Source organism: Bradyrhizobium sp. CCBAU 45321, from assembly GCF_028128975.1.
In the GTDB taxonomy this organism is placed as follows: Bacteria; Pseudomonadota; Alphaproteobacteria; order Rhizobiales; family Xanthobacteraceae; genus Bradyrhizobium; species Bradyrhizobium yuanmingense.
This window is the reverse complement of record NZ_LFKZ01000127.1, coordinates 229,223-404,572: the sequence shown is the minus strand read 5'-3', so window position 1 is coordinate 404,572 and position 175,350 is coordinate 229,223. Positions and strand designations below refer to the sequence as shown.

Below are 175,350 nucleotides of genomic sequence, written 5' to 3'. Positions count from 1 at the left end.
TCACAAGCTGAAATACTGCGGTTCTTAAGAGATGTTCACTCGGCCCTCAAAAGCGGACATCGGCTGCCAAAAGTCCGCGGCATCGCCGCGGGCTTAACCTTCAAGTGTTCGAGACGCGGGTCAATACCCGAATGTTGCGCCGCTCCTTGGTCTCCGGTGAAACCGGTTTGGTTGGCGAGGATTCCAACGGAGCGGATGCCTCAGGCTTGTAAGCAAGTGCCTCCGCAATCCATCGCGGCCATTCGGGTTTCGGCTCTGGCTCAACACGCCGTTGAAGCAACTTCTGAAGTATGTCGCTCATGCCTGCTCCTGCGATTGCAACCAAAGCTCTTCGTAAGAAGCATCCCCATCGCGCACGGCGCCGAGGCTGCCAAGGACGCTGACAGCCGCGTGCTGCACGCTCTCCTCGATGTGCGCTTCCATCGTCACGTCGTCGCCGGGATGCACGATGACCCGCTCGATGCGGTGAACGAACCGGATGGGATTGTCGTCTTCACTCACGATCGGCTGCATCGGTTTGCCCCATCCGCGATCGAGAATGGCGTTGGCCGCCATGACGCGGGCGTGGGCGGGCGCTTCCTTGTCGCGCATGATCTGCACGAGAGTCTTGATGGCGAGGTTCGTATGCGTCCGCGCCAAGGATTTGATCTCAGTGAGCGTCCGCTGCTTCAGAGCGCGGCGAGCAGCCGCCCTGGCGAGAGCATTTTGGGAAAGAAGGTTGTAGTTCACCGCTTCGGTCATGGGGGAAATCCATCTGAAAATTACTCCGGTCAATCTTGGATCGAGACACAAAAAACCCACGTCGGAAAACCGGCGCGGGCGCGAAATAAACTCGTCTCGATGATGCTATTCTGCCAGTGTTTTGCCCGACGGGTCAAGTTAGTTGGATCTTGTAATTGACTTCTTGCTTGAGTGCGGCCGGCTTGCATACCCCTCCGGCAAGTGAGAATTATCTAAGCCCATTGTATTTGACTTTGCCTTGACTACCGTCGGGGCAACGCTGAAATGCTGTTTTCCGAGAGCTGTCCTATGCCGTCGCATCAATCAACTTATTCGCTTTTGCCGCCCGGACTTGACCTAACCTGCCAAATCCTGATCAGCATAGGGAAACTGATCGCGGTCTGGGCGAACTGCGAGACGTGCTTTTATGCAATCTACTTCTGCCTGGGTGGTCGATCAAATGGCAATGCCGATGTTACATGGGCATCTGTACTAAGCACTCGTCGGCGTCTAACGATGCTGCACCATCTAGTCAGATATGAAAATGGAATAGATGATCAAACAAAGAATGAGATTCTGAAGTGTCTGCAAGAGTTTGATGCCCTGACCGCCATACGCAACTACTACTGTCATGCTAGATATCGGACCGCCGAAGACGGTGAGACCATTCTCAGCATTGACCAATGGAGCCTAGCTCCGCTCGGCACAATTTCCGATCCAATTTTCAAAGAACGATCAAAACCTGCCAGCAAACAGACCGTCAATGAGATCTGTTCTACGGCAGATCGGATTGTTGGACTGAGCGATCGAGTAGCAACACTTGCTCATTCAGTGAAGGAGCAGCTCAAGCTGGACATTCCATCTTGGCCGCCGCTGCCTCTGACTCAGCCCTGAAAGGATTACCTGGGCCGATCCGTTTCCACTTAGCCCCTCTTCAGCTTCCGCTCCACCTTCTTCCGGCTGCTGCCCACCTTCTTGACCGCCTTCTTTACCGCCGAAGCCGACCGGCGCGTTTTCTTCGCCTCGTACTGCACCTCGTAGTCCTGTCCGCCTGCCACGCGCGCGCGATCCTGCTTGCGACCGCGACCGGTCTGCTTCTTCGCTTTAGCCATATTGCACCTCCATGCCTTGCGAAAACGCACGGAGATTCAGTTGGTTCCTTGTACATCATTTGGTCGCGCCGCGAGGCCGGAACGAATCCCCGCAAAAAGATTCGAATCAAATGAGTTGTTGCGTGGAGTGATTGAGTGGCGTCCCAGCGTCAGCGAAAGGCACCGGCGATAGGCGTCAAGGCGCCCTACCCGGACTTTATCGAACCGGCCTTGGCATCCTCCGTCCCGAGGGTGCCCTCCGGAGAGCGGTGGATTCACGAAATCAAGTTCGACGGCTATCGCGTCCAGGTGCATTTGGCCAACGAGGCCGTGACCATCTACACCCGCCGCGGGCACGATTGGACCAGACGCTTCAAGAAGGTTGCCGAGGACGCGTGGCACATCAAGGCAGGCTCGGCGATCATCGACGGAGAGGTTGTCGTCCCGGCCGAAGACGGCACGACCGATTTTTCGGTGCTTCAGAATGAACTCAAGGGCACGTCCTCAAAGATCGTGCTCGTGGCTTTCGACCTGCTCTATCTCAATGGACGAGACCTCCGCAGCCTGCCGCTGGTTCAGCGCAAGGCCGAGCTGAAGAAGATCGTTGCCGGCACCGACGTGCAGTTCAGCGAAAGCTTTGAGATCGACGGCCGCCAGATGTTCGCCCACGCCTGCAAGGTCGGGCTTGAGGGCGTGGTCTCCAAGGTTCGCGACAGCGTCTACAACTCCGGCCGGAACAGCAATTGGACCAAGACGACCTGCGCCCAGCGTGAAACCTTGACCATCGCCGGTTTCGCGCTCGATGAAGGCAAGTGGGACGGCGTCTATCTCGGCCGCCGCAAGGGCGATGATCTGATCTATGCCGGCAAGGTCGACCACGGTTTCGACAAGACATCAGCAGCCGAGCTACGCAAGCGCCTGGAGCCGCTGCGGCGCAGGACGCAGCCTTACGCCAAGCGGATCGCGCACAAGGGCATCTGGGTCCAACCAAAATTGCTTGCCGAGATCGAGTACCGCGCCAAGTCTGCCGAGGGAAAGGTGCGGCATCCATTCTTCAAGGGATTGCGAGAGGACATTTGACTGAGATCTTGGAAATCAGTTTTTCCACAGCCACGAGCGGCAGTAGCTGGCCGCCGAAGTCGCCTACTAGGAATCGATAATTTGCCAACCCGGTTGGCTCATGCCTTTGATGACCGGATGTCCACGAAGTCGCGCTCATACCTGTTCGGCACTCAGATCAAGATGGCGGCCGAGCGCGCCCGAGAGGCGCGCAAGGAAGCTGACAAGCTGGCCTGCGTGGCGTGGAACAGCCGGATGCTCGGCTATAAGGGACCGGCGCAGCCCTCGCCGACCATTGGCGACGCGATCAACGGAGGATACCCATACCTCGAGGTGCGCTGTCATGGCTGCGATACCAACCAGACGATAGCACTCGACATCATCAGGCGCCCAAAAACGACTCCGATCCACGAACTCGAACGCTACATGCGCTGCAAGGACTGTTCGCAGGTGCGCGGCTATCCGTACAAGCGCAGCGAGCTTGTGGCGCTGAGGCCGACAAAGATTTCAGCCAGCCACCCGCCCTCGACCTGGTGGCCGGGCGAGCGATAAGAGACAAATCCCAATCATGTGTAATCTGTATTCTATCACGACCAATCAGGCTGCCATCGCCGACCTCTTCCGTGTTGTCCGTCGTTACGAAGGCAATTTGCCGCCGATGCCCGGCGTCTTTCCGGATTACCCCGCTCCCGTCATTCGCGACGGAGGCGCCGGCGAGCGCGAACTCGTGATGATGCGTTGGGGCATGCCGCCGCCGCCCCGCACCGGCGGGCCGCCTGTCACGAACATCCGCAATACCTCATCGCCACACTGGCGCGCCTGGCTCAAACCCGAGCACCGCTGCCTCGTGCCTGCCAACAGTTTTGCCGAGTACGCGTCCGAGCCCAACCCGGAGACGAAGAAGAAAGATGTCGTTTGGTTTGCACTAGCCGAAGAGCGTCCGCTGTTCGCATTCGCAGGCATCTGGACGACGTTCAATGGTGATCGAGGGACCAAGTCAAAGCCCGTTCCGGGGCCGCATCAAGTCTACGGATTTCTGACGACGGCCGCGAATGCGATTGTTGAGCCCATCCATCCCAAAGCCATGCCAGTGCTCCTGACGACCTCGGAGGAATGGGACGTGTGGCTGCGGGCACCTTGGGACGAAGCGAGGGCGTTGCAGCGGCCGCTTCGAGACGACGCCCTCAAGATCGTGGCGCGAGGGACCGAGAAGGAAGACGTGATCGCCTAGGCAGCCCACCTGCCTTGCAGGGCGGAAGCACGCTCGGTCTCTCAGCCACCGACGCCGACGGACATGAGCCTCGGCCGGTAATGTCTTGCAAACGACCGAAGCGGCTTTGGTTCAGTAGTGGACACAAGGGCCAAGCCGCAACTTGAGTAAGTGGCTCAAGATGCTCAAGCTTCTCCGATAAATTTAATTCGCGCGCATATCAAATGATAGGACTCTTCACCACCGATGGGCTAAAGTAAATCCATCATCGCAAGGCCCGTGGCAGAGATCGGTGATGAGAACGCCCATCGCGCTCCCGCCCTTCTCTAACGAGGGAGAACGCCATGCAAAAGCGGCGTCGTTTCAAACAGACCACCACCTTGCGCGAGAGACTCGCGGACGAAGCGGAGCGCTGCCGCGAGGAAGCGCGCAAGTTGACCCCTGGCCCCCGCCGCGACATGCTGCTGCGCCAGGCGCGCCGGGACGAAACCGCCATGCAGATCGATTCCTGGCTGCGCTCGCCCGGCCTGAGGGCGCCGACATGATGCAATATCGCGCTTATCTCGTCGGCGAGAACGGCGTCTTCCGCTCCGCCGAAGCGTTCGAAGCCCCGTCCGATTCCAGCGCGGTGGTCATCGCCAAAAAGTTCACGCGGCTCGGCAAGGTCGAGGTCTGGCAGCTCGGCCGAAAGATCGCCGTGCTGGAGTCGGAGCAATTGCGCCCGCCCCTGCCCGAGCCGTCCCGCCCGACGCTGACGCGTCAATGACCGCGTGAGCGCGGCCGCGACTTCAGGTCTTCGATCTGGAAGCAGAACTTCACCTGCATGACGGGACCGCTGGCATCGCGCACGTCGATCGCCAGCTCCTGCCGGTCGCCGGTGAGCGGCGCGGAGAGCAGCGCATCGCGCGCGAGGTCAGCGACCGACTTGGCCGCCTCGGCCTGAACGGCACGCGGGCTCGACAATTCCAGCCCCTCCTCGTCCAGCGCAATTCCCTTGTCGTCGCGAAGGTCGAAGTAATATCGGGCCATGACCGCATTCCTTTGGCCTATAGGCCCAAGAGCGGGCAAAGGTTGCTAGCGCGTCGAAAAAAAATCGCTTGGGATCAATGAGTTCCGGGAACACGTGGGATCCGCGACCGTGGGCCGGCCTCACTCCTCCGCAAGCTTACGCTCGATATAGGCGTCCACCGTCTCGGCGAACGAGCGCTGCACCCCGACGGCGGCATCGTGCTGGTCAAGCGCGTCGCGTTGGAGCACGCGCAGGCCCCGCCCGCGCATGCTTAACGGTGCGGTGTTCAGGTACTGGTCGATGGCGCCCTTGGCAAGCGGGATGGCCTTGGGATCGCCCCTGGCGATCAGGAGCCTGAGCAGGCTCTGGCATTCGGCCAAGCCGGGCATGGCGTCTGTCACCTCGCTTGCGATTTCGGCTTCGGCCGCTGCGCCGGCTGGGTATGCGTTCCAAACAGCGCCAGCAGCAGCGCGACTTCTTCCTTCGAACCGATCTGGATCATGATTGTCTCTCCGTTTCGCTTCGTTGGTCGGCCCGGGCCGGCGCCGAGTTCAGGACGATCTGGTTTCAGCACTGTTTCAGGCGTGTTTCGTCCGTGGGCAGGACTTCCGAGCTGGAGCGCTCCTAAGCTTGCCGTGGGCTTGGCAGAAAAGGAAAGGCCGCCCCAAGGCGGCCAGTTTCAGACTTTCCTTGTTTGGTTATTTCTTGAGGGCGTCAGAGGCGTCTCGCGCTGCGTCCTTCACGTCTCCCGCAACGTTGTGGGCGGATCCCTTGGCCTTATCCATCTTGCCTTCGGCTTCGAGGTCCTTGTCTCCGGTAAGCTTGCCGGCCCCTTCTTTGATCGCGCCCTTTGCCTTGTCGGCGGTGCCCTTCACGTGTTCACGGTCCATGATCGTTATCCCTTTCTTGGGTAGAAGACGAGCCAACGAAGCCGGTGCGCCATCGTTCCGCGAAACGCGCGCCGCTCTTCCACAGCAGGACTTTGCCTCTTGCGGCGCCCGTAAAGGATTGTCCCGGGGGATGCGGAGCTGTTTACATAGCTGGCCCTGGTTTCGCTCTGCGGGTGTCCAAAAGTGCACAGACAGGGGCCGCGAAGATTGGCTTAGCTCCTGCCATTGGACTTATAATTCTTTACTGGCGATCAGCCCGGACGCTCACGCGCCGGGTTTTTTCGTTCGGATCCGCCTTCAGGATCTCTGCGGAACGTACCGGATTTACCTAAGTTAACGGGCAAGGAGTTCTTGCCCATGAGTCACACGGTCTTGCTTGTAGATGATGATCCCAACGTGCGCGACGTGCTCGCAAGCATGTTGGAGGACCTCGGCTGCAAGGTCGTTTGCGCCCAGAGCGGCGGCGAAGCGCTCGACGCCTTGCGGGACAATGAAAGCATTTCCATCCTGATAACGGACATCAACATGCCGGGCATGGATGGTCATGAATTGGCCGAACGCGCTCGACGCCTGCGTCCGGCCGTGAAGGTGCTGCAGGTATCCGGCCGGGAGCCGCGACGAGGCGGCCTTCCCTTGCTCCGCAAGCCCTTCACCGAAGATGACCTGGCGCGCGTGATGCAACAAACGACCGGTCTTTGCTAGGGCAAGAGTTCGTGCAAGCAGCGCTCCCTCGCGAGTGGGGTTTCGTGCCTACGCGGGAACCGTCCGTCACTTACCGAGTTTTCCTGCTATGAAACTCCTCACTGAATATCTGGAACGCGCAGTTCAACTCGAAAGGCTTGCCGCGGACGAGACGGATGGGGAGTTTCGAAACCAACTGCTGACGCAGGCCCAGTCGTATCGAAAGCTTGCCGCTAAGCGGGCAGAAGATTACGGCTTGCCCATGCCCAGCCCGCCAAATTACCCCACTTCGTTTCCATAGACGGCCGTCGATCGGTTGCGCCCCGCCGTCGCTACTTGCCGCGCTTTTGCGTGACGGTGCGCAGCGCGATGCCGTGCTGCCAGGCCCGCACCCGCACGGCGGCTTCGCTCCGATTGAGCTCTGCGGCAATCTCGTCGGGACGGCGTCCGGCTTCGGCCAGCGCTTTCAGCCGCTCATGCTCTTCCGCCGTCCACCTCTTCAGCAAGGGATAGCGTGATTGCATGGTTGGAGCGGCTCACCCGTCGTTCAAAGCGCTGGCGACAATCGGCCGGAGCGGACCCAAAGTTCCTATCTCGCCTGCGCGTGGCGGACGGCATAGCACGGGCTGCGCGACGCGAAGTTAGCAAAAGTTAAGCCCGCGGCGGATCGCTCCGCGCGGGCTTGTTTCGAGCGTAGGCTCGACAAGAGCTTCGCTCAGTGCATCAGTTCGAGGTGCACACCTTGACGGACTTCATGCCGGCCTCGGCTTCAGACCGGGTCTTGTACACGGTGTCGCCGCTGACGACCGTCGTCTCCGTGGTCGTCGGCTTCGACTCGGTGATGGTGCACTTCTTGGTCTTGACGTCCTGCACCACGTAGAACGCTTGCGCAAAGGCGGGAGCCGCAAACGACGTCAGCGCGACGGCGGCAATGATCGTTTTGATCTTCATCGTGTGTCCTCCTCCAGCAGCCCGGTGATCCAGGCGTGTAGTCTACAAACGTCACCAATTGCCGCTTGTTCCCGGTTCTCAAGGCCGAACCAATTCCGCCCGATCGCGTTGGTGCGGAAACAGGAGGCTTCCATGCTCGACTTGCGGCTGGTGACGACTTCGCTGGCGATGCTGCTCGCCCTGGTCAGCGTGGCGCTGGCCGAGCCCCCCAAGGATAAGGCCGCACCCGTGGTTCAAACCGCAGCCGAAGCCCGCCCGATCCGCGTGATCCTCCCGGCGCCGTGGGAGCCCACCAAGGGCCAGGCCGAGTCCGTGCAATCTTCAAAGTAGCAAGGCACGGACAAGGCACGGACGAGCGACGGCCGCACCTGCTCGACATTGTCGCTGCCGGATTGTCCCGACCGAAGCGCCGCAGCAAACTTCTCCTTCAGAATAGCAACCAATCCGACTCTCACTTGTTGTCGCCGGCACAATCACTTGCAGGAGACAACAACATGAAACGTCTGACAGTCCTGGCCGCAACCTTGGTGCTGCTCGGTTCGGTGCCCGCAGGCGCCCAGTCGCAGCCGGCGCAAAGCGGGCCGGGCAACAACGCGGTCAACAGCTCCGACCAGAACAACTCCAACGCACCAGTCGCGGGCCGCAACAGCTTCACCGAAGGACAGGCGAAATCGCGGATCGAGGGCGCGGGCTATTCCAACGTCTCCGGCCTGCAGAAGGACGACAACGGCGTCTGGCGCGGCAAGGCCGACAAGGCCGGCACCAAGACCGACGTCAGCGTCGACTTCCAGGGCAACGTCAACCCCGCCAAGTAACTCGCGCAAGAAATTCGCGAAATCAGGAGATCCAGACATGACGACGACCATCTCTCGCCTGTACGACAATTACGCCGATGCCGAGCGCGCCGTGACCCGGCTCGAAAGCGCCGGCGTGCCGCATTCCGACATCAGCCTCGTCGCCAACAATTCGGACAATTGGTACGGCTCACGCTCCGGCAAGGTCGCCGGCAAGGTCGATCGTGACCGCGACGGCACCGATGATCGCGCCGAAGGCGCCGGCACGGGTGCCGGCATCGGCGCGGGGCTCGGCGGCGCCGCCGGCCTGCTCGCAGGTCTCGGCCTCCTCGCCATCCCCGGTCTCGGCCCGGTCGTCGCGGCCGGATGGCTCGCCTCGACCGCGGCGGGCGCAGCTGCCGGCGCGGCCACCGGCGGAATCATCGGCGCCCTGACCGAAGCCGGCGTCTCCAAGGAAGACGCATCGCGTTATGCCGAGGGCGTCCGCCGCGGCGGCACGCTGGTGTCCGCGAGGGTGCCGGACCAGGACCGTGCGCGCCTCGATGCGCTTCTGCACGAACGATCGGTCAACCTTCAGGAGCGCAGCGCCGCCTGGCAGAAGTCCGGCTGGAGCGACTTCGACGCCGCAAGCCCGCCATTGTCGCCGGAGGATATCGTCCGCGAGCGCGAGCTCTATGGAATGCGGCGATAGGCAACAGAGCCCCGACACGACAAAGGCCCCGCGATGCGGGGCCTTTTTGATGTCGACGACCAGCCATCACGCCGGCACGGTCGATGGTGCCATCTTGCCAGTGTTTTGCCCGACGGGTCAAACTTTATCTCAAATGCCGCAAAGCGGATTGGCCGAAGTGAAATCTCTTCGCCTCATGCTGGGACATGTCGAATGGACGGGGGCAAGCCGGAGAGACCTTCGATGTATTACGTCGCCGCTGCATTGCTGGTGCTGTCGGGACTGTTCTATTCCGCGAGCCGTCATGAGCTCGGCCAATTCGGCGCGGACGTGTGCAGCTACGGCGGCACGTTCTGCGACAACCCGGTGGTTCTCTTCACCGGCGCGGCGCTGGCCGCCGCCTGGGGCATGTTCGTCAGCATCAGGTAGGCCGATGATGGCAATATAGCCCTGTTTTGCCCGACGGAGCAAACTCGACTTAGCATTTTCGGAAATCAGCCGCCCGCTTCGGCAGCGGGAACTTATGGTATTCGATTCGCATTTGCTAAAGACGACGTCCGCACCCGTTCGAGCCCGTTCATGAGCGACAGCGCCCTCACCCCGACGAAATCCGCGCCGACGCTGTTGCAACGGCTGGGGCCCGGCCTCATCACCGGAGCTGCCGACGACGACCCGTCGGGTATCGCCACCTATTCGCAGGCCGGCGCGCAATTCGGCTTCGGTCTGTTGTGGACCGTGTTTCTGACCACGCCGTTCATGATCGCGATCCAGCTCGTCAGCGCGCAGATCGGCCGCGTCACCGGCAAGGGGCTCGCCGCCAACGTCATGCGCGTCGCGCCGCGCTGGGCGGTGCTGGCGCTGGTGTCAATGCTGGTCGCCGCGAACACGTTCAACATCGCCGCCGACATCGCCGCGATGGCCGAGGCGCTCTCGCTCGTCATCGGCGGCCTCAACCACGAGCACGCGCTGATCTTCGCGGCCGGCTCGACCCTGCTGCAGGTGTTCGTGCCCTATCGCCGCTATTCGCCGGTGCTGAAATTCCTCACGCTGGCGCTGTTCGCCTATGTCGCGACTGCCTTCACGGTGCAGATTCCCTGGAGCACGGCGCTGCTCGCCGCGGTCTGGCCGAAGCCGAATGTCAGCGCCGACTATCTCCTGATGGTCGTCGCCGTGCTCGGCACCACCATCAGCCCCTACCTGTTCTTCTGGCAGGCCTCGCAGGAGGTCGAGGAGATGAACCAGGGCGAGCGCGACAAGCCGCTTCGCCAGCTCAAGCGCGGCGGCGACCACGAGCTCGACCGCATCAAGACGGACACCATCTCCGGCATGCTGCTCTCGAACGGCATCGCCTTCTTCATCATCCTGACCACCGCATCGGTCCTGCACGCCAACGGCATCACGAATATCGGCTCGGCGACGGAAGCGGCCGAAGCGCTGCGGCCGCTGGCCGGCGATTTCACCTTCGCCCTGTTCGCGACCGGCATCATCGGCACGGGCCTGCTCGCCATTCCCGTGCTGGCGGGCTCGGCGGCCTATGGCGTTGCCGAGATCTTCGGCTGGCGCGCCACGCTGGAGGCCAAGCCGGACGAAGCGGCCGGCTTCTACACCATCATCGCCGCGGCAACCCTGATCGGCTTCGGCCTCGGCTTCACCGGCATCGACTCGATCAACATGCTGGTGTGGAGCGCGGTGCTCAACGGCATCGTCGCCGTCCCGATCATGGCGATGATGATGCTGATCGTCTCGAACCGGACCATCATGGGCCGCTTCAGGGCTCGCTCCTGGCTGATCGCGCTGGGCTGGCTCGGCACCGCAGTCATGGCGCTCGCCGTCCTCGCCCTGCTTGGCTCGTCCGTGATCGGCTGACGAGAAGCGCTGCTTCGGACGCGCTGCCGCGTTGCATCGCTGCGCCCTTCCCGCCGCCCCGCGCTTGGCTTAACAATGCGGTCCGGGCCCGGCTCAAGATCGGGCTATAAGAAAAGCCCGGCCGGGCGACAGGGAGCGACATGACCAAATCCTCAAAAGCAACAAGCCTCGAGATCCTCGCCTGCGACGCCGGCTGGAGAAACTATCATTTCGTCAAACTGACGACCGAGGACGGCATCGTCGGCTGGAGCGAATTCGACGAAGGCTTTGGCTCGCCCGGCGTCGGCGCCGCGATCCAGCGCCTCTCGGCGCGCGTCATCGGCCAGAACGTCTTCCAGCACGAGCGCATCTTTGCCGAATTGTTCGCAGCGACGCGTCCTGCGGCCGGCGGCGTGGTGGCGCAGGCGTTAGGGGCGATCGAGAATGCGCTGCTCGATGCCAAGGCGAAATCGCTCGGCGTCCCCTGCTATGAGCTGCTCGGCGGCAAGATCCGCGACCGCGTCAGGGTCTACTGGTCGCATTGCGCCACGTGGCGGATCAATCACCCGTCCTGGTACAAGCCGGCGATCGAAACTCTCGACGGCGTCAAGGCGATGGGGCGCGAGGTGCGCGAGAAGAACTTCACCGCGCTCAAGACCAACATCTTTTCCTATGACGAGGGCAAGCCGACCGGCTGGCGGCCCGGCTTCGGCTCGCCCTTCGCGCCCGAGATCAACGTCGACCGCAAGATCCTGCGCGACCTGCACATGCATCTGGAAGCGATCCGCGACGGCGCGGGCCCCGACGTCGACATCCTGCTCGACTGCAACTTCAACGCCAAGACCGAAGGCTACTTGAAGATCCTGCGCACCATTGCCGACCTCGACATGTTCTGGGTCGAGATCGACAGCTTCAATCCGGAAGCGCTCGGCTATATCCGTCGGCAAAGCCCGCACCCGATCTCGTCCTGCGAGACGCTGCTCTCCTTGCGTGAATTCCTGCCCTACTTCCACGCGCAGGCCATGGATGTCGCGATCATCGACACGCCCTGGAACGGGGTCTGGCAGTCGATGAAGATCGCAGCTGCCGCCGAAGCCTTCGAGGTCAACGTCGCCCCGCACAATTTCTACGGCCATCTCTGCTCGATGATGAACGCGCATTTCTGCGCCGCGGTGCCGAACCTGCGCATCATGGAGATCGACATCGATCGTCTGTCCTGGGATCGCGAGCTGTTCACGCACGAGCCGGAGATCGAGAACGGCCATCTCATCATCCCGAACCGGCCCGGCTGGGGCACCGAGCCGAACGAGGAAGCCTTGCGGGCTCATCCGCCGAAGACGAGTGGCGGGCTCCTCAACTACGGTCGCAAGGGTTGAGAGGAATGGTCTAGGTCGAATCGATTGCCACAGCTCGGTGTAACCTCTCCCGCTTGCGGGAGAGGTCGCGCCGGAGGCGCGGGTGAGGGCTTTCTCCTCTTGGGGATTGTCCCATTGCGGAAACAGCCCTCTCCCCAACCCTCTCCCGCAAGCGGGAGAGGGAGCGCACCTCCGTCTTTGCGCGATCAAACCTCATTCGTCGCGCTTTAGGGCGTCACGGGATTGACGGTTGGAGACGTCTTCGGCCGCTGCGGCTCGATCGGCGATTTCGGATCGGTCGGGAGCACCAGGGCGCCAGCGGCCCGTGCCGCTTCGCCTGTGGTCGCGTACATCGCGACGTGGGCCGGCTGTGTCTTGGCCCGACTCCACGGGCCGTGGTCGACGATCAGCATGGCCGCAATCGTTACGCCCGCCACGATCAACGCCATCACGCCGGGATGACGCAGGGCTCTGGACATGGAGTACGCGAAGCGACCGTTTGCCATCGAAGGGTCCGCAATTTTCCTATCGCAGGTTAATTCGGTCGAACCCCCTCCGGTTCCCCTCCTGTTGCGGCTCGGAGCCTTGGCCGATGCTGCGCCGGTCGTGGTCTCGCGCGAGGCGACGGGTTGCTGGGTGGAGTTCCCGGCTCGGGCACTCCGGGCGCAAGCTCTATCCCTCGCACACGACGCGCAAAACCGTCACGATGGTCGCCGAGATGAGACATGAGATCGCAAGCAGGGTCCAACTCGGCCTCGTGCTCGTGCGGGCCACGCGGACAACGAGCATCTTCATGCACGTCAACATTCATCCCTGGGAAGGCGGTGCAGGTAGGCTATCCCGAAAGAGGCGAGCTCTTCGGTATCGCTTGGGTGCTCTTCCCACCTCCTCTGTAGATGGCGTTCCAGCAGACAGCGCCTTGTGTCGTGGGCGGCGACCTCGGGGTGCCGCGCCCGGTACACCGTCCAGGCGGTGTCCGCGGCGTTCTTCAAGACCATGTCGTCGTCCATGCCTGCTCTCCGGAAATCCGAACCTCGTGGCGTCCCAACTTAGGGACACGCTCCAAAGTTTCCGATTTTTCCCGGTATTCGACCATTTAATGATTCAAGGCGATTTGATCGGATTCTTTCTCGGCGCGCCGCGCGCCGCTCGGGGCAGTCCCGAACCTCTTGGAGGCATTTGGCCGAACTGATGGGAGCGGCGGGCGTCGCCGTCCAGGCCCGAATTCTCGGTGACGCCGTCCCGACGCCGAGCACCCATTGGCTCTCGCCACCGGACAGCAGCAACCATTGCTTATTCTTCCCGTTATTCCCTAAGGCAATGTGATGTGAGAGGTATGTTGATGAAGAAGATTGCAATGTCAGCCCTGATGGCCGGCGCTCTAGGCCTGAGCTCGATCGCAGCAACGTCTTCCGCCGAAGCCCATTGGCGAGGTTGGGGACCTGGCATCGCCGGCGGCCTGGTCGCAGGCGCCGTCATCGGTGGCCTTGCCTCCTCCGCCTACGGCTGGGGACCCGGCTATGGCTACTATGGCGGACCCCGCTATTACAGTGCCGGTTACTACGGCGGCCCCTACGCCTACGACTACGGATACGACGAGCCCTATCGATGGGGCGGTGGCTACACCACCACCTACTACACGGCGCCCGTTTCCTACGGCTATCGCTATCGGCGCGTCGTGCGCCCCGCCTACGCCTATTACGGTGGGTCCTATCCGGTCGTTCGGCACCACTGGCATCGGCACCACCGCCATTGGTGAGAGCAGCCGATCAGGCGGCACGAGAGCCGTGCTCGACATGGGCGCGGCCTTTCGCTTGCAGGCCGGGCTAACGCATCTGAGAGTCTTCCCCGCGGCCATCCTTCGAGACGCCCGCTTTAAGCGGGCTCCTCAGGATGAGGACGGAGTGCGCGGCGGCAGTTTCAACGAGCGCTAATGCCAAATAGCCTCATCCTGAGGAGGCGCGTAAGCGCCGTCTCGAAGGACGAGGCGTGCGCACAGGCCGCCGTCTCAGACGCGCGCTTCACTCGCCTGGTGCGATGGCATTGCTCGGCGTCGGCCGGTCGGTGATCTGCTGACCGAACAGGCTGCCGATCAATTCGACCGCCGTGCGCGCGGTCCGACCGCGTTCGTCCAGGAACGGATTCAGCTCGACGATATCGACCGATCCGACGACGCCGGAATCGTGCAGCAGCTCCATGATCAGATGCGCCTCGCGATACGTGGCACCACCCGGCACGGTGGTGCCGACCCCCGGCGCCACGCAGGGATCGAGGAAATCGACATCGAAGCTGACATGCAGCACGCCATTGCTCGCCTTGACCCGTTCGATGACGCGGCGGATCAGGACGGCGACACCGAACTCGTCGATCTGGCGCATGTCGACGATCCTGATCCGGCGCGAGCGCATCAGCTCCTTTTCGAGCTTGTCGATCGAACGCGCGCCGAATAGATCGAGTTTGTCCGGGCTGATCGAGGCGCGTGGATCCTCGCCGAGCAGGCCGTCAAGACCGGGCTCGCCGCACAGGAATGCGGCCGACATGCCGTGCATGTTCGCGGTGATCGTCGTCTCCGGCGTGTTGTAGTCGGCATGGGCGTCAAGCCACAGCACGAACAGTTCGCGGCCGCGCGCCTGCCAATGCCGCGCCATTGCATTGACCGACCCCATCGACAACGTATGATCGCCGCCGAGAAAGATCGGCAGCGCACCTGATGTCGCGATCTCATAGCCTCTGCGGCTCAGGGCGCGCGTCCAGCGCTGGATTTCGCGGTAGTGATTGGCCTTTTCGGGGGGCCGGTCGGTGAGCTCCCGGACTTCGGCTACGGACAGATCGCCATAGTCGACGACCTCGAAATCGAGGCTTTCCAGCAATGTCGCAAGGCCGGCGGTGCGCAACGCCGCAGGCCCCATCAAGGTGCCGCGCTGCGAAGCGCCCATGTCGATGGGAGCACCGAGCAAGGCGATGCGCCGGGCGCGATCCGTCATGGTCCGGTCGGTCACGGCTGTCTCCTGACGTCAGCAAGGTTCACTTTAGCCTAACAGAGATTCGCACCCGTCGTTTCCCGGGGAGCCCGCAGGTGGCCGCATATCTTCCGGAACAATATCCCGCGCGCTGAATTGCTCATTCAAGGCCGGCACCCGCCGTCAATCACGGCACCTGTCGCGGATAGCCAAAGGTCACCAGACCCGCTGTTCAAAACGAGCGCTCGCGCGGATAGCCAAAGGTGCCGGCTTCGATCATCACGCCTGGAGGTCGCCCTTGAGCACGGAGATACCGCAGTCCACGTCCGAACCCGGCATGGCCGAGCGTGCCATCGATACGGCCGCGGACGTCTCGCGGACCATCGGTGAAGTCGCCGGAGGCCTGCACGCAACGGTCAACCGTCTGACCTCGGCAGTCGAGGAGTCGCGCAAGCCCGGCGGTGCACTCGCAACGGTCGCAGCGATCACGCGCGAAGCACCGCTTGCGAGCCTGTTCGTCGCCTTCCTTTTTGGCGTCGCGGTCGCGCGCCGAAGGTAGCTGTTCTGCGACCGCCCCTAGTGAGACCGTCCTCCGTTGACTCGCTCGGCGCTGCGGTTCGGTCCCGGAGCCGATCTGAAGGCACTCCCCCCCGCGGTGGCACTTGCCAATGGAAATCTTCACCTTAAGGGTCAAGCGCTGAGCCCGGTCGCGCACGGCGGGCTTGTACAAGCGGTCGTAGCGATGCCGGCCGTGCTGCTGTTGACGAACCTCAGCCCTCCCGCGTTGGTCATGACAGCGTCGGCGGCCGTGCTGTTGTTTCAAGACGGCCGCATTCATATCGAGAAGATCAGTGCAACGTTTCCTTACCAGCTTAAGGCCGGCGCCACAGAGTTTGGCGCTGGCATCGTCTATGCGGTCGAGAAGGGCTGGCTGATGCTTCACGAAAGCGGAACTTGCGTGAAGCTGCTCGCCCCCGGCGAAGATCTCCTCGCTTCACAATAGGAACATCTCCGTTCCGGATGCTTTCTGGAAATCGACGAGCCGGAGCTGGCGAAGCCGGAGGCGCGACCATGAAGCGCCACGCCATGAGCAAGTATTTCGGAAATGGGACTGGCCACGTACTGCGCCAACACAACAGTGCCGTGCTGCTGTTCAGGTGGCAGGGCAAGCCCGACGGATCGGCCCGCTATGCCGAGCACGTCAACCGCTACGTCCGCAATGGCGTGGAGTATCCCAGCCTTGCCGCCCTGCTCCGCGCCGTCGAGGCCGAACACGTTTCCAAGGAGACGTGATATGTAGCTGGCCCTCAGAACGTCCCTACGCTCTTCTCATTGGCTCAGATCAGACCCACGATGATCAAGACTCCGATCTCAATCATGAGGAGCGTAGCCGTTGCTGCGGAGATGAGAAAGCAATCACCTAGTGACAGGTGCATGATCTAGCTCACAATTTGCCCTAGAAGCGGCCCCTTACATCCTTGGAACAGGGCGGCAGGGCGGGATGATGGGACCGCTTCTAGGAGGTCCTTGACGCGTTCATCCGGCGCCAAGCGGTCCTCATTCTAATCCAACTTTAAATATCGTCCAGCATTTAATTCATTTAAAATGGCGAATTATATTAATATTTAATTGCGCCACGATTTGAACGATGCAGCCGCTGGGAAAAGGGTTGCTTTACGGTGAGCGATCTATCTGCCCGAGCATACGAGGGCCGCAAGCTGTGGCTGGCCAGCCGCAAGCAAGCCCCCCGAGGGCCTGACTGGATCCAAGACGATGGAATGCTGGCATGCATGACAACGAGCGCGTGCGGCTGCTCTCTCGCAATGGCACCGAGGGACCAGGCGGTACCCCTGGATCGATGAGGCGGCTCTGAAGCATCGCCAGACAAGGAACCCCAGCCCGGCGCCAGCGCAGTGCTCTGCGGGCTCAAGCAGCTTTAATCTGCCCTGCGCATGAGATTGGCTTTGGCCGAAAAGCGGTGGCGAGCGGGAACGTCGGGACGGAGCTGAGGTTGACCGAAAAAGAAGAGATTGGCGGCGCCAGCTGAGCACACTGATGGACAAGACCTTCGTCTATGATGCGTTGAGGCAGATCGAGCGCGATGTAGTTGAAGGAGAACGACGCCTTGCAGAGCAAGAGAGAGCGATCCTTCAGCTGAAGCGGGAAGGAAAGGATACCGCTACTGCTGAAGCAGAGCTGGACACATTGCGCAGAGCCCAGCGTGTTCTTGATCAGGACCGACAACGCCTCCTCTCGCTGTTACAGCTGAACGGGTGACGGCATTCGGCGCCGCTGTGCGTTAGAGCATCATCCGGAAAAGTGCGTAGCGGTTTTCCGAGAAGATCATGCTCAAACAATAGCGTGAAGCGCGATGACGATTCATCCTAATGGCATCGCGATTTGGTGCATCGTGAAAATCGCTCCAGAGCCAAAGCTGACGCGAACCAATGTCCCTCAACGCTGTTGTTTGCGGGAGACCATCGCCCGCCGTTCTGTTGCGGCGCCGATCGCGGATAGCCAAAGGTCAAATGCCCGCTTCTCCGAAGCGCTTGCGATAGCTAGCCAAAGCGGCGGTCTCGGCATCTGAAATGAAGTTCTAAGAGGAGGCCACCATGGACTGGAACCGCGTCGAAGGAAATTGGAAGCAGATCAAAGGCAAAGTGAAAGAGCAGTGGGGCAAACTCACGGATGACGACCTAGACACCATTGATGGCAAGCAAGACCAACTTGAGGGTAAGCTCCAGCAGCGTTACGGTTACCAAAAGGATCAAGCCAAAAAAGAGCTCAACGACTGGTTTGGTCGCCAGAAGTGGTAGTAGCCTAAAGCCCGCGGATACCAGCGGGCTTTCTTTTGTGTAGCGATTTGCGCTTCAAAGCTCCTGCGGCTTCATCAAGTCGCGGGCGGCACCCCGGTCTTCCGACGCGAGACGCGCTTCCTTCCGGTAAGCTGCGATACGCTGCGGGATGCTCCCATCATTGGCAACTTTTTCAGTCATGTCGCGCTCGTAAACTAAAGCCATTTACCGAAATCGGTGACGCTAGGCTTAGGTTGCAGGTCAATCCCTAGTCAATTGGCAACGGTGTTGGGTGGGTCGAACTTCATTTCGGCTTGAGTCACAAGCAGCGGGTCGAAGTGAGCACGGCCCCTCGTCCGCTCTGCCGCCGATAGCCGACATACAACGGTCTTGCCTTGTTCGGCTAAGGGCCAATAGGCGACTTTGAGTGTTATGATGGCTCCCTCCGTTCATGGGAGGGTTACATGAGGATTCTGACCAAAGCTCTATGCGTGGCGCTCGTTTCGATGGCAACGCCAACTCTCGCTAGCCCTGCAGAGGAGGCAAGCGCCGTGGTCGATCAGTGGTCGGCAACATACAGCGCCAATGATCGTAATGCACTGGTAAGACTCTATGCGCCGGATGCCCTTCTTCTCGGAACGACCGACCCGGTCGCGACCCGAGGCACGGAGGCGATTCGGGAGTATTTCGTTGCGCTTGATAAGGGTGGCCGCAGGAACACGATACAAGAGAAGAATGTAATCGTGCTCGGTGAAAACGCTGTCGTTGTCGCAGGATTTTATGACTTTGCCCGACAGGAACAACACTACGAACCCCGACCATCGCGTTTTACGTTTGTGGTTGTGAAGCGCGACGGAAAATGGGTGATCGCGCATCATCATTCGTCGCCACGCGCTGCTCAGCGGCAATGAGCAATACTGCCCTGAAGCTGTTGCGCCATTGAGTTGCGATCATAAAAACGAGTGGACCCGCGCCTAGAGTTCATCAGTTCGTCGATTTTCGGCATCGGTTAGCGTTGGCCCAGAGGTCTGCTCAGGGTCAAAGGCTGCCTTGACCGGTCATAACTTTGGCGGGTCAACGCCCGACAGCTGACCTCGCGGCGCTCCGAGCTGAGGTCTAACACGGGCCATAAAGCGTAGCTTACGAAACCGCGCGTAAAGCCACCGAACCTTCCCCACAAGCGACGAGATGAATTGCGAACTCGATAGCCTCGCGACTGCGCGCTGGTTCCGCAATCGCAAAATTCTCGGAATGCTCTTTTCGTCCCGTTAACCTACTTGCAGCCGGTTGAGGAACGGACCCACAAATCATCGCTTCCTCCTGGAAAAGAATCTTGTTGCAGGCGTCCCCTTGCGGGCGCCGGAATTCATGGAGGCGTGTATGCGAATGAAGCTTCTCTGTGCGGCCACGGTCTGCGTTGCATTGTCCGCAGCAGCACCACTCGCGCAAGCCCAGGTGGGCGCGGGTGTTGGCGCCGGTGTTGGAGGTGTTGGTGCAGGTGCTGGTGCGGGAGTGGGTAGCGGTGGCGTCGGCGCCGGTGTTGGTGCCGGGGTTGGCGGCGTTGGCGCGGGTGCTGGCGCCGGAGTAGGCGATGGTGGCGTGGGTGCCGGCGTTGGCGCCGGAGTTGGTGGTGTCGGCACGGGTGCTGGCGCCGGAGTGGGCAGTGCTGGCGTCGGTGCTGGAGTGGGCGCCGGAGTTGGCGGAACTGGCGCCACGGGGGGCGTGGGTGTCGGCGGAGGCGCGGCAGGAGCTGGCGCAGGTGCGAGTGTTGCAGGAGTTGGTGGGGCAGGCGCGGGAGTTGGTGTCGGTTCCGGCAGCGCAGGTACTGGGGGCCTCGGCACCGGCGGGCTTGGCACTGTCGGCATTGGCCCTGGTGCCGCGGGAGCCGCGGGCATTTCAAATAATGGCGTTGGCAATGCAAACAACAGCTCTGGATTGGCAGGCCTCAATCCTGCCAACGTCGGCACAGCCTTCGCGACATTGGAGGTCGCAGAGCAGCAGCGGGTGTTGCGGCGCTGTGCAGCTGTCCTGAAACAGCCGGGTCACTACGACCGAGAAACACGGGCCGTTTGCCGTGTGATAAGCCGCTAAATAAGTAAAGATCGTCTTTGTCTCTTTCGAGATCGGAATCGACGGATAGACAAATAGGAAGAAAGGCTCGGCAAGAGAACGCCGAGCCTTATCTTCAGGCCGAGCTATCGGTCTCACTGCAAGCTGACTTCGCTCCCAACTCCTTGGAGAACAAGACCCAGTCTCCGCGAGCACGCAAAAGCTTGGTGATAATATGTCATGCGTCCGCCGGCTCTCGCGCGTCCCCACGCGCGGGGATTTACCAGCGATCCGAAATCGCGTTCGACGGCGAGGATCATATGTCTTACCTCAATCGAGGGCTGCAGACGGCGGAAGACAGGATCCTGGCCGAGAGTTTCTTTCCGCTCAAGGCCCGGATAGAAGATTCCAGGCCGGGACCTGATGGACAGTAAGGACGACAAGTTGGGGGAATGCCACGCCATTGGCGACCGCTCGCTACCTTCCGCTTCGGGCCGAACCACGAAGAACTCAAATTCAGCAAATCTCGTCCGCTCTGCCGCAACGAGCGGACCTCCGTGGGCCGACGCGCATCTTCGCCGATGGGTCAACAGCGGAAGTCGCGCTCATTCATCAGCTCGTTGCGAGATAAGTCCTTGGCTCAGATTTCATTTCGCAGCCCGGGGCAATGTGCCAGCACGCCGGTTGATAGAAACGCGGTTCGGGGATGAGAAAAAAGGAGCTTCCGATTTCGGCGCAGCGGAGTTGATACCGCACGGGATCACCACAGTGGTGCCCTGACCTTCGGCCGCCACTGTGGGGCCAAGTCGCTCGGGCGGGGGTCGCATGGTGGTCGGCACGAGACGGAAAGTTCCACTCCGGCGGCCTGCCTGTGACTGCGTCCGTCTAGGCAAATCGCGGAGCGACGCTCCGACGTCGGCTTTCGGGGAGCACACGCATCATGGATGAAATCCTGCGTTGGGTGGCGACAGTCGGCACGATCGGCGCCGGGCTGATCCTAGCTGCCCGGGCGCGGCCACTCATTACCGGCTGGGCCTTCGTCGTACTGAGCGGTGCATCGGTGATCTGGATCGTCGTCGGCTATCTAACAGCGGAATATGCGCTGATGGTGCAAAACGTGGTGGTGACACTTATCAACGTGTTCGGCGTCTACCGATGGCTGATCTGGAAAGGAAATGTATGAAAGCGTTCTGGCGACCCCGTTGGGCCCCAGCTTCATCCCTATTTCCGATAAAGGACCATATTTCCGATAAAGGGGACCGCCGATTGCGGCGGGCTCAGTTCTTCGTCAACGGCTTCTTTGGGTCCGCCGCGGCAATCTCGATATCAACCGGGGGCAACTCGCCCGTGCGGTCCTTCAGGTCGGCCGCTCGCTGGATCAATCCCGACGCAACCTGTGGGTCCTTTGTTGTTTTTGCCATTCGCAGCAGCGTTGCTGCCGCCTCTCGGGCGAAGGAGATGTAACGCGGCACGTCTCTTTATCCCATGAAGGCCCCGTGGGATGAAGCCACAAACTCGTACTGCGTTCCGCCGCTTTGTACAAAAATGTACACAGGGGATAAAAAGGCCTCAGCTCCGGGGCTGGCCGAGCTGAGGCCTTGTGTCGGCATCACGTTGTGGAGGCGCGATCCGGCAGGATCAGCTTAGCTCCGGCCATTTGGTTCCCGGTGCTTAGTTCCGTGATTTCAGTTTGGCAAAATACTCATGATCTCGGCCTTCGTCGGCTGTGGGTCAAAAGCTGCCCTGCGCAACTTCAAGAGGTCTCTCCGCTCAGCTTTCGAAAGCAGACCATGCGAGGCCAATCCCCGTGGCGCATTTCCGCGCTCAGATCGCGATGCGAACTCGCGGGAAGCAGGAATGTAGGCCCCGTCACCGGATGCTGAATACCAGATGTTGACCCGCGCGATGGTGCTCGCCAAAACAACCAGCCTCCATTCGGAGTGCTAGTGTCACGCGCAGGCCAAAGCCTCCGCTCAGGCGGCGCTGACAGTCTGGAGTTCGGCCGCCAGGAACTGTCTCTCAAACGCCTCGGCGGGCATCGGACGGCCGAAGAAATATCCCTGCCCTTCCTCGCATCCCATGGTGACCAGGAAGTCGGCCGTTGCACGGTTCTCGATGCCTTCGGCGACGACGGTGAGACCGAGCTGCTTACTGAGGCCGATGGTCGACCCGACGATGGCAGCGTCGTCGGAGTTCGAGAGAAGACCGAAGACGAACGACCGGTCGATCTTGAGGCCGTCGAGCGGAAACTTCTTGAGATAGCTCAGGCTCGCATAACCGGTGCCGAAATCATCGAACAGGATCCGGACGCCGAGCTCCTGGATTCGCTTGAACATTTCAAGCACGCGGCGTTCGTCATGCAGCAGGATGTCTTCGGTGACTTCGATCTCGAGCAGCGACGGCGTCAGCCCCGTCGTCTCGAGCAGCGCTGCAACCGAATGCGCAAGGTCGCCGGACTGAAGCTGCGAGGGAGAGAGGTTGATCGCCACGCGCACATCGCTGCCGGACAATTCCCAGGCTCGCGCCTGGCGGCAGGCGGTCTCCATCACCCAGTTCGCGATCCGCTCCGACAGCGCCGAGGTGTTGACAACAGGCATGAATTCGGCCGGCGAGATGTAGCCGCGCACCGGATGCCGCCAGCGGATGAGCGCTTCGGCCCCGATCAGGCTGCCGTCGATCAGATGAACTTGCGGCTGGTAGAACAGCTCGAATTCGCTGCGGTCGGCGGCAAGCGCCAGCTCGCCCTCCAGCCTCAAGCGGTTCTCGAGCTCCTGCCGGATCGCGGCTTCGAATACGACGTGGCCGCCGCGCCTGGTCGCCTTGGCTTTCGTCAGCGCGAGATGGCCGTTGCTCAGGAGGTCATCGGCGTTGCTCCCGCCTTCAGGATAGACGGCGACGCCAACGCTGATCTTGACCCGGTGCTGGCGCGTGCCGGTTGCGAGAGGGGCCTCGAACGCGCGCGCGATTCGCTCGGTCACCGCCGCGACCGGCTCGGTGATCTCTGCGCAATCGATCGCGATGGCAAATTCGTCGCCGCTGAGCCGGGCGACGATCGCCTTGCCACCGACTTCGCTCCGCAGCCGCTCGGCGACCGCGCGCAGCACGAGATCGCCGGCGGAGTGGCCTAGCATGTTGTTGATCTCTTGGAAGCCGTCGAGCCCGAGCACGAGCAACGCGACGCTCGAAGACCGTCGCTCCGCCGCGGCGATCAGATCGGTCAGGCCCACATGCAGCATGTTCCGGTTGGCCAGCCCCGTCAGCGCGTCATGTTCGGCGAGATATTGAATGCGTTCGGCTTCGCGTTTGCGCACCGAAATATCGCGCAGGATGGCACCATATTGAAAGCCGTCGGTTCCCTGCCAGCCCGAGAAGCTCGCCTCGACCGGGAAGGTTTCGCCGTTCTTGCGCCGGCCTTCGAACTCGACGACGACGGCGCCGCCCGGAACCAGGAGCGCCTGGCGCGCGGCGTCGTGCATGGACGGTCTTGCACCGGCGTGTGCCGGCAAAGCGCACAGCGTTTCGAACGGGCGGCCGATGATCTCGGCCGGCATGTAGCCGAAAATCGCGCTCGCGCCGGGATTCCAGACCGTGATGCGGTGATCCTCGTCGGTGCAGACCAGCCCGTCGCCGAGCGACATCGCGATGCGATGAAAGCGGCTCTCGGCGATGCGTCCGAGCAGGCTGCGGAAGTCGATTTCGTCGAGCGCAATCGCGGTCAGGTAAGCGACGATGGCGATGTGGAACAGCGACGTATCGATGACCAGGGGCCATCTTGCCTGCACAAGGATTGCGGCCAGCTCGACCACCGCCCCGGCTGCGATCAGGATTGCGACGCGAAGTCCTGGCGCGATACGGCGCCACGAATACAGCATCAGCAGGCAGATTGCGCCCAGTCCGACCACCATGCCGACATCGGAGGTCCAGCGCAGGGTCCGGTTCTGAAGGATCGATTCACCGGCGAGCGCCTGGAGGACTGGCCCCGAGATGATACTGCCGTTGGGAACGCTGAAACGGTCGCCGAGCTCGAGCGCCGTGGCGCCAATGATGACCTTCTTGCCTTTCAGCTTGTCGAGCGTGGCGCTATCGCCGCGCAGCACGTCGACATAGGAGACGGCGGGAATGGAGGGTGCGCGAATGCTGAAATCGATCAGGAAGGGCGGTCGCCGATTGGCGTCCTGTCCCGCCAGCACGACGGCCATCGAAGGCATGAAAGCATCGCCGAGCTTCTCGCCGAACGGATAGCGGCGAACCAGCCCGTCGGATTCGATTGCGACATTGACGAGAGCCGGCCACGACTGGTTGCTGAACGACTTCAGCGGCCGGTTGACATGAGCCGGGCCGCCCCTCGGTGTCGGCTGCTTGAAGGATGGCAGGATCGTCGAACCGCCGGCGTCTCGCAATGCCTTGGCGAAGGCCGCGTCGGAGGCGGGATCCGACGGCGTGCTGAAATCGACATCGAAGGCAACGTCCTGCGCGCCTGCCGCTTCCAGCCTTTGCAGCATTTCGGCATGGAGACGCCGCGGCCACGGCCACACCCCGATCTGGTCGATCGACGGCGCATCGATACCGACCACGACGATGTCGCCGGTGGCCGCACGCGTTTGCCACTTGAATCGAAGATCGGTGAGCGCATTGCGAAGCGCAGCGTGCCAGCCCGTGGACAACACCACCGCGAGCGCGATCACGACAAGAATATGCGGCCGATAGCGTTTCACCCGAGCCCCCCACACCCGCCCCGACGGAAGCGTCCACCTAGAGTTCAGCGTCTGCCGTGCCCATTGCTGCCATTTCCGTGGCCGTGGCCGTTGTTGCCTCTGCCATTGCCGGTGGCGCCGTTGTCGGCATGGCTGCTGTTACCGTGACCGTTGTTGCCGCCGTTACCGCTATTGTTTTGATTGCCGCCGTTGCCGCTGTTGCCGTTGTTGTTACCCGAGTTACCGTTGCCACCGGGATTTCCGTTGTTTGCTCGCGGGGCATCGCTGGATGCGCCGGCTGTCGTTGCGGCGATCGTGGCGTTCGCGCTGGCAGCACCGCTGCTTGCCGCGCCGTTGGATGCAGCCGGGCTCGTCTTGCCATCGTTCCAGACCGTCTGACTGTCGCCCCTGGCATTCGCGTTACGTGCCTGCCCTGGCGGAACGCCGCCGTGCGCAAGGCCGCGCGTCGCCTTGTGGACGTTCAGCTTGACCTCCCCCAGCGCGGCCGAAATGCGCACGACTCCCGCCTTGGGGGCATGCCCGCCGGCCGCCTGCCCCGAGGCCTTGGGTGCGCCGCCCGCCTTGGTGCCTTTGTCGATCGGGCCGAGCGCATGGATGGCATGGCCGTTGGCCGCATGGCGCGGCGCCGACAGGCCCGACTTCGGCACTGGGACACGCTCGATCGTGGGTGCGCGAGGCTTGCCCTGCTCGATCGGATTGAGCGTCCCCGCACCGCTGAGGCTGAGACCGGGCTTGCCATGTTCGAAGACGGTGGCCGCTTGTCCGGGCATCACTTGCGCAATCTGTCCCGTCTTGAAATCGGAGACTTCGACCTGGCCGCGGAGCACGCCGACCTTGGTGCTACCGGCACCGACCGTGACGCTGAACTGCGTTCCCTTGACCACGGCGGCGAGATAGGGCGTCTCGACCTCGAAATGCTTGACGTTGCGCTTCTCGACCTCGAGCAGGATCGAACCCGCCTGCTGGATGATGGTGGTCGACAGGCCGTCCTTCTTCTCGGCCGGCAGGCCCACCACCGAATTGGGAGAGATCAGGATCGTTTCCTCGCCGCGGACGAGGAGTACGCGCCCGTTGCGACCGGTGCGAATGGTATCGCCAGGTTTCAGCGTTCCTTCTGACGTCAACGACACCTGCTGGGCGCCGCTCGTGGCAAGCCAGACCTCGCCCGAGGATTTGCTGACCGACCACACACCGTCGTCCGCCGCGAATGCGCTGGAGGCCGTTCCCAGGATCAGCGCCGCCGCCAGGGCGCGCCGCATTCCAACTCTGCCGAACATGATGATCCTCAGCCCGCGTTTACAGCCAAGCCTGAGGGGTATCCGAAATCACTCAAGATAGGATTATCGGAAAGCGGCCAGCGGAGCGGCCGGATTAACCAATCGTTGACCATAAAAACCTATGAAAAATCATGCGGCTAACGAACCCTTACCGTCCCGTGGCAGATCCTCCGTCGAACTACGGAGACAGCGTCGCTGCGCGCGGTGAGAAGCGGCATCTCCTTACCGCATTGGTATCGGCAGCGGTATTTTTCGCGGCAACTCCAGCGGCATTTGCTCAACAGGCGAACCAGCCGGGCTTCGACCCGCGCCAGCCCGAGAAATATTTTGATAACCAGACCGAGCAGGAATCGCTTGGCCGGCCGCCGGTCCGATTGCCGAGCGTCGGACAGCCCACGACGGGCGGCGATACCAAGCCGCAATTCGTGCTGCGCGGCGTCAGCGTCAGCGGCGCCCACGCGGTTTCCCCTGATCGCATCGCCGCTGTCTACCAGCCTTATCTCGGCCGGAAGGTCTCGCAGGCGGATCTGGCCGCGATCGCAGGCGCCATCAGCGACCTCTACCGCGAAGCCGGCTTTCATCTGAGCCGCGCCATCGTGCCACCACAAGACATCGCCGACGGCCGTGTCCGGATTCAGGTCCTGGAAGGTGCGATCGTGCAGGCCGAGCTGAAGGGCGACGGTGCCGAACAGTTCGGCATAAGGCCGATGCTGGCGCCGGTTCTGACCGAACAGCCTTCGCGACTGGCAACGCTCGAACGCCAGCTCTTCCTGATCAATGGCAGGCCGGGCGTCCGGATCACCGACACTGCGCTGGAGGAGATCGGCGGTACGACGGGCCGCTTCCGCCTGACCATCTACTTGAAGACCTGGCACGTCTTCTCCTCGTTCGGCCTCGACAATCTCGGATCCTCGTCGGTCGGTCCCTGGCAGACCTACGCCACCGGCGCGTTCAACTCCTACCTCACGCCTGGCGATACATTGGCGGTCAACCTGTCGACCATCGCCAACGACCCCCGTCAGCTCGGCTTCGCACGTCTGTCGTACGATGCGCCCGTCGGCGTCGACGGTGTCCGCCTGGGTGCTTCCGTGCTGTACAGCGCGGTAAGACCGGGCGATATGCGCCGGCTCGACAGCGACATCACCACGACCGAGGCGTTCGAGCTGCGTGCCGGCGTCGTCCCGTTGCAGTCGCAATCCTCCACGCTCACGCTGACCGCGGCGACGACCTTCAGCAATGTGTCCGAGCATGACCTTTACGGGCCCTGGTACAACGACCACATCAGGACGGCGAGCCTAACCGCCGACTACCGGCTGTTGGATCCTTTTGGCGGTACCAATTTTGCGACTTTGACCTACCGTCAGGGCCTGGACATTTTTGGCGCCTCGCATTTCCAGGACGATCTGTTGTCACGCGACGGCGCCTCCTCGAACTTCTCGGTCCTGAACCTCTGGTTCACGCGCTACCAGACACTCAACGATGTCTGGTCGCTCAAGCTCGGTGCGGCGAGCCAGACGGCATCGCGCCCGCTGTTCACCTCGCAGCAATTCTATCTTGGCGGCGCGGCCTTTGGCCGTGGCTATGGCGCAGCCGAGATCAGCGGCGACAACGGCCTTGCCGGCTCGCTCGAGCTGCGCTTCGACCAGAAGCTCAATTTCCGCTACTGGACCGGCTACCAACTCTATGCCTTTGGCGACGCTGGCGCCGTCTGGAACCACGGTTATCGCCTGAGCGACGGGCTGTCGCTGACATCGGCGGGGGCCGGTGTGCGCTTCTTCCTGCCGGACGACCTCCAGGCCGATTTCGGCGTCGCCGTCCCCTTAAGCTACCGGGCGCCTGACAACGAGCGTCGCAGCCCACGCTTTCTTTTCACGCTGTCGAGCGCGTTCCGGCTCTGCCCCGAACGCGGCAAGGCCGCCTGTCTCTAGCCGCCCCTTGCGCTTGCAGAGCCCAATGATCATGAACCCGGACGACTATTGGCCGGGACGCTTTGCGGCAGATCAAGGTGGCTCCGACACGGCACGGTAAGAAACCACGTGCCGTCGGAGAGACAGGTGTCGCACTATACCGGAAGTCTTGGTAGGAAAAGCCTTGTTCCGAAGGGCCTGCTCGCGGCGAGAGTGCCTGCATCCATGCGGCATCTCTATCGTTCGACCCGCAGGCTGCTGCGCTCGATCGTCGCTCGCATCGATCTCTCGCAGTTTCCAGGATCCTGCTGCGGATGAGCACAGCAGCCGCAAGCGAATGCAGAAAGATTGCCCTATGCTCCGGCATGTGAGACGGATTTTCCTGCTGCTTGGACTCGTCTCTGGCGTCGGCTCGTCGTCCGCTCTCGGCGCCGATGCCGGTCACGGCGCCGACCTCGCCAGGCGCTGGTGCGCGAGCTGCCATGTCGTGGCGAACGGACAGGCTCAGGCGAGCGCCGACGTCCCTTCCTTTGCGTCCGTCGCGCGCAGGAAGGATTTCAGTGCGGAAAGGCTCGCATTCTTCCTGCTCGATCCGCACCCGAAGATGCCGAATTTTCCCCTGAGCCGAACCGAAGCCGGCGATATCGCGGCCTACATCGCATCGCTGCGTTAGATGCCTGATCGGCCGCCGAAGGCCGCGCTCGAGCAAACCGTTCAGCGCTTTTCCGAAGTCATGCTTCAGCGATAGTCTGAGCTTCATCCCGGATGGTCACGCCGGGCTGCACGAAGGCTGCAAATGCAAATCCCTGCCGGTGGACCGGCAGGGATCAGCAGAAAGGATGACAGACGGCGAATGAGATCATTCGGTGGCCCATCATGGACCTGCACCGGTATCGAAGCGCGGATCTTCACGTTATACAAGATCAATTTGTGGGCACGCTGTACACAGACCGAAAATCAGGGCTTGCCCTTGCCGGGTTGCATGAGACTGCCGGTCATCTGACGCATGTGATCTCCGGCGCTGGTGAACTGACTACGGAGGAAATCGGATTGGATTCGCATTGCCTCCTGGAGGTCGGTGGCATGCACCAGCTTGCGCGCATGCTCGAAGGCCGACTTCATGTTCTGCTCCGTGAAAGCCAACGCCTGCTTCGACACCTCTGTCCCCGCCCCCGGAACGGACGACATCGATTTGGTCGCCGCTTCAAAGAACATGCCGAAGGCCTTTTCGGCCTGGTCGATGGTCTTCTCGGCCAAGTCACGCAGTTCGGCCGGAACTTCGATTTTCGGTTCGATCATGGTCTCGCTCCTCCCTTTTTCCGTCTGAATACCACATTTGCCTGACCGCCATCCAGCCGCCAGCGCTCCGGCGAACGATGCCGGGGAGCCTGCTCTGGCAGGAAAATGGGCAGGATGGGCGCGCGGCCGGGCTCTAGGATAAGGGGTGCTCGGGAAGAGCTTCGTCGGTGGCGAGATCTTCGACCAGCTTGATCACCTCGAAGCGCTGTCGCGGCGCGAGCTTCAGGAAGGCCCGCAGCAGGCGCAGACTTTCCACGGTGCTGCCTGCAGGCACACCGAGCTTGAGATGCAGCTCAGCCGCGAAATTGAGGTTTTTCATCTCGCACCTATGACAAGCATCGGTCGTGATCCGCTCGAGAACCGAACGCCGCAACAGAACTATGGCGACGAACGTTAGGCCGAAGGGACCCGCCGGGTTGCAGGCTGAACCGCGTCCAAACGACGGCCTCCATCTGGTTGCAACTATGCCAAGCAACAACCCATCCGGCAAGCCCAACCGTGGGTATAGCGATGCTTGGTCTGCATCGCGCCACGGCGTTTCCGGATAACAGGAATATCGATCGCCGTCACCCACCTGCGTCAAGAAGCGTCATCAATCACGCGCACAGCCCTCTTGCTGTCAATCGACACGGGGTTTCGTCGTGCTTCCGACGTGAAATCCACGTTAGCGCGCACGAATTGGCGATTCTTCAGCAAGATGCACGCATTTGTTGAATCGGTCCCGGCGGTTGCGTTAGGCGCGTGAAAGTCGATCTCGCGGCCGGTCCCCGTGAACCGCCGTCCACGCGCGAGCGACCAAGCCGTTGCGGCACGGCCACGCAGACACGGGCGCCATGGCTGAAAACTCTTCGATTGGGCGCACCTCAGCACCAAAAAGGACGACGGCATGCTTTCTCGCTGCGATCTCATCAAGGGCGCCGCAATCGCGCTTCTCACCCTTTCGACACAAGGCGCATGGGCGCAGGAGACCAAGATGAACCTGTTCAAGATCGTCACCGTCAAGGACGAAATCGTCGTCGGACTGTCGGCGGCAGAGCTTCAGGCGCTCGGCGGCAATGATGCGAGCGCCGTTGCACACGCGCTGGCACAGAAGGGCGATCTCACCGTCTGGCAATACAACGTGCATCGTGGCCCCAACGGCGAATTACAGCAGGCACCGACAGCCAAGATCGGGCTGCTGGCCCATGCCTCGCTGCGCGTCGAGCCCTACACCACGCCCTACCAGATCGTCCCTCACCCGTAAGCAATGGGCGGGACGCCGGCGGCCGAGACCGCCGGCGCTCCGCAATCATCCACGTCGGCCCCCGCGCGCCGTTCCCGTGTCCGTCGCGAAGCCGTAGATCAGCGCCAGCCGGTCCAGGCATTCGCGAAAACGCCGCGCGAAGTAATCGTTCCAGCGTTGCGTGCGGACGGCACGACGCTGCCCAACCTGATCCATGGTCAGACCCAGCACCAGCACGTCGTGCACCAGCGCGGCGCCGTCGGTGCCGAGCTCTCGTTCGATCCGGTTGAGCCGCAGCACCGCCTGGCGCTGGCTTTCGGTGACGGGCTCACGCGTGCCCGTCCCATCGACATATTCGCGCGTCGTATCCACCGCCTGCGGGCCGCGTTCCGCCCGCTCCCAATCGTTCTGGAAGGCGCGCCCGCCGCGGTATTGCGCCTCGTCGATCTGATGGTGCGCGTGCAGCCGGCCAAGCGGATCGCCGCGGACCGACCGGATCGCCAGGATCTTCTCGTCGGAATCGAGCGCGTGCGGATTGTCGACCTCCACCTCCGCGATCTCGGCGTTGAACGGCACCTCCCGCGACCGCCGGTCGTAGATCTGCGCCAATTTGTAGGACTTGTTGCGTCGGGCACGAGCCACTCGGATCTCCTTGCAAGACTGAGAGTTGAACGGAGGGCGGCACCGTCAGAGCGCCGAGACCAGCTTCAGCACGACCGGGCCCGCGGCACGGGCCGCCGACGCAGCCTCGGAACGGCGCGTCAGACGGCCATGCGGCGCGCAATAGCTCGAGCCCGGCTGGCGCGGGTGGCCGCAGAAGGTGATCTCCTCACCGTCCTTGTCGCCGCCATAGGGATAGCGGCAGTCGGCCGGCTCGAGCTCGACCAATTGGATCAGGCGCGGCTGGATGCCGACACAGCGCAACTTCACCCGCGCCGCAGGCTTCATGGCGGACTTCGGCGGCAGATTGAGGCTCGGCCACGCCACCCGGCGCGGCGAAAGCAGGGTGGGTTCACCCGGCAAGGGCGGCGCGAGCGCCGGGCTCGTCATCCATTGCGGCACGATGAGCCCGAGCCGCTTGGCGCGGCCGACCACCGCGCTGCGCGTATAAGCCGTTCCAAACCTTGCGTTTATCTGTCTTCCGATCTCCGCATAAGACATGCCTTTGTGAAAATAGTCGCGAAGCGCGTCGGAGTGCTCCGACGGCCAATGGCCCGGTTCCATGCTGCTGTCCTGTGATGCGCCTCCACCCGGGAGGCGAGACGCACATTCCGTTATTCCGAATACAGAGTCAAGCCGTATTTCTGATATTCATAATTGCATCAATTCCGAATTTCGGATTACAAGAGGCGAGACGGTGCGCAATCGAGGGAATCACCATGCTGGACGTAGCAATGATTGAGCGGGGCCTGGAGAAGACGGGCAAGAGCAAGGGCGGCCTGGCTGCGGCCATGGGCGTGCGGCCCGGCGCGGTCTCGGAGATTCTCGGCGGCGAGCGCCTGGTGAAGGCCTCGGAGATAATTCCGATCATGGAATATCTCGAGCTCAATCTCGCGCCGATCATGGGCCGCGTCGGAGCCGGCGCGGTGATCGAGCCGGACTACGAACAGGTTCCGCCGGAAGGTCTCGGCGACGTCGCGTTGCCCTTCCCGATCATGGAAGAGACGATCGCATTCGAGATCGTGGGCGATTCGATGCTGCCCAAATACGAAAGCGGCGACGTGATCGTCGTCTACAAGGACCAGCGCCACCCGCTGTCGAGCTTCTACGGCGAAGAGGCCGTGGTCCGCCTCAAGACGGGCGAGCGCTATCTGAAGACCATCGAGCGGGGCAAATCTCCCTCAGTGGTCAACCTCACGAGCTTCAATGCCAAGCCGATCGTCGGCGTCAAGCTTGACTGGGTCGGGGAGATCTGCCTGTCCATGCCCAAGGGACAGCTTGAGCGGCTGCGCGCGAAGTCGGCGCGGCCGCGCAAGAAGGGCAAATGAGGGCTGCCGCTTCTGATTAATAGAAATCACAACTTGACATAATTCCGATTTTCGGAAATAATCTGCCGCGTCCCGTCCACGGGGCGCGGCAGGATCGTTTCATGCAATACTTCGTCGTGATGATCGATTATGGACGGCGGGGCCGCGAGGCGATCGTCGATCCCGAAATCACCCGGCGCGAGGTCATTTCCCGCATCGCCTCGGGTGAGTATCGGAACGTCTCGTTCATCCACGAGATCGTGGAGAACTCGGTCGAGGATGTCACCGAGGCCATCCTGGCCGAGGCGGCCCTCCCACAGATCGAGCCCGAGGACGTCGATCTCCAGGCAATTCGCCTCGATCACGTCCGCGATCTGCGCAAGCACGAGAGGATGTGACGCAGGCCTAGAGCATGATCCGGACCTGAAGGGCCGCGTTAGCGCAAAGTGTGCAGCGGAGCTCGCGCCACCGCCCCGTCGGCACTACACCAGGAGAACGGTCGATCCCGTGGTCTTGCGTGCCGCAAGATCGGCATGCGCCTTGGCGGCGTCCTTCAGCGGGTAGGTCTGGTGCACCTCGATCTTGACCGCTCCGGACTTGACGACGTCGAACAGCTCGCCCGCCATCGCCACCAGATTTTCGCGCTTGGCGGCGTAGGTAAACAGCGTCGGACGCGTGACGTAGAGTGAGCCCTTCTGGGCGAGCAGGCCAAGATTAAGCGGCTCAACCGCGCCGGAGGACTGGCCGAACAGCGCGGCGACGCCGAGCGGAGCGAGGCAATCCAGCGATTTCAGGAACGTGTCCTTGCCGACGGAATCATACACCACCGGCACCTTCTTGCCGCCGGTGATCTCGTCGACCCGCTTCACGAAATCTTCCCTTGTATAGATGATGACATGGTCGCAGCCATGCGCGTTTGCCAGCTTCGCCTTCTCGTCGTTGCTGACGGTGCCGATCACGGTCGCGCCGAGATGCTTCGCCCACTGGCTCAAGATCAGGCCGACACCGCCGGCGGCCGCATGCAGCAGGATGGTATCGCCGGCCTTCACCCGATAGGTCTGGCGGATCAGATATTGCGTGGTGAGCCCCTTGAGCATCATCGCCGCCGCCGTCTTGTCGTCGACGCCGTCGGGCAGTTTCAGCAGCCGGTCGGCGGGGATCAGCCGCGCCTCCGCATAGGCCCCGAGTGGCGAGGCACCATAAGCGACGCGATCGCCCGGCTTCAGATCGGCGACGCCGGGCCCGACCTCCTCGACGACGCCAGCCGCCTCGCTGCCGAGCCCGCTCGGCAGTTGCGCCGGATAGAGGCCGGAACGGTTATAGATTCCGACGAAATTGAGGCCGACCGCGGTGTGGCGGATGCGCGCCTCGCCGGGCCCAGGTTTGCCGACGCTGACCTCCTCCCAGACCAGGACTTCCGGACCGCCGGTTTTGTGAAAGCGAATGGCATGCGTCATGGGCGTGCTCCTTTATCGTTGAAATGAAAGTCCGAACACCGGATCGGCCTGTGAAATAGGCATTTGGTCCGCCCGTTACAGTATAGAAGCCGTAACAAGAATGTCACAGCGAACGACAAACAGCCGCCGTTCCACCTCCATTCGAAAGAGTTGATGAGGGCCCCGCGGCGACCGGGAGTAGCCTTTGCGCGGGGTTTGATGGGTCGCCTGCGAAGGAGAGCCGAGATGCCAGCTTACGTTCAGCATCATCAGGACGTCGAAATCGCGCCAGTGAATTGCCCCACCTGTATGGGGTTCCTGCCGATGTATGTGCGCGAGGTCGAGCCGCATTGGAGCCTTGCCAAGATCGACTTCGTCTATGAATGCGCCGATTGCGGCGCCGAGCTGAGGCAAACGATCCGCAAGCCGGAGTTGCTGCGGCACTGATCGCGCCAACAGCGAAGCGCTCAACTATTTGCGCTTAGCGGAAAAAACGCCGTTCACGCGGGTCAGATGTCTCCCAAACGTGGCTTGTTCTTTGCCTGGAACGCAGGCAGAACAAGCCTCAAGCAAGACCTTTGGGAGCGCCCTTTCGTGGCTGATCAGAAGGCCTCGACCTCGATCGAGGCAGTGGAGAGCGGCCTCGCCGCGCAGGGCTACATCGCGAGCCGGCAGATCGCGACTGCCGTCTATTTGTCGCAGCAGATCGAGAAGCCGATCCTGGTCGAGGGCCCCGCGGGCGTCGGCAAGACGGAGCTCGCCAAGGCGATTGCGGCTTGGCGCGGCATGAAGATGATCCGCCTGCAATGCTATGAGGGCCTCGACGAGGCCAAGGCGCTCTACGAGTGGAAATACGCCAAGCAGCTTCTCTACACGCAGATCCTCAAGGACAAGCTCGGCGAGGTTCTCGGCGGCGCGCAGACGCTGCATGCCGCGCTCGACCAGCTCCACGATTTCGGCGACGTGTTCTTCTCCAAGGAATTCGTCGAGCCGCGGCCGCTGCTCCAGGCGCTTGAGCAGCCGGGCGGCTGCGTGCTCCTGATCGACGAGATCGACAAGTCGGACGCCGAATTCGAATCGCTGCTGCTGGAAATCCTGTCCGACTTCCAGGTCACCATCCCCGAGCTCGGAACCGTCTCGGCGATCACGCCGCCGACGGTGATCCTCACCTCCAACAGCGAGCGCGACCTCGGCGATGCCCTGAAGCGACGCTGCCTGCATCTGCATATCGGCTTTCCCGAGCAGCGGCTCGAGGAGCGCATCGTCGAAAGCCGCGTGCCCGGCATCTCGCAGACGCTGCGCCGGCAGATGGTCGGCTTCATCCACGAGATCCGCTCGCTGGATCTGAAGAAGCTGCCCTCGGTCAGCGAGACCATCGACTGGGCGCGGGTGCTGGTGCTGCTCCAGGCTTCCGAACTGGATACTGAGATCGTCAAGGACACGCTCAACGTGCTCCTGAAATACGAAGCCGACATCGAGGCCGCGACGCCGCAGGTGACGACATTCATTGCCAAGGCGGCCCGGTCCAACGTCTTCGGTTGACGCCGATGCGCGAAAATCTCCATCGCTTCTTTCGGGCGGCACGCGGCGCTGGCGTTCACGTCTCGCCGGCCGAAAGCATCGATGCGATGCGCGCCGTCGCGCAGGTCGGCATCTCCGATCGTGCCGTGCTGCGCGATGCGCTGCTGCTGACGCTCGCCAAGTCGCAGGACGAGAAGCTCGCGCTCGGCGACTGCTTTGATCTGTTCTTCAGCCAGCCGGAGCCGCGACAGGATCAGCCTGAGGCTGCCGGCGGAGACGATGCTGCGCAAGGTGAGGATCAGCCGCCCTCCGCCGGCTCTGCGAGCGAGGCGGGCGACGGTCAGCCTTCTCAGGGCCTGGGTCCCTTGGCGCAGATGCTATTGTCGCAGGATCGCAACGCGATCGCTGCCGCGATTGCCAGCGCCTCCGGCGCGGCCTCCCTGTCCGATATCCGCTACTCCACCCAGCGCGGCATATTCTCCAGCCGCATCCTCGACGCCATGGGCCTCCAGCGCCTGCGCGACGATCTCGACCAGCTGACCGCGACCAACCCGTCGCTGGCCGAACGCCTGCGCGCCGCGCTCGATGCCTTGCGCGAAGCCGTGCGCGACACGGTCTCGCAAGGGCTTGCACTTTATGCCCGCGAGGAGGCCGAGAACCTCCGCAACGAGATCCTGCGCAACGCGCCGCTTGCCCGCATCGAGCGTCGCCAGGTCGCCGAGATGCGTGCCCTCATCCGCCAGATCGCACGCCGGCTGCGCGAGCGCTATTCCAAGCCGCGCAAGCGCCAGCGCCGCGGCCATCTCGACGTTCGCCGAACGCTCCGCCGCAACGCGGCCTGGGGCGGCGTGCCCTTCCTCACGGCGTGGAAGCGCAAGCATCGCGACCGGCCGAAGATCGTCGCGCTGTGCGACGTCTCGGGCTCCGTTGCGCAAGTCTCGGACTTCTTCCTGCTGCTGATCCACTCGCTGCACGAGGTGGTCGACGACGTCCGCTCCTTCGCCTTCTCTTCGCACCTGATCGAGGTCAGCGAGATCCTGGAGACGAAGTCGCCGGAGGAGGCGATGTCCGAGATCATGTCCAAGGTCGGTTTCGGCTCGTCGGATTACGGCTCCTCGCTGGTCGATTTCGAGAAGGAGTTCATGAGCGCGCTGACGCCGCAGACCACGGTGATCGTGCTCGGCGATGCCCGCAGCAACAATCTCGACCCACGCGCCGACATTTTGCGCCGGATCTCCGAGCGTTCGAAGCGGTTGGTCTGGCTCAATCCCGAGGGGCGGCTCGCCTGGGGCTTTGGCGATTCCGAGATGCCGCGCTACGCAACTTTTTGCAGCGTCGTGCGCCAATGCGCCACCGCGCAACAGCTCGAACGCGCTGTTTCCGATATTGTGGCGACTTACCAATAGGCAATAATAGCCACCTCCGTCAGGCGGCGTTCAGCTCGGCCTGATTGCACTCCCGAAAGTGACGCGCGATTTCGTCGAGAGCGCGCTGCTCCCATTCTTCTGCCTGCGCCAGCCAGAACGGCCGGCGCTTCGAATCGAGCGCCGCGCGCTCTCGGCAAAGGAATTCCTGACTGCGAATTTCCACCAGCCTGTTCATGCACTCCACTCCTGCCATGTGAAGCCATTCCCCGCGGGCCAAGGTAACAGAGTCCTCAACCTCCCGCCTCATCATTTCTGTGCATATCGCGACGCCAAATAGGACAGTGATGCTTGCCGTGCACTGCGGCAGCTCGCATCGCAACATCAATTGCGGATCATCAATTAGTGATCGGAGATCGTGACGGTATTCGTGCACGAACGATGTTAACTCTTGTGGCGCAACGAAGTGCCGCAATTTGTGAAGAGATGTTCTAAACAGCTGACCGAATTCCCGACTCATTGTCGTCGCATGGTCTTCATGCGACGCCGCTAACAGGGGCACGCGAACCGGACGATCGGCTGAGGCAATATGAGCAACGATTTCGACTTTGATCTATCGACCGACCAGTGGGAAGCGCTAAAGGCGCTTCGCAACCCGGTGTCGAACGGTCGCCTCGCGAAGGCCTATCTCGTCGAAAGCCTCGCCAAGCTCGGCCTCGTTGTCATGAATGACGGCGTGCCTGCGATAACATCCGCAGGACGCAAGGTGCTGGTGCGCGGCTCATGCCGGCTGCTCGATCTCGTGGCGTGACGAGATCGCCTGCTGCCGCGTAACTGCGCCATCGCCTGAAAAATAACCTTTAGCTCTTCATCGAAATCGGATTTGCTTCTTGCGGCAAAAGATCCGGCGCGCAACGACGCTGCGCTAGACAGGCAAGGGAGCTGATCATGAACGGGCTTGGCGGGCTGAACAAATCCCCCAACGGTGTGGTTATCGGACTTGTGCAGCTGCAGCTGCCTAGCGTGGTGAGCGCGGCCGATCTCGCCAGGCAGACCGAGCGCATCGTCTGGATGGTCGGCAAGGCCCGCCGCAATCTCTCCACTATGGATCTGGTGGTCTTCCCCGAATACTCGCTGCACGGCCTGTCGATGGATACCAATCCGGAGATCATGTGTCGGCTGGACGGACCGGAGGTTGCAGCCTTCAAGCAGGCCTGTGTCGACAACAAGATCTGGGGCTGCTTCTCCATCATGGAGTTCAACCCGCATGGCAATCCCTACAACTCGGGCCTGATCATCGACGATCATGGCGAGATCAAGCTCTACTATCGCAAACTTCATCCCTGGATTCCGGTCGAGCCGTGGGAGCCCGGCGACATCGGCATTCCCGTGATCGAGGGACCGAAGGGCGCGAAGATCGCGCTGATCATCTGCCATGACGGCATGTTCCCGGAGATGGCACGGGAATGCGCCTACAAAGGCGCGGAGATTATGATCCGCACCGCCGGCTACACCGCGCCGATCCGCGAAGCCTGGCGCTTCACCAACCAGGCCAATTCGTTTCAGAATCTGATGATCACCGCAAATGTCTGCATGTGTGGCTCGGACGGCTCGTTCGATTCCATGGGCGAAGGCATGATCGTCAATTTCGACGGCACGGTCCTGGCGCATGGTACGACCGGCCGTGCCGACGAGATCATCACCGCAGAGGTCCGGCCGGATCTCGTGCGCGAAGCCCGCATCAACTGGGGCGTCGAAAACAACATCTACCAGCTCTGGCACCGCGGTTATGTCGCGGTGAAGGGCGGCGCGATGGACTGCCCCTACACCTTCATGCAGGACATGGTCGCCGGCACCTTCCGACTGCCGTGGGAAAATCAGGTCAAGGTCACCGACGGCACCTCGTGCGGCTTCCCGGCCCCGACGCGGATGTTCGGCAAGACGGCGAAGGCGGCGGAATAACCCGGGTTTCTCGGGTGAAACCGCGACAATCTGGCACCGTTGCCTGCGCGCTCGGCAACCTCGTCGGCAATTGCGTCGCAACCGTCGTGGTCGCAGCCTGGGAAGGCGATCTCGACCGCGCCAAGGCGGCCAAGGTGCTGAAGGGCGGCGAGGTAGTGGACGTGACCGCTGGATAGTGGTCGCGGATCAATCGTTCCACTGGAGGAGCGGCGTGCCGTAGGCCCTCCTCCAGACCGACAGAAAGCGCGGAAACCACGAGTGGGCCACGGCACCCTTATAGGCCCAGGTGCGATACTTCAGACCCTGCTCCGAAATCAGCTCCTGATAGCCGCCGTGGAGTTCGGTCGCGGCGCGAATGTCCTTCAGGATTCCTTGCGCGCAGGCCCGATAGGTATCGCCACCCGAGAACTCGTCGTAATCCAGCATGCGGTCGGCAAATTCGACGTTGAACGTCGGCCAGGAGGAGCGCCCCTGATAGGCGGGAGCTGCGATCTTGTGGATCATCTTGGTCCGCGGGTTGTCCGCCGAAACCAGGAAGTGGAACGTGCTCGGAATGCGAAACCGTGGCTCGGCGATGATCAGATCCGTCGTGGCCGCGAACAGCGCGCGCTCGCTCGCCTCGCTCATATCCCAGAAGCCGTGGTGCACGCTGACGAAATCCAATGCGACCGACGATGCCGGTGAGCTCGCCGGGCCGTCCAGGGAATGCCTAATGTAGCCGTTCTTGCCGAAGAGGCGGAGCAGATCCCTCTTGTACTGCGCGAGGTCGCGCCCGAGCAGCCGCTTCAGCTCGTTCTCGCCGACGATCCCGAGCTGCACGCCCCACACGAAGGTCGTGTAGACGCAGGCATTGGTGACGAAACGCCGGCGCTCGGCGCGGGTATCCGTCGCCGCGGAGCGCGGGCCGCTGGCGTCGCACAGCAAATATCTGGTGCCGTCAGCGTCGATGGACTCCAGCTCGCTCGCAAGCTTCAGAATCGCGCGCTTCAGGTCTCCGCCATATTCGGCCAGCAACAAGCGGCCGGCGTGCGCGCATTGCGACATCGCAAGGTAGGACGACGCCCTCTCCTCGGCAGAGATCATCTGCTGCAGACCGGCGAGAATGCCGAGCAGCGTATCCGAGGGTCGCGAAAAATAGTTCACGCCGAGATACCGGCCGCGCCCGGCCGGTACGATGGTCGTGGTGACCACGTCGGCGCGAACCGCCTCCAGCAGCAGGCGCACGCTCTTCTCGAGCAGACGGACCCGTCGCACCGCGTCCTGAGCATCCATGATGGTTTCAGGATCGAGAACGTCGGGATAGAACCAGGCGAAGTCGCGGGGGTAATAGGCGGAGGCGTGCGGTGCGCCGGTGACGAGGAAGGCCTCGGTCACCGAAAAGGCGCTGTCCATAGAGTGCCGATAGAGGTCCTCGATCGCCGACAACGAATGATGCGATTGTCTCAGGAATCGATCACCGAGGAAATTGACCGCCTGAAGGGCGTTGGCGACGAAGGTCGCAGCCATCCCCTGATAGAACCGGTTTTCACGATGTGATGGAAAAGAGATGTCGCTGTTCATGTCCGTCAATCGGCTGATTGTCTCGTGACCCTCGTGATGATGGCCACCATCTTAAACATGACTGATTCGTATCTCTACCCGGTGACTTGCGGGTCCGTGACGCTCGCCTCGGCCTTACGCGGCCCGAAATTCTCGATCACCCGCAGCAGCACACGCGCGCCGGCATCGGCATCGGCGAGCGCGACATGCTCGTCCGGGTGATGGCTGATGCCGCCGCGGCAGCGGACGAAGATCATACCGACATCGGCAATGTCGATCATCGCCATGCCGTCGTGCCCTGCCCCGCTCGGCAGCTCGAACACGGAGAAGCCTTCGGCTTCGATCGCCTGCGCGATCTGCTGCTTGAGCCAGGGCGCGCAGGGCGCAGTGCGGTTCTCGTGGGTAACGTCGAGCTGAAGCGCCAGCTGTCGCCGCTTGGCGATTGCCTCGATCTGGCCGACGACATCGGCCACCGCGCGCTTGCGATGCATGTCGGTCGGCGCGCGCATGTCGATGGTGAAGGATACCTCACCCGGAATGACGTTGGTCGCGCCGGGCCTCGCCTGGATGTAGCCGACGGTGCCGACGAGGCCGCCCTCGTCGGTGCGGCAAAATTGCTCGATCACATTGATGCATTCGGCCGCACCGGCGAGCGCGTCACGGCGCAGCGCCATCGGCACGGTGCCGGCGTGACCGGCCATACCCGAGAGCCGGGCTGCAAGGCGCGTCGCCCCGGCAATGGCGGTGACGACGCCCACGGGCAGGTTCTGCGCTTCCAGCACCGGCCCCTGCTCGATGTGCAATTCGAGATAAGCAAGCAGCTCGCGCCGCGCGCGGGCGGCCGCGCCGATATGGTCGGGATCGAGGCCGAACTGCACGAGCGCCTCGCGCATCGACACGCCGTCGCAGTCGCGCGTATTCAGCACGCTCTCATCGAAGGTGCCGGCCACCGCACGGCTGCCGAGCAAGGTCGAAGCGAACCGCACCCCCTCCTCGTCGGCAAAGCCGATCACCTCGATCGCAAATGGCAGGCGCTTGCCGCGGCGGTTGAGATCGGCGACGCAAGAGATCGCCGTGATCACACCCAGCGGTCCATCCCATTTGCCGGCATCGCGCACGGTGTCGTAATGCGAGCCGAGCATCAGGCAGGGCATGCCCGGCCGGTCGCCTTCGTACCGTCCGCAGACATTGCCGATGGCATCGAGATGGGCGCTCATGCCGGCCTCGCGCATCCACCCCATGATGAGGTCCGCGGCCTTGCGCAGCTCCTTGCTGAGGAAGATGCGGGTGAGCTTCTCGGGGTCTTCCGAGATCGCGCCGAGCTCGTTGATCCGGCGAACGATCTCATTGCCGAGCGATGCATCGTGAACGGTACCAGCGCCCATCTCGGCGAGCTTTCCATCTTCTGAGGACACGGCGGTCCTGACGACAATCGATACAGGTTCGGTGCCAGCGGACATCCTCCGGCGCCGTCCCAGTCAGCGCGTGGTTAGCATGAATGCGCCTTGCCGGCCGACCGTCCGACGCGGATCATGCACATGCGCGAGCAAGTTCTGGCTGCTCAACTCCGCTGCATACAATGCTTTGATATTGCCCAGAAATTAGCCTGCCATTTTCCTCGCCAAGTTCAGAGCACACATTATCCCATACTTATTTCAAGTACTTATAACGAATTGCACGCTTCATAGTCTCTGGCACGAAGCTTGCGACATCTGATCCCGGCTCCGCCAAGCCGGCGCAGCCGTGAGATCAAGGCGGGGCATCCGCCAAGGGGAGCGAGCAATGGATTCTGGCAGGATTTCACGACGTCATGTGTTGCAGGGCGGCGCGGCCCTCACCCTCGGCGCGGCAGCGGGCCTCCGCCCGGCCTTCGCAGCCGAGACCACCATCGGCTTCATCTATGTCGGCTCGCGCGACGACTACGGCTACAACCAGGCGCACGCGCAGGGCGCGGCAGCGCTGAAGAAGATTCCCGGCCTCAAGGTGGTCGAGGAGGAGAAGGTGCCGGAGACCGATGCGGTCGAGAAGACGATCGAGTCCATGATCAATCTCGATGGCGCCACCCTGCTCTTCCCGACCTCGTTCGGGTACTACAATCCGCACATGATCAAGATGGCCAACAAGTACCCGAAGCTACGCTTCGAGCATTGCGGCGGCCTCTGGAGCGAGAAGGACCCCAAGAACGCCGGCAGCTATTTCGGCTATATCGACGAGGCTCAGTACATCTCCGGCATCGTCGCCGCCCTGACATCGAAGAGCAGCAAGCTCGGCTTTGTCGCGGCCAAGCCGATCCCTCAAGTGCTGCGCAACATCAACGCCTTCACGCTTGGCGCCAAGTCCGTCAATCCAAAGGCCACCACGCAGGTGATCTTCACCGGCGACTGGTCGATGCCGGTCAAGGAGGCCGAAGCCACCAACAGCCTGATCGATCAGGGCGTGGACGTGCTCACCTGCCACGTCGATGGGCCCAAGACCATGGTCGAGAACGCGGCGCGGCGCGGCGCCTTCGTCTGCGGCTATCACACCAACCAGTCGGCGCTGGCACCCAAGGCCTATCTCACCGGCGCGGAGTGGAACTGGGAAGCGCTCTATCCGAAGTTCGTCAAGATGATCGCCTCCGGCGAAGGCATCCCGAATTTCTACCGCGGCGGCCTGAAGGAAGAAATCGTCAAGACCTCGCCCTATGGCGAAGCGGTCTCGGCCGAAGCGCGCAAAGCGGCCGACGAGGCCAAGGCAAAATTCCTGTCGTCAGAAGGCTTCGCCATCTTCAAGGGTGGGCTGGTCGACAACAAGGGCAAGACCGTGATCCCCGCCGGCACCAACCGCGGCCAGAAGGATCCTGAACTGGAGAAAATGGACTACCTCGTCGAGGGCGTGCTCGGAGCCACTTCGTGACGACGGAAGCGGCGGATTCCACAGACGCGGTCGGGACAGTCGCCCCGGCCGCCGATCCCGGTTTCCTCCAGCGTCACGGCGGCACGATCGAATATGTCCTGATCCCGGGCGCGGCGCTGGTCGGCGCGCTCGCGGTGTTCGGCATCTTCGTCGCGATGTTCGGCAAGAATCCGCTCGATCTCTATTTCTACATGTACTACGGCGCGTTCGGCACCTGGTTCTCCTGGCAGAACACGCTGACGCGCGCAGCGCCCCTGATCCTCACCGCACTCTGTACCGCGCTGCCGGCGCAGCTCGGCATGGTCATCATCGGTGGCGAAGGCGCGCTGCTGATCGGCGCATTGTCGGCAACCAGCGCCGCACTCGCGCTTCAGGGCATGCCGCCGCTCGTCGTCCAGGTCGCCATGGTCTGCGCCGGCGTGATCGGCGGCGGGCTGTGGATCATGCTCGCGGGCGGCTTGCGGCAATATCGCGGCGTCAACGAGACCATCTCGAGCCTGCTGCTCGTCTACATCGCGCTCGCGATCCTCAACCATCTCGTCGAGGGGCTGATGCGCGATCCCGCCAGCCTCAACAAGCCGTCCACCCGCGAGATCGGCGCCGCCAACATGATCGGCTCCATTCCTGGCACCGACGTGCATTGGGGCCTCGTGTTCGGCCTGATCGCTGCGATCGCCTCCTACATCCTGATCTATCACACTGTGTTCGGCTTCGCCGCGCGCGTGGCGGGCGGCAACATCCGTGCTGCGAAGATCGTCGGTCTCGGCGTCGACAAGCTGATCCTGACCGTCTGCTTCCTTGCCGGCGGCGCGGCTGGCCTCGCCGGCATGGTCGAGGTCGCCGCCGTGCAGGGACGCACCAACGCCAACCTCGCCGCTGGCTACGGCTTCACCGGCATTCTCGTCGCCTTTCTGGCGCGGCAAAATCCGCTCGCCATCATCCCCGTCGCGATCCTGCTCGGTGGCATCAGCGCCAGCGGCGGCCTGCTGCAACGCCGCTTGGGGCTGCCCGATGCGTCCGTGCTGGTGCTGCAGGGCATCATCTTCGTCTTCGTGCTCGCCAGCGATGCGCTCTACGGCCGCATCGGATTCCTGAAGGGAAAATCCTGAGATGGCAGACGGATCGATCGGCCTCTGGACCGTCCCGCTCGCCGTCCTCGGCGGCGCCATTCGCGTCTCCACCCCATTCCTGTTCGTGAGCCTGGGCGAATGCATCACCGAGCGTGCGGGCCGCATCAATCTCGGGCTCGAAGGCACGCTGGTGATGGGCGCGATGAGCGCCTATGGCATCTCCTATCTCACCGGCTCTCCGTGGCTCGGCGTGCTTGCCGCCGGCATCACCGGCGCGCTGCTGGGTGCGCTGCATGCCGGCATCTGCTCGCTGCCGCGCGTGAATGACGTTGCCGTCGGCATTGCCTTGATGCTGTTCGGCACTGGCCTTGCGTTCTATCTCGGCAAGCCGCTGATCGAGCCGACAGCGCCGCGGTTGCCCGCCATCGACTTCGGCTGGTGGAGCGACATCCCGCAAGTCCAGGCAGCGCTGCGCATCAACGTGCTGTTCCTGATCGGCGTGGCGCTGGCGCCGATCCTCTATTGGGCCTTCCGCACCACCCGCTGGGGCTTGCTCATCCGCACCGCCGGCGAGAGCGCGGATGCCGCACGCGCGATGGGCCATTCCGTGCTGCTGATCCGCCTGCGCGCCACCATGGCCGGTGGTTTCCTCGCGGGCATCGGCGGCTCGTTTCTGTCCCTGTTCTACCCCGGAAGCTGGAACGAGGGCCTTTCCTCGGGCCAGGGCATCACCGCCGTGGCCCTCGTGATCTTCGCGCGCTGGGATCCCCTGCTCTGCCTGTGGGCCTCGCTCGCCTTCGGCGGCGCAGCGGCGCTGGGTCCGGCGCTGCAATCGGTCGGCGTCACCTCCGGCTATCACCTCTTCAACGCCGCGCCCTACATCCTGACGCTGGCGATCATGATCATCACCTGCTCGCCGAAGCGGACGCTGACCGGCGCGCCCGCCGAACTCTCGATCACACGGTAACACGCACGAGGTCGTCCATGCCCGAGCGCTACATCAAGTCCGAGCCCTATGCCTGGCCCTACAATGGTGATCTCCGCCCCGAGAACACCGCGCTGATTATCATCGACATGCAGACCGATTTCTGCGGGGTCGGCGGCTATGTCGACAAGATGGGCTACGACCTCTCGCTGACACGGGCACCGATCGAGCCGATCAAGCGGCTGCTCGCAGCGATGCGAAGCCAAGGCTTCCATATCATCCATACCCGCGAAGGCCACCGCCCGGATCTCTCCGACCTGCCCGCCAACAAGCGCTGGCGCTCGCGCCAGATCGGCGCCGGCATCGGCGATCCCGGCCCGTGCGGACGCATCCTGGTGCGCGGCGAGCCCGGCTGGGATATCATCGAGGAGCTGGCGCCGCTGCCGGGCGAGCCGATCATCGACAAGCCCGGCAAGGGCTCGTTCTGCGCCACCGATCTGGAGCTGATCCTGCGCGTGCGCGGCATCGAGAACATCGTGCTGACCGGGATCACGACCGACGTCTGCGTCCACACCACGATGCGCGAGGCCAACGACCGCGGCTTCGAATGCGTCCTGCTGCACGATTGCTGCGGCGCGACCGACAAGAGCAACCACGACCATGCGCTGAAGATGATCAAGATGCAGGGCGGCGTATTCGGCGCGGTCTCGACCTCGGATGCCTTCATCGGAGCGATTTCGTGATCATCGGCGAAACGCCACCGCCCTCGGGCGCCTTCGGCGTCGACGCCGTCGCCATGACCATGCGCTTCGGCGACTTCCTGGCGCTGGACAATGTCGAGCTGAAGGTGCGGCCGGGCTCGTTCCACGCCCTGCTCGGCGAGAATGGCGCCGGCAAATCCACCCTCGTCAAATGCATCATGGGCTACTACCACGCGACCGAAGGCGACATCATCGTCGGCGGCCGCGAGCAGGCGATCGCCAACCCGAAGGATGCCCACGCGCTCGGCCTCGGCATGGTCTACCAGCATTTTACGCTGGTGCCGGCGATGACGGTTGCCGAAAACCTCGTGCTGGCGCGCGATGACGTGCCGGCCGTGGTGAACTGGCCGAACGAGATGAAGGAGCTGGAGGCGTTCTTGGGCAGCATGCCCTTCAAGGTACCGCTCTCCGCAAAGGTCTCCGACATCTCTGCCGGCGAACGGCAGAAGTGCGAGATCCTCAAGCAGCTCTATCTGAAGCGGCGCTTCCTGATCCTGGACGAGCCGACCTCGGTGCTGACCCCGGCGGAAGCCGACGAGGTGCTCGGCATGCTCCGCGACATGGTTGTGAAGGGCGAGCTGACCATCCTGATGATCACGCACAAGTTCCGCGAGGTCATGGCGTTTGCCGATGACGTCACCATCCTGCGCCGCGGCAAGCTCGCCGGTGCCGGCAAGGTTTCCGAGCTGACGCCGGACGCGATGGCCCGCACCATGATCGGTGCCGAGGAGTTGACGGTGCAGCCGCCGCGCACCGGCGAAGCCGGTCAGGCCAGGCTGGAGCTGCAAAAGCTCCGCGCCCTGGACGATGCGGGCGCCGTTGCCGTGCACGATGTCTCGCTCACCGTTCGCGCCGGCGAGATCGTCGGCATCGCCGGCGTTTCCGGGAATGGCCAGCGCCAGCTCGTCGAGGTGCTGGCCGGCCAGCGCGAGGCCGAGAGCGGGGAGGTGCGCGTCGCCGGCGATCTCTATCACGCAAGCCGCGAGGAGATGCGGCGGCACAGGATGTCGCTGCTGCCCGAGGAGCCGCTGAAGAACGCCTGCGTCGGCGGCATGAGCGTCGCCGACAACATCGCCTTTCGAGAATTCGACCGCGCACCCTTTGCAAGTGGCGGCTGGTGGCTCAATCGTAGCGCCTTCCGGAGCGACGCCAGGAAGAAGATCGGCCAGTACAAGATCAAGACCCGCACGCCCGATACGCCGATCTCGGCGCTGTCGGGCGGCAACGTGCAGCGGGCTGTACTGGCCCGCGAGCTCGGCGGCGACGTCGAGGTGCTGATCGCCGCCAATCCGTGCTTCGGCCTCGATTTCGCGGCGGTGGCGCAGATCCATGCCGAGATCATGGCCGCGCGCAACCGCGGCGCCGCCGTCCTGCTCGTCAGCGAGGACCTCGACGAGCTGCTCGAACTGTCGGATAGGCTCGTGGTGATGTTCCACGGCGAATTCGTGTATGAAGCGCGGACCAGCGAAGCCGATCTCACGGTGGTCGGCCGCCACATGGCGGGGCACTGAACGGAGGATCGATGGGCGATGCATCAGGGCGGGACGAGCACTTTCTGCGCCTGTCTTTCGCGGTCGCCGGCCGTTCCCTCACCCATGGCAACCACCCCTTCGGCTGCATTGTCGTCGATGCGGACGGCAAGGTGCTGATCGAGACTGAGAACGGCTACATGCCGGATCGCGACGGCACCGCGCATGCCGAGCGGCTCGCAGCCACCCAGGCCTGCCGTACGCTCGATCGCGAGGTGCTGGCGAAGGCCACGCTCTATTCCTCAGCCGAACCCTGCGCGATGTGTGCCGGCGCGATCTACTGGGCCGGTATCGGCCGTGTCGTCTATGGCCTCAGCGAGCATCGCCTGCGCGGCATCACCGGCAACCATCCGGAAAATCCGACGCTCAACCTGCCATGCCGCGAGGTTTTTGCCAGCGGCCAGCGGCCGACGGAGGTCGTCGGGCCGCTGCTCGAAGACGAAGCCGAAGCGCTGCATGTCGGCGTTTGGACGGAGTAGCAGCACATCCCAAAGGGGACGACACCGTGGAGTGCCGCATTGAGGCAGCCATTGCGGCCGCTGCGCTCCGCGCGATGGACGACCGACGCGTCCATTGCTCAACATGGCGTCAGGTCTGCACAGCGGGTTCCGATTTGCCTTGGACCGTCACAAATTAGCAACAGCCCCGGCCGGCAGACGCAATCGCCCCGCCCACGAGGTGCTGTTTGCGGGGTTTGATCGCTCGAAAATCGACGACGAGCGCTGGGCCGAGAGCCTGCCGACGCGTTGAGCAAGGGATGATGCTTTTTCACATCTTACGCCGGGGTTCAAACTGGCCCAGTATTGAGGCACTTCACCCATGCAAGCGCATCAGCGAATGTTAGATCCGACGCCCGACGGCCAGCATTGCGGCGAGTCCCCGCTCCTGAGGACCATCGGCCTCAGCAAACGTTATGGCGATTTCCTCGCCAACGATTGCATCGATATCGAGATCCGCCCGAGGGAAATCCACGCGCTGCTGGGCGAGAACGGCGCCGGCAAGTCGACGCTGGTCAAGGCGATCTACGGACTGATCCAGCCCAGCGCCGGCGAGATTCGCTGGCAGGGCGAGCGGATCGTGCTGTCCGGTCCGTCCGAAGCGCGCAGCCGCGGCATCGGCATGGTGTTCCAGCACTTCTCGCTGTTCGACAATCTCACGGTTGCCGAGAACGTCGCGCTCGGCCTCGACGGCAAGGAATCCTTCAAGGACATGTCGGCCCGGCTGGAACAGGTGTCGAAGACTTACGGTCTGCCGCTCGATCCCAGGCGTGAGGTGTGGCAACTCTCCGTCGGCGAGCGTCAGCGCATCGAGATCGTCCGCGCCCTGATGCAGGATCCGAAATTCCTGATCCTGGACGAGCCCACCGCGGTGCTGACGCCGCAGGAGGCTGACCAGCTCTTCATCGTGCTGGATCGCCTCAAGGCAGAGGGCCGCGCCATCCTCTATATCAGCCACAAGCTGGAGGAGGTGAAGCGGCTCTGCGACACCGCGACGATCCTGCGCGGCGGCAGGAAGGTCGATACCTGCAACCCGCGGCTCGAAACCGCCGCCTCACTTGCGCGGATGATGGTCGGCGGCGAGGTCAAGGAGGTGAAGGGCGCATCCGGCCGCAAGACCACCGTGCCGCGGCTCGTCGTCAACGATCTCTCGCTGGCTCCCGTCGAAGCGCACGGCGTGCGGCTCGAGCACATCTCATTCGAGCTGAAGGGCGGCGAGATTCTCGGCATCGCCGGCGTCGCCGGTAACGGCCAGGACGAATTGTTCGCAGCGCTCTCCGGCGAGCGTCTCGCGAAGAACCCCGGAACGGTGGTGATCGAGGGCATCGCCGCCGGTCACCTTTCGATCACCCAGCGGCGCAAGCTGGGGGCGGCTTTCGTTCCCGAGGAGCGGCTCGGCCACGGCACCGCGCCGCGGATGAGACTGTCGGAGAACGCGCTGCTCACCGGCCATGCCGCCAGCGGCATGGTCCATCGCGGCTTCATCGATACGGCGGCCACGCTGAGAACGGTCGACCGCGCCACCGAAACCTTCGACGTCCGCAAGGCCAAGCGCGATCCCGAGGCCGCCAGCCTGTCCGGCGGCAATCTGCAGAAGTTCATCGTGGGACGCGAGATCCTGCGCAATCCCGCGGTACTGGTGGTGAGCCAGCCGACCTGGGGCGTCGATGCCGGCGCCGCCGCCGTCATCCGTCAGGCGCTGCTTGATCTCGCCACCGCGGGCGCCGCGGTCCTCGTGACCAGCCAGGATCTCGACGAGCTCGCCGAGATTGCCGACCGCATCGCCGTGATGTTCCACGGCAAGCTGTCGGCTCCGCTCTCGGCACGCGAAGCAAGCCGCGAGAAGCTGGGCCTTCTGATGGGCGGCAGCAGCCTGCAGCCAAAGGAGATCGCGCATGCAGCTGGTGCTTGAGAAGCGTTCCGAGCGCTCCGGCACGATCGCGCTGGTGTCCCCCCTGATCGCGATTGGCCTCACGATCGTGACCATGGTCATCCTGTTCGCGATCCTCGGCAAGAATCCACTGCTTGCCCTGCACGCCTATTTCATTGCGCCCCTCACCGACGGCTATTCGCTCCAGGAGATCGCGGTGAAGGCGACGCCGCTGGTGATGATCGCGATCGGCCTGTCGCTGTGCTATCTCGCCAACGCCTGGAACATCGGCGCCGAAGGGCAATTCCTGATCGGCGCAGTCGCGGGAAGCTGGATCGCGGTGAAGACGCAAGGTACTGATGCCGGCGCCTGGGTGCTGCCGGCTATGCTCGTCCTCGCCGCCGCTGCGGGCGCGCTCTATGCGCTGATCCCGGCGATCTGCAAGGTGAAATTCGGCGCCAGCGAGATCCTGACCAGCCTGATGCTGGTCTATGTCGCCGACCTCTTCCTCGACTATCTCGTGCGCGGCCCCTGGCGCGATCCGCACGGCTTCAATTTCCCGACCACGGCCGAGTTCGATCCGGTCGCGACCGTGCCGTTGCTGATCGAAGGCGGCCGGCTGCATCTCGGCTCGATCATCGCCCTGCTCGTCGTCGCAGCAGCCGCGATCCTGCTCGGGCGCACCATCAAGGGTTTCGAGATCCGCGTGGTCGGCGCTGCGCCGCGCGCCGCGCGGTTCGGCGGCTTCAACGCCAACCAGCTCATCATCCTGACCTTCGCCGTCTCCGGGGCGCTGGCCGGGCTTGCTGGCATCATCGAGGTGGCGGGTCCAGTCGGGCATCTCCAGCCCGGCATCTCGCCAGGCTACGGCTTTACCGCGATCATCGTCGCTTTCCTCGGCCGGCTGAACCCGCTTGGAATATTAATTGCAGGCCTCTTCCTCGCGTTGACCTTTATCGGCGGCGAGCAGGCGCAGATCGCGATGAAGATTCCGCTGGACGTCACCAAGGTCTTTCAGGGCATTCTGCTGTTTTACGTGCTCGCCTGCGACTCCCTCATTCTCTACCGCTTCAAGCTGGTGTTCCCGAACCGAAAGGTGGTGGCCCGTGGAGCTGGTTGAGGCCATCATCCTGGCGGTGCTTGCCGCATCGACGCCGCTGTTGATTGCGGCGACCGGCGAGCTCGTGGCCGAGCGTTCCGGCGTGCTCAATCTCGGCGTCGAGGGCATGATGATCGTCGGCGCGGCCTGTGGCTTTGCCGGCGCGTGGCTGACCGGATCGATCTTGATCGGCGCGCTGTTCGGCATCGTTGCAGGCACGCTGATGTCGCTCGTGTTCGCGCTGATGGCGCTCGGGCTCGCCGTCAACCAGGTCGCAACCGGCCTCGCGCTGACCATCCTCGGCGTCGGGCTCTCCGGCCTGATCGGCGCCGGCTTCGTCGGCGAGCGCATCACGCCGGCCGTGCCCCTCGCCATTCCAGGTCTCACTAATGTCCCCCTGATCGGCCGCGTGCTGTTCGGCGAGAATGGTTTCGTCTATTTCTCGATCGCACTGATCGTCGCGGTGTGGTGGTTCCTGTACCGCACCCGGGCAGGCTTGATCCTCCGCGCCTGCGGCGACAATCACGTTTCCGCGCATGCGCTCGGCTATCCCGTCCTGCGCATCCGCACCCTCGCCGTGATGTTCGGCGGCGCCTGCGCGGGTCTTGCGGGCGCCTATCTGCCGCTCGCTTATACGCCGTTCTTCATTCCGGGCATGACCGCAGGCCGCGGTTGGATCGCACTGGCGCTGGTGGTGTTCTCGTCCTGGCGGCCGGGCCGGCTCGTCATCGGCGCCTATCTGTTCGGCGCGGTGACGATCCTGCAACTGCATGCGCAAGGATGGGGCGTCGGCATTCCCTCGCAATTCATGTCGGCACTGCCTTATCTCGCGACGGTCATCGTGCTGGTCCTGCTCTCCCGCGCGCGCACGGGCGGCTCAACCGCACCGGCCGCGCTCGGCACGGTGTTCGTGCCCGACCGTTGAATTTCGTTTCGGCAGTGTGCACGATGGGGCGCGCATGCTGCGGATCGTGGCTTCCCCCGAAGTTTGGAGATCGATGATGAGGAAATCACTTCTTGCACTGGCTGCCGGGCTCTTGCTCGCTGCGAGCGTCAGTGCGGCCTCCGCCGCCGACAAGCTGAAAGTCGGTTTCGTTTATCTCGGTCCGATCGGAGACCTCGGCTGGACCTATCAGCACGACCTCGGTCGCCAGGCGCTGGTGAAAGAATTGGGCGACAAGATCGAGACCACTTATCTCGAGAACGTGCCCGAAGGCCCGGACTCCGAGCGAGCGATCGAGCAGCTCGTCCGCGCCGGCAACAAACTGATCTTCACCACATCGTTCGGCTACATGGATCCGACGCTGAAGGTCGCCAAGAAATATCCGAACGTGCATTTCGAGCACGCCACCGGCTACAAGCGCAACCCGAACATGTCGACCTATTCGGCGAAATGGTATCAGGGCCGCTACATTCAAGGCCTGATTGCGGCGAAGATGTCGAAGTCGGGCGTGCTCGGCTATATCGGCTCGTTCCCGATTCCGGAGGTCGTCTCCGGCATCAACGCGACAATACTGGCGGCGCAGACCATCAATCCGAACATCAAGGTCAAGATCATCTGGGCCAACACCTGGTTCGACCCAGGCAAGGAGGCCGACGCCGCCAAGGCGCTGATCGACCAGGGTGCCGACGTCTTGATGCAGCACACGGATTCGCCGGCCGCCATGCAAATCGCCAGCGAACGCGGCAAACTGGCCTTCGGCCAGGATTCCGAAATGATCCAGTTCGGGCCAAAGGCCCAGCTGACCTCGATCATCAACAACTGGGGCCCCTACTACATTCAGCGCGTCAAGGCCGAGCTCGCCGGCACCTGGAAGTCCGAGGACACCTGGGGTGGCCTCGACAGCCAAATGTTCACCATGGCGCCCTACACCAACATGCCCGACGATGTGAAAAAAATGGCTGAGGATGCCCAGGCCGCGATCACCGCGGGCAAGCTGCATCCGTTCAAATGCCCGATCGTTGGGCAGGACGGCAAGCCGGTCGAATGCAAGGGCGGCGGTCACCTGGATGACGGCCAGATCCTCGGCATGAATTTCTACGTGAAAGGCATCGACGACAAGCTGCCAGGCAAGTAGCACGCTTCTTGCATTGACTAAATCACCTGCTCCTCCCGGAGGAGGTTCGGAGGGGGTGGCCAGAAGCACCCGGCACTTGTGGCTGCCCCCTCTTTCTCTATTTCGCCCGGCTATCCAGCCTGCATGGCCCGCGCCGCGGAACTGTGGCGGCAGATGAGGTCTGCCACATCGAGACCCGGGATCGCACCGTCGATCACCGCCCATTTTCCAGCCACCATCACCCGGTCGGCGCGATGCGCCCCGCACAGCACGAGCGCGGCGAGCGGATCGCCGTGGCCCGAGAAGCGCAGCTCGTCGAGCCGGAACAGCGCAAGATCGGCGGCCTTGCCAACGGCGATGTCGCCGAGTTCCGGCCGGCCCACACATGCCGCCGAGCCCTTGGTGGCCCAGCGCAGCGCATCCTTGTGGCTGACCTTCGTGACGCCATAACGCGCGCGTTGCAGCAGGAACGCGGCCCGCACCTCCTGCATCAGGTTGGATCCGTCGTTAGAGGCCGAGCCGTCGACACCAATGCCGATCCCGACGCCGGCCTCTTCCATGTCGCACACCGGGCAACAGCCCGACGCGAGCAGCTGGTTGCTGCACGCACAATGGCTGACGGTCGTGCCGGCCTTGCCGAGCCGTCTCATCTCATCCGGATTGAAGAAGATTCCGTGGGCGAGCCAGGTGCGCGCATTGAGCCAACCGCATTGCTCGAGATAGTCGAGCGGACGGCAGCCATACATCCGCTGGCAGAAGCTGTTCTCGTCCTCGGTTTCGGCGAGATGGGTGTGCAGGCGCAAATCGAGCTTGTCAGCGAGATCGGCCGTGGCGCGCATCAGCGACGTCGTCACCGAGAACGGCGAGCATGGCGCGAGCGCAATCTGCACCATCGCATCCGCGCCGCGCTGATGATGCTTGGCGACCACGCGGGCGCTATCGGCGAGAATGGTGTCCTCGTCCTGCACGACACTGTCGGGCGGCAAGCCGCCGTCGCGCTGCGACAGGTTCATCGAGCCGCGCGTGAGCAGCACGCGCACGCCGAGGCGCTTCGCCACCGCCACCTCGATATCGACGGCGTCTTCGAGTCCGGGCGGGAAGACGTAGTGGTGATCCGTCGTGGTGGTGCAGCCGGAGAGCAGGAGCTCGGACATCGCCACGGTGACGCCGAGCTCGAGCGCTTCCGGCGTCAGCCTTGCCCACAACGGATAGAGCGCCTGGAGCCAGGGGAACAGCTCGCGGTCCATCGCCGCCGGCAGCGCCCGCGTCAGCGTCTGGTAGAAGTGATGATGGGTATTGATCAGGCCCGGCAGCACGACGTGTTCGCCCGCATCGAACACTGCGACATCGGCGGTTGCGGGCACGCCGCCCGCCGGCACGAGCTCGACGATTCGGCCGCCCTTCACGACAATGCCGCGCTCGGCCCCGTCGGCGAGGATGGCCAGGGGATCCCTGATCCAGGTCGAACTTGCCTCAGTCATGATCCTGCTTCTCCTCACCCACGCTGACGGCGGACCTGCAAGGCCGAGGACGATTGCGTCCTTGCTTCGACTTGTTGTTGCCACTTGGCTCCCGTCTTGCAACACTTCGCTCGGACCATTCAACCGTCGGAAGCGTTGGCGCAGCCATGGACTTGAATACCATCACAGCCGTCGCCCATCCGCAAACGCGCGCGCAGCTGCCCGTTTGGACGGCAGGTGATGCTTGGCTCGCGGGCGGCACCTGGCTGTTCTCGGAGCCGCAAACGCATCTGACGCGACTGATCGATCTCACCGATCTGAAATGGCCGGCACTTGCGATCACAGAGAGCCACCTCTCGATCGCCGCCACTTGCACCATCGCAGAGCTCGATGGACTCGCCTGCCCGTCCGATTGGCTCGCAGCGCCGCTGATCAACCAGTGTTGCCGGGCCTTCCTTGCCTCGTTCAAGATCTGGAAGACCGCGACCGTCGGCGGCAATCTCTGCATGTCGCTGCCGGCGGGACCGATGATCTCGCTGACGTCGGCACTCGACGGCGTCTGCACCATCTGGAAGGCCGGCGGCGGTGAACAGAGGCTTCCGGTCACCGAATTCGTCACCGGCAACCAGCGCAATCGCCTGACGCCAGGCGACCTGCTCCGGCAGATCGACATCCCGCTTCCCGCGCTGAAGCGCCGTACGGCCTTCCGCCAGATCTCGCTGGCGCCGGTCGGCCGCTCGGCGGCGCTGCTGATCGGCAGTCTCGAAGCCGACGATACGCTGACACTCACGGTCACCGCGTCGACGGTGCGGCCAATCCAGCTGCGCTTCCCCAAAGCCCCGGACGCAAGCGCGTTGCGCGCGGCGCTCATGCAGGAGATTACCGATGATCTGTACCACACGGACATCCATGGCGCGCCACTCTGGCGCAAGCACATGACGCTGCGCCTGGCCGAGGACATTCGCGGCGAGCTGCTGGGAGCGATAACCGCATGAGTCTGGAGGTCAATGGCGAGGCATTTTCCCAGGAGCCGCGCGCCGGCCAGTGCCTGCGCACGTTCCTGCGCGAGCTTGGCCATTTCGGCGTGAAGAAAGGCTGCGATGCCGGCGACTGCGGCGCCTGCACCGTGCTGCTGGACGGCGAGCCGGTGCACAGCTGCCTGATCCCGGCGTTCCGGGCCGAGGGCCGCAGCGTGACCACGATCGAAGGCCTTGGCGGCGATCACGGCACGCATCCGATGCAGCAGGCCTTCCTCGATGCGCAGGGCTTTCAATGCGGATTCTGCACCGCCGGCATGATCCTGACCTGCGCCTCGCTGAACCAGGCGCAGCGCACCGATCTCGGCACGGCGCTGAAAGGCAATATCTGCCGCTGCACCGGTTATCGGTCGATCGAGGACGCGATCCTCGGCAAGACCAATGTCGAGGCGAGCGTCGAGGCCGGCGCCGCCTTCGGCCGCAGCCTGCCCGCCCCCGCAGGCCCCGACGTGGTCCGCGGCACGGCACGCTACACCTTCGACACCGCAATCGATGGTCTGCTGCACATCAAGCTGCTGCGCTCGCCGCATGCGCACGCCAGGATCGTCGCGATTGACAAGTCTGACGCGCTGAGCATTCCCGGCGTGCACGCTGTGCTGACGCATGAGGATGCGCCGTCCGTCCTGATCTCGACGGCGCGGCATGAGAAAGACTGGATGGACCCCGAGGATACCCGCGTCCTCGACGATGTCGTCCGGTTCATCGGCCAGAAGGTCGCCGCCGTCGTCGCCGAGACCGAAGCCGCCGCCGAGGCGGCGTGCCGCAAGCTGAAAGTCAGTTACGAGGTCCTGCCGGCGCTGATCGATCCCGAGCTGGCGATGGCCCCGGGTGCGCCGGTCATCCATCCCGACCGCACCACTGCGAACCGCGTTGCCGATGCCCAGCGCAATCTGGTCGCGGAGACGCATGGCGAGTTCGGCGATGTCGCATCGGCCCTCGCCACATCTGCCGCCACCTATGAGGCCACTTTCCACAGTCACCGTGTGCAGCACGCTGCGCTCGAGACCCATGGTGGCCTTGCCTGGCTCGATGATTCCGGCGTGCTCAACGTCCGCACCTCGACGCAAGTGCCGTTCCTGACCCGGCGTGCGCTGTCGGACATCTTCCAGCTCCCCATGGACAAGGTCCGCGTGTTCTGCGAACGCGTCGGCGGCGGGTTCGGCGGCAAGCAGGAGATGTTCGTCGAGGACATCCTGGCGCTTGCCGCGCTGAAGACTGGGCGGCCGGTCAAGCTGGAGCTGACACGCGAGGAGCAGTTCATCGCGACCTCGACGCGGCATCCGATGCGGATCCAAGTCAAAGCCGGCGCTGATGCGGGCGGCAAGCTCACTGCGCTCCAGCTCGACGTGCTCTCCAACACCGGTGCCTACGGCAATCATGCCGGCCCCGTGATGTTCCACGCGCTGGCCGAGTCCATCGCCGTCTACAATTGCCCGAACAAGCGGGTCGACGGCGTCGCCGTCTACACCAACACCGTGCCGGCAGGCGCGTTTCGCGGCTACGGCCTGCCGCAGGCGCTGATCGCGGTGGAAGCGGCGATCGACGAATTGGCGAGGCAGCTCGGAATCAGTCCCTACGAGATGCGCCGACGCAATATCGTGAGGCCCGGCGATCCCATGCTGTCTCCGCCGCCCTCCGAATATCACGACGTGCTCTACGGCTCCTACGGGCTCGACCAGTGCCTCGATCTCGTCGAGCGCGCGATGCAGGCCGATACCCCGCAGCCGGAGCTGTCGCCGGATTGGCTGATTGGCGACGGCATCGCGCTGACCATGATCGACACGGTGCCGCCGGCCGGCCACTTCGCCGATGCGACGATCGCGCTCAACGACGACGGAGGCTTCGACCTCACCGTCGGCACGGCCGAGTTCGGCAACGGCACCAGCACCGTGCATCGCCAGATCGCGGCGACCACGCTGGCGACCACCGTCGACAAGATTCGTCTGCGCCAGTCCGACACCGCCCATGGCGGCCACGACACCGGCGCGTATGGCAGCGCCGGCACCTTCGTTGCGGGCAAGGCGACGCATGCGGCCGCCGTCCAGCTTGCGAGCGAGCTGAAGGCGGCAGCCGCCGGGGCCTGGCTGTGCGATGTGGAGACTTGCGCGCTCGATGCGGACTCCGTCGTCAGCGGCGTCCGCCGCATGCCTTTCACGGAGCTGGCGAAGCTCGCCCGCGAGCGCGGCCGGCCGTTCGCAGGCAGCGGCACGTCCGGCGGCACGCCGCGATCGGTGGGGTTCAACGTGCAGGGCTTTCGCGTCGCGGTGAACAAGGCGACCGGCGAGCTCCGGATTCTCAGGAGCGTGCACGCCGCGGACGCCGGCGTCGTCGCCAATCCCATGCAGTGCCGCGGTCAGGTCGAAGGCGGCGTGGCGCAGGCGCTCGGCGCTGCGCTCTACGAGGAGATGGTGATCGACGCGAGCGGGCGTGTCACCAATCCGAAATTCCGCGACTACCACCTGCCCTCTTTCGCCGACGTCCCGCGCACGGAGGTCTTCTTCGCCGAGACGTCCGACACGATCGGCCCGCTCGGCGCGAAGTCGATGAGCGAGAGCCCGTACAATCCGGTCGCCGCCGCGCTCGGCAACGCGATCGCGGATGCCACCGGCATTCGCTTCACCGCGCCGCCCTTCAAGCCGGACCGGCTGTTTCCGGCGCTCCATGGCAAATTTGGCTAGACGCACGTTTCGGGGGATACATCCATGAGCAACGACGTCCATCCCGTCGACGAGGTCCTGCCGGTCCCGCGCCTGCTCGCGCTCGGGCTCCAGCACGTGCTGGTGATGTATGCCGGCGCGGTCGCGGTCCCCCTCATCATCGGCCGCGCGCTGAAGCTGCCGCCGGAGGATGTCGCCTTCCTGATCAGCGCCGACCTGTTCGCCTGCGGACTTGTGACGCTGGTCCAGTGCCTCGGCTTCCCCGGCGTCGGCATCCGCCTGCCCGTGATGATGGGCGTGACGTTCGCGTCGGTCGGTCCGATGCTGTCGATGGCGGGTTCACCGGACATCGGCCTGCTCGGCATCTACGGCTCCGTGATCGCCGCCGGCCTGTTCGGCATCGTCGTTGCGCCGTTCGTCAGCCGGCTGCTGCCGCTGTTTCCTCCCGTCGTCACCGGCACCATCATTCTCATCATCGGCATCTCCCTGATGCGCGTCGGCATCAACTGGGCCGGCGGCGGCCTGCCGACGCTGACGAAGGTGGTCGACGGCGTTTCCGGCAGCTTTCCCAATCCAGCCTATGGACAATTGCAGGGGCTCGGCATCTCGCTGTTCGTGCTGCTCTTCATCCTCGGCCTGATCAAATGGGGCAGCGGGTTTCTTGCCAACGTCGCCGTGCTGCTCGGCATCATCGCCGGCGCGGTGCTCGCGAGCATTCTGGGCGTGATGCATTTCGAGAAGGTCGCCGCCGCCCCCTGGGGCGCACTCGTGATTCCCTTTCGCTTCGGCATGCCGCAATTCCACCTGGTGCCTGTCATCACCATGTGCATCGTCATGATCGTGGTGATGATCGAATCGCTCGGTATGTTCCTGGCGCTCGGCGAGATCACCGGCAAGGCCGTCGACCGCGAAGCCTTGAGCCGCGGCTTGCGCGCTGACGGGCTCGGCACGCTGCTCGGCGGCATCTTCAACACGTTTCCCTATACCTCGTTTTCGCAGAACGTCGGCCTCGTCTCAGTCACGGCCGTGCGATCGCGCTGGGTGACGGTCACGGGCGGCTGCATCCTGCTCGTGCTCGGGCTGCTACCGAAGCTCGCTGCGCTGGTGGAGGCGGTGCCGCTGGTCGTGCTCGGCGGCGCCGGCCTCGTGATGTTCGGCATGGTGGCGGCCACCGGTGCACGCATCCTGGCCTCGGTCGATTTCCGCAACAACCGCTACAATCTCTTCATTGTCGCGATCTCGATCGGCTTTGGATTGATCCCGCTCGTTGCTCCCGGTTTTTTCCGCAATCTGCCGCACAATCTGCACCCGCTGCTGGAGTCCGGCATTCTGCTCTGCGCGGTCGTGTCGGTGCTGCTCAATGCCTTCTTCAACGGATTGAGCGGTGGCGCTGCCGCCGAGGCCGACGCGGCGTCAGCCGCCGCATCGGCACAGCATGTCTAAAGCGCGATGCGACTAGGATGAATCGTCATCGTGCTTTAGTTGATTGTTTGAGCATGATCTTGTCGGAAAACCGCTACGCACTTTTCCGGATCATGCTCTAGCTGCCGCGATAGGTCGAGTAGCTCCAGGGCGTGACCAGCAGCGGCACGTGGTAATGGCTTTCCGGCTCGCTGATCGCAAAGCGCAGCGGGATCTCGTCGAGGAAGGGCGGATCGGACAGCGGCACGTTGCGCGCGGCGTAATATTTGGCGACGCTGAAGCGCAGCTCGTAGCGGCCGATCGGCAGCGGACGGCCGCCGATCAGCGGCTGGTCGGTGCGGCCATCGGCATTGGTCACCGTGCGCGCGATGACGCGGTTCTCGCCAAGGCTCGCGAGCTCCACGAGCTCGATCGGGATGCTAGGTGCGGGCTTGCCAATCTGGTTGTCCAGCACATGGGTCGAAAGCCGGCCGTGCACCTTCAGCCTGTCGTCGGCGGCGACCAGCTGGTCGAGCCGCAGCGCCGAGATGCGGCCGATCTCCTCGATCGCACGCCTTATCTCGGTCTTGGCGATGTTGAGCAGCCGCGCCTCGAAGTCGCGCAGCACGGAATCCTTGGTGTGACGGCGCACACAGACGATGTAGGGGAAGCCGAACTTGTCGCGGTAGGCGTTGTTGGCCCGCTCGAACGCGGAATATTCGGCATCCGACAGCCGGTCGAGCCCAGCGCTGTTCTGCTCGTCGGTCGATTCCGCGGTGAGGCCCGCGGCGCGCTGCGTCTTGTTGGCGAGATCGGGATGCGCCCGGATCAGCGCCAGCTGCACGTCAGGCTCGGCACTCTGGATCGCGGCCATCAGCGCGGCGTGCAGCTCGTTGATGCCGGCGAACGGCCGCTTTGCCGCGAGCTGCTCGGCGATCCACGGCGAATATTCGACGACGTTGGCGAGCGCCGCGACGAAGTCGGCCGTGGTTGCAGCGTTGAGATCGGCCAGCGAAATCTGCGACATCATCTCACCCGATCTCGAATGCGTCGGCGGCAAGATGGGCGTGCTTCTCGTGCCAGTGCTGCGCGATCTGCAACCGGGTCGGCACCCAGACGCGCTCGTGCTTGCCGATATAGTCGAGGAAGCGGATCAGGCCCGCTGCGCGGCCCGGCCGGCCGGCGAGGCGGCAATGCAGGCCGACTGACATCATCTTAGGCGCGGTTTCGCCCTCCGCGTAGAGCACGTCGAAGGCGTCCTTCAGATAAGTATAGAACTGCTCGCCCTCGGCAAATCCTTGCGGGTTGATGAACCGCATGTCGTTGGCATCGAGCGTATAGGGAATGATGAGCTGCTTGCCGCTGGCGCCCTTGACCCAATACGGCAGATCGTCGGCATAGGAATCGCAGAGATAGAGGAAGCCGCCCTCCTCCATCAAGAGACGGTTGGTGTTGATCGAGGACCGCCCGGTGTACCAGCCGAGCGGCCGCGCCCCCGTCGCCTCGGTATGCACGCGGATGGCCTCGGCGATCTCGGCGCGCTCCTGCGCCTCGGTCATGTCCTTGTGCTCGATCCATTTCAGGCTGTGGCTGGCGATATCCCAGCCCGCCTCCTTCATCGCAGCGACAATCTCGGGATTGCGCTTGAGCGCAGTGGCGACGCCGAACACCGTGGTCGGCCAGGTCCGCTCGTTGAACATCCGCCACAGCCGCCAGAAGCCGGCGCGCGAGCCATATTCGAACATGGATTCGATGTTGGCGTGGCGCTGGCCGGGCCAGGGCTGCGCGCCAAGCACGTCGGACAGGAAGGCCTCCGAGGCGCGATCGCCGTGCAGGATGTTGTTCTCGCCACCTTCCTCGAAATTGACGACGAACTGCACCGCGACCCGCGCGTCACCAGGCCATTGCGGATGCGGCGGATTGCGGCCGTAGCCGCGGAGATCGCGCGGGTAGCGGGGCTCGGTCACTCAGACTTCCTCGAAGCGGATCGGCAGCGCGCCCTTCCACAGCACGCTCTTGCCCAGCGTTGCGAGGTTCTCCAGGCCCGAGGTCAGCGTGATGAAATGGTTGCCGGCGAGCTGGCCCATCTTGCTCGCGAAGTGCACGCCGCCATAGGCCAGCAGGATCTCGGTTTCGCTGATGCCGCCGGGATAGAGGATGATCTGGCCGGGGGCGGGATAGCTGGTGTGGTTCTCGTAGCCGACGCCGAAGTCGAGGTCGCCGAGCGGCATCCACACGCCCTCGCCGCTCCAGCGCACATGGATGATGTGGCTTTCGAACGGCAGCGCCTTGCGGAAGGCGGCGACGGTCTTGGGCGCCGCCTGCTCCTCGAAACGGGCATCGAAGGTGAAATCGCCGGCGCGGATAACGAGTTTGCTCATCTCATCTCTCTGGATCGGGGGCGATGCGCCCCGCGGGGAACTTTCAGCAAAAAGCACTCCCGACCGTTTCGCGCAAGTGGCGCGGGAGGCTCTCGTATGAGTTGGGCACGCCACCCGGCCTGCCCGATCGCCTGAAAGCTCGTTGCCATTGAACCGGATTGCAGGAGGTGAGTCCACCGGCAGAATTGCCGGGTAAAGGGGCGCCGGCGCCAACGACGTCTGGCGCGCTCCAGCGCGACAATGCAGCTCTCCCGTGTCCCGGACAAGCTGCAGCGCGCAAGCGTTGCGGCGCAGAGCCGGGACCTAGGTAACGCGGCAATTGCGGATGGATGGGCCCCGGCTCGGCAGCGCATCGTCGAACCGGACGATGCTTCGCATCGCCGGGGGGACGCTGCGCTGCGTCCGGGGCACGAGAGAGTGTAGCGCTCGCACTCTCCTTCTCGTCGTTGCGAGGAGCCCTTGCGACGAAGCAATCCAGAATCCCGCCGCGGAAAGATTCTGGATTGCTTCCGCCTTCGCCAAAGGCTTCGGCGGACAAGTCGCTGCGCTCGCAATGACGGAGTGTGAGGCGACGCTGCGTTCTCCAAGTAACACTTGTCGTTCCCTACGAAGGCAAGGAATCCAGCACGCCGCGCCCCCCTCGTTTCAATCACTGGCGTCTCGGCGTACTGGATCGCCCGCCTTCGCGGGCGATGACAGCGAGTGTGGAGGTGCAGACATGCCTTCGCATTCTCGCGGCTGATTTCGCCCGAGCTTTGCTTGGTCACTTCACCCTCTTTTCCAAGAAGGCGCAGGGAAGGCCGGGTGCCGGCGGCACCCGCGGTCCGCTGCGCAAAAAGCACACGCAGGAAGAACCGCACAGCAGCATACAGGTGAAGCCCAACACACGGCCTTCCCTGCGCGATGGTCGGACGGCTTATGCCGCGCTCTCCTGGGAGCCGAGTTCCCTCTGGCCTCCCTCGCTCCTGCGAAAGTCACCGGCACCGCGCCGGTTGACGCGAGCGCCGCATTCGCGAGAGCTTGACCGTAGCAACGACGGCCAGGACCACACGGTTTTGCCGTACGCGCGGTCCGTTGGCGCCGCAGGGTTCGACGGCGCTGTGCACGTTGCCATCGAAATGCCGGCGCGACGAACCTGACAGCGCCGCTCGTCCGTACGAAGCCTCGGGCTCACGGAGAGCAATCCGCCCTGCCCTCAGCTCTCGTACACGACGCTGCCGCGTCCACCGCAAGCCCGGCTCGCGACAATGACGACCTCATGATCGCCCCTCGAGATTGAGCCGGGATGGGCGACACATACGTCATTTCCGAATTTCGGTAAAGCGGAATATTTTTATGCGGGCAGGTTGACAGAGAAGCGAAACACCCTGCTCTCGTAGCCCGGATGGAGCGCGAGCGTAATCCGGGACAATTCGAGATGCCGCGCGAGCGGACCCGGATTTCGCTTCGCTCCATCCGGGCTACGGGAGATGGGATTCAAACGCTCCCCGGCTAGTACAATCCGGGGCTTCCGGGCTCCGGCCGCTCAGTATGGTGCGTAACGATAGCCCGGATCGTAGTAGTAGCCGGAACCGCCGTAGTAACCAGGGCCGCCGTAGTAACGCGGGCCATAGCCATAATAATAGCGGTTTTCATAATATTCGCGGCGGCGGCTCTCGGCGATCGCGCCTCCGATCAGACCTGCGGCCATGCCCATGAAGGCGAGACCCGCGGCATTCGGCCCGCGTCGATGATAATGGCGACGCCGGTGTGCGCTGAAATCGGTGACGTCGGAGGCAGCCTGGCCGGCAACGGCCGCATTGACAGCCGACTTGGCGGCCGGGCTTCCGGCCGAAGCCGCTGCAGACGGGGATGCGGAAGCCGCAATCAGGGCGAGGCCTGCGAGCGCGACCACGATCGTGTTGCGGCCGGCTGCGGAAATCACGGGTCCAATACTCATGTTCGAATTTCCTCTGTTCTCGCCCAAAGAAACATAAGCAAACGATCTATAATCCGCAAACCACTGAAATGGTTTCATGATCGCGGCGATCTGCCACGCTTTGAACGATTGTAAATCCCGAACGATCAGACCCAGCTTGAACCAGGCAACCTGAGCGGTTAATGAACAGCCGCGCCGTTTTCGGCCGCCGTAAGCGTTTACGTGAACCAACGCATCAACCGACGCCGTCGGGATCGATGCCATTTTCCAGGTTCAACGAGATCGACGCGTCCTTTCCTAGAGAAACCAGATCCTAGAGAAACCAGATCCTAGAGAAACCAGATGATTGTGGTTCGCAAACTACCGGCGCGCTATGCGCCGATCGTGACGCCATTCGTGCTGTCCATCCTCATGACGGCGGTGGTATCGGTCATTTCGACGCTGCGGAGCCTGGGGGCAACGCCGGCGTTCCTGGCGACCTGGCCGGGCGCCTGGGGACTGTCCTGGCTCGTCGCCTTCCCGACCCTGCTCGTGGTCTTGCCGCTGGTCCGCCGGGTCGTGGCCTGGCTCGTCGAGGCGCCACCCGGCCGGTAACCTCGCCTACGACAGCGCCCCCAGCACGCCTCTTGTCGCCTTGTCGATTTCCTCGACATAGCGGCGGCGGGCGAAGCTCTCGGTGAGGAAGCCGACAACCTTGCGGCTGTCGGTGGAATCGACCACCGCCAGCATCTCCGCCTCGGCTTCGTCGAACACCGCCATCGCCGACTTCACGTTCATTTCCGGGATCAGCACGATGTCGATCAGGCGGGCGAGCTCGATCACCTGGATGTCGTCGGCGATGGTGTCGAGGTCGCTGGAGAACAAATCGGGCAGCAGGACGAGGCCGATATATTCGTCAGCATTGTTGACGATGACGATTCCCGGCCGCGAGCCGAGCGCGAACTCGCGGCGCGCGGCGGCGATCGTCGTGGTCGAGGGCACCTTGCCGACGTCCGAGCGCATCAGGCGCTCGACCGTGAGATTGCGCAGCCAGCCGACGTCGTTGGCGCTGCGGATGGTCTCGCCGCGCAGATGCAGGCGCCATGTCGAGAACGAATGGCCGAACATGAAGCGCACGCAGATCGAGGTCACGATGCAGCCGGCCAGCACCACGGCGGTGACGTCGACGTTACGTGTCATCTCGAGCACGAGGAACGACATCGTGAGGGGGCCGCCGACGATGGCGACGCCGAGCGTCGCCATGCCCGTCAACATCGCCACCAGCGGATCGATCGCGAAGTTCGGGCTGATGAGCAGCAGCACCGCGGCAAAGAACTTTCCGATCAGGCTGCCGACGAACAGCGAGGCGAAGAACAGGCCGCCGCGAAAGCCGGAGGCGAGCGAGATCAGGCAGGCCGTCACCTTCAAGGCGATGATCAGCGCGATCAGGCCGATCGTCATGTCGTGGAAGAGATCGAGCACCATGGCGCCATGGCCGGCCGCGAGAACCTGCGGCGTGATGATGGCGAACCCGCCGACGATGAGCCCGCCGATCACAGGACGCAGCCAGACCGGCATCCAGGCGAACAGCCGCTCGAACATCGGCGAGGAGCGCATCACGGCGATGCCGACGCCGCTGGTGATGAGGGCGAGCCCGATCAGTGCCAGATATTGCTCGACGCCGACGGCGCTGACCTTCGGTATCTCCAGCGAGTATGGCGCGCCGCCCAGCCATTGCGCGGTCAAGGCGCCCGCGAGGGAGGCGGCGAGGATCGGCGCGGCACTGCCTACGGCATAGACGCCGACGATCAGCTCGCAGGCATAGAAGGCGCCGGTGATTGGCGCGCCGAACGCCGCCGCGATCGCCGCCGCGGCCCCGCAGCCGACCATCAGGCGCAGATCGTTGCGGCGGAGATTGAAGAATTTGCCGATCAGCGAGGCGATGCCCGAACCGATCTGGGTGTAGCCCGCCTCGAGGCCGACGGAGGCGCCGCAGCCGTTCGAGATCAGGGTCTGGCCTGCGACCACCCCGCTGTCGCGCATCGACAGATTGCCGCCCCGCAGCGCGTTGGCCTCGATCGGATCGACCGCGTTCGATATCTTCATGCGCCGCCGCGACCATTCCATGATTCCGAGCGCCAGCCCGCCGAGCGCAGGCGCGATCAGTGCCGCCCATGGGCTGACGCTCGCGTGGGCCGACAGGTGGACGTCAATGGGAATGCCGTAGATCACGACATGCGCGATCTGCGCGATGTGGGCCATCAGCGTCACGACCGCGCCCGCGAGCGTGCCGATCACGAGCGCCAGCGGGATCAGGTAGAACTCGTTGCTGCGCAGCAGGGCGCGCAGCCGAACCATGGTGCGGTTCGTCTTCTTGCGATCGACGAGATGTTTGATCCGCACTAACACCGTTTCGCCGCCCTACCCTTCCGACAGGCCGTAGCCGGCCATGCGCTGACGGACCCGCTCGATTTCCTCGCTCGGGAGCAGCGGCGGTTGTCCGATCTGCAGACAGCCGTGATATTGCCGCGCCAGCGTCTCGACCTCGACCGCCAGCCACATCGCCTTGTCCAGGGTCTTGCCGATCGCGATCATGCCGTGATGATCGAGCAGGCAGGCGAGCCGGTCCTCCAGCGCCCGCACCGCGTGCTCGGACAGCTCCGCCGTTCCGAACGTCGCGTAGGGCGCGCAGCGGATGCTGTCGCCGCCCGCCGCCGCGATCATGTAATGCACGGGCGGGATCTCCATGCCCATGATCGCCAGGATGGTGCAATAGGTCGGATGGGCATGCACGACGGCGTTGACGTCGGGCCGCGACTTCAGGATGTCGCGATGAAAGCGCCATTCGCTCGACGGCTTCTGGTTGGGCGCGTGCGAGCCGTCCATGGCCATGAAGACGATCTGGTCCGGACGCATGGCCTCATAGGGCAGGCTGGTCGGCGTGACCAGGAGGCCGTCCACATGCCGGACGCTGATATTGCCCGATGTGCCCTGGTTGATGCCGAGCGCGTTCATGCGCCGGCAGGCGTCGATAATGGCCTGTCTCTTGCCGAGCTCGTCCGCTGTCATCGACATGTCGATTTCCTGTCGAGGGCTTATTGGACCGAGTTACGTCAAAGCAACGTGACAGTGCAAGCGAAAGCGTCCCGGATCCCGTGACACTCCGGCCGAACGGGATAGCGACAGGTTAACAGATTGTCGCAGCTACCAGGGCAGGCCGGTCCGGACCGCCGCGACCCCGTTGATGACGAACTGCACGGAATAGGCGGCGAGCAGCATCCCGAGGACGCGCGAGAGCAATAACAAAAGTTAAGGCTGGTGCGGAGGCAATGAGATCGAGCGGTGCAATCGCGAAGCAACCATTCCCGACGATTGCCGTTTCACTGTGCATCGATACACGAACAGAAGCAGCCGAAGCAATTGCACGAGCCCCGTTCCAGAATTGATCCGCACGATCCCGTTGCCTGCAGCGGTTGGGCGCTTCGATTGGGGACAAACGTCAGAGAGCTCAAGGCGGCGATTCATCAATTCGGCAGCGCAGCGGATGCCGTGGCGTACGGCCTTCAGCAGTGGCGGCGTAGCGCCTCGCGCGGGCAGTGGCAGGGGCGCAGCGGCGCACCGCAGATCGGCATTCTCTCCGATTCCCTGGTCGCGCGCGGCGAACAACTCGCCGCGGTTTCGATGGTCTGCGTCAATGCGATCGGCCTTGTCGCCGGCGCCGTGCCGCGGATTCTGCCCGCGGCGCCGGAAGCCGACATCGATGCCTATCTGGACGGGCTCGACGGCCTCTTCGTCGGCGGCGGACAGACCAACGTCCATCCGTCCCGCTATGGACAAACAGTCGACGAGAAGCGTGACGGCCCGTTCGACGAATTCCGCGACGAGGTCGCGCTGCGCCTGATCCCGCGGGCGCTGGCGCGGGGCATCCCCGCTCTGTTCATCTGCCGCGGCTTCCAGGAGCTGAACGTCGCTTTGGGCGGCACGCTTTCGAAGGAGCCCGACGATTTGCCTGAGGAACAACGCCATGGCACGCCCGACGCGGACAACGAGGATGCCCGCTATCGGCTGCGGCAGAAGGTGGGCTTGCGCAAGGGTGGCGTCCTGCAGCAGATCTGCGGCGCGGATTCGATTCTCGTGAATTCGCTGCACAGCTTCCTGATCGCCGATCTCGCACCGGGCCTCGTCGCGGAGGCCGTCGCCGACGACGGCTCGATCGAGGCCGTCAGCGTCGAGAGCGCCAGCGATTTTGCGCTCGGCACGCTTTTTCATCCCGATTATTGGGCGAGCTCCGACCACGCCTCGGCGCGCATTCTGTCAGCCTTCGGGGACGCGGTTCGCCGCCACGCCAGGGCGCAGGGGGCGGCATAGGCCATGCACCGCTACCGCTTTGGCATCGAGGAGGAATACTTCTTGGTCAACCGCCAGTCCGCGGCGCCGCGATCCGAGCTGCCCAAGGCCTACATGGCCGCGGCGCAGAAGCGCCTTGGCGAGCGGCTGACCACCGAGATCCTGCAATCCCAGATCGAGGTGGCGACCCCGCCGCTGACGTCTTCGGTCGATGCGCTGGCCGAGCTCGCGCGTTATCGCGCGGTGCTCACCGAGGTCGGCAAGGACCACGGCGTCGGCATCATCGCGGCCGGCACACACCCGCTGGCGCAGCCGCAGCAGCAGCGCATGACGCGCAAGCGCCGCTACAGCAAGGTCATCAGCGAGCTCGGAATGGTCGGCCTCGGCAACCCGATCAGCGGACTGCACGTCCATGTCGAGGTGCCCGAGCCCGATTTGCGCGTCGAGATCATGCACCGCCTGGTGCCGTTCCTGCCGCTGCTGCTGGCGCTCTCGACCTCCTCGCCGTTCTGGTGCGGCTACCCGACGGGATTGCTGGGCTACCGCAATGCCGCCAACGATGCCCTGCCCCGGACCGGCTTTCCCGAGATGTTTCGGAACCTGTCCGAATACGAGACCTACGTGAAGACCTTGGTCGATGCCGGCATCATCCCCAACGCCACCTATGTCTGGTGGGCGTTGCGGCCCTCGTTGCAGCATCCGACGCTCGAGCTGCGCATCACCGATTGCTGCACGGCGATTGCGGATTCGGTGGCGATCGCGGCGCTGTTCCGCGCGCTGGTCCGCCACGCCGTCCACCATCCCGAGCTGAACGCCACCTATTCGGCCGTGCACCGCGCGCTGGTCGAGGAGAATCGCTGGCGCGCCCAGCGCTACGGAACCGACGGCACCTATATCGACCTGGTCTCGTTCGAGCCGGTCTCATTCAGAAGCTGGCTCGATGCAGTGATCGCCATGGTGGCACCCCACGTCGATCATCTCGGCATCGAAGACGACATCCAGCATCTGAAGTCGATCCCCAAGCGCGGCACATCGGCCCACCTTCAGCTCGAATATTTTCGCGGCTTGCGCAAGTTCGGCCACTCGCCGCGGGAAGCAATCAGCGACGTGACGAAATGGCTGCGGACTTCCACCGAAGCCGGAGACTTCACCGCCCGGGGCGGCGAGCCGAAAGCGCAAGCGGTGCGGCAACCGCTGACCGACCTGGTCTGACGCCGCGGCCGCATGGAACGAGGTTTCGACCGCCGACTTAGCTCAGCGTGATAGCAATGGACAATCGTGGAGACCAATCATGAGCGACAGCGGCATTAGCATGCTCCTGGGCCACGCCTCGGCCCAGATGCTTTGGCTCTGGTTCATCGGCGCGTTCGTGCTCGGCGGGGCGCTCGTTTACGGCGTGATGAAGGCGGGCAACTTGCGCCGCAGCGAGCGGGCGCAGCTCGATCGCAACACCGAGGCACGGCAGCGCCAGGAAGATCCCTACAAGCGCCCGACCTGAGCCTTCGCCGGTTGCAGTTTGGAACTTTCGTTCATGGAGCGGCTTTGATCGCCTGAGGATTGAGGAGGGCGAGGCCTTCCCGTGTTACCTCATGAGGAGGATGTATGGCTAAACGAGCGAAGAAACGCACGACAAAGAAGACCGCGGCGCGCCGGCCGCGTCAGGCGCCGAAGATGCTCAGCGACCTGTTTCTGGAGACGCTGAAGGACATCTATTTCGCCGAGAACAAGATCATCAAGACCCTGCCCAAGATGGCCAAGGCCGCGAATTCCAAGGAGCTTACGGCCGCCTTCAACAAGCATTTGCGTGAGACCCAGGGCCAGGTCAAACGGCTCGACCAGATCTTCAAGATGCTGGGCAAGCCTGCACGCGGCAAGCCGTGCGAGGCCATCAACGGCATTGCCGATGAAGGCGCCGAGATCATGAAGGAGTTCAAGGGCGCGCCGGCGCTCGATGCCGGACTGCTCGCGGCGGCGCAGTCGGTCGAGCATTACGAGATCTCCCGCTACGGCACGCTGCGCACCTGGGCCGAGGAGCTCGGCATGCAGGACGCCGCAAGGCTGCTCCAGGAGACGCTGGACGAGGAAGAGGCGACCGATCGCACGCTGACCGAGCTCGCCACCTCCGTGATCAACCTCGAAGCGGAACAAGAGTACCGCGCCGCAGCCTGACCCGCCCTGCCAATGAACGGAACGTCGCGGCCATGCCGCGGCGTTCGCTTGCCTTGATCGCACGGCGGCGCATAACACGTCAGCGCCACTGCACTGGATTTCCGCACTGGATTTCCCGGGAACTCGCCCCATATGCAGGCTTTCCCACCCCAGAGCCCGCATCATGCAACCCAAAAATCCCCTCGACTGGATGCTGTCCGAAGCCCTGGACTCGCTGACCCGTGCCGATCGGCTGCGTCAGCAGTTCGGCCGCCAGGAAGCCTGCTGGGAGCCGCCGATCGACGTGCTCGAGACCGAGCGTGAGCTCCTGATCCTGGTCGCGCTTCCCGGCGTCAATCCGGACAATGTCGAGACCGTCATCCATGACGGCGTGCTCGTCATCTCGGGTCAGCGCACCCTCCCGCCGGAGCTTCGCAACGCCCGCATCCATCGGCTCGAGCTGCCGCAAGGGCGTTTTGAGCGCCGCATTGCATTGCCCCTGGGCCGCTACGCCATCAGCCGCTTCGTGATGGACGGCTGCGTCGCACTGCGCCTCGCGAAATCCTGAAGTCGATCATGGCCACCGAACAGATGAACAACGAACAAAGCAATAACGACGTGAAGATCCCCGACGACGCGCTGATCATCGTCCCCGTGCGCGAGATGGTGCTGTTTCCCGGCGCGATCGCGCCGATCACGATCGGCCGGGCGAAGTCCATTGCCGCCGCACAGCAGGCGCTGCGCGAGCAGCGGCCGATCGGCATCGTTCTGCAGCGCAGCCCCGAGACCAATGACCCCGGGCCGGACGACCTCTACAGGGTCGCGACCATCGCGAACATCGTGCGCTACATCACCGCGCCCGACGGCACCCATCACATCGTCTGCCAGGGCGTGCGGCGCGCGCGCATCCTCGACTTCCTACCGGGGACGCCGTTCCCGGCCGCGCGTTTCCAGCAGATCCCCGAGCCGGCCACGACCTCGCCCGAGATCGAGGCCCGCGCGCTGAATCTGCAGCGCCAGGCCATCGAGGCGATCGAGCTGCTGCCGCAGGCGCCGCCCGAGCTCGCCGCGATGTTCCAGGGCACCAGCGCGCCCGGCGCGCTGGCGGATCTGGCAACCTCGTTCATGGATATCAAGCCGCAGGACAAGCAGGAGGTGCTGGAGACCATCGACCTCGCTCTTCGCGTGGAGAAAGTGTCGAAGCACCTAGCCGAGCGGCTGGAGGTGCTGCGCATCTCCAACGAAATCGGCCAGAAGACCAAGGCCTCCTTCGACGAGCGGCAGCGCGAGGCGATCCTGCGCGAGCAGATGGCGACGATCCAGCGCCAGCTCGGCGAAGGCGACGGCAAGCAGGCCGAGGTCACCGAGCTGACGGCTGCGATCGCCAAGGCCAACATGCCGCCGGAGGCGGAAGCGCATGCCAAGAAGGAGCTGCGCCGCTACGAGCGCATGCCGGAGGCTGCCGGCGAGGCCGGCATGGTCCGCACCTATCTGGACTGGCTGATCGAGCTGCCCTGGGCGCTGCCCGCGGAGAAGCCGATCGACATCAAGGAGGCGCGAGCCATCCTGGATGCCGACCATTTCGGCCTGGAGAAGATCAAGAGCCGGATCATCGAATATCTGGCGGTGCGCAAGCTCGCCCCGCAGGGCAAGGCGCCGATCCTGTGCTTCGTCGGCCCGCCCGGCGTCGGCAAGACCTCGCTTGGCCAATCCATCGCGCGCGCGATGGATCGCCCCTTCGTGCGTGTCAGCTTGGGCGGCGTGCATGACGAGGCCGAGATCCGCGGTCACCGCCGCACCTATATCGGCGCGTTGCCCGGCAACATCATCCAGGGCATCAAGAAGGCGGGCGCGAGGAACTGCGTCATGATGCTGGACGAGATCGACAAGATGGGCCGCGGCGTGCAGGGCGATCCGTCGGCGGCCATGCTGGAGGTGCTCGACCCCGAGCAGAACGGGACGTTCCGGGACAATTACCTCGGCGTGCCCTTCGATCTGTCGCGCGTCGTGTTCATCGCGACCGCCAACATGCTCGACCAGATCCCGGGTCCGCTGCTGGACCGCATGGAGCTGATCAGCCTCGCCGGCTACACCGAGGACGAGAAGCTGGAGATCGCGCGGCGCTATCTGGTGCGGCGGCAGCTGGAGGCCAACGGCCTCTCGGCCGAGCAGGCCGAGATCGAGCCGGAAGCCTTGAAGCTGATCGTCAAGGGCTACACCCGTGAGGCCGGCGTGCGTAACCTCGAGCGCGAGATCGGCAAGGTGTTTCGCCATGCCGCGGTGCAGGTCGCCGAAGGCACGGCCGCGAAGGTCACGGTGACGGCAAAGGACATCGCCACCGTGCTCGGCCAGCCGCGCTTCGAGGGCGAGATCGCACTGCGCACCAGCGTTCCGGGCGTTGCCACCGGCCTCGCCTGGACGCCGGTCGGCGGTGACATCCTGTTCATCGAAGCCACGCGCGTGCCCGGCAAGGGCGGGCTGATCCTGACCGGCCAGCTCGGCGACGTCATGCGCGAGAGCGTGCAGGCTGCGCTGACGCTGGTGAAGAGCCGGGCCTCTCAGCTCGGCATCGATCCGCAAGCGTTCGAGAAGAGCGACATCCACGTTCACGTTCCCGCGGGCGCAACCCCGAAGGACGGGCCGAGCGCGGGCGTTGCGATGTTCACGGCGCTGACCTCCCTGCTCACCAACCGCACGGTGAGGAGTGACACCGCGATGACCGGCGAGATCTCGCTGCGCGGCCTGGTGCTGCCGGTCGGCGGCATCAAGGAGAAGGTGGTGGCTGCGGCTGCTGCCGGCCTGAAGCGGGTGATGCTGCCGGCGCGTAACAAGCGGGATTACGACGACATCCCGAAGAGCGCGCGGGACACCCTCGAATTCATCTGGCTGGAGCGCGTCGACGAAGCCATCGCCGCGGCGCTCGAGCCGGCTGAAGCCAAGGAAGCGGGCGGAGTGAGGCGATGAAGAAACTGCTGGAAAGAGCGAAGCGATCGCGGAAGACGCAGCGGCTGCGCCAGTTGCTGGATCGCGCGATCGACCGGATTCGCGATGAGCTCGCAGGACCCGAGCCGCGGCTTCAGCCTGTTACGGTCCGGGTGAAGCGCCGCAAGGGTTGAGCCCTCCGTCTCAGGCCCTCGCGGCAACCCCAGACAAAAGGCCCCCTCGTTCGAGGGGGCCTTTGCGTTGTTAGCCCACGGCGTCCTTGGCGGCCTTGACCGGGCGGGCGCGGACGATCTTCCGGGCCGGCTTGGCCTTGAACATCATCTCTTCACCCGTGAACGGGTTGGTGCCCTTGCGCGCCTTGGTCGCGGGCTTCTTGATGACCACGAACTTGGCGAAGCCCGGCACCAGGAACAGGCCGTTCTTCTTGAGCTCCTTGTGGCCGACGTCGGTCAGCGTCTCCATGACGTTCTTGACGTCACGCTTGGAAAGCTCGGTGGCGGTCGCAATCTTTTCGATCAATTGCGATTTGGACATCTGGGTCGGCATCGTGTCTCCTCTGATTCGTTGCCGGTTGCATATTAGACCAACCGTTGAAGGCCTATAGCCTTCTGCACAGTTTTGTCGCGAAATTACGGGCTTTTCTGGCCTGCTGTGACAAAAAACCCTGCTTTTTAGCTACTTCCGGAGCGGAGGAAGCCTCGGGCAGCGGCTTTTGCCTTGTTTCAAAGGCCCGCACGACATCTTGCTAGAACTGATTCGCCGCCTTCGACAAGCGACGACCGGCCCCTTTGTGAAAGGAGGCGCGTGTTTCACCCTGAAAAATAAGGATTGGATCGCGCAGCAGCCGCATTTGCAGATCCTCTCCCTCTCCCCGTTCTTACGGGGGCGCGACGAGCTTTGCTCGCGCTGGGAGGGTCGGGGTGAGGGGCCGCTTCAGCAAAGACGGTGAGAGTTCAGTGCTCGGAGAGTCCCCCTCACCCGGATTGCATCTTCGATGCAATCCGACCTCTCCCCGCAAGCGGGGCGAGGTAAACAAGCTAAACGCGCTCGATGATGATGGCCGGCGCCATGCCGCCGGCGGCGCACATGGTGACGAGACCGCGCTTGAGATCGCGCCGTTCGAGCTCGTCGAGCACGGTGCCGATCAGGATCGAGCCGGTGGCGCCGATGGGATGGCCGAGCGCGATCGAACCGCCGTTGACGTTGACCTTGGCCCGGTCGAGCTTGAGGTCGCGGATATATTTTTCCGCCACCACGGCGAAGGCCTCGTTGATCTCGAACAGGTCGATGTCGTCGATTGTGAGGCCCGCCTTGGCCAGCACCTTGCGCGTTGCCGGCACCGGTGCGTTCAGCATGAGGGTCGGCGAGTCCCCCATGTTGGCCATCGCGACCACGCGGGCCCGGGCTTTAAGGCCATGGGCCTTGGCGTAAGCGGGCGAGGCCAGCAGGATCGCGGCAGCGCCGTCGACGACGCCGGAGGAGTTGCCGGCGTGATGCACGAAGTCGATCTTCAGATCAGGGTACTTTTGCAGGATCAGGCCGCGATAGGTCGTGCCCTTGTCGTCGAGCGCGTAGTCCGCGACGGCGGGAAATGCCGGATTCAGGCTGCTGAGGCCTTCCATCGTGGTCTGCGGCCGCGGGTATTCTTCATGATCCAGCGCCAGACTGCCGTCCTCGTGGTGAACAGGCACGAGGCTCTTCTTGAAGTGGCCGTTCGCGATCGCGTGCGCGGCGCGCTTCTGGCTCTCCAGCCCGAGCGCGTCGACGTCGCTTCGGGTGATGCCCTCCAGCGTCGCGATCGCATCGGCGCAGACGCCCTGATGCGACTGCGGATGCCGTGCCCGCAGACGCAGATTGCCGCTATCCATCATCATCGGACCGCCGCCGCGGCGTCCCTCCATCGACATCATCTCGCAGCCGCCGGCAATGACGAGATCTTCGACACCGGCCATGATGGAGCTTGCCGCCATGTTGACGCTGGTGATGCCGCTTCCGCAAAAACGATCCAGCGTCACTGCGCTGGCACGCACGTCGTAGCCGGCATCGAGCGCCGACATGCGGCCGAGATCGCCGCTTTGCGTTGCCACCTGCGCGCTGCAGCCCCAGACGATGTCGTCGACATCGGCGGTGTCGATGCCGGTGCGGTCAGCGAGCGCGCGCAGCACGGTCGCCCCGAGCTGCTGCGGATGAATGCCCGACAGGGCTCCCTTGCCGGCCTTGCCGATGCCCCGCGGCGTGCGGCAGGCATCAATGATCAGCGCGTCAGGCATTGGCGTCGTCCTCTTGTTTATGCGTGTGTGAGCGTTGTGAATCAGAGGGACTGGCGAGTCAATGCGCGCTGCCTTCTTCCCGCGTGCGGGGAGAGGCCGGATTTTACGCGCAGCGGAAAATCCGGGTGAGGGGGAGCTTCCGCAAACTCAGTAGCAGATGGACTCGCGGAGAGCCCCCTCACCCGGAATTTGCTGTCGCAAATTCTGGCCTCTCCCCGCAGGCGGGGAGAGGCGAAAACACCGAGCCAGCCGCTACGCCCCCGCCGCGTTCTTCGCGATCACGTTGCGGTAGAAGCTGGCGCTGAGCTTTGCCGTGCGGACCTGGGTGTCGAAATTGACGTGGTACAGCCCGAAACGCTTGTTGAGGCCATACACCCACTCGAAATTGTCCATCAGACTCCAGAGGAAATAGCCGCGCACCGGCACGCTTTCGTCGGTGGCGCGCTGGAGCTGGGCGAGATAGTTGCGCAGATACATGATGCGATCGGTGTCGTAGATCTTGCCGTCGGGCGACACCACATCGTCGCCGGAGGTGCCGTTCTCGCTGATATAGATCGCGTCCGTCTTCCAGATCTTCGCCGCCAGCTTCGGCACCCAGTAGATCGTCTCGGGCCCGACGCGCAGCCAGTCCGAATTCATGTGCGGGAACGATTTCGGGATCGGCAGCGGCTTGAAGCCCGCGCCCTGGTCGGAGGCCACGATGTAGTTCTGCGGCGCGTAGATGTTGAGACCGAGAAAATCGACCGGCGAAGAGATGATCTTGAGCTCCGCATCGGTGTATTTCGGCGCGTTGGATCCGGCGTATTTGAGGAAGGCGTCGGTATAGCGGCCCGTCATGATGACGTTGAGATAGCCGGCATTCATCTCGCGCAGCGCGATCTCCGCGGCGCGCACGTTTTCCGGCGTGTCGAACGCAGGCGCGCAGGCATCGATGTTCTCCGCCGGCCCCACCCTGGTGCCGCGGCGGCCATGGGCGCGCACCGCCTGCACTGCGAGCCCGTGCGCCAGCGCGCTGTTGTGCCTGATCTGGTTGACATCGGCTTGCGGCAGCTTCAAGCCCGGCGCGTCGATGCCGACCCCGTAACCGAAATAGACGAAGCGCCCGCTCTCGTTCAACGTGAATACGTTCCTGACGCGGTCGGTGAGGTGCTTTGCGACATAGGCCGCGTAGTCGCCGAAGATCTTGCAGGTCTCGGTCGAACGCCAGCCGCCGAACCGGTCCTCGAGCGATTGGGGCAGATCCCAATGATAAAGGGTCAGCCACGGCTCGATGCCGTTCTTCAGGAGCTCGTCGACGAGACGATTGTAGAAGTCGAGCCCCTTCGGATTGGGCTTGCCGTCGCCCTCCGGAAACAGCCGTGGCCAGGCCACCGAGAAGCGATAGGCCTTGCAGCCGAGTTCCTTGATGAGGGCGATGTCCTCCTTGTAGCGGTGATAGTGCTCGTTGGCGCGGTCGCCGGTGGTGCCGTCCTCGATCTTGCCGGGGATGCGGACGAACTTGTCCCAGATCGAGGCCCCTCGCCCGTCCTCCTCGACCGCGCCCTCGACCTGATAGGACGACGTCGCCGTGCCCCAGAGAAAGCCGGCCGGAAAACCGCCTGCATTGCGCGGCGGCCGCGCCGGCTTGGCTTCGAGGACAAGGGGACTCGCAATCCCGGTTGCGGACAATCCCGCCAGCTTGGCAAACCGGCGGCGCGAGACCCCCTCCGTCATTGATGCTGCTCCACTTCTTTTCGTTTCGGGCCGGCACAATGAACAGTTCCGGGCGATTTGAGAAGCGGGTGGATTCTAGCGTCGACTTGCTCCGATTGAACCGACCAAGACCTGCATCAGCCACTCAATGCCGGCGTCTCTCATCGCCGCCTTGGTTGCGATGGCCCGGATCGTGTCCGGTTTGCGCGCGAAAGGCAGCTCGACGAACACCAAGCCGAAACGGCGCGCGTGGTGCTCCACCAATCGGCGCGGCAAGGCTGCGATCAGGTCAGACCCGGAAAGCTGGGCAAGCGCCATCATGAAATTCGGGACCGTTAACGCGATGCGGCGTTGGAGGCCGCGCTTAGCCAACATGTCGTCGACGAAACCGCGCGGTTCACCACTGAGAGAGACCAGCAAATGTTGCGATTGCGCGAAGGCCGCATGGGTTGGCGCTTTTGACAAGCGATGTTCCTTGCGCATGGCCAGCACAAACTCCTCCTCATAGAGGCTGCGCGCTTCGAACCGCGGTGATACCGAAGGCAGCGGCAACATTGCGACGTCCAGCTCGCGTCTTTCCAGCATGTCGAGGCATTGCTGCCAAGGCTCTCCGGTCGCGCCGTCGCGCGGCGCGGGCATCAGGTGGATCAACCCGATGTCAATGTGCGGCGCGGCAGCTGCGATCGACCGCAACAGCGGACCGGTAGCCGAGACCAGCACCGCATCGGGTGCGCCAATGGTGAACCTGCGGCTGCTCTTTTCGGGGTCGAACGGCGTAGCCGAGCCGAACAGCTGTTCGACGCGCGCGATGATCTCAGCCACCGGCTCCCCTAGCTCCAAGGCCCGTGCCGTTGGAACGACGCCCTTCGGGGTCCGCAGAAACAGCGGATCGTTCAGCAGAAGCCGGAGCCGGCCGAGCGCATGGCTGACCGCCGACGGTGTCAGGCTCAACCGAGCGGCTGCGCGCGCCACATGGCGCTCCTCCAAAACCACACGGAAGAGCACGAGGAGATTGAGGTCGATCCTGGATAAATCAATTTGGTTCAGCATGTTGCTGAAATCATATCGCTGGATTCATTGGGATCAAGGCTTCATGCATGGGGCTCGTCGTTCGATCAGGAGCTGAGAAATGACCAACAAACCGTCCGGGCTGAACAGGTGGCCATGCGAGCAGGAAAAGATATCGCGGCGCTCGATGATGGCCGCTACCGCAGCAATTCCCCTATCCGGTCAGCTTTCGGCCGATGCGGCCGCTGGAAGCGACGCGATAGCGGGCCTCGTCGAACGCGCCCGCGAGAAGAATGCCGCCTTCATGCGTGGCGATGTGGACCGCTGGTCCCAGCTTGTCCGCATCGCGCCCGATTTCACGCTGATGCAGCCCTTTGGCGGGCCTACAAGTCGGGGATTCGACGCTAGTCCCCAGCGTCTGGCTGCCCTCTCCCGATACTTCAGGGAAGGCGAAACCGAACTTGAGGTTTTGCAAACCTATGCATCCGACGCGCTCGTCGCTCTCGTCATGGTCGAGCGCCAGCGCGCCGAGGTGGGCGGGTTGCCGGCTCAAGACTGGTCGCTGCGCGTGACCGAAGTCTACCGCAAGGACGGCACGGATTGGCAACTCGTGCACCGCCATGCGGATCCGCTGGTCCGAAGCATCACCTTGCAACAGGCGGCGATACTCGCCCGGGGATGGCCGGAGGAAAAATGACGAAGCGCCGCAGATGAGCTGGATTCGGAGCCGGCCGGCGGCCAGTCGAGACGACGTGCGATTTCGTCGCGATGATCAGCGCGAGCGCTTCAATTTCGGCAGCTTGTCGGGGTTGAATGCCGGCATCTGCCCTGGTGGTTCAGGTGCGGGCGGCTGTTGTTCCGTGAGGATGAGCGTTCCGTGGAGGATCATGCCCGGCGCCTGAGGTGCCGTCGCGGTGTAGGTCGCGATCTTGCCAGGGCAGCTTCCCTCGATCGTCAACGTCAACTCATCATCGTTGCCGAACACGGTGGCGCGTCCGTCGGTGTGACGCTTCGTCAATACGGTTGCGGTGAAGTGATCTCCATCGATCTGGCAGGTGCCGTGATAGGTCATCAGGCTGTCACGGCCCCAGATCTGGCCGTCTGCGACATGGACGATCCCGGTACCCTGGTCGATCGGCGTCTTGTACCACGCCGCGTAGGTGCCGTCCTTCAGCATGGGAGCAGCCTCCCCTAGTATTCCCACGGCGACAATTGCCATCATTAGCGCCAACAAACGGTTAATGACCGGGCCCGTGCCAATCCGGTCTTTGCTTGCGCAGCTCGGCCTCGAGCTCCTCGATGATGCTGTGAAGCAGACACGCTGCTAGCGGATCGGTCACCTCGCGCTCCAGATGCCGGTACCGCGCAATCTGGAATTCCTGCTCTCTCAACTGGCGCTCTGTCATCAGACTTGCCCTCCGGCGAACCGACGCGGACACGGCCGGAGAGTTTCGTTACAATTTTCAGATCATTTGCGATGGTTTCCAGTCGGTTAAAGCCGCGGCCGGGTTGCGGATTGCCCGAAAAGGCTGCCGCGGCACCGGCTGCACCAGCCTGAGCGCGGCGGTTGACGTCCAGACCATTGCTTCCAATTGCGTGCGCGGCGGGCTTCTGCTAGCTTGAGGTACGTGCCTCATTTCACCTCGCCGGCCGGGTCGGTGACCCGCCTCTGCCGCAACGATGCGGGTAGCGGCTGATTGCCGTGCCGCTGGGGGTGAGGCATGCGCCCAATCCGGGCTCAAGCAGAGTTGGCCATCAAAAAGGGCCGACCGCCTTAGGGGAGGAATGATATGCAGCGTCTCTTGCTTGCAGGTGTGTCTGTTGCCTTCGCGGTTGCAGCGGGTGTCGGCCCGGCCGATGCGGCGGACAAGAAGGTTCTGGCCTTCGTCGTCAATGGCGCGTCCGACTTCTGGAAGATCGCCGAGGCCGGGATGAAGAAGGCGCAGGGCGAACTGCCCAACTACGAGCTCCAGTTCAAATATCCGGAACAGGCTGCGGCCGCCGTGCAGCAGCGCGTGATGGACGACCTCGTCGCCGCCGGTGCCGCCGGCATCATGGTCAGCGCGGTCGATCCGAAGAACCAGACCGAGCATCTCAACAAGGTTGCGTCCCAGACCGTGCTGTTCACCACCGACAGCGACGCGCCGAAATCCAAGCGCGTGGCCTATATCGGCTCCTCCAACACCGACCTCGGCAAAGAGGCAGGAAAGCTGATGGTCAAGGCGCTGCCGAACGGCGGCAAATGCGTCGGCTTCGTCGGCCTGCCCGGCGCCGACAACGCACGCGAGCGCATCGAAGGCGTCAAGGAGACGCTCAAAGGCTCGAAGGTCGAGCTCGTCGACGTTCGCGGCGACGAGATCGACCAGACCCGCGCCAAGCGCAACGTCGAGGACATCCTCGCCGCCATGCCCGATGTAAGCTGCCTCGTCGGCTTCTACTCCTACAACACGCCGCGGATCTACGAGGTGCTCAAGGAGGCCGGCAAGCTCGGCAAGATCAAGATCATCGGCTTCGACGAGGATCCGATCACGCTCGGCGGCGTCAAGGAAGGCAGCATCGTCGGCACGGTGGTGCAGCAGCCGTTCGAATGGGGCTATCAGGGCATGAAGCTGATGGCGAACTACATCGGCGGCAACAAGGGCGGCATTCCGGCCAACGGCATCATCATCGTGCCCGGCAAGGTCATCGAAAAGGTCAATGTCGACGAGTTCATGGCCTCGATGAAGCAGATGCTGAAGAAATAGGAGAGATCCGCGCTGCCCGCCCGCGCAGCCTGCCATGCCAGAACCGTTTCTCGAACTGGTCGACATCAGCAAGAGCTATCCAGGCGTGGTCGCCCTCGACCACGTCGGTCTCCAGGTGTCGCCCGGCGAGGTCGTTGCGCTGATCGGCGAGAACGGCGCCGGCAAGTCGACGCTGATGCGCGTGCTCGGCGGGGTCGTGGAGCCCAGCGGCGGCTTCATTCGTGTCGACGGCGCCGCGCGATCTTCGCTCACCGTGGCAGATGCGATCAAGGCGGGCATCGCCTTCGTCCATCAGGAACTGAACCTGTTCGACAATCTCGATGTCGCCGGCAACGTCTTCATCGGCCGCGAGCCCGTGCACGGCGGACCCTTGCGCCTGATCGACCGCAAACGGATGTATGCCGATGTCGCGCCGCTGCTGGAGCGGCTGGGCTGCGATTTCGCGGCCGATGCGCCGCTCGCCGAACTGTCGCTGGCGCAGCGCCAGCTGGTCGAGATCATGAAGGCGCTTTCGCTCGACGCTCGTCTCGTCATCATGGACGAGCCGACCTCGAGCCTGACGCTCGCCGAGACGGACCGCCTGATGCGCACCGTGGCCGGCCTGAAAGCCCACGGCGTCAGCATCATCTTCATCACGCATCGGCTCAACGAGGTGATGCAGTGCGCCGACCGCGCGGTCGTGCTGCGCGACGGTCGCGTTGTCGGCGCGCTGACGCGTGCGGAGCTCTCTCCGGCGGCGATGATCCGCTTGATGATCGGCCGCGACCTGAAATCGCTCTACGTTCCGCCGGCCGCGCCGCCCGGCGACAGCGTGCTGGAGATCGTCGATGCCGTCACCGACACCTATCCCGGCCGCGCCGTGAGCCTGTCGGTCCGCCGCGGCGAGATCCTCGGACTTGCCGGTCTCGTCGGGTCCGGCCGCACCGAGCTCGCCCGCGCCGTCTTCGGCATCGACCCACTGCGTGGCGGCACGATACGGCTCGACGGCGAGCCGATCCGCATCGCAAGCCCGCGTGCCGCCATCGAGCAAGGCATCTATCTCGTTCCGGAGGACCGCAAGGGCGCCGGCCTGTTGCTCGACGTCTCGATCACCGAAAACATCTCGCTGCCGGATCTGGCGTCCTATATGCGCTTCTGGCTGGTGGATACCGAGCGCGAGAACGAGAACGCGGTGCGTCAGCGGGAGCGCCTCAAGATCCGCGCGCCGGACGTCAAGACCGCCGTCGGCTCGCTGTCGGGAGGCAATCAGCAGAAGGTCGTGCTCGCCAAATGGCTGTCGATGCGGCCGAAGGTCCTGATCGTCGACGAGCCGACGCGCGGAGTCGACGTCGGAGCCAAGCAGGAAATCTACGGCATGCTGCGCCGCCTGACCGATGCCGGGGTGGCGATCCTGATGATCTCCAGCGACATGGAGGAGGTGATCGGGGTCAGCGACCGGCTCGCGGTGATGCATGAAGGCGCGATCTCGGGCTTCCTTGATCGCAGCCAGTTCAGTGAGCACAATGTGCTGCAGCTTGCCGTTGGCCACACAATCACGGCGGAGGGACCTTGAGCAAGAAAGACCTGAGCCTTCTCGTTCTGATTCTGGTGGTCGGGACCGTTGTCGCCCTGATCAATCCGAGATTCCTGTACGTCGGCAATCTCTCGAACACCGCCAACCAGATCGGGTTGTTCGGCATCTTCTCCATCGCCGAAGCCTTCATCATCATCATCGGCGGGATCGAGCTGTCGGTGGGTTCGGTGATCGCACTGCTCGGCGTCCTGTTCATCGACCTGATCGTCAATCACGACGTCAACTGGGTCGTAGCCCTCGCGATGATCGTCGCGGCCGGGCTCGTGATCGGCCTCATTCATGGCACGCTGGTGACCAGGATGCGGATCCAGGCTTTCGTGGTCACGCTGTGCGGCCTCCTGATCTACCGCGGCGCGGCGCGCTATTACACCGAGGACGCGACGGCGGGCTTCGGCTTCGGCGCGAGCTTTCCGATGCTGGAATGGCTGGCCGCCGGCCGCACCAACGTGCTCGGGTTCCCGCTGCCGCACAGCGTGGTTGCGCTCGCCGTGGTGGCGGTGATCGCCTGGGTGGTGCTTCACCGCTCGGTGTTCGGCCGTTATCTCTTTGCCGTCGGCAAGAACGAGGAAGCGGCACGCTATTCCGGCATTCGCACCAACCGCGTGATCATCTCGGCCTATGTCATCTGTGGCGGGCTGACTGCGTTTTCGGCGATCCTGATCGCGATGTACACCCGTTCGATTTCGCCGGCGGTGCACGGCTCGTTCTACGAGCTCTACGCCATTGCCGCCGCCGTGCTCGGCGGCTGCTCCTTGCGCGGCGGCGAAGGCTCGATCATCGGCGTCGTGCTCGGCACCGTGCTGCTCCAGGTGCTGCAGAATCTCGTCAACCTGCTGGGCATTCCGAGCTCGCTCAATTTTGCGGTAATGGGAACGGTGATCCTGGTTGGCGTGCTCGGCGATCAATATCTGGTGCAGCGACGCCACCGCGCGAGTGCGGCCAAAGGCCGGGAGCAGGCGAGCGTCGCTGCGGCACCGCTCGAGCGGGTGAAGGTGGAGTGAAAATCTAGAACGTCACCCTCAACCCCGCATAGAACGCGCGCGGCCGTGCCGGGCTCAGCGAGCGCGGGTCGGTGAAATCCGCGCCGCCATTGGTGAAGTTGGGCAAGGCGTCGCGGTCGAAGAACTGGCCGTAGGTCACGTAACGCTTGTCGAAGATGTTGTCGACGCGGCCGTAGAGCTGGACGTTCTTCGCGACCTGATAGGAGGTGTGGAGATTGAACACCGTGTAGGACGGCAGCTTCGCGAACTGGTTCGACTCGTCGCCGACCAGATACTGGCTGGAGACGAACAGCGCGTTGCCGCCGACCTTCCAGACGTCGGTCACGGCATAGTCGACGCCGACCTTGACGCGGTGGCGCGGGACTGCCGGGATCTGGTTTCCGGGCCTGACCTGGATGGTCTCGGAGATGTCATCGGCAAACGGGCTTTCGGAGCCGAGCTCGAGCGGATCAAGGAAGCGCGCATCGACGAAGGCGTAGCTCGCCTGGAACTGCAGCGTGGGCGACTTGATGTTGACTTCGGCTTCGAGTCCTTGCCGCCGGGTGCGGCCTACGTTCGAAAAATAGCCGAAACCAGTCCGCCCAACGACCGGCACCGCCATGATGTCGTCGTGGTTGGTGGCGCGAAAGCCGCCGATCTTCCATCCCAGCGTGCCGATGTTCAATTCCTTGGTGCCACGAAAACCGGCCTCCAAGGTCTTGGAGACGACCTGCTTCAACGGTGGATCCGAAACCAGGAAGGCTGCGATGAGACAAGGCCTGGCGGGATCGGAGCAGCCGAGTTCGAGCGGCGTCGGCACGCGGTTGGCCTCCGAATAACCAGCATAAGCGGTCAATTCCGGCGTGACCCTGTAGGTGCCGCCGATGATTGGATTGAAACGCGCGAATGTGTGATCGCCGTTGAGCGCGGTCCCGAGCTGATCTTCCAACGTGATCCGCGCCAGGTTGAAGCGGCCGCCGCCCGTGATCGCGAAGGCATCCGTGACGTTGAAAGTATCCATCGCGTAGAGGCCGTTATACTGATTGACGGTCCGCAGCGAGACCGGGCCGGCGACGGGGTCCGCCACAGGAGTCGGTCCCAGGAAAACGCCGCTGCCGCTGACGACGTAGTTCTCTCCCATCGAGCCGATTTCGGAGGAGGCGTTGTAGCGCGTGACGCTGGCGTCATAGGTCGCGCCCACCACGAAGCGGTTGTCATGGCCGAACAACTGGTCGGTGTTGGTGGCCTGCCCCGACACGCCAAAGGTGGTCGAACGGATCGAGCCGCGGTCGATCGCGCCTAGGATCGTTCCCGGCGCAAACGGGTTGGCAAGCTGCACGCCGCCCCCACCGTAGGCGGGTGAGGTGTCGTCGCCAAAGCAGAGCAGCGCCGGATCTGCAGCGCACTCCTCCACGTCGGTCGGGTTGCCGTCGACCACCTTCTGCTCGTACCTGCGCACACGCGCGGTGCCTTCGAGCGTCCAGGTCGGCGTCGCGTCGACCTTGCCGGTCAGGTTGAGATAGCCGACGCGATTGGAGGTGGTTTGCGGCGTGGTGTATGTTGCGCCCCAATATCTGTCGAGCAGCTCGGCCGGGACGGTGGCGCTGGCGCCGAAATCGTTCTTGGCCACGCCCATATTGACGTGGAATTCGCTGTCGCCGGCCCTGTAGCCGACATCGCCATAGAAGCGCCGCACCGTCGATTGGGAAAAATTACGGAAGCCGTTGTCGCGCAGTCCTTCGAGCGCACCGTAGACGGCATAGTTCTGATCGACCTGCTTGCCCCATTGCGCCGAGCCCTGGATGCGGCCGAACGATCCGCCCATGAGGTCGAGCTCGGCGCCCTGATAGGTGAAGCCGTCCTTCATCTGCAGGTTGATCGCGCCGCCGAGCGCATTGAGGCCGAAGGCGGGGTTGTTGGTCACCAGCGTCACCGATCTGATCGCGGCGGTGGGGATCAGGTCCCAATTGACGGCGTCCGAGAATGCCTCGTTGATGCGGACACCGTTCTGGTACACGGCAAGCCCCTGCGGCGTGCCCGTCACGGGCGAAGCGACGAAGCCGCGGAATTCGACATCCGGCTGGAACGGATTGCCGGTGACTTCGCTGATGTTGATGCCGGCGATGTTGTCGCGCAGCGCGTCCGTGACGTTCAGCGAACCCGTGCGCCTGATCTGGTTGGCATCGACGGCATTGATTGCTGACGGGACCTTATCGACGTCGAGACCTCGGCCGGTGCCCGGCGAGGTCGGAAAGACGTAGAGCCGTGTCCTCGGCGCGGCCGATCCCGGCGCTCCCACGCGCGCAACAGGTCGCGACGGCGCCGCGCGCCGCGCTGCCGAAGGTGGTGCGGTCACTTCGACCGGGGGCAGGTTCTGGACGTTGGTCTCCTCGTCCGGCGCGGCCCCGGCAGGGGTCGCATAGACCAAGCCCGATACCAGCCCGGTCGACACCGAAGCCATCAGCAAAGCACGCCTGAACGAAACAACCCTGCCCATCCCCGCCTTCCCATCCGTGACCACCGGCTGTTTTGATGTTCCGCCGATTGGTCGAGGCGAGTTTATTCGGCCGCAATGGGGACGCCAGCCACAAAAGGTCGGACCCTATCCGCACCCATTTTCCCGACAAAATCGGGAATTTTTCCCGATCGCTTCCGGTACGATCAGGTTGCCGCTGTGGGCACCAGCGCTTCAACCGTCACACCGCCCTCACCGGAGACCACATTGAGCGTGCCGCCGAGCGCCAGGATCCGCTCGCGCATGCCGACGAGGCCGAAGCCGAGCTTCTGCCCCGGCTCCATGCCGCGGCCGTTGTCGCTGACCCGCACCCGGGCGCAGCAGCGGCCGCCGGCCTGCTCGACCGGCTCGATGACGACACTGACCGAGGTCGCGCCGGCGTGGCGGAACACGTTGGTGAGCGCCTCCTGCACGATGCGGTAGATGGTGAGATCGGCGGTCTCGCCGGTTGGGCCCAGCGCCGGCGAGATGGAAGTCTCGATCGCAACGTCGGGACGCGACTCCCGCCACAGCCGCGACAGCGATTCGAGCGCCTGACGCAGGCCGAGCTCGGCAAGGCCCACGGGCCGAAGACGCTCCAGCACGCGGCGATTGAACTGCTGGAGTGCATTGATCTGCTCCAGCATGGCGCTGCCATGTTTTCGCACGGCATCGGCACTCGGCTCGCGCCCGTCCGCCTGCTTCGCCAGCGCGCTCGCATGTGCGCGCAGCGAGAACAGATAGGGCCCGAACTCGTCATGCAATTCGCGCGCGATCTCCTTGCGCTCGATGTCCTGCAGCGACACCGCGCGCTCGGCAAGGCGCCGCTTGTCCTCGACCGCTTCACCAAGCGTCGCGGCAAGATGGTTGAGCCTGGTGCAGATCGCCGCGAGCTCCGGCGCGCCGCCCGGCGCGACACGGGCCTCGTAATGTCCGCTTTCGAGCTTCCCCATGGCGTCCGCCAGCGACTGCAGCGGTGCCAGAGCACGGCCGACCACCTTCATCATCAGGAAGAACAGCGCGAGCGCGATCACCGAGCCGACCTCGAGCTGGGTCACGATACCGTCCCAGATCTCGGCGATCTCGTCGTCGGGATGCGAGGTGATCACGAGCGAGCCGGGTTTGCCGCGGATCGAGACCGGCACGCTGACCGCGGTCTGCTCGGGATGAACCAGGCTGACGAACCAGGCCGGCGGGGCACGCGTGTCGACGTCGGAGCCAAGCCGGCGGGGCGTCAGCGGGTTCCCACCGGAATCGTGCAGCGCGATGCTGACATGCCGCAGGCGGCTGAGATCGCGGGCGATCTGGTTCAGCCTGGCATCAGGATCGGGTGCCTCGTTGAGATCGGCAACGATCATCTCGATGAATTCGCGCGCGAGGCGGATCACGCTCTGGTCCTCGGCCTGGACGCGCGGGCCGGCCTCGGCGATCTGCCGGCCGATATTGACCGCGAGCCCCAGCGCCAGCAGCAGCGCCAGCAAGAGATTGATGCGCCCGCGCAAGGAAAGATTCTGCCACATTGGTCTCGCTCGTGCCTCGCGAAGGGTTTGCCACGCCTGTCCGACGACGTTGACAGAGGCGAACCGCCCGATATCTAATCGGAAGCGTACAGCAATCCCGGCCGGGTTGCATGAGGCGACACGAGTCGCGCGTCTTGTCTGGTCAGCCTCGTGCGGCGCAGAACAGGCAAGCTCCAAGGGAACGGGCTGTCGCGGGGAACGCCTATGCGCATTCTGATCGTCGACGATCATCCCATCGTCGCCTCCGGCTGCCGTGCCGTGCTGGCCGACGAAGGCGAGATCGAAATCCTGGAAGCCGCCGACGCCGAGGACGGCGAGTGCGTCTTCATCGTCGAACGTCCCGACCTCTGCATCATCGACATCAATCTGCCGACCGTCTCCGGCTTCGAGCTCGCGCGCCGCATCCTCGAGCGCGCGCCCGAGGCCCGCATCATCATGTTCAGCATGAATGACGACCCCGCCTTCGCCGCGCGTGCGATCGAGTGCGGCGCCAAGGGCTACGTCTCCAAGACCGGCGACCCCGACGACCTCGTCGAGGCGATCCGCGCCGTCGGAAGCGGCGGCACCTATCTTCCGACCGCGATCGCGCGCAGCATCGCCTTCGCCGGACCGACGCTGGCGCAAAACCCGCTCTCGAAGCTGAACGCGCGCGAGATGGAGATTCTGCGGCTGCTCAGCGCCGGCAAGAGCCTGTCCGAAATCGCGTGGCTGGTGCAATCGTCCTACAAGACGGTGGCTAATACTTCGTCCATCATGCGCCAGAAGCTCGGGGTGAAGACCTCGGTGGAGCTGGTGCGGCTGGCGATCGACAGCGGTGTCGCCTGACCTCGCCACCAATTCGGTCACACAAGCGTTGCAATCTTGATGTGGTGAGATGCCACGGAGCTCTTAGGCATGACGATTCAGACTGTCTCGACCAACAAATCCTACGGCGGTGTGCAGGGCGTCTATCGCCATGCCAGCCAGGTGACCGGAACCGACATGGTGTTCTCGGTCTATATCCCACCGCATGCGGAGGGTGCCAGGCTGCCCGTGGTCTGGTATCTCTCCGGCCTCACGTGCACGCATGCCAACGTCACCGAGAAGGGCGAATTCCGCAAGGCCTGCGCCGAGCTTGGCCTGATCTTCGTCGCGCCCGACACCTCACCGCGCGGGCCCGATGTGCCGGGCGATGCCAACAATGCCTACGATTTCGGCCTCGGCGCCGGCTTCTATGTGGACGCCACGCAAGAGCCGTTCGCGCGCAATTATCGCATGTGGAGCTACGTCACGGACGAGCTGCCGAAGCTGGTTGCGGAGAGCTTTCCGGTCGATGCCAGGCGGCAATCGGTGATGGGACATTCGATGGGCGGCCACGGCGCGCTGACGGTGGCGCTGCGCAACCCGCACCGCTTTCGCGCAGCCAGCGCCTTTGCCCCGATCGTGGCGCCCTCGCTCGTGCCCTGGGGCATCAAGGCGCTGACCGGCTATCTCGGACCGAACAAGGAGGCCTGGCGCAACCACGACACGGTGGCGCTGATCGAGGACGGTGCCAAGTTCTCCGGCTTCCTCGTCGACGTCGGCGAGGCCGATAATTTCCTGAAGGAGCAGCTGAGGCCCGAGCTGCTCGAAGCCGCCTGCACCAAAGCGGGCATCCCCCTGACGCTGCGTCGCCAGGCGGGCTACGACCACAGCTATTACTTCATCTCGACCTTCATGAGCGATCACCTGCACTGGCATGCGGAGAAGCTGAAGGGGTGATCTTCCTCCCTTGTCTCGTTTTGATGAGGGGTGTCTCTCCGCGACCGCAGTATCGTAGGGTGGGCAAAGCGAAGCGTGCCCACGATTTCTCTCGAAGCATTGATTGATCGTGGGCAGGCGCAAGTGCGCCTTTGCCCACCCTACAATTCCCGAATCGCGGAGAGAAAGATCTACTCCCGCTTGCCGTAATTCGACGCCAGCAGGCGGTTGCGGATGAGATAGCTCATCGTGCGCGACCAGGATTCATCCGTGTTGCCGCGCATGTCGGCGCTGGCGACCGTGATCATGTTGCCGGTCTTCACGTCACGCAGATAGATGTTGAGATTGATGATCAGGTTCGAGACCTTTTGCACGAGGCCGGTGATCTCCAGATCGGCGCCGAGCTGGCCGGCGAGCTTGAGGTCGCAGCCGCCGCAGGCCTGCAGGTTCGCGCGACGGGCGGCCTCCCGTACCGGCGCGATGTCGAGCACCTGGAACTTGCCCGACTCTGCCAGCTCCTTGCGCAGCTGCTCGCTGATGCGCACGAGCCGCGCCTCTTCCGGCTTGGAGCCGTAGAACTCGCCGGGCAGGCTGGTGTCGACCAGCTCGAAATCGAACACCGCGAGCTTCGGCGGGTCGGCGAGCGCGGCCGAGCCCGTCAACAGCAAAGCTGGAATCGCCAACAATGCTCGCATGATCGTGATGCCCGGCTTCGCGCGCGCGGGGACGAAATGCGGGGTTGCATGGCCTGACAAATTGGTCATGCTTGAAGCAGAGACAATTCTTCACCGGCGGTCAAGCCGGGGAGATCGTCTGGAGGAAACATGATCCGATGGTTGGCCGGCCTGATCGGCTTTGGTCTTGCCGCGACGAGCGCGCTTGCGGCCGATCCCATCACGATCGGCGTCGGCTATCTCGGAATCGCCGGCATTCGATCAACGCTGTCGCTGGCCGAGCAGCCCGCCGAGAACGACGGCCTCGCCGGCGCGCGCCTTGCCATCGAGGACAACAACACCACCGGGAAATTCACCGGCCAGCGCTTCACGCTGGAGGAGCGCCGCATCAGGGAAGGCGAGGACGTGGCGCAGGCTGCGACCGCCCTCGCCGAGAAGAACGGCTTCATCATCGCCGACCTGCCCGCCGATGCGCTCTTGAAGGTCGCGGACGCCTTGCGCGACCGCGGCACGCTGCTGTTCAACGCCGGCGCGGTCGACGAGCGGCTGCGCGAAGCCGATTGCCGTGCCAACGTCATCCACACCGCGCCGACGCGCGCGATGCTGGCGGATGCGCTCGGCCAATATCTGGTGTGGAAGAAATGGTCGCGCTGGCTGCTGGTGGTCGGCTCGCACGACGAGGACAAGCTGTTCGCGGATGCTATCAGGCGCACCGCGGCGCGGTTCGGCGCCAAGATCGTGCAGGAGCGAACCTTCGAGGACAAGGGCGGCGCGCGGCGCACCGACAGCGGCGTCGCGCAGGTCCAGCGCCAGATCCCCGTCTTCACGCAGCAGGCGCCGGCCTATGACGTGCTGGTCGCCGCCGACGAGAGCGAGGTGTTCGGCGCCTATCTGCCCTATCGCACCTGGGATCCGCGCCCAGTCGCCGGCTCGGCCGGCCTCGTGCCGCGCAGCTGGGACGCATCGCAGGATCAGTGGGGCGCGATCCAGATGCAAAACCGCTTCATCAAGCTGAATTCGCGGCGGATGACCGCACGCGACATGCAGGCCTGGACGGCCGTGCGCATGATCGGCGAAGCCACCTCGCGCACCAACTCCGGCGAGGTCAGGAAGGTCACCGATTTCATCAAGGGCCCGGATTTCTCGGTCGCCGCCTTCAAGGGCACGCGGCTGACCTTGCGCGACTGGAACCTGCAGCTGCGTCAGCCGATCCTCCTGGTCGACGGCCGCATGGTGGTGTCGGTGTCGCCGCAGGAGGGCTTCCTGCACCAAGTCTCCGAGCTCGACACGCTCGGCTACGATCGCCCGGAGAGCAAATGCAAGCTGAAGTGAGCAATGGTGAGATGAGATCGAGCCGCCGCGACAATGATGACGGTTCGCCCCCTCCCCCGCGCGCGGGGGAGGGTTGGGGAGAGGGTGTCTCCACGCGCGAGAACCCCCAAGAGGAGAGAGCCCTCTCCCGTATCGCATCTGACGATGCGATACGACCTCCCCCGCAAGCGGGGGAGGTGAAGACCGCCCGCGGACAGACCTTGCGCATGCTGGCGACGGCCGTACCCGTGGCGATCACGCTCGCTGCACCGCCCGCGCATGCGTTCATCGCCTACGTCTCGAACGAGAAGAGCAACACGGTCTCGGTGATCGATACCGACAGCTGGACCGTGACCAAGACCATCAAGGTCGGCCAGCGTCCGCGCGGCATCGACCTTACCCGCGACGGCAAGTTCGTGATGGTCGCGGTCGGCGACGACGACACCATCCAGGTGATCGACGCCAAGACGCAAACCGTGGTGGACAGCCTGCCCTCCGGACCCGACCCCGAGCTGTTCGCGCAGGATGCCGCCGGCAAGATGCTCTATGTCGCCAACGAGAACGACAACACGGTGACGGTGATCGATCTCGAGAAGCGCGCCCGGCTCGGCGACATCCAGGTCGGTGTCGAGCCGGAGGGCATGACCATCAGTCCGGACGGCAAGACGCTGATCAACACCTCAGAAACCACCAACATGGCGCATTTCATCGACACCGCCTCGCGACAGATCGTCGCCAACGTGCTGGTGGACGCGCGGCCGCGCTTTGCCGAGTACAAGCACGATTCGTCGGAAGTCTGGGTGTCCTCGGAGATCGGCGGCACCGTCTCGATCATCGACCCCAAGAAGCACGAGGTGATCGGCAAAATCACGTTCGAGATCCCGGGCCTGCGGAAGGAGGCGATCCAGCCGGTCGGCATCGGCATGACCAGGGACGACAAAACTGCCTTCGTCGCGCTCGGCCCCGCCAACCGCATCGCGGTGGTCGACGTCGCCTCGCGCAAGGTGACGAAATATCTCCTGGTCGGGCAGCGGGTCTGGCACATGGCGTTCACGCCGGACGAGAAATATTTGCTCACCACCAACGGTGTGTCGAACGACGTCTCCGTCATCGACGTCGCCGCGCAGAAGGTGATCAAGACCATTCAGGTCGGCGAGCTGCCCTGGGGCGTCACGATCGCGCCATGACCAGCCCCGCCCCGATCGCCGAAGTGCAGGAGACGCCGAGAGCCGAAGCGGCCACGGTGCCGGCGTTGTCGATCGACGGCGTCAGCCATGCCTATGGTCCGCGGCGCGCATTGACGGACGTGTCCTTCAATGTCCAGCCCGCGAGCTTCACGGCGCTGCTGGGACTTAACGGCGCCGGCAAGAGCACGCTGTTCTCGTTGATCACGCGCCTGTTCGGCATCCAGTCCGGCCGCGTCTCGATCTTCGGCCATGACGTCAGCAAGAGCCCCGGCGAGGCGCTGCGGCTGCTCGGGGTCGTGTTCCAGCCCCGCACGCTCGATCTCGACCTGTCGCTGACGCAGAACCTGCTCTACCACGCGGCGCTGCACGGCATCGGCCGCCGCGAGGCATCGGTGCGCAGCGCCGAGCTGCTCGGCCGCATCGGCCTTGCCGATCGCGCCGCAAGCAAGGTGCGCGATCTCTCCGGCGGACAGATGCGGCGGCTGGAGATCGCCCGCGCGCTGCTGCATCGGCCGCGCCTCTTGCTGCTCGACGAACCGACCGTCGGTCTCGACGTCAAGGCGCGCGCCGACATCATCAGCCACGTGCGCCAGCTCGTGACCGAGCAGGGCATCGGCGTGCTCTGGGCCACACACCTGTTCGACGAGATCATGCCCGGCGACGATCTCGTGGTGCTGCACCAAGGCAAGGTGCTGGCGCAGGGGCCGATGAGCCGCGTCATCGCCGCAACAGGCGCGCAGGACGTCAACACCGCCTTCATGCGCCTGACCGGCGCGCAAACCATGCCGGGAGGCGGCGCATGAGCAGCATTGCAACGCGCGAGGCGCCGCGCGGCTTCTCGTTCGCCGAGTACATGACCTGCCTCAGCGGCATCGTCTGGCGCGAGGGCCTGCGCTTCCTGCATCAGCGCGAGCGCTTCGTCTCGGCGCTGGTGCGGCCTCTGGTGTGGCTGTTCATCTTTGCCGCCGGCTTCCGCCAGGTGCTCGGCATCTCCATCATCCCGCCCTACGAGACCTACATCCTCTACGAGGTCTATATCGCGCCGGGACTGATGGCGATGATCCAGCTCTTCAACGGCATGCAGTCCTCGCTCTCGATGGTCTATGACCGTGAGATGGGCAACATGCGTACGCTCCTGGTAAGCCCGCTGCCGCGGGGGTTCCTGTTGTTCTGCAAGCTGCTCGCGGGCACCGCGGTATCGCTGCTCCAGGTCTATGCGTTCCTGCTGATCGCCTGGCTCTGGGACATCACCCCGCCGCCCCAGGGCTATCTCACCGTGCTGCCGGCGCTGATCCTGTCGGGGCTGATGCTGGGCTCGCTCGGCATGCTGATCTCGTCGGGCATCAAGCAGCTGGAGAACTTCGCCGGTGTCATGAACTTCGTGATCTTCCCGATGTTCTTTGCCTCCTCTGCGCTCTACCCGCTCTGGCGCGTGCAGGAGGGCAGCCCCTATCTCTATTATCTGTGCGAGGCCAATCCGTTCACCCATGCGGTCGAGCTGATCCGCTTCGCGCTGTATGGCCAGATCAACTGGATCTCCCTGGCGGTGGTCGCTGCTTGCACAATCGTCTTCATGATCGGCGCGATCCTGGCCTATGATCCCTCGCGCGGGCTGGCGCGACGCGGGCCTGCGGGAGGCGAAGGATGATTGTTCGGGTTCTGGTCACCTCTGTACTCGTGCTCGCTGTCGCGAGCACGACGGCGCTCGCCGCCGATCCGCGCTATCCGGACTGGCCGTGCACCCAGGCGAAGGTGCCCGAGATCTCGCTGGCGGCCGTGTGGGGCGGTCCGCCGCTCGACGACGTCCAGAACAAATGGAAGGACGACGCCAGGATCAGCGCGCTCGTTGCGAAACTGGCGGCGCGCAAGACGCCGCTGGATGAGGCGGAAAAGCTGGTGAAGGAGTTTCTCGCGGGTTCCGCTGCCGACAAGACCGCGAACGCAAAGCTGCTGTTCGCCGGCCTGTTCGACACGCTCAACGCCCAGCGCTCCCAGGTCATGAACGGACTCGAGCGCGTCAGCCGCAAGCAGCGCGATGCCGCCGAGAAGATCCGCGAGGAGGCAATTCAACTCCAGGCCCTGCAAGGGGCCACACCGCGCGACGAGGCCAAGGTCGCGGCGCTCAGCAACGAGCTGATCTGGAAGACCCGGATCTTCGAGGACCGCCACAAGGTGGTGCGCTTCGTCTGCGAGGTTCCAACCTCGATCGACCAGCGCCTGTTCGCGCTCGGACGCGTGATTCAGCAGGAAATGGAATAGCGTCAGTTACGCTGACCGCTCACGAAAAGTTCCCGCAATCGCCCCGGCAACGTTAACCTTTCGCCGCGCTATGTGCCGGAACCAAATCGATTTATGATTGCTTGTCGACGTGAACTCAAGACGTCGGGAGGCCTCGATGGGAACCACAAGAATCATGTTTGCGGGCGCTGCGGTCCTCAGCATGCTCGCAACCAGCGCCTTTGCTGACGACATGACCGGGATGATCACGCGGATCGATCGGCTCAACGGCACGATCTCGATCCAGCAGACCCAGAAGGGCACAGTCGGCGCCAGCACAGGCAGCGCCGGCGCGCTCCAGGAGTACAAGGCGAAAGATGCCGCGATGCTGGATGCCGTCCATGCCGGCGACAGGGTGAGCTATTCTGCGACCGAGACCAACGGTACGGGCACGTTGACGAAGTTGCAGAAGCAGAGGCCGTAGGTTGGATCTTCACCTCTCCCCGTAAGAACGGGGCGAGGGAGCGCACCTGCGCTTGATCACTATTGCTCCGGCCGCGGCTCCGGCTGCGCATCTTCCGTCGGCAGCTTCGCGCGCTCCCAGCCGTCGGTGCCGTCGGGATACCAGGCGACGTTGGCATAGCCGTAAGCCAATGCGCGCCTGGCGGCGTTCCAGGACATCCAGCAATCCGCGAGGCAATAGATCACCAGCAGCGCGGCCTTGTCGCCGCGTGAGGCGCGCGCGAGGCCGCGCTGAAGATAATCGTCCATGGCGGGCGGCAAGTTGCCGTAGCCGGTGTCCGGCAGCCAGAAGCTGCCCGGAATGTTCTGGCGCGGCGCGTCACGCCATACCGTGCTCACAGGAAGGTTCTTTGGTTTCGGCGCGCGCGGCATGACGTCAACGAAGGTGCCGCTGTTCGCACGCCAGATCGCCTCCGCCTCGCCGGTCGTGAGCACGCGCGCGCCAGCGAGCGTCGCCGGCACCGGCGCGCGATAATTGTCGGTACGATATCCCTCGGGCTCGAACGGCTCCTGCTGCTGCGCCGACGCCGGGGCCATGAGCAAGGCAACGACGAACGCAGCGGCAAGCGGCCGGCTCATGGCGCCTTCTTGGCCGTCTCCGCGCCGAGCGGCCGGTTGTTCTCGTCCAGCAGCGGCACGCCGAAATCGAGCAGGATCTTGTTGATCTCGCCCTGGTTCTCCTGGATCACCCGGTTGAGCTGCCGCTTCCAGTTCTGGTCGGCGGGTCGCACGCCCATGCCGATGCGATAGACCAGCTTGGACCCGGTGGTCTCCTTGACCAGCGGCGTGACGTGCAGCGAGGGGCCGGCTTTCTTCGCATAATAGCCGGCCATCGGTCCCCAGAGCACGCCGGCGTCGATCTTGCCGGCAGTGAGGTCCTCGATCATCGCCTGCGCCGAATTGTCGAAGCGCGTGTCGATCATCAGCTGATAGGGCTTTGCGTCGCCCATCAGGCCTGCCAACGCCATATTGGTCGCCGGCGGCGTGCCGGCGACGATGCCGATATGCTTACCTTTCAGGCGTGCGTCCTCCAGCGTGTCGACGTCCTCGAGCCCGCTGCCAGTTTTGGCAACCAGTGCATAGGTCGTGCGGTAGTAGGGATTGGTGCCCTGCACGAGGTCGTCCCCCTGCGGGTAGCCCATGATGACGTCGCAGCGATGCGCACCCAACGTCATGCGCACGAAGCCGGCGGCCTGCGGGAAGAACACGTAGTCCAGCTTCTTCTGCAGCTTGTCCGCCAGAAACTCGGCGAGCTTGTTCTCGAAGCCCTCGCCCTTCTCATTCGAGAACGGCAGGTTGCGCGGGTCGGCGCAGACGCGCAGCACCTTCGGGTCGACCAGCTCGAATGAGAGATCTCCGGTCTCGTTGGTCTGCCCGATGGCGAGATCGCCATGCGCACATGATGCGATTACGATCCAGAGTGAAAACCACCAGCGACGATGTCGTCCGGCCTGCGTCATCGCGCTTCCTCCTCGTTTTGTTTGAATGTTATCCATGCGACGCATGACGCGCCACGTGTGCCAACTTTTGCCGGCTTTTCTTTGTTGCAGTGCAATGATGCCAATCCTTTGAACTGAGGCGGAAAAGTGTCTCGCATCGCTCTCGTGATCGCAGCCTTGTCCCTGGTAACAGCCACGCTAGCACGCGCCGGGGCGGCCGAATTGCCTGTGAGCGAAGTCGCGCCGGGAATCTTCGTACACTCCGGGGCCATCGCGCTGATGAGCCGCGAGAATGAAGGCGGCATCGCCAACCTCAGCTTCATCGTGGGAGACGACGCGGTGGCCGTGATCGACACTGGCGGCAGCCAGCGCGAGGGCGAGGCGCTGCTGGCGACGGTACGAGCGCGCACGCAAAAGCCGATCCGCTATGTCATCAACACCCATGGCCATCCCGACCATGTCTTCGGCAATGCTGCTTTCGCGGCGGAGGGAACCAGCTTCGTCGGCCACAGCAAGTTGCCGCAGGCGTTGGCCGCCCGCGGGCCGTTCTATCTCGATAATTTCAGACGCCTCATGGGCCCCGAACTGATTGATCCCGTGAAGATCGTACCGCCTACCCTGCTCGTGATGGACACGCTCACGCTCGATCTGGGCTCGCGCCGCTTGACCCTGCGCGCATGGCCGGCCGGCCACAGCGACAACGATCTGACCGTGTTCGACGAGAGCACCAAAACCCTGCTTGCCGGCGATCTCGTCTTTCTCGGCCACATTCCGGTGATGGACGGCAGCATTCGCGGCTGGCTCGCCACGCTCAAGGAGTTGGAGACGATCCCAGCGCTGCGCGTTGTTCCCGGCCACGGTCCTGTGAGCGGCTGGCCGGCGGCGCTGAGCGATCAACGGCGCTACCTGTCAACGCTGCTGTCCGACGTCCGCGCCTTGAACAAGAAGGGCGCGCCGATCCGCGCCGCGGCGGACAGGGCGGCCGCGGACGAGCGGCCGCACTGGCAGCTGTTCGAGGACTACAACGCCCGCAACGCAACTGCAGCATTCTCGGAAATTGAATGGGAATAGCGGGCGCGCTACGCTGGCAGGAGATCAGCTTCACCTAAACCGAGGAGCATGACCATGACGGCATGCACACGCCGCCTGCCCCTGATCGCCCTGCTCCTCGGCATCGCCTTCGCCGTGCCGGCGCAGGCGGAACAGGCCTACGATCCCTGGCCGGGCCTGGTGCAGGACATCTTCGGCAACAGGCCGATGAACGACGGCGCCGAGGTCATCGGCATCGAGATGCCCTATCGCGCCGAGGATGCCGCCATCGTGCCGGTGACGCTGCGCAGCAAGCTGTCGCCCGGCGACAGCAGACGCATCCGTTCGATCACGCTGGTGATCGACCGCAATCCTGCACCGATGGCCGCGAAGTTCGAGCTCGGCCCGGACGCCAATGTCACGGAAATCTCGACCCGCGTGCGCGTCAACAACTACACCGACGTGCACGCGGTCGCCGAACTCAGCGACGGCCAGCTCTACGTCTCGAAAGTCTATGTGAAGGCCTCCGGCGGCTGCTCGGCGCCGGCTGCAAAGAATATGGAGGAAGCCAAGAACCGGCTCGGCCAGATGCGTTACCGGCAATTCGCCCGTGAGGACGGTCCGGCCAGCCGGTTGCGCGAAGCGCAGATCATGATCGGCCATCCCAACAATTCCGGCCTGCAGATGGACCAGGTCACGCAGCTCTATATCCCCGCCTTCTTCATCAACCAGCTCAGATTGACGCAGGACGACAGCCCCGTGCTGTCGATGGAAGGCGGCATCTCGATCTCGGAAGATCCCAACCTGCGCTTCACCTATGTCTCCAACGGCGCCAAGCGCTTTCGTGCGGAGGCCAAGGATACGGAAGGGCATGTGTTCCGCAATGAATGGGATGTCGAGAAGCCGGGGACGTGAGCGAGGAGCACCCTCCCCTGGAGGGGGAGGGTCGGCTCACATTGAGCGTAGCGAAATGTGGGACGGGGTGGGGTGACGGTCTCTCCTCGCGCTTCGCGCGATCGACCACGGGCGAGCTACGCTCGTCCCGGACCCCTCCAGGGGAGGGTAAGAGACACCGCGGCACAATTCAGAAGCACCTCACCTCGGCTTCCGCCTGGGCGCGCCTCAAGTCATTCACCGCCGAGTTGGCCTGCTCCGAAGTGCGAAACTGCACACCGAGATCGCCGCGCACCTGCGACATGCTGAGCGCGGTCTCGGCGGTCACATAGCGCTCGTAGGGTATGATCGAGGCGACCACGTCGATGGAGCAGGAACATTGCTCGATCGCGGAGCGCGTCTCGCCATTGGCCTTCATGCAGCCATAGACGTATTCCGCGCGCGCGGCGGTGGGATAATCATTGGCCTCTTCGGCCCGTGCCACGCATACGCTCGCAGCGAGCGCCGTCAATGCGGCGACAATCGGTCGTAGCCGTCCGGCCAGATTCATGCGCGTCCTCCCGCTGGTTGCGACCAAGGCTATGCTATGCGTATTGTGCTGAAAAGCACTCTGTCAGAGGAAACGGCTCACAAGGTGATGAGAGTTTTGGCGCGAATTTGGGCGCTCGCAACGGTGCTGGCGCTAGCCGCACCTGCTGGCGCTGCGGACACGATCCGCCTTGCAGTGCAGAAGACCGGAACATTCTCGTGGGAGCTGGCCGCGATCCGCAGCGCCGGCCTCGACAAGGAGGCCGGCTTGGCGCTGGAGGTCACCGAGCTGGCGAGCACCGAAGCCGGCAAGATCGCGATGCGCGCCGGCAGCGCCGACATCATCCTGTCGGACTGGCTGTGGGTGTCACGCGAGCGCACGCTCGGTGCGAAGCTCACCTTCTATCCCTATTCCAGCGCGCTCGGCGCCGTGATGGTGCCGGCCTCATCGCCGATCAAGACGCTCGCCGACCTCAAGGGCCGCAAGCTCGCGGTCGCCGGCGGGGCGATCGACAAGAGCTGGCTGCTGCTGCAGGCGCGGATGAAGCAGGACGGCATCGACCTCAAGTCGGAAGCAACCATCGTCTACGGCGCCCCGCCGCTGATCGCCGCCAAGGCGCTGGACGGGGAGATGGATGCGAGCCTCAACTTCTGGAATTTCTGCGCCCAGCTCGAAGCGAAGGGCTTCAGGCGCCTCGCCGGCATCGAGGACATCTTGCCGAAGCTGGGCGCCAAAGGCGCGGTCGCCGCGGTCGGCTATGTCTTCGATGAGAGCTGGGCCGCGAGCCATAAGGAGGCCGTCGCGCGCTTCATCGCGATGACCCGCAAGGCCAAGGAGTTGCTGGCGACCTCGGATGCGGCCTGGGACAAGGTCGCGCCGCTTACCGGCACGTCCGATCCTGCCCTGCTCAAGGCTTACCGCGACCGCTACCGCGACGGCATTCCGCGCCGGAGCATCGATGACGAGGAAAAGGACGCGCGCGTGCTCTACCGCGTGCTGGCCGAGATCGGCGGCCGCGACCTCGTCGGCCCTGCAGCCGAGCTCGATCCCGGCACCTTCTATCACGCAGTCCCCGGAGACTGAGGTGCTGCGCCTGCTCTCGTTCGCCCTGTTCCTCGCGATCTGGTGGATTGCCGCGCTCCTCGTCGGCGGCGCAAAGCTGCCCTCCCCGCCGGCGGTGCTTCAGGTGATGATCGCGGAAGCATCAAGCGGCGCGCTGTTCCTGCATCTCGGCGCCACGCTGGCACGCGTCGCGCTCGCCTTCACCCTCGCGATGTCGCTCGGCAGTGCCATCGGCTATTTGATGGGCCGGGTGAAGCTCGCCGACCGGCTCGGCGATCCCTGGCTGATCCTGTTGCTCAACCTGCCCGCCTTGGTCGTGATCGTGCTGGCCTATATCTGGGCTGGCCTCACCGAGGCCGCCGCGATCGCGGCGATTGCGATCAACAAGCTGCCGACCGCCATCGTCACATTGCGCGAGGGCACGCGCGCGCTCGACCGTTCGCTCGACGAGATGGCGAGCGTGTTCGCAATGCCGCGCTGGCGCGCCTTCCGCCACGTCGTGCTGCCGCAACTGGCGCCCTATATCGCGGCCTCGGCCCGCTCCGGCCTGTCGCTGGTGTGGAAGATCGTGCTCGTCGCCGAGCTGCTGGGGCGGCCGAACGGCGTCGGCTTCGAGATCGGCGTCGCCTTCCAGCTGTTCGACACGCCGCGGCTGCTGGCCTATTCCCTCACCTTCGCCGCCGTCGTGCTCGTCATCGAAACCTTGCTGGTGCAGCCGTTCGAAGCCCGCGCAAACAGGTGGCGGCCCCGTGCGGCTTGAGGTCGATATCACGGGCAAGACTTTCAGGAGTGCCGCGGGCGGAACGCACGAGGTTCTGGCGCCCGTCAAGTTCGCGCTGCAATCCGGCGAGGTCGGCGTGCTGATCGGCCCCTCCGGCTGCGGCAAGAGCACGATGCTGCGCATCATCCTGGGACTGGACCACGACTTTGCAGGCCGCGTCGCGCGACCGCCGGAGGCGCGGATCGGCATGGTGTTCCAGGAGCCGCGCCTGCTGCCGTGGCGCTCGGTCGAGCAGAATGTACGGCTGGCTGCGCCCGATGTCGCGGATGCCAAGCTCGCCGAGCTCTTCAGGATTTTGGAGCTGGAAGCGCATCGCGACCACTATCCCGGTGAGCTCTCGCTGGGTTTGGCCCGGCGCGTGGCGCTCGCCCGCGCCTTTGCCGTCGAGCCGGATATTCTGGTGCTCGACGAACCGCTGGCATCGCTCGATGACGCTCTCGCCGGACGCCTGCGCGATGAAATTGCAACGCTCGTCGCGAGCCGGCCGGTGATGACGCTTTTGGTGACACACAGCCTGGACGATGCAGTGCGCCTGGGCGACCGGCTGTTCTTCCTGTCGCCGCGACCAGCGCGGATCGTCGCCGAGGTGCCTATCGGCACCCCGCGCGACACACGCGGCGAAGCCGAAATTGCGGCGATCAAGGCCGGCCTCGCGCAACGAACTCAAGGCGACCGCACTGAGCGAGATGCCTCATAGCCGGTCGCCTGGTGGACGTGCTAGATTAGCGGGCGGCGGAGCTGATGATGACACGGACAGTCGCCTTCGCAACGCTTGGTCTTGCAGCGCTTAGCCTCGCACTCGTTGCGATGACGGCGGGCGCGCAGGACATGATGCGTGGCATCGACCTCACCTCCCCCGCGATGGTCTCGGCTGAAATGACGAGGCTGGAGGTCGAGGCCATGTTGGCCAAAGCGAGCCCAAAACAGCCTGCCGATTTCACCGGCAAACGCCTGTCGGGTCTCGATCTCTCGGGGCTGGACCTGTCCAACACGGTTCTCCGCGCCGCGCGGCTCAACAAGACAATACTTCGAGACGCCAGGCTGGACGGTGCGATCCTCGATCAGGCGTGGCTGCTGGATGCGGATCTTACCGGCGCAAGCCTGAAGGGCGCCAATCTGTTCGCCTCGCAAATGGCCCGCGCGCGTCTCGACGGTGCGAACCTGTCAGGAGCGCGGATCGCTGCCGACCTCACCGGCGCAAGCCTGGTCGGCGCCTCGATCGCGGACGCGAATCTCAGCGCCGATATGCGAAACCAGTCGATGGGACTGATGCGCGCGGTACTGAGATCCGCCAAGCTGGAACGGCTGAACGCGCGCAACGCCGATTTGTCGCGCGTTGACCTCGAATTCGCAGTCCTCAGGGGCGCCGATCTGAGCGGCGCATCACTGAAAAACGCCCAACTCGGCGGAGCCGATCTGACCGGCGCCATCGTCATCGACGCCGATTTCGACGGCGCCGATCTCGTCTCGGCGAAGCTGATCGCACCAAATGGCCTTGACCGCGCCAAGAATTTCGACAAGGCAAAGAACCGCGAGCGCCTGATCAGGGAATGACGGCGTCCTTTGGGAGGACTGGCTGATGCGTGGGGTTCTTGCTTTGACCGCGTTGTTGATGCTTGCCGGCGAAGCCGCCGCGCAGACCAAGGGCAAGGGCATAAGGCTCTGGAATCTCACGACGGAGACCATCTCCGGCTTCCAGCTTGCACCCGCGGGCAAGACCGACTGGGGTCCGAACCAGTGCTTGAATGACAAGGACAAGGAGGTCGACCACGACGAGCGGTTGCGCATCACCGGCATCGAGCCCGGCCGCTACGACGCCAGGGTCAGCTACCCCAATGCACGGCAGTGCGTCGTCCGCGATATCGAGATCAAGGCCGACGCGGTGTTCTCGATCGCCGACAAGGATCTGAAGGACTGCACCAAGTAGCGTTCGAACGGATTCTGGCAGCTCACGCCTTGTCGTTCGGGTGCGGATATTCGCAGCGCCACTTCACCGCGTGCCACTTCGGATGCTCACCGACCCATTGCGCGATATAGGGCGGCGCGGCCATCGCGCATTGCCGCGGCGACCCGGAATAGTGGAACACCAGATGCCGCTCCTCGCAGGTCGCAGGCGAGAGCACCGCGCACACAGTCACCACCAGGTCAATCGGGTTCATGCCGGGATCCTCTCGCAAGGGGGCGATGGAGAGATTAGCACATGAAGCTACGCGCGAAGGAGGGGGAAGTTTCATAGCGCCGGAGCCTCGTCATGGCCGGGCTCGGCCATCCACGCCTTGCCTCGTGGAACAAAGAACGTGGATGCCCTGGCCGTCGCCTCGCCGAAGTGGCTTCGGCCGCGCACGCGGGAAAAGCCCGGGCATGACGACTTTCCGCGCTAAAAATTCACGCCGAACACCAATCGTGCCTGATGCCGCTCGAAATTGACGAGGTCGAGATTGCCGCCTGAGCTGGCCGGGCGCCCCCAGGCCTGCATGCTCCAGCTCGCCGTGAGCCGGGAACGCTCGGAGAGCTGGAAATAGGCGGTGGGGCCGACAAACAGGGCCTGGCCTGAGAACTCGCTAAGGCCGATGCCCTCATATTGCCGGAAGTAGCGCATCTCGCCGCCGAGCAGCACATTGGGCCGCACCCGCATCAGGCCGGCAAACGCGGCCCCGATCGTCGAGCTCTTCTCGGAAGCCCCTCCAATCTCGAAGCGCGCCCATTCCGGCTGGTAGATCAGGTTGAGGGCGCCGATGGCGAAGTTCGGAATGAGTTCGCGGTCGAAGGCGAACGTGAATTCCGTGCCGTACATCCGCCCTTTCGCGCCGCTGGTCTCGTCGATGCGGTCGCCGTGGAGCTCGGCCGCAATCGTGAGGCCGAATGGTGCGCGCTCACGGTCGAGCAGGCGATAGCGCAGGTCAAGCGAGATGCCCTGGAAGTTGAACTGGCGGCGGTCGTCGATGTCAGGGACGCCGGTGATGTGGTGCAAGCTGGCGGTGCCGCCGACCTCGACACGAAAATTCGGCAGCGGCACCACCTCGATCTCGACCTCGTGTTCAAGGGCGCGATAAGCGCCCCCGCCTTTGCCGAAGCGCCCCGTCGTCTGGGTCTGGAATTCGCGCTCGCCGACATTGCCGATATCGGTGCCGATCATGAAGCCGAAGATGTGCTCGGTATCAAAACCTGCCTCGGCGCTGCTGCGCGCCGGTGCCAGCACGATCGCGCACACGATCACCGTCCAGAACTTGCAGGCTCTGCCGCCCATCCCGTGCCCCAAAGGCGCGCGCCGCTATGATGCGGCAGCAGCGCTGACCGGGCGTCAGCGTAACACACTGCCGCAGAGCACGGTCGAGATTTTGCGGGGAAAGAATTGAAGCCCCTCCACGTGCGGCTTTCGCGCGATCCGCAAAGCATAGAGCACGGCGAGGCGCAGATCCGACACTGCCACGGCTCCGACGGCGTTCGCCATCGAAGCCGCGGCAGGTCGTCGGTCTTACTTGCGCGAGGCGCAGGCGTACATGTTGATTTCCATGCCGACCGGCACTTCCACGATCTTCGGAGCTTTCCAAGCCATTCGGGTCTCCCAAGGTATTGAGCGCGACATCGCGCGGCGAAAACCTAGGGCTGCGTCAATTGCAGTTCAAGCCTCGATTCGACTGCCGCCGCGTCTGTGCCAATTCTTCGCGGCCGCAATTTCTCTCTCGGACAAGGCAAGTTCCCTCCTGGTCAAACATGACCAGCGAGACACTGCCTTGTGCAATGCACCGCGCGTCCAATCGACAACGTCGCCGTCAGCAATCCTTGTCGGCCATTTCGGCATTCGGCTTGGCGCCTGCAGCGCGCTGAGCCGCCGTCGGCTCGCTCTGCATTTGGCGCTGCGCATCCTCGGACGACGCCGGCGATTCACCGCTGGCACGGTTCATGGTGCTGGTCGGCGGATGCTGGCTGGTACCGCTCGCCGAACCGGACGTGTGCGATTGCGCGGAGCCCACGGTGACCGGACCAGAACCAGCATCCTTGTCGGTGCTGGCGCTGCCGGTGTTGCAGGGCCCGGCGACCGCAACCCCGGCGCTCAGCGCCAGGATTGCACAGGCAGCAAGAAGGGAACGATTCGTATTCATCTGCATCTCCTTTTCTCCCGCAGCGCAGCCCCGGCGCCGGCAGGACATGCGGAGAAACAGGCCGAGCAGCCCGATGTTCCCGAGCGCGAGACGAGAATGATCGCAAACGTTACGCCCGTCACGCCCGTTCCGGCCGCGGCGCTCACCGGAGCAATCGCACGAGCGCGCGACCGGCGCGCGCGTTCAGCTCCTTCGCATCCAGCGTTCCGTCCTTGTCGGGATTGGCTGCGCTGAAACGCTGCTCGACCACCGACAAATATTCGTCGAGGGTGAGGGTCCCGTCGCGGTCGGGGTCGGCCGCGGCGAGTGCTTTCGCGCTCAACCGTCCACGCAGTTCGCGCGCATCGAGCGTGCCGTCGCGATCGGGATCGAGCTTTGCGAACGTGGCGGCGGCGGCCTTCTTCACCTCGGCAAGATCGAGCGTGCCGTCATTGTCAGTGTCGAACAACTTGACCGCATTGCCGGAGGCCGACCACGCCGGACCGGCCGACAGTGCAATTACAAGTGCAAGGGCAATCGAGCGAGCCGAAATCATCGAGACCTCCCTGACATAGCCCCGGATCGATGGGGCAGAGCCGAGATAAACCCGCAAGCGGGGCTCGGTTCAAGTCCGGACCTGCAACTTGCGCGCGCCACAACCGGTCGAGATGCATCGACCTGCTTCCGATAGTGCTTCGCGCCGCGGAATTTCTCAGCGTCTCCGCACAAGTCGGAGTTGCCCTCGTCAGGTTTCCGTCAGGTGACCGCCGACGATATCGGCACGGCAGTTACGACTTTCGTATTGACGGGTTTTGGTTTCCGACGGAGTGTTGCAGCCGCAGCGTCAAAGGCGCGCATATTGGGAGGAACGGATGAAACGCTTTGCGATGGCCGCGGGCCTCGTCATGCTTGCGTCAACCTGTGCAAATGCACAAACCACCGAGCAACTGGTCAAGGGTGCGACCGACACCTCGAACGTCCTCAATTATGGAATGGGCTACAATCTCCAGCGCTTCTCCACGCTGAAGCAGATCAACAAGGATACGGTCAAGAATCTCGTCCCGATCTGGAATTACAGCTTCAATGACGATCGGAGCGAGGAATCGCAGCCCATCGTCTATCAGGGCGTCATCTACGTCACCTCGCACAATGCCACGATGGCAGTCGATGCCAAGACCGGCAAGCAGATCTGGAAGAGCAAGATCGAATATCCGGCGGAGACGCCGCGAATCGTCTGCTGCGGCATCATCAACCGCGGCGTCGCGATTCACGAGGGCAAGCTGTTCCGGACGACGCTCGATGCCCACGTGATTGCCATCGACGCCAAGAACGGCAAGGAGCTGTGGCGGCAGAAGGCAGCCGACATCAAGGAAGGCTATTCGATGACGGTGGCCCCGCTCGTTGCCGACGGCGTCGTCATCACCGGCATCTCCGGCGCCGAATTCGGCACAAGAGGCTTCATCGACGGCTGGGATCCGGCAACGGGCAAGCATCTCTGGCGGACCCACTCGATCCCCTCGCCGGACGAGCCCGGCGGCGACACCTGGAAGGGCGACACCTGGAAGCTCGGCGGTGGCTCGACCTGGATCACCGGCTCTTATGACCCCGAGCTGAACACGGTGTATTGGGGCACCGGCAATCCCGGCCCGTTCAACTCGGCGGTGCGCCCCGGCGACAATCTCTACACCTGCTCCGTCCTGGCGCTGGATCCCAAGACCGGCAAGATCAAGTGGCATTACCAGTTCTCGCCGAACAATCCGTTCGACTACGACGCCGTGGCCGAGATGGTGCTCGCCGACATGACGATCGAGGGCAAGCCGACCAAGGCGCTGCTGAATGCCAACCGCAACGGCTTCTTCTACGTGCTCGACCGCACCAACGGCAAGCTGCTCGCGGCCAATCCTTACGTGAAGGTCAACTGGGCAACCGGCATCGACATGAAGACGGGACGTCCGATCGAGACCGACGTGTCGAAGGACGCACGCGAGGGCAAGAAAGTCACCGTCTATCCCTCGATCCTTGGCGGCAAGAACTGGGAGCCGATGTCGTTCAATCCGCAGACCGGCCTCGCCTATGCCAACACGCTCGCTTTCGGCGGCAGGTACAAGACCGAGCCCGTCACCTACAAGCAGGGCGAATGGTATCTCGGCATGGATCTGACCGACCTCTGGGAATACGGCGACGGGCCGCGCGGTCATCTCAAGGCCATCGACCCCATGACCGGCAAATCGAAATGGGAGGCGCCGAGCGACATTCCGCGCTTCTCGGGCGTGCTCTCGACGGCCGGAGGCGTCGTGTTCTCAGGCGCGCTGACCGGCGAGTTCGAGGCCTTCGACGCCGACACCGGCAAGAAGCTCTGGCAGTTCCAGACCGGCTCCGGCATCGAGGGACAGCCGGTGACCTGGCAGCAGGACGGCGTGCAGTATGTCGCCGTGACGAGCGGCTATGGCGGCGTCTACTCGCTGTTCTCCGGCGACGAGCGGCTTGCCAACGTGCCGCCCGGCGGCTCGCTGTGGGTCTTTGCGGTCAAACAGTAAAACACGGGTACGATGCTGAAAGTGATCCCTCACAAGACGGCGGCGATGATCGCCGCCGTCGCGGTGCTGTCGGTCGCGCATGCGGCGACCGTCCGCGCCGATGACACCACCGGCAATTCCATGCAGGCGCAGATCGACCATGGCAAGTCGACCTACGCCTCGAAATGCTCGCACTGCCACGGCCCCAATCTGATGAATTCCGGCACCGTCACGCCGGATCTGCGTGCCATTCCCGACGACAAGACGCGCTTCGTCACCACGGTGAAGAACGGCAAGAACAACAAGATGCCACCCTGGGCCGACATTCTCAGCGACGACGAGATCGGAAACCTCTGGGCCTTCGTCTCCAGCCGGAGGAAGCCATGAGGGGCCGGCGCGTTGCCTGGAGCGTTGCGGCCGTTCTGTCCGCGATGGCGTCGGTCGCTCTCGCAGCCGACGATCCTCTGAAGGTCTGTCTCGACGAGGACCGGCCGCCGCTCTCGGTGCATCGCCGCGACAAGCCGGATGCCGGCTTCGACGTGCTGCTGGCGCAGGCAATCGCCGAGCGGATGGGACGCCCGCTGAAGATCCAGTGGTTCGAGAGCAGGCTGGATGAGGATTCGAGCCCGCAGCTCGAGGCCAACGCGTTGCTCTCGGACGGGCGCTGCTCGCTGGTCGGCGGCTACGCGCTGACGCAGGATTCGCTTGTCGCACCCGGGATGAAGACGGCGCGCTTGCCGGGTTTCGCCGGCGCCACGCGCGACGATCGGCGGCGCCGCGTCCCGCTCGGCGTGCTCGCGCCGAGCCAGCCCTACATCTATTCGCCGATGACGGTGGTGCTGGGGCCAAAGGCCCGCGGGCGCAAGGTCGGCGACATCGGCGATCTCGCCGGCCTTCGTCTCGCCATCGAAAGCGGATCGCTCGGCGACGCCATTCTGATGACCTTCGACAAGGGACGCCTGATCGACAACATCACCCATCTCGTCCCCGGCCGCGACGATCTCCTCGGCGGACTCGAGCGCGGCGACCATGACGCGACGCTGATCGATCTTGCCCGCTTCGACGCCCATCGCGCCGCGCACCCGGACACGGCGATCACGGCGTCCGGCTACTATTATCCGATCGGAGCCAATCGCGGCTATGTCGGGCTCGCCAGCGATGGCGCGCTGATCGCGGCCGTCAACAAGGCGCTGACGGAGCTCACGGCTTCGGGCAAGATCGCCGAATTCGGCAAGCAGGCCGGCCTCACCTATCTGCCGCCGCGCGAGCCCGCGATCCTCGGCGATGTCTGGACCAAGATCATCCAGCGGTGAGGCACCGTCATTCCGGGGCGCCCGCAGGGCGAGCCCGGAATCCATTTATCAGCAGCGCATGCGGGGCGATGGATTCCGGGCCTGCGTGCTGCGCACGCATCCCGGAATGACGGAGGATGTGGCTAGCGGCGTCTCCCTTCGTATACTGGAGGCATTTCATTCGCCCATCGGTGCCCCGTGAATTCCCCGGCCATCGCCAGCAATCTGCGCGTCCGGGTGATCACCGAATAGGCACCGCGCAGACCAATCGAATGCGCCAATCTGTCTCGCCTGCGACCGATGGCAGCGACAGCCGGATGCAGTAGGTTCGGCAAAAATCAGGGAGAGAATCATGTCCGCCAAGCTCGATCGCCGCCACTTCATCGCCGCCGGGACCAGTGCACTGGCGATGCCGCTCGTCGCGCGCGGCGCATCGGCACAGGGTAGCTGGCCGGCGCGGCAGATTCGCATGATCTGCAGCTATCCCGCCGGCGGCCAGACCGACCTGCTCGCGCGCGCCTATGGCGAGTTCATCTCCAAGCAGGTCGGCAAGACCGTCGTCATCGAGAACAAGCCCGGCGCCTCCGGCGCGATCGGGACGGCGGAAGTCGCCCGCGCCGAGCCCGACGGCCACACCATCCTGTGCTCGATCTCGACCACCTACATCATGAACCGTGTGGTGATGAAAAATCCCGGCTACGACATGGACAAGGATTTGACGCTCGTCAGCGTCATTCCCGGCGCGGGTCTGTTGCTGGTCGCGAATCCGAAAACAGGGGTTAAGACGCTGGAGGATTTCGTCGCCTTCGCGCGCAAGAGCGGCAAGGTGAACTTCGGCACCTACAGCGCGGGCTCGGCCCCGCACATGACTGTCAACGAGCTCAACAAGCAGTACGGCCTCAACATCGAGCCGGTGCATTATCGCGGCGAGGCGCCGATGTGGACGGGAATGCTGGAAGGCACCCTCGATGCCGCGATGGGCAGCTACACGGCCGCGCAGTCGGTCCTGCAAAGCGACCGCGGCACGGTGTTCGCCGTGCATTCGAAGAAGGTCGATGCGATCCCCGCGATCAAGACCCTTCCCGAGCAGGGCGCGACGTCGAAATTCTTCACCGTGAGCGGATTCACCGGCTGGGCCGTGCCCAAGGCGACGCCGCAAGCCGTCGTCGACCGCCTGGCCGAGCTCTGCGTCGCCGCCAACACCGATCCGAAAGTGAAGGAGGTTCTCTCGACTTTCGTGCTCGAGCCCGCGATCGGCTTCAAGGAAACCAATGCGCTGTACCAGCGCGAGCTGCCGATCTGGATCGAGAGCGCGAAGTCGTTGGGCCTCGAGCCGGCCTGATCAGAAAGTTGGGCGCATCGCGGGGACGGCCTCGCCGGCCGCTTTTGGAAAAACCGCGTCTAATGCTCGCCCGAGCTCGCCGCGCCCTGCTGTGCCTTGTGGATCGAGGACGGCACCACGCCGAAGTATTTCCGGAACACCCGGCTGAAATGCGATGAGCTGGAGAACCCCCAGGAGAAGGCAACGTCGGTGATAGTCTTGCCGGCGTGGGCCTCGAGCTCCTGGCGGCAGTTCTGCAGCCGCGCCTGCCAGATGTAGTCGCTCACCGTGGTGCCGCGCTCCGAGAACAGCATGTGCAGATAGCGCTTGGAGCAACCGAGCTCGGCCGAGATCTGGTCGATGCACAGATCCGGGTCGCGCAAGTGCTCCCGGATGAAGAACTGCGCGCGCACATACATCGCTTCGGGCCCGACACGATCGAACATCGTGTCGGCTTCGCGCAGCGGCAGCAGCAACAGGTCGATCAGTGAATCCGCGACGCCGACCGCGCTGTTGGCGGACAGCTTTGCCGCCTCGTCGAAGGTGGCGTGGACGAAATCGTGGGCGATCCGCCCGGTCCCCGTCTTCGCCGTCAATTTGCACGCCGGCATCCGCTGCGACGGGAATCCGCGGTCGCGCAGCAGCGCCTTCGGCACGATCACCACGTCATGACGGGTAAAGGCAGGACTGATGATCGAATGCGGACAGGAGACGTCATAGGCAATGATGTCGCCCGGATTGATCTCGATGTGACGGCCTTCTTGTTCGAAATAAGACACGCCGTAGGTCTGGAAGTGGATTTTTATGTACGGGTGTTCATTGGCCTTGGCGCGCGCCAGCGTGTGCGCGATGCGATGCTGGCTGACCTCGATCTGGCAGAGCTTCAGGCGCGAGACCGTGGTGTAATCGATGCGACCTTCGAGTGAGGAAGCCTCCAGCGGATCGACGTCGAAATGCCCGCACAGGCTCGTGAGCCCGTCGATCCAGCTCTGGATCTGCCGCTTCGGCGTCATTCCGGTCGTCGAGAGCGTGTGAATGGTGTCGGACATTAATCCAGCCACTGATTTGATCCGGAGATTCGGCGCGAATCGCAACCAGCGCTGCCGGAGCCCTCAGCCGTGATTGCGCGACGTTTACCTCGCATTTGAGCGGTCTCTTGCAACGAGCGCCATCGTTCCATTGCCACTCTTGAAACTTAATCCTCCGCCTTAGTTGCAGCGCCGTCAAGGGGAACCTGAGCGCCGAGGCGGCCTCGAGGGCGCACCGAAGCCGCTGAATTCGCTACTGCAAAATCAAAATCTTCACCTCCGTGCGCTGTCGAGCAAGCCGCCTTCGCTCTTGGGCAAGTTTCCCGATGGCGAAGCCGTTAGGGATTGCGGCAGGAACAACAAGAACGGGCCGCTCCTGCACGTGGACCCGTGGCTCTCATCAGGAGGAGGAAACAGCACAGCATCGTTTCTGGTCCCCATCGTGACCGCCCTGCACGAGCAGACGCCGGACGAGAAGCCCGGCGATTGAGCAACGCTTCGGAAATAATAAACGAGACCAACGGAGGAATAACTATGCGCAAGGTGCTTCTGGCGACCTGTCTTGGTTCGGCGGCGGCTCTCGCCGTCGGCAGCGCTTCAGCAAATGACGAGCTGATCAAGATGTCGCAAAACCCGAAAGACTGGGTGATGCCGGCGGGCGACTACGCCAATACCCGCTATTCGAAGCTAAACCAGATCAACGCACAGAATGTCGGGAAACTCCAAGTTGCCTGGACCTTCTCGACCGGCGTGCTGCGTGGCCACGAGGGCGGCCCGCTGATCATCGGCAACATGATGTACGTCCACACGCCGTTCCCTAACAAGGTCTACGCCATTGACCTTTCGCAAGAGAACAAGATCGTTTGGAAATACGAGCCGAAGCAGGATCCCAACGTCATCCCCGTGATGTGCTGCGACACCGTCAACCGCGGCCTGTCCTATGGCGACGGCAAGATCATCCTGCATCAGGCCGACACCAACCTCGTGGCGCTCGATGCAAAGACCGGTCAGGTGGCCTGGTCGGCCACCAATGGCAACCCGGCAAAGGGCGAGACCGGTACTTCGGCGGCCCTGGTCGTCAAGGACAAGGTCCTCGTCGGCATATCCGGCGGGGAGTTCGGCGTGCAGTGCCATGTCACCGCATACGACCTCAAATCCGGCAAGCAGGTCTGGCGCGCCTATTCCACGGGTCCGGACGATCAGATTAAGGTGGATCCGGTGAAGACGACGTCGCTCGGCAAGCCGGTCGGCCCGGACTCTTCGCTGAAGTCCTGGCAGGGCGATCAGTGGAAAATCGGCGGCGGCTGCACCTGGGGCTGGCTCTCCTACGATCCCGCTCTGAACCTTGTCTATTACGGGTCGGGCAATCCCTCGACCTGGAACCCGAAGCAGCGTCCCGGCGACAACAAATGGTCGATGGCGATCTTCGCCCGCGATGCCGACACGGGCATGGCGAAGTGGGTCTACCAGATGACGCCCCATGACGAATGGGATTATGACGGCGTCAACGAAATGATCCTCAGCGACCAGCAGATCAACGGTCAGAACCGCAAGCTGCTGACGCACTTCGACCGCAACGGCCTTGCCTACACCATGGATCGCGACACCGGCGAACTGCTGGTTGCCGAGAAGTACGATCCCAAAGTGAACTGGACCAGCGGCGTCGACATGGACAAGAACTCGCCGACCTATGGCCGTCCGAAGGTCGTCGCCCAATTTTCCACCGAGCACGGCGGAGAGGACAAGAACACCAAGGGCATCTGCCCGGCCGCGCTCGGCACGAAGGACCAGCAGCCGGCTGCCTACTCGCCGGACACGCAGCTGTTCTACGTTCCGACCAACCACGTCTGCATGGACTACGAACCGTTCAAGGTGAGCTACACCGCAGGCCAGCCCTATGTGGGGGCGACGCTTTCGATGTACCCGCCCCAGGGTGAAAGCCACATGGGCAACTTCATCGCCTGGGACAACAAGACCGGCAAGATCGTCTGGTCGAACAAGGAGCAGTTCTCGGTCTGGTCAGGTGCGCTCGCAACCGCAGGCGGCGTGGTGTTCTACGGCACGCTCGAAGGCTACCTGAAGGCGGTCGATGCCAAGTCCGGCAAGGAGCTCTACAAGTTCAAGACTCCGTCCGGCATCATCGGCAACGTCACCACCTATGAGAACAACGGCAAACAGTACATTGCCGTGCTCTCCGGCGTGGGCGGCTGGGCCGGCATTGGTCTCGCGGCAGGCCTGACTGATCCGACCGCAGGCCTCGGCGCCGTCGGCGGCTACGCGGCCCTCAGCAACTACACGGCACTCGGCGGTACGCTGACCGTGTTCTCGCTGCCGAACTAGGCCTCGCTTAGCATCGCTCCGGCGCGTGGATCGTTCCACGCGCCGGCTCGTCTCCACCGAATGCCGGCCGAGGAACAAATCTCTTGCGTAAAATCTGCTCTGTCATTGCTGTGATGATGATCTTCGTTGTGTCCGGAGGAATCGCGGTCGCAGAGGGTCCGGGCGACCCGACCGCTGTGAAGAAGGAAGACGACGGAAAGTGGCTCGATAAGGACGGAAACCCGACCTACAAGATTTCGGCCGACGGTACCGTGGACTGGTTCACCTATTCCGGATATCGCCGCTATCACTCGGATTGTCACGTGTGTCACGGCCCCGACGGCATGGGATCGACCTACGCACCGGCGCTGAGGGACTCTGTCAAGTCGATGAGTTACGGCGACTTCCTCGGCGTGGTCGCCTCCGGCCGCAAGAGCATCTCGACCGCGCAGGAGAACGTCATGCCGGCCTTCGGTGATAACCCGAACGTCGCCTGCTACATGGACGATCTCTACGTCTATCTCCGCGCGCGCTCCACCGACGCCTTGGGCCGGCAGCGTCCTGCGAAAAAGGAGGAGAAGACGGAGGCCTATACCCAGGCTGAAGACGCCTGCATGGGCAAGAAATGAACGTTACGAGGGCTGCCAGGACTACTTCTTGGCGTCTGATGAGAATTTGAGGAGCTACCGATGAAGACACGTGCCGCCGTTGCTTTCGAAGCCAAGAAGCCGCTCGAGATCGTCGAGGTCGATCTGGAAGGCCCGAAGGCCGGCGAAGTCCTGGTCGAGATCAAGGCGACGGGTATCTGCCATACCGACGCTTACACGCTCGACGGCTTCGACAGCGAGGGAATCTTCCCGTCGATCCTGGGACATGAGGGAGCCGGCATCATCCGCGAGATCGGCCCGGGCGTGACCTCGGTGAAGCCGGGCGATCACGTCATCCCACTCTACACGCCGGAATGCCGGCAGTGCAAAAGCTGCCTCAGCCAGAAGACCAATCTCTGCACCGCGATCCGCGCGACGCAAGGCAAGGGCGTGATGCCCGACGGCACCAGCCGTTTCTCCTACAAGGGCAAGCCGATCTACCACTACATGGGCTGCTCGACCTTCTCGAACTTCACCGTGCTGCCCGAGATCGCGGTCGCCAAGATCCGCGAGGACGCGCCGTTCGACAAGAGCTGCTACATTGGCTGCGGCGTCACCACCGGCGTCGGCGCCGTCGTCAACACCGCCAAGGTGACGCCGGGCTCCAACGTGGTCGTGTTCGGCCTCGGCGGCATCGGCCTCAACGTCATCCAGGGCGCCAAGATGGCCGGCGCCGACAAGATCATCGGCGTCGACATCAACGATTCCAAGGAGGAATGGGGTCGCAGGTTCGGCATGACCGACTTCGTCAACCCGAAGAAGATCACCGGCGACATCGTTCAGCACCTCGTCGGCCTCACCGACGGCGGCGCCGACTACACCTTCGACTGCACCGGCAACACCACCGTGATGCGCCAGGCGCTGGAAGCCTGCCATCGCGGCTGGGGCACCTCGATCATCATCGGCGTCGCGGAGGCCGGCAAGGAGATCGCCACCCGCCCGTTCCAGCTCGTCACCGGCCGCAACTGGCGCGGCACGGCCTTCGGCGGCGCGCGCGGGCGCACCGACGTGCCGAAGATCGTCGACTGGTACATGAACGGAAAGATCCAGATCGATCCGATGATCACCCACGTGCTCAAGCTCGAGGAGATCAACAAGGGCTTTGACCTCATGCACGAGGGCAAATCCATTCGTTCAGTCGTCGTGTTCTAGCTCGAAAACGTCACACCAAGGAGGATCGACCATGACTGTTGCACTCCATCCCTCGATCGACAACGGCATCAAGCAAGGCAGCGGCAGCTTCGCCGGCGGCACGCTGGCCTGCCAATGCAGCGACCACACGGTGAAGGTCGGCATCAAGGGCGACGTCGCCCACAACCATGCCTGCGGCTGCACCAAGTGCTGGAAGCCGCAGGGCGCGACCTTCTCCGTCGTCGCCGTGGTGCCGCGCCAGAACGTCACCGTGCTCGAGAACGGCGACAAGCTCCAGATCGTCGACCCCTCCGCGGTGATCCAGCGTTACGCCTGCCAGGCCTGCGGCACGCACATGTACGGCCGGATCGAGAACAAGAACCACCCGTTCTACGGCCTCGATTTCATCCATCCCGAACTGTTCCAGGAGCAGGGCTCGCAGGCGCCGCAATTCGCTGCCTTCGTTTCCTCCGTGATCGAATCGGGTGTGAAGCCCGAGCAGATGGCCGGCATCCGTTCGCGGCTGAAGGAGATCGGCCTCGAGCCCTATGACTGCCTGTCCCCGGCCCTGATGGACGCGATCGCGACCCATGTCGCGAAGGCCAAAGCCGCTTAGGAAGACTGCTTGGGACGCCCGCCTGAACTGGCCGGCCGCCGGATCTTGGCTACACCATCTGCAGCTCGCTGGCGTTCGTTGCCGCCAGCGAGCCTCACGGTCCCCGCTGCCGGGACCACCGCGGCGCGATGCCGCCGCTTCTGCACCACGCGTGGGTGAGGACCATCGGCTCCTCAGTCCTGGTCTCTGAATGACTGCGCAGGACCGTCCGCTTCCTGCTTGAAGTTCGCGGTGCTCTGCGTTCTCCCTCCCTCGACTGAGGCCTACTGCTTCGTCCGTTCGGTGCAGCCGGCGGACGAAGCTTTTTTCGTTGCGCCCATTTGATGCGCAACGTGGCGGATGACGCGCCCTGCTTTTGACAAACCGTCGATGCAATCTTTTCCCGGTGAGAACACTCGGCTGTGAACGCCAGGTCGGCGCGATCTCTGCTAGGGTCGCGCCGTCACGATGCCGCACGACGTACAATCAATTAAGAAGAAAACGGGAGGTATCGAGCACATCCAGACTTCGCTACCTGCGTTCCTGCCTCCCTCCGGGATTTGCCCGCGCGGGACTACCGCGGGATGTGGCGAGACGACGCACGAACCGTCGCCGGCCGGCGTCGGCGGACTTTGAATTTGGCATGCTTATGAAGAGCGAGGCACGATCATGATCAAGGTGAAGATCAACGGCCAGGAACAGAGCTGGGACGGTGACCCGGATCTCCCGCTACTCTGGTTCCTGCGTGACGAGGCCGGGCTCACCGGCACCAAATACGGCTGCGGCCAGGCGTTGTGCGGCTCCTGCACGGTCATCGTCGATAAGCAAGCGGTGCGCGCCTGCATCACGTCCGTCAACGACGTCGCCGGACGCGAGGTCACCACGATCGAAGGGCTGCATCCGAACGGCGATCACCCGGTGCAGAAGGCCTGGCGTCAGGTCAACGTGCCCCAATGCGGCTTCTGCCAGACCGGCCAGATCATGCAGGCCGCGGCGCTTCTGATGGAGAATCCCAAACCCTCGCACGACCAGATCCGCGAGGCAATGTCCGGCAACATCTGCCGTTGCGGCTGCTATCAGCGCATCGAGAACGCCGTCCATCTCGCATCGACGGGAGTGTGACATGAACTTCATCGACAATCCCCGCAAGCTTCGCGGCTTCGAAAAGCACATCAAGGTCGAGAAGGTGTCGCGCCGCAGCATCCTGAAGGGGCTCGGCGTCACCGGCGGCTTCGTGCTCGCCGCCCCCGTGATGTCGCGCCAGGCGCTCGCCTATGAGACCGGCGCCGGCAAGATGCCGCATGGCGTCGTGGTCGATCCGCGCGTGTTCGTTTCGGTAGGCGCGGATGGCATCGTCACCATCGTCGGGCACCGTTCGGAAATGGGCACCGGCGTGCGCACCAGCCTGCCGCTGATCGTGGCCGAGGAGATGGAGGCCGACTGGTCCAGGGTCAAGGTGCAGCAAGCCCATGGCGACGAGGTCAAGTTCGGCAACCAGGACACCGACGGCTCGCGCAGCACGCGGCATTATCTGATCCCGATGCGCCAGATCGGCGCTTCGGCCCGCACAATGCTGGAGCAGGCCGCGGCCAAGCGCTGGGGCGTGCTGGCGACCGAGGTCAAGGCGGTCAACCACGAGGTCGTGCACAGCGCCAGCGGGCGCAAGCTCGGCTTTGGCGAGCTCGCCGCCGACGCCGCCAAGGAATCGGTGCCCAGCATCGAGGGCCTCAAGCTGAAGGACCCCAAGAACTTCCGCTATCTCGGCAAGGGCCAGATCGGCATCGTCGATCTCCACGACATCACCACCGGCAAGGCGAACTACGGCGCCGACGTGCGGCTGCCCGGCATGAAATATGCCGTGATCGCCCGTCCGCCGGTGACCGGCGGCAAGCTGGTCAAGTTCGAGCCGGCGGAGGCGCTGAAGGTCCCCGGTGTCGAGAAGGTGATGCAGGTGCGCGGCTGGCCGTGGCCCTCGAAATTCCAGCCGCTCGGCGGCGTCGCGGTGATCGCGCGCAACACGGGCGCGGCGATCAAGGGCCGCGACGCGCTGAAGCTGACCTGGGACGACGGTCCCAACGGCAAATACGACTCCGTCGCCTACCGCAAGGAGCTCGAGGAGGCCTCGCGCAAGCCGGGGCTCGTGCTGCGCAAAGAGGGCGATGCGGACGCTGCCCTGAAGAGCGCCGACAAGGTGATCGTCGGCGAATATTACCTTCCGCATCTCGCCCATGTCGCCATGGAGACGCCGGTGGCGGTCGCGGACGTCAAGGGCGACAGGGCCGAGATCTGGGCGCCGGTGCAGAGCCCCGGCGGCACCCGCGAGGACGTCGCCAAGACGCTCGGCATTCCCGAGGCCAACGTCACGGTCAACGTGACGCTGCTCGGCGGCGGGTTCGGACGCAAGTCGAAATGCGACTTTGCGCTCGAAGCCGCGCTGCTCTCGAAGGAGCTCGGCGCGCCGGTGAAGGTGCAGTGGACGCGGGAGGACGACATCCACAACGGCTTCCTGCACACCGTCTCGGTCGAGCGGATCGAGGCCGGCCTCGACAAGAGCGGCAAGGTGATCGCCTGGCGCCACCGCAGCGTGGCTCCCAGCATCGCCTCGACCTTTGCCGCCGGCACGGTGCATCAGGCGCCGTTCGAAATCGGCATGGGCCTGGTCGATATGCCGTTCGAGATCGCGAACATCTCGTGTGAGAACCCGGAAGCCGCGGCGTTCACCCGCATCGGCTGGTTCCGCGCGGTCTCGAACATCCCGCGCGCCTTCGCCGTTCAGTCGATGGTCGGCGAGATCGCGCAGGCAACGGGCCGCGACCAGAAAGACATGCTGCTCGAGCTGATCGGCTCGCCTCGCATCGTCAAGCCCAACGTGAAGGACCTCTGGAACTACGGCGAGCCCCAGGACAGCTACCCGATCGACACCGCACGCCTGCGCAAAGTGGTCGAGCTGGTCGCCGAGAAGGGGGAATGGGGACGAAAGGTGCCGAAGGGCCACGGTCTCGGCATCGCCGTGCACCGCAGCTTCGTCAGCTACATCGCGACCGTCGTCGAGGTCGCCGTCGACGACAAGGGCAAGCTGACGGTGCCGCGGGTCGACACCGCGATCGATTGCGGCACCTATGTCAACCCCGAGCGCATCGCTTCGCAGATTGAGGGCGCGGCAATCATGGGGCTCAGTCTCGCCAAATACGGCGAGATCACCTTCAAGGACGGCAAGGTCCAACAGAAGAATTTTGACGACTTCCAGGTCGTCAGGATGGACGACTCGCCTGTGGTGACCAACGTCTACATCGTGCCGCCCGGACCCGACACGCCGCCGAGCGGCGTCGGCGAGCCCGGCGTTCCCCCGTTCGCACCGGCCCTGATTAACGCGATCTTCGCGGCGACGGGAAAACGCATCCGCGCGCTTCCGATCGGCAAGCAATTGGAGGCGTGAGACGGAACCGAAGCGCGAGGCGGAACACAAGGCGCCTCGCGCCGTTTCCATCGATCTGACAGGAGCAGATCGATGACCAACATCTCAAGGGCGCTCGCAGTCTCGCTGTCGGGCGCCTTTCTTTTGACCGCCGCGGGCGCATTCGCCCAGAGCAACACGACGCCGCCGGCCACCGCGACGCGCCCCAGCGGGCCCGACCAGACTTCGCTGCCGAACGCCAACGCCCCGCCCGCCTCCACCACCCAGACCACCGGGCAGCACAATCCGGATCCGAAGATTCGCGAGATGAATCAGAAGGAGAAGGACAAGGTCGAGCGCGAGGGAAAGTAGTCCTCGCACCACATGCCGTCATGGCCGGGCCTGTCCCTGCCATCCACGGCTTACCGCGGCACGAAGACGTGGATGCCCGGGACAAGCCCGGGCATGACGACGAGTGCATGGCGCGCTCGGCGCTCATCGCAAACAAATGCGGCGGATGTTGCCATCCGCCGCATTCGCCACCCCCCGCTGCTCCGCTTCTTTCGATCCGCCCGCGGAGCTATTTCTTCAGCGCGAAGACCCAGACGACGCCGCCCTGCGGCACGTTGGCTTCAATGCCGATATTGTTGGTCACGAGTGCATCCTGGATGCGCTGCGCGTCGACGCCCCAGCCCGACTGGATCGCGATGTACTGCGTGCCGTCGATCTCATATGACACCGGCATGCCGACGATGCCGGAGTTGGTCTTCTGCTCCCACAACAGTTCGCCCGTCTTGGCGTGGAAGGCGCGGAAATAGCGGTCGTTGGTCCCGCCGACGAAGACGAGATCGCCCGCGGTCGCGGTGACCGATCCGAACAGGTGCGACTTGGGGAAGTTGTGCTGCCAGACCTTCTTTCCGGTTGCGGGATCCCAGGCCTGGAGTTCGCCAAAATGATCCGCGCCCGGCTTTGTCTTCAGGCCGATGTCTTCCGGCTTGGTGCCGAGCCAGAGCTCGCCCGGCTTGAGTGGCACCTTCTCGCCGGTGAAGCCACCGCAGAAATTCTCGTTGGCAGGCACGTAGACGAGGCCGGTCCTCTGGCTGTAGGCCGCCGATGGCCAATCCTTGCCGCCCCACAGCGAGGGACAGAACTCGACGCGCTTGCCGATCACCGGCTTGTGCGCTGGATCCACGATCGGCTTGCCGGTCTCGTCGATGCCCTTCCAGACGTCAGTGAAGACGAACGGCCATCCGGCGACGTAATTGATCTTGGTCGGAGTCCGCTCGAGCACCCAGAAGATCGCATTGCGTCCGGGATGGACCAGGCTCTTGATGGTGCGGCCGTTGCGCTGCAAATCGATCAGCATCGGCGCGTCGACCTCGTCCCAATCCCAGGAATCGTTCTGGTGGTATTGGAAATAGGTCTTGATCTTGCCGGTGCCGGGATCGAGCGCGAGCACCGATGCAGTATAGAGATTGTCGCCGGGATGCGAGTCGCCGGGCCATGGCGCGGCATTGCCGACACCCCAATAGATCGTCCTGGTCTCCTTGTCGTAATTGCCGGTCATCCAGGCCGATCCACCGCCGTTCTTCCAGTCGTCGCCTTGCCAGGTTTCGTGGCCGGGCTCGCCTTCACCGGGGATGGTGTAGGTCCGCCACAGCTCCTTACCGTCCTTGGCATCATAAGCCACGATATAGCCACGTACGCCGAACTCGCCGCCGGAGCCGCCGACAATGACCTTACCGTCGACGATCAAGGGCATCAGGGTGAGGTACTGGCCTTTCCTGTAGTCCTGCACCTTCGTGTCCCACAGCACCTTGCCGGTCTTGGCATCGAGCGCGACCACGTGGTCGTCCGTGGTGGCGAGGTAGAGCTTGTCCTCCCACAGACCGACGCCGCGGTTAGTCGGATGCAGCTGGAACAGATCGTCAGGAAGCTGCCGCTTGTAGCGCCAGTATTCGTCGCCGGTCTTCGCATTCAGCGCGATCACCTGGCCCATTGGGGTCGTCACGAACATCACGCCATTGTTGACGATCGGCGGGGCCTGATGGCCTTCGACCACGCCAGTGGAAAAGGTCCAGACCGGTGTGAGGTTCTTCACGTTGGAGGTGTTGATCTGATCGAGTGGGCTATAGCCGTGCCCGTCATAGGTGCGCCGGTAGAGCATCCAGTTGTGGGGCTCGGGGTTTTCCAGCCGCTGCGCGGTGACCGGAGAATAACTCTCGATCGGACCCGATAGGGCGGCGGTTGAGGCAAGACACGTGAAGGCGACCAAGCCGGACAGTAACCATTGCTTCCTGATCATGGAAGTTTTCATGGACGTTCCCCTTTTTCATCCGCTTGAATTCTTTTTGTGATTTCTTGTCGTTCGTCCCGTCTTCCTGCCCTTCGGCGGAAGCGGCTAGTCGTGAGGCGGGCCCGGCCCGCAACCGTCCATCATCCTGGCTGTGTGCCACCTACCTTTCCCATGAAATTGCCGGCGACGCTGAGCGAACCGTCAGCGAGCGCCAGCGGCAGCGCTGCAAGCCGCCGCGGCGCCGGCCCGAACACGACCTGCGCGCCCGCGCGGGGATCGAATTCGGAGTTGTGGCACATGCACTTGAACACCTCCTTGTCGCCGACATCGCTCTTCACCCAGGCGGTGACGGGACAGCCCGCATGCGAGCAGATCGCCGAATAGGCGATGATGCCGTCGACGGCGCGCGCGCGGGTCTTCTCGTCGAGGTCGGCGGGATCGAGCTTGATGATCAGGATTTCGTTGAGCCGCGAGGCGCTGCGCACCACCGATGTGGTGGGGTCCTTCGGCCAGGCATGGATCGGCGGTCCACCGACCCGTAGATCAGCCGCAGTGACGAGCTTTCCCTCCTGGTCACCTTCGGAGAAGACAAGCAGATCGCCTTTCTGCGGCCGCTCATCCGAGCCGGGCGGATCCTCAGCTGCGCGGGTCCTGGTTGAACAGCCGAGACACGCCGTCGTCGCCATCGCACCGAGCAGCAGGGATCGCCGTGTCTGTTCGGTGCCCGCTTCGACGTCGGGTTCCGTAGCATTTTCGGAAGAGGATGAATGGGTATCGAACGATGCGCGAGCCATGCCCGCTAGCAGGCGCTGGAACTCTGCCGAAAACAAGGCGAAGACTTGGCGCCGCAGTGCATCAATATGGCTTTGCTCGCGTTGATTGAACGAGAATGAAAGCGAGCAAGCGCGTTTTCGCAAGTTCTACATCGCATTGCGCGAACGGCATGATGATTTTGCAGATCAGACCGATGATGTAGGAATTGGTGCGACGCGCCATTACGCGACGCGAGCTGCGCCTTCTCAAGGAGGCATTCTGTCTTTCACGACCTGAGCACGTGACGTGGCGAAGCGATGCGGCCCGCAAGTGTTGCCGACGCCATCTCAAAGCTGTCGGCGATGCGACGCGCCTTGTCGATGAACAGCGCAGCTGCCGCCGGCGGGCAGACCTCGCGCGCGGTCTGCTCGAACAGATCGAGCCAGCGATCGAAATGGCCGCCGGCCAGGCTAAGCGGCAGGTGTGCCCGCATCGGCGAGCCATGATAGCGGCCGCTCATCAGCACGACCGACGACCAGAAATCCCTGAGCTTGGCGAGATGCTCGTCCCAATTCTGCACGACGCCGAAGACGGGCCCCAACAGCGCGTCCTCGCGCACGCGTCCGTAGAAGCGGGGGACGAGTTCTCCAATCATCTCCTCGGTGATCCCGGTTCGCTCGATCGCATCCTGGGTCAAGAGGCTCCGGCGCGCGGCCGCAGCTTCCCGCTCGGCCTTCAGTCGATCCGACATGTCCTTTGCTATCCGTTCCGTTATCCCCGCAGGCCGCCCGTTCGACATTGTCGGGCCTGTCGCACGCGGCGTCTTTGTCGCAGCGCAAATTGCGGGATCTGGCGGCGGACGCCAAGGCGCCCGCCGCCAATGCCTTCATCAGGCGGTATAAGTGTAGAAGCCCTGCCCGGTCTTGCGGCCGAGATGGCCAGCATCGACCATCTCTTTCAGCAGCGGCGCTGGCCGATATTTAGGATCGTTGAAGCCCTTGTAAAAGACCTCCATCACCGAAAGCATGGTGTCGAGCCCGACGAGATCGGCAAGTGCGAGCGGCCCGATCGGATGGTTGCAGCCGAGCTTCATGCCCGCGTCGATCTCTTCCGCCGTCGCGATGCCCTCCTGGAGCGCGAAGATCGCCTCGTTGATCATCGGACAGAGGATGCGGTTGACGGCGAAGCCCGGGCTGTTCTTGGCGGTGATCGCCACTTTGCCGACGCGCTTGGCGAAATCCAGCGCCTTGGCATGGGTGTCGTCCGAGGTCTGCAGGCCGCGGATGAGTTCGAGCAGCGCCATCACCGGCACCGGGTTGAAGAAGTGCATGCCGATGAAGCGGTCGGGACGGTCGGTCGCGGCGGCGAGCTTGGTGATCGAGATCGAGGAGGTGTTGGTCGCGACCAGCGTGCGCGGCGACAGGGTGGCGCAGAGATCCTTCAGGATCTTGACCTTGAGCTCCTCGTTCTCGGTCGCGGCCTCGATGACGAGGTCGCAATCCGACAGCTTCGCCCGGTCCGTGGTGCCGGTGATGCGCTTGAGCGTCGCCTCGCGGTCGGCCGCCGACATCTTCTCTTTTTTGACCAGCCGCTCGAGGCTTCCGCCGACGGTCGAAAGGCCGCGGTTCACCGCCGCATCGGAAATATCGACCATTACGACCGAGAGGCCGGCGGCCGCGCAGACCTGCGCGATGCCGTTCCCCATGGTCCCTGCCCCGATGATGCCAACGGTCTGGATCATTGCGTCACATCCTTCATCCTTGCGGGCGCGCCAGTCGCAGCCCGGCTCCATTGTTCCTGCATTAGGGTCTAGCACCGCCATTGGGCCGGCGCGACCCGATCCTGTTCCTTAGCGCATCCGAGGCCGGAAGAAAGCCGCCCGCGGGGCCGCCAGGTGCCTCGATTGTGGGTCCCTGGCCGCGTTTACCAATCATCCTGAGCCCTTCTCCAACGGCTCCGGCGGGGCTGCCCACCCCCTGGCCCCTTGATTATGGCAGCGGCAGCAGCGAGAAGGCGGCGCGGGGCTACCGCGGAACAGGGGCTTGCCCGAGACCGGATGAACGATTTCGCACGATCCATCGGTGCCGCCTTTGCGCTGATCGGCGACGCCGACACCGAGCTATTGGGCATCGTCGCCCTGTCGTTGCGGGTCAGCCTGACCGCCAGCATCCTGGCGCTCCTGATCGGCGCCCCCTTTGGAGCCCTGCTTGCGATCACCCGCTTCCGGGGACGCCAAATCATCATCATTCTGACCAATGCCCTGCTCGGGCTTCCGCCGGTCGTGGTCGGGCTCGCGCTCTATCTCTTGCTGTCGCGGTCCGGCCCGTTCGGGGCGGCGGGCTTGTTGTTCACGCCGGCCGCCATGGTGATCGCGCAGACGCTGCTGGCGACGCCGATCGTGGTGGCGCTGGTGCACCGGCCGGCAAGCCTGTTGTGGGCGGAGTATGGCGACCTGGCGCGGATCGACGGGCTGTCGGCCCTGCGCAGCATGGCCCTGCTATTCGCGCTCGGCCGGACCTCGTTGCTGACGGCCTTTCTCGCCGCGTTCGGGCGCGCCATTGCGGAAGTCGGTGCCATCATCATCGTCGGTGGCAACATCCGCGGCTTCACCCGCACGATGACGACGGCGATCGCGCTGGAAACCAGCAAAGGCGAGCTGCCGCTGGCGCTCGGGCTCGGGCTGATCCTGCTCGCTCTCAGCGTCGCGGTGTCGACCGTCGCCTTCGTCCTAGTTGGGCGCGTTGGGGAAAAATAGCTGCTCGCCGCCAACCTTGTACCCGGCGATCGCTTGCTGCCCTTGCGGCGAAACCAGCCAGTCGACGAAGGCCTGTCCCTCCTTTGCCTTCACGTTCGGATGCTTTGCAGGATTGACTAGCATGACGCCGTACTGGTTGAAGAGCCGCTTGTCACCCTCGGTCAGGATGGCGAGTTCGCCACGGTTCTTGAACGACAGCCAGGTGCCGCGGTCCGACAGGAGGTAGGCATTCGACGACGAGGCCATGTTCAGCGCCGGACCCATGCCCTGGCCGATCTCCCGGTACCAAATGTCCTTGCCGGCACTGAGGTCGACGCCAGCCTCCTTCCACAGTCTCAGCTCGGCCGCATGCGTGCCGGACTTGTCGCCGCGCGAGATGAACGGCGCCTTCGCCGTCGCGATCTTGCGCAGCGCCTCGGCCGCGTCCTTGCTGCCTGAGATCTGCGCCGGATCGCTCTTGGGGCCGATGATGACGAAGTCGTTGTACATGACGTCGAAGCGCTTCACGCCCTGCCCTTCGGACATGAACCTGTCCTCGGCAGGCCTGTCATGGACGAACACCACGTCGGCGTCGCCGCGCCGCCCGATGTCCAGCGCCTGGCCGGTGCCGACGGCGACGACCTTCACGCTGATGCCTTCGGCCTTCGCGAACAGCGGCAGCAGATGACCGAACAGCCCCGACTGTTCCGTCGAGGTGGTTGAAGCTACGGTGATGGTGCGATCCTGTGCGGATGCGATTGTGGACCAGAGCAGGACCGCTCCGATGGCAACAAGCTTCCTCATGCGACGTCCTCGGCCAGACAATGACGGTTCTGAATAGCGGCTCGCAGCGACGACGGGAACCCCAAGCTTGGATTGCAACGAGAGTTGATGCGCGCGGTGCACCTCGTCTGGCAAAAAAAGCGCGCCGGCGCGCGCTAGGCACGCCTGCAAAACAAGAAGTGAAAAACAACCCCATGCACAGTAGCGATGGGGTTGAAAGGCTTGAGTATTTTCGGTATTACCGAAGACGCGCTTGCGGCGTCGGGCAAAACAGGGGTATTATTGCATCATCGGCTGCTGTGCGGGTTGCGTAACTCGGGCGGATGCGCGCTGGATGCGCGGATGTTCTGCAATTGGTCCACCCTACATTGACACGGATGTGACGGCCGGGGCAGGTTTTCACATTGCTGACGAATCAGCGATTGCCTCACGCCGAGCACCTCTTGGACAACTCCCAGTGCTTTCGAGACTGATATCGTTGCTGCGCCGCATCCCTGCGGTGAACTGGGCGTTTTCCCGACTCCGGCCTGTGCCGCACAGCGGCAACATTGAGGTCGCGCCGACCGCCACGGACGCTTCGCCCGCCATCATCGAAGACGTCGAGGTCCCGGCTCAAGCTCCAAGCGCCGAGATCAGCACCGCCCCGGTGCGCGACGACGCTGCCCCCGCCACCAAGGCTCTGGTCGCGGAGAACAATGCGGCTGTGTCTGTCGTCGCTGAGAATCCGTCCGACGAAATCCGTATCAGCGGGGACTCCTCTCCGGCGACGGTGCCGGAAATCGAGGCGCCCGCGACGCCGCGAGCCTCCGAGGAGGTGCTGGCTGCATCGGCCGGTGCGGAGAGCGAGCCAGTTGCAGCCTCTGATCTCGCCATCGTTGACGATGATGCATCGCCTGCTGAGATTCCTGCAGAGGTCGACTCCGCCGTCGTAGAAGAGGTTGTGATTTCGTCGGCGGAGGTCGCGACCGCCTTGACTGATGTCCCTGATGTCATCATCGAGGCAGCCTCCTCGCCCGACGTTTCCGCCGCCGTCGATCCGGTCGCCGTCGAAGAAGTCGAGCTTCTCCGCGCCGAGGCCGATAGCGTCACGACTGATGCCTCCGAAGCCAGCGCCGACAGCGAACCGGCGCTCGTTGTCGAAAGCCCGCAAGTCCCTACAAACGATGTTCCGCTCGCTGCGGCGACTAACAACTCCTTGAGCGGTGTCACCGACATCGAGCCGGCTCCGGCTCTCGCGTCTCCTTCGCCAGAGATCCGCAACGTCCCGAAAGTTCGCGCGAGAGCCGCAGAGCCCGCCGACCGCGCGGCGCTGATCCGGCAGCGCTGGGCGGAGAGCGGAATCAGGATGTGGAATCCGCGGCTGCACGGCACCGGCGAAGCCGCGCTGAACATCCAGGGAAGCATCGGGCTGCTGCCCCCGGCACCCGGCGAGACAATGCCGCGCTACGACAAGCTGGAATTCAGGATGCTCGGCGGACAGATCGTCTGTGAGGGCGTGATCGTCGAGGCACCGGTTCAGGCGAGCCATCGGAGCTTCACGCAGCTTGCCGAGCCGCGGACGAGCGAGCGCGTCCGCGAACCGGCGCGCGAGCGCCAGGCCGTCCTCGCCTGATCCGACCGTGGCCATGTGCTAGGCTGATGTCGCGCATGGGCGATAGCAGGCGGTAGCTGCAGCGATTTCGGGCGATCTGTGCCTGAGACGTGCGCACGCTGCGGCCGGATATCCTTAACGGGACCTCACCAATGCACGCGATCGGAAAATCGTAAGGCAGCGCGCAACCAGTGCTGGCCTGCCCGGGCCAGAATTGATCTAACCGGCCCTTTACCCCTGCCGTGCAAGATTGCCCACGTTTTTCAGGGGATCTGGGGTTCGTATTGCAATGCCTATTGCCGGTTTGAAATCTCATCTTGCCGCCGCGATGCGATTGTTTCGCGTTCCTGCCGACAATCCGGACTTGACGCGGGCGCAATTCGACGCCTTCTCCAAGCAGATCCCGCTGCTCTACTTCATCCTCATCAGCAACACGATTGCGGTCGCCTACACCTATGTGAACGTGGCGCCGGACTGACTGACGATGATCGTGCCGGCCGTGTTGACGGTGCTCGCGGCCTTACGGACTTTCTGGTGGCTACGCCAGCGCCGGCTGGTGCGCAGCGATGCCGACATCCTGCGCAATCTGCGCGCCACCAACTGGCTGACCCTGCCGATAGGTGCCGGCTTCACCGCCTGGTCGTTCGCGCTCTACCCCTATGGCGATCCCTTCGCCAAGAGCCAGGTCGCGTTCTACATGGCCGTCACCGTGATCGGCTGCATCTTCTCGCTGATGCATCTGCGCTCGGCGGCGCTGATCGTGACGCTGATCGTCGACGTGCCTTATGTGCTGTTCTTCTTCGCCACGGGCGAGCCGACGCTGAAGGCGATCGCGGTCAACAACCTCCTGGTTTCCGCCGCGATGGTGACGGTGCTGTTCATCTACTATCGCGACTTCGCCGATCTCGTCGCCAGCCGCAAGTCGCTGCTCGCGCAACAGGCGGCAACGCAGGCGCTCTCTGACGAGAACTTCCGCCTTGCCAATCTCGATTCACTCACCGAGCTGCCGAACCGCCGCCGCTTCTTCGCCGAGCTGTCGAGCGCCTTCACCGATGCCGAACGCAGGAACGTTCGGATCGCGGTCGGCATCATCGATCTCGACGGTTTCAAGCCGATCAACGACAATTACGGCCATTCGGTCGGAGACCGCGTCCTGATCGAGGCCGGCCGCCGCATCCGCGAGGTGTGCGAGGGCTTTGGTCCGCAGCGGGTCGAATTCGCCCGATTAGGCGGCGACGAGTTCGGCCTTGTCGTTTGCGGCGACCCCGACGATGCAGACCTGCTGCGGCTGGGCCAGCGCATTGGCGACCAGGTCAGGCTTCCCTACCAGCTCGACACTGCCCATACCGGGCTGTCCTGCTCGATCGGCTTTGCCTCGTTTCCCCAATCGGCAACGACCGCGGAAGCACTCTATGAATGCGCCGACTATTCACTTTATCACGCCAAGCGCCATCTGCGCGGCCGCACCGTGATCTTCTCGAGCGAGCTCGAGGCCGAGATCCGCAGTCGCGGAGTCATCGAGAACCTGCTGCGCACCGCCGATTTCGGCACCGAGATGGACCTGGTGTTGCAGCCGATCGTCGATGCCATGAGCGAGCACACCGCCGGCTTCGAGGTCCTGGCGCGCTGGCGCAACGCCCGCCTCGGCCTGGTCTCTCCGGCCGATTTCATTCCGGCCGCCGAACGCATCGGGCTGATCCGGCCGCTGACGCAGGCGCTGCTGGTGCGCGCACTCGCCATCGCCAGGACATGGCCCGATCACATCCGCCTGTCGTTCAATCTCTCAGCCCACGATGTCTGTGCGGCGGAGGGCATCCTGCCGCTGATTTCGATCATCGAGAAGAGCGGGTTGACGCCGCGCCGGATCGATTTCGAGATCACCGAGACCGCCGTCACCTTCGACTTCGTCCGCGCACAGCAATCGATCGCAACGCTGAAGGCAATGGGCTGCGGCATTTCGCTGGACGATTTCGGCACCGGCTATTCGTCGTTGAGCCACGTGCACCGCTTGCCGCTCGACAAGATCAAGGTCGACCGCAGCTTCGTTTCCGACATCAACGAGAATCCCGTCAGCCACAAGATCATCAAATCGCTCACCGGTCTCTGCGACGACATGGAGATCGCCTGCGTCGTCGAGGGCGTCGAGACGCGTGCTCAGCTCGACACCTTGCGCCGCCTGGGATGCGACTTCATCCAGGGCTACTATTTCGCCAAGCCCATGCCGGCCGATGCGATCGGCGACCATCTTGCGAAGGAGAGCCGGCGCCTCGATGGCACCGGGACCAAGGTCGTGGCCTGAGCCTCGTCTACTCCGCCAGGCTCGGCAGATCGAGCCCCTTGTCGCGCGCGCACTCGATCGCGATGTCGTAGCCTGCATCGGCGTGGCGCATGACGCCAGTGGCGGGATCGTTCCACAGCACGCGCTCGATCCGCTTCGCAGCCTCGGGCGTGCCGTCGGCGACGATCACCATGCCCGCGTGCTGCGAATAGCCGATGCCGACGCCGCCGCCATGATGCAGCGACACCCAGGTCGCTCCGCTGGCGCAATTGAGCAGCGCATTGAGCAGCGGCCAGTCGGAGACGGCATCCGATCCGTCCTTCATCGCCTCGGTCTCGCGGTTGGGGCTCGCCACCGAGCCGCTGTCGAGATGATCGCGGCCGATCACGATCGGCGCTTTCAGTTCGCCACGCGCCACCATCTCGTTGAAGGCAAGGCCGAGGCGATGGCGATCGCCGAGGCCGACCCAGCAGATGCGTGCCGGCAGGCCCTGGAATTTGATGCGCGCCTTTGCCATGTCGAGCCAATTGTGCAGATGCTTGTCGTCAGGCATCAGCTCCTTGACCTTGGCATCGGTCTTGAAGATGTCCTCGGGATCGCCCGACAGCGCGGCCCAGCGGAACGGCCCGACGCCGCGGCAGAACAGCGGGCGGATATAGGCGGGCACGAAGCCGGGGAAATCGAACGCGTTCTTCAGGCCCATATCCTGCGCCATCTGGCGAATGTTGTTGCCGTAGTCGAGCGTCGGAATGCCCTGGGCGTGGAAATCCAGCATGGCCTGGACATGCTCGACCATCGAAATCTTCGAGGCGCGCTCCACGGCCTTCGGATCGGACGCGCGCTTGGCTTCCCATTCGGCAAGCGTCCAGCCCTTCGGCAAGTAGCCGTTGATCGGATCGTGCGCGCTGGTCTGGTCGGTGACGATGTCGGGCTTGACGCCGCGGCGCACCAGATCAGGGAAGATCTCCGCGGCGTTGCCGAGCAGGCCGACCGAGACCGCCTTGTTCGTCTTCGCGGCGTCCGCCATGATCGCGAGCGCTTCATCAAGCGTTACGGCTTGCCGGTCGAGATAACCGGTCCGCAGGCGCATCTCGATGCGGCTCGGCTGGCATTCGACCGCAAGCATCGAAGCGCCGGCCATGGTCGCCGCCAGCGGCTGCGCGCCGCCCATGCCTCCCAAGCCGGCCGTGAGAATCCATTTACCGGCGAGGCTGCCGCCGTAATGACGCCGACCGACCTCGACGAAGGTTTCATAGGTGCCCTGCACGATGCCCTGGCTGCCGATATAGATCCAGGAGCCCGCCGTCATCTGTCCGTACATCATCAGGCCCTGGCGATCGAGCTCGTTGAAATGATCGAGCGTCGCCCAATGCGGTACGATGTTGGAATTCGCGATCAGCACGCGCGGTGCATCGGCATGGGTGCGGAACACGCCGACCGGCTTGCCGGACTGCACCAGCAGCGTCTGGTCGGCTTCGAGCTTGCGCAAGGCCACAACGATCCGGTCAAAACTCTCCCAGTCGCGCGCGGCGCGGCCGATGCCGCCATAGACGACGAGCTCGCTCGGGCGTTCCGCGACGTCAGGATCGAGATTGTTCATCAGCATGCGCAGCGGCGCTTCCGTGAGCCAGCTCTTGGCGCTGATGTCGCTGCCGCGGGGAGCGCGGATGGTGCGGTCATTGTCCAGTCGGCGGTTCATGTGGGCCTCTTCAGACGAGTCTCGGAAACGGATCGGTGGGAAGCTGGGCGAGCGCGGCAGCTGGAAGCGCATCGGCTTCGATCAATGCAGCGGCCTTGGCGAGATCGCCGGCCATGTAGCGATCGGCGCCCAGTGCGGGCACCTGCTCGCGCAAAGCGGCAATGACGGCGACCAGGGGCGCACTGGTTGCATGCGGCGCGCGCAGCGTGATGCCCTGAGCCGCGACCAGAAGCTCGATGCCGAGGATGGCGGCGAGATTGTCGGCCATGTCGGACAGGCGCCGCGCAGCATGCGCGGCCATCGAGACATGGTCTTCCTGATTGGCGCTGGTCGGCGTCGAATCGATCGAGCAGGCGAGCGCACGCTGCTTGTTCTCGGCATAGAGCGCGGCCGCCGTCACCTCGGCGATCATGAAGCCGGAATTGATGCCGGGATCTGGCGTGAGGAACGGCGGCAGTCCGAAATTGAGCGCGGGATCGACCAGCGTCGCGATGCGCCGCTCGCTGATCGCACCGATTTCCGACAGCGCGAGCGCGATGGCATCTGCGGCAAACGCCACCGGCTCGGCGTGGAAATTGCCGCCGGAGACGATCTCTCCGGTCTCGACCAGCACCAGCGGGTTGTCGGTGACGGCATTGGCCTCCACGATCAGCGTGCGCGCCGCCTGCGTGATCAGATCGAGCGCGGCACCGGCAACCTGTGGCTGGCAGCGCAGGCAATAGGGATCCTGCACACGCTCGTCGCCTTCCAGGTGAGAGAGGCGGATGTCGCTGCCGTCGAGCAGCGCGGTCAGCGTCGCGGCCGCCGCGATCTGGCCGGCATGGCCACGCAGCGCCTGGATTTCGGGGCGGAACGGTGCCGTTGACGCCATCGCCGCATCCACCGACAGCGCGCCGGTCACGAGTGCGGCGCGGGCGAGGCGATATGCACGCAGCACGCCCGATAGCGCGTAGGCGGTCGAGAATTGCGTGCCGTTGATCAGCGCGAGGCCTTCCTTGGGCCCAAGGGTCAGCGGCGTGAGGCCGGCGGCGGCGAGTGCCTCGCTGCCGGACAAGATCTTGCCATCGATGATCGCCTGCCCTTGGCCGATCATCACGGCCGTCATATGCGCAAGCGGTGCCAGATCGCCGGAGGCGCCGACCGAGCCCTGCTGCGGCACCAGCGGATAGACGCCACGGGCCAGCATGTCCTGCAACTGCTCGATCACCGCGCGGCGCACGCCGGAAGCGCCGCGGCCGAGCGAGACGATCTTAAGCGCCATCATCAGGCGGACGATGGGCTCCGGCGTCGGCTGGCCGACCCCGCAGCAATGCGAGACGATGAGGTTGCGCTGGAGCAGCGCGGTCTGGTCCGGCGGAATGCGCTTCGACGCGAGCTTCCCGAAGCCGGTGTTGATGCCGTAGACGGGGACGTCGGCCTGCGCGGCCTGCGCAACGATCAGCGCAGCCGCATCGACACGCGGCCAGAACGAAGGATCGAGCACGACGGGGGCGCCTTCGAGCACGCGTGAGAGATCGTCGAGGCTCACTGTTCCCGGCTTGACGACGATAACTGTCTCCTGCTTCGTCACTGCCCCCTCCATACCCGCTTGTGCAGCGGATTGAAGCCAATGCGGTAGACCAGCTCGGCGGGCCGCTCGATGTCCCAGATCGCGAGGTCGCACCATTTGCCGGTTTCCAGTGTGCCGGTCTCATGCAGGAGACCGAGCGCCCGCGCGCCTTCACGGGTGACGCCGGCGAGGCACTCGGCCACATTCATCCGGAACAATGTCGCGCCCATGTTCATCGCGAGCAGCAGCGAGGTCAGTGGCGAGCTGCCGGGATTGCAGTCGGTCGCCAGCGCCATGGCAACGTTATGCTTGCGGAACGTCTCGACCGGGGGCTTCTGCGTCTCGCGAATGAAGTAGAACGCGCCGGGCAACAGCACCGCCACCGTGCCGGCCCTCGCCATTGCGGCAGCACCGGCCTCGTCGGTGTGCTCGAGATGATCGGCCGAGAGCGCCGAGAATTTCGCCGCAAGCGCAGCGCCGCCGAGATTCGAGAGCTGGTCAGCATGGAGCTTGACCGGCAGTCCAAGTCCCCTCGCCGTTTCGAACACAAGCGCAGTCTGTTCGGCGGAGAATGCGATGCCCTCCATGAAGGCATCGACGGCATCGGCGAGGCCCGCTTTTGCGACCGCCGGCAGCATCTCCTTGCAGACGAGATCGATGTAACCATCCTTGTCGCCACCCGCCTCGACCGGCAGCGCATGCGCGCCCAAGAACGTCGTGCGGATCGTAACCGGCCGCTCACGGCCGAGGCTGCGCGCCGCCGCGAGCTGTCGCATCTCGGTTTCTGTGTCGAGGCCATAGCCGGACTTGATCTCCACCGTGGTGGCACCCTCGCCGATCAACGCGTCGAGCCGCGGCAGCGCGCCAGCGACGAGCTCGGCTTCGCTGGCTTTGCGCGTTGCCGCCACGGTCGAGACGATGCCGCCGCCGGCGCGCGCGATCTCCTCGTAGCTCGCCCCTTTCAGACGCAGCTCGAATTCATGCGCACGGTTGCCGCCATAGACGAGATGGGTGTGGCAATCGACGAGTCCCGGCGTGATCCAGCGCCCCTCGCAATCGATCCGATCGACCGCGTCCGCATCAACAGGAAAATCCGCCTGCGCGCCGGCATAGGCGATGTGGCCGCCGCGTGCGGCGATGACACCATGCTCGATCTCGCCAAGATCGGGACGATCGACCCGCATCGTCGCGAGGCGGGCATTGTGCCAGATCCGGTCGAAGCGCTCTGCCATGCGGGTATCCATTCGCCCTGGGGATGCTTGACTTATATGTCTAGACATATAATCGTAAGACGGTTCTGTCCAGCCGGCGTGTAGATCATGACCCGACTGCATTTCGCTTCCGCGCTCCTGCCTTCCGGCTGGGCCAATGACGTGCAGGTGGTGATCGCCGCCGGCGCGATCGCGGCGGTGACGCCGGGCGTGGCGCCGGCCGCCGGCGACGAGCGCCACGCCATCGCGCTTCCTGGGCTTGCGAGCCTGCACAGCCACGCGTTCCAGCGCGGCATGGCGGGCCTTGCCGAATTGCGCGGCGATTCCACCGACACCTTCTGGACTTGGCGCGAGACGATGTATCGCTTTGCGCTGGCGATGACGCCCGACGACGTCGCGGCCGTGGCGACGCTGCTCTATGTCGAGATGCTCGAGCAGGGTTTTACCCGCGTCGGTGAATTCCACTATCTGCACCACGACCGCGACGGGTCGCCCTACGCTGAACCCGCCGAGATGGCCGCGCGGATTGCACAGGCGGCCGAAGCCTCGGGCATTGCGCTGACGTTGTTGCCGACTTTCTATGCGCATGGCTCGTTTGGAGGCGCAGCGCCGCATGCCGGGCAGCGCCGCTTCATCTGCTCGGTCGATCAGTTCGCCGCATTGATGACGGCCTCGCGCCAGGCGATCAGCGCCTTGCCTGGCGCCAATATCGGCATCGCGCCGCACAGTTTGCGCGCGGTCACGCCGGACGAGCTCGCCGCCATCATTCCACTCGCCAAGGGCGGGCCGGTGCACATTCATGCCGCCGAGCAGGTGAAGGAGGTCGAGGATTGCCTCGCCTGGTCGGGCCGGCGTCCGGTGCAATGGCTGCTGGAGCACGCGCCCGTCGATCAACGCTGGTGCCTCATTCACGCGACCCACATGACGAGTGAGGAAGTGACGGCGTTCGCCAAGACCGGTGCGGTGGCGGGCCTCTGTCCCATTACGGAAGCGAGCCTCGGCGACGGCACTTTTTCGGCGCGGGAGTTCGTCGACGCCCGCGGCTCTTTCGGCGTCGGTACCGATTCCAACGTGTTGATCGGCGCCGCTGACGAATTGCGCCAGCTCGAATACGGTCAGCGGCTCAAGCACCGCCAGCGCAACGTCCTCTCCGGCGGCGCAGGCCGCTCGACGGGACGCTCGCTGTTCGACGGGGCGCTCGCCGGCGGCGCGCGAGCGCTGGCACAACCGGCCATCGGCCTTGTGCCCGGCGCACGCGCCGACATCATCACGCTCGACACGGCGCATCCATCGCTGGCGGGACGCGCGCAGGATGCTATCATCGACGGCTGGATCTTCGCCGCCGGCGGCGCCGCCGTGGATTGCGTCTGGGCCAGCGGCCGCAAGGTGGTCGAGGGCGGTCAGCATGGATTGCGCCAGGCCGCACGCGAACGCTTCAACGCATCGATGCGGAGGCTTGTCGCATGAGCCTCGTCACCGATGCTGACAAGCCGACGCTCTATAAGCGCATCCGCGCCGACATCGAGCAGCGGATCCTGACCGGCGAGTGGCCGCCCGGCCATCGCATTCCCTTCGAGCACGAACTGGTCGCGCGCTACGGCTGCTCGCGCATGACCGTGAACAAGGCGCTGTCTGAGCTGGCGCAGGCCGATCTGATCGAGCGGCGGCGGCGCGCCGGCTCGTTCGTGCGCCGGCCGCAGCATCAGTCGGCGGTGCTCAAGATCGCCGACATTCGCGCCGAGATCACGGCGCTCGGGCGCAGTTACGGCTACGAGCTGATCGGCCGCAAGCTGCGCGCGGCGACGGCGGCCGACCGCGACCGGCTCGGCGTGAAGAAGGCCGGCAAGGTGGTCGCGATCACCTGCCGGCACAGCGCCGACAAGGTCCCGTTCGCGGTCGAGGACAGGCTGATCGATCTCTCGTCCGTTCCTGACGCCGCGACCGCGGATTTCTCGCGCGAGCCGCCCGGCTCCTGGCTGCTTCACCATGTCCCATGGACCGAGGCCGAGCACACGATCAGCGCCATCGTTGCGGACGACCGCGCGGCGGAAGCGCTCGCGATCGCCGTCGGCGCCCCCTGTCTCGTGATCGACCGCTATACCTGGCGCAGCGCACGCACGATCACCGCCGTGCGCCTGCTCTATCCCGGTGACTCTCACCGCCTTGTCGCGCGATTCAAGGGAGGCTGAGAGGATATGTCGGCACAAATCGTGCAACGCTTCGCGGAACCGCCCATATGGGCCGGCAGAGATCAACAGGACGTCAAACCATCGATCGGCAAGAGGACGATAATCATGCGTAATTCGACAGTATTTGCGACAATCATTGCTCTCGCGGCCTCCACTCCGGCGCTCGCCCAGGACGTCAAGGTCGGCATCGGCATTTCCGGATGGACCGGCTTCGCGCCCCTGACGCTGGCGAAGGAGGCCGGCATCTTCAAGAAGAACGGCCTCGACGTCACCATCAAGAAGATCCCGCAGAAGGACCGCCATCTCGCCATCGCCTCCGGCGACATCCAGTGTGCGGCGACCACGGTCGAGACCTGGATCTCCTGGAACGCCAACGGTGTTGCGACCAAGCAGATCTTCCAGCTCGACAAGAGCTACGGCGCCGACGGCATGGCCGTGCGCAACGACATCGCCGCGATCAAGGACCTGAAGGGCAAGACCGTCGCCGCCTCCGCGCCGGGCACCTCGCCTTATTTCGCGCTGGCCTGGATGCTGAAGAAGAACGGCCTCACCACGAAGGACGTCACCGTCGTGAACCTCGAGCCGGCGGCGGCCGCGCAGGCCTTCGTCTCCGGCCAGAACGATGCAGCGATGACCTATGAGCCATATCTGTCGACCGTGCGTGCCGCGCCGGACAAGGGCAAGATCATCGCCACCACGCTGGATTATCCGATGGTCATGGACACGTTCGGCTGCACGCCGAAGTTCCTGACCGAGAATGCCAAGGCGGCCAAGGCGCTCGCCGACAGCTACTTCGAGGCGCTCGAGATGATCGCCAAGGACCAGGCCAAGTCCTACGAGATCATGGGCGCCGACGTGAAGCAGACCGCCGAGCAGTTCGGCAACTCGGCGAAATACCTGCGCTGGCAGGACAAGGCGGCGAACCAGAAGTTCTTCGCCGGCGACTTCCTGACCTTCAATAAGGAGGCCGCCGAGCTCCTGCTCGAGATCGGCATCATCAAGGCCGTGCCGAAGGTCGAGGACCTCTACGACGCGAGCTTCATCAAGTAACGGTTCTCCAAGCTGCCGGTTCCGCCAGCGGCGGAGCCGGCGCACCATTCGGATACAGTTTGATGCGTCCCCTGGATCCCGTGACATCGAAGCAACGTGCGGCATATGGCCTGGCGTTCTTCGTGCTGTTCGTCGCCCTCTGGTCATGGGCGACGTTCGGCGGCCATGTGTCGAAGACCTTCCTCGCCAATCCGCTCACCATGGTGCAGGAGGGCCTCGAGCTGCTCACCAAGCACGGCTTCCTGTTCGACATCGGCATGACGATCTGGCGCGTCGTCGGCGGCTTTACACTCGCGGCGGTCATTGCGGTGCCGCTCGGCGTGCTGATGGGCGCCTACAAGCCGGTCGAAGCATTTCTCGAACCCTTCGTCTCATTTGCACGCTATTTGCCCGCCTCGGCCTTCATCCCACTGCTGATCCTGTGGGCCGGCATCGGCGAATTGCAAAAGCTGCTCGTCATCTTCATCGGCTCGGTGTTCCAGGTCATCCTGATGGTCGCGGTGACGGTCGGTGCCACGCGGCGCGATCTGGTCGAGGCTGCCTACACGCTGGGCGCCAGCGACCGCGGCATCATCCGCCGCGTGCTGCTGCCCTCCTCCGCGCCGGAGATCGCGGAGATCCTGCGGCTGGTGCTGGGTTGGGCCTGGACCTACGTCATCGTCGCCGAGCTGATCGGCTCGTCCTCGGGCATCGGTCATATGATCACCGACAGCCAGGCGCTGCTCAACACCGGCCAGATCATCTTCGGCATCATCGTGATCGGATTGATCGGCCTGATCTCGGACTTCCTGTTCAAGGCGTTCAACGCCTGGCTGTTTCCCTGGAAGCTCGCATGACCATTCTCAAGATCGAGCAGGTCTCGCGCACCTTCCCCGCGCGCCACGGCAACGCGCCGACGCGGGCGCTGGAGCCGACCGACCTCACCATCGGCAACAACGACTTCGTCACCATCCTCGGCCCCTCCGGCTGCGGCAAGTCCACGCTGCTGCGCATCGTCGCGGGCCTCGACCGTCCGACCGGCGGCCGTGTCACGCTCGAAGGACGCGAGGTGACCGGCCCGGGCGCCGATCGCGGCATGGTGTTCCAGTCCTACACGCTGTTCCCCTGGTTGACGGTGCGCGAGAACATCGCCTTCGGCCTGCGCGAGCGCGGCGTGTCCGAGGCGGAGCGACACAAGATCGCGGATTCGTTCATCCGCCAGGTCGGGCTGTCCGGCTTCGAAAACCATTGGCCGAAGCAGCTCTCCGGCGGCATGCAGCAGCGCACCGCGATCGCACGCGCGCTCGCCAACGACCCGAAAATCCTGCTGCTCGACGAGCCGTTCGGCGCGCTCGACAACCAGACCCGCGCCTTGATGCAGGAAATGCTGCTCGGCATCTGGGAACGCGACCAGAAGACGGTGCTGTTCGTGACCCACGATATCGAGGAAGCCATCTTCCTCGGCAGCCGCGTCATCGTCATGAGCGCGCGCCCCGGCCGCATCAAGGCGGACATTCATGTAGACCTGCCACATCCCCGCTCCTACAAGATCAAGACCACGCCGGAATTCGTCCAGCTGAAGGAACGGCTTGTCGAGGAGATCCGCACCGAGGCGCTGAAGGTTGCCGAACATGCCTGACACCCAGCCCCGCGCCGACGGCCATCGCGTTCTTGCCGACCTCCACGCACTGCGCGCCTTTGGCGCCTACAAGACCGGCGTGCACAAGCCGACCTTCTCCGAGCCGCACAAGCTATCCCTGGAATGGCTCGTCCAGAAGCTGCCCGAGGCCGAGCTATCCGCGACGATTGACGGCATCGGCAATGTGTTCGGGACGAGCACGAAGTCGGGGCCGAAGCTGCTGGCGGGCTCGCACCTGGAAAGCCAGAATTATGCCGGCTGGCTCGACGGCCCGCTCGGCGTCGTCTACGCGCTGGAAGCTGCGCGCGTGCTGAACACCGATCCCTCGTTCAATGGCGCGGTCGAGGTCGCCGCCTGGTGCGACGAGGAGGGACATTTTGGTCATTTCCTCGGCTCGCGCTCCTATGTCGGACAGGTGACCGAGGCCCACATCGACGCTGCGCGCGACCGCACCAGCGGCCGCACCATGCGCGATGCCCTTGCCGACATGGGGCTCGCCGGGCATCCGCGCATCACCGCCGAGCCGGGACGGCACGTCGGTTATCTCGAGGCGCATATCGAGCAGGGCGACACGCTCGAAAGCGGGCAGCTGGCGATCGGCGTCGTGACGTCCATCGTCGGCATCTGGCAGTACCAGATCAATTTTGCCGGCGAGCAGAACCATGCCGGCACCACGCGCATGGCGGTGCGCAAGGATGCGGGCCTGGCGCTGGCCAAGTTCTGCGTGGCGATCGACGAACGTTTCCCGACGGCCTGCGGCCCGCGCACGGTCTGGACCACCGGCCGCATCACGCTCGATCCGGGCGCGCCGAGCATTATCCCCGGTGGCGCCGAGATGCTGTTCCAGATCCGCGACGACGACCCGTCTGTGATCGCGCGGCTGGAGCAATTGCTGCGGACCATGGCGGACGAAGCCAGCGCAAATGGCCCCTGCACCGTCACTGTGACGAAGCTGCGCACCGGCGCACCCGCGATGATGAATGCGGGCTTTCAGGACGCGATCGAGGCCGCGAGCAACGTCGTCGCCCGTGGTCGTTCCATCCGCATGCCGAGCGGCGCCGGCCACGATGCGCAGATGCTGGCAACCGTCATGCCCGCCGGCATGCTGTTCGTGCCGTCGATCGGCGGCATCAGCCATCACTGGACCGAGAACACGGCGGATGCCGATATCGTGACGGGCGCAGAGGTGTTCGTCGAGGCGTGCCGGCGGATCCTCGGGGGCTAGGTCGAGGCATGCGGCCGTTGAGCGCCTGCCACGACCATTCGAGCAGGGCTCTGCCATAAAGCCGCGGCAATCCTCGGGCCTGTCGACCGTCTCCTCCCCTGCTTCCCCGGAGTTCCCATGTCTTCTGCCGACCGGCCGGCAACCCGCCTTGCGACGCGGCTTGCCTTCCTCGTTGCGGGCTTCGGCATCGCGTGCTGGGCACCCCTGGTGCCGTTCGCGAAGGCGCGGCTCGCCGTCGACGACGGAGTCCTGGGGCTGCTCCTGCTCAGCCTCGGCATCGGCTCGGTCGTGGCGATGCTGCTGACCGGCGTGCTCAGCGCGCGCTATGGCAGCCGGCCGATCATCGTCGCGGGCGGACTCGGTCTGACGCTGGTGCTGCCGCTGCTCGCGATCGCAAGCTCGCCGCTGGCGCTGGCGCTGGCGCTGCTTGCGTTCGGCGCCGCGCTCGGCTCGATCGACGTCGCCATGAACATCCACGCCGTGGAGGTGGAGCGCGCCGCGCGACGCCCGCTGATGTCCGGCTTCCACGCCCTGTTCAGCATCGGCGGCTTCGCCGGTTCCGCGCTGATGACGGCACTGCTCTCTCTGCAGCTCGGCGCGCTCGCCTCGACGTTGATCTGCTCCGTGCTGATGCTGATCGCGATGCTCGTGACCTGGCCGCGCCTGCTTCGCTCGGTGCAGGTGCAGGAAGGCCCATTGTTCGTGCTGCCGCATGGATCGGTGCTGCTGCTGGCGCTGCTCGGCGCCATCACCTTCCTGGTCGAAGGCGCGATGCTCGATTGGGGCGCGCTGCTCGTGATCGGCGCCGGGCTCGTCAGCGAGGCACAAGGCGGCATCGGCTATATCGTGTTCTCGATCGCGATGACGATCGGCCGGCTCGCCGGCGATGCGGTCGTTGCGCGCATCGGAGACCGCACGACATTGCTGTGGGGCAGCCTCATTGCCATTGCCGGCTTCGTGGTGCTGCTCACCGCGCCCGTCGCAGCGGTCGCGATCGGCGGATTCCTGCTGATCGGGCTCGGCGCCTCGAACCTCGTGCCCGTGCTATTCCGCCGGGCGGCGCAACAAACGGTGATGCCCACGGGACTTGCGGTCGCGGCGATCACGACGGCAGGTTATGCAGGCATCCTACTCGGCCCTGCCGGCGTCGGCTTCGTCGCACAGCTCGGCGGACTGCCGCTGGCATTCTGGCTGCTGGCCGCCTTGATGGGTCTCGTCACGTTGACGGCGGGGATCGTCACCGCGGAGCAGCGCCGGGCCTCGCATGCCGATGCGTGAGCGGACTCGCGTCGACTTTGACCGATGAGGAGGTGGACCGCCACAGGCGGCGAGCCACCTTCTTCAGGCTCTAGCCTCCGACTGCGGCAGCGCGCCGCGGCAGCTTCCAGCCCGGCCGGATGAAGTGGCAGGTGTAGCCATCGGGATAGCGTTCGAGATAATCCTGATGCTCGGGCTCGGCTTCCCAGAACTCGCGCGCGGGCGCGACCTCGGTCACCACCTTGCCGGGCCACAGGCCGGACGCCTCGACGTCGGCGATGGTGTCTTCGGCAATCCGCTTCTGCTCCTCGCTGGTGTAGAAGATCGCCGAGCGGTAGCTCGTGCCGATATCGTTGCCCTGACGGTTGAGCGTCGTCGGATCATGGATCTGGAAGAAGAACTCCAGCATGGTCCGGAAGCTGGTCCTGGCCGGATCGAACACGATCTCGATCGCTTCGGCATGGCCCTCGTGATTGCGGTAGGTGGCGTTCCTGACGTGCCCACCGGTGTAACCGACGCGGGTGGAGATCACGCCAGGCTGCTTGCGGATCAGATCCTGCATGCCCCAGAAGCAGCCACCGGCCAAAACTGCGCGTTCCGTCGTCATGTGATGTGCTCCCAATGATCGCTCAAAAGCTTGTCCATCATATAGGCTTTCGGCCGCCCGGCCGAAAGCCGCGCGTTGACGCCCACCCGGTCGCCAGGGCTCGGTCGCGCCGTAGGCGCGGGTGAGGGCTTTCTCCTCCAGGAGACTATCCCCATTGCGGAAACACCCTCTCCCGCAAGCGGGAGAGGGAGCGCACCTCCGCCTTCAGCGATCGAGCCTCAGTCCATCACCCTAGACCAGCTTGGCGTCGAGCGTGATGGCGGCGTTGAGCACCTTGGACACCGGGCAGTTCTTCTCGGCCTCGCCGGCGAGCCGGGCGAAGCCGGCATCGTCGAGACCAGGCACCTTCGCCCGCAGGGTCAGGGCGGATTTGCTGATCTTGAAGCCCTTGCCTTCGGGCTCGAGCGTAACGGCGGCTTCGGTCGACAGCTCGTCCGGCGTGAAACCCGCCATCTGCATGCCGAAGGCGAGCGCCATGGTGAAACAGCCGGCATGGGCCGCGGCGATCAACTCTTCGGGATTGGTGCCCTTCTCGTTCTCGAAGCGGGTCTTGAACGAATAGGGCGTCCCGGCAAGCACGCCGGATTCGCTCGACAGATGGCCCGTGCCATCGCGACCAGTGCCCTTCCAGACTGCTGTTGCCTTGCGGATCATCTAAAGGTCTCCTTGTTTGCCTAAACCGGATCGAACGCGCGGATCGGCGGTAAATTGCCGGTGAACTTCTCCACCTCGACGGTCGTCAACTGGCCGGTGCAGCCCTGCGCCAGGGACGAGGTGCCGACGTCGCGGGTCAGCACGTTCGGATTGCCGTGAACGCAGAGCGGCGCCTCGTCTTCCGGATCCATCGGATCGTACCACGCGCCGGTCGGCAGCTGAACCACGCCGGGCGCGATGCCGTCGGTAACGCGGACCGCGGCGAGGCAGGCACCGCGCTCGTTGAACAGGCGGATGATGTCGCCGTCCTTGATGCCGCGCGCCTGTGCATCGACCGGGTTCATGCGCGCGACCTCGCGGCCGCGATGCTTCGAGCCGAGCGAATGTCCGCCGAAATCGAGCTGGCTGTGCAGGCGCGTCACGGGCTGGTTGGCGATGAGGAAGCACGGTGCCCCCGGCTTGGGAACATCGGTCTTGTCGAGCCAGACCGGATGTCCGGGACAATCCGCATCGCCATGCGCCGCGATCTTGGCCGAGAAGATCTCGATCCGTCCGCTCGGCGTCGGCAAAGCGTGATTGACGGGATCCTCGCGGAAGCGGCGCAGCCGGCCGCCGTCATCGGGCTGTTGCGGCACGACCAGGCTGCCGCGCGCCCAGAACTCGTCGAAGTCAGGCGCCTCCAGGCCGCGCTTGGCGAGCGAGGCCCGGGTTGGCTCGTAGAGATGCTCCAGCCATTGCCGCGACGTGCGTCCCTCGGTGAACGGCTCGCGCGCCCCGAGACGTTCGGCGAGATCGGCGAAGATGTCGTAATCGTCACGCGCGAGACCAAACGGCTCGGCGATCCGGTGCATCGCGACCATCAGGGGATCGTTGGTGGAATAGCCGATGTCCTCGCGCTCCAGCGTCATTGTCGCGGGCAGCACGATGTCGGCGTGGCGGGCGGTGGCGGTCCAGGCGAGCTCGTGCACGACCAGCGTGTCCACCTGCGCAAAGGCCTTGCGCAGGCGATTGATGTCCTGATGGTGATGGAAGGGATTGCCGCCGGCCCAGTAGACCAGACGAATGTCCGGATAGGTGCGCGTCTCGCCATTGTAGCGATAGGTGGTGCCGGGATTGAGCAGCATGTCGGCGATGCGCGCCACCGGAATGAAATCGGCAACGCCGTTGCGGCCCTGCCCCAGCGTCGGTCCCGGCACGTCGTTGACGCGGCGGCCGTAATAGCCGATCGCACCCAGCGAATAGGCATAGCCGCCGCCGGGCAGGCCGATCTGGCCAAGGGCCGCCGCCAGCACCATGCCCATCCACACCGGCTGCTCGCCATGCTCGGCGCGCTGCAGCGAGTGGGAGACGGTGATGAGCGCGCGCTTTCCGGCAAGGCGCCGCGCCAGCTTGCGGATCGCATCCGCACTGACGCCTGAGATCGCGGCGGCCCATTCGGCGTGCTTGGCTTGCCCGTCGCTCTCGCCGGTCAAATAGCGCAGGAAGGTTGGCCAGCCCTCGGTGTAGCGATCGAGGAAGGCCTGGTCGTGGAGGTTCTCACTGACCAGCGTATGGACGATGCCGAGCATCAGGGCGGTGTCGGTGCCGGGCACGCAACTCATCCATTCGGCGCCGGCCTCGACCGGCAGATCGTCGCGCAGCGGGCTGACCAGGATGAACTCGCAGCCGCGCGCCCGAGCCGCCGCCATGGCGCCGCGCTCGACATGCTTGCTGATCGAGCCGCCCGCCACCATGGAGTTCTTCAGCGCCATGCCGCCGAACGCCAGCACGATGTCGGTCTCGGCCGCAATCTGCTCCCAGGTGACGTTGCGCTTGGTGATGTCCTCGTAGCCGGCCAGGATCTGCGGCAGCAGCACCGAGGACGCGCCCGAGGAATAGGTGTTGACCGAGCGCACATAGCCGCCCATCGCGATATTGAGGAAGCGATGCACCTGGCTCTGGGCATGATGGAAGCGCCCGGCACTCGACCAGCCATAGGAGCCGCCGAACACGGCGCCGGGTCCGCGCGTGTCGCGAATGCGGCCAAGCTCGTCGCCGAGAAGATCCAGCGCCTTCTCCCAGCTGACGGAGACGAACTCGTCGCGGCCGCGGCGATCGTCGGGGCCCGGCCCGCGCTCGAGCCAGCCGCGGCGGATTGCCGGCTGGGCGATGCGCGCCTGGTGGCGGAGCGCGCCGGGAAAATTGTCGATGATGCCGTTCGGATCGGGATCGCCCGCATAGGCCCTGACCTCCAACCCGGCCGCGCCCTGGCGCGCGGAGAACACGCCCCAATGCGAGGTGTGCGGCTTGAAGCCGTCCGACAGGTCAAGACCGGGGTCGGGGAAACCAATCGTATCGTCCATCTCTGATCCTTATTCCGGCGGCGTCGGCATGGGTGGTAGTATACCGATCCGCTACGGACGTCGTCGAGATCAGGGTTGACGGGAACGCTGGCCTGCCCCGCGCAAAGCCAGCCTCAAGGCCGTTGACACTCCCGAGCGTCGTCGAGCGCGTCATGTCGCTCGTTTTGGCGCCGACGCTGCATCATCCACGTGCGCAGCAATCGACCAGCAGATTCCAGATCCGCTGCGTCTCTTCTCTCTTGTTCGCCTCCGGCACGTTCTCCGCGCTCGACCGATCGAACGCGGCGATGGTGTGGGGTTGGCGAGGCACGATCCACCGCTCCGAAATCGGGTCGTACCATTTGCCGATATTCTCAGTCACGTCGGTCGACTCACAGGTTGACAGGCTCGGGCGATGCGCCCCGCGTGGTCCTCGTTGGAGCCCGTGTGGCGCCGCCCGATTCACCAATCAGGAGATCGCATGTTCGTTCCCAGCCCGCCGGCGTCAGCCCGGCCGGGCCGGATGCAGCGTGCGCGGATGCCGCTCGTGCAGCAATCGCGCCAGCTCCTCACGCTCGGTGTCGCGGCCCTTCATCGCGGTCTCGAACAGTGCCTCCTGGATGTCGCGAGGCATGTCGCCCCATACGTCCATCGCCGCACGTCCGAGCAGGCCCACAAAATGATCCACTCCATCGCTCATTCGGCTCTCCCGATCTGCACACGGGAATGGAACAGCGGCGGCCGCTCCGCGTTCCACTGCCATCATTGTGAAAAGGAGACGTCTTTTATGGGATTCTTCACCAAGGACATCCAGTCGATGGAAGACCTGCTGCTGCACGGGCTCCAAGACATCCACTACGCGGAACAGCAGATCCTGAAGGCGCTGCCGAAGATGATCGACAAGGCCACCAACAGGGATCTCGTCGCCGGGCTGAAGGCGCATCTGGAAGAGACCAACAAGCAGGTCGAGCGCCTCGACAAGGTCTTCGCCAAGCTCGGCAAGGAGCCGAGCGGCACGCATTGCCCGGCCATCGACGGCCTGATCAAGGAAGCCGACGAGACCGCCGGCGAGATCGAGGACAAGGCCGTGCTGGACGCCGCGATCGTCGCCAACGCACAGGCGGTGGAGCATTATGAAATGTGCCGGTACGGCACGCTGATCGCCTGGGCGGAAGAGCTCGGCCACGACGACATCGTGCGCTTCCTCACCACCAATTTGAACGAAGAGAAGGCCGCCAACACCAAGCTGAACACGGTGGCCCTGCGCAAAGGCGTCAACGCCAAGGCGTCCAGCGCGGCGTGATTGAAAGCTACTGATTGAGAGTGGCGGCGCCGTTAGTGCGGTGCCGCCACGGTGCTCGCCCGGATCAGATGAACGGCTTGCCGCCGGTGACGGGCAACGTCGCCCCCGACGTGTAGCTCGAAAGCGGATCGGCCAGCATGACGTAGGCGGTTGCGAGCTCGGCCGGCTGGCCGGCGCGCTGCATCGGCACCTGCTTGCCGAAGTTCTTGACCCTTTCCTCCGACATGGTCGAGGGAATCAGCGGCGTCCAGATCGGCCCCGGGGCCACCGCATTGACCCGGATGCCCTTTTCGGCCAACATCTGCGCAAGCCCGCCGGTGAAATTCTGAATGGCACCCTTGGTCGTGGCGTAGGCCAGCAGGCTCGGATTCGGCATGTCGGAGTTCACCGAGGCCGTGTTGATGATCGCGGAGCCCGGCCGCATGTGGGGGACCGCGGCTTTGGCCAGATAGAACATGGCGTGGATGTTGATCTCGAATGTCCGCCGCCATTCGTCGTCGCTGATATCTGCGACGTCCTTGAACGTCGCCTGATGGGCGGCGTTGTTGACGAGGATGTCGATGCCGCCGAGCTCCTCCACGGTGCGACGCACGATGGCGCGGCAATGTTCGGGATTGCTGATATCGCCCGGGATCAGGACGGCCTTGCGTCCCTCCCGCTCGACCAGCGCCTTGACCTCGGCCGCATCCTCGTCTTCGTTCAAGTAGGAGATGACGATATCCGCGCCTTCACGCGCATAGGCGATCGCCACCGCGCGGCCGATGCCGCTGTCGCCGCCCGTGATGATGGCCTTCTTTCCGGCAAGACGGCCGGCACCCTTGTAACTCTCCTCGCCGTGATCCGGTCGCGGCTGCATGGCGCGCGTCGAGCCCGGCATCGGCTGCTGCTGCGCAGGATAAGGCGGTTTTGGATAATTGGTCATGGACAACTCCCGGCGTTTGCTGCGCTAACCAAGCGCCGCCGGAAGTGTTCCTGCCGTTGATTCCGTCATCGCACAGCGTGGCCCCCCAGAGATCCGATTACGACGTCATCTCTCACACACCCTCCGAGCGGGTGTGACGATAGGCTTGCCGGGCTCCGCCCACAGGAACCCATTCGAGAACGGCACGCCCGGATAGGCTGCAGCAAGCCGGCGGTTGCCGCCGTCGACGTCGTCGCGACCATCCAATGCGTCGCGATCGTTCAACGCACCCTCCTGTTTCTCGCGAATGCCGGGCTGCCCCAGCGGCTTGCGGAACTCTCGGCTAGAAAAACTCCCGAGGATCGCTCACCATGGCGTCACCTTTGAGGACCATGTTGCGGAGAGCATCTTGAAACTCGCAGGTGTTTTAAGTGCGCCAAGATATCCCAAGCAATCGGACACGGACTTGACACCTGTAGCCAAATCGAACGAGCGGATTTCTTATAGCCGAGATCGGCAAATGACGACGGATCATTAAAGCGGCTGGAATCGAACCCTGCGTGCGTCACGGCGCGCTTCGAACGATCTCACCGGTTCGCGCGACGTCTCTCCGAAAGATCTTTCCTGCCCAGCGCTGCAGATCGTCCATCACCGTGTAGAAGGCAGGTACGTACATAAGACTGAGAAGGGTCGAGCTGAACAATCCCCCGATCACGGCGATCGCCATAGGCGCCCTCCTCTCGGCATCCGCGCCCATGCCCAAAGCTATGGGCAGCATGCCGGCGCTCATCGCTATCGTGGTCATGACGATCGGCCGAGCTCGTTTCCGGGCCGCGTCCAACAAAGCCTGCGTGCGGTCAAGGCCGCCATCGCGCCTGGCGACGATCGCGTACTCGACGAGAAGAATCGAGTTCTTCGCCGCAATTCCCATGAGCATCAGCAGCCCGATCATGACCGGCAGGGAGATCGACATCTGCGTCATCAGCAACGAGCCGAGAGCCCCTCCGATCGACAGCGGCAGCGCGGTGAGAATGGTTACCGGCTGAACGAACCCGTTGAAGAGCAGCGCGAGGACGACGAAGAGCAGAACGATCGCCGATCCGACCGCCAGCTTGAACCCGTCGAACAGCTCCTGCATGCGTTCGGAATCGCCCGCGAGCTTGTAGGATACCCCTGCCGGCAGCTGCTTGATCGAAGGCATCTGGGCGACCAGATCTTCCGCCTCGCCTACCGTCAAGCCACTTAATTCTGCTTCGACCGTCTCGCTTCTGGTGCGATCGGTCCGGTCGATCTGGAGCGGACCTGAGCCGAAGCTGATATCGGCGACAGACGACAAGGGCACCGGCGTCTCGAAAGTCGGCACCTGCAGCATCGACAGGCCGGCCATGTCGGAGCGAGCAGTGTCGTTCAGCAGAATGCGAACGGGAATTTGCCGCGAGCCCAGGCTGAACTTCGACAGGTTCTGGTCGATATCGCCTACGGTGGCGATATTGACAGTCTTGGCGATCGCGGTCGTAGAAACTCCGAGGAGAGCGGCCTTGTCCGCCTTGGGGGTTATCTGCAGCTCAGGCTTGGCGAAACTGCTCATGACTCTCGCGCGTTGGAATCCCGGAGTTGCGCGCATATCCTGGGCCAATCGGCCTGCCGCATGGGCAAGTGCTGCGGCATCATCGCTCAACAACGACACCTGGATTTTCGCACCGGAGGAGCCGTCCTCGCCAAGGCGGATCCGGACGCCCGGAATGATCGAAAGTTGACGGCCGATCGAAGCTTCGAACGCCTGTTGGGAGAGGGTTCGCTCGGCTCTCGGAACGAGATTGATCGTAACGGTCGATCTCCTGACCTCTCCCACCGAGGTGGACAGGTCTCCCGGGCCGGAAAGTATCGAAGTCTCGGTTCCGACGGCGGCATAGACGGAAGCGACTTCAGGTCTCGTCCTAAGCAGGAACGTGACCTTTTGCGTGGCAGCGTCCGTTTCCTGCAACGTCGCACCCGGCGCCAACTCTACGCTGAGGATCGTGCGGCCTCGATCGGCCGCTGGCATGAAGTCGGTCGGAAGGGACGGAATGATAGATAAGGACGCGACGAAGAATATGACACCGGCGACGATGGTGATCCATCGATAGTGCAGCGTCCAGGTCAGCATCAAGGCATAGTACCGCACCCACGCCGGCTCGGGATGCTCTCTTCCGGTCGTCTTCAGGAGAAAGGCCGCCATCAACGGCGTAAGCAAGCGAGCGACCACGAGAGAGAAGAAGACAGAACTGCAAACGGCGATCGAGAAAGCCTTGAAGAACTGTCCCGGAATGCCCGGCATCAGACCGACCGGCGCGAAAACCACGATGATGGCGAACGTCGTCGCAACCACGGCCAGGCCAATCTCGTCGGCCGCACCGATGGCGGCCTCGTATACGGTCTTTCCGGACTGCCTGATGTGCCGGACGATGTTCTCGATTTCCACGATGGCATCGTCGACAAGAATGCCGACGACCAAAGCAATCGCCAGAAGAGTGATGTTGTTCAGCGATTGGTCCAGCGCATACATCACCGCGAAGGTTGGCATCAACGAGAACGGTAGCGCAGCGCTCGAGATCAAGGTCGCCCGAATATCCCGCAGGAAGATCCATACGACCAGAACTGCGAGCAACGCTCCCAACAGGAGCGCCTCGATGGCGGCGTCGTATCCCTCGATGACCGCATCGGTCGAGGAGGTCACTTCCAGGATCCGTACGCCACCGTACGCAGCGGCGAATTCGGCCATCCGCTTCCTGACGGCTCGGGTCACTGCAAACTCTCCGGTCCCGACGGCGCGGTAGACGCTGAACCCCACGACTTCCCGACCATTGAACCGGGACCTCTGTCGCGGTTCGGCCCATGAGCGCTCGACGGTTGCGATTTCGGACAGCTTGACGCTGCGGCCGTCGCTGAAGGCCAGGCGCATCTCCTTCATGGCCGCGACGTCCGGAACGCTTCCCACAGTACGAATGACTTGCTCCGATCCCCCCAGCGTCGCACGACCGCCGGGCTGAGTGATGTTGCGGTTTCTCACAAGGTCGGAAACTTCCGCGGCGGTCAGTCCCAGAGCCAGCAATCGGTCGAGATCGAGCTTGATGGTGATTTCCGCATCGACGCCGCCGGATCTGAGGATCTTGGAGACGCCGGGGACCGCAAGCGCTGCTTTGGCGATGTCGTTGTCTATGAACCAGCTCAACGCGTCCGGAGCCATCATCGGAGCGTCGACGATGAACGTCAGGATCGCCTGTCCCGTCGCATCGACACGCCGGACCATGGGATCGAGCGTTCCTTGCGGGAGCTTCGAACGGACCGATACGACGGCATCCCGGACGTCGTTCGTCGCCCGATCGATATCGGTGCCGATCGCGAACTCGACCATGGTCATGGACAGTCCCTCGTTTACGATCGAACGAGTCCGATTGACGGTACCAAGCCCTGCGACGCCGTCCTCGACGAATCGGGTGATTTGCGCCTCGATTTCAGTCGGCGCTGCTCCAGGCCAGGCAACGCTGACCGTCACCGTCGGAATGTCCATGTCGGGCATATTGTTGAGCCGGAGCTTCGAGAAGCCGACGGCCCCTGCAAGGGTGAGCAGCACGAACAGAATGATGGTCGCGACGGGATTGCGGATCGCCCAACCGGAGATGCCGTTCATCGCAGCGCGCCGCCTTTGACCGAGGCAGTCTTCACGTTCACGAAATCACCGTCGCTGAGGAGACCAGAACCTTGGGTCACGATGCGATCTCCAACCTCCAGTCCACGCAGGACTTCCACGTCATCCGATTCCTTGGCGCCGATTCCGATCTCGACCAACGACACCAGACTGTCGCGTCCGATCTTGAAGACGTGAGCCTTCGCTTCGCGCCAGACCAGCGCCTTCAACGGAACAGTCAACGCAAGCTTTCTTGCGGCCGAAATCTCGACCCGAGCGAACATCCCTGGCTTGAGATTCGTTCCGTTTGGCAGGGCGACATGAACCGTACCTAAGCGCGTCTTCGGATCCACCACCGGCGAAACGAGGCGGACCGATCCATGCTCGGATCGCCCACCGGGGCCGAGCACCATCACATGCTGCCCTGCCGCAGCAGCGAGCAGGTCGGTTTCGACCACGCGGGCATCGACCTCGATGCGATCGTCCTGGATCAATCGGAACATCTCGACTCCGGCTTGAACCACCTGGCCGATCGCCACCGATCTCGAGGCGATCGTTCCCGCAGCGGGAGCGATGATGACCGTCTGACGTTGCCGTGCCTCTGCTTCGTCGAGTTGGGCACGAGCCGCTTCCAGCTTGGCCTCGGTCGTCTTGACGAGCGTCTCGCGCTGCTCGATGGCTTGCGCGCTCATCACCCCCGAGGACACCGAATGCGCGCGCGCAGCATCCGATCGGGCAATGGCAAGGCTCGCTTCCAGTTCGCCGATCGCGGCCTTCTGCTTGGATATCGCCGCAGCTGTCAGATCATGGCTGAGGCGCGCCAGTACCTGCCCCTTCACAACGACGTCGCCTTCGTCCACGGCGACCTCGATCACCGCCAGCCCACCCGCTTCAGAGCTGATCGGGATTTCACGCCACGCCACGACGTTGCCTGTCGCGGTGATCGTCCTGGTGACCTCCGATCTCTCGACCGATGCGGCCACGACGGTCATCGCGAATGAGAGACTTTCGGCATGGACGATGGAATGGCAGACCAGAGACGTCATGATCGCCATTGACCTCAGGCCCCGATGGATTCTCTTCATATCAGCACCTTCCTCCCGCGCCCCCGTCGACTCCCGAACGCCTCGCCGGCCACACTTCCGCGAAGGGCCGACGACCACTCGGGTAGGACGTGGCGTTTGCTCGCTTAGTACAATTTGTGTCGGATCGTCTCTGGAGGGTGCCAGTTTGTGTCGAAATGTTGCTAGGTTGGTGCCTCGGCGCCTTTCGTTACGAGTTCCGGCTTTTTTCGCCCCTGTTTACCGGTAAAACCGCGCTTCCGAGCCACTGTGAACGGCATCCATGAACGAACACACTCCTCAGATCCTAGTCGTCGACGACGATCCCGAGATTCGTAAGCTTCTTGCCCGCTACATCGAAAGCCAGTCGCTTCGCGTCGTCCTGGCATCGAGCTGCAGCGAGATGCGCGAGCGCCTTGCCGCCGGACCGGTGGATCTCGTGGTCCTGGATGTGATGCTTCCGGACGGCTCCGGGCTCGACGCCTGCCGCGATTTGCGAGCGAAACGGAACATGATCCCCGTCATCCTTCTGACGGCGCTCAAGGAGGATGTCGATCGCATCGTAGGTCTGGAAATGGGAGCCGACGATTATCTCGGCAAGCCGTTCAATCCGAGAGAACTGGTCGCCAGAATTCGCGCCGTCTTACGACGCCGCTCAGAAAGAAGTCTTCGATCTCAAGAAGCAAGGAAGTACCGATTCGACGGCCTTACGGCCGATCCGCAGTTGCGCAACGTGACCGATGCGCAGGGCAATGCTCTCGAACTGACCGGCGCGGAATTCGACCTGTTGCAGGTCTTTCTCGACAGACCGGGACGTGTGCTTTCGCGCGATCAACTCCTGGACCTTACGCGCGGCCGAGAGGGAGAGGTCTTCGATCGCTCCATCGATGTCCTCGTCAGCCGGTTGAGGCGTAAACTGGACACTTCCGGAATGCCGCCCCTTTTCAAGACAGTTCGCAACGGCGGTTATCAGCTCGTCGCGAAGGTCGGGGTGCAGGACTTTCCGGCGTGAACACCCTGCGCGCCAAACTCGCCGTCCTTCTCACCGTCGTGATCATCTCGGTGGTCTGCATTCTGACCGGGATTCTCGTCTACCTGTTTGATCCGCCCAACGAACGGGAGGCAATCACTCCACTCGTCGACCAGGTAGAGTTATTGACCCGAGTTGGGCAGGTCGCTCCCAAATTGGTCATCGTTCAACAGGCCGCAGCGGGCGGTGAAGTCGAAACCAATCTCACCACTTGGCTGCGCGACGCGCTGATGGCCCGCGGGATCCCCCGCGACGTCATCGTGTCCCGCAGGGACGATCTTGCTCTCCTGTCCATTCCGGTTGATCAAGGATGGATCGTCACGCAAATCCCTGACTTGCCTCCCGCGGGCGGCGTCTTCCATCTGCTTTTGATTTGGCTCGCGCTGACCACGCTGGGCACAATGGCGGTCGCTCTCTTTTTCGCGAACCGGATGGTCAAACCTCTCGTACTTCTCGAACGCGCGATCGAAACCGTAGGCCCGGACGGTGTCCTTCCCGAACTGGCCATGACAGGACCGGCGGAGGTGCGGGTCGCAGCCAGAGCGCTGAATTCTCTGTCTTCCCGGCTGAAGGCGGCAATGGAAAGCCGAATGCGGCTGGTCGCGGCAGCCGGCCACGACTTACGGACACCGATCACCCGTATGCGCCTGCGTGCCGAGTTCGTCACGGATGAAGAGGACCGCCAGATGTGGCTAAAGGATATCGACGAGCTGGAAAAGATCGCGGACAGCGCAATTCTTCTCGTGAGAGAGGACTCCGGCAAGTCGGCACCTGAGCCGATCCGGCTGGACATTCTCGTTTCCGACCTCGTGGACGAGCTTCGAACGCTATCTTACGACGTCACTCTGACCAGCTCTGCGGCGGCGACCGCCCTCGCGAATCGAACAGGCCTGAGCCGCGCCTTCAGGAATTTGCTCATAAATGCATCCACGCATGGTAAGCGGGCCCGGGTCGCCGTCCAAAGCAGCGCGAAGGACATCGTCGTTGTGATCGACGACGACGGTCCGGGGATTCCGCCCGATCTTATCGGGCAGGTTTTCGAGCCGTTCTTCCGCGTCGATCGGGCGCGCACAAAGCAGTTCGATGGTGCCGGGCTCGGTTTGACGATCGCGAAAGAGATCGTTCAGCGCGCAGGAGGCAGCATCAAGATCCAGAACGGATCACCACGGGGGCTGATCCAGACCGTGACGCTGCCGGTTACGCACTCGCTTCCGGCGGAGCCACACTGACGGGTGCCCCTTTAACCCCGGCGGGACACATTTACCGGAGCTCCGCACTCTGGCTGGCGGGGGGCGAGGCCGAACTGGAGAAGTGACCCAGCGGCTTCGGATTCTTCGCGATTCCCGGGGGTGCCTTTATCCACCGGTAGCCTTCGAAACCGGAACGATAGCCTTCGGTGTACAACGCCTGCATATATCCCTGCTCAAACGAAGCCTCCCTCGTCGCTCGAAAGGTCGACGGAATTGCCGCAAGGTTGAAGTCGGTACCGTCGATCTCGGCCTTCGCATAGATGCGATAGAGGTCGCCGATGCTTTGATTCTTGATCAGGGTGGAGATCGACCTCAGAGAAATAGAGAGAATGCCCGGTTCTACGGCTTCCCATTCCGGGCTGATCTTTCCGTTTCGGATGATGAAAAGGCGTGCAGCAGCTTTCTTGGTTGGGACGTCGGTGCGAATGATGGTCGAAGGTCGCGGCACGAAAACCTGCTGAGTCACGCCTCCATCGACATGAAGTTCCTCGTAGGTGCGGTCTGCAACACTGACCTTGATGCGGACGGGAGGAAAGGCACCCGGCACAGAAGCGGAAGCCAGCAGGATCTTTCGGAAGAGGGGCAGGGCTTGCGGATGATTGCTCATGGCTATGCGTCCCACATCCCATAGAACGGGACGCTGCGCGTCCAGATTCGTCGTTCCGATGAGCAACACTCGACCCTTTCGCCGCTCCATCGCGATATCGCGGAGGAATTGATCATCGACATACTTTGCTATCAGACTCTCGAGCGGGGAGCTGTCGACCAAGCCCGATCCGAGCAATGGCGCCACGACGCCGGGATCGTAGATATCGCTGCGCTCGTACCTCGTGAACACCTCTTTCAATGCTGCATCTCTGCTCCGCCCCAGGTAGACGAACGGCGCAGTCAACGCGCCGGCGCTCACCCCGGTGACCAGATCGAACTCAGGTCTCGTGCCGGCATCACCCCACCCGACCAAGAGACCGGCACCGAAGGCACCGTTGTCGCCTCCGCCAGATATTGCGAGAATGTTGAGCTCATCCGATTGTTGGCCGAGACGACCATGAGCGGCATTCGGCTTGCTCCGGATTTGTTTGATTGTAGACAGGGCGGCAAGCGCCTCGGGCGGAGCGTCCCCCCATACCCGAATGTTCGGCATCCCGGTGAGTTCGGCCTCGTCAATGAGCCGTTTCGGAACCACATCGCGCGGGAACAGGGAGGCACATCCGCAAAGAAGGCCGGTCATCAGAAACAGCGCGGCCACACGCATCACTGATCTCGATGTACACATGGTCTTCGGTATCTGAGGACGCCTAATACGACCTCCGAGCGAACGGGTCGTCCACCTGAAGGGCTCGACGATAGATGCTCGATCGGCCGACACGGGGCACGGGGGCCGTACACGACGACGTGGATGACCATCATCGTAGGCGACCTTCGCGATCGAGCCGCAAAGGCCGCGTCTGCCGATCCGGCCGTCCTCGACCACCACTACTTTCGTGTTTCCGCTGGACCGTCATCGGTCCATTCGGGAGGAAGGCCCAATTTGCCGCCGACCAGACCGGCGATCCCAGGAGCCCGGCCATAGGTTTCGCACGCCGCATACTTGGGAGCGAGACCAATATTCGAGCCGACCTTTTCCAAGGACGGGATATCGATACTAAAGCCCTCGAAGGGACTTTCACCCTTGTTGAGCATCTTAGCGAAGTCGTCGCCGAAGTCCCGAGCGAGATCGTAAGCGTCACTGGCTTTCGATGCTCTCGGCGTGCTGAAAAAGGCGTTCGCCCCTCTTCCCCAGATCATGGCGGCTTGCTGCCGCCCCGTGACGTCGACGGCTTCGGCCTCGATGGACAAGTCTCCGAGTCCAACCGGAATGCGGGGCACTGGAATCGGAACGGCCGTGTCCACGAAGCTTGTACCGAGCTTCGCCGCGGCCGAGACGCCCGCGGCGACTTCATCAGTCGGCGTCGCACGCGTAATGGCCGCACGCACGGTCAAATCCGCCCGTTGATCGGGCGACACCACTCTGAATCTGTCGCTCAAATTGATGCACAAGGCGCGGCTTACCGTATTGGCAACAAGGATACGTTGCTCATGGGTTAGCGCAGGCGCAACGTGGGCAGGGAATGCCGTCGATGCGACATTGATCGTCTTCGCCGCCGCTACCTGCTCTTTCTTCACCTGAAGACGGGACTTGGTGATCTTTCCATCCGACTGCTTCAATCCTTCGTAGGAGGACAGCCCGTTGCCCTGGACCAGCGCGGGAGTCGCGCAACCGGGCAACAGTGCAAGGATGGGCAGGAGCGCCAAGCGCATCGACTTGTTTCGGCCCGTCGCCGCCAACTGCCTCCAACCCGCCGCGATCGCGGGGCATACTCGGTTGTCCGAGGCCAAGCCGCCCTCGAATTTCGCACCCGTCCGGCCGTACGGCAGCGCGAAGCGAAGCAGGCGCGATGCGCAATATCCGAGCGGCCACCGGCGTTGGTACGGAAACGACGGATATGAACCAGGATGGTTAAGACCGGCGGCGGAGCGCATTCAGACCCCCTTATTGTGAACCCTGCGCTCGTGATAAACGGGCTACATGGCTCGGAATCTGGCCGCTGATGACCTAATGTTGCTGACCGACCGCGATTTGTGTCGAAAGATGTCCAGTCCGAATTGAGGACAGCCTTCGTTACAAATAATACCCTTCAGCCTGTTCCAACCGGACTAAACCGGCGCTCATGCACATTCCCCAAATCCTTGTCGTCGATGATGACTTAGAGATCCGCAAGCTCCTTGCTCGCTACATCAAGGAGCAGGGCTTCCGGGTTCAACTCGCGTCCCGCTGCGCGGAGGTACGTGAACGGATCGCCACGAATCAGATCGATCTGGTCGTACTGGACGTGATGCTCCCGGACGGGTCCGGACTCGATCTTTGTCGCGATCTCCGGTCCTCACGATCGCGGATTCCGATCATCCTGCTCACTGCACTGAAAGAAGAGGTAGATCGGATCATCGGCCTGGAGATCGGCGCCGACGACTATCTCGGCAAACCGTTCAACCCGCGTGAACTGATCGCCCGTATCCGCGCTGTGCTCCGACGGGGCGACGATGGCCGCCCCTCTCACGGCGGGAAAGGTCGCTACCTCTTCGAAGGGTTCGTCGCCGATCCTTCCGCCCGGTCGGTGGTCGCTCCGCAAGGCACCTCGATCGATTTGACCGGGGCGGAGTTTGATCTCCTCTTGACGTTTCTCGACCGTCCCGGCCGCGTTCTGTCTCGCGACCAACTGCTCGATCTGACCCGCGGGCGCGATGGAGACGTCCTGGACCGCTCCATTGATGTACTGATCAGTCGACTTCGGCGCAAACTTGCAGAGAGCGGCGCAAACCACATCTTTAAGACGGTGCGCAACGGCGGCTATCAGCTCGCCGCCAAGGTTAGCTACCTGGACGAGCACTCCTGAGCCTGCGGTCGCTCAGTCGACCTCCGTCTGCGAGCGAAGCCTACCTCTGCATCATTTCGGCAGAGCTGCGAACGACTGCCCTTCGCAGCGGTCGACGATCACCGACAGTCGCGCCTCAACGTAGCGGTTGCCTTCGAATAGCACCGCATAAGGACGCCGCTTTGACAACTCCGTGGCGCCGCTTCGCAAACATATGATCCAAGGAACGGAGGAGATCGGATGGGCTCGGATAGGCTCTGAGAACTCGACAGGCTCCTTCAATTGGGCTTCGGCGGCGACTTTCTTCAGCGAGCCCATGACTTTCGACGGCTCCGGAGCCATCGGCGAGCCTTTGGGCTGCACAGCGCACGACGTCAACAGCACACATGCGAGCCATGAGAGAGATCGCGTCGGCACTTTGTTCGCGTCATCGCGCATCGCGCGTAAGATCGATGGCGACCTCGGATACCCAGGCTCCCGGCGACTCCATGACGAAGGATTGGCGGCTTCCTTTCGTACGAACGACGAGCAACGCCGTGATCTTGTCGCCCTCGATGCGGGCATCGATCACGCCATTCTGATTTTTCCCATAGACCTTGCCCCCGACGCGGTACTGGCTTTCAAACCAGTTTCCTGAAAGCTCCGAGCCGCTTTGTTCGATCGTGGCGCCCAGATCCATCTTGTACGCCTCGCTCGCGCAGCGCACATTCATCCTGACGGATTGGCCTTCGTTCTTGGGCACGTAGTCGACCTTACAGCGAACCCGCTCCCGGGGGCCGTCCTTGGGCTTCATCCAACCACTGCCCGACCATGAACCGGCGACGCTATTGAAGCTCTCCTGCCCTGATGCAGGGGATGCGGCGGCGACGGCCATCAGCATCCAAAAACCGAGCCGTGGCATATTCAACCGGCGCGTTGTCAGGATTCTCATTGCGCCGACTATTGCGACAGTCATCTGCCCTCCTTCTAGAACCTTGATCGTCGCTGCAGGCTTCGATCCATTGGTCAGCTGCACACCGCGCACCGCCCCGCGAACATCAAGCTCTTCGACGCTGCAGACCTCGCTTTCCCGCTCTCGCAAAGCTGAACTACCCGACGAACGTCCGATCTTGATGGAATCGAGCGTCGCCCTTCTCCCGACCCGCGCTCGTTATCCAGACACCTGGATCCAAATTGGGCCGCGTGTGACTGAACGTTTCTGCGCGTCGGCATGTTGAGTCAAAAGATGTCAGAGCGGCCGAGTCCCTGATTGGACCGGGTGCATCAGATAGGCGCGGCGACCGAGACGAACGGCCTGAGGTGATGGATACGGGCCGGCGGCGGCGCTGGTTCGGGGACGAGAAGCTCAAGATCGTCTTGGAGAGCTTACAGGCGTCGCCGCAACAGCGCGGCGATATGGAGTTTCGCGTTCATCGCTGCTGCAATGGCGACGCTCGTTTCGGCCGGAGCCGAGGGGGCCCGCCGATCATTTCCAGCGCAAAGCACTCATTGGACCCCGCGCCTGGGACGGACAGGGAAATAGCTGCCTACCGCCCCAAAAAAGAAGCCGTGTCCAAGGGACACGGCAAGTTTCAGGGAGGGTGAACCGGGAGAATTCCCGATACATGCTTGAGGCGTGGCCCCGGCCGATCGTCCGCCGGAGCACGATCGAAATCATCAGCAGCCATTCGCAGCCGCCATCACCATTTCAACGCGGCCGTGCGCACGGGATGGTCCCACAGCGCCCGGGTCTCGGTATCGAGCAGGCTCACGGTGAGCGAGCACCCCGCCATGTCCAGCGAGGTGACATAGCTGCCGACCAGCGAACGGGCGATGCGCAAGCCGCGCTTTTCGAGCATCCGCCGCGCCGCGTTGTACATCAGATAAAGCTCGATCGCGGGCGTTCCGCCAAATCCATTGACGAGCAGCAGGGCTTCGTCGCCATCGCGGGCGTCGAGATCCCCGGCAATGGCAGTTGTCATCTCAAAAGCGATCGCGTCAGCGCGCTCCAGCTTGACGCGGCGGCGTCCCGGTTCGCCATGGATGCCGACACCCACTTCCATCTCGTCCTCGGCGAGCACAAACGTCGGCGTGCCTGCAGCCGGAACCGTGCAACTCGTCAGTGCCACCCCCATCGAGCGCGTCCGGGCGTTGACGCGCTCGCCGAGTGCAACGCAAGCCTGGAGGTCAGCCCCCTTCTCGGCCGCCGCGCCGACGATCTTCTCGACGATCAGAGTGCCGGCCACACCGCGGCGGCCGATGCTGTGGGTGGAATTCTCGACCGCGACGTCATCGTCGGTGACGATGGTGGCCGTGCGACCCTCGGAAATCTCGGCCGCCATCTCGAAATTCATGCGATCGCCCGCATAGTTCTTCACGATGAAGAGCACGCCGGCGTCGCCCGAAACGGCCTGCGCCGCCTCGACGATCTGGTCCGGTGTCGGCGAGGTGAAGACCTGTCCCGGACAGGCCGCATCGAGCATGCCATAGCCGACGAAGCCCGCATGCAGCGGCTCGTGCCCGCTACCGCCGCCGGATACGAGCGCGACCTTCCGCGAATTGAGCTCGCGGCGCCGCACGAATTTCCGCTCGGGCCCGAGCGTCACGAGATCGGCATGCGCCGCAGCCAACCCGTCGAGGCTCTCCGCGAGCACGCCATCGACCGAATTGATGAACTTTTTCATGTTCTCCTCCCCTCTTCGTCGCTCTGAGCTTGGCGCTCATTTTTCGCGTATGATCGCACTCAAACGCCGCGCGAATTCCTGCAGCAGCGCATCGAGCTCCGCATTGCGCTTCGAGGTGCCGAGATCCGGCAGGTGCAGCGTCAGCGTCCGTTCATGCGCCCCCTCCGTCAGGCGGCCGATCCGGCGCGGGTGCGCACGGGTGTAGGCACGAAGGAACGCCGCCTTCGCCTGCGGCGGGAAATGGCAGACATCGAAGATCGTGTTCAGGTGCTGCACGGGAATCGGCACCGGATAGGCCGGGTTGCTGATCTGGCTGACGAAGCTGCGGTTCTTGCCCATGGCATGGGCCAGACGCAGCCGCATGCCTGACGGGCGGCTCTCAAGCACCTCCTTGAAGATGCGCTTGTAAACCGCAACGGCGCCCGCCTCGGCCGGTTCATCGGTCGCCATATCAGCCAAGTCCGCCTCCGCTGCTCAAGCGGTCGATTGTCTGTTTGATCTGCGCCAGCGCCGACGCATTCACCGACAATTCGCGCAGGCCGCAATTCAGGAGCGCGGGCAGACAGCGCGGGTCGCTCGCCATGTCGCCGCACAGGCTGACGCTCGTTCCGGCGCGACGTCCGTGCTCCGCGGTTCGCGCTATCAGTTCGAGGAGGGCCGGATGCAAGGGATCCATCAAGGGGGCGAGAGCTCCATTGGAACGGTCGCATGCAAGGACATATTGCGCGAGATCGTTCGATCCGATCGAGAAGAAGGAGGCCTTGAAGGTCGCGATCGCCAGGGCCGCCGCCGGGACCTCGACCATGATTCCCAGCTCCGGGAGCATCGCGGCAATGCCCTCGGCCTGCAAGCGCTGCACGATTTCGGCGAACAGCTTCCGTCCGCACTCGAACTCGTCCGGCGCCGTGACCATCGGAAACATGACCCTGAGACTTCCATGCACGGCCGCACGCGCCAGCGCGCGGAGCTGCACGCTGAATATCTCGGGGCGGGCGAGGCAAAGCCGCAGGCCACGCACGCCCAGAAAGGGATTGGCCTCACCGTCGATGGTGAATCCAGGCACCGGCTTATCGCCGCCGGCATCAAACGTGCGAATGGTAACCGGGCGTCGATCGGCCCAGCGCAGGACGGCAGCATAGGCGCGATACTGCGTCTCCTCGTCGGGCAGGCCGCCGCGCTCTGCGAGCAGAAACTCGGTGCGCATCAACCCAATGCCGTCAGCATATTGTGCGTCGGCATGATCGAGATCCTCGACGCGCTGGATGTTGATGAACAGCTTGATCCGCTCCCCGCGCCATGATGCGGTCGGCCGTCGCAGGATCGCCCGCGCGGACGCCCGGCTCTTGCGATGAATTTCGCGCCGCTTCTCGAACAGCCGCAGCTGCTCGGCACTGGGATCGAGCTCGAGCGTAGCGCCCTCGCCATCGAGCAGCGCCGTCGCGCCGATCTCCGGAATGGCGCCGAGCTGCACGACCATGGGGATGCCCCGCGCGCGCGCTAGCATCGCGACATGACTCGTGGGGCTACCGCGCAGGAGCGCAAGACCACCGCCGGCCGACCAGTCGATCTCCAGGAAACGCGAGGGCGGCAGATCGTCGGCGCAAACGACGGCACCGCTCGGTATCTTGGGGGCCTCGCCCCCGCCTCCGCGCAAGATGCTGATGATGCGGTCGCGTAGATCCGCAAGATCGGAGCAGCGCGCCTTCAGATACTCGTCCTCGGCCGAATTATAGTCTGTAATCTGCTCGTCGAGCGCGGAACGCCATGCGACGTCGGCGGCATCGCCCTCGCTTATCGCTGTGAATATCGCTTCGATGAAATCCTCATCCTCCAGCAGCGCGACCTGGAACTCGAGAATCTGCGCGGCCTCACCTCCCGCGATCGCGGCGAGCTCGGCGATCTGCCCGCTCGCCGCGTCGATCGCCTTGCGAAGATCGAGCGCCTCCTCGACCAGCGAGCCTGCGATCCGCTCGCCGTTCGTGCCTGCATCGACACGGACGAGCGGGCCGTGGGCAAAGCCGATCGAGGCGGTCCTGCCGCGAAAAGCCAGTCCGGCGGCGCCTCCCTGCATGCTATGACGCCTCGTCCGGAAAGTCGGTTGCGATCAGGTTGACCAAGGCGGCGACGGCAGCCTGTGCGTCGCTGCCCGACGCCTTGATCTCGATCGTGCTGCCGTGAGCCGCGCGCATGGCCATGATCTTGGCCACGCTCTTGGCATTGATCCACTCGGTCGCGCCCGCGACCCGGACGGAAATCTGGGCCTGGAACTTCTTGGCCAGCTTGGTCAGCTTGACCGCCGGGCGTGCATGCATGCCCACCGCGTGCACCAGCCGCACATTCTCGGTGAAAATCTGGCCGTCCGCTTTATCCAACATCGTCTTATTCCATCATCGTTTCGCCGACGCATCAGTCGGCAGAGAGTTCCTCGGCCACGGCCTTGACCTGGGCCAGCGAGCTGCCGCCCGCCGCCTCGGTCGCCGCCATCACGGCGCCCTCGACGATCGGCGCGTTGCATACGACAACGAGATCGCGGCGTGCCGGCTCCAGCATTTCGACCGCCATCTCGCTGTTTGTTTCGGCACCGCCGAGATCGACGAGGATCGCGACGCCTTTGGCCGACCAGGCATCGTTGATGGCGTCGACAATCAGCGACACACTGGTGCCGAGCCCGCCATCGGGATTGCCGCCGCAGAAGGCCACCTTGACCTCGCTGCCGACCATCTGCCGCACCATGTCGGCGGTGCCTTTGGCGATATCCTTCGAATGCGAGACGATCACGATCCCCACGGCATCAGTCATTGCTTTCCCTCCAGGCTCGCGCATACCGCCTGCACGAGAATACAGCTCGAGCGCGCGCCGGGGTCGATATGACCGACGCTGCGCGGCCCGAGAAACGACGCCCGCCCCTTGGTGGCCCGCATCGGCGCGGTCCGCTCGACCGCCTCTGCGGCCGTTGTGCTGACCCGCGCGATCAGGTCCGGTTGGCCGGCTGCATTCTTCAGCGTCTCCAGCACGGGAACGAGCACGTCGAGCATGGTCTTTTCACCGGCGTGCGAACGGCCGCGGGCGCTGACGGCGTTCACACCGCTGCCGAAGACATCAGCGATGTCCTCAGGCAGATGCTTGTCGTGCGAGAGGGCCTCGCCTGCGGCCAGGAAGAAGCTGCCGTAAAGCGGGCCGGAAGCACCGCCGACCGTCATCACGAGCGTCTTGCCGATCGTCTTCAAAGCCTCGTCGAACGGCTGTTCGGAGATCGCATCGAGCTTGCCGAGCACGGCTTCGAACCCGCGCTTCATGTTGAATCCGTGGTCGCCGTCGCCGATCGCCTGGTCCAGGCTCGTGAGCTCCGGCGCGCTGGCAATGACCCGCTCTGCGGCCAGCTTGACCAGTGATTTGAACGTCTCGGGTTGCAGCGACATCGCGTTTGATCCTCTAATGAACCGCCGGGAGGCGCTGCCCGGCGCCGTCGAAGCAGAGCGGTTGCACCAGATCCAGCTCAACCTCCTGACCGGCATGCAGCGGTTGATGCGGATCCGCAAGCGTGACCAGCATCTCTCCCTTATAGTCCAAGTGAACGTGATTCTGCTCGCCGAGGTGCTCGACCCGGTGCACGCGGCCGACCATCGGCCCGCCATTGCGCGCCGCGAGGCGAAGGTGCTCGGTGCGAATACCGACTGTCTCCGTTCCCGGCGGTAGCGGTACGTCCGACAACAGCCGCGCGGGGAGGAAATTGATCTGGGGCGTGCCGAGGCGCGAGGCGACGTAGCTCGACGACGGTCTCTCGTAGATTTCCCGGGGCGTGCCGAGCTGGAGCAGCTCGCCGTCCTTGATCACGCCGATCCGGGACGCCATCGTCATGGCCTCGACCTGATCGTGGGTCACGTACAGGATGGTCGCACCAAGCTCGAGCTGGATCCGCTTGAGCTCCAGCCGCAGCTCGGCACGGAGCTTGGCGTCCAGCGACGACAGCGGCTCGTCCATCAGATAGATCGAGGGATCGCGGACCAGCGCACGACCGATTGCCACCCGCTGCATCTCGCCGCCCGAAAGTCGGGTTGCGCGATTGTTCAGCTTGCTTGCGATGTGCAGCAACTCCGCCGTCTGCTCGACCCGCTTCTTGATGATGGGCTCCGATACCCGTCGCGCGGGCGAGCGCAACGGGAACGCAAGGTTGTCATAGACGGTGAGATGCGGATAGAGCGAATATTGCTGGAAGACGAAGGCAATATCGCGCGCTCCCGGAGGAGCCAGCGTCACGTCGCGTCCGTCGATCATGACCGAGCCGGAATCGGGAGTCTCGAGCCCGGTGATCAGCCGCAAGGTCGTGGTCTTGCCGGCACCGCTCGGTCCGAGCAGCACCATGAATTCCCCGTCGTTCACCGAGAGCGAGAGCTCGCGCACGGCCGCCACCGCGCCGAAGCGCTTGCTGATGTTGCGTAGGGCGACGTCAGCCATGGTCTGCGCTCCCCGCGGTGGCAGTTCGTATAGCAAGGCCGCTGGCGACGTCGAACAACGCGAGTCGTTCCGAACGGAATTCAAGGCCGACCCGCTCGCCGATCCGCACGGGCGTGCTGGAAGGCAACCGCGCCGCAATGCGTCCATGTGCGGTGTCGACGGTGACAATCTGGGTTGTCCCAAGATACTCGGCGCCAAACACCTCGCCGCGGACGGGTGCCGCGTCGGCGAAGCGGATATGCTCCGGACGAACGCCGAGTGCCATACCGGCGCTGGCGCGATCCTCTCGGATCTCCGGCACCGCGATGCTCGTGTCATGGAAGCTGATCGTCCGATCGCCGGAGCGCAGACCAGCCTCGAAGCGCAGAAAATTCATGGGCGGCGAGCCGATGAAATCGGCCACGAACATGCTCGCGGGCCGATCATAGATCTCCTGCGGCAGGCCGATCTGCTCAACGCGTCCCTGGTTCATGACGGCGATCCGATCCGCCATCGACATCGCCTCGAGCTGGTCATGCGTCACGTAGACGGTGGTCGCCCCGATGCGATCGTGCAGGTCGCGGAGCTCGCTGCACATCAGATGACGAAACTCGGAATCGAGCGCGCCTAGCGGCTCGTCCATCAGAAAGGCCTTTGGCCGCCGCACCATGGCACGCCCCAGCGCAACCCGCTGCCGATCGCCGCCGGACAGCTTCGACGTCTTGCTCGACAGCAGATGCTCGATTCGCAGCAGTTTGGCTGTCTCCTGCACCCGCTGGTGAATATCGCGCCGGGCCATGCCCTGGCACTTGAGCGGAAAGCCGATATTCTCGGCGACGTTCATGTGCGGATACAGCGCGAAAAGCTGAAACACGAAGGCGATATCGCGCGCGGATGCGCGCTGGAAGGTCACGTCCTCATTGTCGAGCAGGATCTTGCCCTCGGTCGGCAGCTCCAGGCCCGCAATCATGCGCAAGGTGGTGGTCTTGCCGCAGCCGGAGGGGCCGAGCATCGCAAAGAAAGCGCCATCGTCGATCGTGAAGTTGGAGCCTTGTACGGCCGCAAACTGATCGAACGACTTGCGCAGGTTTTCGACGCGGATCTGTGCCATGTCTGCCGCCCTATTCCGGAAAATGGCTCACGACGACGTAGCCGAGCGTACCGGCGAGGATCGTCACGAAGGAATAGCTGTAGAGATCGATCGACCAGGGTTGCACCAGCATGACGATGCCTCCCCCGATCAGGGTCATGGCAGCCGTCTCCCAGGGTCCGCGTCGGAACCAGCGAGAGACCACGCCTTTGGCGATTGCAGCAGAACCGCTCATTTGCGCACAGCTCCGAAGGTGATGCCGCGCAGCAGGTGCTTGCGCAACAACACGGTGAACAGGACGATCGGCACGACGAACAGGGTGGTGGCCGCGGCAACGGCCGGCCAATCCTGCCCGCCCTCCCCGATGATGAAGGGGATGAAGGGCGGCATGGTCTGCGCCTCGCCGCTGGTCAGGAGAACCGCGAAGGCATATTCGTTCCAGGAGAAGATCAGGCAGAAGATCGCGGTGGCTGCGATACCCGTGACGGCTTGCGGCAACACAACCTTGCGCAGCGCCTGCAGCCGCGTGTAGCCGTCAACAAGAGCGGCCTCCTCGTATTCGCGCGGGATCTCGTCGATGAATCCCTTGAGCAGCCAGACCGCGAGCGAGACGTTCACGGCAGTGTAGAGCAGGATCATTCCGAGCCTGGTGTCGGTCAGATTGAGCTGCCGGTACATCAGATAGATGGGGATTGCGACCGCAACGGGCGGCATCATGCGCGTCGAGAGAATGAAGAACAGAAGGTCGTTAGCCAGGGGAATGCGGAAGCGCGAGAAAGCGTAGGCCGCGAGCGTGCCGAGAAAGACGGCCAGGAAGGTCGAGCCGAACCCGATGATCAGCGAGTTGACGAAACGCGGCACGACCTTCGACGGTCCGGCAATGACCATGTCGCGCTGGCGCACGAGCTTGTCGTACCACGTCTCCGGCGGCGGCAGCTTGGCGATGAAGTCAGGCGTCTGCCGGGTGCGCACAGTGAACAGGTTCACAAAGCCTTCGAGAGTCGGCTCGAAGATCACCTTGGGCGGATATGCGATCGCGTCGCTCTGCGATTTGAAGGCGGTGGCGACGATCCAGACCAGCGGCAGGATCGTGATCACGGCGTAGAGGATGACGAGGCCACCCGCCACCATCTTTGCGCGCGGCGACGCTTCGACAATGGAGTGCGCGGTGGACTTGGTGAGGGCGGCGGTCATCGTTGCTTCACCTTGTTGAGGGCTTTGACGTAGATGTTGGCCGCACCGAACACGGTCACGAACAGGATGATGGCGAGTGCACTGGAATAGCCGGTACGCCATTTCTCGAACGCGGCGCGCTTCAGCGTGATCGACACCAGCTCGGTGGTCGAGCCCGGGCCTCCGGACGTCAACAGATTGACCATGTCGAACATCTTGAAGTTCTCGATCGCGCGGAACAGCACGGCGAGCATCAGGAATGGAAAGGTCATCGGCAGCGTGATCGACCAGAATTGCCGCCAGGCCGAGGCGCGGTCGACTTCGGCCGCCTCGTAGATGTAGTCGGGTATGGAGCGAAGCCCGGCGAGGCAGATCAGCATGACGTAGGGCGCCCACATCCAGGTGTCGACCAGCACGATGGTCCAGGGCGCGAGCGAGACCTGCCCGGTCATGCTGAACGAGCTCGGCGGCACGCCGGTGAACAGGCTGATCACGTAGTTGAATGGCCCGATCTGCGGCTGCAACAGCAGCGTCCAGAAGTTGCCGACCACCGCCGGCGACAGCATCATCGGCAGCAGGATGATCGTGGTCCAGAAGCTGTGACCGCGAAACTGGCGGTTGATCAACAGCGCCAGGCCATAGCCGATGATCACCTGCAGTGCCACCGACCAGATCACGAATTGCGCCGTGGTCTGGAGCCGGAACCAGACGTCCTCGTCGGTCAAGATGTCAGTGAAATTGTCGAGGCCGACGAAGCGCAGCGGCAGATAGGACATGCTGAGATTGAGGCTGGTGAAGGACAGCCGGATCATCCACAGCAGCGGAAAGATGTTGATCGCCAGCAACAGCGCGATCGTCGGCGCCACGAACAGCCACGCGATTGTTCGGTCCGACAGTCCGCGGACAGATCGCCCGGTGCGGGATTTGGCGGGCTCGCTCATGCCGGGAAACGTAGCATCGTCAGGTTGAAGGATCGTGGTCATCTTGTCCATCGGCTGGCTGGCTCGGGTTCCCCGAGGCGCACACGCCCCGGGGTACCGTTTCGTCGACGCGAGGCCTACGGCCTATTGCGAGGCGACCTGCTTGCCCTGCTCCTTGAAGACCTTGGTCCAGTCCTTGACGAGGAGATCGAGCGCCTGCTGCGCCGTGCCCTTGTCGGCGACGACGTAGTCATGCACACGCTTCTGCATGTCGAGCAGCAACTGGGCGTAGGATGGCTCGGCCCAGAAGTCCTTGACGATGCCCATCGACTCCAGGAACTGAGGCGCGAACGCCGCGCTTTTCGGGAAGTTTGGTGCGTCGACCACGGCCTTCAGCGCCGAGTAGCCACCCAGCTGCCACCACTTCTGCTGCACGGCGGGCTGCGCGAACCATTTGATGTAGGCGAGCGCGTCGTCCTTGCGGTCGGAGGTCGCGACCACCGAGATCCCCTGCCCGCCAAGCTGGGTGAAGTGTCCGTTCGGCCCGGACGGGTTGACGAAGAAGCCTATTCTGTCGCCGCCGACATTCGGATCCTTGTAGAGGCCGGGAAAGAAGGCGAACCAGTTCATCTGCATCGCCACCTGACCGGACTTGAAGGCGTCGAGCCCCTCCTGCATGTAGGCGTTGGTCATGCCCGGCGCCGTGCAGCACTTATAGAGCTCCTTGTAGAACTCGAGCCCCTTGGCCGCGTCGGCCGAATTGACGACGCCCTGCATCTGGTACGGCTTCTTGGGATTGTCGTAGCTGAAGCCGTAATTGTAGAGCACGTTGGTCACGCCCATGGTGATGCCTTCGGAGCCGCGCTCGGTGAAGATGTAGGCGCCATAGACCTTCTTGCCGTCGATCTCGCGGCCCTGGAAGAACTGCGCGATCTGCTTCAACTCGTCATAGGTCTTCGGCGGCGCCAGATCGCGGCCGTACTTGGTCTTGAACGCCGACTGGATATCCGGGCGCGAGAACCAGTCCTTGCGATAGGTCCAGCCGACCGCATCCGCCATGGCCGGCAGCGCCCAATAGTTCGGCGAGTTCTTCGGCCACTGCGAATAGCCGACGACCGTCGCCGGGACGAAGTCGTCCATCGATATCTTCTCCTTGTCGAAGAAATCGTTGAGCTTCACGTACCACTTGTTCTCGGCCGCGCCGCCGATCCACTGACTGTCGCCGATAATCAGGTCGCAGAGCTTGCCGTGGGAGTTGAGCTCATTGAGGAAGCGATCGGCATAGCTCGTCCACGGGACGAACTCGTATTTCATCTCGATGCCGGATTGCTTGGTGAAGTCCTTGCCGAGCTCGACCAGCGCGTTGGCCGGATCCCATGCCGCCCAGCACAGCGTGAGCTGCTTACCTTGGGCCGCAGCTTCGCCTCCGCCAAATCCCCCCAGCAGGGCCACCCCAAGAACCGTGGTGGCCGCCGAGCCTCTCAACCAATTGAATGTCCGCATATCCGTTTCCTCTCTCGTTGAAGCATCTGACCCGCTTGGCGCGTCCTGCCGGAACGACGCCAAGACCCTGAAACCGAGTTTGAGGAACGATGAGTGAAGGACGAGACGGGCCGCTTCCGGAGATGGCTCCGGAATGGCTTGGGCTCCTCCCACACATCGGCCCGATGCGTGATGTTTAGTTTTTTGTAACACTAAACGTATTACTAAATTTCGGAGATCGTCAAGCCTCGTTTGTCGCGAGTCCGGCGAAAGACCCGCGGCGCTGGCGCGCAAGCGGGATGTTCGCAGTCGCAGCGAAAATGCCGGAAGATCTTGCCGAATGCGATCGCCGATGTCGCCCGCAGGAGAATCCAGCCCACCCGAACAACAGGAGAGCAGGAAGGTCGGCCATAGCCGCGTGTTTAGCAAACTACTTTACTGAATGTTCAATGAAGCGGGCGCGAGGGGCCGCCTAATCGTCCGAAAGCTGACGATGCCGCTCCGCTCGGACTAGTAGAGCCTCGTACGGTATCCTTCTTCCATCGTCTTCTCGGCCTCTTCGACCGCGATGGCGACAGTCTGCTCGGCGATGATCCGGCCGAGCGTCGGGAAACTGTTGCGCTCGACCTGAGCAGCCGGATTCCAGAGCTTCGAGCGCATCAGCGCCTTGCCACAATGAAAATAGGTTTCCTCGACATGGATCTTCAGCCCGATGATTGGGACCACGTTCTGCACCGCGAGCGGCGTCAACAGCTCGGCATCCTGCGAGATCTCGGCGCGGCCATTGACGCGCAGGGTCTCGTTGATCCCCGGCACCAGGAAGATCAGGCCGATGCCGGGGGAAGCGATGATATTGCCGAAGGTGTCGACGCGGTTGTTGCCGCGCCGGTCCGGGATCAGCAGCGTCTTGTCGTCGAGCACGGCGACGAAGCCCGGCGCGTCGCCGCGCGGGCTTGCGTCGGCATGACCGTTGCCGTCGCTGGTGGCAAGGACGAGGAACGGGGAGAGCGCGATGAAGTCGCGACAGAACCTGTCGAGATGGCTGAGGACCTTCTTCTCGGCGAGCGGGCTGAGCTGCCCGAAATGCGCGCGCAGATCCTCTAGCGTCTTGACCGGCGGCTTGCCGCCTGCACCCTGGCTGTCCATTCGCGAACCTCCCTCTTTGCGGTGAGTTTCTTCTTTCGGCTAATTGGCCTCGATGCCGCACCAGCTCGCGGTGAACAGCGCAAGCGCCTTGGTGACGCGCTTGACCGAGGCGAGATCGACGCGCTCGTTGAAGCCGTGCGCGCCTTCCATTGTGGCGCCGAAGCAAAACGCAGGCACGCCGAAATCGAGACCATAGAAGCGCGCATCGGTCAGTGCGGTTGATGAGAAGCTGGTCAGCTTGCGGCCGAACACATGCTCGTAGACCGGAGCGAGAACCGCCTCGCTTTCCTGAATCTCCGTCGCCTCGTAGCCCGGCGACAGGAAGCCGGACCAGACGATCTCCGGCGGATTGTTGGCGAGGAATGGATGCGAGCGCGCCGCCTTGGCGACGAAATCCACGATCTCGGCCTGGGCGTCGGCGATCTTCCAGCCGGGCAGCACACCAATGCGGCAATCGACATCGCACCAGGCGGGCACGCTGGAGGCCCAGTCACCGCCCTTGATGATTCCAGGATTGAAGTTGAGCGGATGCTCGACCGATTTGAACGAGGGGTGCGTCTTGGCGCGCTCGTTCCATTCGGCCTCGAGACCTTCGAGCTTCTGGATCAGGTGGATTGCAGCCTTGATCGCATTTGAGCCGGTGCCGGCTCGTGCGACATGGACAGGTATCCCGCGCACTTTCAGGCGGAACCAGATCACGCCGACCTGGGCACGCATCAGCTTCTCGTCGGTCGGTTCGGGCAGGATGCAGACATCTGCACGATAGCCGCGCTGAAGTGTGGAGAGCGCGCCGAGACCGGTGCTCTCCTCCTCGATCACCGATTGCAGGTGGATGCGGCCCTTGGGCCTGTAGCCCGCGGCCTTGATCGCATCGAGCGCGTAGAGCGCCGAGATGGTACCGGACTTCATGTCGCCGGCGCCGCGACCATAGAGCCAACCGTTCTCGACCACCGGCTGAAACGGTGGCCGCTCCCACATGTCGAGCGGACCTGCCGGCACGACGTCGCAATGGCCCTGAAGGATCAGTGAGCGGCCCTCTTCCCTGGCCGGCCGGAAGGTGCCGACGACGGAGCGGGCACGCGAGAAATCGGTCTCGACCGGACCGTAGCCCGGCAGCGCCTTCAGATCGTCCTGGTTGATGACCCAGTCATCGACCTCGTAGCCGCGATCGCGCAACAGCTTTGCGAACATGTCCTGGCAGGGCGCCTCCGCCGCGCGCGTGCTCGGGATCGCCGTGAACGCGATCGTGGTGTCGATCTGCTCGTCGAAGGCGGCATCCACAGCGGCCTCGATGCGCTCGCGCGCGCCGGCTGGAAGGGGACGGCTGTCGGTCATGAATTCATCCTTGCTGTCGCTAGTGTGCCGGTCACGCTGGCAAAGCCCGGCTGGTCAAAGAAATCGCGGCCCGGGATCGCATCGAGCAGGTCGCGTGTGTAGGCGGCTTGAGGGGCCGTGAAAACGTCCGCGGTCGCGCCCTCTTCAACGATGCGCCCCTTCTGGAGCACGATGACGCGGTCGGCGATCTCGGCGGCGATCCGCAGGTCGTGGGTGATGAAGATCATGGCGAGCTTCATCTCCTGACGGAGCTCGGCAAGCAGCGCCAGCACCTGAGCCTGGACGGAAACGTCAAGCGCCGACACGGCTTCGTCGGCGATGAGCACGCGCGGCTTGAGTGCCAGTGCGCGCGCAATACAGATGCGCTGGCGCTGGCCCCCAGAGAATTCGTGGGGGTAACGATCGACGGCGACGGCGTTGAGGCCAACTCGCACCAGCAGCTTCCTCGCCTGCTCCATCGCTTCCGTGCGCGACGTGCCAAAGGCCATCGGTCCGCGCGCAATGGCATCGCCGACCTTCTGGCGCGGATCGAGGCTCGCAAACGGATCCTGGAACACGATCTGGAGCTGTTTTCGCGCCTGGCGGAGCGCCTCGCCGCGGAGCTGGCGCAGATCCTGGCCGTTGAAGCGGATGACACCGCCATCCGGCTCGGTCAGACGCATGATCATGCGCCCGAGCGTCGACTTGCCGGACCCGGATTCGCCGACGACGGCGAGCGTCTCGCCCTCGTACAAGGTCAGCGAGATGCCGTCGGCCGCGACGACCTCGCGCGGCGGCTGCAACAGGCCGCGCTTGACCCGGAATGTCTTCTCAAGACCGATGACTTCGAGCAGCGGTGTAGGATGGACCGCGGTGCGGCGGATCTCGTCGAGCCGCGCCTTCGGCACGGCATCGATCAACTCGCGGGTGTAGTCAGCCTTAGGACTGCGCAGGACTTCCTCGACCGTCCCCTGCTCCACCACCTTGCCGTGACGAAGCACCACGACGCGGTCGGCGACATCGGCAACGACGCCAAAATCATGGGTGATCAACAGCACGCCCATGCCGCGGTCGCGTCGGAGATCGTCGATCAGGCGCAGGATCTGACGCTGGGTGGTGACGTCGAGCGCTGTGGTCGGCTCGTCAGCGACCAGGAGCGCCGGACGGTTGGCCATCGCCATCGCGATCATGACGCGCTGGCGCTGGCCGCCGGACAGTTCGAACGGATAGCTCTTCTCAAGCAGCTTTGGATTTGGCAGGCCGACCTGCGTCAGGAGCTGCTGCACGCGTTCGTGCACCTCGATTGCCGACGGCATCGGCTTCTGATGGGTGAGGATCATCTCCTCGATCTGCCTGCCAACCCGCTTGAGCGGGTTCAGCGAGGACAACGGCTCCTGAAAGATCATCGCGGCTTCGCCCCCGCGCAGGCGGCGCAGCGCCTGCCGGTCGAGCTTTGCCGGATCTTGTCCTGCGACAGTCACGGCGCCCGCGGCAATATTGACGCTCTTCGGCAGCAGCGACAGCACCGCATGGGCGATCATCGACTTGCCCGAGCCGGACTCGCCGACGAGACAGACGACCTCGTTGGGCTTGACCTCGAAGGAGACGTTCTCGACCGCGAACGGGCGATCGCCGCCTTCGGGCAGCGCGATCGAGAGCCCCTCGACCGACAGAACGGGTGCCTTGGCTTGCACGGCCTCGCTCATGACCGGCGCCTCGATACACGCGGATTGAGCACATCGGAGAGACCTTCGCCGAACAGGTTGATGGCAAGCACCGTGATGAGGATCGCGAGCCCCGGAAACACGCTCATCCACCAGGCATTACGGATGACGGTGCGGCCGGCTCCGATCATGAAACCCCAGGACATCAGATTGGGATCGCCAAGGCCCATGAAGGACAACGCGCTTTCGAGCAGGATGGCGGTGGCGACCGTCAGGGAGGTCACGACCAGGATCGGCGAGATCGCATTGGGCAGGATATGGCCGAGCACGATCTGCAAGGTGCTCTCGCCCTGGCACAGCGCGGCTTCGACGAACTCACGATTGCGCAGGCGCAGGAACTCGGCGCGGGTGAGGCGCGCCAGCGGCGGCCAGCTCACGGCGCCGATGGTCAGGATGATCGTCAGCAGTGACGGGTTGAAGGTCGCGACCAAGAGGATCGCGAGCACGAAAGCGGGGATGGTCTGAAACAGCTCGGTCACCCGCATCAGCACGAGATCGACCTTGCTGCCGAAATAGCCGGAGATTGCGCCGATCGTGACGCCGATCACCATAGCCGCCATGGCCGAGGCGATGCCGATGACGAGCGACACGCGGGCACCATAGGCAACACCGGCCGCAACGTCGCGGCCGAGCGTGTCGCCGCCGAGCAGCAGGCCGTCCTCGCCGGGCGGCGTGAACGGCGCGCTGACCATTTCCCAGGGCGAGACCGGAAAGACGATGGGCGCGATGAGCGCGATGACGACCACGACAAGCAGCACGACGAGGCCGACCATGCCGCTAGGATGACGCAGGAAGGCGCGAGCCGCATCCATCACGCAGCTCCTGTCGTCATGCGGGGATCGATCAGCCTGTAGATCAGATCGGTCAGCAGATTGAGCACGATGACCACGATTGACAGAATGAGAAAAATGCCGAGCAGCACGGGATAATCACGCTGGAGCAGCGCATCGAAGGTCAGCCGGCCGAGGCCCGGCCAGGCGAACACCGTCTCGATGACCACGGCGCCGCCGACCAGCGCGCCGGCCTGCATGCCGGCCACGGTGACGACGGGCACCAGCGCGTTGCGCAGCATGTGGCCGACCACAATGCTGGGCCCGGACAGGCCCTTGGCGCGCGCGGTCTTGATGAAGTCCTGCTGGGCGACCTCGATGATCGAGGACCGCATCAGCCGGGCATAGATCGCGAGATAGATAGCCGCCAGCGAGGTCACCGGCATGATCATGTGCTTGGCGATGTCGAGCACATGCTCCAGCGGCGAGAGCTTCACGTTGATGGTCTCGTAACCGAACGGCGGCAGCCAGCCGAGTGTCACGGAGAAGACCAGCACCAGCATCAGCCCCAGCCAGAACACCGGCGTCGCATAAAGCACCAGCGACAGCACGGTGAAAACCGTATCGAGCACGCTGCCCGCCGCCAGCCCCGCGAGCGCGCCGAGGGTCGTGCCGATCAGCAGCGCGAGGCAGAAGGCCGTCACCGTCAACAGCAGCGTCGCCGGCAGCCGTTCCAGGATGAGATCGACCACCGCGCGGCGCTGGCGGTAGGAATAGCCGAGGTCGAGCCTGACGACGCGGCCGAGATAGCTTGCCAGCTGCACCGCGTAGGGCTTGTCGAGCCCATATTCCTTGCGCAGATCTTCCAGCAGCTTCGGATCGGACGCGCCGGATTGGCCGGCCATGACCTGGGCGGGATCGCCAGGGGCGGCCCGCACCAGCACGAAGTTGAAAGTGGCGATGAC

At 63.9% G+C, this 175,350-nt stretch carries 181 protein-coding genes and 3 pseudogenes (1 of these 184 running past the window's edge); 98 read left to right on the top strand and 86 right to left on the bottom strand.

What is annotated here, in order from left to right:
- Window positions 1-297: 297 nt before the first annotated feature.
- A complete protein-coding gene (locus ACM43_RS27280) occupies window positions 298-741 on the bottom strand; it encodes a hypothetical protein (RefSeq protein ID WP_271544283.1) in 444 nt (147 codons plus the stop codon).
- Between the two features lie 264 nt (window positions 742-1,005).
- Between ACM43_RS27280 and ACM43_RS27275 the strand changes: the two genes are divergently transcribed.
- Window positions 1,006-1,614 carry a hypothetical protein gene (locus ACM43_RS27275; protein ID WP_271544281.1) on the top strand — a complete coding sequence of 203 codons (609 nt, stop codon included), beginning with the start codon at window positions 1,006-1,008 and terminating at the stop codon, window positions 1,612-1,614.
- A 29-nt stretch (window positions 1,615-1,643) separates the two neighbouring features.
- Here ACM43_RS27275 and ACM43_RS27270 read toward each other — a convergent pair whose 3' ends face one another.
- Window positions 1,644-1,832, bottom strand: coding sequence for a DUF3606 domain-containing protein (locus ACM43_RS27270; RefSeq protein WP_271544279.1), 189 nt, complete (start codon window positions 1,830-1,832; stop codon window positions 1,644-1,646).
- 135 nt (window positions 1,833-1,967) lie between these two features.
- Here ACM43_RS27270 and ligD point away from each other — a divergent pair, with 135 nt between their 5' ends.
- The 5 genes from ligD (at window position 1,968) to ACM43_RS27245 (ending at window position 4,846) form a co-directional block, all read left to right on the top strand.
- Entirely contained in the window at window positions 1,968-2,891 is a 924-nt protein-coding gene (gene ligD, locus ACM43_RS27265; protein ID WP_271544277.1) for a non-homologous end-joining DNA ligase, read from the top strand.
- 117 nt (window positions 2,892-3,008) lie between these two features.
- Window positions 3,009-3,422 (top strand): hypothetical protein, encoded by a 414-nt coding sequence (locus ACM43_RS27260; protein ID WP_271544317.1) that lies wholly within the window; start codon window positions 3,009-3,011, stop codon window positions 3,420-3,422.
- A gap of 16 nt (window positions 3,423-3,438) precedes the next feature.
- A complete protein-coding gene (locus ACM43_RS27255) occupies window positions 3,439-4,101 on the top strand; it encodes an SOS response-associated peptidase (protein WP_271544275.1) in 663 nt (220 codons plus the stop codon).
- A 323-nt stretch (window positions 4,102-4,424) separates the two neighbouring features.
- A complete protein-coding gene (locus ACM43_RS27250) occupies window positions 4,425-4,625 on the top strand; it encodes a hypothetical protein (RefSeq protein ID WP_109142994.1) in 201 nt (66 codons plus the stop codon).
- The gene (locus tag ACM43_RS27245; RefSeq protein ID WP_157283845.1) at window positions 4,622-4,846 is read left to right on the top strand and encodes a hypothetical protein; all 225 of its coding nucleotides are present in this window, start codon (window positions 4,622-4,624) and stop codon (window positions 4,844-4,846) included. Before ACM43_RS27250 ends, ACM43_RS27245 begins: the two co-directional genes overlap by 4 nt.
- On the opposite strand, the gene ACM43_RS27240 is transcribed toward ACM43_RS27245, so the two are convergent.
- The 3 genes from ACM43_RS27240 to ACM43_RS27230 all read right to left on the bottom strand — a co-directional run bounded on the left by ACM43_RS27240 (window position 4,840) and on the right by ACM43_RS27230 (window position 5,979).
- A complete protein-coding gene (locus ACM43_RS27240; RefSeq protein WP_271544271.1) occupies window positions 4,840-5,109 on the bottom strand; it encodes a DUF6894 family protein in 270 nt (89 codons plus the stop codon). The two genes, ACM43_RS27245 and ACM43_RS27240, sit on opposite strands and share 7 nt — an antisense overlap.
- Before the next feature lie 120 nt (window positions 5,110-5,229).
- A complete protein-coding gene (locus ACM43_RS27235; RefSeq protein WP_109142991.1) occupies window positions 5,230-5,478 on the bottom strand; it encodes a hypothetical protein in 249 nt (82 codons plus the stop codon).
- Window positions 5,479-5,787: 309 nt separating this feature from the next.
- A complete protein-coding gene (locus ACM43_RS27230; protein ID WP_271544269.1) occupies window positions 5,788-5,979 on the bottom strand; it encodes a CsbD family protein in 192 nt (63 codons plus the stop codon).
- Between the two features lie 357 nt (window positions 5,980-6,336).
- On the opposite strand from ACM43_RS27230, the gene ACM43_RS27225 reads away from it, so the two are divergent.
- Entirely contained in the window at window positions 6,337-6,681 is a 345-nt protein-coding gene (locus ACM43_RS27225) for a response regulator (RefSeq protein ID WP_271544267.1), read from the top strand.
- Window positions 6,682-6,992: 311 nt separating this feature from the next.
- Here the strand turns inward: ACM43_RS27225 and ACM43_RS27220 are convergent, their stop codons facing one another.
- Both ACM43_RS27220 and ACM43_RS27215 read right to left on the bottom strand, forming a co-directional pair.
- Window positions 6,993-7,184: a Myb-like DNA-binding domain-containing protein gene (locus ACM43_RS27220; protein ID WP_271544265.1), complete on the bottom strand. Its 192-nt coding sequence runs from the start codon at window positions 7,182-7,184 to the stop codon at window positions 6,993-6,995.
- Window positions 7,185-7,383: 199 nt separating this feature from the next.
- Entirely contained in the window at window positions 7,384-7,611 is a 228-nt protein-coding gene (locus ACM43_RS27215; protein WP_271544263.1) for a hypothetical protein, read from the bottom strand.
- A 132-nt stretch (window positions 7,612-7,743) separates the two neighbouring features.
- On the opposite strand from ACM43_RS27215, the gene ACM43_RS27210 reads away from it, so the two are divergent.
- The 6 genes from ACM43_RS27210 (at window position 7,744) to ACM43_RS27185 (ending at window position 12,296) form a co-directional block, all read left to right on the top strand.
- Window positions 7,744-7,941 (top strand): hypothetical protein, encoded by a 198-nt coding sequence (locus tag ACM43_RS27210; RefSeq protein WP_271544261.1) that lies wholly within the window; start codon window positions 7,744-7,746, stop codon window positions 7,939-7,941.
- A gap of 164 nt (window positions 7,942-8,105) precedes the next feature.
- A complete protein-coding gene (locus ACM43_RS27205) occupies window positions 8,106-8,426 on the top strand; it encodes a hypothetical protein (protein ID WP_225175191.1) in 321 nt (106 codons plus the stop codon).
- 37 nt (window positions 8,427-8,463) lie between these two features.
- The gene (locus tag ACM43_RS27200; RefSeq protein WP_271544258.1) at window positions 8,464-9,096 is read left to right on the top strand and encodes a hypothetical protein; all 633 of its coding nucleotides are present in this window, start codon (window positions 8,464-8,466) and stop codon (window positions 9,094-9,096) included.
- A 222-nt stretch (window positions 9,097-9,318) separates the two neighbouring features.
- The gene (locus ACM43_RS27195; protein WP_057028642.1) at window positions 9,319-9,504 is read left to right on the top strand and encodes a hypothetical protein; all 186 of its coding nucleotides are present in this window, start codon (window positions 9,319-9,321) and stop codon (window positions 9,502-9,504) included.
- A gap of 150 nt (window positions 9,505-9,654) precedes the next feature.
- Window positions 9,655-10,941, top strand: a complete 1,287-nt coding sequence (locus tag ACM43_RS27190) for an NRAMP family divalent metal transporter (RefSeq protein ID WP_036007761.1) — start codon at window positions 9,655-9,657, stop codon at window positions 10,939-10,941.
- Window positions 10,942-11,081: 140 nt separating this feature from the next.
- On the top strand, window positions 11,082-12,296 hold the full coding sequence (locus tag ACM43_RS27185; RefSeq protein ID WP_271544256.1) for a mandelate racemase/muconate lactonizing enzyme family protein: 1,215 nt from the start codon (window positions 11,082-11,084) through the stop codon (window positions 12,294-12,296).
- A 206-nt stretch (window positions 12,297-12,502) separates the two neighbouring features.
- Here ACM43_RS27185 and ACM43_RS27180 read toward each other — a convergent pair whose 3' ends face one another.
- A complete protein-coding gene (locus tag ACM43_RS27180) occupies window positions 12,503-12,781 on the bottom strand; it encodes a hypothetical protein (RefSeq protein WP_036007648.1) in 279 nt (92 codons plus the stop codon).
- A gap of 294 nt (window positions 12,782-13,075) precedes the next feature.
- Complete coding sequence (locus tag ACM43_RS27175) at window positions 13,076-13,285, bottom strand: hypothetical protein (RefSeq protein WP_036007651.1); 210 nt, start codon at window positions 13,283-13,285, stop codon at window positions 13,076-13,078.
- A gap of 332 nt (window positions 13,286-13,617) precedes the next feature.
- Here ACM43_RS27175 and ACM43_RS27170 point away from each other — a divergent pair, with 332 nt between their 5' ends.
- A complete protein-coding gene (locus tag ACM43_RS27170) occupies window positions 13,618-14,034 on the top strand; it encodes a hypothetical protein (RefSeq protein ID WP_271544253.1) in 417 nt (138 codons plus the stop codon).
- A 262-nt stretch (window positions 14,035-14,296) separates the two neighbouring features.
- Here the strand turns inward: ACM43_RS27170 and rocF are convergent, their stop codons facing one another.
- On the bottom strand, window positions 14,297-15,274 hold the full coding sequence (gene rocF, locus ACM43_RS27165; protein WP_271544251.1) for an arginase: 978 nt from the start codon (window positions 15,272-15,274) through the stop codon (window positions 14,297-14,299).
- Window positions 15,275-15,533: 259 nt separating this feature from the next.
- On the opposite strand from rocF, the gene ACM43_RS27160 reads away from it, so the two are divergent.
- The 6 genes from ACM43_RS27160 (at window position 15,534) to ACM43_RS27135 (ending at window position 18,051) form a co-directional block, all read left to right on the top strand.
- Entirely contained in the window at window positions 15,534-15,794 is a 261-nt protein-coding gene (locus tag ACM43_RS27160) for a hypothetical protein (protein ID WP_271544249.1), read from the top strand.
- A 183-nt stretch (window positions 15,795-15,977) separates the two neighbouring features.
- Window positions 15,978-16,238, top strand: coding sequence for a hypothetical protein (locus tag ACM43_RS27155; RefSeq protein ID WP_271544247.1), 261 nt, complete (start codon window positions 15,978-15,980; stop codon window positions 16,236-16,238).
- A 68-nt stretch (window positions 16,239-16,306) separates the two neighbouring features.
- Entirely contained in the window at window positions 16,307-16,528 is a 222-nt protein-coding gene (locus tag ACM43_RS27150; protein WP_271544246.1) for a hypothetical protein, read from the top strand.
- Between the two features lie 762 nt (window positions 16,529-17,290).
- Window positions 17,291-17,512 carry a hypothetical protein gene (locus tag ACM43_RS27145; protein ID WP_271544244.1) on the top strand — a complete coding sequence of 74 codons (222 nt, stop codon included), beginning with the start codon at window positions 17,291-17,293 and terminating at the stop codon, window positions 17,510-17,512.
- 94 nt (window positions 17,513-17,606) lie between these two features.
- Window positions 17,607-17,822, top strand: a complete 216-nt coding sequence (locus tag ACM43_RS27140; RefSeq protein WP_271544242.1) for a hypothetical protein — start codon at window positions 17,607-17,609, stop codon at window positions 17,820-17,822.
- A gap of 25 nt (window positions 17,823-17,847) precedes the next feature.
- Entirely contained in the window at window positions 17,848-18,051 is a 204-nt protein-coding gene (locus ACM43_RS27135; protein ID WP_271544240.1) for a CsbD family protein, read from the top strand.
- A gap of 54 nt (window positions 18,052-18,105) precedes the next feature.
- Here the strand turns inward: ACM43_RS27135 and ACM43_RS27130 are convergent, their stop codons facing one another.
- Window positions 18,106-18,255 (bottom strand): hypothetical protein, encoded by a 150-nt coding sequence (locus ACM43_RS27130; protein ID WP_271544238.1) that lies wholly within the window; start codon window positions 18,253-18,255, stop codon window positions 18,106-18,108.
- Between the two features lie 239 nt (window positions 18,256-18,494).
- Between ACM43_RS27130 and ACM43_RS27125 the strand changes: the two genes are divergently transcribed.
- Window positions 18,495-18,941 (top strand): SgcJ/EcaC family oxidoreductase, encoded by a 447-nt coding sequence (locus ACM43_RS27125; RefSeq protein WP_271544236.1) that lies wholly within the window; start codon window positions 18,495-18,497, stop codon window positions 18,939-18,941.
- A 2,078-nt stretch (window positions 18,942-21,019) separates the two neighbouring features.
- Window positions 21,020-21,262, top strand: coding sequence for a hypothetical protein (locus tag ACM43_RS27120; protein ID WP_051056887.1), 243 nt, complete (start codon window positions 21,020-21,022; stop codon window positions 21,260-21,262).
- 94 nt (window positions 21,263-21,356) lie between these two features.
- Here the strand turns inward: ACM43_RS27120 and ACM43_RS27115 are convergent, their stop codons facing one another.
- The 3 genes from ACM43_RS27115 to ACM43_RS27105 form a co-directional block, all read right to left on the bottom strand.
- Window positions 21,357-21,551, bottom strand: a complete 195-nt coding sequence (locus tag ACM43_RS27115) for a hypothetical protein (protein ID WP_271544233.1) — start codon at window positions 21,549-21,551, stop codon at window positions 21,357-21,359.
- A gap of 501 nt (window positions 21,552-22,052) precedes the next feature.
- Window positions 22,053-24,794 (bottom strand): EAL domain-containing protein, encoded by a 2,742-nt coding sequence (locus ACM43_RS27110; RefSeq protein ID WP_271544231.1) that lies wholly within the window; start codon window positions 24,792-24,794, stop codon window positions 22,053-22,055.
- Between the two features lie 44 nt (window positions 24,795-24,838).
- On the bottom strand, window positions 24,839-26,071 hold the full coding sequence (locus ACM43_RS27105) for a FecR family protein (protein ID WP_271544229.1): 1,233 nt from the start codon (window positions 26,069-26,071) through the stop codon (window positions 24,839-24,841).
- Window positions 26,072-26,202: 131 nt separating this feature from the next.
- Between ACM43_RS27105 and ACM43_RS27100 the strand changes: the two genes are divergently transcribed.
- A complete protein-coding gene (locus ACM43_RS27100; RefSeq protein WP_271544227.1) occupies window positions 26,203-27,999 on the top strand; it encodes a ShlB/FhaC/HecB family hemolysin secretion/activation protein in 1,797 nt (598 codons plus the stop codon).
- A 334-nt stretch (window positions 28,000-28,333) separates the two neighbouring features.
- Window positions 28,334-28,651 (top strand): c-type cytochrome, encoded by a 318-nt coding sequence (locus tag ACM43_RS27095; RefSeq protein ID WP_271544225.1) that lies wholly within the window; start codon window positions 28,334-28,336, stop codon window positions 28,649-28,651.
- A gap of 284 nt (window positions 28,652-28,935) precedes the next feature.
- Here ACM43_RS27095 and ACM43_RS27090 read toward each other — a convergent pair whose 3' ends face one another.
- Together ACM43_RS27090 and ACM43_RS27085 are read right to left on the bottom strand one after the other, a co-directional pair.
- Window positions 28,936-29,277 (bottom strand): phasin, encoded by a 342-nt coding sequence (locus ACM43_RS27090; protein WP_157283861.1) that lies wholly within the window; start codon window positions 29,275-29,277, stop codon window positions 28,936-28,938.
- A gap of 133 nt (window positions 29,278-29,410) precedes the next feature.
- Window positions 29,411-29,596 carry a hypothetical protein gene (locus ACM43_RS27085; RefSeq protein ID WP_036007684.1) on the bottom strand — a complete coding sequence of 62 codons (186 nt, stop codon included), beginning with the start codon at window positions 29,594-29,596 and terminating at the stop codon, window positions 29,411-29,413.
- 567 nt (window positions 29,597-30,163) lie between these two features.
- Between ACM43_RS27085 and ACM43_RS27080 the strand changes: the two genes are divergently transcribed.
- A complete protein-coding gene (locus tag ACM43_RS27080) occupies window positions 30,164-30,520 on the top strand; it encodes a hypothetical protein (RefSeq protein ID WP_157284176.1) in 357 nt (118 codons plus the stop codon).
- 45 nt (window positions 30,521-30,565) lie between these two features.
- Here the strand turns inward: ACM43_RS27080 and ACM43_RS27075 are convergent, their stop codons facing one another.
- Together ACM43_RS27075 and ACM43_RS27070 are read right to left on the bottom strand one after the other, a co-directional pair.
- Window positions 30,566-31,141 (bottom strand): hypothetical protein, encoded by a 576-nt coding sequence (locus ACM43_RS27075; RefSeq protein ID WP_271544220.1) that lies wholly within the window; start codon window positions 31,139-31,141, stop codon window positions 30,566-30,568.
- Between the two features lie 45 nt (window positions 31,142-31,186).
- Window positions 31,187-31,723 carry a GcrA family cell cycle regulator gene (locus ACM43_RS27070; RefSeq protein ID WP_271544218.1) on the bottom strand — a complete coding sequence of 179 codons (537 nt, stop codon included), beginning with the start codon at window positions 31,721-31,723 and terminating at the stop codon, window positions 31,187-31,189.
- Between the two features lie 155 nt (window positions 31,724-31,878).
- Here ACM43_RS27070 and ACM43_RS27065 point away from each other — a divergent pair, with 155 nt between their 5' ends.
- Window positions 31,879-32,487, top strand: a complete 609-nt coding sequence (locus ACM43_RS27065) for a S24 family peptidase (RefSeq protein ID WP_036045323.1) — start codon at window positions 31,879-31,881, stop codon at window positions 32,485-32,487.
- A 101-nt stretch (window positions 32,488-32,588) separates the two neighbouring features.
- On the top strand, window positions 32,589-32,864 hold the full coding sequence (locus ACM43_RS27060; protein ID WP_271544216.1) for a hypothetical protein: 276 nt from the start codon (window positions 32,589-32,591) through the stop codon (window positions 32,862-32,864).
- Window positions 32,865-32,948: 84 nt separating this feature from the next.
- On the opposite strand, the gene ACM43_RS27055 is transcribed toward ACM43_RS27060, so the two are convergent.
- Window positions 32,949-33,923 carry a quinone oxidoreductase family protein gene (locus tag ACM43_RS27055; RefSeq protein ID WP_271544215.1) on the bottom strand — a complete coding sequence of 325 codons (975 nt, stop codon included), beginning with the start codon at window positions 33,921-33,923 and terminating at the stop codon, window positions 32,949-32,951.
- Window positions 33,924-34,148: 225 nt separating this feature from the next.
- Between ACM43_RS27055 and ACM43_RS27050 the strand changes: the two genes are divergently transcribed.
- From ACM43_RS27050 to ACM43_RS27040, 3 genes are all read left to right on the top strand, one after another.
- Window positions 34,149-34,349: a hypothetical protein gene (locus ACM43_RS27050; RefSeq protein WP_036007702.1), complete on the top strand. Its 201-nt coding sequence runs from the start codon at window positions 34,149-34,151 to the stop codon at window positions 34,347-34,349.
- Between the two features lie 147 nt (window positions 34,350-34,496).
- Complete coding sequence (locus tag ACM43_RS27045) at window positions 34,497-35,444, top strand: AAA family ATPase (protein ID WP_036007771.1); 948 nt, start codon at window positions 34,497-34,499, stop codon at window positions 35,442-35,444.
- A 5-nt stretch (window positions 35,445-35,449) separates the two neighbouring features.
- Window positions 35,450-36,829 (top strand): vWA domain-containing protein, encoded by a 1,380-nt coding sequence (locus ACM43_RS27040; protein ID WP_271544211.1) that lies wholly within the window; start codon window positions 35,450-35,452, stop codon window positions 36,827-36,829.
- Window positions 36,830-36,848: 19 nt separating this feature from the next.
- On the opposite strand, the gene ACM43_RS27035 is transcribed toward ACM43_RS27040, so the two are convergent.
- A complete protein-coding gene (locus ACM43_RS27035; RefSeq protein ID WP_192893126.1) occupies window positions 36,849-37,025 on the bottom strand; it encodes a hypothetical protein in 177 nt (58 codons plus the stop codon).
- A 351-nt stretch (window positions 37,026-37,376) separates the two neighbouring features.
- Here ACM43_RS27035 and ACM43_RS27030 point away from each other — a divergent pair, with 351 nt between their 5' ends.
- From ACM43_RS27030 to ACM43_RS27020, 3 genes and pseudogenes are all read left to right on the top strand, one after another.
- Window positions 37,377-37,598, top strand: coding sequence for a hypothetical protein (locus ACM43_RS27030; RefSeq protein ID WP_271544208.1), 222 nt, complete (start codon window positions 37,377-37,379; stop codon window positions 37,596-37,598).
- 137 nt (window positions 37,599-37,735) lie between these two features.
- On the top strand, window positions 37,736-38,749 hold the full coding sequence (locus ACM43_RS27025) for a formamidase (protein ID WP_036007710.1): 1,014 nt from the start codon (window positions 37,736-37,738) through the stop codon (window positions 38,747-38,749).
- A gap of 38 nt (window positions 38,750-38,787) precedes the next feature.
- Window positions 38,788-38,925, top strand: a pseudogene (locus ACM43_RS27020) (C4-dicarboxylate transporter DctA); the annotation flags it as partial.
- A gap of 10 nt (window positions 38,926-38,935) precedes the next feature.
- Here ACM43_RS27020 and ACM43_RS27015 read toward each other — a convergent pair.
- Both ACM43_RS27015 and ACM43_RS27010 read right to left on the bottom strand, forming a co-directional pair.
- Complete coding sequence (locus ACM43_RS27015; RefSeq protein ID WP_271544204.1) at window positions 38,936-40,309, bottom strand: hypothetical protein; 1,374 nt, start codon at window positions 40,307-40,309, stop codon at window positions 38,936-38,938.
- 74 nt (window positions 40,310-40,383) lie between these two features.
- Complete coding sequence (locus ACM43_RS27010; RefSeq protein ID WP_271544314.1) at window positions 40,384-41,673, bottom strand: allantoate amidohydrolase; 1,290 nt, start codon at window positions 41,671-41,673, stop codon at window positions 40,384-40,386.
- 397 nt (window positions 41,674-42,070) lie between these two features.
- Between ACM43_RS27010 and ACM43_RS27005 the strand changes: the two genes are divergently transcribed.
- The 10 genes from ACM43_RS27005 (at window position 42,071) to ACM43_RS26960 (ending at window position 53,012) form a co-directional block, all read left to right on the top strand.
- Complete coding sequence (locus ACM43_RS27005) at window positions 42,071-43,183, top strand: BMP family ABC transporter substrate-binding protein (protein WP_271544203.1); 1,113 nt, start codon at window positions 42,071-42,073, stop codon at window positions 43,181-43,183.
- Window positions 43,180-44,292 (top strand): ABC transporter permease, encoded by a 1,113-nt coding sequence (locus ACM43_RS27000; RefSeq protein WP_225142687.1) that lies wholly within the window; start codon window positions 43,180-43,182, stop codon window positions 44,290-44,292. The genes ACM43_RS27005 and ACM43_RS27000 overlap by 4 nt, the downstream gene beginning before the upstream one ends.
- 1 nt (window position 44,293) lies before the next feature.
- Window positions 44,294-45,220: an ABC transporter permease gene (locus ACM43_RS26995; RefSeq protein WP_036045297.1), complete on the top strand. Its 927-nt coding sequence runs from the start codon at window positions 44,294-44,296 to the stop codon at window positions 45,218-45,220.
- A 17-nt stretch (window positions 45,221-45,237) separates the two neighbouring features.
- Window positions 45,238-45,921, top strand: coding sequence for a biuret amidohydrolase (biuH, locus tag ACM43_RS26990; protein WP_063688390.1), 684 nt, complete (start codon window positions 45,238-45,240; stop codon window positions 45,919-45,921).
- On the top strand, window positions 45,918-47,450 hold the full coding sequence (locus tag ACM43_RS26985) for an ABC transporter ATP-binding protein (RefSeq protein ID WP_225182870.1): 1,533 nt from the start codon (window positions 45,918-45,920) through the stop codon (window positions 47,448-47,450). Before biuH ends, ACM43_RS26985 begins: the two co-directional genes overlap by 4 nt.
- Window positions 47,451-47,461: 11 nt before the next feature.
- Window positions 47,462-47,947, top strand: coding sequence for a nucleoside deaminase (locus ACM43_RS26980; RefSeq protein ID WP_271544196.1), 486 nt, complete (start codon window positions 47,462-47,464; stop codon window positions 47,945-47,947).
- A gap of 358 nt (window positions 47,948-48,305) precedes the next feature.
- Entirely contained in the window at window positions 48,306-49,877 is a 1,572-nt protein-coding gene (locus ACM43_RS26975; protein WP_271544194.1) for an ABC transporter ATP-binding protein, read from the top strand.
- Window positions 49,861-50,955, top strand: coding sequence for an ABC transporter permease (locus ACM43_RS26970; RefSeq protein ID WP_271544192.1), 1,095 nt, complete (start codon window positions 49,861-49,863; stop codon window positions 50,953-50,955). Before ACM43_RS26975 ends, ACM43_RS26970 begins: the two co-directional genes overlap by 17 nt.
- On the top strand, window positions 50,942-51,859 hold the full coding sequence (locus ACM43_RS26965; protein ID WP_271544190.1) for an ABC transporter permease: 918 nt from the start codon (window positions 50,942-50,944) through the stop codon (window positions 51,857-51,859). Before ACM43_RS26970 ends, ACM43_RS26965 begins: the two co-directional genes overlap by 14 nt.
- Window positions 51,860-51,935: 76 nt before the next feature.
- Window positions 51,936-53,012 (top strand): BMP family ABC transporter substrate-binding protein, encoded by a 1,077-nt coding sequence (locus ACM43_RS26960; protein WP_271544188.1) that lies wholly within the window; start codon window positions 51,936-51,938, stop codon window positions 53,010-53,012.
- 110 nt (window positions 53,013-53,122) lie between these two features.
- Here ACM43_RS26960 and ACM43_RS26955 read toward each other — a convergent pair whose 3' ends face one another.
- Entirely contained in the window at window positions 53,123-54,472 is a 1,350-nt protein-coding gene (locus ACM43_RS26955) for an 8-oxoguanine deaminase (protein WP_157283873.1), read from the bottom strand.
- Between the two features lie 146 nt (window positions 54,473-54,618).
- On the opposite strand from ACM43_RS26955, the gene ACM43_RS26950 reads away from it, so the two are divergent.
- The 3 genes from ACM43_RS26950 to ACM43_RS26940 are packed head-to-tail and all read left to right on the top strand — an operon-like array spanning window position 54,619 to window position 59,588.
- On the top strand, window positions 54,619-55,446 hold the full coding sequence (locus ACM43_RS26950; protein WP_271544185.1) for an FAD binding domain-containing protein: 828 nt from the start codon (window positions 54,619-54,621) through the stop codon (window positions 55,444-55,446).
- The gene (locus ACM43_RS26945) at window positions 55,443-58,166 is read left to right on the top strand and encodes a molybdopterin-dependent oxidoreductase (RefSeq protein WP_271544183.1); all 2,724 of its coding nucleotides are present in this window, start codon (window positions 55,443-55,445) and stop codon (window positions 58,164-58,166) included. The genes ACM43_RS26950 and ACM43_RS26945 overlap by 4 nt, the downstream gene beginning before the upstream one ends.
- Before the next feature lie 24 nt (window positions 58,167-58,190).
- Window positions 58,191-59,588 carry a nucleobase:cation symporter-2 family protein gene (locus ACM43_RS26940; RefSeq protein ID WP_271544181.1) on the top strand — a complete coding sequence of 466 codons (1,398 nt, stop codon included), beginning with the start codon at window positions 58,191-58,193 and terminating at the stop codon, window positions 59,586-59,588.
- 97 nt (window positions 59,589-59,685) lie between these two features.
- Here the strand turns inward: ACM43_RS26940 and uraD are convergent, their stop codons facing one another.
- The 4 genes from uraD to ACM43_RS39015 form a co-directional block, all read right to left on the bottom strand.
- On the bottom strand, window positions 59,686-60,573 hold the full coding sequence (gene uraD, locus ACM43_RS26935) for a 2-oxo-4-hydroxy-4-carboxy-5-ureidoimidazoline decarboxylase (RefSeq protein ID WP_271544312.1): 888 nt from the start codon (window positions 60,571-60,573) through the stop codon (window positions 59,686-59,688).
- A 4-nt stretch (window positions 60,574-60,577) separates the two neighbouring features.
- Window positions 60,578-61,513 (bottom strand): allantoinase PuuE, encoded by a 936-nt coding sequence (gene puuE, locus ACM43_RS26930; protein WP_271544179.1) that lies wholly within the window; start codon window positions 61,511-61,513, stop codon window positions 60,578-60,580.
- Window positions 61,514-61,927, bottom strand: a complete 414-nt coding sequence (locus ACM43_RS26925) for a DUF3830 family protein (protein ID WP_036045261.1) — start codon at window positions 61,925-61,927, stop codon at window positions 61,514-61,516.
- A 1,525-nt stretch (window positions 61,928-63,452) separates the two neighbouring features.
- Window positions 63,453-64,109 (bottom strand): hypothetical protein, encoded by a 657-nt coding sequence (locus ACM43_RS39015; protein ID WP_404539319.1) that lies wholly within the window; start codon window positions 64,107-64,109, stop codon window positions 63,453-63,455.
- Window positions 64,110-64,187: 78 nt separating this feature from the next.
- Here ACM43_RS39015 and ACM43_RS26915 point away from each other — a divergent pair, with 78 nt between their 5' ends.
- The gene (locus tag ACM43_RS26915) at window positions 64,188-64,439 is read left to right on the top strand and encodes a DUF2798 domain-containing protein (protein WP_157283880.1); all 252 of its coding nucleotides are present in this window, start codon (window positions 64,188-64,190) and stop codon (window positions 64,437-64,439) included.
- 6 nt (window positions 64,440-64,445) lie between these two features.
- Here ACM43_RS26915 and ACM43_RS26910 read toward each other — a convergent pair whose 3' ends face one another.
- The 3 genes and pseudogenes from ACM43_RS26910 to ACM43_RS38660 all read right to left on the bottom strand — a co-directional run.
- Entirely contained in the window at window positions 64,446-66,233 is a 1,788-nt protein-coding gene (locus tag ACM43_RS26910) for a chloride channel protein (RefSeq protein WP_128263305.1), read from the bottom strand.
- Window positions 66,234-66,245: 12 nt separating this feature from the next.
- Window positions 66,246-66,899, bottom strand: a complete 654-nt coding sequence (locus ACM43_RS26905; RefSeq protein ID WP_271544176.1) for an L-fuculose-phosphate aldolase — start codon at window positions 66,897-66,899, stop codon at window positions 66,246-66,248.
- Window positions 66,900-67,028: 129 nt separating this feature from the next.
- Window positions 67,029-67,124, bottom strand: a pseudogene (locus tag ACM43_RS38660) (MarC family protein); the annotation flags it as partial.
- Between the two features lie 42 nt (window positions 67,125-67,166).
- Between ACM43_RS38660 and ACM43_RS26900 the strand changes: the two are divergent.
- From ACM43_RS26900 to ACM43_RS26870, 7 genes are all read left to right on the top strand, one after another.
- Complete coding sequence (locus ACM43_RS26900) at window positions 67,167-68,192, top strand: gamma-glutamyl-gamma-aminobutyrate hydrolase family protein (protein WP_271544174.1); 1,026 nt, start codon at window positions 67,167-67,169, stop codon at window positions 68,190-68,192.
- Window positions 68,193-68,195: 3 nt separating this feature from the next.
- Entirely contained in the window at window positions 68,196-69,383 is a 1,188-nt protein-coding gene (locus ACM43_RS26895; protein WP_157283884.1) for a carboxylate-amine ligase, read from the top strand.
- Window positions 69,384-69,462: 79 nt separating this feature from the next.
- Window positions 69,463-69,669 (top strand): hypothetical protein, encoded by a 207-nt coding sequence (locus ACM43_RS26890; protein ID WP_036007833.1) that lies wholly within the window; start codon window positions 69,463-69,465, stop codon window positions 69,667-69,669.
- A gap of 104 nt (window positions 69,670-69,773) precedes the next feature.
- Window positions 69,774-70,340: a YciE/YciF ferroxidase family protein gene (locus ACM43_RS26885; RefSeq protein WP_271544171.1), complete on the top strand. Its 567-nt coding sequence runs from the start codon at window positions 69,774-69,776 to the stop codon at window positions 70,338-70,340.
- Window positions 70,341-70,503: 163 nt separating this feature from the next.
- A complete protein-coding gene (locus tag ACM43_RS26880; RefSeq protein WP_024342525.1) occupies window positions 70,504-70,887 on the top strand; it encodes an Hsp20/alpha crystallin family protein in 384 nt (127 codons plus the stop codon).
- Window positions 70,888-70,895: 8 nt separating this feature from the next.
- A complete protein-coding gene (gene lon / locus ACM43_RS26875) occupies window positions 70,896-73,283 on the top strand; it encodes an endopeptidase La (RefSeq protein WP_271544170.1) in 2,388 nt (795 codons plus the stop codon).
- Window positions 73,280-73,435 carry a hypothetical protein gene (locus ACM43_RS26870; RefSeq protein ID WP_271544168.1) on the top strand — a complete coding sequence of 52 codons (156 nt, stop codon included), beginning with the start codon at window positions 73,280-73,282 and terminating at the stop codon, window positions 73,433-73,435. The genes lon and ACM43_RS26870 overlap by 4 nt, the downstream gene beginning before the upstream one ends.
- 70 nt (window positions 73,436-73,505) lie before the next feature.
- Here ACM43_RS26870 and ACM43_RS26865 read toward each other — a convergent pair whose 3' ends face one another.
- The 4 genes from ACM43_RS26865 to ACM43_RS26850 all read right to left on the bottom strand — a co-directional run bounded on the left by ACM43_RS26865 (window position 73,506) and on the right by ACM43_RS26850 (window position 78,274).
- Window positions 73,506-73,808 (bottom strand): HU family DNA-binding protein, encoded by a 303-nt coding sequence (locus ACM43_RS26865; protein WP_018320691.1) that lies wholly within the window; start codon window positions 73,806-73,808, stop codon window positions 73,506-73,508.
- Window positions 73,809-74,299: 491 nt separating this feature from the next.
- Complete coding sequence (locus ACM43_RS26860) at window positions 74,300-75,532, bottom strand: acetyl-CoA C-acetyltransferase (protein WP_271544166.1); 1,233 nt, start codon at window positions 75,530-75,532, stop codon at window positions 74,300-74,302.
- 252 nt (window positions 75,533-75,784) lie between these two features.
- Entirely contained in the window at window positions 75,785-77,245 is a 1,461-nt protein-coding gene (locus ACM43_RS26855; RefSeq protein WP_271544164.1) for a GH1 family beta-glucosidase, read from the bottom strand.
- A gap of 75 nt (window positions 77,246-77,320) precedes the next feature.
- Window positions 77,321-78,274, bottom strand: coding sequence for a LysR family transcriptional regulator (locus ACM43_RS26850; protein ID WP_271544162.1), 954 nt, complete (start codon window positions 78,272-78,274; stop codon window positions 77,321-77,323).
- A gap of 79 nt (window positions 78,275-78,353) precedes the next feature.
- On the opposite strand from ACM43_RS26850, the gene ACM43_RS26845 reads away from it, so the two are divergent.
- Window positions 78,354-78,929 (top strand): YybH family protein, encoded by a 576-nt coding sequence (locus ACM43_RS26845; RefSeq protein WP_271544160.1) that lies wholly within the window; start codon window positions 78,354-78,356, stop codon window positions 78,927-78,929.
- 75 nt (window positions 78,930-79,004) lie between these two features.
- On the opposite strand, the gene ACM43_RS26840 is transcribed toward ACM43_RS26845, so the two are convergent.
- Window positions 79,005-79,409: a hypothetical protein gene (locus ACM43_RS26840; protein ID WP_271544158.1), complete on the bottom strand. Its 405-nt coding sequence runs from the start codon at window positions 79,407-79,409 to the stop codon at window positions 79,005-79,007.
- Window positions 79,410-79,470: 61 nt separating this feature from the next.
- Window positions 79,471-79,638: a hypothetical protein gene (locus ACM43_RS26835; protein ID WP_271544156.1), complete on the bottom strand. Its 168-nt coding sequence runs from the start codon at window positions 79,636-79,638 to the stop codon at window positions 79,471-79,473.
- A gap of 384 nt (window positions 79,639-80,022) precedes the next feature.
- Between ACM43_RS26835 and ACM43_RS26830 the strand changes: the two genes are divergently transcribed.
- Genes ACM43_RS26830 through ACM43_RS26820 form a run of 3 tightly spaced genes read left to right on the top strand, consistent with a single transcriptional unit; the run spans window position 80,023 to window position 83,550 of the window.
- Entirely contained in the window at window positions 80,023-80,976 is a 954-nt protein-coding gene (locus ACM43_RS26830; RefSeq protein ID WP_271544154.1) for a sugar-binding protein, read from the top strand.
- Between the two features lie 34 nt (window positions 80,977-81,010).
- A complete protein-coding gene (locus ACM43_RS26825; RefSeq protein WP_271544152.1) occupies window positions 81,011-82,528 on the top strand; it encodes a sugar ABC transporter ATP-binding protein in 1,518 nt (505 codons plus the stop codon).
- The gene (locus ACM43_RS26820) at window positions 82,525-83,550 is read left to right on the top strand and encodes an ABC transporter permease (RefSeq protein ID WP_271544150.1); all 1,026 of its coding nucleotides are present in this window, start codon (window positions 82,525-82,527) and stop codon (window positions 83,548-83,550) included. The genes ACM43_RS26825 and ACM43_RS26820 overlap by 4 nt, the downstream gene beginning before the upstream one ends.
- 4 nt (window positions 83,551-83,554) lie before the next feature.
- On the opposite strand, the gene ACM43_RS26815 is transcribed toward ACM43_RS26820, so the two are convergent.
- Window positions 83,555-86,026 (bottom strand): TonB-dependent receptor, encoded by a 2,472-nt coding sequence (locus ACM43_RS26815; protein ID WP_271544148.1) that lies wholly within the window; start codon window positions 86,024-86,026, stop codon window positions 83,555-83,557.
- A gap of 164 nt (window positions 86,027-86,190) precedes the next feature.
- Window positions 86,191-87,543 carry a histidine kinase gene (locus tag ACM43_RS26810; RefSeq protein WP_271544146.1) on the bottom strand — a complete coding sequence of 451 codons (1,353 nt, stop codon included), beginning with the start codon at window positions 87,541-87,543 and terminating at the stop codon, window positions 86,191-86,193.
- 204 nt (window positions 87,544-87,747) lie between these two features.
- Between ACM43_RS26810 and ACM43_RS26805 the strand changes: the two genes are divergently transcribed.
- The gene (locus ACM43_RS26805) at window positions 87,748-88,368 is read left to right on the top strand and encodes a response regulator (RefSeq protein ID WP_036007891.1); all 621 of its coding nucleotides are present in this window, start codon (window positions 87,748-87,750) and stop codon (window positions 88,366-88,368) included.
- Window positions 88,369-88,437: 69 nt separating this feature from the next.
- Window positions 88,438-89,283: an S-formylglutathione hydrolase gene (fghA, locus tag ACM43_RS26800; RefSeq protein ID WP_271544144.1), complete on the top strand. Its 846-nt coding sequence runs from the start codon at window positions 88,438-88,440 to the stop codon at window positions 89,281-89,283.
- A 170-nt stretch (window positions 89,284-89,453) separates the two neighbouring features.
- Here the strand turns inward: fghA and ACM43_RS26795 are convergent, their stop codons facing one another.
- Complete coding sequence (locus tag ACM43_RS26795; protein WP_157283914.1) at window positions 89,454-90,026, bottom strand: DUF3280 domain-containing protein; 573 nt, start codon at window positions 90,024-90,026, stop codon at window positions 89,454-89,456.
- Window positions 90,027-90,086: 60 nt separating this feature from the next.
- On the opposite strand from ACM43_RS26795, the gene ACM43_RS26790 reads away from it, so the two are divergent.
- The 6 genes from ACM43_RS26790 to ACM43_RS26765 all read left to right on the top strand — a co-directional run bounded on the left by ACM43_RS26790 (window position 90,087) and on the right by ACM43_RS26765 (window position 95,135).
- Window positions 90,087-91,268, top strand: coding sequence for an ABC transporter substrate-binding protein (locus tag ACM43_RS26790; RefSeq protein WP_271544142.1), 1,182 nt, complete (start codon window positions 90,087-90,089; stop codon window positions 91,266-91,268).
- Between the two features lie 206 nt (window positions 91,269-91,474).
- On the top strand, window positions 91,475-92,434 hold the full coding sequence (locus ACM43_RS26785) for a YVTN family beta-propeller repeat protein (protein ID WP_271544309.1): 960 nt from the start codon (window positions 91,475-91,477) through the stop codon (window positions 92,432-92,434).
- Window positions 92,431-93,237, top strand: coding sequence for an ABC transporter ATP-binding protein (locus tag ACM43_RS26780; RefSeq protein ID WP_271544140.1), 807 nt, complete (start codon window positions 92,431-92,433; stop codon window positions 93,235-93,237). Before ACM43_RS26785 ends, ACM43_RS26780 begins: the two co-directional genes overlap by 4 nt.
- Window positions 93,234-94,082 (top strand): ABC transporter permease, encoded by an 849-nt coding sequence (locus tag ACM43_RS26775; RefSeq protein WP_157283922.1) that lies wholly within the window; start codon window positions 93,234-93,236, stop codon window positions 94,080-94,082. Before ACM43_RS26780 ends, ACM43_RS26775 begins: the two co-directional genes overlap by 4 nt.
- Window positions 94,079-94,693 carry a hypothetical protein gene (locus tag ACM43_RS26770; protein WP_271544138.1) on the top strand — a complete coding sequence of 205 codons (615 nt, stop codon included), beginning with the start codon at window positions 94,079-94,081 and terminating at the stop codon, window positions 94,691-94,693. Before ACM43_RS26775 ends, ACM43_RS26770 begins: the two co-directional genes overlap by 4 nt.
- 136 nt (window positions 94,694-94,829) lie before the next feature.
- Window positions 94,830-95,135 carry a copper-binding protein gene (locus tag ACM43_RS26765; protein WP_157283926.1) on the top strand — a complete coding sequence of 102 codons (306 nt, stop codon included), beginning with the start codon at window positions 94,830-94,832 and terminating at the stop codon, window positions 95,133-95,135.
- A gap of 59 nt (window positions 95,136-95,194) precedes the next feature.
- Here ACM43_RS26765 and ACM43_RS26760 read toward each other — a convergent pair whose 3' ends face one another.
- Window positions 95,195-95,752: a PQQ-dependent catabolism-associated CXXCW motif protein gene (locus ACM43_RS26760; protein WP_271544134.1), complete on the bottom strand. Its 558-nt coding sequence runs from the start codon at window positions 95,750-95,752 to the stop codon at window positions 95,195-95,197.
- Window positions 95,749-96,633: a substrate-binding domain-containing protein gene (locus ACM43_RS26755; RefSeq protein ID WP_198399754.1), complete on the bottom strand. Its 885-nt coding sequence runs from the start codon at window positions 96,631-96,633 to the stop codon at window positions 95,749-95,751. Before ACM43_RS26755 ends, ACM43_RS26760 begins: the two co-directional genes overlap by 4 nt.
- Window positions 96,634-96,759: 126 nt before the next feature.
- Between ACM43_RS26755 and ACM43_RS26750 the strand changes: the two genes are divergently transcribed.
- Entirely contained in the window at window positions 96,760-97,683 is a 924-nt protein-coding gene (locus ACM43_RS26750) for a quinoprotein relay system zinc metallohydrolase 2 (RefSeq protein ID WP_271544132.1), read from the top strand.
- A gap of 54 nt (window positions 97,684-97,737) precedes the next feature.
- Window positions 97,738-98,556 (top strand): quinoprotein dehydrogenase-associated SoxYZ-like carrier, encoded by an 819-nt coding sequence (locus ACM43_RS26745; protein ID WP_271544130.1) that lies wholly within the window; start codon window positions 97,738-97,740, stop codon window positions 98,554-98,556.
- Between the two features lie 169 nt (window positions 98,557-98,725).
- Here ACM43_RS26745 and ACM43_RS26740 read toward each other — a convergent pair whose 3' ends face one another.
- Window positions 98,726-99,085, bottom strand: a complete 360-nt coding sequence (locus tag ACM43_RS26740; protein WP_036007918.1) for a hypothetical protein — start codon at window positions 99,083-99,085, stop codon at window positions 98,726-98,728.
- Between the two features lie 87 nt (window positions 99,086-99,172).
- Between ACM43_RS26740 and ACM43_RS26735 the strand changes: the two genes are divergently transcribed.
- From ACM43_RS26735 to ACM43_RS26715, 5 genes are read left to right on the top strand one after another with little or no spacing between them, the layout of a single operon-like run.
- Entirely contained in the window at window positions 99,173-100,147 is a 975-nt protein-coding gene (locus tag ACM43_RS26735) for an ABC transporter substrate-binding protein (protein WP_271544307.1), read from the top strand.
- Between the two features lies 1 nt (window position 100,148).
- On the top strand, window positions 100,149-100,886 hold the full coding sequence (locus ACM43_RS26730; protein WP_172785569.1) for an ABC transporter permease: 738 nt from the start codon (window positions 100,149-100,151) through the stop codon (window positions 100,884-100,886).
- On the top strand, window positions 100,876-101,604 hold the full coding sequence (locus tag ACM43_RS26725) for an ABC transporter ATP-binding protein (protein WP_271544126.1): 729 nt from the start codon (window positions 100,876-100,878) through the stop codon (window positions 101,602-101,604). The genes ACM43_RS26730 and ACM43_RS26725 overlap by 11 nt, the downstream gene beginning before the upstream one ends.
- Before the next feature lie 47 nt (window positions 101,605-101,651).
- Window positions 101,652-102,461 (top strand): pentapeptide repeat-containing protein, encoded by an 810-nt coding sequence (locus tag ACM43_RS26720; RefSeq protein WP_271544124.1) that lies wholly within the window; start codon window positions 101,652-101,654, stop codon window positions 102,459-102,461.
- Window positions 102,462-102,486: 25 nt separating this feature from the next.
- The gene (locus tag ACM43_RS26715) at window positions 102,487-102,834 is read left to right on the top strand and encodes a hypothetical protein (protein ID WP_271544122.1); all 348 of its coding nucleotides are present in this window, start codon (window positions 102,487-102,489) and stop codon (window positions 102,832-102,834) included.
- Between the two features lie 22 nt (window positions 102,835-102,856).
- Here ACM43_RS26715 and ACM43_RS26710 read toward each other — a convergent pair whose 3' ends face one another.
- The 5 genes from ACM43_RS26710 to ACM43_RS26690 all read right to left on the bottom strand — a co-directional run bounded on the left by ACM43_RS26710 (window position 102,857) and on the right by ACM43_RS26690 (window position 105,545).
- A complete protein-coding gene (locus ACM43_RS26710) occupies window positions 102,857-103,066 on the bottom strand; it encodes a hypothetical protein (RefSeq protein WP_036007926.1) in 210 nt (69 codons plus the stop codon).
- A gap of 218 nt (window positions 103,067-103,284) precedes the next feature.
- Window positions 103,285-104,154 (bottom strand): hypothetical protein, encoded by an 870-nt coding sequence (locus tag ACM43_RS26705; protein WP_271544119.1) that lies wholly within the window; start codon window positions 104,152-104,154, stop codon window positions 103,285-103,287.
- 228 nt (window positions 104,155-104,382) lie between these two features.
- Complete coding sequence (gene pqqA / locus ACM43_RS26700) at window positions 104,383-104,463, bottom strand: pyrroloquinoline quinone precursor peptide PqqA (protein ID WP_008562446.1); 81 nt, start codon at window positions 104,461-104,463, stop codon at window positions 104,383-104,385.
- A 217-nt stretch (window positions 104,464-104,680) separates the two neighbouring features.
- Window positions 104,681-105,010 carry a hypothetical protein gene (locus ACM43_RS26695; RefSeq protein WP_271544118.1) on the bottom strand — a complete coding sequence of 110 codons (330 nt, stop codon included), beginning with the start codon at window positions 105,008-105,010 and terminating at the stop codon, window positions 104,681-104,683.
- Window positions 105,011-105,152: 142 nt separating this feature from the next.
- Window positions 105,153-105,545, bottom strand: a complete 393-nt coding sequence (locus ACM43_RS26690; RefSeq protein ID WP_271544116.1) for an EF-hand domain-containing protein — start codon at window positions 105,543-105,545, stop codon at window positions 105,153-105,155.
- A 316-nt stretch (window positions 105,546-105,861) separates the two neighbouring features.
- On the opposite strand from ACM43_RS26690, the gene ACM43_RS26685 reads away from it, so the two are divergent.
- The 4 genes from ACM43_RS26685 (at window position 105,862) to ACM43_RS26670 (ending at window position 110,139) form a co-directional block, all read left to right on the top strand.
- Window positions 105,862-107,526 (top strand): methanol/ethanol family PQQ-dependent dehydrogenase, encoded by a 1,665-nt coding sequence (locus ACM43_RS26685; protein WP_271544114.1) that lies wholly within the window; start codon window positions 105,862-105,864, stop codon window positions 107,524-107,526.
- Window positions 107,527-107,538: 12 nt separating this feature from the next.
- Window positions 107,539-107,892, top strand: coding sequence for a c-type cytochrome (locus ACM43_RS26680; protein WP_157283950.1), 354 nt, complete (start codon window positions 107,539-107,541; stop codon window positions 107,890-107,892).
- The gene (locus ACM43_RS26675) at window positions 107,889-108,818 is read left to right on the top strand and encodes a substrate-binding periplasmic protein (RefSeq protein ID WP_036007940.1); all 930 of its coding nucleotides are present in this window, start codon (window positions 107,889-107,891) and stop codon (window positions 108,816-108,818) included. The genes ACM43_RS26680 and ACM43_RS26675 overlap by 4 nt, the downstream gene beginning before the upstream one ends.
- A gap of 331 nt (window positions 108,819-109,149) precedes the next feature.
- Entirely contained in the window at window positions 109,150-110,139 is a 990-nt protein-coding gene (locus ACM43_RS26670; protein WP_271544111.1) for a Bug family tripartite tricarboxylate transporter substrate binding protein, read from the top strand.
- Between the two features lie 59 nt (window positions 110,140-110,198).
- Here the strand turns inward: ACM43_RS26670 and ACM43_RS26665 are convergent, their stop codons facing one another.
- A complete protein-coding gene (locus ACM43_RS26665) occupies window positions 110,199-111,167 on the bottom strand; it encodes a helix-turn-helix domain-containing protein (RefSeq protein WP_025037738.1) in 969 nt (322 codons plus the stop codon).
- 513 nt (window positions 111,168-111,680) lie between these two features.
- Between ACM43_RS26665 and xoxF5 the strand changes: the two genes are divergently transcribed.
- The 7 genes from xoxF5 to ACM43_RS26630 all read left to right on the top strand — a co-directional run bounded on the left by xoxF5 (window position 111,681) and on the right by ACM43_RS26630 (window position 119,604).
- Window positions 111,681-113,486, top strand: a complete 1,806-nt coding sequence (gene xoxF5, locus ACM43_RS26660) for a lanthanide-dependent methanol dehydrogenase XoxF5 (RefSeq protein WP_157283952.1) — start codon at window positions 111,681-111,683, stop codon at window positions 113,484-113,486.
- A gap of 116 nt (window positions 113,487-113,602) precedes the next feature.
- Window positions 113,603-114,094, top strand: coding sequence for a c-type cytochrome, methanol metabolism-related (locus ACM43_RS26655; RefSeq protein WP_157284197.1), 492 nt, complete (start codon window positions 113,603-113,605; stop codon window positions 114,092-114,094).
- A 60-nt stretch (window positions 114,095-114,154) separates the two neighbouring features.
- Window positions 114,155-115,264: an S-(hydroxymethyl)glutathione dehydrogenase/class III alcohol dehydrogenase gene (locus tag ACM43_RS26650; protein WP_027574628.1), complete on the top strand. Its 1,110-nt coding sequence runs from the start codon at window positions 114,155-114,157 to the stop codon at window positions 115,262-115,264.
- A gap of 31 nt (window positions 115,265-115,295) precedes the next feature.
- Window positions 115,296-115,859 carry an S-(hydroxymethyl)glutathione synthase gene (gene gfa / locus ACM43_RS26645; RefSeq protein ID WP_271544107.1) on the top strand — a complete coding sequence of 188 codons (564 nt, stop codon included), beginning with the start codon at window positions 115,296-115,298 and terminating at the stop codon, window positions 115,857-115,859.
- A gap of 648 nt (window positions 115,860-116,507) precedes the next feature.
- The gene (locus ACM43_RS26640) at window positions 116,508-116,960 is read left to right on the top strand and encodes a (2Fe-2S)-binding protein (RefSeq protein WP_271544105.1); all 453 of its coding nucleotides are present in this window, start codon (window positions 116,508-116,510) and stop codon (window positions 116,958-116,960) included.
- A 1-nt stretch (window position 116,961) separates the two neighbouring features.
- Window positions 116,962-119,274, top strand: a complete 2,313-nt coding sequence (locus tag ACM43_RS26635; protein ID WP_271544103.1) for a xanthine dehydrogenase family protein molybdopterin-binding subunit — start codon at window positions 116,962-116,964, stop codon at window positions 119,272-119,274.
- A 72-nt stretch (window positions 119,275-119,346) separates the two neighbouring features.
- Window positions 119,347-119,604 carry a hypothetical protein gene (locus ACM43_RS26630; RefSeq protein WP_271544101.1) on the top strand — a complete coding sequence of 86 codons (258 nt, stop codon included), beginning with the start codon at window positions 119,347-119,349 and terminating at the stop codon, window positions 119,602-119,604.
- Window positions 119,605-119,812: 208 nt separating this feature from the next.
- On the opposite strand, the gene ACM43_RS26625 is transcribed toward ACM43_RS26630, so the two are convergent.
- The 4 genes from ACM43_RS26625 to ACM43_RS26610 all read right to left on the bottom strand — a co-directional run bounded on the left by ACM43_RS26625 (window position 119,813) and on the right by ACM43_RS26610 (window position 124,022).
- Window positions 119,813-121,537 (bottom strand): methanol/ethanol family PQQ-dependent dehydrogenase, encoded by a 1,725-nt coding sequence (locus ACM43_RS26625; protein WP_271544304.1) that lies wholly within the window; start codon window positions 121,535-121,537, stop codon window positions 119,813-119,815.
- A gap of 131 nt (window positions 121,538-121,668) precedes the next feature.
- Window positions 121,669-122,322: a QcrA and Rieske domain-containing protein gene (locus ACM43_RS26620; RefSeq protein WP_128263275.1), complete on the bottom strand. Its 654-nt coding sequence runs from the start codon at window positions 122,320-122,322 to the stop codon at window positions 121,669-121,671.
- A gap of 245 nt (window positions 122,323-122,567) precedes the next feature.
- Window positions 122,568-123,032 carry a group III truncated hemoglobin gene (locus ACM43_RS26615; protein WP_271544099.1) on the bottom strand — a complete coding sequence of 155 codons (465 nt, stop codon included), beginning with the start codon at window positions 123,030-123,032 and terminating at the stop codon, window positions 122,568-122,570.
- A 138-nt stretch (window positions 123,033-123,170) separates the two neighbouring features.
- Window positions 123,171-124,022, bottom strand: a complete 852-nt coding sequence (locus ACM43_RS26610) for a 3-hydroxybutyryl-CoA dehydrogenase (RefSeq protein WP_157283960.1) — start codon at window positions 124,020-124,022, stop codon at window positions 123,171-123,173.
- 315 nt (window positions 124,023-124,337) lie between these two features.
- On the opposite strand from ACM43_RS26610, the gene ACM43_RS26605 reads away from it, so the two are divergent.
- Entirely contained in the window at window positions 124,338-125,036 is a 699-nt protein-coding gene (locus ACM43_RS26605; RefSeq protein ID WP_036007971.1) for an ABC transporter permease, read from the top strand.
- Here the strand turns inward: ACM43_RS26605 and ACM43_RS26600 are convergent.
- The gene (locus ACM43_RS26600; RefSeq protein ID WP_157283964.1) at window positions 125,010-125,819 is read right to left on the bottom strand and encodes a substrate-binding domain-containing protein; all 810 of its coding nucleotides are present in this window, start codon (window positions 125,817-125,819) and stop codon (window positions 125,010-125,012) included. The two genes, ACM43_RS26605 and ACM43_RS26600, sit on opposite strands and share 27 nt — an antisense overlap.
- Window positions 125,820-126,276: 457 nt before the next feature.
- Between ACM43_RS26600 and ACM43_RS26595 the strand changes: the two genes are divergently transcribed.
- Window positions 126,277-127,410 (top strand): hypothetical protein, encoded by a 1,134-nt coding sequence (locus ACM43_RS26595; protein WP_271544096.1) that lies wholly within the window; start codon window positions 126,277-126,279, stop codon window positions 127,408-127,410.
- A gap of 268 nt (window positions 127,411-127,678) precedes the next feature.
- A pseudogene (locus tag ACM43_RS26590) lies at window positions 127,679-129,688 on the top strand (putative bifunctional diguanylate cyclase/phosphodiesterase).
- 7 nt (window positions 129,689-129,695) lie between these two features.
- Here ACM43_RS26590 and hutU read toward each other — a convergent pair.
- Genes hutU through hutI form a run of 3 tightly spaced genes read right to left on the bottom strand, consistent with a single transcriptional unit; the run spans window position 129,696 to window position 134,147 of the window.
- On the bottom strand, window positions 129,696-131,366 hold the full coding sequence (gene hutU / locus ACM43_RS26585) for a urocanate hydratase (RefSeq protein ID WP_271544094.1): 1,671 nt from the start codon (window positions 131,364-131,366) through the stop codon (window positions 129,696-129,698).
- Between the two features lie 10 nt (window positions 131,367-131,376).
- On the bottom strand, window positions 131,377-132,948 hold the full coding sequence (gene hutH, locus ACM43_RS26580; RefSeq protein ID WP_271544092.1) for a histidine ammonia-lyase: 1,572 nt from the start codon (window positions 132,946-132,948) through the stop codon (window positions 131,377-131,379).
- Window positions 132,933-134,147 (bottom strand): imidazolonepropionase, encoded by a 1,215-nt coding sequence (hutI, locus tag ACM43_RS26575; RefSeq protein WP_271544090.1) that lies wholly within the window; start codon window positions 134,145-134,147, stop codon window positions 132,933-132,935. The genes hutH and hutI overlap by 16 nt, the downstream gene beginning before the upstream one ends.
- A gap of 87 nt (window positions 134,148-134,234) precedes the next feature.
- Between hutI and ACM43_RS26570 the strand changes: the two genes are divergently transcribed.
- From ACM43_RS26570 to ACM43_RS26540, 7 genes are all read left to right on the top strand, one after another.
- Window positions 134,235-135,593 (top strand): formimidoylglutamate deiminase, encoded by a 1,359-nt coding sequence (locus tag ACM43_RS26570; protein WP_271544088.1) that lies wholly within the window; start codon window positions 134,235-134,237, stop codon window positions 135,591-135,593.
- Window positions 135,590-136,315, top strand: coding sequence for a histidine utilization repressor (gene hutC, locus ACM43_RS26565; protein WP_036041972.1), 726 nt, complete (start codon window positions 135,590-135,592; stop codon window positions 136,313-136,315). Before ACM43_RS26570 ends, hutC begins: the two co-directional genes overlap by 4 nt.
- Before the next feature lie 105 nt (window positions 136,316-136,420).
- Complete coding sequence (locus tag ACM43_RS26560) at window positions 136,421-137,365, top strand: ABC transporter substrate-binding protein (RefSeq protein WP_271544085.1); 945 nt, start codon at window positions 136,421-136,423, stop codon at window positions 137,363-137,365.
- Between the two features lie 62 nt (window positions 137,366-137,427).
- Window positions 137,428-138,201 (top strand): ABC transporter permease, encoded by a 774-nt coding sequence (locus tag ACM43_RS26555; RefSeq protein WP_271544083.1) that lies wholly within the window; start codon window positions 137,428-137,430, stop codon window positions 138,199-138,201.
- A complete protein-coding gene (locus ACM43_RS26550; protein ID WP_271544081.1) occupies window positions 138,198-138,983 on the top strand; it encodes an ABC transporter ATP-binding protein in 786 nt (261 codons plus the stop codon). Before ACM43_RS26555 ends, ACM43_RS26550 begins: the two co-directional genes overlap by 4 nt.
- On the top strand, window positions 138,976-140,208 hold the full coding sequence (locus ACM43_RS26545) for a Zn-dependent hydrolase (protein ID WP_271544079.1): 1,233 nt from the start codon (window positions 138,976-138,978) through the stop codon (window positions 140,206-140,208). Before ACM43_RS26550 ends, ACM43_RS26545 begins: the two co-directional genes overlap by 8 nt.
- Before the next feature lie 117 nt (window positions 140,209-140,325).
- Window positions 140,326-141,486 (top strand): MFS transporter, encoded by a 1,161-nt coding sequence (locus ACM43_RS26540; protein ID WP_271544077.1) that lies wholly within the window; start codon window positions 140,326-140,328, stop codon window positions 141,484-141,486.
- 70 nt (window positions 141,487-141,556) lie between these two features.
- Here the strand turns inward: ACM43_RS26540 and msrA are convergent, their stop codons facing one another.
- The 5 genes from msrA to ACM43_RS26515 all read right to left on the bottom strand — a co-directional run bounded on the left by msrA (window position 141,557) and on the right by ACM43_RS26515 (window position 145,747).
- A complete protein-coding gene (msrA, locus tag ACM43_RS26535; protein ID WP_225182836.1) occupies window positions 141,557-142,072 on the bottom strand; it encodes a peptide-methionine (S)-S-oxide reductase MsrA in 516 nt (171 codons plus the stop codon).
- Between the two features lie 231 nt (window positions 142,073-142,303).
- Window positions 142,304-142,726 carry an OsmC family protein gene (locus tag ACM43_RS26530; protein ID WP_157283988.1) on the bottom strand — a complete coding sequence of 141 codons (423 nt, stop codon included), beginning with the start codon at window positions 142,724-142,726 and terminating at the stop codon, window positions 142,304-142,306.
- Window positions 142,727-142,746: 20 nt separating this feature from the next.
- Entirely contained in the window at window positions 142,747-145,068 is a 2,322-nt protein-coding gene (locus ACM43_RS26525) for a molybdopterin guanine dinucleotide-containing S/N-oxide reductase (protein WP_271544073.1), read from the bottom strand.
- 181 nt (window positions 145,069-145,249) lie between these two features.
- The gene (locus ACM43_RS26520; protein WP_036008060.1) at window positions 145,250-145,429 is read right to left on the bottom strand and encodes a hypothetical protein; all 180 of its coding nucleotides are present in this window, start codon (window positions 145,427-145,429) and stop codon (window positions 145,250-145,252) included.
- 123 nt (window positions 145,430-145,552) lie between these two features.
- The gene (locus tag ACM43_RS26515; RefSeq protein ID WP_036029310.1) at window positions 145,553-145,747 is read right to left on the bottom strand and encodes a hypothetical protein; all 195 of its coding nucleotides are present in this window, start codon (window positions 145,745-145,747) and stop codon (window positions 145,553-145,555) included.
- A gap of 87 nt (window positions 145,748-145,834) precedes the next feature.
- Here ACM43_RS26515 and ACM43_RS26510 point away from each other — a divergent pair, with 87 nt between their 5' ends.
- Window positions 145,835-146,350, top strand: a complete 516-nt coding sequence (locus ACM43_RS26510; protein ID WP_036008066.1) for a YciE/YciF ferroxidase family protein — start codon at window positions 145,835-145,837, stop codon at window positions 146,348-146,350.
- Window positions 146,351-146,414: 64 nt separating this feature from the next.
- Here ACM43_RS26510 and ACM43_RS26505 read toward each other — a convergent pair whose 3' ends face one another.
- From ACM43_RS26505 to ACM43_RS26490, 4 genes are all read right to left on the bottom strand, one after another.
- Complete coding sequence (locus ACM43_RS26505; RefSeq protein WP_157283994.1) at window positions 146,415-147,272, bottom strand: SDR family oxidoreductase; 858 nt, start codon at window positions 147,270-147,272, stop codon at window positions 146,415-146,417.
- Between the two features lie 105 nt (window positions 147,273-147,377).
- The gene (locus ACM43_RS26500) at window positions 147,378-147,536 is read right to left on the bottom strand and encodes a hypothetical protein (RefSeq protein ID WP_271544068.1); all 159 of its coding nucleotides are present in this window, start codon (window positions 147,534-147,536) and stop codon (window positions 147,378-147,380) included.
- Window positions 147,537-147,816: 280 nt separating this feature from the next.
- Entirely contained in the window at window positions 147,817-150,921 is a 3,105-nt protein-coding gene (locus ACM43_RS26495; RefSeq protein WP_271544066.1) for an efflux RND transporter permease subunit, read from the bottom strand.
- On the bottom strand, window positions 150,918-151,973 hold the full coding sequence (locus ACM43_RS26490; protein ID WP_271544064.1) for an efflux RND transporter periplasmic adaptor subunit: 1,056 nt from the start codon (window positions 151,971-151,973) through the stop codon (window positions 150,918-150,920). Before ACM43_RS26490 ends, ACM43_RS26495 begins: the two co-directional genes overlap by 4 nt.
- Window positions 151,974-152,262: 289 nt before the next feature.
- On the opposite strand from ACM43_RS26490, the gene ACM43_RS26485 reads away from it, so the two are divergent.
- Entirely contained in the window at window positions 152,263-152,991 is a 729-nt protein-coding gene (locus ACM43_RS26485) for a response regulator (RefSeq protein ID WP_271544063.1), read from the top strand.
- Window positions 152,988-154,238, top strand: a complete 1,251-nt coding sequence (locus ACM43_RS26480; protein WP_271544061.1) for a sensor histidine kinase — start codon at window positions 152,988-152,990, stop codon at window positions 154,236-154,238. The genes ACM43_RS26485 and ACM43_RS26480 overlap by 4 nt, the downstream gene beginning before the upstream one ends.
- Window positions 154,239-154,269: 31 nt before the next feature.
- Here ACM43_RS26480 and ACM43_RS26475 read toward each other — a convergent pair whose 3' ends face one another.
- Together ACM43_RS26475 and ACM43_RS26470 are read right to left on the bottom strand one after the other, a co-directional pair.
- Window positions 154,270-155,511: a patatin-like phospholipase family protein gene (locus ACM43_RS26475; protein WP_271544059.1), complete on the bottom strand. Its 1,242-nt coding sequence runs from the start codon at window positions 155,509-155,511 to the stop codon at window positions 154,270-154,272.
- Window positions 155,512-155,732: 221 nt separating this feature from the next.
- Window positions 155,733-156,557: a DUF3313 domain-containing protein gene (locus ACM43_RS26470; RefSeq protein WP_271544057.1), complete on the bottom strand. Its 825-nt coding sequence runs from the start codon at window positions 156,555-156,557 to the stop codon at window positions 155,733-155,735.
- Window positions 156,558-156,967: 410 nt separating this feature from the next.
- Here ACM43_RS26470 and ACM43_RS26465 point away from each other — a divergent pair, with 410 nt between their 5' ends.
- Window positions 156,968-157,690, top strand: coding sequence for a response regulator transcription factor (locus ACM43_RS26465; protein WP_271544055.1), 723 nt, complete (start codon window positions 156,968-156,970; stop codon window positions 157,688-157,690).
- A 51-nt stretch (window positions 157,691-157,741) separates the two neighbouring features.
- Here ACM43_RS26465 and ACM43_RS26460 read toward each other — a convergent pair whose 3' ends face one another.
- From ACM43_RS26460 to ACM43_RS26370, 19 genes are all read right to left on the bottom strand, one after another.
- A complete protein-coding gene (locus ACM43_RS26460; protein WP_271544053.1) occupies window positions 157,742-157,987 on the bottom strand; it encodes a hypothetical protein in 246 nt (81 codons plus the stop codon).
- Window positions 157,988-158,096: 109 nt separating this feature from the next.
- Window positions 158,097-158,624 (bottom strand): hypothetical protein, encoded by a 528-nt coding sequence (locus ACM43_RS26455; RefSeq protein ID WP_271544050.1) that lies wholly within the window; start codon window positions 158,622-158,624, stop codon window positions 158,097-158,099.
- 724 nt (window positions 158,625-159,348) lie between these two features.
- On the bottom strand, window positions 159,349-160,332 hold the full coding sequence (gene dhaK / locus ACM43_RS26450) for a dihydroxyacetone kinase subunit DhaK (protein ID WP_271544048.1): 984 nt from the start codon (window positions 160,330-160,332) through the stop codon (window positions 159,349-159,351).
- 36 nt (window positions 160,333-160,368) lie between these two features.
- Complete coding sequence (locus ACM43_RS26445; protein ID WP_271544302.1) at window positions 160,369-160,782, bottom strand: hypothetical protein; 414 nt, start codon at window positions 160,780-160,782, stop codon at window positions 160,369-160,371.
- A 1-nt stretch (window position 160,783) separates the two neighbouring features.
- A complete protein-coding gene (ptsP, locus tag ACM43_RS26440; RefSeq protein WP_271544046.1) occupies window positions 160,784-162,403 on the bottom strand; it encodes a phosphoenolpyruvate--protein phosphotransferase in 1,620 nt (539 codons plus the stop codon).
- Window position 162,404: 1 nt separating this feature from the next.
- Window positions 162,405-162,707, bottom strand: a complete 303-nt coding sequence (locus ACM43_RS26435; RefSeq protein ID WP_063710681.1) for an HPr family phosphocarrier protein — start codon at window positions 162,705-162,707, stop codon at window positions 162,405-162,407.
- A 31-nt stretch (window positions 162,708-162,738) separates the two neighbouring features.
- Window positions 162,739-163,131 carry a dihydroxyacetone kinase phosphoryl donor subunit DhaM gene (gene dhaM / locus ACM43_RS26430; protein ID WP_036041954.1) on the bottom strand — a complete coding sequence of 131 codons (393 nt, stop codon included), beginning with the start codon at window positions 163,129-163,131 and terminating at the stop codon, window positions 162,739-162,741.
- Window positions 163,128-163,751, bottom strand: a complete 624-nt coding sequence (gene dhaL / locus ACM43_RS26425) for a dihydroxyacetone kinase subunit DhaL (RefSeq protein ID WP_271544042.1) — start codon at window positions 163,749-163,751, stop codon at window positions 163,128-163,130. Before dhaL ends, dhaM begins: the two co-directional genes overlap by 4 nt.
- Window positions 163,752-163,764: 13 nt before the next feature.
- Window positions 163,765-164,787 carry an ABC transporter ATP-binding protein gene (locus ACM43_RS26420; RefSeq protein WP_128263255.1) on the bottom strand — a complete coding sequence of 341 codons (1,023 nt, stop codon included), beginning with the start codon at window positions 164,785-164,787 and terminating at the stop codon, window positions 163,765-163,767.
- Window positions 164,780-165,877: an ABC transporter ATP-binding protein gene (locus ACM43_RS26415; protein ID WP_271544038.1), complete on the bottom strand. Its 1,098-nt coding sequence runs from the start codon at window positions 165,875-165,877 to the stop codon at window positions 164,780-164,782. The genes ACM43_RS26420 and ACM43_RS26415 overlap by 8 nt, the downstream gene beginning before the upstream one ends.
- 10 nt (window positions 165,878-165,887) lie before the next feature.
- Window positions 165,888-166,091, bottom strand: a complete 204-nt coding sequence (locus ACM43_RS26410; RefSeq protein ID WP_157284013.1) for a hypothetical protein — start codon at window positions 166,089-166,091, stop codon at window positions 165,888-165,890.
- The gene (locus ACM43_RS26405; protein ID WP_036041947.1) at window positions 166,088-167,050 is read right to left on the bottom strand and encodes a carbohydrate ABC transporter permease; all 963 of its coding nucleotides are present in this window, start codon (window positions 167,048-167,050) and stop codon (window positions 166,088-166,090) included. The genes ACM43_RS26410 and ACM43_RS26405 overlap by 4 nt, the downstream gene beginning before the upstream one ends.
- Window positions 167,047-167,970: a carbohydrate ABC transporter permease gene (locus ACM43_RS26400; RefSeq protein WP_271544300.1), complete on the bottom strand. Its 924-nt coding sequence runs from the start codon at window positions 167,968-167,970 to the stop codon at window positions 167,047-167,049. Before ACM43_RS26400 ends, ACM43_RS26405 begins: the two co-directional genes overlap by 4 nt.
- A gap of 123 nt (window positions 167,971-168,093) precedes the next feature.
- Window positions 168,094-169,452, bottom strand: a complete 1,359-nt coding sequence (locus tag ACM43_RS26395; RefSeq protein ID WP_157284016.1) for an ABC transporter substrate-binding protein — start codon at window positions 169,450-169,452, stop codon at window positions 168,094-168,096.
- Between the two features lie 489 nt (window positions 169,453-169,941).
- A complete protein-coding gene (locus ACM43_RS26390; RefSeq protein ID WP_271544035.1) occupies window positions 169,942-170,577 on the bottom strand; it encodes a pyridoxamine 5'-phosphate oxidase family protein in 636 nt (211 codons plus the stop codon).
- 39 nt (window positions 170,578-170,616) lie between these two features.
- A complete protein-coding gene (locus tag ACM43_RS26385; protein WP_109142916.1) occupies window positions 170,617-171,912 on the bottom strand; it encodes an ArgE/DapE family deacylase in 1,296 nt (431 codons plus the stop codon).
- A complete protein-coding gene (locus ACM43_RS26380; protein ID WP_271544033.1) occupies window positions 171,909-173,597 on the bottom strand; it encodes a dipeptide ABC transporter ATP-binding protein in 1,689 nt (562 codons plus the stop codon). Before ACM43_RS26380 ends, ACM43_RS26385 begins: the two co-directional genes overlap by 4 nt.
- Window positions 173,594-174,427 (bottom strand): ABC transporter permease, encoded by an 834-nt coding sequence (locus ACM43_RS26375; RefSeq protein WP_271544031.1) that lies wholly within the window; start codon window positions 174,425-174,427, stop codon window positions 173,594-173,596. Before ACM43_RS26375 ends, ACM43_RS26380 begins: the two co-directional genes overlap by 4 nt.
- On the bottom strand, window positions 174,427-175,350 hold the 3' portion of the coding sequence (locus tag ACM43_RS26370; RefSeq protein ID WP_271544029.1) for an ABC transporter permease. Its footprint extends 78 nt past the window's final position; 924 of the gene's 1,002 nt are visible here — the last part of the coding sequence; its start codon lies beyond the right edge, outside the window — the gene reads right to left on this strand; the stop codon is at window positions 174,427-174,429. Before ACM43_RS26370 ends, ACM43_RS26375 begins: the two co-directional genes overlap by 1 nt.

Bases quoted from the DNA above. Each gene is read 5' to 3' on its own strand.
- ACM43_RS26385 (WP_109142916.1), bottom strand. From the start codon at position 171,912: ATGACCGACAGCCGTCCCCTTCCAGCCGGCGCGCGCGAGCGCATCGAG.
- ACM43_RS27280 (WP_271544283.1), bottom strand. From the start codon at position 741: ATGACCGAAGCGGTGAACTACAACCTTCTTTCCCAAAATGCTCTCGCC.
- ACM43_RS27010 (WP_271544314.1), bottom strand. From the start codon at position 41,673: ATGGGCGCTGGTACCGTTCACGATGCATCGCTCGGCAATGAGATCGTT.
- ACM43_RS26380 (WP_271544033.1), bottom strand. From the start codon at position 173,597: ATGAGCGAGGCCGTGCAAGCCAAGGCACCCGTTCTGTCGGTCGAGGGG.
- ACM43_RS27085 (WP_036007684.1), bottom strand. From the start codon at position 29,596: ATGAAAAACCTCAATTTCGCGGCTGAGCTGCATCTCAAGCTCGGTGTG.
- ACM43_RS26880 (WP_024342525.1), top strand. From the start codon at position 70,504: ATGCAACCCAAAAATCCCCTCGACTGGATGCTGTCCGAAGCCCTGGAC.
- ACM43_RS26970 (WP_271544192.1), top strand. From the start codon at position 49,861: ATGCAGCTGGTGCTTGAGAAGCGTTCCGAGCGCTCCGGCACGATCGCG.
- ACM43_RS26745 (WP_271544130.1), top strand. From the start codon at position 97,738: ATGACGGCATGCACACGCCGCCTGCCCCTGATCGCCCTGCTCCTCGGC.
- ACM43_RS27065 (WP_036045323.1), top strand. From the start codon at position 31,879: ATGCTGGACGTAGCAATGATTGAGCGGGGCCTGGAGAAGACGGGCAAG.
- ACM43_RS26375 (WP_271544031.1), bottom strand. From the start codon at position 174,427: ATGGATGCGGCTCGCGCCTTCCTGCGTCATCCTAGCGGCATGGTCGGC.
- ACM43_RS26890 (WP_036007833.1), top strand. From the start codon at position 69,463: ATGAGCGACAGCGGCATTAGCATGCTCCTGGGCCACGCCTCGGCCCAG.
- ACM43_RS26715 (WP_271544122.1), top strand. From the start codon at position 102,487: ATGCGTGGGGTTCTTGCTTTGACCGCGTTGTTGATGCTTGCCGGCGAA.
- ACM43_RS26695 (WP_271544118.1), bottom strand. From the start codon at position 105,010: ATGAATACGAATCGTTCCCTTCTTGCTGCCTGTGCAATCCTGGCGCTG.
- ACM43_RS27150 (WP_271544246.1), top strand. From the start codon at position 16,307: ATGAAGCGCCACGCCATGAGCAAGTATTTCGGAAATGGGACTGGCCAC.
- ACM43_RS26790 (WP_271544142.1), top strand. From the start codon at position 90,087: ATGATCCGATGGTTGGCCGGCCTGATCGGCTTTGGTCTTGCCGCGACG.
- ACM43_RS26610 (WP_157283960.1), bottom strand. From the start codon at position 124,022: ATGATCCAGACCGTTGGCATCATCGGGGCAGGGACCATGGGGAACGGC.
- dhaL (WP_271544042.1), bottom strand. From the start codon at position 163,751: ATGTCGCTGCAACCCGAGACGTTCAAATCACTGGTCAAGCTGGCCGCA.
- ACM43_RS27050 (WP_036007702.1), top strand. From the start codon at position 34,149: ATGCCAGCTTACGTTCAGCATCATCAGGACGTCGAAATCGCGCCAGTG.
- ACM43_RS27225 (WP_271544267.1), top strand. From the start codon at position 6,337: ATGAGTCACACGGTCTTGCTTGTAGATGATGATCCCAACGTGCGCGAC.
- ACM43_RS27190 (WP_036007761.1), top strand. From the start codon at position 9,655: ATGAGCGACAGCGCCCTCACCCCGACGAAATCCGCGCCGACGCTGTTG.
- ACM43_RS26760 (WP_271544134.1), bottom strand. From the start codon at position 95,752: ATGAGCCGGCCGCTTGCCGCTGCGTTCGTCGTTGCCTTGCTCATGGCC.
- ACM43_RS26720 (WP_271544124.1), top strand. From the start codon at position 101,652: ATGACACGGACAGTCGCCTTCGCAACGCTTGGTCTTGCAGCGCTTAGC.
- ACM43_RS27140 (WP_271544242.1), top strand. From the start codon at position 17,607: ATGACGATTCATCCTAATGGCATCGCGATTTGGTGCATCGTGAAAATC.
- ACM43_RS26840 (WP_271544158.1), bottom strand. From the start codon at position 79,409: ATGCTGAAGGACGGCACCTACGCGGCGTGGTACAAGACGCCGATCGAC.
- pqqA (WP_008562446.1), bottom strand. From the start codon at position 104,463: ATGGCTTGGAAAGCTCCGAAGATCGTGGAAGTGCCGGTCGGCATGGAA.
- ACM43_RS27255 (WP_271544275.1), top strand. From the start codon at position 3,439: ATGTGTAATCTGTATTCTATCACGACCAATCAGGCTGCCATCGCCGAC.
- ACM43_RS26635 (WP_271544103.1), top strand. From the start codon at position 116,962: ATGAACTTCATCGACAATCCCCGCAAGCTTCGCGGCTTCGAAAAGCAC.
- ACM43_RS26770 (WP_271544138.1), top strand. From the start codon at position 94,079: ATGATTGTTCGGGTTCTGGTCACCTCTGTACTCGTGCTCGCTGTCGCG.
- ACM43_RS26960 (WP_271544188.1), top strand. From the start codon at position 51,936: ATGAGGAAATCACTTCTTGCACTGGCTGCCGGGCTCTTGCTCGCTGCG.
- ACM43_RS26805 (WP_036007891.1), top strand. From the start codon at position 87,748: ATGCGCATTCTGATCGTCGACGATCATCCCATCGTCGCCTCCGGCTGC.
- ACM43_RS27170 (WP_271544253.1), top strand. From the start codon at position 13,618: ATGAAGAAGATTGCAATGTCAGCCCTGATGGCCGGCGCTCTAGGCCTG.
- ACM43_RS26940 (WP_271544181.1), top strand. From the start codon at position 58,191: ATGAGCAACGACGTCCATCCCGTCGACGAGGTCCTGCCGGTCCCGCGC.
- ACM43_RS27025 (WP_036007710.1), top strand. From the start codon at position 37,736: ATGAACGGGCTTGGCGGGCTGAACAAATCCCCCAACGGTGTGGTTATC.
- ACM43_RS26795 (WP_157283914.1), bottom strand. From the start codon at position 90,026: ATGACCAATTTGTCAGGCCATGCAACCCCGCATTTCGTCCCCGCGCGC.
- ACM43_RS26510 (WP_036008066.1), top strand. From the start codon at position 145,835: ATGGGATTCTTCACCAAGGACATCCAGTCGATGGAAGACCTGCTGCTG.
- hutU (WP_271544094.1), bottom strand. From the start codon at position 131,366: ATGAACCGCCGACTGGACAATGACCGCACCATCCGCGCTCCCCGCGGC.
- ACM43_RS27015 (WP_271544204.1), bottom strand. From the start codon at position 40,309: ATGAACAGCGACATCTCTTTTCCATCACATCGTGAAAACCGGTTCTAT.
- ACM43_RS27180 (WP_036007648.1), bottom strand. From the start codon at position 12,781: ATGGCAAACGGTCGCTTCGCGTACTCCATGTCCAGAGCCCTGCGTCAT.
- ACM43_RS26615 (WP_271544099.1), bottom strand. From the start codon at position 123,032: ATGTCGGATCGACTGAAGGCCGAGCGGGAAGCTGCGGCCGCGCGCCGG.
- ACM43_RS27135 (WP_271544240.1), top strand. From the start codon at position 17,848: ATGGACTGGAACCGCGTCGAAGGAAATTGGAAGCAGATCAAAGGCAAA.
- ACM43_RS26860 (WP_271544166.1), bottom strand. From the start codon at position 75,532: ATGCCTGACGCGCTGATCATTGATGCCTGCCGCACGCCGCGGGGCATC.
- ACM43_RS27175 (WP_036007651.1), bottom strand. From the start codon at position 13,285: ATGGACGACGACATGGTCTTGAAGAACGCCGCGGACACCGCCTGGACG.
- ACM43_RS27070 (WP_271544218.1), bottom strand. From the start codon at position 31,723: ATGGAACCGGGCCATTGGCCGTCGGAGCACTCCGACGCGCTTCGCGAC.
- ACM43_RS26810 (WP_271544146.1), bottom strand. From the start codon at position 87,543: ATGTGGCAGAATCTTTCCTTGCGCGGGCGCATCAATCTCTTGCTGGCG.
- ACM43_RS26605 (WP_036007971.1), top strand. From the start codon at position 124,338: ATGAACGATTTCGCACGATCCATCGGTGCCGCCTTTGCGCTGATCGGC.
- ACM43_RS26955 (WP_157283873.1), bottom strand. From the start codon at position 54,472: ATGACTGAGGCAAGTTCGACCTGGATCAGGGATCCCCTGGCCATCCTC.
- ACM43_RS26460 (WP_271544053.1), bottom strand. From the start codon at position 157,987: ATGGGCTCGCTGAAGAAAGTCGCCGCCGAAGCCCAATTGAAGGAGCCT.
- ACM43_RS26570 (WP_271544088.1), top strand. From the start codon at position 134,235: ATGACCCGACTGCATTTCGCTTCCGCGCTCCTGCCTTCCGGCTGGGCC.
- fghA (WP_271544144.1), top strand. From the start codon at position 88,438: ATGACGATTCAGACTGTCTCGACCAACAAATCCTACGGCGGTGTGCAG.
- ACM43_RS26830 (WP_271544154.1), top strand. From the start codon at position 80,023: ATGCAGCGTCTCTTGCTTGCAGGTGTGTCTGTTGCCTTCGCGGTTGCA.
- ACM43_RS26630 (WP_271544101.1), top strand. From the start codon at position 119,347: ATGACCAACATCTCAAGGGCGCTCGCAGTCTCGCTGTCGGGCGCCTTT.
- ACM43_RS26855 (WP_271544164.1), bottom strand. From the start codon at position 77,245: ATGACGGAGGGGGTCTCGCGCCGCCGGTTTGCCAAGCTGGCGGGATTG.
- ACM43_RS26670 (WP_271544111.1), top strand. From the start codon at position 109,150: ATGTCCGCCAAGCTCGATCGCCGCCACTTCATCGCCGCCGGGACCAGT.
- hutH (WP_271544092.1), bottom strand. From the start codon at position 132,948: ATGGAGGGGGCAGTGACGAAGCAGGAGACAGTTATCGTCGTCAAGCCG.
- ACM43_RS26405 (WP_036041947.1), bottom strand. From the start codon at position 167,050: ATGACCGCCGCCCTCACCAAGTCCACCGCGCACTCCATTGTCGAAGCG.
- ACM43_RS26825 (WP_271544152.1), top strand. From the start codon at position 81,011: ATGCCAGAACCGTTTCTCGAACTGGTCGACATCAGCAAGAGCTATCCA.
- ACM43_RS26505 (WP_157283994.1), bottom strand. From the start codon at position 147,272: ATGACCAATTATCCAAAACCGCCTTATCCTGCGCAGCAGCAGCCGATG.
- ACM43_RS27090 (WP_157283861.1), bottom strand. From the start codon at position 29,277: ATGATCGAACCGAAAATCGAAGTTCCGGCCGAACTGCGTGACTTGGCC.
- ACM43_RS27130 (WP_271544238.1), bottom strand. From the start codon at position 18,255: ATGGCTTTAGTTTACGAGCGCGACATGACTGAAAAAGTTGCCAATGAT.
- hutC (WP_036041972.1), top strand. From the start codon at position 135,590: ATGAGCCTCGTCACCGATGCTGACAAGCCGACGCTCTATAAGCGCATC.
- ACM43_RS26490 (WP_271544064.1), bottom strand. From the start codon at position 151,973: ATGGCGATCATGACGTCTCTGGTCTGCCATTCCATCGTCCATGCCGAA.
- ACM43_RS26515 (WP_036029310.1), bottom strand. From the start codon at position 145,747: ATGAGCGATGGAGTGGATCATTTTGTGGGCCTGCTCGGACGTGCGGCG.
- ptsP (WP_271544046.1), bottom strand. From the start codon at position 162,403: ATGCAGGGAGGCGCCGCCGGACTGGCTTTTCGCGGCAGGACCGCCTCG.
- dhaM (WP_036041954.1), bottom strand. From the start codon at position 163,131: ATGACTGATGCCGTGGGGATCGTGATCGTCTCGCATTCGAAGGATATC.
- ACM43_RS26435 (WP_063710681.1), bottom strand. From the start codon at position 162,707: ATGTTGGATAAAGCGGACGGCCAGATTTTCACCGAGAATGTGCGGCTG.
- ACM43_RS26685 (WP_271544114.1), top strand. From the start codon at position 105,862: ATGAAACGCTTTGCGATGGCCGCGGGCCTCGTCATGCTTGCGTCAACC.
- ACM43_RS27235 (WP_109142991.1), bottom strand. From the start codon at position 5,478: ATGCCCGGCTTGGCCGAATGCCAGAGCCTGCTCAGGCTCCTGATCGCC.
- ACM43_RS26775 (WP_157283922.1), top strand. From the start codon at position 93,234: ATGAGCAGCATTGCAACGCGCGAGGCGCCGCGCGGCTTCTCGTTCGCC.
- ACM43_RS26690 (WP_271544116.1), bottom strand. From the start codon at position 105,545: ATGATTTCGGCTCGCTCGATTGCCCTTGCACTTGTAATTGCACTGTCG.
- ACM43_RS26455 (WP_271544050.1), bottom strand. From the start codon at position 158,624: ATGACTGTCGCAATAGTCGGCGCAATGAGAATCCTGACAACGCGCCGG.
- ACM43_RS26665 (WP_025037738.1), bottom strand. From the start codon at position 111,167: ATGTCCGACACCATTCACACGCTCTCGACGACCGGAATGACGCCGAAG.
- ACM43_RS27040 (WP_271544211.1), top strand. From the start codon at position 35,450: ATGCGCGAAAATCTCCATCGCTTCTTTCGGGCGGCACGCGGCGCTGGC.
- ACM43_RS26640 (WP_271544105.1), top strand. From the start codon at position 116,508: ATGATCAAGGTGAAGATCAACGGCCAGGAACAGAGCTGGGACGGTGAC.
- ACM43_RS26925 (WP_036045261.1), bottom strand. From the start codon at position 61,927: ATGAGCAAACTCGTTATCCGCGCCGGCGATTTCACCTTCGATGCCCGT.
- lon (WP_271544170.1), top strand. From the start codon at position 70,896: ATGGCCACCGAACAGATGAACAACGAACAAAGCAATAACGACGTGAAG.
- ACM43_RS26550 (WP_271544081.1), top strand. From the start codon at position 138,198: ATGACCATTCTCAAGATCGAGCAGGTCTCGCGCACCTTCCCCGCGCGC.
- ACM43_RS26410 (WP_157284013.1), bottom strand. From the start codon at position 166,091: ATGAGCGGTTCTGCTGCAATCGCCAAAGGCGTGGTCTCTCGCTGGTTC.
- biuH (WP_063688390.1), top strand. From the start codon at position 45,238: ATGCCCGAGCGCTACATCAAGTCCGAGCCCTATGCCTGGCCCTACAAT.
- ACM43_RS26815 (WP_271544148.1), bottom strand. From the start codon at position 86,026: ATGGGCAGGGTTGTTTCGTTCAGGCGTGCTTTGCTGATGGCTTCGGTG.
- ACM43_RS26780 (WP_271544140.1), top strand. From the start codon at position 92,431: ATGACCAGCCCCGCCCCGATCGCCGAAGTGCAGGAGACGCCGAGAGCC.
- ACM43_RS26400 (WP_271544300.1), bottom strand. From the start codon at position 167,970: ATGAGCGAGCCCGCCAAATCCCGCACCGGGCGATCTGTCCGCGGACTG.
- ACM43_RS26895 (WP_157283884.1), top strand. From the start codon at position 68,196: ATGCACCGCTACCGCTTTGGCATCGAGGAGGAATACTTCTTGGTCAAC.
- ACM43_RS26705 (WP_271544119.1), bottom strand. From the start codon at position 104,154: ATGGGCGGCAGAGCCTGCAAGTTCTGGACGGTGATCGTGTGCGCGATC.
- ACM43_RS26420 (WP_128263255.1), bottom strand. From the start codon at position 164,787: ATGGCTGACGTCGCCCTACGCAACATCAGCAAGCGCTTCGGCGCGGTG.
- ACM43_RS27060 (WP_271544216.1), top strand. From the start codon at position 32,589: ATGCAATACTTCGTCGTGATGATCGATTATGGACGGCGGGGCCGCGAG.
- ACM43_RS26710 (WP_036007926.1), bottom strand. From the start codon at position 103,066: ATGAACCCGATTGACCTGGTGGTGACTGTGTGCGCGGTGCTCTCGCCT.
- ACM43_RS26945 (WP_271544183.1), top strand. From the start codon at position 55,443: ATGAGTCTGGAGGTCAATGGCGAGGCATTTTCCCAGGAGCCGCGCGCC.
- ACM43_RS27215 (WP_271544263.1), bottom strand. From the start codon at position 7,611: ATGAAGATCAAAACGATCATTGCCGCCGTCGCGCTGACGTCGTTTGCG.
- ACM43_RS26555 (WP_271544083.1), top strand. From the start codon at position 137,428: ATGCGTCCCCTGGATCCCGTGACATCGAAGCAACGTGCGGCATATGGC.
- ACM43_RS26865 (WP_018320691.1), bottom strand. From the start codon at position 73,808: ATGCCGACCCAGATGTCCAAATCGCAATTGATCGAAAAGATTGCGACC.
- ACM43_RS26600 (WP_157283964.1), bottom strand. From the start codon at position 125,819: ATGAGGAAGCTTGTTGCCATCGGAGCGGTCCTGCTCTGGTCCACAATC.
- ACM43_RS26655 (WP_157284197.1), top strand. From the start codon at position 113,603: ATGATCTTCGTTGTGTCCGGAGGAATCGCGGTCGCAGAGGGTCCGGGC.
- ACM43_RS27030 (WP_271544208.1), top strand. From the start codon at position 37,377: ATGAGCAACGATTTCGACTTTGATCTATCGACCGACCAGTGGGAAGCG.
- ACM43_RS26390 (WP_271544035.1), bottom strand. From the start codon at position 170,577: ATGGACAGCCAGGGTGCAGGCGGCAAGCCGCCGGTCAAGACGCTAGAG.
- ACM43_RS26975 (WP_271544194.1), top strand. From the start codon at position 48,306: ATGTTAGATCCGACGCCCGACGGCCAGCATTGCGGCGAGTCCCCGCTC.
- ACM43_RS27035 (WP_192893126.1), bottom strand. From the start codon at position 37,025: ATGAACAGGCTGGTGGAAATTCGCAGTCAGGAATTCCTTTGCCGAGAG.
- ACM43_RS27270 (WP_271544279.1), bottom strand. From the start codon at position 1,832: ATGGCTAAAGCGAAGAAGCAGACCGGTCGCGGTCGCAAGCAGGATCGC.
- ACM43_RS26395 (WP_157284016.1), bottom strand. From the start codon at position 169,452: ATGCGGACATTCAATTGGTTGAGAGGCTCGGCGGCCACCACGGTTCTT.
- ACM43_RS27230 (WP_271544269.1), bottom strand. From the start codon at position 5,979: ATGGACCGTGAACACGTGAAGGGCACCGCCGACAAGGCAAAGGGCGCG.
- ACM43_RS26445 (WP_271544302.1), bottom strand. From the start codon at position 160,782: ATGGCGACCGATGAACCGGCCGAGGCGGGCGCCGTTGCGGTTTACAAG.
- ACM43_RS27250 (WP_109142994.1), top strand. From the start codon at position 4,425: ATGCAAAAGCGGCGTCGTTTCAAACAGACCACCACCTTGCGCGAGAGA.
- ACM43_RS27100 (WP_271544227.1), top strand. From the start codon at position 26,203: ATGCGGCTAACGAACCCTTACCGTCCCGTGGCAGATCCTCCGTCGAAC.
- ACM43_RS26540 (WP_271544077.1), top strand. From the start codon at position 140,326: ATGTCTTCTGCCGACCGGCCGGCAACCCGCCTTGCGACGCGGCTTGCC.
- ACM43_RS27275 (WP_271544281.1), top strand. From the start codon at position 1,006: ATGCTGTTTTCCGAGAGCTGTCCTATGCCGTCGCATCAATCAACTTAT.
- ACM43_RS27220 (WP_271544265.1), bottom strand. From the start codon at position 7,184: ATGCAATCACGCTATCCCTTGCTGAAGAGGTGGACGGCGGAAGAGCAT.
- ACM43_RS26870 (WP_271544168.1), top strand. From the start codon at position 73,280: ATGAAGAAACTGCTGGAAAGAGCGAAGCGATCGCGGAAGACGCAGCGG.
- ACM43_RS27245 (WP_157283845.1), top strand. From the start codon at position 4,622: ATGATGCAATATCGCGCTTATCTCGTCGGCGAGAACGGCGTCTTCCGC.
- ACM43_RS27120 (WP_051056887.1), top strand. From the start codon at position 21,020: ATGGATGAAATCCTGCGTTGGGTGGCGACAGTCGGCACGATCGGCGCC.
- ACM43_RS26995 (WP_036045297.1), top strand. From the start codon at position 44,294: ATGGCAGACGGATCGATCGGCCTCTGGACCGTCCCGCTCGCCGTCCTC.
- ACM43_RS26850 (WP_271544162.1), bottom strand. From the start codon at position 78,274: ATGCTGAACCAAATTGATTTATCCAGGATCGACCTCAATCTCCTCGTG.
- ACM43_RS27095 (WP_271544225.1), top strand. From the start codon at position 28,334: ATGCTCCGGCATGTGAGACGGATTTTCCTGCTGCTTGGACTCGTCTCT.
- ACM43_RS26835 (WP_271544156.1), bottom strand. From the start codon at position 79,638: ATGACAGAGCGCCAGTTGAGAGAGCAGGAATTCCAGATTGCGCGGTAC.
- ACM43_RS26470 (WP_271544057.1), bottom strand. From the start codon at position 156,557: ATGCGCTTGGCGCTCCTGCCCATCCTTGCACTGTTGCCCGGTTGCGCG.
- ACM43_RS26475 (WP_271544059.1), bottom strand. From the start codon at position 155,511: ATGCGTGTGGCCGCGCTGTTTCTGATGACCGGCCTTCTTTGCGGATGT.
- ACM43_RS27125 (WP_271544236.1), top strand. From the start codon at position 18,495: ATGAGGATTCTGACCAAAGCTCTATGCGTGGCGCTCGTTTCGATGGCA.
- ACM43_RS26495 (WP_271544066.1), bottom strand. From the start codon at position 150,921: ATGAACGGCATCTCCGGTTGGGCGATCCGCAATCCCGTCGCGACCATC.
- uraD (WP_271544312.1), bottom strand. From the start codon at position 60,573: ATGTCGCAGATTTCGCTGGCCGATCTCAACGCTGCAACCACGGCCGAC.
- ACM43_RS27205 (WP_225175191.1), top strand. From the start codon at position 8,106: ATGAAACGTCTGACAGTCCTGGCCGCAACCTTGGTGCTGCTCGGTTCG.
- ACM43_RS39015 (WP_404539319.1), bottom strand. From the start codon at position 64,109: ATGGCATCGATCCCGACGGCGTCGGTTGATGCGTTGGTTCACGTAAAC.
- ACM43_RS27200 (WP_271544258.1), top strand. From the start codon at position 8,464: ATGACGACGACCATCTCTCGCCTGTACGACAATTACGCCGATGCCGAG.
- ACM43_RS26765 (WP_157283926.1), top strand. From the start codon at position 94,830: ATGGGAACCACAAGAATCATGTTTGCGGGCGCTGCGGTCCTCAGCATG.
- gfa (WP_271544107.1), top strand. From the start codon at position 115,296: ATGACTGTTGCACTCCATCCCTCGATCGACAACGGCATCAAGCAAGGC.
- xoxF5 (WP_157283952.1), top strand. From the start codon at position 111,681: ATGCGCAAGGTGCTTCTGGCGACCTGTCTTGGTTCGGCGGCGGCTCTC.
- ACM43_RS27185 (WP_271544256.1), top strand. From the start codon at position 11,082: ATGACCAAATCCTCAAAAGCAACAAGCCTCGAGATCCTCGCCTGCGAC.
- ACM43_RS26680 (WP_157283950.1), top strand. From the start codon at position 107,539: ATGCTGAAAGTGATCCCTCACAAGACGGCGGCGATGATCGCCGCCGTC.
- ACM43_RS26465 (WP_271544055.1), top strand. From the start codon at position 156,968: ATGCACATTCCCCAAATCCTTGTCGTCGATGATGACTTAGAGATCCGC.
- ACM43_RS26620 (WP_128263275.1), bottom strand. From the start codon at position 122,322: ATGGCTCGCGCATCGTTCGATACCCATTCATCCTCTTCCGAAAATGCT.
- ACM43_RS26530 (WP_157283988.1), bottom strand. From the start codon at position 142,726: ATGATCCGCAAGGCAACAGCAGTCTGGAAGGGCACTGGTCGCGATGGC.
- ACM43_RS26675 (WP_036007940.1), top strand. From the start codon at position 107,889: ATGAGGGGCCGGCGCGTTGCCTGGAGCGTTGCGGCCGTTCTGTCCGCG.
- ACM43_RS27080 (WP_157284176.1), top strand. From the start codon at position 30,164: ATGCTTTCTCGCTGCGATCTCATCAAGGGCGCCGCAATCGCGCTTCTC.
- ACM43_RS26415 (WP_271544038.1), bottom strand. From the start codon at position 165,877: ATGGCACAGATCCGCGTCGAAAACCTGCGCAAGTCGTTCGATCAGTTT.
- ACM43_RS26650 (WP_027574628.1), top strand. From the start codon at position 114,155: ATGAAGACACGTGCCGCCGTTGCTTTCGAAGCCAAGAAGCCGCTCGAG.
- dhaK (WP_271544048.1), bottom strand. From the start codon at position 160,332: ATGAAAAAGTTCATCAATTCGGTCGATGGCGTGCTCGCGGAGAGCCTC.
- ACM43_RS26845 (WP_271544160.1), top strand. From the start codon at position 78,354: ATGACCAACAAACCGTCCGGGCTGAACAGGTGGCCATGCGAGCAGGAA.
- ACM43_RS26485 (WP_271544063.1), top strand. From the start codon at position 152,263: ATGAACGAACACACTCCTCAGATCCTAGTCGTCGACGACGATCCCGAG.
- ACM43_RS26735 (WP_271544307.1), top strand. From the start codon at position 99,173: ATGAGAGTTTTGGCGCGAATTTGGGCGCTCGCAACGGTGCTGGCGCTA.
- ACM43_RS26545 (WP_271544079.1), top strand. From the start codon at position 138,976: ATGCCTGACACCCAGCCCCGCGCCGACGGCCATCGCGTTCTTGCCGAC.
- ACM43_RS27240 (WP_271544271.1), bottom strand. From the start codon at position 5,109: ATGGCCCGATATTACTTCGACCTTCGCGACGACAAGGGAATTGCGCTG.
- ACM43_RS27055 (WP_271544215.1), bottom strand. From the start codon at position 33,923: ATGACGCATGCCATTCGCTTTCACAAAACCGGCGGTCCGGAAGTCCTG.
- ACM43_RS26785 (WP_271544309.1), top strand. From the start codon at position 91,475: ATGCTGGCGACGGCCGTACCCGTGGCGATCACGCTCGCTGCACCGCCC.
- ACM43_RS27155 (WP_271544247.1), top strand. From the start codon at position 15,978: ATGCCGGCCGTGCTGCTGTTGACGAACCTCAGCCCTCCCGCGTTGGTC.
- ACM43_RS26755 (WP_198399754.1), bottom strand. From the start codon at position 96,633: ATGACGCAGGCCGGACGACATCGTCGCTGGTGGTTTTCACTCTGGATC.
- ACM43_RS26560 (WP_271544085.1), top strand. From the start codon at position 136,421: ATGCGTAATTCGACAGTATTTGCGACAATCATTGCTCTCGCGGCCTCC.
- ACM43_RS27195 (WP_057028642.1), top strand. From the start codon at position 9,319: ATGTATTACGTCGCCGCTGCATTGCTGGTGCTGTCGGGACTGTTCTAT.
- ACM43_RS26525 (WP_271544073.1), bottom strand. From the start codon at position 145,068: ATGGACGATACGATTGGTTTCCCCGACCCCGGTCTTGACCTGTCGGAC.
- ACM43_RS26740 (WP_036007918.1), bottom strand. From the start codon at position 99,085: ATGAATCTGGCCGGACGGCTACGACCGATTGTCGCCGCATTGACGGCG.
- ACM43_RS26915 (WP_157283880.1), top strand. From the start codon at position 64,188: ATGATTGTGGTTCGCAAACTACCGGCGCGCTATGCGCCGATCGTGACG.
- ACM43_RS26980 (WP_271544196.1), top strand. From the start codon at position 47,462: ATGGGCGATGCATCAGGGCGGGACGAGCACTTTCTGCGCCTGTCTTTC.
- hutI (WP_271544090.1), bottom strand. From the start codon at position 134,147: ATGGCAGAGCGCTTCGACCGGATCTGGCACAATGCCCGCCTCGCGACG.
- ACM43_RS27260 (WP_271544317.1), top strand. From the start codon at position 3,009: ATGTCCACGAAGTCGCGCTCATACCTGTTCGGCACTCAGATCAAGATG.
- ACM43_RS27105 (WP_271544229.1), bottom strand. From the start codon at position 26,071: ATGTTCGGCAGAGTTGGAATGCGGCGCGCCCTGGCGGCGGCGCTGATC.
- ACM43_RS27145 (WP_271544244.1), top strand. From the start codon at position 17,291: ATGGACAAGACCTTCGTCTATGATGCGTTGAGGCAGATCGAGCGCGAT.
- ACM43_RS27005 (WP_271544203.1), top strand. From the start codon at position 42,071: ATGGATTCTGGCAGGATTTCACGACGTCATGTGTTGCAGGGCGGCGCG.
- ACM43_RS26950 (WP_271544185.1), top strand. From the start codon at position 54,619: ATGGACTTGAATACCATCACAGCCGTCGCCCATCCGCAAACGCGCGCG.
- ACM43_RS26885 (WP_271544171.1), top strand. From the start codon at position 69,774: ATGGCTAAACGAGCGAAGAAACGCACGACAAAGAAGACCGCGGCGCGC.
- msrA (WP_225182836.1), bottom strand. From the start codon at position 142,072: ATGACGACGGAACGCGCAGTTTTGGCCGGTGGCTGCTTCTGGGGCATG.
- ACM43_RS26625 (WP_271544304.1), bottom strand. From the start codon at position 121,537: ATGATCAGGAAGCAATGGTTACTGTCCGGCTTGGTCGCCTTCACGTGT.
- ACM43_RS27210 (WP_271544261.1), top strand. From the start codon at position 7,744: ATGCTCGACTTGCGGCTGGTGACGACTTCGCTGGCGATGCTGCTCGCC.
- ACM43_RS26905 (WP_271544176.1), bottom strand. From the start codon at position 66,899: ATGTCGATGACAGCGGACGAGCTCGGCAAGAGACAGGCCATTATCGAC.